The sequence below is a fragment of the Palleronia marisminoris genome, assembly GCF_900172315.1.
Classification (GTDB): domain Bacteria; phylum Pseudomonadota; class Alphaproteobacteria; order Rhodobacterales; family Rhodobacteraceae; genus Palleronia; species Palleronia marisminoris.
In genome coordinates this window covers 1-224,307 of record NZ_FWFV01000003.1, presented here as the reverse complement: position 1 = coordinate 224,307, position 224,307 = coordinate 1, and the positions used below count along the sequence as shown (strand labels likewise).

The window sequence follows — 224,307 nt, the reverse complement described above, 5'->3', positions numbered from 1 at the left end:
AAGGGCCGCTAACGCGGCCCCTCTTGATCGTTCTCACGCCAGCGACCTAAGCCGCCTCGTCCGTCGCCTGCTCTGCTAGCCCATCCAGTTCCTGACCGGTCCTATCGCGAAGGGCAGCGCGGATCGTGCTCAGTCCCTGAAAGTGGTACATCGACGTATTCAAGCCAACGGGCTGCCAATCGAGTTGCGCGGTTTCACCCGTTCCCACGTGCTGGGAGCCTTCATTGATGACTCGCCTTTCAACGGTCAAACGTGCCGTCTTGGGCTTAGCCAGATCTTCCCGGAAAAGCCGCTTCCAGACAGCGATGGCGGGGCGGGAATCGCTTTCGTAGCGACTGGCGAAGCTTCTTACGAAGTCGTCCAGCGGGCGCGCTGGAAGGCGGTTCTCCCCGTCCTCCGACAGCACTACCCGGAAATTATCGCTTCCGTCCTTCCAAAGGAACTCTCCGTCTTCCAGCATGTCCATGAACGCCTTATCGGAGGCGTTAAGCCCCTCGGCCCACATCCGCTTGCGGTGCACAGTCTCAGGGGCGAGCCGAACGTCATCCCATTCGAGGTTGTCTACAGCCGGATCATATTCTTCTAGCTCCTTCAGAAACGCTTGCATAGCGAGGCCATTGATATGGCCATACAGTTCCTTGAAGTACTCTTTGTCACCCATCTTGGCACTCGATACCTTGAGGACCTCGAAGCGCATTTCGCTATTATTGCCCTCGATCCGGACAGGCACATCATGGTTGCTGTCGAAGAACATCCGGTAGTAGACGGCAACCACGATAGACTGCACGCCCTTCGCTTCGACCCGCTGCTTTTCAAGGGTGATCATTCCCTTAAGACGATCAGCGACTTCCGCGCTCTTCCCAAACACCGCCTCTTCGGAAATCACTGCCAAAGAGGTTGCCAAAGCGGGGCCAGCAAACGTGCCGACCACGTGGTTCGGGTCGATCAGCGTAGTATTGTAGGGATAGGTGAGGCGGCGGACAATTTCGCCAAAAGTTCCCTTGCCGCTACGCCCGTCGCCATACAGCACAATTGCGGTTCCGGGTCGCTCCCAAGGACGCTGAACCATGTGGGCAAGGTAAAGGATCAGCCACTTATAAGCTTCCTCGTTTCCATCGCAGATGATGTTCTTGATAAACCACGTGATCGGCGAAGTATCCCCTTCCGCTGGTTCCAGACTAAAACGACTCGAGTCAAAAAGGTTAATATCGTTCGTGTGCTCAGGCTCGGATGGATCGAAGACGACCCGGGTATGCCGCTTCGCCTCCCCCCACCAGCGGTCCACCGGATTCACCCACTTAAAGTCACGACCCTCCCCCTCGGGCCAGCTTTCGTGAGCGTAGAACTGCTTCAGCGCGTCCTTCGTCCAGAACTCAAGCAAGTCGTCACCTGCTTCCAAGGCGATCCGGCCCACGTTTCGGAATACCAGAACCTTCCCCTTGTAGTTGGAGATCGAAAAGCGTGCGCTGAGCGTTTCAAGCTTCTGCTCCGGCGTTCCTCCGAGGGGATCAGACGGATCAAGAGAAAGCACAAAGTCCGCTGCGGCTTCCGTCCCCTGCGTTATCTCTTCCTTCGCCTGCCAGTCCGAAAGGTAGCTCTCCCCCGCCTTGCGGTAGCTATCCCGGTCCTTCTTGGTGCCGCCGACAAGCTCGTCTAGCTTCTGCTTCGCGCTTTCCTTGTTCTTGGCCCAGATCACGCCTGCATACAGCGACGCAATGGCATCATCGTCCAGTTCACCGACAAGCTCGAACGCCCGCTCTACGTCCTTCGCCGTGCGCAGCTTCACCACCGGGCGCATGACGCCGTGATCATAAACGGCGGGCGCCATATCATCCGGGTAGAACATCTCGTCGCACAAGAGGTGAGACAGGGCGTCGTATCCGTCGGGCAGGCAAGCATCCGCTTCCAGCATCCTGAGGAAGTCGCACGTTCTGACGCCGTTGCAGTTGTCATGGAAGCAATGGATCACTGCGCCATTCTCAGCGTCCGGGCCGTCAAGGGCATAAGCTTCATCGGACTCGGTGGTGTGGGCGGCTGCGTTCGGGCACTGAATCGTGTACCAATCGCCTGCACCGTTGCGCACGTCCCATCCGACCATTTCGAGGAACATGCGCAGGTCGAACACGTCGCCGTAGTCACTGTGCCACGCCAGAAGGTTGAACCCGTCCGACAGGAACGGCGACTTCGTGACTTTCGACGCCGCTCCCTGACGGGGACCACCGGACGGCCCAGCCTTCCGGTACTTCGCCGGGTCTCCCTCGGGCATGTCATCAATCGACAAACCGCGCCCCGCAAGGATGTAGTGCTTGTAGGCCGCTCCGCTCGGACGCGCCGGGGCGTACATCATCTGGGACGGCATCGCGCCGCGTGAGTCGATCTCTCCGCCCTCGGGGATGATCGTTTCGAGGAAGCCGAAATAGTGCGCCTTCCACTGGGCAAGCCGGTAATCCCACGCCTTCGGATCGTCTTCGCGCTTGCCCAGCTCGAAAGGCTCGGCGAGCGGCATGATAATCCGGAACCGGTCGCTGCCCGGCCCGCCCTTCACGGTGTGCGAATGGGTCGTGTAAACGACGGCGAAGATACCACGCGCCCGAATGGTCTGGATCACCTCTTCGGCCCGACACCCGCCGTCGATATCCGCCGTCAGCGCAAGGATGCGGATCATCTTCTTCTCGACCTTGAAGAGCTGCCTCTCGCGGTTGATCGTCCGCGCAAGCTGCCCCTCAGAGAAGCAGATCGCGTTGCCGCCCTTGTCCGGCTGCTCAGGGTGGTCGATCAGGAACTTGTGGAGCAAGTCGCCCCACAAGCCTTCCTTCGCGCCCCAGCGGTCGCCGGACACGCGAGGTGCGTTCACCGCCGTGGAAACACATGCCGTGGTACTCAGGAGCGTAGAAGCGTTAGGCGCGTCAAGATCGCCGACCACGGTGGCGCTGCCGATGTTCGAGATCGTGGGGCGGCTCAACTTGATGACGTTGTCAGACTCCGAGCGGTCGTATAGCCAAAGCATGCTGCCGGACCCATTCCGCTCACGGTCGCCGGTATCGTCGGGATCGTCGTCCTCATGCAGTCCACCGCTGGCCCTGATGAAAGGGCAGTTCGGATCAATTTCATGCTCCGCCTCGGGAGCGGTTACGTGTTCAGCGTTAGTCATTGTTGCTCGATTCCTTGCGCTCACGCGCATCCTGTGCTAGTTAGTGAGCATCAGCCGTAAGGCTGTGTTGCTCGATCAAAGAGGCCGTCGCGGTGCCAACGCGGGGGCCTCTGTTCGTTCGTGGGTATGCCATAGGCGACTCAGGGCCGCTGTGTCCAGCGCGCCATTCACAACGATCACGAACAGTCAAGCGATAATATGGTAGAAATGCGCATGGCGCACATTGCTTACTTGCATCGCGTCGTTATGTGGTGTCGGCGTACTGCCTTCGGCACATCATGTTGAACCGTTAGCGGAATCATGAAAAGTACTAATGTAGATTATTATTTCTGCTCATGTTCGCCCTTACGCAGGCATACAGTCTTGTACGATGTCCCCGATGACGGCGAGCGTCTCCACCGGCACCAGCTCGGCCAGCTTGCCCGACCCCTTCCGCGCCAAGTAGGTGCCGGGCACGTCGGGAGACGGGAACCACTGCCCTCTGACGAGGGCCTCGCGCGCCATCTTATCCGATCCCATTAGCCCTGCGATATGGTCGAATGAGATTCCCCGGCTCCGCATGGCTTTAGCCAAGGTTCCCAGTAGTCGGGAGGTCAGTTCAATCGCGTCTTCACGCGGCGTGCTTGTAGTCATTTTCCTTGTTCTTTCTCTCTAGCATTTGTTTGATTTGCTCCTGTATCTGGCGCTCTTCCTCAGCGAAGCGGGACTCGTCCCATCCTTGTCGGATTTTTAGAGCCTTCCTCCATCGGCGGTCCTTCTCAACCTTCCGGCGCACCCGGCGATCATGTTCCCGGAACGTCTCGCCCCTGCTCATTCGCCAGCCCTACGGAGTCTGTCATCGGCGGCGCGCATTGCGCGGGCCTTTTCCGGCGACATGCGGACGGTCGGGGGCGCTGGAAAGTGCAGGACTCCCGGGCCTTCCTTCTCTTTCTTTTTCTTCTCGGCGGCTTTCTCTTCAGCTCGGCGTTCCGACAAGATGTTTTCAACCTCGCGCTCTACCTCGCGGCGGACTGCCCGGGAGTAATCACAAAAATCAAGCTCGGCGGCCAGCGAATGGCCTTGGCCCTCCGCCATGCGCAACGCCGATTCTGCTACTGATCGATAGGACATTGGTTTTCCTTTCCTCTCTTGTTTTAGGCGACGCCCATCTTTCTGGCCATGTTCAGCCTTTCAGCGCCATTCGGCATGCGCCAAATCTGCTGAAGCGCCGCCTTGGATTCTTCCGCCGATAGCTTCGGCTTGCTTTCCTTGCGGGTGCCGTCGAGGGAATTGGCGCGGGCAAAATTGATCCGTTGCTCAGCGTTCATTCCGGCGAGGACGTCCCGCCCTTCGCTCTCGCCGCTCTGGATCGCCGCGACCGTCTCGGAATTGCGGATCGACGCCGCTACCGTTCCGATCCCGCGAACCTCCGATTCCCAGCCCGTAAATCCTGCAGAGGGGCTAAGCGCAAAGATGCGGACAGAGGGGAGTTGCTCCACCTCAGAGCGGTCCACGGTCCAATTCTGCGCCCTGCAGTGAGCCATGACGCGATCTACGGCGGCGTCCAGACGCGATCTCTCTACGGCTGTGAGGGTGTAAGACATTATGCATTCTCCATTTGGTTGATATCGGAAGGGTCGAAGAGGCGATTCCAGTCGGGGTCATGCTTGACGTTGGCGATTGCGAACGGGACTACCCATTCAAAATCCGGGAGGTGTTCGTGGTCGCCGCAGGTGACCCACTGCAGGGCGGTGGGGTGTAGCGGGGCGATGTACTGCAGCCGGGGCAAGTGCTCGATAATGACGTTGCTTTCCGAGACGCCCGAACACCGCGCAGTGAACCAATTACGAATCCGCTGGGCACGGCTCGCGATGTCCCGAGTAAACCAACGGTCGAGTAATGCCGCCGTGCGTACGGGGCGCTCGCCTACGTGTAGATCATCGCCATCGTCTCGCGCGGCTGCGTAGAGTTCCGGCGTTACCTCGTCGGGGCGAAGTCGGGCCAAGCACTGGGAAAGCTCATAGGTATTCTGGTTATTTCCGTATTTCTGGAAGCTCAGCCCAGCCAAGCGGCTGTCGACCGTGGACTTTGACCGACCAGTAACGGCCACGATGTTTTTCTTGGACAGCCAAAGCATTGGCTAATCTCCTTTGACGGTATGGATGATAGCCAATCGACAGGAACCCCCCGGGTTCTTTATCAATGGCTTATTTCTGGATAGTGCCTGACTGATTGTCTAAAGTCAAGTCGTGGCTCATAACGGTCACCGAATGCACGGCGGGAAACCGGTTATTGAGCGTGGCGCGCATTTCCGGGTACCGATGACAGACATTCTGCCTTCAGGAGGTCAGGAACTCTTACGACGACAGGGCAGAATTTTACCGCTATCGATGATTCTCGGGACAATGATGGAGACACCCAGAATGATTAAGCTAATACTCGACTCGCATGACTACCTTGCGAAGGCAGAAGCCGCTGAATCCCGCGACGATCTGCATGGATTGCTAGGCGCGCTCGCCCGCCTGCAGGACCACGTAACGGCGATGCTGGACGCGGCAGACCAAGGGAACGTGATCCTGTTTCCCGGGGTGGAGATTGAGGCAGAGGCCTCCTAACGGGGGGCGACCGCTACGAAGAGGCCCGCTAAACGCGGGCCTCCATCGGATCAGGAACGGCGAGCCTCAATCGTGTAGGCAATTCATCCGCTCGACGTGCTTCCGCTTCTCTTCCGTCCAATCCGCATCGCCGCCGTATCGACCCGCATGCGGGTTGTCGTCTGCATGGCCCATGATGGCATTCCGAACATGTTCGGGCATGCCAGTACGGCGGGACTCCGCACTCCACGAGTGACGCAGACTGTACAGGACCTTGCGGGGGTCGTCCGTGATCCGCTCGCGCAAGTTGTCTGTCCACTCCCGGCTGATAGGGCGGGCATAGCGTCCCTTCACCTCTAGAACCCCTGTGCGCTCCGCCTCTTCCAGTTCGGCAGGGGTGGCCTCAGGCTCAAACGACGGGAAGAGTAGGGGGCCATTGTGCGAGCGTAGGTGTTGGGTCAGGACCGGCGTCAGCCGGGGATGTATCGGCACTTCACGGATGCTGTGTTCGTTCTTCGTAAGCCGGGGTCGGGCGTCGTCGTCGGACTCGTCGTTCGTTATGCGAATGACGCCCCGCGCTAGATCGACGTCACTCCTGCGAGCCTGAGCGATTTCTTCTGGCCTCGCCCCACTCCAAACGAGTACCTGCAGTGCCGTGGTCAGGTCGCGGGCGCGTCCGGGGCGCTTGTCGCGTCGCTTGCTCCATAGCTCTGACGCGACGTCCACCAGCTTACGGACTTCAGCCGGTTCGAAGCTTGCGTAGCTTCGTGACGTTTTCGGGCGTGTGTCTTTCGGCGGCCTCACCCCGGTGGCAGGGTTGGCATCGATGATATCAGCCGACACGGCGTAGCCCAGAAGTGCCCGGACGCTATCCAGCCGCTTTCTTACTGACGCGGGCGACAGCGGTTTGCCTTGGTAGGTCAAACCTTGCGCATACGCGACGTACTCGACCACGTGGCGCTTGGTCACGTCCTGTAGCGCCAAGTCGCCGTGCAACTTGGCGAACTCGTTCACGTACTGGACATGCTTCTTCCACGTTGTGTGTGCTTGCTTCTCCTGCCGCCGCCAATCGTCAAGAATCGACGTAACCGTGTGCCCACTGACGTGGGCTAGTGCATCGATTACTGTTTCACGCTTCTCAATCTTCAATTCGGACAGTTCGCGCGCGGTTTCGTCCTTCGCAGTTGGCAGGCCGTTCCATAGTGCCGCTAGCTCTGCTTGCTCTTCCATTTCCGCAATCGACATGACGAAGTAACCCTCGCCTTCGAGGCGGCGGCGTACTTGCGGCAACTCGGTGATGGCGACTTTGTACACCTCGTGGCGCTGGCCATCCCGATAGACTGACAGGGGAGTCGGTGTTGCGGCACCGGGGGGAAGGCCTTGCGGGTAAAGGTCGTACATCACGGCTTCTGCAGGATTTGACGGCGAGCTTCCCGCTTCGTCGGTGCGGGGAAGCTCTTCCAACATCGGCGCGTCCGCGAACTCGATCTGCCGATTATGTCTGTGCGCGATGGCCTGCGCCTCAGTGGATCGCTCAGTATCGCTGCGACCTTCCAGCGGGATCACCCATTCGGTCTTTTCCGCGAACAGATGGCGGACCTTCTGAGGGATCGCGCGGCGGTAATAATACCGTCCCCGGTGCTCGCGGACATAGTTCCCGCGCCGTGGTCGAAACGTCATTCTCCGCCCCCTTGTTGGTGTCCTTATTGGATAACTTGTTGGACACAAGCAGCAGCGTTAAATGCGCGTGATGCGCGGCGCAAGGAAATAGAATATAACCTTATCAGACAGTTGGGATGAGTGGTGTACTATCGGAGTGTGGCGAAAGGGTGACACGGTAGTCTGAATCCCACCTCCTCCGCCAACAAGCTGTCCCACCCCTTGATTGCGCTGGATATTCTCCGAGCCAGGAGCTCCGGGACTTTTGCCCGATAGATGCGATCTGTCTGCTGAAGCACCCTCTTGAGAATGGCATTGGCGTCGCCGACATCTTTGCGGGCCCATCGTCGTCCACATGTCCGGCCTCGACCGCGACAACTGGGGAAGCCCCGGCTAATCTTCGCCCGAACGGTCTGTCCGGCTTCCTGGCGACTGAGCCCAGCAGCGAGGTGGAGCCGAACCACCACAAGAAGATGCCTGTGCTCCTCAAGGAGTCAGGTGAGGCGCGGTCAACAACCTGCCTGACGAGGCCCTTGAGGTCTGACCCGAGTGCAGGAAGAAGGGCCGACGACCCTCTTCCTCCCCGGATGAGCATGAAGTTTCTGTCAGCTCTTCAAGTCAGCCCGTCCGGACGCCGCCGGTGGCTCTTGTCCCTCAACAGCAACCTGCAACTGGTCGAGCATCGTGACGGCATGGTCTGCGTAGGGCCCGATCCACCGCTTCTGTAGCTCGTGGATCGGCATGGCGTTCAAGTGGTTCCACCGCTCCCGACCGCGCCGTTCCGCGACGACCAGACCAGCTTTCTGCAGTACTCCGAGATGCTGCATGACCGTGCAGCGATCGATTCTGGGAAATGCCTCGCACAAGGCGCCTGTGGTCTTGGGGCCATCCGTCAGCAGATCCAGCAGCTCCCGCCGGGACCGATTGCTGAGCGCCTTGAACAGGAGGTCGAAATTTTCTTCAGTTGACATGTTATAGATATATAACATGATTGGGAAAACGTGAAGAGGATTCGCGAGATGGAGCTGAAGTTCACGGTGGCCGGGCGGATGCCGAAGTCCGTCAACGAGGTGTTCGAGGCAGTCGCCGATCCCGATCGCTTGTCCTGCTTCTTCACCACCGGCGGCGCCAAGGGAAGGCTGGCGCCCGGCGCAGAGGTGACTTGGGATTTCCACGATTTTCCCGGAGCATTCCCTGTTCTGGTGCAGGAGGTGGTCCAGAACGAAAAGATCGTCCTCCAGTGGGAGGCAACTCAGGATCCGAGCACCTGGACCACGGTGACCATGACATTTCATGAACTCGAGGACGGGCGCACCCTCGTCCGCATCAGTGAGTATGGCTGGCCGGAAACAGAGGATGGCCTGAAGTCGAGTTTCGGCAACTGTGAGGGCTGGACCGGGATGCTCTGCGCCATGAAGGCGTGGCTGGAGCACGGCATCAACCTGCGCGATGGCTTCTACAAGTAGCATCGACGAGCTCTGAGGTGCGGCAACGCCCTCATGCTCGCTCGAGGTCTCGGCGCCTAGGATCGAGCTGGCTACCTGATGCACCTCGATCCAGCTGCGCGTCTCGGATCGAGAAGGGAGATTTTTGTAGCATGCGAACAGTCGCCAACTCGGCGACGCAATTCGACGTCGGTGTCGCGAGCGGCGGTACATACACGTGACAAGGCCACTCTGGCTTCGCGAACGAAACTGCGCCTTCCGGACCCGACGTTGGAAACGGCAAGTTCCGCCTCAGGCCAACAGCCCCCCCGCTACGGTCAATACTGTTCCCGAGACGAAGTTGGCCTTTGGTGACGCAAGCCAAACGGCCGCCTCGGCGATATCGACAGGTTCGGCAATCCGTCCCAAGGGTGTCGCGGCTGCGATCGAAGCCGGCCGCGCAGCGTTTCCTTCTCGCGCGTGCAGGCCGGTGTTCGTCGTTCCCACCCGGATCGCCGTGACACGTATGCCGAAGGGACCCAACTCTTTTCCGGCGCCGATGGTCAGCGTCTCTACCGCCCCCTTCGAGGAGGCGTAGTGAACGTATTCTCCGGGTGAGCCCATCGTAGCGGCGACGGATGACATGTTGACGATTGCGCCCCCGGCGCCTCCCCGGTCGGTGCGCATGCGGCGCGCTGCCTCCTGAAGGCAATACAGCGCTCCGAACACGTTGGTGGCGAAAGTGGCGTGAAGGGCTTCCTCAGAGATATCAGTGACGGCGGCGGCGCCACCGATGATGCCAGCGTTGTTCACCAGGCAAGCGATCGGTCCGAGCGCGTCGTCACAGGCGTCGAGCATGTCCGACACCGCGGCACGATCGGCGACGTTGGCGCAAGATACGAGAACCTTGGCCCCGGATGCTTCGCACCGTGCGGCGGTCTCGGCCGCGCCGGCCGCATCGCGGTGGTAGTTCACGCACACGTCGTAGCCGGCCTCTGCAAAAGCCAGCGCGGTTGCGGCGCCGATCCCTTTGCTGGCGCCCGTGACAAGGACGATGGGGCGATGCGTCATGCGCTGAAACTGCACCAACCGGATTTGAAGCGCCAGATGTACCATAGTTGCGTTTTCGGCAAGTCCGCATGTTCGTGCCTTGCGCCATCCTCAGCGAAAGGCTGCTATCCGACTCGGAACCCGCGAGAAGGAGCCGAACACGGATGGATCTCGCAGACTGGACTCCTCGTCCGAAGCCCGCGCGCGTGTCGATGGAGGGGCGTTATGTGCGGCTGGAGCCTCTGGAGGCCGCCCATGCCGACATGCTTTTCTTGGCAGCGTCCGGGCAAGGCTCGGAAGAAAGGTTCCGATGGCTCCCCGAGACGCCACCCGACCGTGCGGCGTTCGATGTGTGGCTTGAAGGCGCGTCGACATCGCCCGATCCCCTGTTTTTCGCGGTGGTGGATCAAGCGACTGGCCGCGCTGAAGGCCGGCAAGCCTTGATGCGGATGGAGCCCGCCCATGGCACGTGCGAGATCGGCCATATCATGTGGGGCGCGGCGCTGCAGCGCACCCGGATGGCGACCGAGGCTCTGTTCCTGTTCGCAGATCAGATCTTCGGCCTCGGGTATCGCCGGTTCGAATGGAAGTGCAACGACCTGAACGTCCCGTCGAAGCGCGCGGCCGAGCGTTTCGGCTTTCGCTTCGAAGGGGTGTTCCGCCAGCACATGGTCGTGAAGGGCGCCAACCGCGACACCGCCTGGTTCGCGATGACGGACCGGGACTGGCAACAGGTGAAGCACGTTTACGAGAAGTGGCTGTCACCAGATAACTTCGACCACGACAGGCAGCAGCGGAAGCCATTGCGGTTCTGATCGTTCCTCCGCCACATACGACCCCGGAAGCGCCCACTTCCGGTGCTGTCTGATCCCGAGCGCTGCGGCACTGTCCGCGCCGAAGGTGAACGCGTAGAGGCCCTGCCGAAACCAGAAGCAGAGACCGACCCCGGCAAGAGAGCCGAGCGTGCAGGAGGCGATTTCGTGCCGGCGGATGCCAAGAGGTTGCCCATCAGCCGGGACATGATCCCACGCACCTGTTCGGTATTGGCCGAGCGGGCGATGGTGTGGGCGGTCGCGCGTTGAACATCTGCGGCTCAACGATCCCGACGAGCATGATCGCTGCGGCGGCGTGCGTTCCGCTCCCTCCACCCGCGCCGCCGCGGCGCGACCCCGCATCCAATGGAAAGAAGCGGCCGGTCAGCGCGCCCAGTGAAACCGAGACCGCGCCGCCCCCGAGGCCCGCGAACGTCACCAGCACGACCCTTGTCGACGCGCCCGCGGGCAGCCCCACAAGGTATCGATCGGCCAGCGGATTGCGAAGGAGCGCCCGCCGGACGACGCCTGTCAGCGCCAGCCCCCCGCGGCATTCGGTGCCAGGCGCAGCGAATAGAGGATCTCGTTCGCGGACTGGTGGATGGTCCACGCGCTGTTCAGGGCCGCGTCAGACGAGATGTCGACGCCGCAATTGGTGAGGCGAAGAGGTAGCTCGTGTGGTGTCGTGTGCGTGAAGCGGCAGCGCGGCGCCGGCTCGGTCTCGGGATCGATGGATCACCAGGTCGTTGTCGCCATGGTCGCCGATGAAGATCTGCACGGCCGAGCCGCCCAGCGAGGTGCCGGTGCTGGCTTCGGGAAATCCTTCGGGTAGGGCAGAAGGTCAGTTGCGACCTCGCTGCCGTCGAACGTGACCACTGGGCTGCCGTCCTCGCAGCCGGCCAGCAGGATCGAGACGGATAAGGCCTCTCCGTGAAGATGTGTGCAGGTCTGCAGGTCTGCAGGTCGCTCGCCGCGGCCTTCGTGTTCCTCGGCTCCGGATGGACAAGGCAGCGTTCACCGCCGCACTGGACGCGGCCTCGGTGGGCAGCGAGACGAAGTTCTCCCCGCGTCGTTGGCCCAAGCTGCCCGATCCCTTCCCGAAATGGCGCAAGTCGTCCTTGAAGCACACGTGCCCGCCGGGTGAAACGAAGGACAGGCGGTCCTTCAATGACAGACTTTCCCGATGCAGCTTACTGGTGAACCCGGAGCAGCAGATCTTCGGCTTGGCGGCGGCCCATCGTCCGGAGGGCGATAAGTGCATCTGTCAGGCGCAGGCCAGCGATGGGATCCCATGTCCCTCGGGTGACGTGACAGTCCATGTGGATCAGCACGTGCAAAACGCGCGATATGCGGAAGGTCGCAAGACTTAGAGGGTGCCTCGACACCGTGACCGACAACCCATGGCGCTGCTGCGGATGGGGAACCCTCTAGTTGGCCAACCGGGACACGGGGGGTCTGAACCTCGGCCACAAGCACATCAATCTTGCTGAACGCGAGACGGGATTTTCACTTTCACATCGTAGCTTCGCCCGTGCTCGACCTGCCTCAGGATGGTCCCATCTAGCCGCTGACCGTCGACCTCGACCACTTGATCCGGCAGACCCGGCACGCGTTCCACGCTGACGTCGAACGTGGCGCCGCGAAGGGTCCTGCGGAAGCGGCAGCGATCCCACTCGGACGGGATCTGGGGCGCGATCACGACGGCGTCGCCTGCACCCCGTAGACCGCACATCTGCTCGATCACCAGACGGTAGAACCACGAGGCCGTGCCGGTGTTGAAGAGATTGCTGGACCGGCCTGCCGTTCGCGGGAACTGGTGGTAGGCGCCGCGATAATAATTGGGAATGTAGAGTGGCAATTGACCCCGCACGGCGATGTCGGCGGCGGCGGGCTCGGTCAGCATCGCGCGTAGCACCCGGTAAGCCCGGTCGCCGTCGCTGATATGGTAGAGCGCCGCGGCGTAGAAGGCGGCGGCGTGGTTGTAGACCGCGCCGTTCTCGGCGGAACCGGGCCATTTCTGGGTCAGCCGGCCGACATCCTCGCGCATTTTGGTATAGGCGGGCGCGAACATGGCGATGCCGTAGGGCGTCGCGAGCTGGTCGTCGATGGCGCTGAGCATCCGGGCCTTCTGGTCGTCGTCCGCGGCACCGCAGAGCAACGCCCAGCTCTGGGCGTTCAGATAGATGCGACCCTCCTCGTCGGCCGACACGCCGAAGGGCACTCCGTCATCAGTGATGCCACGCGCGTACCAGTCACCGTCCCATAGATGCGCATTGATCCTGTCCACCATGGCGCTGGCCTCGTGGCGCAGCCACTTGGCGTTGTCGCTGTCGGATCGGGACTCGGATATCTCCGCCCAGACGGACATCGCATAGCTCGAGGCCTCGGCCAGCCATCCGGAGACGCCCTTGCCCTTGTAGCCCACCATGTTCATCGGATCGCACCAATCGCCCTGCGCGATCAGAGGCAGGCCGCGCTCGTCGACCTCGCCCGCGAGGAAGCGCAGGGCGCGGGTGACATGGTCGTAGAGGCTGTCGGTTCCTTCGCTGTCGATCCAGGCAACCTGCTCGTCGAGGATGGAGCGGTCGTTCGTCTCGTCCAGGTAGGCACAGGTCGCGATCACCAGCCAGACCGCGTGGTCGGTGTGGGGGATCTGGTTGATGTATTTCAGCGTCGCGCCGGAGTTGAGCAGGATGCCGTCCGGCACCTTGCCCGAGGCGAATTGCTGGCTTGCGGCGCGCAGGATGACCGCGCGGGTGGTTTCGGGCCGGATGAACACCATTCCAAGCGCGTCCTGCAGATAGTTGCGCGTCTGAGGATCGGTCGTCAGGCGGTTGGTGTCTCCGTGATAGAAGACCTGCCGCGGCAGCCAGCGGTTCACGAAGGCATCGAAGGCCGCATCGGGCGACTCGATCTCGAAGCTGCCCAGCCCTTCGTCCACGTAGGCGCGGGAGGCGCTGCGAACCGCCTCGGTGTCGCCCCGCAGGTACTTCGCGGCTAGCGCGGCGATCTCGGCCTTGTCGTGGGCCGGGCCGAAGACGAACCGGAACTCCTCGCTCCCGTCCACGGGAAGCGTCAGGTTCCACTGCATGATCCCGGCCGGAATCTCGTAGGCGGCGTCGCCGCCGGCCAGGTTGCCGCCCGCCTGCAAGGCCGACGGGTCGGCAAGTCCGCCTTCGTCCTCGAAGGCCTGCTGCGAGACCTCGAAGTAGTCCGGCGTGCGATCGGCGGCGAGGAAGGTGATGTCTTTGAGGTGGCGGTTCTTGAAGTAATCTTCGACGGCCTGGTACGGGGTCACGCTGGTGCAGACTACGGCGCCCAGTTCGGCATCGAAATGCCCGCCCATGTTCATCCAGGACATGTAGCCGACGGGGAAGTAGGGAACGAACGCGACGTCGCGGTCCGTCTTGCCGATGTTGCTCACCTTCGCCGACCAGATTTCGGCCGCGTCATCCACGGGCAGCTCCAGGCAGAGCTCGACGCGGATCCCGTTCTTCTCGATCACCCAGCGGATGTCGGAGAGGCCGGGTTCGAAGGCGTAGCTGTCGGGCGTGGCGCGCACGGGCTCGTGCGGTGCCGAGAACAGCGCGCCGGTCCGATCGTCGCGGACATAGAAGAAGCGGCCCGGGTGATGGGCGAAATACCTGTGCTCCGGCTGCATGAAGGTCTGCGCAGCCAGGGTCGGCGCGTGCGCGTACTTCCGCGGCTCGGGGTCCATGTACTGGCTGACGGCGTAGCCCCGGCAGGTCATCTGGATCATCATCCGCCGGTTCCACAGATAGCCGGCTGCAGCCGGCGCCAGGGTCGGGTCGGTCAGGCGGAAGCGATTTCCGTTTTCGATGAATGCGGCCATGTTCGTCTTTCGAAACTGCGGGATCAGAGGGCTGAAGCGGGCGGCGCGGTGGATTTCCGGGCGCAAAGGGTGGGCTCGAACCGCTCGCGGAAGGGCATGTCGAGGCCGTAGGTCAGGTTGAGAAGCTGGCGGCACGCCGACTGCGTCATCTCGACGATGGGCGCGTGGATCGTGCTGAGTGCCGGGGCCGTGTAGGCGGCAAAGTCGACATCGTCATAGCCGAGCACCGAGACCTGGCCGGGAACGGAGATGCCGGAAGCCTGAAGCCGGGCTGAAACAACCATCGCGACCTTGTCGTTGCCGCAGAAGACGGCAGTGAACTCGATGCCCGACCCGATGAGAGTTTCGGCGGCCTGCTCGCCGCCGGCATAGCTGAACGCGCCCTCGATCACGCGTTCGGCGGCCACCGGATTGCCCAGTCGCGACATCTCGTCGAGGAATCCCTTGTGCCGCTGCTTGGCGTCCTGCGCCGACAGCCGCCCCGTGATGACGGCGACATTCCGATGGCCAAGGGCGTGCAGGTGGCGGGCGGCGAGCCGACCTCCGAGGTCGTGATCGATGGAGAAGGCCCGACCGGGCAGCGCCTCGACCTCGCGGTTGATGCACACGAGGTTCGGGTACCTGTCCGTCAGGGTGGCGAGCTTGAAGTCGCCAAGCTGCGAGCACGACATGAGAATGCCGTCGCAGTCCCGGTTGATCAGGTAGTCGATGTGGCCGAGCCGATCCTCGTCCGACGTCGCGTCCTCGGCGTTGGCGAGGATCATGTGTTTCCCCTGCTGCCGAAGCTCCAGTTCGATGGCCCGGATCATCATCTGGTAATAGGGCCCCTCGAGCGACGGCACCCAGACGCCGATGATTTCAGAGCGACGCGATGACAGCGAGCGGGCGATGCTGTTCGGCCGATATTTCAGCTGGTTGATCGCGCGGGCGATCTTCTCAGCGGTCCTTTCGGAAACAGAACCGTTTCCAGAAACGTATCGGGATACGGTGCCGGAACCGACGCCAGCAAGCTTTGCCACGTCTTTCAATGTCGCTGTCTTTTGCTCTTCCATGCCGCCTCTCAGAGAAAAATATCCACCATTACTGCATGTTATCGTGCAAGATCAGCCAGGTTCGGTTGCCTGGAACGAAGAGCTCGAACCGGTTGTCGCAGGAACGATTGACAGAAGCAAGACATCGTGGTTGGTTTTGGAACCGGTTCCATATGAGGATGTGGAGCAGGTCGCGGCGCTGGTCATCGTCAGGCGGTGAGGCTCGAATTCAATGCATCTGGGAGGACACATGTTTTACAAGAAAAACCTATTGGCGCAGACCGCGACGGTCTTGGCCGCCGGCGCAGGAATGGCTCAGGCCCAAGAGGCCGAGGTCATCCATTGGTGGACCTCGGGCGGCGAATCGGCGGCGATCTCGGTGCTCGCCGACGCCTTCGAAGAGCGGGGCGGCACATGGGTCGACAGCGCCGTCGCCGGCGGATCTGCTGCGCGCAGCGCCGCCATCAACCGCATCATCGGCGGCGACCCGTCGACCGCCGCGCTGTTCAACACGTCGCAGCAATACCACGAGATCATCGGCGAGGGCCTGCTCAACGACATCAACGACGTCGCCATGCGCAACGACTGGGACAACGTGCTGCCGGCGCCCATCGTCGAGGCTATCAAGGTCGACGGAAAGTACTACGCCGCCCCGGTCAACATCCACATGCCGCTGTGGATCTGGTACTCCATGGACGCGATGGAGCAGGCCGGCATCGACACGCCGCCCACGACGATGGAAGAGTTCTTCACCGCGCTCGATGCGCTGGAGGAGGCCGGCATCACGCCGCTCGCGCTCGGCGGTCAGCGGTGGCAGGAGAACCTGCTGTTCTCGGCCGTGATGACCAATGTCGGCGGACGCGACCTTTGGACGAGCGTTTATGGCGAAAAGGACGAGGCGGCGATCAACTCGCCCGAGTTCCGCGAAGTGATCGAGACGTTCATCAGGCTGAAGGCCTACGTCGACGATGCCTCGCCCGGCCGCAACTGGAACGACGCCACGGCGATGCTGATCAACGACTCCGCCGGCTTCCAGATCATGGGCGACTGGGCGAAGGGCGAGTTCAAGCAGGCCGAGCAGGAGGTGGGCGTCGACTACGGTTGCCTCGCGGGCCTGCGGCCGGACGCACCGTATGTCCTTGGCGGCGACGTGTTCGTGTTCCCCGCGACGGATGATCCCGCGCGGATCGAGGCGCAGAACATGCTGGTCGAGACCATGACCGCCCCCGACGTGCAGGTGGCGTTCAACAACCTCAAGGGCTCGATCCCGATCCGGTCCGACGTCGACGTGGCCGGTCTGGATGAATGCGCAGCCCTCGGCATGGAGATCATGTCGGACGCGTCGCGCCAGGCGCCGGACGCCGCGCAGATGATGGACGAGTATGTCTACGGCTCGGTCCAGGACGTCGTGACCGAGCTTTGGAACACGGACATGAGCGTCGACGACGCCGTCGAGCGGTTCGACAGCGCGCTGCGGAACTGACCCCGGAGGAAAGCTGCGGGGGGAGGGGCATCCTTCCCCCCAGGATGGAGGGAGGACCACATGCAGATTTCTCGAAACGTCCGGCACGTCCGGCGCAACGGCGTCGCCTACATGGCCCTGCTGCCGATGGCCGCGATCGTCATATTCGCCTATCTCGGCACGATGGCATGGTCGGTCCGTCTGTCGTTCTCGAGCTCGCGTATGCTGCCGAAAGACGACTTCGTCGGGTTCGACCAGTATGTCGAACTGTTCCAGACGTCGCGCTGGCTGACGTCGCTGGAGAACTTCGTCTTCATCGCCGTCTTCTTCCTGTCGATCTGCTTCGTCCTGGGGATGCTGCTCGCGATCTTCATCGATCAGAACGTGCGCGCGGAGGGCCTGTTTCGGACGGCCTTTCTCTACCCCTACGCCATGTCCTTCGTGGTGACGGGCCTGATGTGGCAGTGGATCCTCAACCCCGACCTGGGACTCCAGCAGACGATGCGCGACCTGGGCTTCTCGGGCTTCGTCCTCGATTGGGTGGTCGATAGCGATACCGTCCTTTACGCGATCGTCCTGGCGACGGTCTGGCACGGGGCAGGGCTGGTGATGGCCTTGATCCTGGCCGGCCTGCGCGGCATCGACATGGACCTGTGGAAGGCCACGCGCATCGACGGCATCCCCGCGTGGCGTGTCTACGGCTTCATCATCCTGCCGATGCTGCGACCCATGATCATCACGTCGCTGGTCCTGCTGTCTATCAGCATCGTCAAGATGTACGACCTTGTCGTCGCCATGACCAACGGCGGCCCCGGAACGGCGAGCGAAGTTCCCGCGAAGTTCATCATGGACAACCTGTTCGAGCGGGCGAATATCGGCCTGGCGACCGCCGCTTCGACCGTCATGCTGGTCACCGTCCTGATCATCATCGCCCCGGTCCTCTATTCCCAGTACTTCGGCAAGAAGGGGGCATCGGCATGACCACAGCCGAACTGATCGCACCTGCCGCAAGGCGTCCCGTGACGTCCCAGCACCTCTGGGGCCGCGTCGGCATCTACGCCTTTCTCTTCGCGATGGCGCTGTTCTTCCTGCTGCCGCTCTACGTCATGCTGGTCACGTCGCTGAAGACCATGGACGAGATCCGGCTGGGCCAGATCTTCGCGCTGCCCGCGCAGATCACGTTCGAGCCCTGGGTGACGGCATGGTCCAGCGCCTGCACGGGCCTTGACTGCACGGGGCTTCGCGTGGGGTTCTGGAACTCGGTCGAGATCCTTGTACCCAGCGTTGTCCTGTCGATCCTGCTGGGGGCGCTGAACGGCTACGCCCTGTCGTTCTGGAAGGTCCGCGGCGCGAACGTGCTCTTCGCGTGCCTGCTTCTGGGCGCGTTCATGCCGTACCAGGTGTTCATCTACCCGCTTGTGCGCTTTTACGCGCAGATCGGGATCTATGGATCGTTGCCGGGCATCGTCCTCACCCACGTCATCTTCGGGATGCCGGTGATGACCCTGCTGTTCCGGAACTACTATTCGGCTCTGCCGTCCGAGCTGTTCAAGGCGGCGCGCATCGACGGTGCAGGCTTCTGGGCGATCTTCATTTCCATCGTCCTGCCCATGTCCGTGCCGATCACCATCGTCGCGGTCATCATGCAGGTGACGGCGATCTGGAACGACTTCCTGCTGGGGCTGGTCTTTGCCGGGCGGGAGAACCTGCCGATGACCGTCCAGCTGAACAACATCGTCAACACCACCACGGGCGAGCGCGCCTACAACGTCAACATGGCCGCCACGATCCTGACGTCGCTGGTCCCGCTGGCCGTCTATCTGGCTTCCGGCCGCTGGTTCGTCCGCGGCATCGCGTCCGGCGCCGTGAAGGGATAAATCATGACTTCTGTTTCCATACGCAATCTCGAGATCCGGTACGGCCAGCACGTGGTCATGGACAAACTCAACCTGGACATCCGCGACGGCGAGTTCCTCGTTCTTCTCGGGCCCTCGGGCTGCGGAAAGTCGACCCTGATGAATGCCATCGGGGGCCTTACCGACGCGAGCGGCGGCAGCATCCACTTCGACGGAAGGGACGTCACCTGGGCCGACCCGAAGGATCGCGGCATCGGCATGGTGTTCCAGTCCTACGCGCTCTACCCGACGATGAGCGTGCGGCGGAACATGTCGTTCGGCCTGCGGATCGCGGGCGTCGACCGGGCCGAGATCGACAGGAAGGTCGCGTGGGCCGCCGACATCTTGCAGATCGAGCATCTGCTCGACCGCAAGCCCGCGGCTCTCTCGGGTGGTCAGCGCCAGCGCGTGGCCATCGGCCGGGCGCTTGTGCGCGATGCGGACATCTTCCTGTTCGACGAGCCCCTGTCCAACCTGGACGCCAAGCTGCGCGCTGAGCTGCGGCTCGAGATCAAGAAGCTGCACAACGCGATCGGCTCGACCATGATCTACGTGACCCACGACCAGATCGAAGCCCTGACGCTCGCGGACCGGATCGCCGTGATGAAGGGAGGGGTCATCCAGCAGCTCGACACGCCTCTGAACGTCTACAACAAGCCGGCCAACGAGTTCGTCGGCGGCTTCCTGGGATCTCCCGCCATGAACAAGGTCGACGGAGGCTTCGAGACTCGCGACGGAAGCCTCGTCTTCGACACCGGTGCGTTTGCGCTGGACGTCGACGATTACCCCTTCGATCAACGGGTCGAGAGCGGACAGAAGGCGACCCTGGGGATCCGGCCCGAGCACATAAACCCCGCGAACGGCTCGTCGAAGCACTATTCCGGAAAGTTGTCGCTGATCGAGCCCATGGGAAGCGACATCCTCGGCTGGTCGGATTTCGATGGCATCAGCCTGTCGCATCGGCTGAGCCAGGAAGACCACTACACGGTCGGAGATTCCTTCCCCGTGAGCATGGATGTCCGGAAAGCCTCGTTCTTCGATCAGGCAACTGGGAACCGCCTCTAACCAGAGGACGGATCCCGGGGGCCTGAGCCGGGCGCGGGCGAGATTGCGCAAAAATCCGCCCAGCTCCAATTGCAAGGACATCTCGTAATGCGGGCGCTTCTTCCGATTCTGAAATCGGGCGCGGCTTTCAGTCTGCGGAGATTCTGTCAGATCGCGAAATCGTCCAGCGATTTACCGTCCTCCAATGCTTCCTTGATCCAGCCCGGCTGTCTGCCGCGGCCGGACCAGGTCTGGGTCGGATTCTCGGGGTTTCGATATTTCGGCGGGTTCTTCGTCTTAGGTCCGCCTTTCTTCTTCTGCCCTTCGAGAACGTCGTCGAGCGAGAATCCATGCTCGCGCGCTGCCTTTTCGGCCGCCGACCGCGCCTCGGCGCGCCGGCGCTCGTCGACTGTCGCCAATGCGCGTTCGACGTCTTTGCTCAGCTTCTGCAGCTCATTGCGCGACATGTTTTTCAGATCGTAGTCCATCTTGGCCTTTCCGGGTTTCACGTTTTGAATTCTCAGAACGGGTAAAGTGGTGCGGCGCAATGCGATAGGAAGAGAAGGATCGGAATTTTTCGAATGGGTTCGTAAGGACGACCCCAGGTCGGAAAGCAACACGTCTGTTGAAGGGCACGGGCGGACACTATATCAGCGGCAGATCGCATGGTCGGGTCGCGTCTGCGACCACGGTACTCAAGAAGGGAAGAACGTGAAGGGATACAAGGAGCCTGGGTTCCAGGAGCGAGCGGCTGCATCCGATCGTGCCAAGAAAAAGGCACTTGAGCGGATGAAGGCGGCGCCGAAGCCTACCGAGGCCGAATTGGCGGCGCGAGCTGCTCGTCGGGCGGAACGTGATGCAAAGGCCGCGAGCAAGCGCGCAGCCGCTGCCGAAGCGAGGGAGCAAGAGCGCGCGAAGGCACTCGAAGCCGAGAGGAAGCGCGCCGAAATGGAAGCGGCCGAGCCGACCGAAGCCGAACGGAAGATGGCCAGGGATGAGCGCTACGCGGCACGAAAAGAACGTAAACGCCGTAAGTCTTAAGCGGGCACGTGCTCGGCCTGTTGCTTTTCGCATTCCAAGCACGACCAGGTCGCCACGCGACTCATAGGCATCGAAGGCCGCCGGAACAGCCGCTGAGATCTCCTCGCAGAACGTTCAGTGTGTCGGCGGTGCGGCGTGACCCGTCGCGCCGCGGCGGATGGGCTCCGACATCACACCGGCGAGTTCACCGCGGATGGAGATCGGCAGTGGCGGGCTACGCTCGCTGGACTCGCTTCGCCGGCTACCTTTCCGGTCGCACCGGGCCCATCACGCACCCGGATGGACCCGGTCACCGAGAAGGGCCGCCCTGTGTTCCGCTGGCCAAGTGGGAGCCTTGCCGTGCAGTCCCTTGGCAACAGTACCTTTCCCATCCGAACCGACTATAGCATGGCACGCGCCGCTACCGCCTGCGTATGCAATTCGTGGGCATGCCCCCAACCGAACGCTGTATGCCCGCACCGTCCGGCCTATATAGAACTCAGATTTTACGTTGTATTCAAGCCTGCCAGAGCGCCTAATGCACGAGCCATAGGCCTCGCGGTGCGTGCTGGTGGAATGCCGCCATGTGGGGGAGCTGAATTTACAGTGTTTCCCGTGGGCTGGCGAGAGATCTTTTGGAGGGAGTATGGGATTCGAATCGGGGAGACCCGGCATATCTTTCAATGGGCCGGGAATGTATTTCAGCGACGCGTTGCTCGCAGCCGTCGCAAAAGAGCTTTCAGACTGCTATATATATCGTTCGGATGACCTCGACGACGGGAGCGGAGCCGGCACGAAAGTCGTGCTCGCGTCGCTCGATTCCGTCACCGATCTGGCTGCTTTCCTGGACGATACTGCCATGCGTTGCCCGAAGGCGCATGTCGCTTTCATCTACGACAACGAAGTTGTCGCACGATCTTTCTTCGCGGCTCATGGCGACACGATCCTGCGCGAGGGGATCAGCCTCATTCCGATGAATGTGCGGCTGGACGTCTGGCTGCTGTTCATTCGCTTGTTCCTCCTGGGTCAGACGTATCTCTCCCGGGAATTGATGGTGGCGTCCGAAGATGCGGCCAAGGAAGAGCAGTTGAAGGTGGCTGCCAAGATCGTCGGGAGGCTGACTCAGAGGGAGATCGAGATCCTGGCTCTCGCGGCGCGGGGCGCGCAGAACAAGGTGATCGCGGAACGGCTCGGGATCTCCGAGCACACCGTGAAGCTGCACATGCATCACGTGATACGAAAGATGAATGTCCAGAACAGGACCGAAGCCGCCCACCTGTTTCTGCAGACAGTGGGGTCGGGCTCCGGCGAGCCTGTTCGCCTGCGGGGGCTCGGGGACTCAGCGCGGATCGGATATGTCCCCGGCAAGCCATGACAACCAGGTCGTGATCTGGGGCATCCCGGTCGACGGGTGGGGCGACCATGGGTCGTCGGGCCGGTCGACCGACAGAGATGCTTGTCCGGCCTCCCAGTTGTCGGGAAATTTGTCGCCGTCGCGGTCTCTGGCTGCGGCGCGGGGCCTGAGGTCGGGCCAACCGCCGACCTGCGACGGAGCGTTGATCACGCGTCCGCGACATTCCACGATGTCGGCGACGGCGCGCTTGTCGAGCGCATCGGGGTGAAGGCTGTCACCGACGATGGGCAGCAGCCGGTCGACCAGGCCTTTCGCCGGTTCGGCAGGGGTCGCCGGGATCAGGCCGGGCGCGGCCACGACCTTGCTCTGCGCGACGGGACCAAGAACCGCTGCTCCGGAATTGGTCATGCACGGGCCACGGTAGGCAATGTTGTCACCCGGGAGGATCGAGATCGGGATCGCCCCGCCAAGCGGGAAAATCTCCACCGCCGGTGGTCTGTCCGAGTTCGTGCTGGGACCGGGGATCGTGACGTTCCCGACATGGATGATGTGGGTTGGCCCGACCAGGTTGTAGTATTCGCCGAACTGGCTGATCGGGTTGAAGAAGACGTTGTTCACGACTTCGACCGGCCCTGTGGACGACGCCTTCACGTCCGGGTTGCGGTCCCGGTGATGGGCAAAGACGTTCTGCCATAGCGTGATGCGTCCACACCCGGTGGCCGTGGCGTCGTACGAACACAGCAGGGCACCCTTGGAGTGACGGCCCTTGGGATGGCTGGACCGGTCGAGCGAGAAGCTCAACAGGCTGCGCGCGAGCGTGATATCGGCCGTCTCTCCCCGGCTTGCATGGACGTTGAAGGTCTCGTCCGTGGCGAAGGACAGGGAAAGATGATCCAGGTAGACGCGTTGCGCGTTCTCGATGGTCACGGCGTCCACGGCGGGGTTGGGCCTGATCGTGGGACCGGGACGTATCTTGAGGAACCGGACCAGGACATCGTGGGCGTTCTTGATCACCAGCGGCGTCGCGCCATAACCGTTCAGCCGAAGCTGAAGGCCGTCCCCCGGGGCGGTCTGACCGGCAATGTAGCCGTTCGACCGGACCATCACGGGGCCGCTGAGGATCACGGTTCCCGAAACGTGGATCAGGCAGATCCGGGGGATGTCCCTCTCGGCGCAGGCCCTGAACGAACCCCGCCCGGCATTGGCGAGCGTGGTGACCGGAATGATCGCTCCGCCCTGCCATCCGGTTGCGCCGCGTCCATAGCCGACCGCCCCGGGAAAGGCTTCTGCCCAAAGGACGGCCGGCGTGGCGCTCAGCACAAGCGCGGCGAGCAGCGACAAGACGCGGTTCGTTCGTTCACGCGTATCCATTTGTGTAATAATCCGAGGTGTAGGAATAATAGCCGTAGGCTTGGGCAGAACGGGGGCTGACACCGTTGATCGCGATGCCGACCACGTCGAACCCCGACCGGGTCATCCGGCGCGCGGTCGTGGCCAACAATTCGCGACGGCACATGCGCCAGCGGGTGACGAGGATCGCCTTGTCCACCACCGCGGCCAACCTCGCGGCTTCTTCGGACGCGAGAAACGGGGGCGTGTCCACGATGATCAGGTCGTAATCCCTGCGGATCGTCTTGAAGATCCTTTGCGCTGCCCTGGTATCGAAGACGCGAAGTGGCAGCCGCGAGTTCGGCTTGAAGGTCATCACGTCGAGCCGCTCGTGAGGCGAGGCAGAGATGTAGGACGTCAGCGGCACGACCTCGGAAAAAAGATCGGCGAGCGTATGCGGGTTGGCCTCCGCCTGCAGGCTGGTCGAAGAGCCTTGGCGGTAGACGTCCAGGTCGATCAGCAAGACCTTCAGCCCGTCCAACGATGCCGACACGGCCATGGACGAGGCGATGGAGGATTTCCCTTCGCCCGAAACGGCCGACGCGATCATCGCCACCGGCGCGCGCCCGGCGGCGGCTTCGTCGACCACCGACGTGACGAGGGCGCGGACGGCATTGGAGTAGGCGCCGTTCGCGTCGTGCGCCATGACCCCATGAGGACCCCCGTGGCGCTTCAGCGTATTGTCCAGGAGGCGGGGCAGGGAGGTGATGACCTCCATCCCCGTCGCCGATTCCGCGTCGGCGGGGCTGAGGACGAGCCGGTTCATGTGTTCGCGCAGCACGGCGCCCAGAACCCCGAGGAGGAAGAAGGCGACAAGCGCCACCGCAAGCGTCGAGGCGAACAGGGGTCCTTCGGGTGCGCGCGGGCGTTCGGCCCGCGAGATCTGCGCGGCATCCGGGCTTTGCGCCTCGCGCTGCGCTTCCAGTTCCCCGAGGCGCTGGCGAACGGCGTCGAAGCGGTCGGTTTCGGTACTCAGGATGAGTTCGCGTTCCGCCAGCTGGATCTCTGCCGCCACGCGACTTTCCAGAGCGCGGGTGATGTCGTCCAGCCGATTTTCGAGCAGCGAGCGCCTCGAAAAATCAGACGAGGCCGCATCGAGCCGGGCGCGTAGCGACGCCTTCTCGGCCAGGAGTTCGCTGGTCGTCGCCTGATCGCGGAGTTCGTTCTCCTGGATCAGGGTCGCCACCTCGGTCTGCAGGCGTGCAATGTTCGAGGCGATGACCTCGCTGCGCTGCGAGAGGAACCGCGCCAGATGGTCGAGATTTGCCGTCTGCTCGGCGGACAGCATCTCGATGTATTGGGTCGCGGCGGCGTTCGCGATCTCGGCCGACAGGGTTGGGTCCGGGCTGCGCGCGGAAAGCTGGATGACGTTGTGCTTTTCGCTCGCCGTCACGCTGTATTGCGAAGACAGCTTGTCGACGACCGCGTCGATCTGGCTGAGCTCGCTCAACATCCGCGGATCCTGCGTGTCGATGAGGCCCAGGTTGCCGAGAGCACGACGCAGCACGCTATCGGGTTTCGGCTCGCCAAGCGCCGGGTTGTAGCGGGGATCGGCGATCAGGTTCAGTTGCTCGGCCAGCCGGGTGATGAAATCGCGTGAAGACAGAACCTCGGCCTCGGTGAAGACCTGATTGGCGTTGACCGGGGCGGATATCGTGCGGTCCGCAGTCGTGTCGCTCGGAGTCTCGCTGGCCCTGAGCATGATCGCCGCAGTGGATGCGTAGGACAGCGGCTGGCGATTGAGCCAGAAGGCGGTGAGGGCAAGCCCCACGGCCGTCAACACGAAGATCAGTGCGAAATTCCGGCGCGCGATCTGGACGAGGTCGAACCCGCCGAGCGCGGAGAGGCCGGCCGACGCATCGCCCGAAGTCGAACGGTATGCCGAGGACATGTCGGGGCCGGCTCTGGTGTGGTTCTCGTAGATCATCGTCGATTCCCCTCTTGAAGCTAGCCGCAAGCGGGAGTCGCTGCGTCTCTCCATCCTCGTCAGATTCGCGGCGGGTTCATTTGCCCTTTCGATCGGCCATGGCCCTTTCGGGGGAGGGCGACGCCCCGCTCGCGGTAGTCGATCTCCGATACGGCGAGGGCGAGCACCAGGACGAGCGGCACGATCCAGAACCGCGCGAAGACATGCGCGAAGGCATTCATGAAGAACGCGAAGACCAGCGAGACGGCGACAACCAGCGCCCCGATGGTGCGAAACCGGCGGTCGACCGACAGCGAGATCCCGAGGGCGAAGGTGCCGCCGATCAAGGTCACCAGGCCACCGAACGACAGAAGGCCGCCTTCGACCAGCAGCAGGACGAACGTGTTGTGAACCGGCTGCCGATGGGACGAGATCGTGCGAAACCCCTCCGCGCCGAGTCCGATCACCAGGTGGTTGCCGGTCTCCCTCCATCCCTGGCGGGTCAGGTCCACCCTGTCGTTGAAGGTGCCGGCCCGTTCGATGTCCACGCTGGTCAGGGCGCCGCCCACGCGTTCCACGAAGCGGTCGGACAGGAAGCTGTCGCCCTTGATCGCGAAGGCGCCGCACGCGATCGCCACCAGCAGGCAGAGATTGACCAGGTGTCGCCGCGACGCCTGCAGCAAGGTGAACGCTGCTGTACCCGCCGCCGCGGCCATGACCCCCGTGTTCGAGGCAGTCATCGTCACTCCATAGAGCAGCACGCAGGAAAACAGGACGGCGACGACGCCGGGCAGGATCCTGACCGCGCCGAGATACAGGACCACCAGCAGCGCCGTTGCCCCGATCGCCGCCGTCTCGTTCGAGCGTTCGAGCACGCTGCGCAACCTGCCGGACCCCGAGACGAAGTTCGGCGGCGGGTTCGTGGCGAAGTTCATCAGGTAGACGCCGTGGAGCATCACGAGCGTGATCGACACGGCGAAGACGAGGAGGAGCCAGCGCGCCTCCTCCCGCGACCGTCGGGCGATCGCGATCGGCAGGATCACGAGAGCGAAGAAGTACTGCGCGATCACCTCGCCCCCGGTCACGAGCCGGTAATGCGCGATCGAGCCGATCAGCAACCCGCCCAGAAGCATCGCGGTGCCCGCGTACCAGATCGGGGTGAACCGTCCGAACGGGGTGAAGGACAGGCGCAGCGACAGCAGGAGGTAGAGGAACACCGCCACCGTCAGGATGTCGGCGGCGGTGAAGAACACCCCCGGCAAACGCAGGACGTTGAATGGCGAAAGGAAGACCAGCGCGGTGATCAGCCACATGTCGACCCCCGAGGCCCGGTCGTGGGACAGCCGCCCCGTTGCGGCGTTCGGCAGCGCGGTCATGGCCGTATCCCTTCGAACTGTCTGACAGGAGGCAGTCTAGAAGATCAGGTGCGCGGCCAAGAATACCCCGGAGGAGGTAGCAAGAGACGATTGTAGGTGGTTGCGCGGATATACCCGGTGCCCGACCGTGCCGAGGACACGCAACCGGATCGAGGAGCGCGCCCCGTGACGATCAGGATCCTCTTCCCCTATGTCGGGGGCGACGTCGTGGGCGGCAGCCATATCTCGTCGCTGACCCTGGCGGCGCGGCTCGATCCCGCGCGCTTCGCCCCCATGATCCTCCTCCACCGCGAGGCCGGAGCGTTGGGGCGGTACGTCGAAAGCCTCGGGCTGGGTTACGAGGTGGCGCAGGACCTGCCGATCATGGCGCCTGCCTACAGCCGGATGCCGGGCGATGTCGGTATCGGGCGATACCTGGCGCTTTGCGTCTGGCGGATGGCGCGCGTCCTGCGGGACCGACGGATCGACATCGTCCATACCAATGACGGGCGGATGCACGCGAACTGGTCTCTCGCCGCGCGGCTCGCCGGGGCGCGGCACCTGTGGCACCACCGCGAGGATCCGACGTCGCGCGGCGCGAACCTGATCGCGCCTCTGCTTGCCGACCGGATGGTCAGCGTTTCGCGCTTCGCCATGCCGCCGCGCGCCGCGCGGGCGTCGAGCCGGCGGGCCGCCATCGTACGCAGCCCCTTCGATTTCACGACGGAGCCGCCGGACCGTGACGCCGCGCGCCGCGCGCTCTGCGCCGAGATCGGGGCCGACGAGGGGGCGTTGCTTCTGGGCTTCGTGGGCGGCCTGATCCCGCGGAAGCGGCCGGACTTCTTCGTCCGCGTGGTGCGTGCGGCCGCGGACGCCATGCCCGACCGCGATGTCCGGGGGCTGCTGTTCGGTGCCCCGGAACGTAAGGACAGCCCCGTCGAAGCCGAGGTGAGGGCAGCGGCCCATACGTTCAGGATCGCGGGACGCATCCACCTGATGGGGCACCGGACGCCGATTACCGGCCCGATGTCGGCGATGGATGCGCTCGTCGTGCCTGCGTTGTCCGAACCGTTCGGCCGAACCCTGATCGAAGCGATGCATCTGGGCGTGCCGGTTGTGGCCAGCCGCCACGGCGGAAACATCGAAGCGATCGAGGACGGTCTGACGGGCTTCCTCGTGCCGCCCGACGACCCGGCCGAGTATGTCGACCGGATCGCGCGCCTCGACCGCGACCCGACGCTGCGCCGCACCCTTACCGAGGCCGCGCGCACAGCCGTTCACGAACGATTTTCGCCCGAACGGAGCACTTTGGCCATTCAGCAGATCTACGCCGAGATGAGCGCCCGCCCTCTGCGCGGCCGCCCCGTGCGCTCCCCCGCATCGAGCGCTTCGCGATGAGCGCGGTCTCCCATATCGGCCACCGAGCCGAGCCGAGCCGTCTCGCCCGTGGCGCATGGGCGCTCGCGGCGGTTTGCTTGTTCCTTGCCATCGCGATCCGCATCGCGACGGGTGAAGTCACGGCGGACGAGAACGCCCTCGCCACGCTCGCCTCGCAGCTGGGGCAGATGCGGCTTTACGACCAGATCGAGTTCTCGCGCGGCCCACTCGTCGCCCTCTACCTGCAGGCCGTCCATGCCCTGGCAGGTGGAAGTGACCCTGTCCTGGCGATCCGCGCCGGGGTCATCGTGGCCTGGGCGGTCTCCGCAATAGTCATGTGGAAGGTCGCCCTCAGGGTGTCGGAGTCGCCGATGATGGCCTTCTTATGCCTCGCCGCGGTGATGGCGAACGGCTATCTGCTCGAGGGCAGGGGGTCCGCCCTTCTGGCAGCCAGCCTCTGCGTTGCCCCGCTCGCGGCGGCATACGCGTTCCACCAGGCGGCCGTGGCCGGGCCGGGTCGCATCAGGTCGGCTTTCGCCTCGGGCTTCGCCTTCGGGCTGGCCATCGCCGTCGCGCCGTCGCTTGCCATTGTCTATTCCGCGCTTCTTTTGGGGTCGCTGATCTCCCCCAGAAACGAGGATCCGGTGGTGCGCCTGACGCGCATAGCGGTGCCGTCCGCAATCGGCATGGCGGTCGGAACGTTGCCCCTGACGATCTACTGGGCTGCGGATCCGATCGCGGTTGAGGCCAGCCTGCTGAATCCGGTGCTTGCACAGCTGGAGCATCCCTTCGGGGTGGTCCTTCACGAGGTGGACCTGGCCAGCTGGCTTCCGGCGCTGCTGCTGGCGATCGTGGTCGTAGCGCTGGGGCTTACCCGTCGGCCTCGCGTGCCGATGCTGCCCTCGGACGGGGTGCCGATCGTGCTCGCCTGTGCGACCGTGTCCGCCGCCGGGTTCGTCGCGACGTCGGGTGCCTTGCCCGAGCTTGCCACCGCAGCGTTCGTCGCGCTTGCGGTCGCGGCGGCGTCCTGGTGGCCATCGGTCCGACCCACGGCGATCGGGGCGGTGAGGCCCGTGATCCTTGTGACGACCGTGGCGATGGCGGTCGTGGCGGTTCTGCCGCTTGCGTCGCAGGTGCCGCACCTGGCTGACCGCGTCCCTTCGCTGATGGTCAGGATCGGCCTTTCCCCAGCGATGCCAGGGGCTCGGGATGCTGATCCGGGATTTGCCTCACGACTCGCCGCTGAATGAGGCGCAGGTGGTGCGGACCGCCCATCGGGGTGTGGCGGTTTCGCTGCCCAGGCAGATCTCCAGTTGATCCAGGCTCTCGATCGAGAATGCCGGCAGATGGTCCGGGGTGGGGGCCGGTGCGGTGTGGATGCGGTCCGGGCGCGCGATCATGATCGTCTGCCAGCCGCGGCGCCGGGGTGTGATGAAGTCCTTCAACTGATTGTCCGCGACATAGACGAGCGACTGCCCCGGCAAGCCGGTCGCGCGCTCGATCATCTCGAAGGCAAGGGGAGATGGCTTTCCGGCATCCGGCCCTAGCGCTCCGGTCAGGATGATCGGGTCGAGGCGCTCGGCGAGGCCCAGAGCGCGCACCTTGTTGCGCTGCATCTCGGCCGGTCCGTCCGTGATCAGCCCGGCACGGCCGGACCACCGCGCCACCGCGCGCCGCGCATCCGCCGCGAGGCGGATCCGAGGGTCGTGTCCCCGATAGACGGCGATCATCCGGGCGACCACGGCCGGATCGGGCGCATGGCCGAGGGCGGCGAGGGCAGTGTCGAAGACCCGGCTCCGCTGGCCGCGGGCGAACGCGTCGAGGCACGCTTGTTCGAACCCCGGGATATCGAACTCGGCCTCCACGGCAGCGTAGCCCGAGAAGGCGAAGTCGCGCTCGAGATACAGCGTGTCGTCCAGATCGAAGACGACGAAGGTCATTCTGCGACGGCGCCGGAGGATCGGAAGAAGGCGGCGTCGTAGCGGATCATCTCGATGCCGTCGCGCCAATTGTCCGAGGCGCGGCTATCCATGTCGAGCACCTCGGCCACCAGCCAGCGCGCGAAGGTGGCCCCTGCGTGGTCGGCAAGGGGGAAGCCGCCGCCGAACCGGGCGTTGATCTCGAAGACCCTCAGCCCGCGCCTCTCGTCGTCGATCAGTTGGAAGCACATGACGCCACGCGGGCCGGGCAGCGCGGCGACGAGATCCCGGGCGATCCGGGTGAAGCGTGGGTCGCGCACGGTCCGGCCTTTTTCGACCTCTCCGGCGCGGGTCTGGATGCGCAGGTGCGGAATGGCGCAGCGCAGATCACCTGTCCGGTCGACAAAGACGTTCACCGTGAACTCCGGCCCCTGCAGGTATTCCTGCAGGATCGTGGGCTCGTCATACGTGGCGGGGATATCTTCGGGGCGGTCGACGCGGCAGAGGCCACGGCTGGCGCTGCCGGCCGACGGCTTGCTGAACAGCGGCCAGTGCGCCGGGTCCGACAGGCGGCGCGCCTCTTCGGGCGTGTAGGTGCGCGGAACCGGAACCCCGTGCTCGGCCAGGAGCGCGCAGGTCCGGCCCTTGTCCCGGACGATGTCGATCAACTCGGGCGGGCCGACATGGACCCGGCAGCCGATCGCCGCGAAGCGGTCCACCGACCTGGCGAGGGGGGCAAGCTCGGTGTCGATGGTGGGGACCAGGAGGGAGATCCCCTTCGCGCGGCAGTAGTCGAGCAGCGCGTCGATATAGTCGGGATGGTCGCAGCGCGGAACGGCGAAGGCGTAGTCCGCGGCCGAGCATCCGGCGCTGAGGGCCGGGTCCATGTCGCAGGCGTGGACGGTGGTATGCGCGCCGAGTTCATGGCCCGCACGGCGGAACGCCTGGAGCAGCCCAACCCGCCGCCCGGCCGACGTGACGAGGATATCGGCCCGGCGGATCATCGTGCCGCCTCCGGCTGGCGCTGGCCGAGGATCGCGTGCCGGGCCGGCGGGCGACCCCCGTCGCCTTGGTACGCCGTCACCTCGAGGCAAGTGAACCCGCCGCAACTGATCCGGATGGTGCGGTCGTCGATCTCCTGGATCTGTCCGGGCAGGCCGATATACTTGGGCGCACCCTCGTGGACCCGGGCGGTCCGGATCGTGATCCGGTTGCCGTCGATCTCGGACCAGGCGCCGGGATAGGGGTCGCCGACAGCGCGGATCAGTCGCGCGATCTGGGGGGCCGGCTCGCTCCAGTCGATGCGCCCGTCCTCGGGGCGGCGGCGGGCGCAATAGCTGGCCTTTGAGTGGTCCTGCGGAACCCTCGTTATGTTTCCCGCCGCGATCTGCGTGACCGTTTCCGGCAGCATCCGGGCGAGCATGGAGACCTGCTTGTCGTAAAGCGAACGCGCCGTCTCGTCCGGGGTCAGCGGAATGCGGATCTGCGCCGCGATGTCGCCCGTGTCGCAACCGGCATCGATCCAGAACAGCGTCGCGGCCGTCTCGGGCAGGTCGGCGAGGATCGTCCAGGGAATGGCGGCGCGTCCGCGAAAAGCGGGAAGCGGTGCGGGATGGAAGCCGATCGTCCCGATCGATGGGATCGCGCGGAAACGGGCCTGACAGATTTGCGACCAGCCGATCACCAGCGAGAGGTCGGGTGCGAACGCCTCGATCTCGCGCAACGTATCTTGGGAATTGATGTTGTCGGTCAGCATCACGTTGCTTCCCGCCGCTGCGGCAGGACCCGCGATATCGCAGAAATCCGAATGACGCGCCGCCTTCCCGGGCGGAATCGTCACGACCAGGCCCGGCGTCAGGTCCGATGCGATGAGCGCTTCGAGCGCCCGAAGGGAGCCTTCGACGGCGCCGACGAAAACAGTCCGCATGAGATTGATGCTCCGAAGATACCTCGTTCGTTGCGCCCAGCCTGTGCGCCCCGGCGCCGCGCCGCAATTTCCCATCCGGACCGCGTTACGCCTTTCGGAGGGCGTGGCTCTCCGACCTGATAATTTCGTCCGCCGTTCAGCCGGGAATTGGTTCGTGACGTGCTGAATTTATGGACTTCTTCACCCCGAGCCAGCAGCCGATCCCCAATAACTGATCGCCGGGTTGTCGGACCGGGATCGCGGAAGGTCAGGCCGTGGCGGAGGCCATGACTTCGCATACGACCTTGGCGGTGCGCTCCATGGCGGCATCGTCGAGGGTGGGGTCCACGCGGAAGGCAAGGCTCGTGCGGCCCAACTCTGCCGCAGTGGGCAAGGGACGCCCGGGGGCGAAGCCGCGCTGCCGGAAGACCTGCTCGTTGTAGATCTCGGGGCAGCTGCCCGAGAAGGCTGTTTCGCCCCGGCGCGCGATCTCGGACAGGATCCTGTCGCGCGACCAGCCGGGCCTCAGGCGGTCGGGCCGGACGAAGGCATAGAACCGATACCACGCGTGGGTTTCGTCGCGTCTGGGCATCGGCACCCGCAGGGCCGGACAGTCGAGAAAGGCCCGAGCCAGGATCGCGGCGCTGCGGGCGCGGCGACTGTGCCAATCGGCCATGCGGCTCACCTGAATCGTGCCAAGAGCCGCCGCGGGACCGGACATCCGCAGGTTGCTGCCGGGGTGCGCGTGAAGCCACCGGAAGCCGGGCGGGTGGTCTTTCGCATGGACGAGGTCGTAGTCCTTGCCATGATCCTTCCGCGACCATGCCCGGCGCCAGAGCGCCGCATCGTTCGTGACGAGCATTCCCCCTTCGCCGCCGGTCGTCATGATCTTGTCCTGGCAGAAGGAGAACGAGCCGAAATGCCCGAACGTGCCGACGTGACGCCCGCCGATCCGGGCGCCGTGGGCCTGGGCGCAATCCTCGACCACCCACAGCTTGTGACGCCGCGCGAGCGCCATGATCCCCGCCATGTCGCAGGGCCAGCCGGCCAGGTGGACGGGGATGATCCCCACCGTGCGCTCGGTGATCAGCGGGGCGATCGTCGCGGGCGTGATGTTCTGCGTGTCGGGGTCCACATCGGCGAAGACGGGGCGCCCCCCCGCCAGGATTACCGCGCTGGCCGAGATGACGAAGCTGCGCGGGGTGACGATGACCTCGTCGCCCGGTTCGAGTTCGAGCGCATCGAGCGCCACCGTGAGGCTGACACTGCCATTGGCCAGAGCGATGGCGTGGGGGGACCCGACATAGTCGGCGAAGGTGGTCTCGAACCGGCCGACGTCCGGTCCCGTCCAGGCATTGACGCACCCGCTTCGCAGCACCTCGGCCACGGCCGCAATCTGATCTTCGTCGTAGAAAGGCCAGATCGGAGCGGGGTAGGCAGCTGGCGCCGTGGGTGCCGGAGTCGGAACAAGAAGTTCGGCAAGTGTCGTCGCAGCGGCAGAGTCGGGTTGCATCAAGCGGTCTCCAGTTTCGCGGCGGTCAGGAGTGGGTCGGGGCGCTTCGGCTCGTCAGGGCTCGGGGCGGTCGCGAGGTGGAGTCCGACCGGAGCGTAGCCGGGGACGATCTCGGCCAGTGTCGCGACGACGAGGTGGCTCTGACCTCGCCGCGCGGCGCGTTCCAGCGCGGCGATGCCGTCGCGCAGAAAGGGAAGGGGGCGTCCGTCGGGGGTGGCCACATGCACGCCCTGGATCACGCTTGGCGCACGGGCTTCGGCCTTGTCGAACAGCTCCTCGAACAGCTTCTCGCCGGGGCGGATGCCGATGGTCTTGATCTTGATGTCGACGCCGGGCGTCAGGCCGGCCAGGCGGATCATCCGCTGGGCGATGTCGACGATCGGGATCGGCTTGCCCATGTCGAGGACCATGATCTGGCCTTGCGCCACGGCCTTCTCGAGGCCGCTGGCCGAGGCAAGCAGCGTCAGCTCGACCGCCTCGCGGATCGTCATGAAGAACCGCGTCATGCGCGGGTCGGTGACGGTCAGCGGCCCGCCCTCGTCGATCTGGCGCTTGAACAGGGGGATCAGCGAGCCGGACGAGCCCAGCACGTTGCCGAAGCGTACCGTCATGAAGCGGGTGCCGCCGCGCCGGTCCAGCGCCTGGCAGTAGAACTCGGCCACGCGCTTGGTCGCGCCCATCACGTTGTAGGCATTCACCGCCTTGTCGGTCGAGATCTGGATCATCGCCAGCGCCCCTGTCTCGAGCGCGATGTCAGCCACGTTGCGCGCGCCGATCACGTTGGTCAGCACGCCTTCGCAAGGGTTCTGCTCGACGATCGGGACGTGTTTCAGGGCCGCTGCATTGAAGACCAGCTCGGGGCGGTGACGATAGAAGATCTCCCGCAGGCGGTCGTCGTCGCGGATGCAGCAGATATAGCTGCGCCGGGGCACCTGCGGGTAATGCCGCTCCAGGTCCATCTCGATCTGGTAGCTGTTCAGCTCGCAATTCTCGACGAGGACCAGTTCGGCCGGACGGAGGGAGGCAATCTGACGGGTCAGCTCGGAACCAATGGAACCGCCAGCGCCCGTGATGAGGATGCGATGCCCCTCGACCAGGCGGCGGATCGCGTCGTAATCGACCTGCGCCTCCTGCCGTTCCAGAAGCTCGGTCACGTTGAGGTCGGTCAGGCCGTGGTCGCCGCCGACGGGGCGCAAAGCAGAAAGCGGCGGCAGTTGCGACACCGCCAGTCCCGTCATCCGCGCCCACCCCAGCAGCGGCGACAGCTCTTCGGTTGCGCTATGGGTCAGGGGCTCGGTCAGAATGATGCGCCCAAGCGTGGTGCCACGTGCGGCCAGTTCCTTCCGGACCGCGTCGCTGTCCTGGTAGCCGCCGAGGATGGGGATGTCGTGGATGCACGAGCCGCGCGTGCCGGGGGTATCGTCGAGGATGCCGACCGGCCAGTAGGGCGACTCGGGGTCGTTCCGGAGGGAGCGGAGGAACAGCTCACACGCGGTCCCGCGCCCGACCAGCAGCACCAGTTCTGCATGTGGCGGCGCCTGGCGTCCGCCCCGCGCCCGACCGATGGCGAGGTCGTGACGCCGATAGAACAGGCGCGGCGCGACCAGCATCGGCATGAGGACAAGAAGGGCGACGAAGTGGGCCGCGAACTCGCCTGATAACTGGGGCAAGACGAGGCCGCCAAGCGCCACCGCGACGATCACGACGGTCGCGGCAGAGACCAGGCGCATCAGGTCGCTGACCGACGTGAAGCGCGGATTGGCCCGATATGTCGACCAACCTGGAAGAGTGATCGCAGCAAACCCGGACGCCATCAGAGCAGCGTTCCAAGACTCGGGCGCAGGAACGAGATGTCCCGACGTGAGCGCGGTGCCGGCAAGCACCGCAACCGCAAAAGCCAGCGTGTCGTACAAGTAAAGAGCGGGCCGCCTGGGAAGCGCCCGGAGCCGGGGTAGCGAAACCCCGCTTTCTTCTGCACCGATCCACTTCGATACCTGCGAGCCGATCATTGTGAGGTCCCTCCGGATTGTTCGGATCTACTCCGGGACCGTAGGGCACGCACGTGGTTCGAGCGGACTGGCATTATTGGCACTGAATAGATCGACCGGGGCAGAGAATGGCGCAGATGCGGGGCGAAGGATCAGAATCTACCCGAAAGAGGATCGGCTCGGCTCAAATGGATATTTCATCCCGAAACGGAAAAGCCGCGGATAGAGCCGCGGCTTTTCCGACCGAAAATGGCCGCGTGCCTCAGTTGAGTAGTTTGGGCTGATCGAACCCGTTTCGCACGGCCCACACGGCGGCTTGGGTACGGTTCGCGACGCCAAGCTTGCGCATGATCGCCTTGACATGAACCTTGGTGGTCGCTTCGGCGATACCGACCGAGCGAGAGATCTCCTTGTTTCCGTAGCCGTTCGCGAGGCAGCGAATCACCACCATCTCCTTCGCGGAGAGCGGCACGAGGTCCATGTCCTTCGGCATTCCAGCCAGATGTCGTGCCAGAACGGACGGAAGCGCGATTTCGCCCAGCGCAACCGTCTGGATCGCAGTGCGCAGGACGGATGAGGACACAGTCTCCTCTTGATAGCCTCGGACGCCCCTGTTGATGAGGGAGACCAGGTTCGAGTGGTTGAACCGTGGTGCGATTGCGATGACGCGAAGGCGGTCATCCTCGAATTTTACGTCCTTCACCTTGTCGTCAAGAAGATCGTTCTCGTGCGCTATCAAAACGAGTGTGCGATAGATGAACGCCGATTTGCGGGCTTCTGCGATCGTTTCGAATTCCGCGATCTCCTGATCTCTGAGAATTGTCTTTATTGCGGATCTCAGTAGTCCGCTCGTGCTGCATATACCTACTTTGTGCATCTAATTAACCCCTTCGGTCTTTGGCATTATGATTTGAGCCGCAAGATAAACCGTGCGATCCAATCCGCCAATACCGCCCGGATTTGTATTTTATGATATGAAGGAGCCATTCCAAGGATTAAGGCATTTCGTTTGCTGCATAATCTTTTGGTTGACGATCACACGTATAAGTAGAATCCGGCAAGTCATCCCTCGCCGGTCGCCATGTCTTTCGGAGGAGGCGAGAATCGCGATCGGATTATGCCGGGGGCCAATTCGTCGATGTTTTTCTCCATCGGTTGGAAGTATTCCTCCATGCGGGTCCGCAGCTCCGCAGTCAGGATGGGGTACGCCACCTCTTTGGCCATCAGCCCGCGAACGGTCTCGAAACTGCGGGTCCCGCGAAGTGGCGCTGCGATCGGCTTCAGCGGCGCTAGGGCGCGGCGAACCCCAAGCGGAAGAAGCCGCGAGCCGGAGTCGTTGATGCGTCTCTCGGCCGTTGGAGCGAGGGGAGCAGGCGCAAGGCCGAGATGGGCGCGCACCTCGTTCAGGACGCGGCCGGGATCATGCTCCACGTCCTCGTATCGTGCGACATGAAGCGCGTCGGCCGGGAAGTGGTCCAGCAGTCGCGCGAGATGAAGGTCGTAGCGCGAGATTTGCAGGAACCGGTCTCCAGCCGCCCGGCGCGGATCGAGATAGGCTTCGATATCCGCCGAAACGGCGCCGCGGCGGTAGAACATGCAGTAATCGGAATAGGCCCGCTCGACAGGATCACGCAGGATGGCGATCAGCCGCACATGGGGAAGCGCGTCGTGCATCCGTGGGGCGGCGACGGGCGTGTCCATGTAGGAATTCGATTTCTCTCCGATCAGTGTAGCGCCCGCATGAGGCGCGAATTGGCTGAGGTACCAGCCTGTCCCGCGGTGGTATTCCCGCGAAAAGTAGTGCGACTCCGGGTCCGGCATGTAGATTTGCGGGTCCGCCTGGAGTTGGTGGCGCAACCACGTCGTCGCCGATTTGGCGGCGCCGACGACGAGGAAGTCGATTTCGGTAAGTTTCATGCTCATTCCCGGCAACTTGCAGCGCCCTTCATCGGGCGGATGTGAGCGCGCGGCGGTCCACAGTCACGATACGTGCGAGGTTCATACTTTCTGGCCCTGATCTGGCCTTTTGAGATGGGGCATGGCGGCGCGGACTCGGCGTAGGCTCGTCGCGATAATGCGCCGTCGGGGAGTGGTTGCGAATGATCCACTTGGGGAAGGGAAGACCCTATCGAGGCTTCCTGCAGACTTTCGACGGACTCTGGGGCAGTTTGGGGATCGTCCTGTCCTCGAACGTCGTGGTCTCGGGACTGACCTTCGCGACGCTGGTGCTCACGTCGCGCTCGCTTTCGCCGGCCGGGCTCGGAATGCTCGTCATGATCGAGGCTTACGGCCGGATCTTCGATCAGGTCCTGCGGCTCGAGCCGAGCCAGGCGCTGATCCGGCAGGGCACGCTGCATGGCCACCACCCGGATGACAGGCCGTTCCGCCGCCTCGTGAAGTTCGGCTTCATGCTGGATATCGGCGGGTCCATCCTTGCGGGGGCGGTGGCGATCTGTTCGCTGCCGCTTCTTGTCGACTGGTTCGGGTTCACCCCCGACACGACCCTTCTGGTCGTCCTGTTTTGCCTGACACTGCTGGTGCCGGCGCCGATGACCTCTCAGGCCATGCTGCGGCTCTTCGACAGGTTCGGCCTCATCGCCCGGATCCACGTCGCTACCGCCGTGTTGCGCCTTGCTGGAACGGCAGGGCTTTGGACGATCGGCGGAGATCTGGTTCATTTCGTGCTGCTTCTGTGCGCCGTGTCGATCTTCGAACGAGTGCTGCCAACACTGATCTGCTTGCCGCTGCTGCTGCGGCGGTGCGGGCACGGGATCGGTCGGACCGGCATGGCTGGCCTTCAAGCCGAGAACGAGGGGCTGTGGAGATCGGTATGGGCGGCAAACCTGAACGTTCTGGCCCGAAGCTCGATCCGGCATTTCGACGTCGTCGCGCTCAGCGGTTTCGTCGGACCGGCCGAGATCGGCCTCTACGTCCTGGGCAAGCGCTTCGCGATGCTGCTGATCCGGCTGGGCAGTCCGCTGCAGCTTGTCGTCTACCCACGGATGTGCCAGTTCGCTGCCGGCCGAAAACTGTCCGAGATGGTCCGCTTCGTCGCGACGCTGGTGGCATGTTTCGCAGGATTGTCGGCGCTCGGGCTGCTCGCGTTCCACCTTGCCGGCGCGGATTTCGTGAGCCGGGTGTTCGGCGCGGATTTCGCCGCAGCGACGCCGATCATCCTGGTTCAGCTTGCCGGAGCGTGCCTGCTCTTGCTTGCGACGATCCTGAACGCGGCGCTGCAGGCCGTCCGGCGCGAGGGGCAACTTCTGACCGTCTCTGTCGTGGCAGCTGTCGCCTTCTACGCGCCGCTTCCGCTTCTCGTCCCGCAGCACGGGGTGATGGGAGCGAGCTTCCTGTACCTCCTGGCCAGCGCCATCGTGTTCTTCGGCTGCAGCGTCGCCTTCGCCGCGGCGCTTCGGAGCGAAAAGCGCCGCAGTTCGGTCGCCGGCTGAAGGCGGCTATTGCGCCGCGATCAACCGGGCCTCGCCGGTCATCGCCATCTCGTAGAGGGCGGCATGGGCCTCGACATAGCCGGTCATCGAGAAGTTCTCGATGATCCGCGCCCGATCCCTGGCCCCGAGGGCGCGGCGGCGGTCGGGCGTGGCGCGTGACAGTTCTGCGAGAACGCGGGCCAGGGCGGCATCGTCGCGCGGGGGCACGATCCGCGCCCTGTCGCCGATGAGCCAGGCCGAGTCGCCGACATCCGTGGCGACGCCGGGCACACCTGCGGCCATGGCTTCGCTAAGGGCGAGCGAGAACGCTTCGCCCCAGGCCGAGCACAGCACGAAGATGTCGAACCCGGCCACGATCGGCGCCACGTCGGGCCGTGCGGGCAAGAGCGTCACCCGATCCTCGATCCCGAGGCGCTGCGCCTCTTTCCGCACCGGGCCGTCCTCGTGGCCCTCGCCCATGACCACGGCCTGCACGTCGAGCCCGTCGTCCAGCAGACGCTTCGCCGTGCGCACCAGCATACCCACGTCCTTCATCGGGTGATTTCTGGTGACGTTGCCGATCACGATGCGCGTTTCCGGCAGGCCCAGCTCCAGCCCGAGGCGCGCACGGGCTTCGGGGCGGGGGCGGAACGTGGTGTGGTCGGTGCCATTTGGGATGACCGCGCGCCTCGATCCAGCGAACCCGATCGCCTCGTGCTGTTCGGCGATCGCGTGGCCGCAATAGGTGACCGCGGCGCTGCGTGCGCTCAGACGGGCCAGGCCGCGCAGGATCAGCCGGGTCGACAGGCTTTCGGTGCGGCGGTCGGCAAGCGAGTGATGCATGCCCAGGATCCGCGGGATGGTGGCCGGCGCCGCCAGGGCTGCCGCAAGCGAGCCGTGATACATCCACCCGTGGACCACGTCCGGTGACCGCTCGGCCACGATGCGGCGCAGCCGGCCCAAGGCGGACGGCGCCTGAGCAGCCGAGGTCAGACCCAGATCGACGAGTGGCACACCCATTTCAGCAAGCTCATCGCCGACGCGGCCTCCCGGCAGGACCGAGACGACCTCGTGCCGGAGATGCCACGCCGTTGGATCGGCGAGGTAGCGGCGCAGCATCACCTGCGCCCCGCCGATCCCGGTGCTGGTGATGACGTGGAGGATCTTCATGTCGCGTCTCCGTGGGTGTGGAACCAGTAGAGCGGCACCGACCCGGCGGGCAAATCGCCCGAACGAGCACTGCGCCCCTCCAATAGGGTGGGAAACCGACCGCCCGGGCGAATTGCCTGACGGTCCGGCACCTGTAGCGTGATCGCGAACGACGGAGCGGTTGCGCCCATGCCCAGGCCGATGGAACTATTGTTGACCTTGTTCCTCTGCCTTCTGGCGGCGCCCCTTGCGCCGGTGGTCGCTGCCCTGGTGGCGTGCGATCTGGGACGGCCGATCCTGTTCCATCAGCTTCGCGCCGGGGGGGGCGGGCAAGTCGTCCGCCTGTCCAAGTACCGCACGATGAGCGATGCCCGCGATGCCGACGGCCATCTGCTGCCCGACGCGCGCCGGACAAGCCGAACGGGCGTGATCCTGCGCCGCTACCGGGTCGACGAGCTTCCGCAGCTTCTGGCGATCCTGCGAGGCGAGATTGCCCTCGTCGGACCACGGCCGCTTCTGCCCGAGACGCTTGCGGGATTCGGCGAGGCTGGGGTCATCCGGGGCTGCGTGCGGCCGGGGCTGACCGGATGGGCGCAGGTCAACGGCAACACCGCGCTGGGCGAGGCCGAGAAGCTCTCGCTCGATCTGTGGTACGTGGCGCATCGCGGCACCGCGCTGGATCTGCGCATCCTCTGGCTGACCGCGGTCACCCTGATCCGCGGCGAGAGGCGGTCCGAACCGACCATCGCCGCGGCATCCCGCTGGCTCGAGGCACGACCCCGCGCCGCCGGGGGACGGCCATGATCCTTTCCGTCTCTGAAGCAGGCGTCGTGCTGGTCATCGCGCCGCATCCCGACGACGAGGTCCTCGGGGCCGGCGGCACCATCGCACGCCTCGCTGCGGCCGGTCGCGAGGTGCATGTCTGCATCGCGACCCGCGGCCGAACCGACCGTTTCGGCCCCGATCAGGTCGCCACCGTCAGCACCGAGGCCGAGGCCGCGCATCGACGGCTCGGAGTCGCGCGGACCCACTGGCTCGACCATCCGGCGGCCGAGCTCGACACCGAGCCCCACGGGGCGCTGAACGCCTCTCTTGGGGCACTGCTCTCGGACCTGGCGCCGCAGACGCTTCTGGTTCCGCATCTGGGCGACATCCACCGCGATCATCAGCTCGTCTTCCTCTCGGCGCTGGTGGCGGCGCGGCCGACCCGGGACGTCTACCCGGCGAACATCTTCGCCTACGAGACCCTCTCGGAGACGAACTGGAACGCGCCTTACCTGACGCCGCCCTTCGTTCCGAACGTCTTCGTCGACATCTCGGAGACACTCGAGACCAAGCTCGAGGCCTTCGCGCTGTTCGAAAGCCAGGTGCGCCCCAGCCCGCACGAACGTTCGATCGAGGCGCTTCGCGCGCTTGCGACCCTGCGCGGTGCGACGATCCACCGGCGGGCCGCCGAGGGCTTCGTCGCGATCCGCCAATGCTGCTGACACGTGTTCGTCGGAAGGAGCTTCCATGACCGACATCGCCGCCGAATTCCCGCCGCTCGACAGGGCGGACCGTCCGCGCGCCTCGGGGAGGGAACGGGTCCTGGTCGTCGCCTGCCTGACGTCGTCCCTGGTGAATTTTCGCTACGACATCCTGCGGGAGATCGCGCGACGGGCAGAGGTCCTTGCCTGTGCGCCGGACGACGATCCCGAAACGGTCGAGATCCTGCGCGGCATCGGCGTCGGCTTCCAGCGCATCCCGATGGACCGCGTGGGCGCGAGCCCGCTCGCGGATCTGCGAACTCTGGCCGCGCTGGTGCGGATCTGCCGGTCCTTCCGCCCGGACGTGATCTTCCCCTACACGATGAAGCCGATCATCTATGGCTGCCTTGCGGCCCGCGTCACGGGCGTGCCGCGGCGTGTGCCGATGTGTACCGCGCTGGGCTACGTCTATGTCGATCCCGAGCCGGGACTGCGGCTGCGAGTCCTGCGGTGGATCAGCACCATGCTCTACCGTGTGGCCCTGCCGGGGGTGCAGGAGATGCTGATCTACAACGAGGGCGACAGGCGGACCTTCCTGCGTCACAGGCTGATGCCGGTGACCATTCCGCTCAGCCGGGTTCCGGGTTCGGGCATCAACCTCGAGTGCTTTCCGCAGGTCCCCGTGCCGGAGGGGCCGCCGGTCTTCCTGATGGTGGCGCGACTTCTTCGCATGAAGGGGGTGCCCGAATACGTGGCTGCCGCCCGGGCCATCAAGCGCCGCTTCCCCGATGCGCGCTGTCAGCTTGTCGGGCCGTTCGACGACAACCCGACCTCCATCCACCCGGAGGAGCTTGAGCGTTACGTCGCGGAGGGCTGCATCGAGTATCTGGGGACCACCCGCGACATCCGTCCCTACCTCGCGCGGGCATCGGTCTTCGTGCTGCCGTCCCATTGCGAGGGCATCTCGCGGTCGGTCCTCGAGGCGATGTCGACGGGGCGCGCGATCGTCACCACCGACGGGATCGGGTGTGCCGAACCGATCCTCGAGGGGAAGACGGGTTTCGTCGTTCCCGTGGGAAATGCCGAGGCCCTTGCCGATGCCATGGCGAAATTTGCCGAGGACCCGGCGCTTGCCGCGTCGATGGGCGCTGCCGCACGGCGCCACGCCGAAGAGACGTTCGACGTGAACAAGGTGAACCGCATCCTGCTGGGGAAGCTGGGGCTCGGCCATATTCCACCGCGCGATCCCGTACCCGCGCGGGCTGCGACCCCCGAACCAGCATGACGCGGGTTCATGAAGGCGCCCGCATCGCGCTGGTCCAGGCAGGCCTGGGGGCTGGCGGAACCGAGAAGGTGCTCGCACGCCTGGCCCGCCACCTCGACGGGCAGGGCTATCGCGTGACGATACTGGCCATTTGGGGAATGCCCGACGCCGCCTATTACCCGGTGCCCGAGAGCGTCGAAATCCGCACCATGGTGGCCGAGAAGGGAGCGCGCGCCGCCTTGCGGACCTTCGCGCGCATCCGCTGGCTGCGGGCGGCGTTGCGCGGGCAAGAGGTGGTGCTGTCCTGCCTGACCAAGATCAACGTCCAGGTCGCCCTCGCGACGGCCGGGCTGGGGCTCCGGCGTATCGCGTCCGAGCGGAACAACTTCCTCGTCCAGCGCATGAACCCGATCTGGCGCTACGCGATGCCGATGGCCCTCGCCACCGCCGACCGGGCGGTCATGCAGACAGAGGCGGCGCGGGCGGCCCTGCCAGCCTTCGCACGCGGCCGCGCCGTCGTGATCCCCAATGCGGTGGAAGTACCCGAAAGGCAGCCGGACCTGCCGGGGCCCGCGATCGTCGCAGTCGGTCGCCTGGCCGAGCAGAAAGGGTTCGACACGCTGATCGGTGCCGTCTCCGAGGCCGCGAAGCGCGGCTCCGACATGCATGTCACGATATACGGCGCGGGCGAAGACCGGGAGGCGCTTTTCGCCCTGTCCGAAAGGCTGGGCGTCGCGCGGCTGATCGATCTTGCCGGGCCGTCTCCGACACCCCACGCCTGGACCCGCGCCCCCGGGATCTTCGTGCTGTCCTCGCGTTTCGAGGGGTTTCCGAATGTGCTGGTCGAGGCCATGGCGGCCGGCTTCGCCGTCATCGCCACGGATTGCGACTGGGGCCCGCGAGAGATCCTGAGGCACGGGCGCGAGGGGGTCCTGATCCCCGTGGGTGACATCGACGCCCTGGCGGACGCGCTGATCCGCCTGCACGACGATGCCGACCTGCGGGAGCGGCTCGGCCGCGCGGCGCGCCTGCGGGCGACCGCGTTCGCGGAAGAGCGGATCCTTTCGGCGTGGGAGCGGGTGATCCTGGGCGTGCCAGGATCTCTCGGGCCGGCCGAACCGCGGCCGACCCCGGGCTGAGGGTCACTCGGCGGGGACGGCGCTCAGGCTTCCAGCGGGGGTTTCGGGGCGGGTGCCGGTGAGGTCGGCCTCGACGATGGGGCGGTTCATGCGCTTGGTCTGCTGAAAGATGCGGCCGATATATTCGCCGACGATCCCCAGGAACATCGCGTTCAGGGTGATCGACAGCAAGAGCAGCATCGTCGTGGTGGCGAAACCCGCGGGCCAATCCTGCCCGAGGACGAGCTTTCCGATCAGGAAGAAGATCGCCAGCAGGAACGTCGCCATTCCCACGCAGAGCGACGTGATCGACGCGATCCGCAAAGGCACGAGCGAGTGGTTCACGATCCCGTCCACAGCCAGCGTCACCATGGCCTTCAGGGGGAACTTGCTGGACCCGGCGGTGCGGGCGTCGCGGTCGTAGTCGATGCCGATCTGCGAGAATCCCATCGTGCTGATGAGGCCGCGCAGATAGGGGGTGCTGTCCTCGACCTGTCGCAGCTCGGTCAGGATTCGGGCGTCGACGAGGCGGAACTCGCCCACGTTGCGGGGCAGGCCGTCGTCGCTGAGGCTGTCGATGGTCGCGTAGAACATGCGGCGCAGGGCGGCGACGACAAGTCCGTCCGGCAGCGACTTCCGGATGCCGTAGACCACCTTGTGACCGCTGCGCCAGGCATCGAGCATCCGGGGGATCATCTCGGGCGGATCCTGGAGATCGGCGTCGATCTGCACGGCGCAGTCGCCGCTCGCGGCCTGGTAGGCCATCAGCAGCGAGCGCTGGTATCCGACGTTGCGCGACCAGCGCAGCAGGCGCACGCGGTGATCCTTCTTGACCAGCGCCGAGAGGATCGGAAACGTGTCGTCGCTGGAGTGGTTGTCGGCGAAGATCAGCTCGAGCTCGTGACCCGGAAGGTCGTCGAACACCTTGATGATGCGGCCATAGGTCCGCATCACGTTGTCTTCCTCGTTGAAGACGGGGACGAGCACAGAGACCTTGACGGGTCGGCGTGACGGGTCTGTGAGCATGGCGGTTTCCTTCAACTCGGTAGCAGGGTCGGTGTTTCGGTGCGGAGCGTCATGGCAATGCCCGTGCGCAGGTCGATGCGAGCCTCGAAGCCGAGAGCCTCGCGCGCCAGGGCGGTATCGCAGGCCAGCACGTGCGGTACGTCATCCTGCCTGCCGAAGCGCACCAGGCCGGGATTGGCACCGGCAAGAACGAGGACGGTCTGGGCGAGCTGCCGCATCGTGGGCGCGCCTTCGGTCGAGATGTTGACGATCGGAACGGGGCGCTCGGCCGCGGCGATCAGGCCACGGACGGCGTCCTCGACATGGATCAGCGCCCGCCGGTCCTCGGGGCGGGCGACGGTCACCGGCCGGCGGCGGGGCAGGTCGTGCATCAGCCGTGCGGCGAGGAAATCGGGCGATTGGCCCGGCCCGTAGGCCAGTGCCAGTCGCGCCGTCACGGTCGGGAAGGGTAGCCGCGGGGCAAGCGCGCCGAGATATGCCGTTCCCGCCAGAAGGGCCGCACCGTAGGTCGTGAAGGGACGAGCGGCCCCGTCTTCGCGGCTCAACGCGTCGGAAAAGCCGTATTCCGCGATGGACCCGGCGCGCAGGAAGGCCACGGGTGGCGAGGCCGCCGCCGCCGCCGCCGCCACCACGTGCAGAAGCGGATCGAGGTCGCTCGCTACGCTGTCGGCCGCGTCGGAGAGGTCGTCGCAGGCCCTCCGGCGCGTTTGCGCAGCCAAGTGGAACACCGTGGCCGAGGGATGGCGCGCAAAGAGCGCGTGCAGCCCCGCGCGGTCCGCAAGGTCGAGGCGCAGCGTCGTGGCCCCGGGCAGGGGCAAGCGGCCGGCTCGGTTCGGGCGGCCCGCCACGATCACCTCGTCGCCGCGGGCGACGAGGGCGGCCACGAGGTGTCGACCGATGAACCCCTCGCCCCCGATGACGATCGCACGCGCCATGGGTCAGATCAGGCGCGGCTGGGGCAGGGGAACGATGAACTTTCCGCCGCGCGCTGCGAAATCCCGTTGCTGTTCCAGGATCTCGTCCAGGAAGTTCCAGGCCAGCACCAGCAGGATGTCGGGGCGTTCGGTCTGGATCGCATCGGGCGACTTCACCGGGATGCCTGATCCCGGCGCCAGCATGTTCTGCTTCAGCGGGTTGCGATCCACGAGGAACGAGACCCGGTCCGGCCCGATCCCGAAATAGGTCAGAAGCGTGTTGCCCTTGGCCGGTGCGCCGTAGCCCGCGACGGTCAGCCCTTCGGAGCGTGCGTCATCGATCATCTTCAAGAGCGTGGTGCGGATCTCGGCGACACGTTCCGCGAAAGCCTGCCAGGTCTGGCGCGCGGTCATGCCCGCCGCCTCCTCCTCGGCCAGCATGGCGCCGACTTCGGCGCTTGGGCGTTCGCCGCAGGCCACGCGGCGGATGTAGACCCGCATCGAGCCGCCATGGACGGGCAGACGTTCGACATCCACGACGTCCATGTCGAAATGCTCCACGAGCTTCCGGATCGACAGCAGGCTCAGCTCCGAGACGTGCTCGTGGTAGATGTTGTCGAACTGGTTGCCCTCGAGGATCTTCAGCCCCCAGGGAACCTCGATCACGAAGGTCCCTTGCTCGGTGAGCAAGGTGGCCACGGCCTCCATGAAGGCATGAAGGTCGCCGATGTGGTTGAAGGTATTCGTGGTCGAGATCACCTCGGCGCGTCCGTATCGCATCGCGACGAAACGGGCCGTGGCGGGGGTGAAGTAGTCGTTGAACACCTCGATCCCGCGGTCGCGCGCCATGGCGGCAATGTTCTCGGCCGGGTCGATCCCCAACGTGCGGGACCCTTGCGCCTTCGCTGCCGCCAGCATCAGCCCGTCGTTGCACCCGACATCGACGATCAGGCCGCCCTGCGCGCGTTTCTCGAGCGCTGCGGCGAGGCCGGCAAAGTGGGTGTGCATCGTCTCTGCGCCCGAGGGCACGTAGAGATAGTGCTCGAAGAACCCCGCGGGAATCTGATCGGCGACCTGCACCAGCCCGCATCCGAGGCAAACCTGTGCGTCGAGCGGGAAGGTGGGCTGCGGCTGATCCGCCTGATCGGGCCGGATGAACATGTTCGCCGGCGAATGAAGGCCGAGCGGAAGGAAGCAGTAGAGGTCCTCCGACAGGCAGCACCGACACTGGGTCAGAAGCTCGGGCGACGGGGTGGCGAGTGGCTGGTGCAGGGCTTGCATTGTCGGAGATCCTCTTTCCAACGGTTCAGTATCGGCTGGCGAACTCGGCGAAGGTGGCGTGCATGTGCGTCAGGTGCGCCGCGTTCAGCCCGTGGTGGCAGGCAAGCAGGATCCCTCCGCGCATCACGTCGTCCGAGACCGGGTAACCCGAGCCGTGGACCCGGTACGACACGCGCTTCATCGCGGGCTGGCGCAGGATGTTGCCGGTGAAGACGGGCCGGGTCTGGATGTTGGCGGTCTCCAGCGCGATCTGCATGTCCTTGCGGGTGAAGGGCGCGCCCTCGCGGATCGTCAGCGGGAAGGCGAGCCAACCGGTGCGCGAGTTGGGAAGCTGGCGCGGAAGCTCGAACCAGTCCTGGTAGTTCGAGAAGAAGTCGTACTGCGCCTGGAAATTTCGTTCGCGCTCCGCGATGTTCTGCTGGAGCCGTCCCAGCTGGACGAGGCCGAAGGCGGCGCCCACCTCGGAGGGTTCGAGGTTGTAGCCCAGCTCCTCGAAGAGGAACTTCGCGTCGTAGTCGATCCCGTCGAGCTGGATCCCGAAGCGGTTTTCCAGCGCCTCGCTGTCGGTGAACAGCGACGACGTGCGCCCCCAGGACCGCAGCAGCATCGCCTTGCGCGCCAGCGCCTCGTCATTCACGCAGAGCATCCCGCCATTGCCGGCGCAGTTGATGACGTGGCTGCCGTAGAAGCTGGTCGTCGAGATGTCCGAGTAAATCCCGGTCGAACGGCCACCGATCGTGGCGCCCAACGTGTCGGCGCTGTCCTCGATGACGAGAAGGCCGTGCTTGTCGGCGATGCTGCGCAGCCGCCGCCAGTCGGGCAGGTTGCCGATCAGCGACGGGATCATCATCGCGCAGGTGCGCGGTCCGATCATCTCTTCGACCTTGTCGGCGTCGATGTTGTATGTGCCGGGGGCCGCATCCACGAACACGGGGACCAGTTTCTGGCGCACGATCGGTGCGACCGTGGTCGCGAAGGTGAGCGCGGGGGTGATGACCTCGTCACCCTGCTGCAGCCCCAGGATCTCGACAGCCAGGTAGTTCGCGGACGAGCCGGAATTGACCATGATGCCGCGAGACTTGTCGAAGAGCGCGGCCACCTTCTGCTGCATCTCGGCGACGTGGGGACCCATCTGGGTCGAGGTTCTCAGGACGTGGCAGACCGCGTCGATCTCCTCCTGTCCATGCACGGTCTGGCCGTAGTTGACCCGGATATTCACTTGCGCCTCCGGCGCCAGCGTGTCGATTTCCTGCGCATTCATGCCGCCATTCCCCTGTAAAACTGTATTTGTTCTTCGCCGATCGTTCGCATGTCGGCGCCGCTGGACTGCGCAATGTACCAATCGGCAGTCATCGAGAGGGTCGCATCCAGCGTCAGTCGCGGACGCCACCCGAGCCGCGTTTCGGCCTTCGTGCTGTCGAGCCTCAGCAGGTTCGCCTCTGGCGGGTCGTCGTTCCGACGTTCATTCACGACACGGGCGGCGTCGCCGGGCCAGCACGCGGCAAGCCGGGTGCAGACCGTTTCGACATCCGCCACGCCGCGCGGGTCGGGGCCGAAATTCCATCCTTCGGCCAGCAGGGCCGCCTCGGGGCCGAGCATCCGGTGGGCGAGCGCCAGGTATCCTGCCAGCGGTTCCAGCACGTGCTGCCAGGGGCGGACGCTCTGCGGACTGCGGATGCGGATCGGCTCGGCCGCGAGCGTGGCGCGGACGAAATCGGGGACCAGCCGGTCGCGCGACCAGTCGCCGCCGCCGACGACGTTTCCCGCCCGCACCGTGGCCAACTGCGGACCCGCGGGGTCGGAGAAGAACGAGTGCCTCCACGATGCGGCCAGAAGCTCGGTGCAGCCCTTCGAGGCACTGTAGGGGTCTTTGCCCCCCATTGGGTCGTTCTCGCGGTAGCCCCAGAGCCATTCGCGGTTGTCGTAGCACTTGTCCGACGTCACCACGATCACGGCGCGAAGCGATGACATTCGGCGCGCCGCCTCCAGAACATGTGCGGTGCCCATCACGTTGGTCGCGAAGGTCTCGACCGGTTCCTCGTAAGAGGGGCGGACGAGCGACTGTGCTGCCATGTGGATGACGAGGTCCGCATCGATTCCGTCCAGGGCCGTTGCGACCGCGCCGGCATCGCGGATGTCGGCCACGCGGTTGTCGACCAGTTCGGACAGGCGGGCTGCATGCCAGACGCCCCGCGGATCCTCCGCCGGAAGGGCAAGGCCAGTGACCGACGCGCCAAGCCGTGTCAGCCAATGCGCCATCCAGCCACCCTTGAAACCCGTGTGCCCGGTGAGAAGCACGCGGCAGCCGTCGAGCCGTGAGAGGTCCATCGCCTACTCCGCCGGCTCGAGCGCTTCGGAGCGCGGTCTGGCTACGGCGGTCCACGGCGGGATTCCGTCCTCGCACAATCCGTCGAGGTACTGGCGGTCGCGGATCGTATCCATCGGGTGCCAGAAGCCGTAATGCTTGAACGCCATCAACTCGCCATCGCGGGCGATATCCGTCAGCGGCGCCTGCTCCAGCGGCTCCTCGTCGCCGGGGATGTAGTCGAGCACGCCGGGTTCGAAGACGAAGAAGCCGCCATTGATCCAGGTTTCGTGCTTCTGCACCTTCTCGGTGAACTCGCTGACGCGCGCGCCGTCCTCGGCAAGCTCCAGGTTGCCGAAGCGGGCAGGGGGTTGGACCGCGGTCACGGTCGCCAGCTTGCCGTGGCTGCGGTGGAAGGCCAGCAGGGCGTCGATGTCGATATTGCCGACACCGTCCGAGTAGGTGACCATGAAGGTCTCGTCGCCGATCCAGTCGCGCAGGCGCTTCAGCCGGCCGCCGGTCATGGTCTTGGCCCCGGTATCCACCACCGATATGCGCCAGTCCCGCGTCATCAGCGGCGTCAATGCACAGCTTCCCAGCGCCGGCGAAACGGTGATGTCGTTGATGACCAGATGGAAATTGCTGAAATACTGCTTGAGCAGGATCGACTTGTATCCGGCTGCGACGATGAAATCGGAATATCCGAATTGATTGTAGATATCCATAACGTGGACGATGATCGGTTTTCCGCCGACCTCGACCATTGGCTTTGGAATGCGTGTCGTTTCTTCAGCCAGTCGCGATCCAAGACCGCCGGCGAGCAGAATGATCTTCATGTCGGGCCTCCCCGGTTTATCCGGCCACGGCGCGAGAACTGCGCGTCCGTGATGGCACCTTGGCGGCTGGATAGAGACGTGGGAATTGTTCTTGCGGGGCTTTCGGTCCGCCAAAAGATGTAGCCAAGAGCAAAAGTCGAGGGGCTGGTTCCGATTGAGATACGAATTGCCGCAAGTGAAAAAGCCCCGCGGCGGAAACGGTCCGCCGCAGGGTCTTGCCCGTTCGCAATGAGAGATCGCCCGAACTGGTTCTACTGCGGTTCTGGCAGCCAAAGGACGGCAGTGCCGTATCGGTCCTGGAACGAGACGGCCGGAACCGGGGCATAGCCGTTGGCCCGCGCCCATGCGATCATCGGCGCTTCGAGCGCGTCGGAGAAGCCCGTCAGCAGTGCCGCGGGCGGGTTCGCGTCGAAGAGTTGTCCGACCTGCCCTGGGCCGGTCGTGACGTAGTGCGACATCGTCTCGGGCGGGGCCATGGGTGCTACCCGGTAGGCGAACTGGCCTGTCGCGAATTCGGGATAGACCGGCAGTTCCGCTTCGAGCACGTAGACCGGCGCAAGCGTCGCGACCGGTCCGGATGGCTCGCCCGGCAGCGCGGCCCGAAGCTGATCCGCGGCCGCTTCGACGCGGTCGGCTGTCGTGGGGCCTCCGAGGGCGAGTGTTGCGCTCGATTCCAGGAGCCTGGGTGATCCCACGACGACCATCAGCCCTGCCAGTGCGATCAGGATGGGTATGGCGGCCACCCGGCGGGCGTCGTCGACTGCTCTCCACAGAAGCGCGGGCATCAAGACCAACCCGGCGAGCGGGGGAACGAAATACTGCGGAAAGGACGGGGTCGGCAGGAAGCTGAGCCCCGCTGCGAAGAGAATGGCGAGCCCCAACGCAGACCACAGGTCCCACGGTACGCGACGGTCCGCGGCCATCCCCAGTCCAAGGAAGGCGAAAACCGCAGCGAGAATCAAGAGGTTCGTGCCCTGAAACCAGACATCGAAGGCAAGGCGCAGCTTCTCCCCTAAGCCGAAGGCGACGACATCCTGGGCGTGGCGGGTCACGTCCCAATAGGCCACGTGCGGGCCGAGGTGATATCCGACGATATGGCCGAGAAAGCGGTCCGGGTCTGCCACGAGGAACGCAGCGAGCGGCACGGCCCCGACCAATCCGCCAAGTGCCATGGGCAGCGTCATGGACAGCAGTCTCTGGCGGAACGGAAGATCCCACGGAACGAACAGCGTCGCCATGGCCAATGGGGGCACATAGTAGACGGCACTCAGCTTCACGCCGATCGCCAGGGACAGCGAGACGCCGGAGAGGAATGTCCAGAGCGCTCTTCTCGACGGTGACATGGCTCCGTGGGCGAAGAGCGCGAGCCCGGCATAGATCGGGCCGATCTGCAGGAAATTGTTCGTGGCCGTCATGCCGACCACGGTCAGCAAATAGACGTTGACCTCGAGCGCAAGCACGCAAAACAGCGCGACGAGCCGCGAGCGCGACAGGGAAAAGCTCGCGCCCCATACAAGGGCCAGCGTTGCGGCCCACGCCAGGACGACGCCGAACCGCGCGGACCGAACGAGATCCTCGGCTCCGGTCAGCAGGTGGATCAACCTGAAGTAAATGGCCGAGAGTGGCGGGTGATTGTAGAAGAAATCCGCGTAGAGCGCCTGTTCGGCGAGAAGCGCCGCTGGCGGGATGTAGAGCTGTTCGTCCAGCCTCAGCTCATAACTCAGGACGCGGGCGGCCAATCCCGCGAACAAAAGGACGAGCAAGGCAGCGTCCCACGGAAGAGTGGCGATACTTCCGCGGCTTTGGGAGGGGGCGGCATCGGTAGCGGCCATCGGGGCTTCCTAACGCAAGAGACGGGACAGGACGACGAAGGACAGGCCCGCCATGGGCAGGATCAGGATCGCCTGGGCGACGGCGGGGGATAACAGGTCGTCCAGCCTTTCAAGAACAACCAGGTTGACCGAATAGAGCGCGAGATAGGCAAATGCGTAAAGCGGCAGGCGTGAGATGCCTCCCACGCCGAAAACGTAGCGTCCATGGAGCAGGTAGTTGAACGGAATGCCCACGCCGAATTGCAGCGCGAGCGCGTAGCTCGGCGGTAATCCGGACAGAAGGCCAGCGCAGAAGACGGTATAGCCGAAGCAGGTATTCGCCACGCCCACCCCGAGGAAGCGCAGGAAGCGGCCTGTGACCCTTGGTGACTGGTATGCTCCGTTCGTCATTGCGGCCCGAAATCTCGTTGACGATGCATGAAACCGTCTATCGAGAGCGCCGTGCCGCGCAATTGCCCAAATGCGGAATGTTGTTCAAATGGGTGGTTAGCGTGGGTCTTCTGGAAACAATCGAGGCGAGCCGGCTCCCGCCATCGGTACGGGTCAGCCCTGAACGAAGCAACTTCCTGATCTTGAGGGCAGTTCCGGGAAGCAAGTCACGCATAGAGGATCAAGGCGTGCCCCGGATCGGTTGCGGCGGCAGACGCCCCGTAGCTGGAAACGGGCCAGTCTTCGGGAGGCAGAGTGCGGGCCGTCCCGGCAGAACGTGCCGACCGCACCCGCCACCTCTGCGAACGCATGGTCCGAGACGGAAGGGTGCGGCCTGCGGGTTGATCAGGAGCCGTTGGTGGAGCTCTCGAGCGCGTCGACGAACTCGGCGGCGTTCAGGCCCTGCGCTTCGGCTTCCGAGATGACCTGATCGACCACCGTGGCCGACGCGTCGTCGAAAGCCTGCGCGGCTTCGTCCGACAGCTCGATGATCTCTTTGCCCTCGGTGCTCCGAAAGGTCTCCATCGCGGTGTCACCGGCTGCGGCCCAGGCCTCGCGGCCGTCGCGGGCGGCCTGCTCGCCTGCCTCGAGCAGCGCCTGCTGCTTCTCGTCGGACAGGTTGTCGAAGCTGTCGCGGTTCATGATGAGGAAGAACGACGAGATCGTCGTGTCCATGCCGCGGGTGATGCAGTTCGTCACCTCGTTCAGCTTGAACCCGTCCAGCGCAGAGGGGTCGATCATCGCGCCGTCGATCACGCCGGTCTGCATGGCGTTGTAGATCTCGGGCGCGGGCATCGACACAGGGGTCGCGCCCCATGCCTCGATCACCAGCCCGGCGTTGCGCGAGGGCACGCGGATCGACAGGCCGCTCATGTCCTCGAGCGAGCGGATCGGCGTGTCGGCGGTCAGGAGGTAGGCTGGCTCGTTGTTCCACAGCGACAGAAGCTGCACGCGGCGATACTCGTCCGAGAGCATGTCGATATTCTCGATGATCGCCTCGGTCCCGGTATCGGGGTCGATGACGCCGGGCAGCTCGGTCAGCAGGGTCTTGGGGAAGTTCGACGCGGTATAGCCCGGCAGGCCGAAGCTGATGTCGGCCACGCCCTCGACGACGCGGTTGTACTGCTCGGCCGGTCCGGCGCCCAGCTCGCCGCCCATGTAGAGCTGGAGGCCCAGCTCGTTGTTCGTGGCCTCGGCCAGCGCCGCGTCCATGGGGTCGTAGACCTCTTCCACGACGAAGTGGGTGGGCGGGTGGAACTCGGCGAGCTTGAGCTCCTGCGCAAGGGCCGGCGTTGCGAGAACCGCCAGGGCGGCAGCGCCTTTGAGTGTGGTCGTGAACATCCGAAATCTCCTCCGATTGGTGGATGTGGAAGGACCGCTCAGCCGAACATGGTGTTCGGCAGGAAGGTAGCGATCCCGGGGAATACGATGATCAGGAGAAGCCCCAGGATCATCGCAAGCAGGAAGGGGAACACGCCGCGGAACACGGTGGTCAGGGGCACGTCGTCGCCGGCGACCCCTCGGACCACGAAGACGTTCAGCCCCACGGGCGGCGTGATCATCCCCATTTCGATGACGATCACCGCGACGACGCCGAACCAGATCGGGTCGAAGCCGAGCGACAGGATCACCGGGTAGACGATGGGAATGGTGATCACGAGCATCGACAGCCCGTCCATGAACATGCCCAGCACGATATAGGCCAGGATGATCACGAGCAGCGTGCCGTAGGCGCCGAACCCCAGCGCGCCCAGCCCCTCGCCGAGCGCCGCGGGGATCCGCGTCACCGCGAAGAACGGGTTCAGGACGTTGGCGCCGATCACGATGGTGTAGAGCATCGCCGAGGTGGACAGCGTCTCGAGGACCGCTTCGCGGAAGTCGGCGAAACTGAGGCGGCGGCGGGCGATCGCCACGAGGATGACCAGCGCCGCACCGATGCCCGACGCCTCGACCGGCGTGAAGATGCCCGTGTAGATGCCGCCGATCGAGATCACGATGATCGCGATCAGGGGGAAGGCATCGCCATAGATGCGCTTGCGCTCGGACCGGGGCAGCTTTTCGCCCGGAGGACCGGCCTCGGGGTTGAGCGTGCAGAAGATCCAGATGGCGCCCATGAACAGAAGGGTCATCAGGATCCCCGGCAGGATGCCTGCCATGAAGAGCCGGCCGATCGATTCCTCGGTCAGGATCGCGTAGAGGACGAAGCCGGTCGACGGCGGGATCAGGAAGCCGAGCGTGCCCCCCGCTGCGATCGACCCGGTGGAGAGGCTCTGGGCATAGCCCAGGCGCTTCATCTCGGGCAGGGCGACACGGCCGAGCGTGACCGCGGTGGCCACGGACGAGCCCGAAACGGCGGCGAAGATCGCGCACCCGATCACCGAGGCTGATGCGAGCCCGCCTTTCAGCCGCCCGACCCAAGCGAAGGCGGCGTCATAAAGCCCGCGCGAGAAGCCCGCGACCCCGGCGATGTTGCCCAGAAGGACGAACATCGGAACGATGATGAGGTTGTAGTTCCCGACGGCCGAGTAAGTCTCGGTCAGCAGGACGCCGCCGGCGCTGCGCCACCCCTCGATCCCCCAGTACCCGAAGAAACCGACGGCCAGCATGGCGAAGGCGACGGGCGTGCGCAGGATCAGAAGGACGAACAGGCAGCCGATGCCGATCAGGCCGATCACCACGGGCGTCATCAGCGCGGCCCCCGCGCGACAAGAAGCACCACCTGCACGGCGAAGACCACGGCGGTCAGCGCCACGCCCGCCGCGAGAACGGCGTAATAGGGCCAAAGCGGCCATTGCAGCATGTTGGTGGCGTCGCCCCACTCGGCCGCGTCGAGCGCCTTGAGGATGGCGCGGCGGCACAGGATCGTCAGGATCGCGATGGCAATGCCGCGCGACAGCAGGTCTCCGATGAACCGTCCGTAACGGCCGAGCATGGTGTCGAACACGTCGACCGCCACATGGCCGTTGCGCTGTGTGCAGTAGGGCAGGGCGGACATGACGAGGGCCACCGCGCTCAACTCGACGATCTCGTTCACGCCGAGCATCGGGGCGTCGAAGGCATAGCGCATGACGACACCGGCCGTCACGACCGCGACGACGCCGATCAGGCACACACCCCCCAGGACGCTGAGGGCCAGCGTGGCCCGTTCGGTCGCGCGGGACATGGCGGTCAGCCGGCTTGTCATCGAATACGTCCTCCCTTGTGCAAGCGGTGCCGCGTGCTTCTAGCGAGAGCCCTGCACCCGCGCCGCTTCAAACCGGTCGTCCAGCTATTGCCAGACGGCTATGGGTCGTTCGCCCACGGACTCACAGCGCCCCGGCCGGCTCGATCGCGATGTTCAGCAGGACCTGGCGTCTCTCCTCGGTCGCCACGCGGATCGCGCGCTCGAGGGCGGCGGGCAGGTCGGATCCCTGCACCACGGTTTCGGTATAGGCGCGGCTGGCCTCGGCGGTGCGTGCGAAGTCGGGGCTGGGCTTGAGCGAGGTCATCGGGACCTCGTTCGACTTGGCCGCGTAGCCCTCGGAATAGAGGCCTTCGACGGAATGGCGAACGGCGCCCCATTCCTCGTTGTTGAGGACCAGCACGATCACCGGCAGCTCCATCGCCTCTGCCACCTGGTGGCACACGGTCGGGTTGGCGAACATGTAGCTGCCGTCGCCCATGGTGGCGAAGACCAGGCGCTCGCGGTCGGCCAGCTGCGCCCCGAGAGCGGCCGGGAAGGCCCAGCCGAGGCCGCCCGAGTGCGGCTCCTGAAAGTAGCCGAGATGCTGATCCAGATCGAGCGGCATCAGCGGACAGCCCAGTTCGTGGAAGACGCTGGCTTTGCGCCCCTTGATGGCTCGGCCGAGGCACAAGCTGACCCAGTCCTTCGTCATCGGGCCGCGATTGCCGCTCTCGGCCGCCTCAATGACACCCTCGCGGTTCCGTGCCGCGAGCGCCGAGATCCGCTCGCGCCGGGCTGCGATCGTGCTTTCATCGCGGCGCTGGTCCGCCATGGCGCGGGCGAGGGCAAGGATGCTCGGTCCTGTCTCGCCCACCAGAGTCACATCGGCTCGGAAGTTGCGCACCGGCGTCCGCGCGAAAAGCGGATCCGGCCCCATCTGGATGACCGTGACGTCCTCGCGCAGCGTCACCTTGTCGGGCCACCACGGCGCCAGGCTGTTGATCACCAGCACGACGTCGGCCTCGGCCAGAAGCGCCTCGGGCGCGGCGCCGATCTGCATGGGGTGCGAGAGCGGTATGGAGATCTGGTTGGCCCAGTAGTGGGACAGCGGCAGGCCCCAATCCTGCACCAGGTTGGCCAGGACCCGGAACGCCTCCGCGCTGCCGGCACCGCGCTGGCTGATGATCAACGGGCTCTTCGCACCTGCCAGAAGTGCCGCGGCGCGCTCCAGCGAGGCCGGATCGGGCGCGGCGACGACGGGTGCCATGCAGGATGGCGCGTTCAGGCGGGCCGAGGGCGTCTGCTCGCAAAGGACCTCGCGCGGCAGGCTCAGGTAGATCGGGCCCTTCGGCGTCGAATTGGCGATCGCCCACCCGCGGTCGAACAGCTCCGAGATCTGCTCGGGGAAGCGCAGTTCGTAGTCCCACTTGGTCGTTTCGCGCACCAGCGCCGTCTGGTCGAACATCTCCTGCCCCCAGCCGATCGGGACGGTCCGGGCGCCGAAGCGGTCCCTCTCCGTCACCGGGGTGCGCCCCGACATGAGCATCATCGGGATCTGGTCGCACCACGCGTTGATCGCGCCGGTGGCCCCGTTCGACAGGCCGACATTCGTGTGCAGCATGACCGACTGGATGCGGCCCGAGATCTGGTAGTGACCGTGCGCCATGCTGACCGCGGCCATCTCGTGCGGGACGGTCACGGCCGTCGGCAGATCCATCCCGCGATGCGTGGCTTCGATGAGGCCCTCGATGACCGGAGGAAAATCGGTGCCCGAATTGGCGAAGACATAGTCGACGCCAAGCGCCTTGAGCTTGGTGAAGATCGCTCCGCCAGCCGTCACCGATTCCATGTCGTGGTCTTTCGCCATTCGCCTTCAGAGCGGGTTCGCAGCCATCCGTATCCACTCAGCGGCCGCCATCCGGGCCATACCGATACGGTGTTTGCGTCCACGTGCTCTCCTTGATAACTTACATATTAAGATGCTAATCTCAAAGCTGAACAACGATGGCGCCCTTGTCAAGCATCTTGCATAAGCGGCGCGGGGGATCGGCATCGGGGATGAGGAAGACGCATGAGCACACCGTTGAACGGCTCGGTCCTGAAAGCCTTTTCGATCCTGCGGCTGTTCAGCCACGAGCGGCCGGAGATTTCTGCGGTGACGGTCTCGACCGAGCTCGGGATGACTCACGCGACGGCGCACAGGCTGCTTCTGACGCTGGAAGAGGCGGGCGCGGTCGTGTCCTACCGGCGGGGCTACTTCTCGCTCGGGTCGGTGATGCAGGAGCTTGGTGCCGTGGCCGAGGCGTCGAACCTGATGGTCGCTCGCATCCGCCCCGTCATCGCCGAGCTTGCGCTCGAGCTGAACGAGTCCGTGATGGTCTGCCGCATGGGCCGGAAGGGGCCGACCTGCATTGCCGTCGCCGCGTCGAACCGCCCGATCTCGGTCAATGTCAGCGTGGGGACGGTCCTGCCGATGACGAACACGGCTCAGGGCAAGCTCTGGCTGGCGTTCATGGAGCCTGCGGAACGGGAGCAATGGCTGGAGGGCCGGCCGCGGAGTGACGCGCTCGACCAGGTCCGTGCTGCGGGATATGCGCGGAATCGCGGCGAGAACGAGCCGGACATCGGGGCCTTGTCCGTGCCGGTCCTGAACGGAAGGGGCGAGATCGTCCTGACGCTCAGCACCTTCGGCATGTTGAGCCGGTTCGACGACCAGATGGTCGAGCGCGCCTTGCCGAAGTTACGGGCCACCGCGGAGAAGATCCGCATCTAGGCCGTTTCGCGAGGCCTCACACCGCTGCAAGAGCCTTGTCCCAAGCCGATGCAAAGCGTGGAGAGCGGCTTCCAACGTTAAATCATGCTGTATTCGCGAAATCATTGGGTCCTGACCCCAGCACCTCGGGTTCGATCCCTCGCTTGATCGCGCTTTCCCGGACCGCGTGCTGCAAAGCGGAGCTTCTGCCGAGCAGCTTCATGAACCGTCTTTCGTCCAGTATCAGAACCACGCCGGGGCTGATGGCGCGGACCTGCGTCCGCCGCGGACGCTTGCTCAGCATGGAAAGCTGACCGAACATCTCGCCCCGTCCAAGCCGATGCTTCTGGCCGGCGGTCTCGGTTTCGACCGCGCCCGAGGCGATGAAGAAGACCCGGTCGGAGGCTTCGTCCTTGCGAAGGACGACCTCTCCGGCGGTCACGTAGCGGGTCAGAAGGGCCTTGCTCAGTTGGCGGCGGGCGGCGTCGTCCAGCTCTGCGAACAGGGGAAACTGCAGCACCAGATCGGCTTTCTGAACCGCAAGGTCGAGAGCCGGGCGCACCTCGACCGCGCTGCGCATCGACTGGATCTCCTGCAACAGCGCGTTGTGCAACTCTTGTCCGATCAACCCGTCATCGTGCAGCGCATCGTATTCCCGCTCTTCGACCCGAAGGGCGGTCCGGCGAATGAGCCGGCGCTCCAGCTCTTCCGAGTAGCCCGGATACTGCAGGCGCAATCCGTCCAGCTCCTGCTCGACCTGCTCGGCGCGCCGTTCCAGCAACTCGTGAAGCAGTTCGGCGACCCGGCGCCCGTGAATGCGGCGGATGCGCGTGTCGATGAACCTGTGCAGATCCCGCAGGATCAGGCGTTGGCCAAGCAGAAGCTCGAACCGGTCCGCCGTCAGTTGCGCAAGCAGCCCCGAGAGACGAAGACGGTTGTGGAGCCAGATGGCGAGCCTGAAGCGGGGGCCGAACTCAAGGCTTCGGCGCGCGGCGCTCCGGTAGCCGATCCGCCCACCGGTGCGCGTCGTTTCGATAAGCCGGTCCGCGTTCGCAAGCGCTTGCTCGGCGAGCCGGTTCGAAATGGCCCTCTCGCGGAACCGTTCGAGGATCATGTCGCGCTCGGCGCCGGCCAGCGCAACAAGGCCAAGCGTGATCCTGTCCCGATCGAGAATGGCCGCGCCGTCTTCCGCTGCCGTCATCGCGTCGTCCAGGCGGACGGCGAAAGTCTTGGCCTCGCCCCGTACGATGTCGCGGGACAGGCCGTAGTTTTCGGTCGTGGCCGCGACGTCTTCCCGAACCCTCTGCAGGGCGACCGCGATGACCTGGTTGGAGAGCGCCGTGTCGATCGGGCCGAGGCGGTCGAGGCCCAGACGGCCGATGACCCACCGCAGCGTCGTGCCCTGTACGATCAACGTGAAGAGGACGAACCCGGTCGCGAGGATGCCGACGAGGCGCTTCACCTCCGGAACCACCTGAGCGCTTTCGGTCACTGCCAGCGCGAGCGCCAGCGTCACGGCCCCGCGCAACCCGCCCCAGAGGATCGCGATCCGGTAGGGCCGCGCGATATGCGGCGACAGGCGCATCAGCGACAGGAGGGGCATGAAGCCGCCGACGACGACCGCACGGGCGAAGACCGCGGCGCCGATCACGGTGAGCAGCAAAAGCACGTCGCTGGGGCGGGCATCTTCGAGCAGCCGCGGGATCAGCAGCGCGGCGAGGACGAAGATGAGGGCGCCGGACCAGTGCGCCAGGAGGTTCCAGACCTCGCGAAGGTTGGTCCATGTCTGCGGCGGCAACCGCCCGGGGCCGGTGAGGTTGAGCGTCAGACCGGCGGTGACCACGGCGATCACGCCAGAGGCGCCGACGAGTTGCTCCGCCGCAATGAACCCCAGGTATGGCAGGGCGACCGAGATCGAGATCTGTGCCAGCTCATGCTGCGAGAACCAGCTCATCACCCAGACCGCCAGCCGTGCCATGATCCAGCCGACGAGCGCCCCTCCGAACAGGAGGACCGGAAACTGGCTGAAGGCATCCCCCAGCGACGGGTCAGCCTCGCCGAACCGCACGAAGGCGAGGAACTGGCCGAACAGCGCGATCGCCGCCGCATCGTTCAGCAGGCTCTCGCCCTCGATGATCCGGCTGAGGCGCCGCGGTGCCGACAGGTTGCGGAAGATGCCGACGACCGCGGACGGGTCGGTGGTGGAGATGATGGATCCCAGCAGAAGGCAGGCGACCAGAGGCAACGAGCTGGCCCAGAACAGCGCGTATCCGACGGTGAAGGTCGCAACCACGACGGCGACGATCGCGAGGACGAAGATCGGCACGGCATCGTCGAGCATCCGCCGCAGGTTCATGCCGAGCGTCGCCTGGAACAGCAAGGTCGGCAGGAACACGTAGAGAAAGACGTTCGACCGGATCGGGAAGTTCAGGATCGCGATCGCGATCGGATTCAGCGTGTCGGTCAGTTCCGTTTGAAGGAAGTAGACCGCCCCCGAAGCGATCAGGATGCCGATCGCGGCGAGGATGACGCTGTAGGGCAGACGAAGGCGCGCCGCCAAAGGCTCCGCGAGGCCGATGACCAGGAACAGCGAGGCGATGACGGCGGTGATGACGACGATGTCCATGGCCTCACTTAGCGGGGTAGGCCGTCCGGGTGAATACCGGGGGCTGTCGGTCAGCGCGGTAGACTCGTTGAGTTTCGATCAGTTGTGACGGCCGTCAGGATCATCCTGCCCTCCGGGCGTCGCGTCCTCAGGAACGCTTCGCGAGCAGGCTCCCCGCATCCGGTGACGCCGTGACGAGATGCTCGATCCTTCGCGACCGATACCTGAGAGTGGCAACCACGAACTGAAAGCCGACCAGGAGGGCGAAGGCAGAAACCGCCTCGGCAAGAGCGACATTCCGAGCCGTGAGTATGCGGCCGAACGAAGCGCCGGTGGCCACGTCGACAACCACACCGCCGCTTGCCCGCCGGTCGGGCCAGCCGTCGATCGTGTCCGAGCGTGAAACGGCAGTGACGTAGCGCGGCGTCCCGTCCTCGTCCCCTTCACCCATGGCCATTCCGTTAGATGGCAATGGTCCTCTTCGACCGGGCTCGAAATGAACGCCGGTCGCCCCGCGAGCAGCATCAATGATGTCGGGGTCGGCGGTGCTCTGATCGCCGAGACTGGTGAGATCGACGAAAATCGCCTGCTGCTCGGCGCCGGTATGATCTCGGGGCAGGGTCCGATGAAAGGGCATGCGCGCTACGACGGCGCGCTTGGCCACGACAGTCTCAAGCACAGAGGGACAATGGGAGTTCCCTACCAATTCGAAGCGACTTTCAATGAAGAGGCTCTGCTTGGAGCACCGGCGTACCGTGTCGGAGCTTCAGAAGAATAACTCCGTGTCGCCTGACACGTCTCAAGGACGGTGTCCTTCAGCCTTGCGCGCCAATACCGATGGGCCTACCCACACCGCAACTCCGAAGCGTGAGGACCAGATGGACAGGCGACATTTCATCGTGATCGGTGCGGCCGGTTTGACCGCTTCGGTCGTTCCCGGACCGGGGCAAGCCGCTTTCGCGCCGCAGCCCGATGCGTGGCGACGGTTCGAGCTTGTCACCCGGATCGATCTGCCGCCGTCGGCCGAACCTGCGCAGGTCTGGGTCCCGGTTCCGGCCGTCTCCGAGCCCGGTTGGATGAAGGCTGGCGACAGCACGTGGAGGGGCAATGCGACCTCGGCCGAACGTGCCTCCGATCCCGAAGGAACCGCATCGTTCGTCCACGCGAAATGGAGCGCAGAGGCTGGCGTGCGCACATTGACCGTCACCTCGATCGCCATGGCGCGCGACCGCAACGCCGATCTTTCGGATGCGCCTGGTGCGGTGCCATTGCTACCCGCGGCCGAACGGCGGCTTTATACGGCGTCGACCGACCTGATTCCCACAGATGGTATCGTGAAGGATACGGCGGACGGCATCGTCGGCTGGGCTCGCAGCGACCTGGCCAAGGCGCAGCGGATCTATGACTGGATCGTCGAGAACACCGCGCGCAATCCCGAAACCCGTGGTTGCGGGCTGGGAGACGTCGCCTCGATGCTGGCCATGGGCGACCTGACCGGGAAATGCGCTGATCTGAACGCGCTCTATGTCGGGCTCGCGCGCGCGGCCGGGCTCCCGGCGCGGGATGTCTACGGACTGCGGGTCGCGCCCTCGGCCTTCGGCTACAAGAGCCTCGGGGCAGGGTCGAACGACGTCACGAAGGCTCAGCATTGCCGTGCCGAGGTGTGGCTCGAGGATTTCGGCTGGGTTGCCGTCGATCCGGCCGATGTGCGCAAGGTGATGCTCGAAGAGCCGCCGAAGGATCTGCCGCTGGACCACCCGAAAGTCACTGCCGCCCGCGACGCACTCTTCGGGGGGTGGGAAGGCAACTGGATCGGCTACAACTTCGCCCACGACGTCGTTCTGCCCGGTGCCACCAATGGCGCGGTGCCGTTCCTCATGTATCCCGAAGGGGAGGTCGGCGGACGCCGGCTGGATCCTCTGGATCCCGCCAGCTTCAGCTACACGATCACCGCGCGTGAATTGCCGATCGCCTGACGCGGGCTGTTCATCCCGACCCCGCAGCCTACGATTGCGGGGTATGACGAGGTCGCAGCAAAGGAATGGCCATGGCCGACACCGGGATCATCGCAATCGGCAGCTACAACGACAACGACGCCGATGCGCTGGATGAAATCGGGGCGGTCCGCGTACCGTCCCTGGCCGACGCGCTCGCCCTGCCGGAGGCCGAGCGCGCAACGGTGAAAGCGATCGCGTACAAGAGCGGGGCCTCCATCGACGGCGAGGTGCTGGATGCGTTTCCGGCACTCGGCCTCCTGTCCAATTTCGGCGTCGGATACGATGCCATCGATGTCGCCGCAGCGACGGCTCGCGACGTGGCGGTGACGAACACGCCGGATGTGCTGAACGACGATGTGGCGGACCTTGCCGTGGGGATGCTGCTGATGCAGATGCGCCGCATGCGCCAGGCGGATGCGCATGTCCGCTCGGGCATGTGGGCCGAAGGGCAGCCTTTCCCTCTGAACCGCAAGATGAGCGGCGCTCGCGTAGGTATCCTCGGGCTCGGCCGGATCGGGTTCGAGATCGCGAACCGCCTCGCGGCCTTCAAGATGGACGTGCACTACTGGTCCCGGTCTTCGAAAGAGACACCGGCCTGGACGTGGCACGACAGCCCCTCGGCCCTCGCGGAGGCGGTCGATCTGCTCGTGGTTGCCGTCGTGGGCGGGCCCGAGACGGAGAATATCGTCTCGAAGGAGGTTCTGGATGCGCTCGGCGCGGACGGGGTGCTGGTGAACATCTCGCGCGGATCGACGGTGGACGAAGCCGCGCTTCTGGATGCGCTCGAGGGCGGGCGGCTGGCAGGGGCGGCGCTGGACGTGTTCGAGAACGAGCCGAAGATCGACCCGCGTTTCGCCGCGCTCGAAGAGGTCGTCCTGCAGCCGCACCAGGGGTCCGCGACGCATACGACACGCGCTGCCATGGGTTGTTTGCAGCGCGCGAACATCGAGGCCTTCCTTAAGGGAGACACGCTGCTCACCCGGGTGAACTGAGCCGCGCAGAGACTGGCCGTGCGAAATGACCGGTGTTGCCGCGACCGGGCAGTGGGGCAGGGCCCTTTCTGCTTGAAGTGCCTCAGGCTTCGGGAGTGATGGCGTCCTCGACGAGCGCGCCGGGCGCCTGGATGACACGGCCGGACAAGTCGATAGCCGCACGAACCGCGTCGCGGAGGTCGGTGCCCCCGGCAAGGCCAGCCAGCAGGGCGCCGGCGAAACTGTCACCCGCGGCCGTGGTGTCGATCACGTGTTCGACCGGCGCGGGTTGCAGGCGTTCGGTGCCGGTCGCGTCGCTCCAGAAGGTGACTTCGGCCGCGCCGTTCTTGACGACCACCGTGCCGGCGCCGCCCTCGCGGTAGCGCGCGATCGTGTCCTCGGGCGTGGCGTCGCCAAACAGGCCCTGTTCTTCTTCGAAGCTCGGAAGGACGATGTCGGCCGCCGCCGCGCCGCGGGTCAGGCCGTCGCGCATGGTGGCCTCGTCCTCCCACAGGCGGGGGCGCAGGTTGGTGTCGAAGCTGACCGTGGTGCCCGCCGCCCGCGCCCGGTCGAGCGCGGCGCACAGGCGCGTCCGGGACTCAGGTGTCAGGATGGCGAGCGTGATCCCCGAGACATGCGCCATGTCGGCGCCCTCCAGCGCGCGGTCCAGCCGCGCCGGATCGTCGGCGAGGCTGCGCGCGGCCGAAGTGTCGCGCCAGTAGGAGAAGCTGCGCTCGCCGTCCCGCGTCGAGATCATGTAGAGCCCGACGCTGCGCCCCGGGATGCGGTGCAGGTGGTCAGTCTCGATCCCGGACTCTTGCATGAAGTCCGCCATCTGGTCGGACATCGCGTCGTCGCCGATGCACGAGACGTAACCGACGCTGGCATCAAGGGGCAGCAGGCGGCGGGCATACCAGGCGGTGTTGAACGTATCGCCGGCGAAACCGCGGCGGTAGGTGCCGGGACCGGCCTGCGCCAGTTCGACCATGCACTCGCCGATGCAGACGATACGGGTCATCGGAACTCTCCCCAAGATGCGGGCCGAAGGGTCGGCGCGGGTCCGGGGTATATCGGATCGCGGCACCCTCACAAGGCCCGCGACGGGCCGGATGCCGACGCTTCGGCATCCGGCAGAGTGTCAGCCGCGCGCGGCTTTCGCCCGGCGCGGGCCGCGATTGCGCGGCTTTCCTTGCGATTGGCCCTGCGGCTTCGACCCTGGCTTCGGACCCCGCCGACGGTTCTGCGAGGGCTTGGGTGCGGCAACCGGGGCGGCGTTCGACCATGACGCCTCGAGCGCGACCGGGATCGTCTTGCCCAGCAGCTTCTCGATGTCGCGCAGGTAGGCCAGCTCGTCCGGGGCACAGAAGCTGACCGCCTTGCCCGAGCGTCCGGCACGGCCGGTGCGGCCGATGCGGTGGATATAGGTCTCGGAGATGTTGGGCAGCTCGTAGTTGTAGACGAACTCGACCTCGGGAATGTCGATGCCGCGCGCGGCCACGTCGGTCGCGATCAGCACCCGGATCTGGCCGTCGCGGAAGGATTTCAGCGCCCGGTCCCGCTGCCCCTGCGAGCGGTTTCCGTGCAACGCCGCACCCGGGAAGCCTGCCTTTTCAAGCTGGCGCATCAGCCGGTCCGCGCCGTGCTTGGTGCGCGAGAATATCAGCGCCTGGGCGTCCGGGTGGGCGGCCAGAAGCTCGGCCAGATGCTCGGTCTTGCCCTCTTTCGGAACGAAGCGGACCTCCTGGTCGACCTTGTCGGCGGGCTTGCCCGGAGGGGCGACCTCCACCCGGACGGGGTTCTGCAGGAAGGTCTGCGCGATCTCGTTCATCTGCTTGGACATCGTGGCCGAGAACAGCAGCGTCTGACGCTCTTTCGGGATGTGGTTGGCGATCTTCCGCAGGTCGTGGATGAACCCCATGTCGAGCATCTGGTCCGCTTCGTCGAGGACGAGGAACTTCGCCTCGGACAGGGTCAGCGCCTTCTGGTTCAGAAGGTCCAGCAGACGGCCCGGGGTGGCGACGAGGATGTCCGCACCACGCTCCAGCCGGCCGATCTGGCGATTGATGGACATGCCGCCGACGACCGTCGCGATGCCGATCTTGGCCCCGCCGGCCAGCGGGCGCAGGCTGTCGGCGATCTGGTTCACCAGCTCGCGCGTGGGCGCGAGGATCAGCGAGCGCACGGTTTTCGGCGCGGGCTTGCCACCGGTATTGATCAGCGCGTCAAGAAGCGGCAGGCCGAAGGCGATGGTCTTGCCGGTGCCGGTCTGGGCAAGGCCCATGACGTCGCGGCCCTCCATCGCGTGGGGGATGGCCTTGGCCTGGATCGGGGTCGGTTCGTCAAGTCCGGCCTCGGCCAGACGTTCCAGAAGGGAGGGCGCGAGGCCCAGCATGTCGAAATCCATGGGAAATCCGTGTATTACAGGTGTAAGAGGCCGGTTAGAGCCCGGTAGGCGACAACGTCGGAGTCCGTAGAACCGCGCCGAAGGCCCGCTTGCGTTCGAGGACACGCCACGGGCTGACCGAGGGGCCGGATTGCCCCGTGGCCGACGTGACGTCTGCCTCCCCGCGTGATCTGGGAAACGCTGCGCCGGTCCGAGGGGGCCATCCTGTGGTCCGTCTGCTCACGCGGCAGGGACACGGCGTCTTGAGGGTCATATCTATCCCGCAGAGCCTCGTGTCAATCCCGCGGCGACACGCCCGCCAATGATGCCAAGGATCTCCGCACCGACATGGTTCGCGAACGCTACAACAAGGCGAGCGAGAACCACGGCACCGCAATCAGGAGCGCCAGCCGCACAAGGTCCGCGATCCAGAACGGGAACACCCCGCGAAAGACGGTCATCAGCTCGATATCGGGGATGACCGAGCGCATAACGAACACGTTCATCCCCACCGGGGGCGTTATCAGGCTTATTTCGGTCACGACCACCACCACGATGGCAAACCAAATCAGCACGTCGTCAGGATTGCTCAGCATTCCGCCGCCGAAATCCAGTTGCTGCACCACCGGGTAGAAGACCGGCACCGTCAGCAGGATCATCGACAGGCTTTCGAACACGCAGCCCATCACCAGGTAGATCAGCACCATGACCCCGATGACCAGCCAGGGCGACAGGTCCATCTCGTAGATCAGGTCCACCATCTCGGCCGGCAGCCCGGCGAAGTTGATGAAGGTCGAGAAGATCTCAGCGCCGATGATGATAGCGAAGATCATCGCGGTCGCCAGCACCGTCTCGCGCACCGCCGAACGGAACCCGGCCCAGTCGAGCCCTCGGATCGCCAGCGCCAGAACTAGCGCGAACAGGGCGCCCATGCCGCCGGCCTCGATCGGGGTGAAGACGCCGCCATAGATGCCGCCCATGATGAAAACGAACAGCGCCAGAGTCCCTAGAACGCCGATCGTGTCGCGCCGGGTCATAGGTACGGCCTCGCCCACTTCAGGCGCCTTCGACGGGTCCAACCGGACCGTCACGATCACCGCCAGAAGGTACAGTAAGATGCCGAGCGCGCCGGGCAGCAGCCCCGCAATGAACAGATCGCCGATGTCGGTCTCGGTCAGCAGCCCGTAGATGATCAGGATCACCGAGGGCGGGATCAGGATGCCCAGCGTTCCCCCCGCCGCGATCGCCCCCGCCGCAAGCCGGTCGTCATAGCCGAACTTGCGCATCGGGGGCAGGGCCACGCGGCTCATCGTGGCGGCGGTCGCCAGGGACGAGCCCGAGACGGCCGAGAAGCCGCCGCAGCTCAGCACCGTGGCCAGCGCCAGCCCGCCGCGCATCCGCCCGAACAAGCGGTCGGCCCCGGCGAACAAGCCGTGGGCGATCCCCGATTGCGCCAGCACGTTGCCCATGAAGATGAACAGGGGCACGACCGACAGCGTATAGCTCAACCCCGTGTCGAAGACCGTGCTGCCGATCATCGCGCCCGCCGCGTCCACGCTGCGCATCAGCGCGAAACCAACGCCGCCAACCAGCGCCATGGCGAAGCCGATGGGCACGCGCAGGAAGACCAGCACCAGCAGGATGGTGATCCCGATGAGGGACTCGGTCATCGACCGGCGACCCGCAGGAAGCCGAAGATTGCGGCGACGAGGCAGCTGAGCGCCCCGAAGATCGCGATCGGCGCGAAGGGAATGCCAAGCGAGATCGACCGCGTCCCGTCCTCGGCCTGTTGCAGACCCAGCGCCAGAAGTCGCAACGCAAAGACCAGCAGAACCCCCGCCGCGATGACCGACGCCAGCCACAGGAGGCGCGTTCCAATCCGTTCGGGCAGGAGCGTGGCGAGGATGTCGACCTCCACGTGGCTGCCCGCGCGACTGACCAGCGGCAGGGCGGCGAAGACCAGCGCGCCCAACATCAGTTCGGTCGTCTCGAAGGCGCCCGGAAGCGGCGTGTCGAACAGGTAGCGCCCGACCACGTCGATCCCGGTAACCAGCATCAGCGCGACGAGAAGCAGGCCCGAGAAGATCTCGAGCCCGCCGGTGATGATGCGGATCATCAGTTCGTCGGTGCGTCGGCGCCGGTCATGGACCGCATCCGTTCAAGCGCAGCGGCGCCGTCGCGTCCATCGCCCAGAGCCTCGGCCCAGTCCTGCTCGGCCTGTTCGGCGACGTCGCGGATCACGGCGACGACCTCGTCGTTCGCGGCGCCGGTCTCGATCCCGGCATCGGCGATCTCGGCCTCGGCGGCGGCATCGGCGTCGTTCCACGCCTGACCCACCCGCTCTGCGAAGGCGAGGCCCGAGATCTCGCTGATCGCCTGCTGGTCCTCGGGGCTGATCTCCTGCCACTTGTCCTCGTCCATCACGAGGAACCAGGTCGTGTTGTAGATCCCGCCCGGAACGGTCAGCGAGTAGGCGATGTCGTCGGTCAGGTTGAAGGCCGTCAGCGCCTCCTTCGTGAAGGTCGCGCCGTCGATCACCCCGCGCGAGAGCTGCTCGTAGACCTCGGTGGACGAGGTGAAGACGGGCGTGGCGCCAAGGTCTTCCATCAGCGTCGCGGTATAACCTCCGGGCACGCGGATCTTCAGGCCGCTGAAGTCGCCGGGCGCCTCGATCGGGCGTTCAGCATTGTGGAAGACGCCGGGGCCGTGGGTGAACAGGCCCAGGATGTGCGTGCCCTCGTGATCCTCGGCCGCGCCCAAGTCCTCGGTGTAGACCGTGTAGAACGCCTTCGAGACATCGACCGCGTCGTCGCCCAGGAACGAGAACTGCCCGACCTGGCTCGCGTCGAAGCGATCGTCCTGGCTGAAAGAGTGCAACCCGTAGGTGATGTCGGCCACCCCGTCGCGCGCCATGTCGAAATGCGCGGGCGGCGCGCCGAGGGGCGAGGCCAGAACCCGGACGCTGACGCGGCCCTCGGTCACTTCTTCGACCTCCTCGGCCCAAGGCTTCATCGCGTTGACCACGATGGGGTGCCGCGGGGGCAGCCAGCTGGACATGACAAGCTCGATGTCCTGCGCGATCGCGGTGCCCGTGACCGACAGAAACCCGACAGAGATAAAACCGAATCCATACAGTTTTTTCATATGCTCCTCCCAAAGCGATGATCTTGTTCCGTCCTAGCTAAATGTTGTGTTTGTAACCATCAATTGCCGTCAGTCTGGCAGCCCCTCGAACGCCGCGAGACGCTGGAGGCAGTCGATCAGGACAGCGCGTTCGCCGGTCGAGAAGCTCGCCATCAGGTCGGCGTTGTGCTTCTCGGCCACGACCACCAGATCATCGAATGCTCGCCGGCCCTGCGGAAGAAGGGTCAGGATCTCGCGGCGGCGATCGTCCGTGCTCTCGCGTCCAGCGACGAAGCGCTTGTCTTCCAAGGCCCTGACCGAACGACTGATCTTGGTCTTGTGCATCTTCGAAAGCCGCCCGATCTCGCTCGCGGTCATGTCGCCGTAGCGGCCCAGATGGAACAGCACGCGCCATTCGGTGCGAAGCATCCCGTAGCGGTCCTTGTAGATTTGCGAGAACCCGATGCTCGTCTCTTCGGCGGCCTGGTTGAGCAGGTAGGGAAGGAAGTTTCTCAGGTCGAAATCGCGCATCGCATTTTCCCTCTACGGGCCTTGTTGGTTACAAAAGTAACTACTACCAAGTTTGTCAACGGTTTGGAGAAGCGATCATGAACGACCAGACGCGGATCTCGGGTCTCATCCAGGCAGCCATTCCACAAGGCACCACCGACGGCTACATGCCCGGGTTCGGGAACGATTTCGAGACGGAGGCCCTGCCGGGCGCGCTTCCGCAAGGCATGAACTCGCCGCAGAAGGTGAATTACGGCCTCTACGGAGAGCAGCTGTCGGGCACCGCCTTCACCGCCCCCAGCCACCAGAACGAGCGGACCTGGTGCTACCGCATCCGCCCCTCGGTCAAGCACCAGGGCCGGTACGAGCGCATCGACCTGCCCTACTGGAAGACCGCGCCGCATGTGCCTGAAAACGTGACCTCTCTGGGGCAATACCGCTGGAACGCCGTGCCCCACAGCGACGAGCGTCTGACCTGGATCACGGGAATGCGCACTATGACCACCGCGGGCGACGTGAATACCGCCACGGGGATGGCGGCGCATATCTACCTCGTCACCGAATCGATGAAGGACGCCTACTTCTACTCGGCCGATGGCGAGCTGCTGGTCGTGCCGCAAGAGGGCAAGCTGCGCTTCGCGACCGAGCTCGGGATCATCGACGTCGAACCGCAGGAGATCGCCATCATCCCGCGTGGCCTCGTCTATCGGGTCGAGGTGCTCGAAGGTCCCGCACGCGGCTTCGTCTGCGAGAATTACGGCCAGAAGTTCGAGCTGCCGGGCAGGGGTCCCATCGGCGCGAATTGCATGGCGAACCGGCGCGATTTCAAGACGCCGGTCGCCGCCTTCGAGGATCGCGAGACGCCGTCGACCATGACGATCAAGTGGTGCGGCCAGTTCCACCGCTCGGACATCCCGCACTCGCCGCTCGACGTGGTGGCGTGGCACGGCAATTACGCGCCCTGCAAGTACGACCTGAAGACCTATTGCCCGGTCGGTGCGATCCTGTTCGACCACCCCGATCCGTCCATCTTCACCGTGCTGACCGCCCCCTCCGGGGTCGAGGGCACCGCGAATATCGACTTCGTCCTGTTCCGCGAGCGCTGGATGGTGATGGAGGACACGTTCCGCCCCCCCTGGTACCACAAGAACGTCATGTCCGAGATGATGGGCAACATCTACGGCCAGTACGACGCCAAGCCGCAGGGCTTCGTTCCGGGCGGGATGAGCCTGCACAACTGCATGCTGCCCCACGGACCCGACCGCGAGGCGTTCGAGAAGGCGTCGAACGCGGAACTCGGCCCGGACAAGCTCGACAACACCATGTCGTTCATGTTCGAGACCCGCTTCCCCCAGCACCTCACCGAATTCGCCGCAAAGGAGGCGCCGCTGCAGGACGATTACGTCGATTGCTGGGACGGACTGGAGAAGCACTTCGACGGGACGCCCGGCCGAAAGTGATCTCGGACGGGAAGCAAGGGAGGGCCGGCTTGCTCAAGCGAAGCTGGATCGACAGCGCGAATGATGCCGAGGGGGAGTTTCCCCTCAACAACCTGCCCTGTGGGGTCTTCTCGACCCGTGGTCTTCCGCCACGCTGCGGGGTGGCGATCGGGGACATGATCCTCGACGCCGCGCGCGCGGAAGAGGCCGGGCTGACCGGCACCCAGCGCCTGCTGCAATCCGCCAAATGGAATCCGCTGATGGCCGAAGGGCCGGCGGTATGGTCGTCGCTTCGCAAGCGGCTGACCGACCTTCTCGCCGAAGGCGCCCCGGATCGCGCGGCGGTCGAGCCGCTTCTGGTCCCGATGGCGGACGCGACGATGCACATGCCGCTCGAGGTCGCCGAGTACACCGATTTCTATGCAGGCAAGCAGCACGCGCAGAACGTGGGCACCATGTTCCGAGGCCCCGAGAACGCACTGCCGCCGAACTGGCTGCACATCCCCATCGGCTATAACGGGCGAGCCTCGACCGTCGTGGTCTCGGGCACCGGCATCCGCCGGCCGTTGGGGCAGACGAAGGCCAAGGACGCCGAGATGCCCTCGTTCGGGCCAAGCAAGCGGCTGGACATCGAGCTCGAGATCGGTGCCATCGTCGGAACCCCGTCGCAGATGGGCGAGCCGATCACAACCGACCGTGCGCAACAGATGATCTTCGGCTATGTCCTGCTGAACGACTGGTCCGCACGCGACCTGCAGGCCTGGGAATATCAGCCGCTGGGGCCGTTCCAGGCGAAGGCCTTCGCCACGACCATCAGCTCCTGGATCGTCACCCGCGAGGCGCTCGCCCCCTTCGCCGTCGTCACGCCAAGCCCCGAGAAGGAGCTGCTGCCCTACCTCAAGGGGGACTTTCCCGGAAACTATGACGTAAACCTGTCGATCGAGATGAACGGCCACCGCATCAGCACCACCAACATGCGCGAACTCTACTATTCCGCGGCGCAGCAGCTGACGCATCATGCGTCGTCGGGATGCTCCATGCGGACGGGCGATCTGCTGGGTTCCGGCACGATCTCGGGGCCGGGCCCGTCGAACTACGGGTCGCTGCTCGAGATGACGTGGGGCGGGGAAACCCCGCTCGATCTGGGCGGCGAGACACGCACGTTCATCGAAGACGGTGACACGCTGACTCTAAGGGGGCATGCACAGGGGGACGGCTATCGTGTGGGCTTCGGCGCCTGCACCGGCACGATCCTTCCCGCCCCGGATTATCCCTGAACAAGGAGCCACCACATGGCCAAGGCATTCGCATCCGCTGGCGACATGGCGGACAAGAAGATCAGCTTCACCGAAGTCGGAGAGGGTCTCTGGGCCTTCACCGCCGAGGGCGACCCCAATTCGGGCGTCATCATCGGCGACGACAGCGTGATGATCGTCGAGGCACAGGCGACACCGCGCCTCGCCAACCTCGTGATCGAGAAGGTGCGCGAGGTCACCGACAAGCCCATCACCCACCTGGCGCTGACCCACTACCACGCGGTCCGCGTCTTAGGGGCCTCGGCCTATGACGCGCGCGAGATCATCATGTCGGATACTGCGCAATCCATGGTCGCCGAGCGCGGCCAGGAAGATTGGGACAGCGAGTTCGACCGCTTCCCGCGGCTCTTCCAGGGACACGAGAGCATACCCGGCCTGACCTGGCCGACCACGACCTTCAGCGACCGGATGTCGGTCTACCTGGGCAACCGGCGCGTCGATCTGATGAAGGTCGGCCGGGCGCATACGGCCGGCGACATCGTCATCCACGTGCCCGACCAGAACGTCATGTTCACCGGCGACATCGTCGAATATCACTCGGCCTGCTATTGCGGCGACGGCCATTATACGGACTGGCCGCAGACGCTCGAGAATATCCGCGCCTACGATCTCGACGCGATCGCGCCGGGGCGGGGCGATGCGCTGGTCGGCCGCGACAAGGTGAACGCGGCGCTAGACAACACCGCAGATTTCGTCGCCTCGACCTATGACGCGGTGAAGCGCGTGGCGGTCAAGGGCGGCTCGTTGCAGGAGGCCATGGCGAACGTGCGCGCCGTCTGCGACCCCAAGTTCGGCGACTACGCCATCTACGAGCACTGCCTGCCGTTCAACGTCGCCCGCGCCTACGACGAGGCGCGCGGCATCGACACGCCCCGGATCTGGACCGCCGAGCGCGACAAGGAGATGTGGGCGGCCCTTCAGGGTTGATCCACCGCCCCGGCCACTTTGGGAGGAGAGGTCATGTTGGACGACCGCTATTCGCTGGCGCACCGGCTTTACCCATACGCACGCTCCTCCGATCAGGACGCGGATGTCGCGGCGCATCATCCGGCCGTGGTGATCGGAGGCGGTCCGATCGGGATGACCGTCGCACTGGATCTCGCGCTGAAAGGTATCCGCACGCTGGTTCTGGACGATCACGAGGGGGTGGGAGAGGGCTCGCGCGCGATCTGCTTCGCCAAGCGCACCCTGGAAATCTGCGACCGGCTGGGGTGTGGCGCTGCGATGGTGGACAAGGGGGTCGTCTGGAACCTCGGCAAGGTGTTCCACGGCGAGGACATGGTCTTCGAGTTCAACCTCCTGCCCGAGGGCGGCCATCGCCGACCGGCCTTCATCAACCTCCAGCAGCCCTACTTCGAGAAATTCCTGGTCGAACGGATCCGGCAGGTGCAGGCCGAGGGTGCACCGATCGAGATCCGCGGCAAGAACCGGGTCGAAACGCTCGACGTGGCGGACGACGGCGCCCGGATCGAGGTGGTGACGCCGGACGGCCCATACACGATCACGGCCGACTGGGTGCTGGCCTGCGACGGGGCGGGCTCACCGACGCGCAAGGCATTGGGCCTCGGGTTCGAGGGCAAGGTCTTCAGGGACAGCTTCCTGATCGCCGATGTGCGGATGAAGGCAGACTTGCCCGTCGAGCGCCGCTTCTGGTTCGAGCCACCCTTCCGCGACGCGGGGGATTCAGCGCTTCTGCACAAGCAGCCCGACGACATCTGGCGGATCGACTTCCAGATCGGCTGGGACGTGGACCGTGACGCAGAGATGAAGGAAGACCGCATCCGCGCGCGCATCGACCAGATGCTGCCGAAAGCGGAATACGAGATCGTTTGGACATCGATCTATACCTTCCAGTGCCGCCGCATGAGGTCGTTTCGCCACGGGCGCGTGCTCTTCGTCGGCGACAGCGCGCACCAGGTTTCGCCCTTCGGCGCAAGGGGCGCGAATGGCGGGGTGCAGGATGCCGACAATCTCGGGTGGAAGCTTGCGATGGTGATGAAGGGCGAGGCACCCGAGGCGCTGATCGACAGCTACGATTCCGAACGGTGCCCTGCGACCGACGAGAACATCCGCAATTCGACCCGCTCCACCGATTTCATCACGCCGAAATCCGAAATGAGCCGGATCTTTCGCGACGCAGTCCTGCACCTGTCGCGAAACAACGATTTCGCTCGTCCCTTCGTGAATTCCGGGCGTCTCTCCACGCCCAGCATCTACGACGGCTCGCCGCTGAACACCGCCGACGGCTTGCCCGAAGGCCCCGCCGGCGCGCGACCGGGCGCCCCCTGTCCCGACGCGCCGCTGGGGGACGGTTTCCTGCTCGACCGTCTCGGGGAGGGATTCGTGCTCCTGGCGATCGGGCAGGAGGCACCAAAGATCCGGGGCGTCGGAAGCCTGTCGATCGGCACGTCCATCCCCGAGGTCCTAAACCGGTACCTGGGGGCCGTCGAAAGAGCGCTCTACCTGATCCGGCCCGATCAGCACGTTGCGGCCCGATGGGCGACGGCCACGCCGGCCCAGATCGAAGCTGCCCTGCATCGCGCCAGGGGAAGGAAGGTGGCATGACCGCGCTCGTCACGTCCGGGAACATCGCTCGTCCCGATGATGTCTATGATCTTCTGCTGTCGGCCCATGACGGCTTGACGAAGGAAGAGAGCGATGCGCTCAACGCGAGATTGATCCTCACTCTGTTCAACCACGTGGGCGACATCGAGGTGATCAGGCAAGCCATTGCCCTGGCGCGGCAGTGAGCCCTCTCCGCGATCGGTAGCGCTCGCTCGGCGTGCCAGTTCGGGATTGGCTTCATGCCACGCCACGGACCTGTCCCCCGCAGTTCCACCGCGGGGGACAGAGATCGTTCGGGAGTATGTTACTCGACGACTTCGGGCTCGACCTCGGCGGCCGGATCCTCGGTCACTGCAGGATCGACCTCTTCGGTGACTGCAGGATCGACGGTATCGACCACGGTCTCTTCTTCACCGAACCAGCCGAGCAGCCAGCCTAGCAGCAACAGGGCAAGAAGCGCGGCGACGGCAATGCCGATCCACTTGCCCATCCCGCTGTCTTTCTTCTCGCCGGTCTTGGTGACTTTGGGGTCTCGATAGTCGGACATGTCATTTCCCTTTCAATATTCTCGGGGTCGAAGAAATTCTTCAGTTGTTCTCGTTAAGCCGCGTGTTCCGCTTGTACGAGCGCGTGTAGGGATCCGAATGATCGTGATCGCGCTCGGCTGCCCAGTCGGCATTCGTGCGGCGATTGTCAGGATCACTGTAGGGATCGACCGTTTCGCCCTCGAACTCGCCGGAGCGCTGGTCGAGATTGTGCGTCTCGCCCTCGGGACGGCGCATGATCTCCTTCGCGCGACCGACCTGGTTCTCGTCCACTTCCGCCGACACCACGTAGTCGCCGCGACGCACGCTCTGCTGGTAGGTCCGCAGGTCCTCATCCGGCAGGTGCAGATCGTGCAGCTGATCCGAATACTTGTTGTCGGTTCGATGGCCGTCGGCGTCGACCGGCTCGTCGCGGTCCGGAACGACCCGGATATCGCTCGACGAGATGCCCAGTTCGCTCAATTCGCGTCGCACGAGATCGGCAACGGCGTGGGTGCGATAGATGGCGGTTATGTTCCTGTGCATTTTTCAATCCTCCAGATGTTACCATCACAATCACGCGTCTCCATTTAAGTTCCGGGGTGTGAAACCGTTGACTCGGCCGGTTTGGGTCTGCACCGGCGGACATTCGTGCCGGACGGCACTTCCGGAGGATGTTCCCGAGCGGTTTCTTGCTTGCCGCCGTCCCGATCATCGCAACAGGCAAATCTCCGGGTGCGCATGTCCGGCAGCCTCGCCGGCGAAGTTACGCTCAGGTCGCCCCACCGATACCGCCGTCCCGGGAGTTTCGGAGCGCGTGACAACCCTGCGGAGAACTCGCGCCCGTTCGGGGGAAGGGGAGCGGTGACCCGAGGCTTCCGCAGGGTAAGAACCCGCAATAAATGATTGATCTTTCGGCCTAAGCCGCTCCATCATCCAAGTCGGGAAGAGATATCAACGACGCGGGGAGCCTCGGCTTGACGACGGAGGAACGGGGTACGGGTAGTGCGGGCGTGGCGCTCGAGGCAGTCGGTCTCACGAAGGAGTTCAAGGGGTTCGTTGCGGTCAACAACGTCTCGCTGAAGGTCGAGAAGGGGACGATCCACGCGCTCATCGGTCCGAACGGTGCTGGCAAGACGACCTGCTTCAATCTTCTGACCAAGTTCCTTCAGCCGACCCGGGGCAAGATCACCTATGCCGGCCGCGACATCACCCGCTTGGCGCCGGCCGAGATCGCGCGGCTGGGGATGGTACGGTCCTTCCAGATCTCGGCCGTGTTCGCCGATCTGACCGTGTTGCAGAACGTCCGTATCGCGCTGCAGCGCACCCGCGGCGAGAGTTACGACTTCTGGCGCTCGGAAAAGAACCTGACACGCTTCGACGACGAGGCGCGGTCCTACGTGGCCGAGGTCGGCCTGTCGGAGTTCCTGAACCACCGCGCGGCCGAACTGTCATACGGCCGCAAGCGCGCGCTCGAGATCGCGACGACCCTGGCTCTGGACCCAAAGATGCTGCTGCTGGACGAACCCATGGCCGGTATGGCGCAGGAGGATGTCGAACGCATCTCGACCCTGATCCGTCGGATCGGCGAGACGCGCACGATCCTGATGGTCGAGCACAACCTGTCGGTGGTCGCGGACCTGTCCGACCGGATCACCGTGCTGGCCCGTGGCGAGATCCTGGCCGAGGGCAACTACGCCGAGATCTCCAAGAACCCCGAAGTGATCGACGCCTATATCGGAGCCGGCCATGAGTGACACCGCAACCCACAGCCGCAAGGACGCCACCGCCGGCGCGCCCCTGCTCGAGGTTCGGGGACTCGAGGGGTGGTACGGCGAAAGCCACGTCCTGCATGGGATCGATTTCGACGTCCGCGAAGGCGAGGTCGTCACGCTTCTCGGGCGAAACGGGGCGGGCAAGACCTCGACGCTGCTGGCGATCATGGGGATCCTGGAAAAGCGCAAGGGCACGGTCCTGTATGGCGGGACCGAGACGATCGGCATGCAGCCGCGTCACATCGCACGGCTCGGCATCGCGCTGTGCCCGGAAGAGCGGGGGATCTTCGCCTCGCTCAATGTCGAAGAGAACCTGATGCTGCCGCCCCGCATCCAGGAGGGCGGACTGTCGGTCGAGCGGATCTACGACCTGTTCCCGAACCTGAAGGAGCGTCGCCGCAGCCAGGGCACCAAGCTGTCGGGCGGCGAGCAGCAGATGCTCGCCATCGCCCGCATCCTGCGCACCGGCGCGCGGCTTCTGCTTCTGGACGAGCCGACCGAGGGGCTCGCCCCGGTCATCGTCCAGCAGATCGGCCACACGATCAAGGCGCTGAAGGCCGAAGGGTTCACCATCGTGCTGGTCGAGCAAAACTTCCGCTTCGCGGCCTCCGTCGCCGACCGGCACCACGTCGTCGATCAGGGGCGCGTGGTCGACATGATCCCGGGGGAGGATCTGGAGGCCAATATCGACAAGCTGCACGCCTATCTGGGCGTCTGAACAACAAAAGGGCGCCTCGGCGCCGAAACCAGGGAGAGAGAAACCATGATGAGAAGCATCGCACTCGGCACCGCGGCCGTCGCCGCGCTGACCGGAACGGCCTATGCGCAAGAGACGATCGACGTCACGCTCGGCGTGCTGAACGACCGTTCGGGCACTTATGCCGACCTTTCGGGCGAAGGCTCGGTCATCGCCGCGCGCATGGCCGTCGAGGATTTCAACGCCGAAGAGAAGGGCCTGAACGTCGAGATCCTTTCGGCGGATCACCAGAACAAGCCCGACGTCGGGTCCAACATCGCCCGGCAATGGTACGAGCAGGAAGGCGTCGACGCGATCCTCGACGTGCCGACCTCTTCGGTTGCGCTCGCCGTGGCCGACATCAGCAACCAGATGGGCGGCGTGTTGCTCAATTCCGGTGCCGGGTCGACCGAGCTGACCCAGGGCCAGTGCGCCCCGACGACGATCCACTGGACCTACGATACCGCAGCGCTTGCCAAGGGCACGGGCCAGGCCATCACCGAGGCCGGCGCCGACAAGTGGTACTTCCTGACCGCGGACTACGCGTTCGGCCACTCGCTCGAAGAGAACACGATGAACGTGGTCGAAGAGGCCGGCGGAGAAGTCGTGGGCTCGGTCCGGCACCCGTTCCCGGCGACGGATTTCTCGTCCTTCCTGCTCCAGGCGCAGGCCAGCGGCGCCGACGTGATCGGCCTTGCGAATGCCGGCGGCGACACGGTCAACGCGATCAAGCAGGCATCCGAGTTCGGCATCACCCAGAGCGGCCAGTCGCTGGCGGCGCTCTTGATGTTCATATCGGATGTGCATGCGCTGAGCCCGGAAACGGCGCAGGGCCTGCAGCTGACCGAGGCCTTCTACTGGGACCAGAACGACGAGACCCGCGAATGGTCCAGCCGCTTCGAGGAGCGTCACAACGCCAAGCCGACCATGGTCCATGCCGGCGTCTACTCGGCCGCGATGCACTATCTGCGCGCGGTCGAGGCCGTGGGCTCGACCAACAACGAGGAAGTCGTGGCGCATATGAAGGCGAACTCGTTCGACGATCCGCTTTTCGGTGAGGGCTACGTGCGCGCCGACGGGCGGGTCATCCACGACATGTACCTGTTCGAGGTGAAGGCGCCCGCCGACTCCGAGGGCGAGTGGGATCTTTACGAGCAGAAGGCCGTGATCGCCGGCGAAGAGGCGTTCCTGCCGATGATCGACGAGTGCGACTTCTCGAGCGAGGGCTGATGCCTCGGCGGTGCGCCGGATACCCGGCGCACCGCAACCGCCGCAAAAATAACTGGGCAGGAACATGTTCGAGCTTCTGGGAATACCGCCGCAGGTCCTGATGGGGCAGCTGCTGCTTGGCCTCATCAACGGGTCGTTCTACGCCGTGCTGTCGCTGGGCCTGGCCGTGATCTTCGGCCTGCTCAACATCATCAATTTCAGCCACGGCGCCCAGTACATGCTGGGCGGCTTCGTCGCCTGGATGCTGCTGACCTATTTCGGCATCGGCTACTGGTGGGCGCTGATCCTGGCACCGTTGGTCGTCGGGGCGACGGGCCTCGTGCTCGAGCGCCTGGCCCTGTCGAAGCTCTATCACCTGGACCACCTCTACGGGCTTCTGCTGACCTTCGGGGTGGCGCTGATCATCCAGGGGCTGTTCCGGAACTACTACGGCATTTCCGGCCAGCCCTACCAGATCCCCGAGATCCTGTCAGGCGGCCAGAACCTGGGCTTCATGTTCCTTCCCAATTACCGCGCCTGGGTCGTGGTCGCGTCGGTCATCGTGTGCTTCGGCACATGGTTCATGATCGAAAAGACCCGCCTCGGCGCCTATCTTCGCGCCGCGACCGAGAACCCGGTCCTTGTCGGCGCCTTCGGGATAAACGTCCCGCGGATGATCATGCTGACCTACGCCTTCGGCGTCGGGCTGGCCGGGTTCGCCGGCGTGCTTGCCGCGCCGATCTATTCCGTGAACCCGAACATGGGCGCGGACCTCATCATCGTGGTGTTTGCGGTCGTCGTCATCGGGGGGATGGGCTCGATCATGGGGGCGATCCTGACCGGCTACGGCCTTGGCGTCATCGAAGGGCTGACCCGCGTCTTCTACCCTGAAGGCTCGGCGGTGGTGATTTTCGTGATCATGGCGATCGTCTTGATGATCAAGCCCGAAGGCCTGTTCGGGAGGGGTGCCTGATGGCCATGGCGGACAATACCTCGGATCTTGCGCCGATCTCGCAGAGCGTCGGCATGCCGATGCTGCACAAGGTCATCTTCGTCGCACTTCTGGCAGTGCTGACCGTGTTGCCGTTCCTGGTCTACCCGGTCTTCGCGATGAAGGTGATGTGCTTTGCGCTCTTCGCCGCCGCCTTCAACCTGTTGCTTGGCTTCGGCGGGCTGCTGTCCTTCGGGCATGCCGCCTATTTCGGCGGGGCCAGCTATGTCGCCGCCCATGCCGCGAAGGTCTGGGGGTTCACGCCCGAGCTTGCCGTTCTCACTGGCACGGCCGCGGCGGCCGTGCTGGGGCTGCTGATCGGTGCCCTCGCGATCCGGCGGCAGGGCATCTACTTCGCCATGGTGACGCTGGCTTTCGCGCAGATGGTGTATTTCTTCGCCCTCCAGGCCGAGTTCACCGGCGGCGAGGACGGGATCCAGTCGGTGCCGCGGGGCGACCTGTTCGGTCTGATCTCGCTGCAGGACAACATCGCGCTCTACTTCTTCGTGCTCGCGGTGACCTTCGGCGGAATCCTCTTCCTCTACCGCATCGTACACTCGCCCTTCGGGCAGGTGCTGAAGGCGATCCGCGAGAACGAGCCAAGGGCGGTTTCGCTGGGCTACCAGGTCAATCGCTACAAGCTGCTGGTCTTTGTCCTCTCGGCGACCTTCGCGGGTCTGGCCGGTGCCACGAAAAGCCAGGTGTTCCAGCTTGCCTCGCTGACGGACGTTCATTGGTCGATGTCCGGCGAGGTGGTTCTGATGACGCTTCTGGGCGGGATGGGCACGATCTTCGGGCCGCTCGTCGGCGCCGCAGTGATTGTGACGATGCAGAACTATCTTGCGACGCTGGGTGCCTGGGTGACGATCATCCAGGGCGTGATCTTCGTCCTCGGCGTGCTGCTGTTCCGCGAAGGCATCGTCGGCGTCCTGGCGCGGTGGCTGAAGCGGCCGCTGTAAGCGGGAAGGGGCGGTCCGGTGCTGCCCCTCTCAAACCTCGGTCGGTGGCTGGGCCGGCGGGCGTCGCACGAAGAACGCCGCGACGATCATCAGGAGTGAGATCGTCGCGCCGCACATGAATCCGGCCCGCAGGCCCGCGGCGGTCGCGGCCACCATGTCCGCACCCTCGGCCAGCTTCGCCCCGATCCGGAGCGACATGATCGAAACGAACAGCGCGATGCCGGCGGCCCCGGCTACCTGCTGGATCGTGCCGAGGACCGCGCTGCCATGCGAGTAGAGCGTCTTGGGCAGCGACCCGAGGCTCGACGCGAAGAGCGGCGTGAACAGGAGCGCGAGGCCCACGCTCAGGACGACGTGGCTGAACAGGACCGTCGCGACGTGGCTTTCCGGTCCCAGCGAGGCCATAAGCCAGAGGGCGGCGCTGACGGCAACGGCGCCGGGGATCACCAGCCGGCGCGCGCCGAACCGATCGAAAAGGCGACCGACGAGCGGGGCGAGCAGCCCCATCGTCAGCCCGCCCGGCAGAAGCAGAAGTCCCGCCTCCAGCGCGGTCATCCCCAGCACGTTCTGCATGTAGATCGGCAGCAGGATGATCATCCCGAACAGCGACATCATCGCAAGGCCCATGGTCGTGACGGCCACGGTGAAAACCTGCACGCGGAATGTCCGCAGATCGAGCAGCGCGCGGTCGCGCGGCCCGAGCTTCAGCTGCCGCAAGATGAACAGCGCCAACACGACGCCCCCGATGGCGAGCGGCGCCCAGGTTGGGACGGGGCCGCCCTCGCCATGGCCTTCGCCCATGCTCGACAGCCCGTAGACCACGCCGCCGAAGCCGATGGCGGACATCACCACAGACAGGATGTCCAGCGGCACCTTCCTCGGTGTCGTCACGTTCACCAGCCGGGCATAGCCAAGCGCCAGCGCCCCAAGTCCGATCGGAAGGACGAGCCAGAACATCCAGCGCCAGTCGAGCATGCTGAGGATGATGCCCGATATCGTCGGCCCGATGGCGGGCGCCACCGAGATCACGATCGAAATGTTGCCCATCGTCTTTCCGCGACTCTCCGGCGGGACCAGCGTCATCACCGTCGTCATGAGAAGCGGCATCATGATGGCCGTGCCGACCGCCTGCACCACGCGTCCGAAGATCAGAAGACCGAGGCCCGGGGCGGTGGCGCAGATGAACGTGCCGAGGCTGAAGAACGTCATGGCCGCCAGGAATACAGTGCGCGTGTGGAACCTCTGCAGCAGGAACCCGGTGACAGGGATGACGACCGCCATGGTCAGCAGGAACGCCGTGGTCAGCCACTGTGCCGCGTTCGCGGTGACATCCAGGGCGACCATCAGGCGCGGCAGCGCGACGCTCATGATCGTCTCGTTCAGGATGACCGTGAAGGCCGAAACCAGCAGCAGGCTGATGACGAGCCGGTCCCGCGCGGAGTCGTCCGAAGCGGTCTCTTCGGCCAGGTCTTCGACGAGAAGGGCCTCGGTCTGCATGTCGTGTCCTTCGAAGCGATCGTCTTTTTCGACGTGGAAGGTCTGCGTGTGCCGTGGGAGTCCGGGCGTCACGTCCGGATCGTGCGACGCCGGAACCGCCTCGCGGCGAGTCGCGGATGTGCAGACCATTACGCCACGACGGAGCCAGATCGAAGATGCTATTCCGGGCTATCTGGTGTGCGCCGAGGCTGAGGCTGGGTCAGGCCCCGAAGCGTTGCCGCAGGAACCGGCGAGTCAGGATTGGCCCGGCGAAGGGAGCGGCGTCTCCGTCCAGGTCAGAGGCAGTACGTGGTGGTGACCACTGGCAGCAGCGACCAGACCGTCGCTACGAGACCGACCCAGGCGGTCACCCGGCTGACGAACCGCACGAAGGCGGAGGGCGACGAGAACCGCTGCGCGGAAAGCCCGGCGACCAGCATCACCTGCAACAGGATCGCTGCGGCGTAGGCCGCCACCATCAACACGCGTTGCAGGGGGAAGCCGAGGACATCGCCCTCGATCCCGTGACCGCAGATCAGCCCGTGCAGGCCATAGACCGCGCTGAACGAGGCAAGCCAAACGAGCGGAGAGATCAGGATGCGCAGAATATCGGTCACGCGAGATATCCCGTCAGATGTGCGGCCAGAAGGGTGAACGCCCCGACAAGCGCCAGGTAGTCGGTCCAGAGGACGACGATGGGGAACTCGGCGCGTCGCACGGGCGAGGTGAAACCGCGGCTGACGCGCGCGATGAGGAAGACGACCATCAGCGAAACGAGCGCCGCGTGAAAGAGGCCGTAGCCCCCCATCACGAGGAGGGTCGCACCGTAGGCATGCTCGGCCGGAGCCGGTGTGCGCAGCATCAGCAGACCGCACGCAGCCGCGACGGCGAGCGTCCCGGCAAATGCAACGCCGAGCATCGGCAGCGGCGACCGTGCGCGGTCATTCGCGCGCAGCGCAAGGCGCATGGCAACCACGGCGACAAGTCCGCCGAGTATCCCCAGGCCCAATTCGATCGCCGAGGGCTCGAACCAGACCGGGGGCGGCCAGCCGGGGGCAACCGTCCACAGGAACGCGAAGCCGAAGATGAGCGAGCCGAAGAAGGTCGCGTTCGCCGTCAGAAGGAACAGCGAACCCCACCAGCCTGGCGCGTGATCCACCGCGACCGTGTTCGGCAACTCCACGTCGTGCCCGATGGACTGCGCCGGCAGGTCGTCCTTGCGCCCCAGCTCCCAGACCCAGCGCCACGCAAGAACGGCGACCCCGATCACGGCGACTGGCACGGTCCAGTAGAACTTAACGAGGAGCGAGAGGAAGAAGATGCCCGTCACCGCGGACATCACGATCGGCAGCCGCGTGTTGCCGGGATAGATGACGTGGTAGTCCGGCTTCCCGCTCGCCACCTCGACCGTCAGCGTCTCGCGCCAGCGGCTGGGGGCGGCAAGATAGCCTTTTCCCTGCGCAAGCTCGACCGCCAGGTCCGGGTTGTCGGCAAGGGGATTGCGGCTTGTCACGTGGGGCAGGCTTGCGAAATTGTAGGCCGGCGCCGGCGTGAGCATCGCCCATTCGAGCGATCCGGCGCCCCACGGGTTGCGGGCGCTGCGCCGGGCGGCCACCGCGTGCAGGATCACCTCGATGATGACGATCCCGATGCCGAGGGCGACGACGAACCCGCCGATGGACGAGATGAGGTTGATCACTGTCCACCCGTCCTCGGGCTGGTAGGTCGAGATGCGCCGCCGCTGGCCCAGAAGGCCGACCCAGTGCATCGCCAGGAAGGTCACGTGGAAGCCGACGAAGATCAGCACGAAGGCAAGCTCGCCCAGGCGGAAGAACCGCAGCCTGCCGGTGAAATGCGGCAGCCAGTAATAGAGCCCGGCGAGGATCGGGAAGACGAAGCCGCCGAAAAGGACGTAGTGCAGGTGCGCCGTCACGAAGGCGGTGTCATGCGCCTGCCAGTCGAACGGCACCACCGCGACCATCACGCCGGTCAGGCCGCCGATCACGAAGGTGATGAAGAAGCCCAGGATGTGGAGCATCGGCAGCCGCAGATCCGGCCGCCCTTTCCACATCGTGCCGATCCATGCGAAGATCTGCACCCCTGTCGGCACCGCCACCAGCGTCGATGCGGCCGAGAAGAAGGCAAGTCCCATATGCGGGATGCCCGTCGTGAACATGTGGTGCACCCACAGGCCGAACGACAGGAAGGCCAGCGCCACCGCCGCCGCGACGATCCAGCCATAACCCAGCAGCGTGGTGCGGCACATCACCGGAAGCACGGTCGAAATGACGCCGGCGGCCGGCAGGAAGATGATGTAGACCTCCGGGTGGCCGAACAGCCAGAACAGGTGCTGCCACAGCAGGCTGTCTCCGCCCAGCTCGGCCTGGAAGAAGGGCAGGCCGAAGGCGCGCTCGACCTCGAGCAGCACCGACCCGAGGATCAGCGGCGGGAAGCCCGTCAGGATCATCAGCGCTGTGACGAGCGCGTACCAGGCGAAGATCGGCATCTTGTCGAGCGACATGCCCGGCGCGCGGTATTTCAGGATCGACACGGTGATTTCGGCCGCCGCCGCGATCGCCGAGATCTCGACGAAGGTGATGCCGATCAGCCAGAAATCGGTGTTGATGCCCGGCGAATAGAGCGGCCCCGTCAGCGGCGGATACATGAACCAGCCCCCGTCCGGCGCGATGCCGAACAGCATCGAGAACAGAAGCATCGACCCGCCGAAGACGTAGCACCAGTAGCCGTAGGCGGTCAGCCGCGGGAAGGCGAGGTCGCGGGTGCCCAGCATCTTGGGCAGAAGATACACCGCGAGCCCCTCGAAGGTGGGGATCGCGAACAGGAACATCATGATGGTCCCGTGCATCGTGAAGAGCTGGTTGTAGATCTCGGGCCCGGCGAAGGCGGAATGGGGCGTGGCAAGCTGCGCCCGGATCAGCATCGCCAGGATGCCGCCGACGAGGAAGAAGAAGAACGCGGTGACGAGGAACATCCGACCGAGATCGGTATGGCTCACGGTCGAGAACCATCCCTTGAACCCCGGGTCAGAGGCCCAGGTCTCGGTCATCCTGCGGTGCCGTTCGAGTGCTTTCATTCGATCTCGCCTGCCAGAAAGGAGCGCCATTCGGCGTCATCGTGAGCGACCACGGTGAAGGCGAACTGGTCGTAGCCTTCGCCACTGAACTCGGCGCTGCGCCCGTGGTAGGTGCCCGGTTCGTCCGCCTCGATCCGGAGCACGTTGACATGCCCCGGTATGGCGTCAAGCTTGCCGGCGAGCCGCGGCACCCAGAAGCTGTGGACGACGTCCACGCTGGTGACCGCGACATCGACGGGCACCCCGGCGGGGATGTGCAGGACGCCTTGGGTCGTGCGCCCTTCCACGTCGGCGTAAGAGAACCGCCACGCCCACATCCTGCCCTCGGCCTTGACGCTCACCACATCCGCCCCCTGCCGCGGCAGCAGGCGTTCTCCGACGAAAAGACCGTAGGCCAGAAGCGCCAGGAGCACGGCTATCGGAAAGACGAGTCCGAGCTTCACGATCCAGAGCCTCTCGCGCGGGGCGTCGTCGTGCTTGCGGAATGCCAGGACAAGAAGCACCATGACGAACCCGAAGATGACGCTCGCGCCGACGAGCATGACCCACCAGAGGGTTGCAATTGTGCGTGCCGCGGGTCCCGCCGGATCGACGGTCGACAAGGCCCCCTCGCAACCGGCCAGAAGCCCGAGCGTTAGGCACGCGAGAAATGGACGAGAAAGCGAGGCGACATGGCGACCGAGAACACCCAGAACGAAGGCAAAGGGGAAGAAGAGCTGGTCGACCCTATCGGCGAGATGGCGGGCTTTCAGCAAACGGAGTCGCGGATCTCGCTGCACGGCCACCCGATCCATGCGATGAGCGTGGCGTTCCCCGTGGCGCTTGCCTTCTGCGTCTTCGGGGCGGACCTGCTTTATTGGTGGTCCGGCGACGTGTTCTGGGCGCGCGCGGGCATGTGGGCGGCCGGGACGGGCTTCCTCTTCGGCATGCTGGCCGGTTTCTCGGGCACGGCCGAACTTCTGCTGGTTCCCGGCATCCGGGTGCGCGCGGCGGCCTGGACGCATTTCATCATCGCGGTGACGCTTCTTGCCCTGCTCGGCGCGAACTGGGGCCATCGGCTCTACGGCTTCGAAGAGGCGGTGCTGCCTTACGGCATCCTCCTGTCGGCACTCTGCGCGGGCATGGTGGCATTCACGGGTTGGCATGGGGGCAAGCTCGTCTTTGACTATCGTCTTGGCACGTCGAAGAGCAGCTGATTGTTCCGCGGCTCGAGCAGCAGGTCCGGGAAGCTGATCCAGCCGAGCGCGGGCTTCGCGAGCACCAGGAACAGGATGGCGATGACGGGAACGAGCGCCGCCGAGATCAGGAGGTACGCCTTGGGGGGCGTATGCTCCTGAGGCTCCTCGGCAGCCTGAACGATCAGATGGCCGAACCAGGCGTGCACGAGCACCAGCAGGGCGACGAAGGCAAGCTTGGCGTAAAGCCACGGCACGAAGGCTTCGCGCGTGAAGATCAGCCACGTCCCGGCGATGACCGCGATCACCGCCGCTGGCGTCACGCACATCGTGTAGGTCGTGTGGACCGCACGCCGGATGAGGTCGTAATCCTCGGCCTCCATTCCGGGGTGATGGCGCCCGAGCATCAGTGGCAGCGCCAGAAGCCCGCCACACCAGATCGTCAGGCCCGCGATATGCACCCCCTTGAGGATGGGCACCGTTGCCAGGATCCATTCGATCATGTTGCGGCACCCGCAAGGCGCGACCAGCTGCGCCGCGCCACCAGGATCGCCGCCACCGCGTAGGGAATGCCGGCCGGAACCCACATGAGCAGCCCGCCGAGCTGCTGATCCTGAAGCGGGGTCAGCCCCCACGAGAACGGCGCGACGGCATGGGCGGCATAGAGCGCGCCCGGCGCGAAGGTAAGGATCGCGCCCAGCATCCCCATCTGCGCGAAGCCGGCGACGATGAAGAACAGCCGGTCGACGGGCGACCCGATGTCGGCCAGCACGGCGCGCCAGAACCACACGGCGCTGGCCAGAAGCGTGATCTGCATCACCCAATAGACGGCGACATTCGCAAGGGCGAGGTCATAGGCGGCCGGGATGTGCCAAGCCCACAGGGTCACGGCCGAGACCGCGAAGGGCAGGGCGGGACTTCCCGGGCGCCGGCCCGGCCACGCGGATGCAAGCAGCGGCGCCGCGATCGCGACCAGAAGGACGTGGTGCACGACCCGCGCCGAGAACAGCGCCGAAGACAGTGCGCACAGCGGCGAGACGAAGGCGAGCACGAGCGCGCCGAGCGCCAGCAGCCCGGCGCGCTCGTGGCGCACCGCCACGGCCAGCACCAGAAGCGCCGCGATGAGCGGCGGGTCGAAGTTCCAACTCGTCCAGAGTTGGGCCGGCAGCGGTGGAGGCCCGCAGTAAATCCCGTCCATCGGATCTGCTCCCCGTTGATGCGACGCAAGCCGCGTACGGCCGCCCTAGGTGTCGTGGGCAATCGAGGCCACTGTCCCGGCGAAGGCCGCTCTATGCAAGTCGATAGGCGCGTATATGTGCGGCCCGACACGGTGCGGCGCCTTGAAAAAAACAACCGCGCCACGGCAGCAAAGGTTCCAGTATGCTGGCCAAGGCGGGCTTCACGCGACGGCGCTCTGCGCTGCCGCGTCGCCCGAGGCGATGGCTCCCTCGATGGTCGAAGGGAGGGGCGACGCGACATGGTCTCCGGCGAGGTGCAGGTTTTCCCACGGCGTGCCGGACTTCAGACGCCGTGCCAGCTCCGCGGGAGCGGGCGAGAACGTCGCGGCTTTCTCGCGCAGAAGCCGCCGTGCCACCGGCCGTCCCTGGATCGCCAGGGCGGCCGCCGTTTCGGTCCAGAGCCGGTCGAGTGTGGCGTCGGAGTCGTGCATCTCTACCCCGTCGGCCGCCGAGACGGTGACCGAGACCACGTCGCCGCGCACGAAGATCCACTGGGCCAGCCCCGACAGCACCCCAAGCAGGGGAAACGTCTCGACGGGCGGTTCCGGCGAAATTCGGAAATGCGCGTTCAGGATCGATTGTCCCGCCGCCGGTGCGGGCAGTTCGAGCAGCCGCCCCGCCGCCGGGGCCGGCACCGCGAGGATGACCCGCTCGTCATGGCCAAGCGCAACCTCGGAGGCGTCGAAGACAAGGGCGCTGATCCGCCCGTCCTGCTTCTTCAAGCCGCGCAAGGGGTTGCGGAAGCGCGGGACGCATCCGGACGCGGCAAGCGTGGCGAGCGCCGGCTCTACCAGCGTCGGGCCCAGCCCGTCCGGCATCGTGACCGGCCGGCACGCCGCCGCCCCCCGCAGAACCGTCCGGCGCAGAACGGCGGCGAGGGGGTGCGCCGCACCGTCCTCGGGCGAGGCGTTCAGGATGGCGAGCGACAGGGGATCCCACAGCCGCGTTCGGGCAGGACCACCGGGCCGGATCACGTCCGCGACCGTGCGGGTCGCCCCGGCGCTCAGCAGGCGCGCGGTATCGAGAAGCGCCCCGGCCCCAACCCCGGGCGGCAGGCTAAGGCCCCCTTGCAGCAGGTCGCGCGAACCGTCGGGCACCCTGACGGTCCAGCGCGCGCCGTCCGCAAGGTCGACGAAGGGAAGGGCGGCCTCCGGGGCGATCCGTAGCCGGTCGAAGCTGCCGATCCGCCGGCAATAATCCAGAACCGCGGTGTTGCCGGACAATACGAGGTGATTGCCGTTGTCGATGAGCCGATCCAGCTGGCTGTCATGGAAGCTCCAGCATCGCCCGCCGGCGCGGCCGGTCGCCTCCCACAGCACGACCTCGACATCCGCCGAGGTGAGCCGCAGCGCCGCAGAAAGTCCCGCCAGACCGGCGCCGATCACATGGACACGTCGCATGACCTACGCGCGGCCCGGCCGGACCATGCAACGGATCCCGTCACAGGCCTTGCCGATGCCGCCACGGTGGGCCGGCGCGCGCGAGGGGTCGGCCTCGATGCGCCTGAGCAGCCTGTCATAGGGCCCCATCATCAGAAGCGCAGGCGACAGGCGCAGCCGGGAATGGTTCGGGATCTCGCGCCGGGCTTCGGTGAAGGCGGCGCGGGCCTCGGTCGCGAGCCGTGCACGAACCTCGGGAAGGCCGGGCGCGCCGGGAACGCGGACGGGATCGTGCGGCACGCCCGTATCGTCCAGCAGATCGGCGGGTAGATAGAGCCGCCCCAAGGCTGCGTCCTCTTCCACGTCGCGCAGGATGTTCGTCATCTGCAGCGCGCGGGCCAGCGACAGGGCGAAACGGCGCGAGGTCTCGCCCCGCCAGGCGCCGAACACGTGCATCGACAGGATGCCCACGGCACCGGCGACCCGGCGGATATAGGCGTCGAAGGTCGCGCGATCGGGCGCGACCATGCCGGACAGATCCATGCGCATCCCATCGATGACGAGCGCGAATTCCTCGAGCGGCAGGTCGAACCGGACGATGGCGCGGGTCAGGTCTTGCCCCACCGGCGTCCTCGCCGCGCCGCGGGCGGCAAGCTCCAGCTCGCGCTGCCAGGCATCCACCCCGGCGATCTTGCTGGCATGGGGCAGGGGGCCGTCGACGATATCGTCCACGGCGCGGCAAAAGGCATAGATGGCGATGATCGCCTGCCGCCGCCCGGCCGGCAGCAGGCGCATTCCGAACCGGAACGAGCTTCCCGAGCCCAGGACGATCTCCTCGGGCATCAGCCGCATGGCCGGATCCGTCATCGACCTGTCGTTCGAGATGTTCACGCGCGCACCAGCCGGGTCAGGCCCGCCGTGCCGGCGCGAAGGGCCGCGGCGCGAGTGACGGCGACGCGGGATGCCAGCGGATCCTCGCGTCTCAGCCGTGCGGACAGGTGCCGCGCGAGGGACAGGATCACCCGCGTCTCGGCCGCGAGACGGCGCGAACGGATCAGCCGGGGCAGGGCGGCGGCGCGCGCCAGTTCCGCGTCGGTTGCATCGAGCGTCCGGTCGAGCACCCGCCGCAGCGCCGGGGTAAGCTGCGCGTCCCGCAGATCATCCGGTGACGCGCCTTCCGCCTCGATCCAGTCGAGGGGCAGGTAGAGGCGCCTCAGCTTGCACCAGTCGGACCCGAGATCCTGCAGGTGGTTGAGCACCTGCAGCGCCACGCACAAGCCGTCGGATGCCGCGCAAGGCGCGTCGCCTTCGCCATGCAGCTCCAGCAGAAACCGGCCCACCGGCACGGCGGAATGCTCGCAATAGGCGCGCAGGTCTTCCCAGTCGCGGCAGATATTCCCCTCGGCATCGGCACGGAAAGCCACGAGCATCTTCGTGGCGTGACGGATGGCGCCGGGACGCCCCGCCTGCGCGAGCGCAAGTTGCAGGGCCCCGGCCGGTTGCCACGTTGCGGTGCCGGCCAGGGCGCGATCGATCAGGTCGAGGCGTGCGAGCTTCGTTTCCCGCGACAGGGCGGGATCGTCGGCGACGTCGTCGGCGGACCGCACCACGTCGTAGAACGCCAGGACCGATGGCCGCAGATCACGGGGCAAAAGGACCGATGCGACGGGGAAATTCTCGCTTTTCCGGGCGGCGGACAGCGCCTTTCCGGTGCCTGTTGACCATGCGTCGCCTTGTCGCGTCTCGAATTTTTGCATGCCGTTACTCATCCGAGACTTATCTATGCGCTTGGCTGGGACGAGCTATGACATTTCATGCCCGCGCCTCAAGCGATTGCAGATGGTAGGGATTCAGAGGCCGATGGCAAACGACAATACCGCGATAGACTTGGCCGAAGGCATACGTGCCGGCGTTGCAGGACGGCGCGTCCTGGTGATCGGCGCGGGGCCCGGAGGCCTGGCTTCGGCCATGCTCCTGCGCGCCGCGGGCGCCGAGGTGACGCTTCTGGAAAAGGAGGACCAACCCGGAGGCCGGACCGGCGCGATCCAACGTGACGGCTACACCTTCGACATCGGGCCGACATTTTTCCTTTACCCCGAGATCCTGGCCGAGATCTTCTCGGCCTGCGGTCGTGATCTGCGGGAAGAGGTGGACCTCATCCGCCTCGACCCGATGTACCGGCTGCAGTTCGACGACGGCCGTGCCATCGACGCGACCCACGACCTCGAAGAGCTGACCCGGCAGGTCGCCGCGATCGACGAGAGGGATGCCGCCCAGGTCGGCCCCTATCTCGAGGCGAACCGCGCCAAGTTCGACAGCTTCCGCACGATCCTGCAGCGCCCCTTCCTCGGGCCGCGCGACCTGATGCGCGGCGACATGACCCGGGCGTTGCCGAACTTCCGCCCCTGGTCGACGGTCGACGGGGAACTGCGCCGCTGGTTCAAGAACCCCGACGTGCGCGTCGCCTTCTCGTTCCAGTCCAAGTACCTCGGGATGTCGCCCTTCAAGTGCCCGTCGCTCTTCACGATCATCGCCCATGTCGAATACGGCTTCGGCGTGTTCCATCCGCGGGGGGGCTGCAACGCGATCACCGCCGCCATGGCCCGGATTGCCCGCGAGATGGGCGTCGATCTGCGCCTGTCCGAGCCCGTGCGTCAGCTGACGTTGAAGGGCCGACGGGCGACCGGCGCGGTGACGGACAAGGGCAGCTACGAGGCCGACGCGGTGGTGATGAACGCCGATTTCGCGACCGCCATGACGAAACTGGTGCCGGATGCCGCGCGGCGCCGCTGGACCGACCGGAAGATCGCGTCCAAGACGTTCTCCTGCTCGACCTTCATGCTCTATCTCGGGCTCGAGGGGCAGCTGCCGCTCAGCCATCACACCGTCGCCTTCTCGGGCGATTACGAGCGCAACGTGGCCGAGATCGACGCAGGGCAGGCACCGCGGGACCCCACGATCTACGTGCAGAACGCGTCGGTCACCGATCCCACGCTGGCGCCTGAAGGCCATTCGACACTCTACGTCCTGGCTCCGGTGGGCAACCTGACCGGCGGTGTGGACTGGGCGACGCTGGCGCCGTCCTACCGCGAGAAGATCCTCGACCGGCTGTCGAAGCTCGCCGGGCGCGACATCCGCCCGATGATCCGCAGCGAACTCATGTACACCCCCGCCGACTGGCAGAGCCAGATGGCGGTCTACGAGGGGGCGACGTTCAACCTGGCGCATAATCTGGGGCAGATGTTGCACCTGCGGCCGCGCAATCGCTTCGAGGATATCGACGGCGTCTACTTGACGGGTGGCGGCACGCATCCCGGCTCGGGCCTGCCGACGATCTTCGAAAGCGCGCGCATCGCCAGCCGCCTTTGCGCGACCGACCTCGACCTTCCGGGGGCCAGCGACCTGACCACCGCTCTACCCAAGGAGGCCACCATATGAGCACGACCGCGATCATCGGAGGGGGCCTCGGCGGACTCGCGGCGGCCTGCACGCTGGCGGCGCGTGGCCACAAGGTCACGCTGCTGGAGCGCAACGACTGGCTCGGCGGCAAGGCGGCGGTGCTGGAAGAAGGCGGCTACCGCTTCGACATGGGGCCGACGATCCTGACCATGCCCCGCGTGCTCGAACGCATCTTCGCCGAGGCGGGGAAGGACCTTCACGCCGAGCTCGACCTGCGCCGGCTCGACCCGCAATGGCGGTGCTTCTACGAGGATGGCGCTGTCTTGGACCTGCGCGACGACCCGGCCCTCGCGGCCGAAGAGATCGCGCGCCTGTCGCCGCAGGATCGCGCGGGGTTCAAGGATTTCATGCATGTCGCCAAGCGGCTCGCCGACGTATCGGACCGGTTCTTCTTCTGGCGCACGGTCGAGGATCTGCGCGACACGATGAACCTCAAGGCGAACATGAACCTCTCGACCCTGTCCGACGTGATGGCGCTGCGGATGCACCGCACCGTCGCCGGCCAGATCAAGAAGAACGTGAAGGACAAGCGCGTCGCGCAGATGCTGGAGCACTTCATCCAGTATGTCGGCTCGTCGCCCCTGTCTTCTCCGGCCGTCCTCTGCGGCATTGCCCAGATGCAGCAGGGCGAGGGGGTCTGGTATCCGATGGGCGGCACGCGCGCCGTGCCCGCAGCGCTCGAAAAGCTGGCGCGCGAGCTTGGGGTCGAGATCCGCACCGGCACCGGCGTCGCCCATGTCGAGACCGAGAGCGGCCGCGCCCGCGCCGTCGTCACCGACGGGGGCGAGCGCATCGCCGTGGACCGGGTCGTGTCGAACATGGACAGCGTCCGCACCTACCGCGAACTGATCGGTGGCGACGCGTGGGAATCCTTTCGCAAGTCCCGCAATCGCGAGCCTGCCTGCTCGGGCGTCGTGCTCTATCTGGGCCTGCGCGAAGGCTACGACCACCTTGCGCACCACAACTTCGTCTTCTCGCGCGATCCCGAGGAGGAATTCGGTGCGATCTACGACCGGGGCGAACCGGCGCAGGACCCCACCGCCTACCTCGCCGCCCCCGCCCGGACCGAGCCCGGCGTCGCACCGGAAGGAGGCGAGGCGCTCTATGTCCTCGTGCACACCCCCTACCTGCGCGACCACCACGACTGGTCGCGGATGCTGCCCGAATATCGCCGCGTGATCCTCGACAAGTTGAAGCGCACCGCCGGGATGCCGGACCTAGAGGACCGCATCGCGGTCGAACGCACGTTGACCCCGCAGGACATCCACGACCGCTACAACGTGCTTCAGGGCGCGATCTACGGGCTGGCGAGCCATGGCCGCGTGCTGGGCGCGTTCAAGCCCGGCAACCGCTCGCGCCAGGTCGAAGGGTTGTATCTAGCTGGCGGGTCGGCCCACCCGGGGCCGGGGATGCCGATGGCGCTGATGTCGGGCTGGATCGCCGCCGACGCCGCCGACGAGGATGCAGGCGCGGAGCGGTCCGGTGTCGCCGCCGAGTGATCCCGCCGCCCTCCGCTCGCCGCGGATGGTCGCCTTCTTCGAAAGGGTGATGCGCGGGCAGATCGCCCGCAACTTCCGCGCCCTCCGCGTGGCCAAGCCGGGCCTGCCGGAGCTGGTCCCGGACCGCCCGGTGATGGTGTTCACCAATCACCCCTCGTGGTGGGACCCGGCGGTGTTCATGGCCGTCCACGGGGTGCTGTTCCCCGGGCGCGCGGGGTTCGGCCCGATCGATGCCGAGATGCTCGAGCGCTACCGCTTCATGGCGCGGATCGGCGTCTTCGGAGTCCCGCAGGACGGCGCGCGCGGCGCGGCGCAGTTCCTGCGCACCGGGCGCCGGATCCTGGACGAGCCCGACCGCGTGATGTGGATCACCGCCCAAGGCCGTTTCGCCGATATGCGCGAGCGTCCCCTCGGCCTCCGCCCCGGCGCTGCGCACCTTCTGGCAAGGTGCCCGCAGGTGCAGGCCGTGCCGATGGCCGTCGAATACCCGTTCTGGTCCGAGCGTCGCCCCGAGGCGCTTCTCGCCTTCGGCACCCCCGTCGAGGTTTCGCCCTCCGACGGGCCGGACGCAATCGCGGCGCGGTTGGAGGCTGCGCTGACCGACACCGCCGACACGCTCGCCACCCGCGCCATCGCCCGCGACCCGGCCGCCTTCGAGAGTCTGATCGACGGACGCCGCGGCACGGGCGGCGTCTACGGCCAGTGGCAACGCCTGCGCGACCGGATGGCGGGGCGCGAGCATGTGTCCGACCACGAGCCCCGCCGATGATCCTGGCGCTCTCGATCCTGGGACTGACGCTGGCTATGCTCTTTACCGGGATGGTCGCTGCGAACCTGATGGCGTTGCGCCCGCCTTCGCCAGCGGGGCAGGGGCCGCTTCCTGCCGTATCGATCCTGATCCCCGCGCGCGACGAAGCCGGCGGCATCGGTGCCGCCCTCGATGGGGCGCTGGCCCAGACGGGTGTGACGATCGAGGTCGTGGTCCTCGACGACGGCTCGACGGACGGCACGGGGGCGATCGTCGCCGCGCGCGCCGCAACCGACCCGCGCCTGCGCCTGATCGAGGGCGCGCCGCTGCCCAAAGGCTGGATCGGCAAGACCCACGCCTGCATGCAGTTGGGTCGTGCGGCGGCGCATCCGGTGCTGTTCTTCGTGGATGCCGACGTCCGGCTCGCCCCCGACGCCGCCGCTCGGCTGGTTGCCGAGATGGAGCGCGAGGGCCTCGACCTTCTCTCGGGCTTCCCGCGGCAGATCACCCTCACGCCGGCCGAGCAGGTGGCGATCCCGCAGATCTTCACGACGCTGCTGGGATATCTGCCGATTCCCCTGTCCCGCACCCGCCCCGATCCGTCACTTGCCGCCGGATGCGGCCAGCTTCTGGCGGTCAGGCGCGCGGCTTACGACGCGGCAGGAGGGCATGCGGCTTTCGCCGCGCGGATGCATGACGGGCTGAACCTGCCTCGCAACGTCCGCGCGGCGGGGAGGCGCACCGATCTGACCGACGCTACCCACATCGCTGCCTGCCGCATGTACGACACGCCCGCCGCAATCTGGGAAGGGTTCGTGAAGAACGCCACCGAAGGCATGGCCACCCCGCGCGCCCTGCCGATCTGGACGGTGCTTCTCTTCGGAGGACACATCCTGCCGTTCCTGATGCTTGGCGTCGCGTTCGCCGCCGGGGCCGTCGCCGCTGCAGGCCTGTCGGCGCTCGCGGTGCTTCTGGTCTACGCGGCACGCATCGCCATGGCGCGGAGGCTCGACCAGTCCTGGCTCTCGGTGCTGCTGCATCCGGTGGGCGTGCTGGTTCTGTTGGCGATCCAGTGGACGGCGCTTTTGCGGGCGCGGCGAGGGGGGCAGGCGAACTGGCGGGGCAGGCGATACGACCTGGGCTAGCGCAACAGGTGACGCAGGATGCGGTCGATGTTCCTGCCGTAGGGCGGGCGCACCATGCGGGCGAGGGACCGGCGCGCGACGATCACGCTGCGGGGGCGGGTGAAGCTGCGGAACCCCTCGTCGCCGTGATAGGCGCCCATCCCCGACGCGCCGGCGCCGCCGAAGGGCAGGGATTGCACCCCCACATGCTGGACCGCCTCGTTGACCATCGCCCCGCCGGATCGCAGCGCATCCACGTCGCGCAAGGCCGCCCCAGTGTCCCGACCATAGACGTAGAGGGCCAGCGGCACCGGCCGCGCGGCCACGTAGGCACGCGCCGCGTCCTCGCCGTCATAGGGCACGAGGGGCAGGACGGGGCCGAAAATCTCCTGCTCCATGACCGGGTGATCGGGGGGCGGATCGATCACCGACCACAGCCCCATCCGCGGCGGCGCGGGCATCCGCGTCATCAGCGGCCGCGCCTCGACCCCCTCGAGCAGCCCGCCGAGACGCGCCAGATCGGTCTCGCGGGCGATGGTGGCATAATCGGCGCCCTCTGGATCGGGGTAGAGCTTGTCGGCCGCGTGGCGCAGCGCGTCCTCGAACGGGGTCATCAGCGCGCGCGGGACCAGTGCATAGTCCGGCGCGATACAGGTCTGACCGGCGTTCAGAAGCTTGCCGGCGACGATGGACTCGGCCGCTTCGGCCAGATCGGCATCGGCCCGAACGATGGCGGGTGACTTCCCCCCCAGTTCGAGCGTGACCGGCACGAGATTGCGCGCGGCACTTTCCATGACTCGCCGCCCCGTCTCGGTCGAGCCGGTGAAGAACAGCCCGTCGAGCGGCATGGCACACATCGCCTGCGCGATTTCGGTTCCGCCTGTCACGACGCGGACGCGACCCGGCACCGCCGCCTCGACCAGTCGCTTCAGCGCCTCGGACGTGCGGGGGGTATGCTCGGAGGGGTGCAGAAGCACGCGGTTGCCCCCGGCCAGCGCCGCGACCAGCGGCACGAGTGCAAGCTGCACCGGATAGTTCCACGGCGCCAGGATTCCCACGAGGCCCAGCGGCTCGCGCCGGATCCTCCCCAGTGCTGGCCACAAGTGCGGCGGCAGGATCACGCGCCTTGGCCGGCACCAGCCCTTCAGGTGTTTGCGACTGTAGCGGACTGCCTCGAGCACCATGGCGATTTCGGTCAGCAAGGTCTCCTGCCGGGGGCGGTGCCCGAAATCGGCGTCGATGGCCTCCACGAGCGCCTCGGCACCATCCCGCACGGCATCGGCCAGCGCATCGAGATGCACGCGCCGGGCCGCCACGTCCGGCACCCCCGGCTCGACGCGCAGCGCGTGGGCCGCGGCTTCCAGCGCGTCGTTCAAGTGACCAACGCGCGATGGTCGGCCAGGTAGATGCGCAGCCACGGGGTGAACGCATCGGGTCGGGCGGCGATCTCACGCTCGAGCGCATCCCACCCCATCCACCGCGTGTCGCCGACCTCGGCCGGATCGGGGTGAGGCGTCACCTTCCGGGGCAGGTCGACGGTGTAGATCTCGACGCTTTCGTGTTCGGTCAGACCCTGTCCCACATCCGCCCGGTAGGTCACCTGTCCGCGATGCACGAAGGGCGCATCGGTCGAGAGGCCAAGCTCTTCGCGCAGACGCCTGCGCGCGCAGGCGTCGGGTGTCTCCCTCCAGTGGGGATGGGTGCAGCAGGCGTTCGCCCAGAGGCCGGGTGTGTGGTATTTCGCGGCGGCGCGCTTCTGGATCAGCGTCTCGCCGCCCGCGTTGACGAAGACCGAGACGGCCTTGTGCCGAAGCCCCTCGCGGTGAACGCGCAGCTTTTCGACGGGCACAAGCTCTCCATCGATCCAGGCGGGGATGAGATCGGTCAAGACGTGCGGCCTCCTGTCCATCCGGCCGGTTTCGGCCGTGCCGTGTGTCGGGGGAAGGGGGTGCCCGGATAGGCACCGAAGACGACGGGGTTCTGCCTCAGGGCCGTCAGCAGAAGGCCGGACAAGGGCAGCCGCCAGCGCCCCCGCAGCGCCAGCTGGCCGACCATCGCGCCATAGATAGCCCCGGCGAGATTGGCGGCCATGTCGCCCATCGTGTCGGGCAGGCCGGATCGCTGCGCGTTGGTGCCGAAGAGGGCGTCGACGGTGGCCTCGAACAGCTCCCATGCCGCGCCGACGGTCGAGGCCAACCCGACGGCAAGAACCGACAGCACCCAGAGGCTGGTCCGCGGCGGCGCCCCGGCAGTAGGTAGAAGCGCGAGCGCGTAGCCGGTCAGCGCCAGAACCGCCGCGGCCAGGATGTGAAGCGACGTGTCCCAAACCAGGTCATCCTGATACAGGCCGCCCCATTCGCCCCCGACGAAGGCGGCAAGGCAGAAGACCAGGATGCCGTCCCGCAACCCCGCCGGTACCAGGATGCCGGAAAGCCAGGTGTAGACCACCGGCAGCAGCGCCATCGCGACAGCGCCGCCGGCCCCCAGGACCAGAAGCCGGTCCCCGGTCGCGATCCCGAACCCAAGAGCCCCCAGTGCGAGAGCCCACACCAGGCGCGAAAGCAGCGTTGTGACCTTGGCCTTCACGCAATCGGGCTCCTCTTCGTTTCAGGATGCAGATGCACCGCCGAAAGACACAGGAAAAGCGCGATCGAGCGGCAGAGGCAACCCTTCACCGGTTCTTCCGCGGAAGAAGGAAGAGGATCGCGGGGCACTTCATCTGCGGCGACACCGTGCCGAAAGGCCGTGGCGGCATGCGTGGTGAAGGTGATGGTGTCGCGCCGGCAGGTATGGGGTCAGAAGCCGTGTGCCCTGACCCCGAGGCACCCATGACTGCCCAGGCGCCGGGTAGTCAGGCCTTGTCCGAGGGGCTGACTACCGCAGCACCCGCGGGCTTGGACGCCGCCTTCGATGCCGCACTTGGCTGGAACTGCGTCCCGCGACGTCGTGCGCCACCGGTCCGGGCTGCTCCCTTGGGGGCGGGCACGGCAAGGAATTCTGCAAGATCGAATTTCGGCTTCATGGAAAACATGGTCATCAAGTGACGCCTTTCTATGGCGGAGGATACCGCCGCCCCCATCATATGGCGTCGCGACCGCCCTGATGTAAGCTGGTCCCGACGGAAGCGCCGGCCCCCGCTGCGGAAGCGCTCAAATTTGCGGCGGACCGCACGGAATTCGGGCGCAGCGACCGGCATCCCCGAGGGCAGGCCGCCCGCCGGATGGTTTGGCGTTGAACTCTGCGCGCCGTAGCGTTCGCTCCCGGAAATGGCGCCCAAACTCTCCATCGTGATCGTCGAGCCCGAGCCTGAAAGAGCGCGGTTGATCGTGGACGCATTGCGTGATGCGGGCGATTTCGACATCCGCGTCATCGCCGAACGCTCGGGGCTGGCGCGCCAGATCGCGCAGCGTCAGCCCGATCTCGTGCTGGTCGATGTCGCCGACCCATCGCGCGACACGATCGAAGAGCTGACCCTCGCGACCGGCCCCCTCGACCGACCCGTGGCACTTTTCGTGGATCGCAGCGACGCCGGCCTCTCGGCCGCCGCGATCGAGGCGGGACTGTCGGCCTATGTCGTGGACGGCCTCACGCCCGCCAGGGTCAAGCCGGTGCTCGACGCGGCCATCGCGCGGTTCCGCATGATGCAGCGGATGCGGACCGAACTGGCCGAGACCAAGCGCGCGCTTGAGGACCGGAAGGTGATCGACCGCGCCAAGGGGATGCTCATGCGCGCCCGCAACATCCCCGAGGAAGAGGCCTACGCGCTTCTGCGCAAGACCGCGATGGACCAGGGCCGCCGCGTGGCCGACGTGGCCGAGGCGCTGGTGACGGCCGCCGGGCTTCTGGGATGAGGGCGACGGCCCTCCCCGTGGGCTTCCTGCCGCTGGTCGACGCCGCCCCCCTGATCGTCGCCGAGGAAATGGGCTTCGCCGCCGAGGAAGGCCTCGCCCTCGACTTCCTGCGCGCGCCCTCATGGGCCTCGCTGCGCGATGCGCTGGTGCACGGGCAGGTCCGCGCCGCCCACATGCTGGCGCCGGTGCCGATCGCCTCGGCGCTCGGGGTCGGCGGGGGCAACACGCCGCTGGCCGCGCTGTCGGTGCTGTCGGTCAACGGCAATGTCGTGGGGGTCAGCGCCGCGCTGGCCGAACGGATGCGCGAGGCGGGACACAGGTTCGGCTTCGACGACGCCGCCGCGGCGGGGCAGGCGCTGATCGCGGCGGCCGAGATGCCCCTGCGCATCGGCGTGCCCTTCCCGTTCTCGATGCATGCCGAGCTGATCTACCACTGGCTCTCGGCGCTCGGTCTGCCCAGCCCGCAAAGCCTGATCGTCCGCACCGTGCCGCCGCCGCTCATGGCCGAGGCGATCCGCGCGCACGAGATCGACGCCTTCTGCGTGGGCGAGCCCTGGGGCACCGCCGCAGTCGAGGGCGGGGTGGGCGAGCTTCTGCTGCCCGGCAACGCCATCTGGGCCTTCGCGCCCGAAAAGATCCTGGCCGCGCGGGCCGACTGGGCCGACGAGGCGCCCGACCTGTCGGCGCGGCTGGTCCGGTCGGTCTGGCGCGCGGGACGGTGGCTGGATGCGGGCGCCGCCAACCGGTCCCTCGCGGCCGATCTGATGTCGCGGCCGCACTACCTGAACCTCGCGCCCGACCTGATCGAACGCGCGCTGTCTGGCCGCATCGTCGTGTCCCCGCGGGGCGAGACCCGCGCCACCCCCCGTTTCGTGGTCTTCCACGAAGGTGCCGCGGCGTTCCCGTGGCGCAGCCAGGCCGCCTGGATCGGCGCGCGGATCGCGGGGCGCATGGGGCTCGACCAGGCGCGCGCCATGGCGGCGGCGGCCGGAACCTTCCGCAGCGACCTGTTCCGCGAGGCCCTGTCCACGACCGGCGCGATCCTGCCCGCCGCCTCGGCGCGAATCGAGGGCGCGCTGGCCGCGGATCAGGCGGTTCCGGCCATGTCGGGCAGCCTGACGCTCTGTCGGGACGCCTTCTTCGACGGCGCAGCGTTCGACCCGGCGTTTCTGAACCGCCCATGAATCGTGCAGCCCCGCCACTTTGTGCTGCATCGCGGCGGGGCAGGGCGGGGAATGCGCCGAAACCCCTTCACACGGTAAAACGCCCGACCTCAAGGTGAAGCTGTCGGCAGGCAACGACGCCCGCCGCGACATGACTCCCCGAATGACCGGGACGCTGAGCAAAGCCGCTCGACCCTCTGCCTTCCCACGCGAAGGCGGTGTGTCGACGGCTTTTTTTGTTTGGCCGGTCCCCTCCGGCCCGAAGACAGGAACGACGCATGAGACGTATCCTCCCCGGCCTCTTGGCCTCTACCGCACCAGATCGCTTCATGCTGGCAGGGCGGGCGGTGATGACGACCGGCCAATCGCAGGCGGCCTCCGACCAGTCCATGCCCACCGCCATCCGAGCGGAGTGACAACATGACCCAGAAACTCGTGATCATCGGCGCCGGCATGGCCTCGGGCCGCTTGCTGGAACATCTGTTCGAGGCGGGCGGCGACTGGGACGTGACCCTGTTCAACGCCGAGCCGCGCGGCTGCTACAACCGCATCATGCTGTCTCCCGTCCTGTCGGGCGAGAAGACCTACGACGAGATCGTCACCCATAACGCCGCCTGGTACGAGGAGCGCGGCGTGACCTGCCGCTTCGGCGAGAAGGTCGCGCAGATCGACCGCGCCGCGCAGACGGTCACCGCCGAAAACGGCGAGATCCTGGCCTATGACGATCTGGTCATCGCCACAGGCTCGCAGCCCTTCATCATCCCGCTGCCGGGCCACGATCTGGACGGGGTGATCGCCTATCGCGACCTCGAGGACACGCAGCGCATGATGTCGCTGGGGCAGGGCACGCGTGCCGTCGTCATCGGCGGCGGCCTGCTGGGCCTCGAGGCGGCCGCCGGGCTTCACGCGCGGGGCGTCGAGACGACGGTGGTGCACCTGATGGGCCACCTGATGGAGCGTCAGCTGGACGAGGCGGCGGGCTACCTGCTGCGCAAGGAACTGACGGATCGCGGCATCGACGTACGCTGCTCGACCAACTCGAAGGAGATCGTCGGCAAGGATGGCAAGGTTGCGGCGCTGAAGCTCGACACGGGCGAGGAGCTGCCCTGCGACCTTCTGGTGATGGCCGTCGGCATCCGGCCCAACGTGGCGCTGGCGCAGGCGGCTGGGCTGGCGGTCGGAAAGGGTATCCACGTGGACGACCGGCTCGGCACCTCCGATCCGCATATCCACGCGCTTGGCGAATGTGTCGAGCATGAGGGCGCGCTGTTCGGCCTTGTGGCACCCCTCTACGACCAGGCGAAGGTGCTGGCGGCGACGCTGGCGGGGCAGGAGGCGGCGTTCCGCCAGAAGCAGTTGTCGACCAAGCTGAAGGTCACGGGCTGCGATCTGTTCAGCGCGGGCGACTTCGCCGACGGGGAAGGGCGCGAGGATATCGTGTTCCGCGACCCCGCGCGCGGCATCTACAAGCGGCTGGTGATCGAGGGCGACCGCCTGATCGGAGCCGTCATGTATGGCGACACCGCCGACGGCAACTGGTTCTTCGGCCTCATCAAGGACGGCACCGAAATCAGCGAGATGCGCGACACGCTGATCTTCGGCCCGGCCTATCAGGGGGGTGCCGCCGCGGACCCTTTGGCCGCCGTTGCAGCCTTGCCGGCTGACGCCGAGATCTGCGGCTGCAACGGCGTGTGCAAGGGGCAGATCGTAGGCGCGATCGAGGGCGGCGCGACCGACCTTGCCGCGATCAAGGCCAAGACAAAAGCCAGCGCCTCGTGCGGGACCTGCACGGGGCTGGTCGAGCAAGTGCTGGCCTCGACGCTGGGCGACGACTTCGTCCTGCCCGCCGCGGCCACCGTCTGCGGCTGCACCGACCTCAGCCACGAGGACGTGCGCCGCCTCATCAAGGCGCAGGAGCTGAAGTCCCAGCCGGCCGTCTGGCAGGAACTGGGCTGGAAGACCCCGAACGGCTGCCATGTCTGCCGCCCGGCGGTGAACTTCTACCTGCTGGCGGACTGGCCGCTCGACTACGTGGACGACCCGCAAAGCCGCTTCGTGAACGAGCGCAACCACGCCAACATCCAGAAGGACGGCACCTATTCCGTGATGCCCCGCATGTGGGGCGGCATGACCACCGCGGACGAACTGCGCGCGATTGCCGAGGCCGCCGACAAGTACGGCGCCACGGTGAAGGTGACGGGCGGCCAGCGGATCGACCTTCTGGGCATCCACAAGGAGGATCTGCCCGCGATCTGGGCCGACATCAACGCGGCCGGCATGGTCTCGGGGCACGCCTATACCAAGGGCCTGCGCACGGTGAAGACATGCGTCGGCAAGGACTGGTGCCGCTTCGGAACGCAGGACTCGACCGGCCTCGGGATCACGCTGGAAAAGCGGCTGTGGGGGTCGTGGACACCGCACAAGGTCAAACTTGGCGTCTCCGGCTGCCCCCGCAACTGCGCCGAGGCGACCTGCAAGGATATCGGCATCGTCTGCGTCGACTCGGGCTACCAGATCGGCGTCGGCGGCGCGGCTGGCATGGACGTGAAAGAGGTCGTGCGCCTGCACGACGCCCGCACCGAGGCTGAGACGATCGAGTGGGTCGTCGCCTTCGTCCAGCTTTACCGCGAGCACGCCAAGTATCTCGACCGAGCCTACAAGTGGCTCGCCAAGGTGGGCCTCGACTGGGTGAAGGAGACGCTCTCGGACCCCGCCACCCGCGAAGCGCTGGTCGAGCGCTTCGACATCTCGCAATCGGTCTACCAGCACGACCCCTGGGCCGAGCGGGCCACCCCGGCCACGGCGCGCCAATACGCGCCGCTTGCCGATCTTACCCTGGAGGCTGCGGAATGAACTGGATCGACATCGGAGCCCTCGACGACATCCCCCTGCGCGGCGCGCGGCGGGTCAAGACGACCCAAGGCTGCGTCGCCGTGTTCCGCACCGCCGAGGACGAGGTCTTCGCGACCTCGGCCAGCTGTCCGCACCGGAACGGCCCCCTCGACGAGGGGATCGTCCACGGCCGCAAGATCACCTGTCCGCTGCACAACTGGGTGTTCTCGCTGGAAACCGGCGAAGCCCAGGGTGCCGACGAGGGCGCCATCGCCACCTACGCCGTGCGGGTCGAGAACGGGCGCGTCCTTCTCGACGGCACGGCGCTCGCCCGCGCCAGCGCGGCCTGACCACCCCCTCCACGAAAGGAGCTTCCCATGTCCTACGTCACACCAGCCGAGTTCGCCACGAAGATGGTCGACGCCGGAGAGGCCAAGGCCAAGATGTCCACCACCGATACGCTGATCCGAGCCTACATGGCCGGCGCGATCCTTGCGCTGGCCGCCGCTTTCGCGGTCACGATCACGGTCAATACCGGCAATCCGCTGGTCGGTGCGCTGCTGTTCCCGGTGGGCTTCTGCATTCTGTACCTCTTGGGCTTCGACCTTCTGACGGGAGTGTTCACGCTCGTTCCGCTGGCGGTGTTCGACCGCCGGCCCGGCGTCGACATGAAGGCGCTGTGGCGCAACTGGGGCCTCGTCTTCGCGGGCAACTTCGCCGGTGCGATGACGACGGCAATCTTCATGGCGATCATCATGACGATGGGCTTCACGGTCGCGCCCGATGCGGTGGGGCAAAAGCTGATGGATATCGGCCACGCACGCACCGTGGGCTATGCCGAGGCTGGTGCGGGCGGCATGCTGACGCTCTTCATCCGGGCCGTGATGTGCAACTGGATGGTCTCGACCGGCGTGGTCGCGGCGATGATGTCCACCAGCGTCTCGGGCAAGGTCCTGGCGATGTGGATGCCGATCCTGATCTTCTTCTACCTCGGATTCGAGCACTCCATCGTCAACATGTTCCTCTTCCCCATCGGCCTGATCCTGGGCGCCAGCTTCACCTGGAGCGACTACCTGTTCTTCAACGAGATCCCCACGGTTCTGGGCAACCTCGTCGGCGGCCTGACCTTCGTGGGCGCGATGATCTACGCCACCCACTACAAGTCCGACGTGACCACCTCTGTCGCCGAGACCGCGAACATGCGCGTCACGCCCGCCGAGTGATCCCCCTTCGGGCGCACCGACCTGCCCTCGGCCCGCAGCTACCGGGGCCTCGACGATCCGACGCCTTGCGTGGCGGCCCTGACGGTCGGTGCGGTCGGACGGGCCTTGTCCGCGGGAACGAATTGTGGATCGTGCCGCCCCGAGATTGCGGCGCCGATCACCGCAGCCACCACCACGGAGGCCGTCGAATGAGCCTGGCACCATACGTTCGCATCCTCGCCCGGGGGCAGGGCCGCGCCCGGTCCTTCACGATGGACGAAGCCTTCGAGGCCATGCGCCTGATCCTCTCGCCCGAGGCCGACCGCGAGGCCGTTGGCGCGATCCTCATGCTGATGCGCATGAAGGGCGAGACGGCGGAAGAGATCGCGGGGTTCGCCGCCGCCGCCCGCACCGATCTGGGGCCGTGGCCGGGAGAGGCCCCGGCGCTCGACTGGCCGACCTACGCCGCGGGGCGGTCGCGGGGTCTGCCGTGGTTCCTGCTGTCGGCGCGGCTGGTGGCGTCGGCCGGCGTGCCGGTGCTGCTGCATGGCTGGAACAGCCACCAGTCAAAGGGCGCCTCGGTTCGCGATGCACTCGGACCCCTGGGCATCCCGCAGCCGGGCAGCACCGAAGCGGCGGCGGATGCGTTGGGGCGCAAGGGGCTCGCCTACCTCCCGCTCGAGACTTTCAGCCCCGGTCTGATGTCGCTCTTGCGGTTGCGCGACGTGCTGGGCCTGCGCTCCTGCGTGAACACCGTGTGCCGGATGCTGAACCCCGCCGCGGCGCCCGCCGCCGTGCAAGGCGTCTTCCACCCCTCCTACCGCGAGCTTCAGGCCGATGCGGCGCGCCTGCTCGCCCTCGACCGGCTGACCGTCCTGAAAGGCGGCGGGGGCGAGTTCGAGCATCACCCGGCCAAGGACATCGCCATCTTCGGCCTGCGCGACGGCCAGCCCTGGACCGGGCTGACCGGCCAGCCCCTCGACGCGCATCGCCGGCTGGCGGATGCACCCTCGGACCCCGGGGCGCTGACGGCGATCTGGACCGGCGAGCGGCAGGACGACTTCGCCGAGGCGATCGTGCTTTCGACCGCCGCACTGGCGCTCGACACCGCCGGAATCGCCGAACCCGAGGCCACCGCCCGCAACCTGTGGGACGCCCGCGCCCGCGACCTCGCCGCCTGACCCCCGCCTGCAGGAGCCTGCCATGCACAGCTTTCCCATGTTCATCCGTACCACCGGCCGCCGGGTCGTCATCGCCGGCGGGGGAGAGCAGGCAGCGCAGAAGGCGCGTCTGATGCTCAAGACGGACGCGCAGCTGATCCTCGCCGCGCCCGAGCTCGACCCCGAGCTTTCGGCGCTGGTCGCTTCCGGGCGAGCGACCCACCATACCGGCGCGATCACGCCCGAGCTGTTCCGCGGCGCGGCCATGGCCTTCGTCGCGACCGGCTGCCCGGGGCTGGACGCCAGCCTGCACGCATTGGTGAAGGTGGCGGATTGCGCGGTGAACGTCGTCGACCAGCCGGCGCTGTGCGACCTGACCACGCCGTCGCTGGTGGATCGCGACCCCGTCGTCGTGGCCATCGGGACGGAAGGAACGGCCCCGGTCCTCGCCCGCCAGATCAAGACCCAGGTCGAAGAGATGCTGCCCCCGAACCTCGGCGGGCTTGCGGCCTTCGCCGGACGGATGCGGGACAGCGTCGCGCAGCGCGTCCCGCGCGAGGGGCGGCGCGCCTTCTGGCGCTGGGTCTTCGCCGATGCCCCGCGGACGCTCTGGACCCGCGGGGCCGAGCGCGAGGGGGCGCAGCGGATCAAGGAGGCGATCGCGGAGGGTGCCGCGCCCGGCGAACGCGGCGGCGGCTCGATCGCGCTGGTTGGCGCGGGGCCGGGCGCGCGCGACCTGCTGACCCTGCGCGCCGTTCAGCGCCTGCAGGAGGCGGACGTGATCTTCTACGACCGGCTGGTCGAGGAAGACGTGCTGGAACTGGCCCGCCGCGATGCCGAGCGGGTCTATGTCGGCAAGGTCGTCGGCGCCCATGCCTGGCCGCAGGACCGGATCAGTGCGGCCATCGTTGCCGAGGCGCAGAAGGGCCGCCGCGTCGTGCGCCTGAAATCGGGCGATCCGGGCATCTTCGGCCGCCTGACCGAGGAACTGGACGCCGCCCGCGCGGCAGGCGTCACCTGCGAGATTGTCCCCGGCGTCACCGCCGCCTGCGCCGCCGCCGCCTCGGCCGGGATGCCGCTGACCGCGAGGGGCGAGACGGATACGCTCGTCCTCACCACGGGACGGCTGCGCGACGAGGGCGAAATGCCCGACTTCGCCCCCCATCTCCGGCCCGGCACGACGCTCGCCTTCTACATGGCCACGGCCGAGGCCGGCCGGATCGCGGAGCGGATGATGCAAGCGGGCGTGGCGGGAACGGCCGAGGTCACGGTGGTCGCGTCGGCGACGAAACCGGCCGAGGCGACGGTCCGCACCTCGGTGGCGGACCTGGCGGCGACGATCGCGGAACAGGGGATGAGCGGCTGCGCGATGATCATCGTCAGGCTCCCCCGAGCGGCGGCCGCTGTGGCGACCTGCGGGCCGCGTCTGGCGGTCGGCTGAGGTTCGCGCGCAAGGAAGGACCCGGCCGGACGGGATAAGCTCCGGCCGGGCCCCCTGTCAAACCAAGCGCGTCAGAAGCGCGTGGTCAGGGACGCGGTGAGGGTGCGGGGCTCGCCACGGAAGTTGAAGACCGTGGGCGAGCCGACGCGGGTGTAGTATTCCTTGTCGAGCATGTTCTCGACGCCGACCCGTAGTTCCGACCCGATATCCTTCGCCACGCTCAGATCGACGACCGCATAGCCCGGCGCTTCGACGCGCCGCGACGAGAAATCGCTGACGCCCCGGATGCGACCGCCAAAGCTCCACCCGTCCAGCGCACCGCCTTCGACGTCGTAGACGCCCGAGAGCTTGTAGATGTTCTCGGCGTGACCTCCGAGAAGACGAGGCCGGCACTCGGGCCTTCCGTGATTTCCGTATCGGTATGGGTGTAGCCCGCCGAGAGGTGCAGGTTCGGTACGATCTCGCCCGCCACTGCCAACTCGAGGCCCTGGGCGCGCATCTCTTCGTCCGCTGCGAAGTAGTTCTCGCCGACCACTGCGACGGGCCGGTTCACCTGGTCGAGGCGGAACAGCGCGGCAGAGGCGTTGAGCCCGAAGCCGAGCTCGGCCTTCACGCCGATCTCGTATTGCTGGCCCTCGGTGGGGTCGAGCGTCTCGCCATCCGCGTCCACCGCGATCTGAGGCTGGAAGATCTCGGAATAGCTGGCGTAGACCGTGGCCACGGGGCTGATGTCGTAGGTCAGGCCGGCGAAGGGCGTCAGGTGGGCGTCTTCCTCGGTTTCGTCGGGGATGCCATCGTCCACGACGGTGGTGCTGTCGTACCAGGTCAGGCGCGTCCCGCCGATCAGGGTCAGCGGCTCGATCGGGTTGACCCGAAGCTGCGAGTAGAGGCCCGTCGCGGTGTATTCGCTGTCCTGCAGGGTGGAATAGACCGCGTCGGGGCGGTCCACGTCGCCGACATCCCAATCGTCGAGGTCGAAGGACCCCGGAATCCTTCCGCGCGCAGTCGCGGTGGTCGAATCGACCCGCTGGTGGTCGATCCCGATCAGCGCGGTGCCGGTGACGCCGCCAAGCATGAAGGGCAGCTCTGCATGGGCGTCGAGCGCGGTCGAGTCCTGCTCGAACTGCCGGCCCAGATAGGCAAGCGACGAGACCACGTTTTCCGCGTCCGCCGAACTTCCGGCATAGGCGTACAGGAAATCGGCTTCCTGGCGCGACTGGCGGACCGAGAATTTCAGCCTCCCGCCATTGCCCAGCTGGTGCTCGGCCGCGAAGGTCAGGTCATCGACCCGGTTGTCGAACGCGTTCCAGTCCGCCGCAGTCGTGGTGTCGGCGTCGAGATATAGCAGGTCACCGTCGGCATCCGTCGGCAGGCCGTTGAAGGGGGCGATGTCGCGCTCGAGATGGCTGGCCGAGAAGGTCAACGTGGTGTCGGGCGTGACGTCCCGGGCCAGCGTGCCGTAGGCCACGGCCACGCCGTTCTACTGCTTGTCCACGAAACCGTCGCCGTCGCCATAGGCCACGACTGCCCGTCCGCGGAGCGTGCCGCTTTCGTTCAGGGCGCTAGTGACGTCGGCCTCTACGCGGGCGTGGCCGTTGCTGTCCAGCTGCGAGGTGAACGCGCCGCCGAACTCGGGCCGGGCCTGCTTGAGGCGCATGTTGATCGAGCCGGCAGGCTCGCCCGTGCCGATGAACAGGCCCGAGGGACCCTTCAGGATCTCGACATGATCGACAATGGCGACGTCGGGCTGCGTGCCGTAGATCGAGCTGACCGGGGCGGGCAGGCCGTCGAAATAGAGGTAGTCGAACTCGTACCCACGTGAAAACAGCGACGACCGTCCGACATCGTTGTTCAGCACCAGAAGGCCCGGCGCATCGTCCAGTGCCTCTCCGCAGGCCGCTGGCATCGCAGCGGCGGGATCATCGACCGGGGATCAGGCGGCGCTTTGCCAGGTGACGGTCTTGACCTCTTCGCGGAAGGCGAACCGACAAAGGTGGTTGTCGATCACCTGCCGGGCCTTCAGAAGGCCGTCCTCGTCGGGCGCGGCGAGCCGCACGTCGAGCCGCGCATCCGTCGCCTCGAGATGCGCCTTGCCGAAGGGGAAGTCGATCTCGCCGGTGTCATCCGTCAAACGCGTCTCGACCTTGTGGGCGAAGTGCTTGCACAGCTGCTTCATGTATTGCCGGGCGTTGGCCGACTCGAAGGTGCCGGCGTCGTGGATAGGGTCTTGCATGTGCCCGTTTCCTGAGTTCAAAGGTCGGATATACATTATGTCTGGCCCACAGGGTCGGCCTTGTCCAGAGCCGAGGAGCCCTCGCATGAAGTCCATCGCTGCAGCCGCCCTTGTCGCGGCGCTTCCCGTTGCCGCATTCGCACAGACCGTCACCGTCGAGGACGCGCAAGACGAGGTCACCGTGCCCGCCAACCCCGAGACCGTCGTGGTGCTGGACCTTGCCGCGATCGACACGATGTCGGCCCTGGGCATCGAGATCGACGGCGTCCCGGACATCGCGCCCCCGTCCTACATGGAGGACGCCTTCGCCGAGGCGCAGATCGTGGGCACCCTGTTCGAGCCCGACTTCGAAGAACTGGCCGTCATGCAGCCCGACCTGATCGTCGCCGGCGGCCGGTCGCAGGCGCAAGTCGACGCTTTGTCCGAGCTTGCTCCGACGCTCGACATGACCATCGAGGACGGCGACATCGTGGCCCAGGCCAAGGCGCGCGCCGAGGCCTACGGTGCGATCTTCGACCGCACCGACGCCGCGGACGAGGCGATTGCGGCGCTCGAGGCGGATATCGCCGAGGCGGCCGAGGCCGTCGAGGGCAAGGGCGACGCGCTGATCCTGCTGGCCAATGGCGGCAAGATCTCGGCCTATGGCAGCAGCTCGCGCTTCGGCTGGATCCACGGCGCGCTCGACCTTCCCGAGGCCCGCGAGGGACTCGACACGGAAACCCACGGCGAGGCCGTGTCCTTCGAGTTCGTCGCCGAGACCGATCCCGACTGGATCCTCGTCATCGACCGTGGCGCCGCCATCGGGCAAGAGGGCGAGGCCGCGCAAGCCACGCTTGACAACCCGCTGGTGCAGGGCACCAAGGCCGGGCAGGCGGGGCAGATCGTCTACCTTGATTCCGCGCGCATCTACCTGGCCGGCGGGGGCATCCAGTCCATGCGCGGCACGCTCGACGAACTCACTCAGGTCTTCGGCGACTCGGACGGCTGAGTGCTGCGCGCCCTCGCCATAACGGGCGCAGTCCTGCTGGTGGGGGCGAGCCTGTCGATCGGCGCGGCCGACCTGTGGGCCGGCGAACTCGACGCCGGCCTCGTGGTTGCTGTCAGCCGCTTGCCACGAACGCTGGCCGCGTTGCTGGCCGGGGCGGGGCTGGCGCTGGCCGGTGTGGTCACGCAGCTTGCCCTGCAGAACCGGCTTGTCGAACCCGGCCTGACCGGCACGCCAGAGGCCGCGATGCTGGGCCTGCTGGGCGTCACCATCGTGGCGCCGGGTGCGGCGCTGATGGTCAAGATGAGCGTGGCGGCGGTGGCGGCGCTGGCCGGCACGGCGGGGTTCTTCGCGCTGGCCGCCCATGTGCCCAGGCGCGACCCGATCCTGTTGCCGCTGGTCGGCCTCATCTATGGCGGGATCCTCGGCGCGGCGGTGCTGTGGCTGGGTTGGGTGACCGACCTTCTGCAATATGTCGGCGCCTGGGCTTCGGGCGAGTTCTCGGGCGTGCTGCGCGGCCGCTACGAGCTCTTGTGGCTGATCGCCGCCATCGCCGGCGCGATGTGGATCGTCGCCGACCGCATCACCCTGCTGAGCCTTGGCGAGGACCGGGCGCGGAGCCTCGGCCTCGACTACCGGCAGACGCTGGCGATCGGCCTTGCCATCGTCGCGGTCGCGGTCGCGGCGGTGGTGGTGACGGTGGGCGCGCTGCCGTTCGTGGGCCTCGTGGTGCCCAACGTGGTCTCGCGCCTCTGGGGCGACAACCTGCGGTCCAACCTGCCCGCCGTGGCCGCTTTGGGCGGGTTCATGGTGCTGGCGGCGGACGTCATCGGCCGGGTCTTGCGCTTCCCTTACGAGATCCCTGCCGCCACCGTCTTCTCCGTCTTCGGGGCCGCCGTGTTCCTGTGGCTTCTGCATGCTCCGCTGGCGGCGCGACGTGGCTGAGCGGCGGCTCATCGGGCTTTCGGCCGCGCTTGCGCTGGCCACGGCGCTGTTCCTGGCGTGGCACCTGCGCGCACCGGTCGGGCTGATCCTGTCGCTGCGATTCGAGAAGCTGGCGGCGCTGATCCTCGTGGGCGCCGCGGTCGGCGCGGCCACGGTGCTGTTCCAGACCGCCGCGGGCAACCGCTTGATCACGCCCGGCATCGTCGGGTTCGACGCGCTCTTCGTGTTCCTGCAGACAAGCCTCGTGCTGACCCTGGGCGGCGCCGGCTTCTCGCAGATCCCGGTGCTGCCGAAATTCCTGATCGAGACGCTCTGTCTGTCGCTCGCCGCCACCGCGCTCTTCGCGACGCTGCTTCGTCGCGGGGCGGACGACATCCTGCGCACCATCCTGACAGGCGTGATCCTCGGCTTCCTGCTGCGCGGGCTGGCGAACTTTGCGCAGCGCATCCTCGAGCCGTCGGAATTCGCGGTGGTGCAACAGGCCACCATCGCCTCGTTCGGATCGGTGGACGGGCAGCTTCTGTGGATCGCGGCACTGGCGCTGGGGATCGCGCTTGCCCTTGCGTGGCGCATGGCGGGGCAGCTCGACGTTGCCGCGTTGGGGCGCAGCAAGGCGCTGACGCTGGGGCTGGCCTATGACCGCACGATCGTCCTCGCGCTGACGCTCGTGTCGGTGATGGTGGCGGTGTCGACGGCGCTGGTGGGGCCGGTCACGTTCCTGGGGCTTCTGTCGGCCAGCCTTGCCTATCGCGCCACGGGCACGCATCGCCATGCGGTGCTGGTGCCCGCCGCCGCGCTGATCGGCGCGACGATCCTCGTCGCCGGGCAGTTCGTGTTCGAACGGGCCCTGGGCTACCAGTCGGCCATGTCGGTGGTGGTCGAGTTCGCGGGCGGGCTGCTGTTCCTGGTGCTCGTGCTGAGGAAGGAGCGGCGATGATCGAGACGCGGGACCTGAGCATCGCGCGGGACGGCACCGAAGTGCTGAGCGCGGTCGACCTGTCGCTGCCGCCCGAAGGCATCACGGCGATCATCGGGCCGAACGGGGCGGGGAAATCGACCCTGCTGCACGCGATGGCCGGGCTTCTGCGTCCGCAGGGGGGGCAGGTTTGCCTGTCGGGGCAGGACCTGGCCGCGATGGCCCCGGCCGAGCGTGCCAAGGCGCTGGCGCTGCTGACCCAGGAGCAGAGCGTCACCGCGCGCCTCTGCGTCGGCGACCTGATCGCCTTCGGGCGCTGGCCCCACCACCGCGGCAGGCCCGGCCCGGCCGACCACGAGGCCGTCGAGGACGCGATCGCAGCCTTCGGTCTCGCGCCGTTCCGCGACCGCAGCCTCGATACCCTGTCCGGCGGCCAGCGGCAGCGGGCCTTCGTCGCGATGGCCTACGCCCAGACGACGCCGTGGATCCTGCTGGACGAGCCGCTCTCGGCACTCGACCCGCGCTATGCGCACGACATCATGCACCGCCTGCACGGCCTTTCGCGACCGGGGCCCGAGGCGCGCGGCATCCTGATCGTCGTCCACGACCTTGGCATCACCGCCCGCTTCGCGGACCGCATCGTGGCGCTGAAGGACGGGAGGCTCTACGGCGCAGGCGCGACCAACGACCTGATGACCGCCGACTGGCTGAGCAATCTCTACGACACCCCGATGCAGGTGGCCGAGATCGACGGCCGCCGCATCCCCTTCGCCGCCTGAATGACCCGCCACGCCGTTGCATCGCCCCGGTTTTCTGCCAAAGTGGCCGCCGGATTGAATGCACCAGGGAGGATCACCATGCATCGCAGGAAGTTTCTGACGACGGCCGCCATCGGCGGCGCAGGGGCCGGAGCGCTCGCTGCACCGGCCATCGCGCAATCCTCGCCGCAGGTTCAGTGGCGCTGCACCTCGTCCTTCCCGCAGGCGCTGGACACGATCTATGGCGGCGCCACCGATGTGGCCGACTACGTGCGCGAGGCGACCGACGGTGCCTTCGACATCCAGGTCTTCGCGGGCGGCGAGATCGTTCCCGGCCTGCAGGCCGCCGACGCCGTCCAGAACGGCACGGTCGAGATGTGCCACACGGCCGCCTATTACTATGTCGGCAAGTCGCCCACCTGGGCGCTGGGAGCCGTGGTTCCCTACGGCCTGAACAACCGGGGCATGAACGCCTGGCTCTACTACGGTGGGGGCCTCGACCTGCTCAACGGGTTCTACAACAGCCAGGGGCTGCACTACCTGCCCGCGGGCAACACCGGCACGCAGATGGGCGGCTGGTTCCGGGAAGAGATCGGCGGGCTTTCGGACATGGACGGCCTGCAGATGCGGATCGCCGGCCTTGCCGGCCAGATCATGGAGCAGATCGGCGTCGTGCCCCAGCAGATCGCGGGCGGCGACATCTACCCGGCGCTGGAACGCGGCACGATCGACGCGGCCGAGTGGATCGGCCCCTATGACGACGAGAAGCTCGGCTTCTATCAGGTCGCGCCCTACTACTACTATCCCGGCTGGTGGGAGGGGAACCTGACCCTCAACGTCTTCGTCGGTAACGACGCGTGGAACGGGCTGCCCGACACGTACAAGAGCCTGCTGCAGACCGCCTGCCGCGCCGCCAATACCGAGATGATGGCGGAATACGACTACAAGAACCCGACGGCGCTGCGGTCGCTCGTCCAGCAGGGCGCGCAGCTGCGCGCGTTTCCGGACGACGTGCTGAACGCGACCTATGACGCCGCGCTGGCGCTCTATTCCGATCTGCGCGGCAGCGCGGACGGGTGGTCGGACATCTACGACAGCATGATGGCCTTCCAGGCCGAGCACTTCCTGTGGCAGCAGGTCGCGGAGCAGAACTTCGCGCGCTTCATGCAGCAGAAGCAGGCGAACGGCCTGCTTCCGGCGCAGATTTCGGGTGCCGGTTCGGTCGGCGGCGGTTCCGCCAACTGACCGCGATACCTCGAGAAGTCGAAAGGCCCCGGGTGATCCCCGGCGCCTTTTTTGTTGGGTCAGTTGAAGTTGAAGCCGCCTGTCGACGGTTCTGGTTCTGGTTCTGGTTCAGGCTCGGGCTCGGGCTCCGGTTCCGCGTCGCCGCCGAAGTTGAAGCCTTCGGACTGGGGTTCGGGGGCCGGATCCGATCCGCCGAAGTTCAGGCTGTCCGGTCCCGTGTTGGGGGGCGCTTCGGGCTCGGCCTGTTCGGCGCCACCACCGAAGTTGAACCCCTCGCTCGGCGCCGTGTCGGTCTCCGCCTCTCCGCCGCCGAAGTTGAAGCTGCCGGGGGCCGGCGCGGTTTCGGTGGCCGGAGCATTCTGCCGGGCCTGCCGCGCGTCGTCGTAGTGGGTGACGAGGCCGGGCACCAGGATGACCAGCAGGATCAGCACGAACTGGATGCCGATATAGGGCAGCACGCCGCGATAGATCTCCCGCGTCTGGACGCCAGGCAGGCGTTCGCCGGTCTGGCGATCCTCCCTGTCCGTGGTCGGCGCGACGGATCTGAGGTAGAACAGCGCGAAGCCGAAGGGTGGCGTCAGGAACGACGTTTGCAGGTTCAGCGACAGGATCACGCCGAACCAGATCAGGTCGATCCCGAGGGTGTCCGCCACCGGCGCCAGCAGGGGCACGAGGATGAAGGCGATCTCGAAGAAGTCGAGGAAGCAGCCAAGGATGAAGATCACGATCGTGACGACGATGAGGAACCCGAACTGTCCGCCCGGAAGCGCCAGCAGCAGTTCCTCGAGCCAGACCTGCCCGTTGACGCCGTAGAAGGTCAAGCCGAAGACCCGCGCGCCGATCAGGATGAAGAGGACGAAAGCCGACAGCTTGGCCGTCGCCTCGACCGCCGATCTCAGGGTCTGCTTATCCAGCCGCCGCTTCGCAAACGCGAGGATCAGCGCCCCCACCGCGCCCATGGCGCCGCCCTCGGTCGGCGTCGCGATGCCAAGGAAGATGGTGCCGAGAACGAGGAAGATCAGCGCGAGCGGCGGGATCAGGACGATCACCACCTCTTCGGCAAGGCGCGACAGGAGGCCAAGCTTGAGGTGGCGGTTGGCCAGCGCGATGCCGAGGCACACGAGCACCGTGAACGCCGAGGCGAAGACGACGCGCGTGGCCGGGATGTAGCTCGAGAAGAGCAGCCGCGACGAGGCGAGGTAAAGCACCACCGCCAGCACAGCCATGGCGACCAGCGACCAGATGCCGCCGCCCAGGCGCCGCTCTTCCGGGGGCAGGGCGGGCACGGCGTTCGGTCGCAGCAGGGTCAGGCCCAGCATGTAGAGGCAGTAGGCCCCGATGACGATCAGCGCGGGGTAGAGCGCGCCCAAATACATGTCACCGACCGACACGCCCAGCTGGTCGGCCATGACGATCAGCACCAGCGACGGCGGCACGATCTGCGCCAGCGTCCCGGCCGCGGCAATGGTGCCGGTGGCGACCGCGGGGTCGTACTTGTAGCGCTGCATGATGGGGAGCGAGATCAGCCCCATCGCGATCACCGACGCCGCGACGACGCCCGTCGTGGCCGCCAGCAGCGCCCCCACGAGGATCACGGCGAAGGCCACGCCGCCGCGCAGGGGGCCGAAAAGCTGGCCAACGGTATCGAGCAGATCCTCGGCCATGCCCGATCTTTCGAGGATCAGGCCCATGAAGGTGAAGAACGGGATCGCCAGCAGCGTATCGTTCGACATGATGCCGAAGACACGTTCAGGCATTGCACGAAGAAGAGGCCAGAAGAGGTTGATGTCGTTGGAGTAATCGGAAAGTCCGACGCCGATGGCGAAGAAGGCGAGACCTCCGCCCGCAAGGGTCAGCGCCACCGGGTAGCCCAGCAACAGAAGGCCCATCACGCTGATGAACATGATCGGGGCGAGGTTGTGGGCGATAAGCTCGATCATGAGCGGGCCTCCTGCACGGGGGGCATTTCGTCCTCGGGTTCATGGCTCGGGAAGGGCATCGCGCCCGACAGCTGTGCCGACCGCTTGATGATCTCGGCCACGCCCTGTGCTGCGAACGAGATGAAGCCCAGCAGCACGAACAACTTGGCCGGCCAGCGGATCAACCCGCCGGCATTCGAGGATTGCTCGCCCGTCATGAAGGACGAGATGAAGAACGGCCAGGACAGCCAGACCATCAGCCCGACGAACGGCAGCAGGAACAGGATGTGCAGCGCGAGGTCGATGATCGCCCGGCCGCGTGCGGACAGGGTGGCCGACAGCACGTCCACGCGGACATGCTCGTTCTCGCGCAGGGTCCAGGCGGCGCAGAGCAGGAAGACCGCTCCGAACAGGTACCACTGAAGCTCGAGCCAGGCGTTGGACGAGATGTTGAAGCTCTTGCGGATGATCGCGTTGCCCGCAGACACGAGCACCGCCGCCAGGATCAGCCACGCCACGACCTTCCCGATCCAGCCGTTGACGCGGTCGATCGCCCGCGCGAGCGAAAGCAGTGCCCTCATCCCCTGTTCTCCCCTGCAATGTCCCGAGCCCTTCATTGCTCATGCGGATGCATCAAACAAGGTTGCGCGCGCATGTCGAACGCCGAGAATCCTCTTGCGCGCCGCCCGTCGCGATGGGTCTATGCGCTCGGTCAGTCGCCGGGGAGGGGCGAAATGAGCGGAAACACCGCCAAGCGCGTCACGTACGGGGTCATCGGCTGCGGCATGATGGGCCGCGAGCACCTGCGCAACATCGCCCTGCTGGACGGGGCGGAGGTGGGCGTGATCTTCGAACCCGATGCCGAGATGCGCGCCCGTGCCCGCGATCTGGCGCCGCACGCGGTCTTCGTCGAGGACCTCGACGCGCTGCTCGCCCACGAGCCGCTCGACTGCCTGCTGATCGCCAGCCCGAACTTCCGCCATGTCGAGCAGTTGCACACCATTGCCGCGCGTCGGCCCCTGCCGGTGCTGGTCGAAAAGCCGCTCTTCACCGGGATGGATCAGGCGTCTGCCATCGATGACCTGATGCGCGACTACCCGGCGGCGATCTGGGTGGCGATGGAGTATCGCTACATGCCGCCCGTCGCGGCCTTCCTTGCCGAAGCGCAGGACGTGACGGGCGGGATCACGATGCTGTCGATCCGCGAGCACCGCTTTCCGTTCCTCAACAAGGTCGGCGACTGGAACCGCTTCAACCGCTTCACCGGCGGCACCTTCGTGGAAAAGTGCTGCCACTTCTTCGACCTGATGCGGCTGGTGCTGGGCGCCGACCCGGTGCGGGTCATGGCCATGGGCGGGCAGGCGGCGAACCACCTGTTCGAGACCTACGCCAACGGCTCGCCCGACGTGTTCGACCACGGCTACGTGCTGGTCGAGTTCGCCAACGGCGCCCGCGCGATGCTCGAGCTGTGCATGTTCGCCGAAGGCTCGCAATGGCAGGAGGAGCTGATGGCCGTCGGCCCCCGCGGCAAGATCGAGGCTTTCGTGCCCGGCCCCGGCCGGTTCTGGCCCGACAGCCTCGGCGCGCCTCCGGTGCCCGAGCTGGTGGTGTCCCCGCGCGAGCCGATGGGACCGCGGACCCGGCAGGTGCCGGTGGACCCGACGCTGCTGGCGGCGGGCGACCACAACGGCTCGACCTATTTCCAGCACCGCGGCTTCATCGAGATGGTGCGGGGCGTGCGCGCGGTGCCCGAGGTGGGGCTGTCGGATGGCAAATGGGCCGTGTTGATAGGGCTCGCAGCGCAGGCGTCCATGGTCGAGGGGCGCGCGGTCTCGATGGACGAGATGCTCGGCTAGAGCAGGCGCGCCAGCAGCAGGATCCAGCCCGACAGAACGACGCCGCAGGTCAGCGCGTAGACACCGTTCCAGCGCAGTCCGGCGTGCAGCGCGCTGACCCGGCCGAAATTGGCGACCAGCAGGACCGAGGCCGTGAAAGGCGAGGTCGCGCCGCTGAGTGCCCAGCCGCTGGTGATGGCGCAGACCATGACGGCGGGCGCAATCCCGAGCGCCTCGGGCGCGGGCAGAAGCGGCCCGAACAGCGACACGGCAAGGATCGGGTTCATGCCGATCTGCCCGGTGAACGGGATCAGCCAGAAGACGGAAAGCAGCACGACCCATGCCGGAAGTGCCGTCAGGTCGAAGCCAATGTGCCCTGCCAAGGGCGCGGCGAGCGCCGAGCCCAGTGAGCCGATGACGCCCGCCATGACCAGCAGCGTGATCTCGGTCTTCAACGCCGGAAGGTCCGCAGTTGCGAACTGCCCCGCGCGCGACAGGGCCGCGGTGCCGCGCGCGCCGCCCCGCGTGCCGGGTTGAAGCGCCACCCACGCCAGCGACAGGATCGGCACGATCGCCATGACCGCGCCGAAGATGCGGACGCCCGTGACCAAGTGCAGGGTGGCGGCCGAGCCCAGAAGCACGGCGAGCAGCGTCAGCAGCGGGCGAAGGTGGCGCAGCCATTGCCCCTCGGCGGGGCCGTGCTGTGGCGCAGGGTGGGACAGGCGCGGCTTGAACACCGTGTCGAGCGTCCAGCCGATCCCGGCCAGAAGCGCCGAGCTGACAAGGCAGAAGGGCACCGCCGCCGCCCATGCGGACCCCGGCACGACGCTGAGCGAGATCGCCGACGCGAAAGCGAGGGGTGACCACGGCAGGGTAGAGATGAAGCCGCGCTGGATCGCGACCAGCATCCTCCGGGTGCGGTGGCGCTGGACCTCGGGGTCGTCCGTCGTCTCGGCGTTTTCGGTGGCGAGCGCGCCCAGAAGCGAGATCGACCCGTACATCAGCACCAGACCGAACGCCTGCCCGCCCAGTGTCAGCGCCACGTAGCGCCGGCCAGGGGGCTGGCCCGCGAGGAACCGCCCGCACTCGAGGATGCCAGGATCGGTGATCGCGGCACTTCGGATCGCGGTGAGCGCGGTGAAGAACGCCGCGATGAAGGCGCCGCGGACGAAGGCGGCGGCCAACGCCTCGGGCCACTCGGGCAGGATCGCCACCGCCGCGACCAGAAGCGCCGCTCCGATCGCCAGGAAGATCGCGGCCTTGCGCGGCACCTGTGGCGCAAAACAGGCGAGACCGGCGAGGGTGCAGCCGATTGCCATCCACGAGAGTGCGGGCAGTGCGGTGAACTCGTGGGGGATCGAGACCAGCAGCGCGCCGGCCATGGCGATCCCGCCCATGCGGTCGCGTCGCGCCGCGCCCGACGTCACTCCTGCCCCCGTGGGCGTGTCGGCGGATCGCGGGTCACGAGGCCCTCCTGCGCGGATCTCTGGCCGGGGCCAGTCTCACAGGGGGGCCGCCACCCGGAACCCCGCGTTCGATGTCGAACTGTCGGGATCGTTCCGAGTGCGGGAATGGACGTGGTACCTGTCGCAATAGCTCGCGTGGCACAGGAACGATCCGCCGCGCTGGATGCGCTGCCAGCCGTCCGAGGGGCCGGTGGGGTTCCGCTCGGGCAGGCGTCCCGGCGCAGGTCGGGGGCCGTAGCGGTCGGCGACCCACTCCCACACGTTGCCGGTCGTGTTGAAGAGGCCGTAGCCGTTGGGCTCGTAGGCATCCACGGGAGCGGTGCCGACGAAACCGTCCTCGGCCGTGTTCTCGTGGGGAAAGTCGCCTTGCCAGATGTTCATGGCGTGGCCGTCAGGCTCGAGCCGGTTGCCCCAGGGGAACTTCTTGCGGGACAAGCCGCCGCGCGCGGCACGCTCCCATTCGGCCTCGGTCGGCAGGCGCAGGCCGGCCCAGGTGCAATAGGCCAACGCATCGAACCAGGCGACATGGGTGACCGGATGGTCGGCCCGGTCGCGCCAGTCCGATCCGGGTCCCTCTGGCGCGGCCCAGTGCGCGCCGTCCACGCGGCGCCACCACGGCAGGCCGGGCGGGTGGTGCGGATGCCGGGCCGGGTCGGGGAGGAGGAGGTGGAAGACGACGCTCCACCCCTCGGCCTCGGCGACGGTGCGGTAGCCGGTGGCCTCGGCGAAGCGGGCGTATTCGGCGTTCGTGACCGAAGTGGGCGAGATCAGGAACGGGTCGAGCTTCACCTTCCGCACAGGGCTGTCGAGATCGTCCGGATACGTCGACTTGCGGGCGCCCATCTCGAAGATGCCGCCGGGGATCTCGGTCAGGCGGGCGCGCAGGGAACCGCGCTCGGCGCCGTCCGCCCGGAAGACGGAGAGAGCGCGATCCTCGTGCGGATCGCGGGAGGTCTCGCCACGCGCGCCGGCGCAGCATCCCGTCAGGGTCGGGTCGTCGGTCATGCAGCCTTCCAACGCCATCGACACGCGGGCGTCAATGGACCGCCCGGTTTTGCGCAAGCCGCCCCGCAGCGGCAGGCGGGCCGTGACAGCGACCCTCTCGACCCCGCCGGCGAAGGGTGCTCTGTCTGGGGTGAACGTCCCCAGACCGGAGCCGCCCGATGACGACGCCCAGATTCGACACCCTCCTTCTGACCGGCGCGGCCGGCGCCCTCGGCACCGAGCTGCGGCGCGCGCTGGCGCCCCTGACGAGGACGCTGCGCCTGAACGACCGGGAAGAGATCGCGGACCTGACGGATGGCGAAGAGGCGGCGATCTGCGACCTCGCCGACGAGAAGGCGGCGATGGCGATGTGCGAGGGGGTCGACGCTATCGTCCATTTCGGCGGCGCGCCGCTGGAGAAGCCGTGGGACGAGGTGCTGAACTCGTCGATCCGGGGCAGCTACCACATCTACGAGGGCGCGCGACGGCACGGGGTGAAGCGGGTCGTCTACGCGTCCTCGGTCCACGCCATCGGCTTCCACGCCATCGAGAGCCATATCGACGCCACAGCGCCGCACCGGCCCGACAGCCTCTATGGCCTGTCCAAGTGCTTCGTCGAGGACCTCTCGCGGCTCTACTGGGACAAGTACGGGATCGAGAGCGCCATGCTGCGGATCTTCTCGAGCTATCCCGAACCGCGTGACCGGCGGATGCTGTGGTCGTGGCTCAGCTTCGACGACATGACGGCCCTCGTGATCGCCGCGCTGACGGCGCCGCATGTGGGCCACACGATCGCGTTCGGGTCGTCGGACAACCCGATGAAGGCGTTCGACAACCGCCTCGCCGGGCATCTGGGCTGGCAGCCCGGGGACAGCTCGGCGCCGTTCCGCGAGGGAATCGAAGCCCGGACCGACACACCGAACCCCGCCGACAAGGCGGTGCAAAACTACGGCGGCTGGTTCTGCAACCTCGGCCATCCGGACGACGAGGCGAACTGACCCTACGGAACACCGGCCGGAACAGCCGAAAAATCGCATCGACGACCGCGAATTATGCCATTACGACTCGATACCTAAGCAAAAGCGCGGGCGAAGCACCGTTCGCGCAACAAACGGCCGAAACGGTCGACACGACAGAGAGAGACTCATGAAACATCTTCTTGCTACCACCGCCGCCGCCGCGACCCTCATCGCAGGCGCCGCCTTCGCCCAAAGCGGGACCGACCCCGTCAAGATGGGCGTGCTGCTCAGCTTCACCGGCCCGATCGAAAGCCTGAGCCCGGCCATGGCCTCGGGCGCCGAGATGGCGATCTCGGAAGCGTCGGGCAACGAGAATTTCATGGGCGGCACCTCGATCGAGCCGGTCCGTGCCGACGCGACCTGCGTCGACGCCGCCGCCGCCACCGCCGCGGCCGAGCGGATGATCACCTCGGACGGCGTGACCGCGATCATGGGCGCCGACTGCTCGGGCGTGACGACCGCCGTGCTGTCGAACGTGGCCGTGCCCAATGGCGTGGCGATGATCTCTCCTGCCGCGACCTCGCCGGCCCTGTCGAGCGCCGAGGATAACGGCCTGTTCTTCCGCACCGCGCCCTCCGACGCGCGGCAGGGCGAGGTCATGGCGAACATCCTGATCGAGGAAGGTATCGAGGAAGTCGCCGTCACCTATACCAACAACGACTACGGCAACGGCTTCGCCGACGCCTTCATCGCGTCCTATGAGGATCAAGGTGGCACGGTGACGCTGTCGGCCAGCCACGAGGACGGCAAGGGCGACTATTCGGCCGAAGTCGGCGCGCTGGCCTCGGCCGGTGGCGATGCGCTGGTGGTGCTGGGCTACGTCGACCAGGGCGGCGCCGGAATCATCCAGTCGGCGCTCGACACCGGGGCGTTCGACACCTTCGCCTTCGGCGACGGGATGATCGGCGACAGCCTGACCGAGCGCTTCGGCCAGTCCATCGAAGGTTCGATCGGGACGGCTCCGGGCGGCGAGAACGAAGGCGCCGACATGTTTCAGACCATGGCCGACGAAGCCGGCATCGACGGCACCTCGGTCTATGCGGGCGAAAGCTATGACGCCGCGGCGCTGCTGGTCCTCGCGATGGCGCAGGCCGAGTCCGCCTCGGCCGGCGACTATGCCGGTGAGATCATGGGTATCGCCAACGAGCCGGGCGAGAAGATCTATCCCGGCGAGCTGGCGAAGGCGCTGCAGATCATCGCCGATGGTGGCGAGGTCGACTACGAAGGCGCCACCGGCGTCGAATTCGTCGAGCCCGGCGAAGCGGCCGGCAGCTACGCCGAGTTCCGCGTTCAGGACGGTGCGCTGGAAGTGATCGGCTACCGCTGATCCTCGACCCACTTGACGAACCCGCAGCCCGGGGGCAAACCCCCGGGCTGTTCTTTTGAGGACCGGCGGATGATCGAAGTCCACGACCTACACAAGCATTTCGGCGGCTTCCACGCGGTGGACGGGGCCAGCCTGCGGATCGAGACAGGCTCGATCACCGGGCTGATCGGACCCAACGGCGCGGGCAAGACCACGCTGTTCAACGTGATCGCGGGGGTGCTGCCCCCGACGAGCGGCCGCGTGACGATGGAAGGTGCGGACATCACCGGCCTTCCGCCGCACGAGTTGTTCCACAAGGGCCTGCTGCGGACGTTCCAGATCGCCCATGAATTTTCCTCGATGACCTGCCGCGAGAACCTGATGATGGTTCCGCCGGGCCAGTCGGGCGAGGGGCTGTGGAACACCTGGTTCGGCCGCAAGCGCATCGCCGACGAGGAACGCGCCCTTGCCGCCCGCGCTGACGAGGTGCTCGAGTTCCTGACGATCTCGCATCTTGCGGATCACAAGGCGGGGCAAGTCTCTGGCGGGCAGAAGAAGCTCCTGGAGCTTGGCCGCACGATGATGGTCGACGCCAAGATCGTCTTTCTGGACGAGGTCGGCGCGGGCGTGAACCGCACGCTTCTGAACACCATCGCCGACGCCATCCGCCGCCTGAACCAAGAGCGCGGCTATACCTTCGTCGTCATCGAGCACGACATGGATTTCATCGAACGGCTCTGCGACCCGGTCATCGTCATGGCCGAAGGCAAGGTGCTGGCCGAGGGCTCGCTGGCCGAGATCAAGGCCAATGAAGAGGTGATCGAGGCCTATCTGGGCACCGGCCTGAAAAACAAGGACAAGCTGGAGGCCCGGGCATGAGCGGCGCGAATGACGGCCCCTATGGCGGTCGCGGAGTCCGTGACGCCTCGATCGTGAACCCGCGGGCAGGGGGCGAGCTGGTCACGCCCGAACGCAGCGGCGATGCGACGCCCGCCGAGGGCGCGCCGTTCCTGGCGGGGCGGGGCATGACCGGCGGCTACGGCAAGGGTCCGGACATCCTGCACGACTGCACGATCTCGGTGAATCCGGGGCAGATCGCGGTGATCGTGGGGCCGAACGGCGCCGGCAAGTCCACCGCGATGAAGGCGATCTTCGGGATGCTGCCGCTGCGCGAAGGGTCTGTCGTGCTCGACGGGCAGGACATCACGGCGCTTTCCCCGCAGGACCGGGTGAAGGCCGGAATGGGGTTCGTGCCCCAGACGAACAACATCTTCGCCTCGATGAGCGTCGAGGAAAACCTCGAGATGGGCGCCTTCATCCGGCAGGACGACATCCGCCCGACGATGGAGCAGGTCTACGACCTGTTCCCGATCCTGCGCGAGAAGCGCCACCAGCACGCGGGCGAACTGTCCGGCGGGCAGCGCCAGCAGGTCGCCGTGGGCCGCGCGCTGATGACCAAGCCCAAGGTGCTGATGCTGGACGAGCCGACCGCGGGGGTCTCACCCATCGTCATGGACGAGCTCTTCGACCGGATCATCGAGGTCAGCCGCACCGGCATCCCGATCCTGATGGTCGAACAGAACGCCCGCCAGGCGCTCGAGATCGCGGATCGCGCCTACGTGCTGGTGCAGGGCGCGAACGCCCATACCGGCTCGGGGCGCGAACTGTTGGCCGATCCCGAAGTCCGCCGGTCGTTCCTGGGCGGCTGAGTGATGCAAAATTCGAGAAGAAACATTCGGACGTCCGGACGGCCGGGCGCGAGCCAAGCAATTCACACCGGGTTCTATGAGGGGGCGGGCTGATGGAGCCGATCAACGCGATCGTGGCGCTGATGAATTTCGTGGTGATCCCGGCGACGGCCTATGGGGCGCAGCTGGCGCTGGGCGCGCTGGGAGTGACGCTGGTCTACGGGATCCTTCGGTTCTCGAACTTCGCGCATGGCGACTCGATGGCGTTCGGGGCCATGGCGACGATCCTGTTCACATGGGGGCTGCAGGCGCTTGGAATCTCGCTGGGGCCGATCCCGACCGCGCTTCTGGCGCTGCCGGCCGGAATCATCGTGACGGCACTGTTCCTGCTGGGGACGGACCGGGTCGTTTATCGCTTCTATCGACGGCAGAAGGCGAACCCGGTGATCCTCGTGATCGTCTCGATCGGTGTCATGTTCATCTATAACGGCGTCGTCCGTCTGATCGTGGGACCGGGAGACCAGTTCTTCGATGACGGCGCGCGGTTCATCTTCACCGTCCGGGACTTCCAGGCATGGACGGGCCTCGACGAGGGGTTCGGCCTGCGCACCAGCCAGGCGATCACGCTGATCACGGCGGTGATCGTGGTGGCGGCGCTGTTCTGGTTCCTCAACCGCACGCGCACCGGCAAATCCATGCGCGCGTTCTCGGACAACGAGGACCTGGCGCTGCTGTCGGGCATCAATCCAGAGAGGGTCGTGGCGGTCACCTGGGTGATCGTCGCCGCGCTGGCGACGCTGGCCGGCGTGCTCTACGGCCTCGACAAGAGCTTCAAGCCCTTCACCTATTTCCAGCTTCTGTTGCCGATCTTCGCGGCGGCGATCGTCGGCGGGCTCGGCTCGCCTGTCGGGGCGATCGCGGGTGGCTTCGTCATCGCGTTCTCCGAGGTGACGATCACCTACGCGTGGAAGCGGGTGCTGGCCTACGCGATGCCGGACAGCCTCGAGCCGTCGAACCTCGTCCAGCTTCTGTCCACCGACTACAAGTTCGCGGTCAGCTTCATGATCCTCGTGGTCGTTCTGCTGTTCCGGCCCACGGGCCTCTTCAAGGGGAAATCGGTATGAACGAGACCCTCCGCAACACGCTTCTCTTCGCCGGTGTGGCGATGATGATCGTCCTGACAGGCGTATTCCAGAGCTGGAACTCGGCGCTCGTCATCCTGAACATGGGGCTCGTCTCGGCGGTGATGGCGCTGGGCGTGAACCTGCAATGGGGGTTCGCGGGTCTGTTCAATGTCGGCGTCATGGGTTTCGTTGCCCTTGGCGGCCTGGCCACCGTGCTGGTGTCCATGCCGCCCGTCGGAGAGGCCTGGGCCGCAGGGGGCACCCGCATCCTGGCGGGCCTTGCGATCGGCGCTGCCACGATCACGGCGGCCATCCTGGCCTTCGGTCGCATGGCGCCGGGGCGGGCGCGCGTGTTGGTGGTTCTGGCGATCCTCGTCATAGGCTTCTTCGTCTATCGCGGCGTCCTCGACCCGGGCGTCGAGGCGGTGGAGCGGACGAACGCCGCCTCGACCGGCTACCTGGGCGGGCTCGGCCTGCCGGTGATCCTGTCCTGGCCGGTGGGCGGGCTGATCGCCGCGGGCGCGGCCTGGATCATCGGCAAGACGGCGCTGGGGCTGCGGTCGGACTACCTGGCCATCGCGACGCTCGGGATCGCCGAGATCGTCATCGCGGTCCTCAAGAACGAGGACTGGCTCGCGCGGGGCGTGAAGAACGTCATCGGCCTGCCGCGCCCCGTTCCCTACGAGGTGGACCTGCAGCGCTCGCGCGAGTTCGGTGATATCGTCGGGGGGCTCGGCCTCGACCCGGTCACGGCGAGCGGCCTCTGGGTGAAGGCGAATTACGGCATCCTCTTCGCCATCGTTCTCGCGATCGTCTTCGTGCTGGCCCAACTGGCGCTGCATTCGCCCTGGGGCCGGATGATGCGCGCCATCCGCGACAACGAGACCGCCGCCCGCGCCATGGGCAAGGACGTCACGCGCCGGCACCTGCAGGTCTTCGTGATCGGCAGCGCGGTCTGCGGCCTTGCCGGCGCGATGATGACCACCCTCGACGGGCAATTGACGCCGGCCTCCTACCAGCCGCTGCGATTCACGTTCCTCGTCTGGGTGATGGTGATCGTGGGCGGATCGGGATCGAACCTGGGCGCGGTGCTGGGCGGGTTCCTGATCTGGTTCCTCTGGGTCCAGGTAGAGCCCCTCGGCCAGCTCGTGATGTCGGCGCTGGCATCGCCTTTGCCCGAGGGCTCGGCGCTGAAGGCACATCTTGCGACGTCCGCCGCGCATATCCGGCTGCTGACGATGGGCGTCGTGCTATTGCTGGTCCTGCGGTTCAGCCCCCGCGGCCTTATTCCCGAGAAATGACGTGGGCGCGCCGCTCGGCGCGTCCGTCTTCAGGTGCTTGTTCAGGGGATGGAGGCGAGTACCGGAATCGAACCGGTGTGCACGGATTTGCAATCCGCTGCGATACGCCCCGCAGGACTTCTAACCTGACCATGTAGCCACGAAATTCCGTTGTTATGCAGGGAAAACACCCCTAACAAGTCCGTTGTAGGCACCGGCTACTTCTAATCAGCGTGGCTACATAGTGGCTACATTCAACGGGGGATGACCGGGTGGACCTATCCAAGAAGACGATTGATGCGGTGCCTCACCCCGATACGGGTCAGAAGTTCTACTGGTTTGACACGCCACGGGGGTTTGGGCTGAGGGTCACGCCTACGGCCAAATCCTTCATATTCGATGGGCGCGTGAACGGGCGTAAGCGGCGCGTCACCATCGGGCGCGTGGACGTGTTCGCAGACCTGAAGCGGGCACGGGCGGAGGCAACTCGCCACGCGGATGCGTTCAACAGGGGCGTTGATCCCGTAGCCGAGAAGGCGGGCAAGAAAGAGGCTGAAGCCTTGAAGGTGGCGCAGTCCCTGACGCTAGAAGATGCGGTCAAGCGGTACGTCTCTGCGCCCAAGAAGAAGGGGCGGGGATACGGTTCAGGCGTCAAGCTGAAGAAGGCCAGGACACTCCGCGATATCAACACCATCACGAAGCGACACTTCGGGGATTGGATGGCGACGCCAGTGACAGAAATCACGGGCGAAATGGTCAGAAAGCGTCATGCCGAAATCGCTTCAGTGGCACCTACGCAAGCTAATCTTGCGATGCGTTACCTTCGTGCGGCACTGAACCACGTGAACGACGAAAGCGACAGTGCCACGCCGCTCATCGCTGCAAATCCCGTTGATCGGTTGAAGCGGCTAAACCAATGGGCGGCGGCTGAACCGAAGAAAACACGGGTCGAGCGTGAAGACATTCCGCGTTGGGTAAGCGCCGTTCGCACGGAACTAACCGGGCTGAGGTTCGGGGCCGAACATCGCGACGCTTTGCTGTTCATCTTGCTGACTGGCGCGCGCTTGTCCGAAGTTTTCGGCAATGAACAAGATGGCTATCCCGCGCTCACATGGACGGAGGTTGATATAGAAAAGCGGACGGTGACGTTTAGAGACACCAAGAATCGCAGCGATCACCAGTTGCCCCTTGGCGCAAAGCTGACGGAAATCTTGAAGGCGCGAAAAGAAGTGTCCGGCAAGTATGTGTTCGGAAACTCAAAGGATGAAGTGTCGCACGATCTGCGAACCGCTTTCATACGCATCCACAAGGCCACCGGGTTGCGGGCAACCGCACATGACCTTCGCAGAACCTTTGCCGCCGTTGCGAACTCACTCGATATTTCCGCATACAAGTTGAAACGCCTGCTGAACCATATCAGCGGGAACACCAGCGACGTGACGGCAGGTTACGTGGGCGAAATCACCACCGACGATCTGCGCGATCCCATGCAGCGCATCGAAGACTTCATGTTGCGGGAAGTCGGCCCATGACCGCGCCGTATGACGTTGGCTTTGCGCATGCAGTACGGCGGGCTATGGGCGGTCTACGTCCGAAGGCTGGCGAGGATGTAGCCGCCGAAGGGAAGGCCCTTGCAGCCGTCCTGCGGTCCGGTCAGCCGCTCGATCAGCACGGGCTGGAACTGCTGGCGCAGGCCGTCACGGGCAAGCTGCGGAAGGGTAGCGGGCGCGCGGGCGAGACCATGTTTGCCCATGCCGTGCGCCGCGCAAGCGCCGCATGGCGTAGCGGGAAGGAAGACCGCCCTGCGGAGGCTGGCGCGATCCTGGCTGGCATGCTCCGATCACGGCAACCGCCGCTTGGGACGGGCGAACGTGAACTATTGGCCGAACTGTTTGCACCGCAGCCAGCGAATGAGCATGACGCACTGGCGGGACGGCCACCCAAAGGGGCAGGGCACCCCGATGTGGTTGCGGTCATGAACCACCTACAAAACGAAATCGCAAAGTCTTCGCTACACAAGAACGCGCTTGCCGACACGGCCAGTCATTTCAAGATCAGCGTTCGGACGGTTGAAGAATATGAGGCGATTACAAGGGAGCGCGAAGCCGCGACGAAAGCCGCGATACGCTCATTGTACGAAGACGACTGAAGCGGACAGCATATCCGCCGCAGGCCACCGCATCATTCTTATTTTTCAATCAATTAACGGCTAGGGCGAGGCAAAACGCCCGTCCTGTAGCCGCATCGTAGCCGCGTGGGCGACCCTGACCCCTTTTTTGCGGCCCACAACGCCTACCAACAAGCCCGAACGCGCAATACACCGACAGCATGATAGATCAATGCAGCGGGATTGCAGGTATGGAAAAGAACGTCACATTGCCCGCCATTGTTACGCAGGCGCAAGCGGCTGAGTATCTTGGCGTTTCGGAAAAGAAACTTGAGCGTGATCGCTGGTGCGAACGGCGAATTCCATATGTGAAGCTGGGCCGGAACGTCCGTTATCGGGCTTCTGATCTTCTCGCCTATGTTGAGCAAAGCGTTGTAGCAGCGGAAATACCTGTTGACCGCTGACGGCGCATTTCACTATCGTCGGCGGTGCAAGTCCTTTGCGATTGGAATAGAGGGCGGGACTGTCACTTTGCTTAGCCCGTTTGAGCATTGCCCGCCCTCACCCCACGCTTAGACCGCTTGTGCGGGGCCGGATGGTCAACGTCGGGAGGAAGCCCCGGCGCGTCGGTCGGATGACCGGAAGTCGTAATAGCTTGACAGCTATTTTTCATTCCAATCCGATCTAGGACTTATTTCCCAATGAACATCGCAACGCCAGCGCAATCTAGCGCCGCTGAACCCGCGCCTATTCAAAACTTCACGCTCGCAAACGCCTTTGTTTCAACCATTGGTTCGCATGATGAAGTGTTTGATTTCCGAGCGATCAGCGATGTAAGAAGCGACATTCCGGCAATCCCGTTTCGAGGAACGCTTGCGGATTGTTGGCGCTCAATAATTTTCTACAACAATCAGCAGTACGGCATATTTGTCGTGATCAGCGAGTTGGACGGGCAGGGACGCGACCTTATGAACGTGTCGCGAGTGCGCGCACATTTCGTCGACCTAGACAACGTATCAGCAATGCAGAACTTGCAACGTGCTGCGTCGTGGTATCCTGCGCCCGCGTTTGCGGTGCAGTCGAGTGCAGGTAAGGCGCATGTTTATTGGCCGGTTCAACCGTATTGTAATAATGATCGGTTCACGCTCAATCAACGCAAGTTCGCGCAGTTTTTCGATGGTGATAAATCCATCGTTGACGCGACAAGGCTCATGCGCCTGCCGGGCACCTACCACCAAAAAGGCGAGCCGCAACTGGTAACGTGGTCGCCGTTGCCCGGTTACGGGCAACGTTATGACGTGACGGTGTTGGAAGCCGCGCTTGCGACGGTCAACGTAGTCGAAAGCTACAGTGATCGTCATAACCTGGGCGATCCCGATCAAGCCGCGCCGTCGCTCGATTGGCTGCGGTACGCGCTCGCGCATATTGATCCGAACAAGCTTGTCCGCAGCGATTGGATCAGCTTCATGGCAGCGTTCAAGCAAGCGGGTTGGAACCATGCGGACGAAGCCACGCTTTTCGGCATGTGGTCCGAATGGTGCGCGCAGTATGCGGCGGATGATCCCGCCGAGAACCGCAAACAGTGGCAGTCTATCCGTGAGACGCAAGTTGGTTGGGGTTCCATCCTGCGGCGCATCCCTGCCGTTGGCGGGCAATACCTGCTCGCAGGGCGCACGGTTGCGCCACAGGCCATAGTGCCACAGGGCGCGCCTGCACCTGCCGACCCCGGCACCGCACACCCTAGTCCGCCTGCACCGCCCGGTATGGATTGCAGCGGCGAAATGCTGACCGACATAGAGCAGCGCCAATGGTTCGCGGGCTGCACATTCGTTACTAGTGAATGCAAAATTCACACGCCGCACGGCGAAATGATGAATGAAAAAACATTCAACGCCGTCTACGGAAATAAGAAATTTATCTATGACGAGCAGGCCAGCGTAACGCAAAACGCGTGGGCCGCTGCAACAAACTCGACGCTTTGGACAATACCAAAGGTTTTCGGCACACGCTTTCTACCCGACCGCGCTCATGGCGAAGTCATAACCGACGACATGGGGCTTACGTACGTCAACGTGTATCGACCAGCAAACATCAAATGCGAACCCGGCGACGTTACGCGGCTCTTGAGTTTTCTTGAAAAGCTATTGCCTGATCCAAACGACCGACAGCTACTCATTCAGTTTATTGCCCACAACGTGAAGTATCCGGGGCACAAGATACCGTGGGCACCCGTGATCCAGTCTACCGAAGGCGTCGGAAAAAACATAATCAAGCACATTCTTCAATACACGATGGGACGGCGTTACTTCTACTCGCCCAAGGCAAGCGACCTACTCAGCAGCGGCGCGAAATTCAATGCGTGGCTGCAAAATAAGCTTTTGATCCTCGTTGACGAAATCAAGGTCGATGATAAGCGCGAACTCGTTGAAGTCTTAAAACCACTGATATCTGAGGCTGAAGGCGAGGTTCAAGCGAAGGGGCAAGACCAGCGGGAAGCCGACACACCCGCGAATTGGGTGTTCTTCACGAACCACAAGGACGCGGTTCCAGTTGAAAAAAATGGACGGCGTTATGCGATATTCTACAGTGCAATTCAGTCGCATGACGACTTGAAGTCACGCGGCATGGACGACGCCTATTTTCACGAGTTCTATAGGTGGTTGGGCTGGCGAGTCCACGAAACCGGCCTCAAAGCAATCGCATATTACCTTTTGAACTATCCCGTTGAACGCGGCGCAATCCCAATGCGCGCGCCAAACACAACGAGCACTGATGAAGCCATACGTGTTTCGCGCGGGCCGATTGAACAAGCAATCCTTGAAGCGGTCGAGCAGGAGAGGCCCGGCTTCCGTGGTGGTTGGGTTAGTCGGACAATGGCAAAGAAGCTTTTCAAGCGCGATTATAGTCCGCAGGCGATCACAAAATGCCTGCAAAATCTTGGCTACACAAAAATAGGACGGGCGACGATGCCATATTTTCAGGAAGACAACGAGCGGCCTGAACTTTTCCACGTTAATAGGCGGGAAACCTGCTCAAATTATGCCGCCGCTCAGGGGTATCAGTGAGGTTCTGTCGTTCTGTCCATTTTCTGTCGGGCTAACCTGTTGAAGTTGGGCGGAAAAGACAGAACGACAGAACGGACGAGAATTCCCGGTTACCCACAGTAGGCAGTTATAACAACTCCCCTGTATAGCGCTCTACAATTCCTGTCTTTCTGTCTTTCTGTCGTTATCCAAAAATATCAGACACTTAGCGCCGACAGAAAATGACAGAAAGACAGAACCTAATTATGGCCTCTCATATCCCATAAATTATGGAAATTATGAGACCGCCCAGGCCACTGCCCCCCGTCCAAGACGAACAACCGATCATTTGGAGGATCACATGAGGGATCGGCAACCAATCACACTGAACGAAATCCTGAAGGCGCATGGGACGATCACGCCGCACGAGCTTGCGTCCATCTACGGCATGACCGACGACAAGCTGCCGTTCATTGCTGACATGCTGCGGACGCTTGGCTACCGGCCAGGGGCGGGCGGGCGCTGGCGCTACTGGTCGCCCGTGCGGCTGACGTTCCCGGACGGCATACCGTCAGCCACCGAACGCGTGGCCATCCGTAGGACGGCGGGCGGGGTGCCGGTCGAACAACGGTCGAGTGGATCGCACCGCCGCCGCACACCGCGCCATAAGTCGCCCGCCTAGCAGCGGATACCTAGTCCGACGATCAATGCGGACGCTGACGGGAAAATCTTGCATGATATCAATGCGAAGAACTTGCGTAGATGCTTGGCGGGTGGCGCGTCGGTCGCGTTGTAGCCGCATAGCAACCACGGCAGGCAATCTGACCCCTTTTTTGCGGTGGGGTGTGGCTGGCGTCGCGCGCCGTCACCCCGCACTTTGACGGTACTTGCTCGACCGTAAAAAAGGAAATTGAGATGTTCGGACACACAACCATAATGGCTCGCGTCGCCGCGTTCCCACAGGTTTTCGACAATTCGCCCCTGAATGACTATCCGGTGCCGCAGGTGCGGAACATCGACGGCGGAACCCTTATCACATCGCAAGGGACGAACGCGTTCATTCTTGCGCCGCACCCGAACGATACCGAGGAACTTAAAAAGACACTGGAATTCTTCGGAAACGCAACAACCATCGCCGCGAACGATATTGCTGCCGCAGCAAAAGACAGGCATCCCGCAAGAATGTATGAAGCCGCCTTCGAGATCACGGTGCGAATCATGCGCCGTCCTTTCAAGGAACTCGTGAGCGCGCTGATAAACCAAAAGCAAACTGCCCAGAACGATTTACGGAAGTTGTTTGAAGCCCATACAGTGATTGCTTCACGCGCCGCAGCAATCGCCAATTCATTGCTAGCAATGGACGCCAATCAAGTTATGACACGCGTTCCAAGCATGTCTGCCGACCAATTAGCAACGCTACTCAATTTGCGAAACCTAATCGCGCTTCCCGATGACATGTGGCGATCCGTCGAAATGAAATACGTGGTCGCGGCCAACTTTGACGGCGAGCGAACGTTGGGCGCTACTCAATTCGCGAAAAAGCCTTCACTCGAAGAACCGGCTGCATCGGGCGTCGATAAAGGTCAGCTTGCAAACTGGGTCGAAGCAAGAATGGCGCTTCTCGAAGCTACCGAAGCAAGAGTCTCTGAAATCTCGACTATGCTTCAACGCTACTGCGCGGTTGTTGCTGCAACTACCGACAAGCAGCCGTTTGAGATTTGGGCCGCGCTCTATGAGTGAAAAATTGGGACGGCTCGTCGCTGGGCCGTCCCAACCTATTAAGTAATTGAAGCGGTGTAAATTATGAAGTTACCTGCTGAAGTCTTCATACCTGCCGGGCGAACGATCAACGCAGAAAAACTCTATGTTGCGCTCGGCAGAAGTCGCCAATCTATGCTGTATCTCCGCAAGGACTGCGAGTTTCCTCAGGTCTACGGACGCAGTTCGACTGCGCACTATGATACTGCGGCGGTTTGTGATTGGTTGCAGGGACGGGGCGTTAAGGTGAGGTGGATATAACATGACGACCGATAATCTCCGTAAAGAAACCGATCAGGAAACCGGACGTGATAACTCTGGCCGGTTCACGTCGAACGGAAACGTAGGTCGCCCCCGAGGGACCAAGAATAAGGTGAGCGTTGCGGCGGTCGCAACAATTAGAAGCCTCACGGACGATGCGTTTCGCGGCCTTGCAGAGAATGTTCGCGCGAACGATCAACGCGCTATTCAATACGTCTTGGATCGTGTCTTGCCCGCTGGCAGGGTTGTTGAGTTGGAGGGCGCGACCACAGGTGCGGTGTCTGACGCGCTGGTGTCGGGGATGATCACGCCGGACGAGGCTAAGGCCATCACGGCATCCCTGGCGAAACTTCAGGAACTACAGGACATGGAAGCGCTCAAGGATCGGTTGGGGCAGATCGAGCGCCTACTAAGGGACGGCAGCTAGTGTCGCGCCTTATTAGTCTGAAGCTGAAGGCAAAGCGGATGTTGGAAGCGGCAGAGCGTAGCGCACCGCCCGACCTGCTGGCGAGCCTAACCGCAGGCCAACGTGTCTTTTACGACCGATGGTTGGTGCGCCTGAAGCAATCGGCGGGTGACGAGCCTGACGCCATGTATGCGGCCTCGCTGGAACAGGATTGGACGCCGCTCGACTTTCTACACCGCCACCACGGCAACCCCGAAGAAGCATGGAATAACTTGATTGGAAGAAGAAAATGATCAGCGACCAAGAACTAATGAAGATGAGCGCCGCAGTGGTTCGGCACCCCACAACTATCACAATTGTCTATGATGAACGAGGTATCGCGTTCTTCGTTGAGGGGAGGCAATTTGACGCTGTTCACGGAAAGCATGCGCTGAATAAAAGGGAACTACCTACGTTCGACAAATTCATATTCGACATGGGGCAGTGTGAACCTCATGTACGTTTGAGCGAAGAAGGTGTTGAATTGTCTTCTGTCGCGGTAACGCAGCTTCTGGTGTGGTATGGGAAAGCCAACGGAAATGAATTCAGCACGGATGACCTTGCGCGGTTCTTTGAAGGCAATGACTTGAATAGCGTTCAGTCCTTCTGGGAAAACGTGGCAATCCATATCTTTCTCAACACACCGCTGGATCAGCTTCCAAAGGGGCAGTCCCAGCGACTTTCCGTTATGCGGGAACGAACGCGCCATGCCGACTACTGGAACAGTCTGTTGCGTCACTGCGAGGGTGTGAAGGTCAAGGGTCGCGCTTAGCGACGAATAGCCCAGCCACCTAGGAAGCCGATCACTGCGCCTATCGGGCCAAAGAACAGTTCGCCGCCGTATCCGCTTCCGCCTGTGGTCACGCCCATCGAGACTCCAAAGAATATCCCGATGATAGCGCCGATGATCGCGAGAATGATGGCAAGCTTCATGCGCTAGTTTCGACTAGCAGGTTTCTGCTTGGCATGTTCGAAAAGCGCTCCATCGGTCGAGTGGTCGGGGTAGCAGATTAACAATGGATAGCCGTCCCGACAAACCAGCTTTTCAGAAAGGTGCAAAAGATCGTCTCGATCATACGTGTGCATGATCCTTACGCTCCATCGTAATGCTGATGCAAGGTGGACCGCGTCTGGATACTTAGTCAGCTTTGGCGTTTTGCGCCAAAGTTCCCTGGCGGTGTCCGCAATATCCACGGCAAGCGGTATCGGCTTGATGAATGGTTGGCGAAAAATATCCGATATCTTTTTGCCGCCAGCCACGGAGAGCGGCTTTGGCTCATGCTTTTCGCTGCTTAGCCTTCGGCACTCGATCATCGAAAGCGTGGACGTCCAGATTTCTGCCTTGCCGTCTCGCGCCCAGCTATAGACGATTTCAAGTTCCCGCTTTTTGCTTTCCTCGCCGTTTAGAAGGCCGATGAACGCACATGTATCCCAATAGAATTTCTCCGGCTTAGCCAAATGCTTCACCCCTTATTTCATCAAGGTGCTCTTGCATTGTCTTTTCGCCCAAAACATCAAGAGACTTTAGATCGTTCACGGAAACATCTGTCCACGGTACTTCCTCAAACTCGCTCGCATCGGCACGTTTCAAATCACCATCCGCGTTGTAATACAATGCTCCGGTGATATGAACTCTGCGCCCGTCCCAAACTTCGTTCCACTTGTGTTCGGGACCGACTTTTTCAGACAGTTCGTCTGATAGGACGCAAGTGAATTTCTTTTCTGAAAGCCTTTCAATTATATCCAGTGCTGGTTTCCCGTTCCAGCGCGTCAATCCAGATATTTCGCCCTCAACTGTGCCGAACTCTGTTCTCGTCCAGTCCGGTGCGCTTTCCCTTTCCGCGATTTCGGCTCTCTCAATAGCTGCCATCGCCATCCGTGCGTTCTGTGGCCGGATAATGAACGCTTCTTTGCCCGAAATCAGGACTTCGGTGCGAGCGATGTGCTTGGTATTCCTGCCGATAATTCTCTTGAGGGCTGGCAGCGCGTCGAAGACTACACCGCCAACTTGACCGTTTAGGAGGTTCCCCACGTCCTTTGACAGAATGCCGGATACACGGCCCGCCTCCATAGCCACCGACATGTCCGGCCTTACTGGATATGGCTCTGCGACAAGCGTGAACGGTGGACTGTTTGTGTGCGCTTCAGTGAGCCGCCAGACGATCTTGCGGTCCGAGCCTTCTATCGACTCCGAACGCTCCAAAGCCTCGATCATATCCAGGACTTGGTTGAGCGCGTCGGACACCGTGAGGTACTCCCCGGACAGGGGTTCTGGGTAGACCGTGACTGAAAATGTCTTAGTCATTCCTCACTCGCACGTTGATCACACAGCCTCAGTTGAGAGTCACATGTATGGCGCGGGCCGGGCACTGACAGTCGCACGGCCCAAACTGTCACACGGCACGGTTCGCTGACGTTAGCAGGCGGGTACGCACCGACAAGGTTTGTTCGACGTGTGACTAATCGGACCCAATCCACCCTCAGGAACCCGCACCCGCGTGGCTACAATGCGGCTACAGAAGCCCCGTGCAGACTGGCCTGCGGTGGCGGTTTTTCCGGCTAAGTCATTGATTTTGTTTGGAGGCGAGTACCGGAATCGAACCGGTGTGCACGGATTTGCAATCCGCTGCGTAACCACTCCGCCAACTCGCCAGAAGCCTTGCGGTGCGTGGCTTCTACGCATGTCGTGCAAAGGGTGCAAGAGGGCGCGGAACACAGGCTGGCAAACACTTGTATTTCGGACTTGACCGGGCCGCAGCACGATCAGGAACCGCGCCTCGCGAGGGGTCGATTCCAGTGTGGCGCGGAATGATCGGTGAATCTCGCGGTTCCGACGAGGTGCGACATCAGCGACCGTTCGGCCCGGAGCGATGCCCTGTCTCTCCTCCCCACTTGGCGACCGGTTTCTCCGAGCGGGTGAGGGTCACCGGCCACAGGTCGGCGAGCCGCCAGAACTGGATGCACAGACCACGCATTGCCATGATCGGACGAAAGCCTTCTCGCGGCGCGACAGACCGCTTCCTCCTGTTCGCGAGCTTGGGGGCAGCCGAGACACCATTCCCCCTACGGTTATCATTGAACACGGTCTGCGCGTTGCCGCCGTGGTTGCAATGTGGCACATCTGGGCCGAACCTGTTTCCGAGGCCGAGCTCATGACCGATTACGCTTCTCGCCGCCGCGTGATGGTGGACACCCAGATCCGCCCCTCTGACGTGACAATGTTCCCCGTCATCGAAGCGATGCTGACGATCCCGCGCGAGCGCTTCGTGCCGAACCGACTGCGAGAGGCCGCCTATCTGGGAGAGAACCTCGGCATCGGGCCGGGCCGGGCGATCCTCGAGCCCCGGACGCTGGCGAAGATGATCAACGCGCTCGAGATCGGTCCCGAGGATGTCGTGCTCGATCTGGGGGCGGGCTTCGGCTACTCGACCGCCGTGCTCGCACATCTGGCCCAGGCCGTGGTCGCGGTCGAGCCGGAAGAGCCGCTGGTTTCGGAAGCCGAGGCGGCGCTCGCGGATACCGGGATCGACAACGCAGCCGTGATCCACGGGAACCTGACCGAGGGGGCGCCGAAACACGGCCCCTATGACGCGATCATCCTGCAGGGCGCGATCGAATATCTGCCCGACGCGATTGCCGAGCAGCTGGCCGATGGAGGGCGGATCGCCTGCCTCTTCAGCGAGGACAGGCTCGGGGTCTGCCGCATCGGCATCAAGGCGGACGGGCATGTCAGCTGGAAATACGGCTTCAACGCTTCGGCCCCGGTTCTTCCCGGTTTTGAACGCGACAGGGAGTTCTTGCTGTGAGGCTGCGCTTCGTCATCCGCGCCGGGGTTGCGGCCATTGCCATGCTTGCCGGTGCCGCATCCGCCTCGGCCGAGACCCTGGCGGATACCTTCATCCTGGCTTACCGCCACTCGGGACTTCTGGAGAAGAACCGCGCGGTGCTTCGCGCCGCCGACGAGGACGTCGCGACGGCCATCGCGCAGCTCCGGCCGATCCTCAACTACACGGTGCAGGCGCAACAGAGCTACACCAATCCCTCGGGGGGCAACAGCGCACGGCAGATCGATCTCGGCGCTGCCGGTGGCGGCAATTTCGGCGCCTCCGCATCGGCCTCGGCGGGGATCTCGGCCAACCTCCTGCTCTATGACGGCGGAGCGACGCGGCTTGGCATCGACGTCGCGAAAGAGACGGTGCTGGCGGTGCGGCAAGGCCTGATCCAGGTCGAGCAGCAGGTCCTCTACAACGCGGTGATCGCCTATCTGGCCGTGCGCGAGGCGACCGCATTCATCAACCTGCGCCTGTCGAACGTGGAGCTTCTGCAAGAGCAGCTTCGCGCCGGGCGCGAACGATTCGAGGTCGGCGAGGTCACGCGGACGGATGTGGCTCTTGCGGAGGCACAGCTTGCCTCGGCGCAGTCGCAGCTGGCCGCGGCCCGTGGTGATCTTCAGGTCGCCATATCCACATACGTCCAGGTGGTGGGGCAGGAGCCCGGCACGTTGCAGCCGATCGGAAACTACCCGCAGACGGCCAGCAGCCTCGAGGCCGCGCAGAACATCGCGCGCAAGAACCACCCGAACATCCTGCAGGACATGCGGGCGATCACGATCGCCGAGCTGAACGTGCTGCGGGCCGAGGCGCAGATGCGGCCGTCGATCTCGGGCACGGCATCGCTGTCGGTGGATGACGACTTCACCGAGACGGGCAGCTTCGGCCTCCAGCTCAGCGGCCCGATCTACCAAGGCGGCGCGCTGACGGCTGCCTATCGCCAGGCGGTGGCACGGCGGGACGAGTCCCGGGCCGACCTGCACATCACGGTGGACGCCATCCTTCAGGAAGTGGCGCAGGCATGGTCCAACCAGCAGGTCGCCCTCGCCAGCATCGAGGCCGGTCAGCTCGAGGTGCGCGCGGCGCAGGTCGCCTTCGAGGGGCTCCAGGAAGAGGTCAGCCTCGGCGCGCGGACGACGCTGGACGTGCTTGACTCCGAGCAGGACCTGCAGGACGCGCGGGCTGCCCTGATCTCGGCCCAGATCGCCGAGTTCCGTGCGGCGTACACGTTGCTGTACACGATGGGGCTTCTGACGGTCGAGCATCTGGGACTGGGCATCACGACCTACGATCCGTCGGCCTACTACAACGCCGTCAAGGACGCCCCGATCCGCAGGGTCAGCCCGCAGGGCGAGAAGTTGGATCGCATCATACAGAGCCTCGGCCGCTGATCCTCGGCCGCGGCGTTGTGCGAGGGGCGGCCATGGCGTATCGTCGATCGGGAACATTGAAACGGGCAGGGGACAGATGACCGACGCGATGTCATCCAGCGATATCGATCGCGTGCTCGCCAATATCCGCAAGCTTGTCTCTGTGGAAGAGGACGCGCAATCCGGATCCGGCAGGCTGATACTGACCGCAGACCTGCGCGTGGACGAACCCGCCCCCGACGAGCCTGCCCCCGACGAGCCGGCCCCGACCGACTTGCCGGAGGTCTCACCGGCCGCCGATCAGCAGCAGCCGTCCGGGTCCCTGTCGGAGCGCAACGCTCCGCCGAGATCGCTGGAAGATCGGATCGCCGATCTGCAATCTACCAGGGGCCCCGAACGCCCGGTCGAGGAAAAGCCGGACGCCAGCGATGAACCGGCCCGGCCCGTGGCCGAGCGCGTTTCGCAGGTCCGGCCGGTGCGACCCGAGAGGCGGGGCGCGCCGATGGTGCTGAGGCCCCTCGCGGATGAAGCCGAGCAGACGCCCTCTCCGATCGACGAGCCGGGCGCAGCCGACGCGGATCAGGACAGCGGCAGGCCGTACGATGATCCCGAGGCCCGGTCCGAACCCTCGGAGTTGCAGTTCTTCCATGCGGGTCCGTCCGAAGGGTTCGACCGCGCGGTCTTTACCGGGCGCGACGACCCGCTGGAGCCGGGCGAGGATGAACAGTTCCTGGACGAGGACGCGCTGCGCGACCTCGTGGCCGAGATCGTTCGCGAAGAGCTTGCCGGTGCCTTGGGCGAGCGGATCACGCGGAACGTCAGGAAGCTGGTGCGCCGCGAGATCATGCGGACCCTCTCGACCCGGGACTTCGATTAGTCCCACGCAGGTCCGGCCGCGCGGCGGCCGGAACCAATTCAGCCTTCCATGACGCTACGTCGTTGGCACCGAGCCGCTGGTGCCCCGATTCCATCGGAACGGCTGAGGCGACCCCCGCATTGAAATTCCGTAGAGGACGCTGAAGCGAAGGGGGCAGAATGCCAGAAGCGGCGAAAAAGACGATCTGCATCATCGGAAACGACCCGTTCAACGACGATTACATCAAGCGGATCCCGGAGGCCCAGGGGTGGAATGTCGTCACCGTCCTGCACCATGACGACGTCCAGCCGGCGGACGAAAGCATCGACTTCGACGCGTTGTACGATCGCGCCCACGCCCAGATTGCCGCCATGGACTCGCCCCCCGACGCGATCATCGGGCATCTCGACTTCCCGGTGACCTCCCTCGTCGCGTTGCTGAATCGGGATTTCGGGCTGAAGGGTGCCTCGCCCGAGGCTGTCGCTCGCTGCGAGCACAAGTTCTGGATGCGCGAGGCGCAGCGCGAGGTCTTCCCCGACGACACACCCGCTGTCACCGCGGTCAATCCGTTCAAGCCCGCCGAGGCACAAGAGGCGGTGCCCGAATATCCGTTCTGGCTGAAGCCGGTGAAGGGCCACTCGTCCAAGCTGGGATTCCTCGTCCGGGATGCGGACGACCTCGACTCCGCGCTGCACGAATGCCGGCGCTTCATTCACCAGCATGGCGAACCGTTCAACCGCTTCCTCGCCCGGCTCGAACCCGATAGCGGCTGCCCGGAGGGGGTGAATGGCAACTTCGCGGTCGCCGAAGAGCTGGTCTCGGCCAACCGCCTCTTCACCATCGAAGGGCTGGTCGAGAATGGCGAGACCCGGGTGGTCGGCGCGGTCGAGTCGCTCAAGGGCGGCGGCGCGGGGGTCAGCTTTTCGCGCTATCAATATCCCAGCGACATCCCCGACGAGATCGTCGAGAAGGGCAGGGTGTTCGTCGCGAAGCTTCTGGATCATTTCGGCTTCGACAACGGCCCCTTCAACGTCGAATTCTTCTATGATGACGACACGGGCGCGCTGCGGTTGCTCGAGATCAATCCGAGGCTATCCAAGTCGCATTCGCCGCTGTTTCACATCGTGGATGGGGCCACTCACCATCGCCAGGCCATACTTCTGGCCCTGGGGGAAGAGGTCGAGATGCCCGCCCGCGGGGGCCATTCGCCCGTTGCCGCGAAGTTCATGATCCGCTCGAACGAAGAAGACGGCATCGTCCGCGGCGTGCCCGATCCCGAGCAGCTCGAAGAGCTGAAGGACCTGTTCCCCGACCTCGCGGCGCAGATCCTCGTCCAGCCTGGCCAGAGGCTCAGCGACCTGCCGGACCAGGACAGCTACACCTATGAACTCGCGGACCTGTTCATCGGGGGCGCAGACCTGAGCGCGATCGAGGACGCCTACCTGCGCTGCCGCCACTCGCTGGAATTTCTCATCAAGCCGATCCCGGAGAACCTGTGATGGAAGTCGTCGAGGACCTGCCCGAAGAGATCATCGTCGAAGAGCATGTGCGCATACCCGTGACCGACGGGCTGCACCTGTCGGCGCGCATCTGGCGGCCTGCCGATGGCCGCCCGGTGCCGGCGATTCTGGAGTACATCCCCTACCGCAAGCGCTTCGGCACCCGCGTCCGCGACACCCACACGCACCCGTTCCTTGCCGCGCATGGCTATGCCTGCGTGCGCCTCGACATCCGCGGGTCGGGCGAGAGCGAAGGCGTGCTGCTGGACGAATACCTGCAGACCGAGCTCGACGACGGGGTCGCGGCGATCGAGTGGCTTGCCGCGCAGGACTGGTGCGACGGCAATGTCGGGATGATGGGGATCTCGTGGGGCGGCTTCAACGGCCTCCAGATCGCGGCGATGCAGCCCGAGGCGCTTAAGGCGATCGTCACGGTTGCCTCCACCGACGACCGTTATGCCGACGACATCCACCACATGGGCGGCACGCTGCTGGGCGACAACCTGTCCTGGTCGGGCGTGATGTTCGCCTACAACTCGCTGCCGCCCGATCCCGAACTGGTAGGCGACCGCTGGCGCGACATGTGGATGGAGCGGCTGGACAACTGCCGCCCCTGGCTTGCCCAATGGCTGCGCCACCAGCGACGCGACGACTACTGGCGCCACGGGTCCATCTGCGAAAACTACGATGATGTGAAAATTCCGGTCTTCGCCGTCTCCGGATGGACCGATGGCTACACCAACAGCGTGTTCCGGCTGATGGAGAACCTGAAGGGACCCCGAAAGGGCCTGGTCGGTCCGTGGGGCCACATCTACCCCCATTTCGGCCGCCCCGGTCCCGCGATCGACTTCCTGGGCGAGATGCTGCGCTGGTGGGATCGCTGGCTGAAGGGCAAGGAGACGGGAGTCGAGGCTGACCCCATGATCACCGCCTGGATGCAGGACAGCGCGCCGCCCTACCACGATTACGACGAGCGCCCCGGCCGTTGGATCGGGGAAAGCGTGTGGCCGTCGTCGGGGGTGCGCGCGCAGGAGTGGCGTCTTGCCCCCGGCCGGCACCTGGCAGAGGCGGACGAGGATGTCGCGGAGAAGCCGCTGGACGTTCAGTCGCCGGCCACGACGGGCCTGGCCTCGGGCAAGTGGTGTTCGTACGCCAACGCGCCCGATCTTGCGGGGGATCAGCGCATCGACGACGGCGGGGGCCTCGTGTTCCAGACAGAGCCGCTGGCCGAGGATATCGAGGTCTTCGGCGCTCCGGAGGTCGAGCTGACCCTTTCCTCCGACCGCCCGATCGCGATGGTTGCCGTACGCCTGTCGGACATGCGGCCCGATCATCAGGTAACACGGCTCAGCTACGGTCTTCTCAACCTCACCCACCGCGACAGCCGCCGCCATCCCGAGCCGCTGGAGCCGGGGCGGGACTACACCGTGCGCGTGCCGATGAACTACATCGCCCAGAACGTGCCGAAGGGACACCGCCTGCGCCTGTCGATCTCGACCGTCTACTGGCCGCTGGCCTGGACGCCGCCCGAGGAAGTGAAGCTGACCATTCGCACCGGCGTCAGCCGCCTGACGGTGCCGCACCGGCCCGTCTCGGCGGATGACATCACGCCCAGCTTCGCCCCCGCCCGGCGCGCGCCCAGCCCGCCGCTGACGGCGCTGAAGGCGCCCGAGCATCGGTGGATGGTCAAGCAGGACCTCGGTGCGCAGGAGGCGGCTCTCGAGGTCGTCGACGATCGCGGCGCCCTGCGTCATGACGATATCGGCCTGACCGTCACCTCGCGCGCGACCGAAACCTACTCCGTCACCCCCGGCGACTATTCCTCGTCCCGTGGCGAGACCGAATGGCACTACGGCCTGGAACGTGACGGCTGGTCGATCCGCACCAGGACGCGCACGCGCCTGACGGCCGACAAGGAGAACTTCTACCTCTATGCCGAACTCGACGCATTCGAGAACGAGGACCGGGTGAAGTCCCTGAACTGGACCGAGACGATCCCCCGCGACAACGTCTGACGGGGCAGGGATTGCCCCGGTTGCCCCGGTTTCCGCATGACGTCAACGAGCGTCGCGTCCGATAGCCTACGCATCCTCTCGGGATTGCGGTCCGGGGGCGTCATGCGTAAACTAGAATTATTCCACTAACAAACTCCGGGCGGACGAGGCGCGGCGGTGCGTTGGTGTGTAGGACGAGAATCCCGAAACGGAGCCAATGGAAAACCGCATGTCACCTGCCGACAAATCCCCCAAATCCAGCGCCCCCACCTCTGACGAGCGCGTTCTCACGAACCGCCAGGGCCATCCGGTCGTCAACAACCAGTCCCAGCGCACCGTGGGCTCGCGCGGCCCGGCGACCCTCGAGAACTACCAATTCCTCGAGAAGATCAGCCATTTCGACCGCGAGCGCATCCCCGAGCGCGTCGTCCACGCCCGCGGCTTCGTCGCCTATGGCGACTTCGAGGCGACCGGCAAGATCGGCGACGAGCCGGCCTCGAAATACACCCGCGCGAAGCTGTTCCAGGAGGCGGGCAAGAAGACCCCGCTGGCGATCCGCTTCTCAACCGTGATCGGCGGGCGCGACAGCTCGGAAACCGCGCGCGATCCGCGTGGCTTCGCGGTGAAGTTCTACACCGAGGACGGCAACTGGGACCTCGTGGGCAACAACCTTGCCGTGTTCTTCATCCGTGATGCGATCAAGTTCCCCGACGTGATCCACTCGCTCAAGCCCGATCCGGTGACCTTCCGTCAGGAACCGAACCGAATCTTCGACTTCATGAGCCAGACGCCCGAAGCGATGCACATGCTGACGCACCTGTTCAGCCCGCGCGGCATCCCGGCAAACTACCGGCACATGGAAGGCTTCGGCGTCAACACCTACAAGATGGTGAATGCCGAGGGGAACACGGTGCTGGTGAAGTACCACTTCCACCCCCGCGAAGGCGTCGCCAGCCTGACCGCCGACGAGGCGGCGAAGGTGCAGGGGCAGGACCTCGGATCGGCCTCGAAGGACCTCTACACCGCGATCGAGACGGGCAACTATCCCCAGTGGGACATGTACGTTCAGGTCATGGAAGACCACGAGCACCCGGAACTCGACTGGGATCCGCTCGACGACACGAAGATCTGGCCTGAAAAGGACTTCCCGCTTCTCCACGTCGGCACCATGACGCTGAACCGCAACGTCGAGGACTTCTTCAACGAGAACGAGCAGATCGCCATGGGCACCGGCGTGCTGGTCGACGGGCTCGACTTCTCGGACGACAAGATGCTGATCGGTCGGACATTCTCGTACTCGGACACGCAGCGTTACCGCGTGGGGCCGAACTACCTGCAACTGCCGGTCAACCAGGCCAAGCAAGCCCGCGTCGCGACCAACCAGTCCGGCGGCCAGATGTCCTACTACCGCGACGCCGCGCCGGGGCAGAACCCGCATGTGAACTACGAGCCGTCGATCCATGACGGCCTCACCGAGGCGCCGCGGGAAGAGAACAACAACCCGCCCGAGGTCCGCGGCCAGCTGACCCGCAGCGTGATCGAGCGCCGCAACGACTACGTCCAGCCGCGCGCCCGCTTCTGCACCATGATGCAGTGGGAGCGTGACGACCTGGTCAACAACATGGGCACCATGCTCGCCGACTGCGAACGCGACGTGCAAGAGCGCATGGTGTGGCACTTCCTGATGGTCCACGACGAGTTCGGCAACCGCGTCGGAGAGATGATCGGGATCAGCGCCGCTGACGTGGCCAATCTGGGCCCGCTGCCCAAGCAGGTTCTGACCGAGGAAGATCAGCGCCGGATGAAGTCGCTCGGCAGCAACGGCGATACGGTCGATGCCGAACCCTGGGGCCAGTGGACGAGCTCGGTCGAGAACCACCAGGCAACCGCCGAGGAAGTCATGGCTGGCTTCCCGCAGCGTGCCAAAGCGGCTGAGTGATCCGGCGAACGGGTAGCGCCCAGGTGCTGCCCGAACCGTAGGAGAAGGGGCCGGCCGCCATCTCGCGGCCGGCCCTGTTCGTTCCGTCTACCCGTTTGTGCGGGGGGTGAAGAAGAACCGGACCATCTCGGCGCTGGCGTCCGGCCCCTGCGCGTCGGTGTAGCTGCCGCCGGGCTTCCCGCCGGACCAGGCGTGCCCCATCCCCTCGACGACCCAGTGTTCGACCGCCGCCGTCCCGTCGGTGTCGTAGGTGGTGCAGCGGCGGAAGGCGCGGCCGCCGGCCTGGCCCTTGTCCTCGGTCTGAAGGTTCTGCCGCGGTCCTCGGTCGAGCACGCTTTGCGCGATGCGCTCGCCGTTCGACGGGTGGACGGTCGCGTCGGCGGTTCCATGGAACACGATCGTGCGGACCGGGGTCCCCTTGGCCGTCCCGGCGCTCGTAGCGCCCTGTCCGCCCATTGCGGCGAAGGCCGAGGGAACGTCGTTGGCCGCCCCGGTCGGCAGGCCGGAATGCGCGCCGACGCCGCCGAAGAGGTCCGGATAGGCGTCGCCCATGATGACCGCCATCGCCGCCCCGGCCGAAAGGCCTGCGATGAAGGTTCGGTCGGCGGGGACGCCGTGTCGCGCGATGACCTCGCGGGTCAGGCCGGCAATGATCGACGGCTCGCCCCGGTCGCGCCGCTGGTCGCCGCGGCTGAACCAGTTCCAGCAGGATTGCGCGTTGTCGCCGCGGGTCTGGTGGGGGTAGACGACGATGAAACGATGCTCTTCGGCCAGGGCGTTCATCCCGGTGCCGACGGCGAAATCCTCGGGCGTCTGGGTGCAGCCGTGCAGCATGACCACGAGGCCCGTGGCGCCGTCCCGCGCCGAGGCGGGCACATAGGTGCGGTAGCGGCGGGTGCCGGCGGCGCAGGTGAAGCTGTCCTCAGCGAAGGTCGCACCCTCGGGAAGCACGGGTTCGGCCGTCGACTGGCCGGGCTGGCGGAACCGGGCGAGCATGTCTGACAACCCCGCGGGCTGTGCGGGGCCTTCGCCCTGCACGGACCCAGAGGCCAATCCGTGCCGGGCGAGGGTGCGGTTCACGAGGTCGGTAGCCGAGTCGATGCGCGCCCCGGTCTTTGCCGAGCGCCAGGCGCCGGGTTTGAAATCCATCATTGTGTCTGTCCTTGTGAGGGGGGAGGCGCCGCTACGTGATGCGATCGGCCAAGGCCTTCTTTACGTCTGCGGGTGCCTGAAGCGCGCCGAGCACGGTGATCGAGCCGATCGTAGCCAAGGCCAGGTCCGGCGAGACGTTCGCGCTGATCCGTGCGAGGCCCACGACTTTCACATGCAGAACTTCGCCGGCTTCGCGCAGCTGTTCCAGCTCGGCCCGGTCGTAGTCACGCAGGCCGAGCTCCATCGTGTGGCGCTCGATCGATCTGTCGACGGCTTCGCCATGAGTGTCGATCTGCTTGCGGATCGCGGTGCGAATGAAGTCGCTGCGATTCGAGTAGAAGCCTTCCTTCACCAGCAAATCGATGCGGCCAAGGTCGACGAAGCCGAGATTGATGGTGATCTTCTCGCTTTCGGGCTGTCTTTCCCGAAGCTGTCTCACGTCACCCATAAGCATTTCTCCATCCGTGTGGATGGTATCTGGATGTTCGTGACTGTGGTTGCAAGGGGCAACCCGGATGAGCCCGCAGATGCCTCTGCGGGCTTCAGGGTTTATCGCACCAGAAGGACGGGCACCTTGCAGGTGCGGATCATCTCGAGGCTGGTGGACCCGACGAAAAGCGCGCGCAGGCGGGAATGGCCCGAGGCGCCCATCACGAGGTGATCGAAGCCCACCTCGTCGATCATCCGGCTGAGGGTGTCCTCGGGCTGGCCCTCGCGGGTCTCGATCCTGGCGTCGAAGCCCGCCGCATCGAGCATCGCCTCGGCCTCCTCGAGGCCCTTCCGCGCGGTATCGGTCGCCGAGCCGACGGTGACGACGCTTACCGCGAGACCGGCATAGATCGGGCTTTGCGCAACGTAGTCGACCGCACGCCGGGCACTCGCGCTGCCGTCATAGGCGATCAGCACTCTCTCGATCGGACGGAAGGCGCGCGATGCGACGAAGAGGGGCTTCTCGACCGAGCGCATCACCCGCTCCAGGTTCGACCCCAGATGCCCCTTCGCGAAGTCCACCGCCTCGCCGCGCTTGCCGATCAGGATCATCTCGGCGTTACCCGATGTATCCGAAATCGCCTCGACGAGGTCGCCATGGCGCAGATGCTCGGTGGCATGCACGCCGGCGTCCTCGAAGATGGCCTTCGCATCCTCGAGGATCGCGCGCCCGCGTTGCACAGCGAGCTTGGACCGCTTCTCGTCGAGACTGGACAGTTCCTGAAGAAGCGCGCTGCGCGCCCCGAGAGAGATCGCGCCGGACAGGTCCGCCGTCCCGCCTCCCTCGCGGCGGCCCAGCACATGCATCAGCTCGACCTCCCAGGTGGCGCGGCCGGCAATCCACGCGGCATGGTCGCAGACGCTTCTGGAATAGGTGGATCCGTCCACCAAGGCGATGATTTTCGTGGTCATTACGTCTCCTCCCTCAATGCGCCATCAACTTGTCCATCGCGCCGGGCTTGTCGTGAACGGCAAGCTGGTCGACGATGGTCTCGGACGCTTCGTTCATGCCGACGATCTCGACGTCGGACCCGTCCCTGCGGAACTTCAGCACGGCCATGTCCAGCGCGGCAACGGACGAGATGTCCCAGATATGCGCGCGGCTGACGTCGATGACGACCTTGTCGGCTGCCTCCTTGAAGTCGAAGGCGGCCATGAACTCTTCGGACGAGGCGAAGAACAGCTGCCCCTCGACATGGTAGGTGCGCACCCGGCCGTCCTGGGACAGCGAAGACGTGACTCCGAAGAGCTGAGAGATCTTGCCCGCGAAGAACAGCCCCGACAGCAGGACGCCGACCAGCACCCCGATGGCGAGGTTGTGGGTGTAGACCACCACCGCGACCGTCGCGAGCATGACGACCGAGGACGAGCGGGGATGCGTGCGGAGCTGCTTGATCGACGACCACGAGAAGGTCCCGATCGACACCATGATCATGATCGCCACCAGTGCGGCCATGGGGATCTGCGCGACAAGGTCGCCCAGCACCACGACCAGGAACAACAGGAACACGCCGGCGATGAAGCAGGACAGCCGACCGCGGCCGCCCGACTTGATATTGATGATCGACTGACCGATCATCGCGCAGCCCGCCATGCCACCGATGAACCCGGTCGCCGCGTTGGCCAGGCCCTGGCCCACACATTCCTGGTTCCGGTCGGACCCCGTATCCGTCAGGTCGTCGACGATATTCGCCGTCATCAGGCTTTCGAGAAGGCCGACCACGGCCACGGCGGCCGCATAGGGGAAGATGATCGCCAGGGTCTCGAATGTCAGCGGGATATCGGGGATCAGGAAGACCGGCAGCGTGTTGGGCAGTTCGCCCATGTCGCCCACGGTGCGCACGTCCCAGCCCATGGCCATGACAGCCACCGTCAGCACCACGATCGTGACAAGCGGCGACGGCACGGCGGTCGTCAGGTAGGGCAGCAGGTAGATGATCGCGAGGCCCACCGCGACGAGCGGGTAGGTCAGCCACGGCACGCCCGTCAGTTCGGGGATCTGCGACATGAAGATCAGGATCGCGAGGGCGTTGACGAAACCGGTCATCACCGAGCGCGAGACGAAGCGCATCAGGTCTCCGAGGCGCGCGAAGCCGGCGGCGATCTGCAGCATCCCCGCAAGCACCGTGGTCGCGAGCAGGTATTCGAGTCCGTGATCGGCGACGAGCGTGACCATCAGCACGGCGGTTGCAGCGGTCGCGGCCGAGATCATGCCCGGCCGTCCCCCGGCGATGGCGGTGACGACGGCGATCGAGAAGGACGCGTAGAGCCCGATCTTCGGGTCCACGCCGGCGATGATCGAAAAGGCGATTGCCTCGGGAATGAGGGCAAGCGCGACGACGATGCCCGACAGCACATCGCCACGCACGTTACCGAGCCACTGGTGGCGGTAGGCGTTGAGGTTCATGTTTGAAATTTCCGTTCCTGCCCGGCCCGCGGAGGTGCCGCTGGGGTCGTTTCAGGTATTTAGCGGTTGCCCCGGCGGATCGGCGGCCAGGAGAGCCACCCGGGGATCGCACCCGGGTCCAGATTATCTGGCTGTCGGTTACCCGCTCGGTCCCGAAAGCGCAACCGTCGGTCGGATGAGCGCCTGTGTGCTGTGTTCGGAAAGTCGGACGGCGCGCACCGACGATCCCCGTCGGCCGCGTCAGATCGCGTTGTAGAGGTCGAAGAACATGCGCATCGACGTGATCAGCAGGAACAACCCGAAGGTCAGGCGCAGGGCGCGGCGCGGAATCCTGTGGGCGATCGCGACACCGACGCGGGCGAACAGGACAGTGAGGGGAATGATGATGGCCGCCGCGGCAAGGTTCACGTAGCCGAGCGAGAGGGGGGGCAGACCGTCTTGCCCGAGGCCCGTCAGGACGTAGGTGATCGCGCCGGGCAAGCCAATGATGAACCCGATCGCGGCCGACGTGCCCACGGCCCTGCGGATCTCGTAGCCGAGGAAGTTCAGCAGGGGGACGCAGACGGTGCCTCCGCCGATCCCCATCATGGCCGAGATCGCGCCCGCGATGATGCCGAAGAACGCCCAGACGGGTTTGGAGAAGCTCCGCGGACTGTCGATCTCGCCGCCGCCCCGGAGGATCATGTCGAGCGCGACCAGAAGGGCCACCGAGGCGAAGACGGCGATGAGGGTCAGGCCCGAGACGATCCCTCCCAGGATGCCGCCGATCACCACACCGACCAGGATCGACGGCCCCCAGAGCTTCAGGAGGTCGAAGTCGATCGCGCCGCGCCGGTAATGCCCGAGGGACGAGCTGAGCGATGTGAAGATGATGGTGGCCAGTGACGTGCCCACCGACACCTGCATGACTTGGCCCGGATCCATGCCCGTCAGCGACAGCGCGAAATAGAGGGCGGGGACGATGACGATGCCGCCGCCGACGCCCAGAAGCCCGGCAAGGATGCCGCCGAAGATGCCGGACACGATGGCGGGCAGGGCGATGGTCGCGACGAGCGCTTCGAGTTGGTCTTCCACGTCAGCTGCCTCGTTGTGATGCGCGGGAATGGCCGGCGACACCCGGTCCAAAACAGGTCGGGGTGACGACGCCGAAGTGGCCGCGTTCGTCGGGACGGGCTGTGAAGTCGGTCATGGGGTCCCTGGTTCTTATCGGGCGCGACGCGCAGCAGGCTGGCGGAACGCGCAGCGGATGGATATTCCGGCCCGGATTCCTTGAACCGTCCGACGAGCGGTTCATCCTACGGACTTGCCCGGTCCGTCAACGCCTGTCTCTCCGAGGCGGTCCAGCCGGCCGACCTTCACGCCGCTTGCGAAGCGGGACGCAGTCGGGTGAAACCGTCGGGCGCGAACGCAGTTGGCCTGCGTAAACACTCGGAGATCTGCCATGGTCGAAACGCTTGTCACCGACATTCCTGACGATCTGCAGGATCGCATCCGCAAGGTGCTGAACCTTGCCTGCGATCAGGAGCGGACGCTGGCTACGGCCGAAAGCTGCACCGGCGGGTTGGTCGCCTCGCTCTTCACCGATGTCCAGGGCAGTTCCCACGCGTTCGAACGGGGCTACGTCGTCTATACGGATCAGGCCAAGACCGACATGCTGGGCGTCCCGTCCGACCTGCTCGATCAGGAGGGCGCGGTATCGCGCCCGGTGGCGCTCGCCATGGCAGAGGGGGCACTGGCCGCATCCAGTGCGCATGCCGTCTTCTCGGTGACGGGGTTCGCCGGGCCTGCGGGAGACGCCGAGGAAGGCCTCGTGCATTTCGCCTGCTCCGTACGGGGCCGCGGAACCGTCCACCGCGAGGAGCATTTCGGGCCGATCGGGCGCAGCGGTGTGCGGCTGGCCTGCATGCGGGTCGCTGTCGAAATGTTCGAGGAGGCGCTGAAATGACCGATTTCCCGAGGCCGGAGAACTTCCACTCGCTGCACCGGCACGGCTTCGTCCGCGTTGGCGCAAGCACGCCGCGCGTCCGGACGGCCGACGTCGCCTTCAACCGCGACGCGATCCTCGACGAGGCGCGCCGCGCGGACGAGGCGCGGGTCGATCTGCTGGTCTATCCCGAGCTTTGCGTCTCGTCCTACGCGATAGACGACCTGCACATGCAGACGGCCCTGCTGGATGCGGTCGAGGACGCGTTGGCCGCTATCGCCGCGGAAAGCGCCGATCTGGCCCCGGTACTTCTGGTGGGCGCCCCGCTGCGCCAGGACGGCCAGCTCTACAACTGCGCCATCGTGATCTCGCACGGACGGATCCTCGGCGTGGTGCCGAAATCCTACCTGCCGAACTACCGCGAATACTACGAAAAGCGCTGGTTCTCGCATGGCCGGAATGTCCGGGGCCGCACCATGAAACTCGGCGGGCATGAGGTGCCGTTCGGCAGCGACCTGATCTTCGAGGCCTCCGATCTTCCCGGCTTCATCTTCCACGTCGAGATCTGCGAGGACTACTGGTCCGCGATCCCGCCCTCGTCGGACGCGGCGCTGGCCGGTGCGGCGATCCTGACGAACCTGTCGGCCTCGAACATCACCATCGGCAAATCGGACGAGCGGCACATGCTCTGCCGCTCGCAATCGTCGCGTGCGATGGCCGCCTATGCCTATTCCGCCGCCGGGCCTGGCGAAAGCACCACCGATCTTGCGTGGGACGGGCAGGGGGCGATCTACGAACTCGGCGACCTCCTGGCGGAGTCCGAGCGGTTCTCTCTCGACCCGCAGCTGTGCCTGGCCGATATCGACACGCAGCGCATCCTGAACGAGCGCATGCGCTCGGGCACCTATGCCGACGCGTCCGAGATGCGCCGGACCGAGTTTCGTCGCGTGGCCTTCGACCACCGGCCGCACTGGCAGGATGCGGGGCTGGTCCGGCCGATCCGCCGCTTTCCCTACGTGCCGAACCGCCGCAGCCACCTGGACCGGGACTGCTACGAGGCGTTCAACATCCAGGTCGAGGGCCTGCGCCGCCGGTTCGAGGCCACCAGCGGCAGCCGCATGGTGATCGGCGTGTCGGGCGGGCTCGATTCCACCCACGCCCTGATCGTTGCCGCGAAGGTGTGCGACCAGCTGGGCCTGCCGCGCTCGACGATCCTCGGCTACACGCTGCCCGGCTTTGCCACCGGCGACACGACGAAAAGCAACGCCTGGAAGCTGATGCGCGCGCTGGGCATCGAAGCGGCCGAGATCGACATCCGGCCGGCCGCGCAACAGATGCTGACGGACATGAACCACCCCTTCGCAGGGGGCGAGCCTGTCTACGACGTGACCTTCGAGAACGTGCAGGCCGGTCTGCGGACCGACTACCTGTTCCGGCTGGCCAACCAGAACAGCGGCTTCGTCATCGGCACCGGCGACCTGTCAGAGATGGCGCTGGGCTGGTGCACCTACGGCGTCGGCGACCAGATGAGCCACTATGCCGTCAACACGGGCGTGCCCAAGACCCTGATCCAGTACCTCGTGCGCTGGGTGATCCAGACCGACCAGTTCGACCCCGAGACGAACGACGTGCTCGATGCGATCCTGCAGACCAAGATCTCGCCCGAGCTGGTCCCCCAGGGCGAAGAGGAAGAGCTGCAATCGACCGAGGACAGGATCGGCCCCTACGAGCTGCACGACTTCTTCCTGTTCCACACCATGCGCTACGGCCTGCCCCCGTCGAAGGTGGCGTTCCTTGCTTGGCATGCGTGGCGGGATGCCGAAACGGGAAGCTGGCCGATCGACTTCCCCGAGGCCGCCAAGCAGGAATACGATCTTCCCCAGATTGCCGAGTGGCTTCGGGTCTTCGTCCAGCGGTTCTTCGGCTTCAGCCAGTTCAAGCGCTCGGCCATGCCGAACGGTCCCAAGGTCTCGCCCGGCGGGTCGCTTTCGCCCCGGGGCGACTGGCGGGCGCCGTCGGACGCCACGGCGCAGGTCTGGCTGGACGAGCTCGAGCGTAGCCTGCCCGACTGATCGCGGACCGTAGGGGGAGCGCGGGCATTCTTGCCCTTGCCGTCTTCGCCGTGCGATTGTCCGGCGATACGCGCCAGGGACAGGAGTGCAGTTTGGATCTCGATGAATTGTATCGCCTTCTGCGTGGCTCTCATGTGCGGGCGCAGGGGGTCGTCGACACGATCCGCGATCCTCTTCTGGTGCTCGGGCCGGACCTGACCGTCATCAGCGCCAACCCTGCCTTCTACAGGACGTTCAAGACCGATCGGGAAGCCACGATCGACATGCCTTTCGACAAGCTTGGCGAGGGGCAGTGGAACATCGACGAGTTGCGCCTTCTCCTCGAGCAGGTGATCCCGCGCAGCGCGTCGGTCTTCGACTACGAGGTCACGGCCGAGTTCCCCCATGTCGGATTGCGCACCATGCTGGTCAGCGCACAGCGCCTCGCGCATCCCGATAACGGGCAACGCGTCCTGCTGGTGACGATCGCTGACGCCACGGAACGTCGGCGCGTCGAGGTCGAGAAGGACATCCTCATCGGCGAGCTTGATCACCGGATCAAGAACCTGCTGTCGGTGACGCATGCACTGGCACGCCAGACCGACGTGGCCGGGCGCAGTGCCGACGAATATCGCGACACCTTCCTCGGGCGGTTCGAGGCGCTGGGGCGGTCGATGGAGGCGACCGCCAACGGCAGGACGGCAGAGCTGCCGGCCCTGGCGCGGGCCGTGGTCGAGCCATACATGGAAGGTGACCGCGACATCTCGGTGGCCGATGAAGCGAAGGTCGACCTGGCGTCGAACAAGGCGACGCCGCTGGGCATGATCCTGCACGAGCTGGCCACGAACGCCACGAAATTCGGCGCGCTTTCGGTGCCGGCGGGGCGTGTGAAGATCCACTGGAAACTCTCGACGGACGAGGACGACGTCAGCTGGGTCCACCTGAATTGGGTGGAAACCGACGGCCCCGAGACCGTCTCGCCCGAAGCGACCGGCTTCGGCACACGGCTGATCCGGTTCACGGCCGAGCGCGAACTCGGAGGTCGTGCGGAACTGAGCTACAGGCGCGAAGGTTTGATAGCTACCGTGAGCTTTCCGCGGTAGCGCCATTCCATGGAGGTCGGATGCACGACGAGACGAACAAGCCGGGTGCGGGCGGCAGCCTGTCCGTGTTCGTCGTCGAGGACGAATTCCTGATCGCGATGGATGTCGAGATGATGCTCGAACAGAACGGCCATGCCGTCATCGCCACGGCCCCTTCGGTAGAGAACGCGCTCAGATTGCTCGAGGAGGCGCGCCCTGACGTTGCCCTCCTGGACATGAACCTGCGCGGCGAGCTTGTCTTCCCGGTGGCTGAGCGGCTGCGGAGCCTCAACATCCCCTTCGTCCTCGCGTCGGCCTACGGGACCGTCGACTTCGAAGGCGGCGAAGCCGTGGCCGATGCCGAGAATATCGGGAAGCCCATCAACGAACGCCGCCTGCTCGACGCCTTGCGCCGCGCCGTCGGGCAGGGGTGACACCCGGCCCCCGGCTGCTTGGGTGGACCAGAGTCGGGGCGTGATGCGTTCAGTCCGATAGACGCTTTCCCGGGCGGCTGTAGACGGAGTTGACAACATGCAGGACCGACATGGCGAAGGACCGGGGCCGGGCGAGGGGGCCGCGCCGCATCCCGAAGGATCGCATCCCGCAGCGCCGGCGTCGTCCGAGGACGACGTGCAGGACAAGGGCCACGGCCGCGATGCCTGGCGCCCGCATCAGATCGACCTCGCGGGCTGGCGCGACATCGCCCTGCGCGCGGGGGGGCGGATAGGCCGGGACCTCGTGCCGCTGGTTGCTGCGGGAGTCGGCTTCTTCGGCATGCTCGCGCTCTTCCCGGCGATCGCGACGCTCGCCTCGCTCGGGGGGCTTTTCCTCGATCCCGACATCGTCATCCGCCAGCTCGATGCGCTCGACGGGCTCGCACCCGCTGCGCCGCTCGACGTGGTGCGCGAACAGGCGGTGGCGCTTTCCGGTCAAGCACCGGGCCAGGCCACGATGACGGCGCTCGTCGGCCTCGCCTTCTCGCTGTTCTGGGCCTCGCGCGGGATCGACAACCTCGTGAGCGGCATCAACATGGCGCATGCCGAGACCGAGACGCGCAACATCATCCGCCGCAACATCGTGTCGCTGTGGCTCACGGCGGCAATGACGGCGCTGGTTCTCGTTTCCCTTGCGCTTGCCGGGGTGGTGCCGCCGATCGCGGAGGCGCTGGGGCTGTCGGGTTGGACAGACACCATCCTGACCCTCGGGCGGTGGCCGGTGCTTGCCCTTCTGTCGATGGTGGTGCTGGGACTGCTCTATCGCTACGCCCCCGCGCGCAGGCCGCCGCGATGGAGCTGGGTCACGCCGGGCGCGGTCGTCGCGACAACGGTGTGGCTGGGGGGATCGGTGCTCTTCTCGCTCTTCGTGCGCAATTTCGGCAGCTTCCAACCCACCTACGGGGCGATCGCCGGGATGGTGATCCTGCTGCTCTACATCTGGCTCACGGCGTTCGTCGTGCTGCTGGGTGCCCTGTTGAACGCCGAGATGGAGCACCAGTCGCGGCGGGACACCACGCGCGGACGCGTCAGGCCGATGGGACAGCGCAACGCCGAAATGGCGGACACGCTGGGCAAACGGCCCTGAGTGGTCGGGGGCTTCAAGGGGCGCAGCAGCGCAGATTCCCGCGCAGTCCCGACGCAATTCCGGAACCTCGTCCATCGGCAAACGTCTGTTTCCCAGAAGCGAATCGGATCGCCGCCGTGCTTGCGCGCGGTGATCCTCCAGCAATGAAGGGAGCGAAACATGGCTACCACCGTCGGAAACGAATCCAACTTCAACGACCTCGTCACCAACCTCATCTATCTCGAGCGGGACGCGATCGCCGCCTACGAAGAGACGGCCAAGCGGCTGTCGGACCAGGCGCTGAGCCAGCAGATCGCCGAATTTCGGGATGATCACCTGCAGCACCTCGACGTGCTGAACGAGATGGCGCGCGAGGCCGGTGCGGATGCGCCCGCCGAAGGCGACATGAAGCAGATGCTGACCACCGGCAAGATCGCCATGGCCGACCTGATGGGCGACGCCGCGATCCTGAAGGCGATGAAGACGAACGAGGACGATACCGTTCAGGCCTACGAGCGTGCCGCGCGCCACGAGGGAGCGGTCCCGAAATCCAAGGCCTTCTTCGAGAAAGCCTTCGCCGACGAGACGCGCCACCGCGAGTGGATGGAGCGCATGGCGCAAACGCTCTGAACCGGAACGACTTCTTTCGGACGAGAGCATGCTCGGCCCGGTGCGCAAGCACCGGGTCGGTTGCGTTGGACATCGTCGCGGGCAGAGCAGGCCAGCCTGCAGCGGCTCGAAGCCAGGGAGACCTCTGCTTGTCCTTCTTCGATCGCAAGATCGAAGACCCTCGACTCCACCCTGACGGGCTGGTGCGCGCCTTCCTCAGCGTCGCTTTCCGGGGCCCTTCGTGACCTTGTTGTTCCGGGACCCGGTCTGAACGGGGGTGTTGGCGCGGTTCTCGTCCGACAGCTTGCGCCAACGATCCAGGCGAGCCGGGTCGAGCGTTCCGGCGGCGATCGCGGCCTGCACCGCGCAGCCGGGCTCGTGGGCGTGGGTGCAATCGCGGAAGCGGCACTCGGGCGCCAACTCGACGATCTCGGCGAACAGCATGTCGAGACCCTCCGCCACGTCGCTGACATGCAGGGATCGCATCCCCGGCGTGTCGATGACCCACCCACCCCCCTCGATCGCGTGGAGCGAGCGGGACGTGGTCGTGTGGCGACCCTTGGCGTCGCTTTCGCGGATGGGCCCGGTCGCCTGGGCGTCTTCGGATGACTTGCCGGACAGGGTGTTCAGCAGCGTGGACTTGCCCACCCCGGACGAGCCCACAAGCGCGACGGTCTGCCCGGGGCCGCACCAGGGCGCCAGTATCCGCGCTGCCTCTGGGGCCTTCGCGTTCAGCATGACGACGCCCAGATCCTGTTGAAGGACGGCCGCTTCCGACCGGTAACGCTCGGCATCGTCGGTCTGATCGACCTTGGTCAGGACGATCACCGGGGTCGTCTCGGCCTCGTTGGCGAGGGCCAGGTACCGCTCGAGCCGCGCCGGGTTGAAGTCGTCATTGCAGGAGGTGACGATGAACAGCGTGTCCACGTTCGCCGCGATCGGTTGCGCGGGCCGTCCGGGCTCGGTCCGTCGCTGAAGCAGGGACTTCCGGTCGAGCCGGCGTTCGAGCATGTGCGTTGCAGAATCCACCAGGACCCAATCTCCGACCGCGAAATCCGTCGTGGTGAGCTGGGCGGGCAGGCTCAGCCGCACGGGGCCAGAGGTGGACTCGGCCGTCATCCGCGTGCGGTGCACGGTCGCGATGCGCATCGGCGCAAGGGACGCCTCTTCGGGATCGAGCTGGTCGCGGAAGAACGGCGACCAGCCGAGGGTCGCCAAGGGTGCTGGTATCGGATCTGATGAATGGCTCACGACAGACTGAATGGCCGCGGCATCGGGTTGGCGCAAGACTTTCCTGTCGGCCTCACGACAGGATCCGCGGGAACGGCCGGCTGAGGCCGCTCGCTCCGGCAAGGCCGAAGCGCCAGGGCAGGTCCTGCGCCTTGCTGATGCCGATGCGAGGCCCCTCGAGAAGCTCGGGCGCCGTGGTCGGAAGGATGAGGGCGAAGTCGGTCCCGTCGAAGGGCGCCCCGTCGTCTTCGGCGCGCAGATCCAGGGCTTGGGCCAATCGCCCGGGGCCGCTGCAGAGCAAAGCATTTCCGCGCCGAGCCCGCATGAGGTCCACGCCTGTCTGTGGCGCGATGGCACGGATCAGCACCGCCTCGCCCGGTCGCGCGACCACGTTGAGGCAGAGGTGGATGCCGTAGGAGCGGTAGACATAGGCGTGCCCCGCCGGGCCGAACATCGAGGCGTTTCGCCTGGTCGGGCCGCGAAAGCTGTGGGAGGCGGGGTCGTCCTGCGCGTAGGCCTCGGTCTCGATGACGATGCCGCCCGCGCCGCGGACCAGAAGCGCCGCGCCGATCAGGCGGCGCGCGAGTGCAACGGCGCCGAGGCCGGCGATCTGTTCGCGAAAAGAGATGTCGGTCATGCCTTTACCGGGCGAGGTGAAGGTCACAGGTGGTCGGTCCGACCGCCCCGTTCAATCCCCGCGCGCGGCCGGCAGCAGCTCCAGAACCGTGGTCACGATGGCATCATGGTCGGAAAGCGGTCGGCCGGTCTCGTCCAGCGACGGGCGGATCCCGGTCTCGCCCAGCCGAAGGCCGCGGGTCAGGAACCAGTCGAGCTTCATCGCGCGCTCGGGCCAGCGGGTGATGAGGCTGGGGCGGGTGGTCGGCTGGTCCTCGGGTCCGCCATGGGCCGTGAAGTCCGCCGCGCGGGCCGCGTCGAACAGGCCCTCGGCCCGCCAATCGCCGTCGTTGTGGTTCCCGGTGTTGAGGTCGCCGCCGATGAGGCAGGGCAGGCCGGGGAACTCGCGGTCGATCACCTCCAGCAGGCCCGCAACCTGCGCCTCGCGATGATCCGGTCCGCAGGCGCTTTCGAGGTGGGTGGAGATCATCATGATCGGACCCGCCTCGGTCTGGATGGTCGCGCCCAGGGCGATCCGCTCGCCCAGTCGCGGCTGCTCGGCATCCGAAAACCACTGCCGCTTGCCCCAGAGCCTGACGGCGAAGGGCGACTGCAGCGCGGTCTTCGCCATCAGCCCGTTGCCGTGGTAGCCGCGGGCGTTGAATTCGTCGGTGCAGAACTCGCGCTCGACCGGCGAGCCGAGGCCGAGTTCCAGGAACTCCGCCGCGTAGGCGTAGCCCGTGCCGAGCGCCTCGGCCATGTCGCGGGTCGTGTTGCGCTGGCCGGTCCGGGCCATGCCGTAGTCCATCTCGGAGACCAACAGGACATCGCAGTCAGCCATCTGACGCGCCGAGGCTTCAGGGAACAGGCAGCGCTCCAAGTTCCAGGCGCCGACCGTGATCGGCAGGGGCAGCGGCGTGGCGCCGTGCCCGCCGACCTCGATCAGGTTCATCCCCGGAACGCTCGCCATGTGGGCGTCATGGGTGGCGATATCGCGCGGCAGGTCGTGCAGGGCGAGGTCCTTGGGGCCGGGGATCGGCAGGGCAGGGGTGGTGTCGCGGATCACAGGGCAGGCTCCGGCGTGGGATGCAGGTGCTTCTCGATCCGCCGACCGGTCGCGGTATCGAAGAGGTGCAGCCGGTCGGGGTCGATGGACACGAGAACCGCATCCTGCACCGCGGCTTCGCCCGTGTCGATCACCGCGAGGGGTTGGCCGCCGATGGTGCCATGGACGATACGCTGCGCGCCCAGCTCTTCGACATGCTCGACGGCCATGGGAATACCGTGATCGGCGATGCGGATGTCCTCGGCGCGCAGGCCCAGGATGACCGGGCCGGCCGGGTTGCCGATCCGGGCGAGGGCGTGATCTTCGAGCGTAATCGCGCCACCCTCGACATGCGCGTCGAGCAGGCTCATCGCCGGCGCGCCGATGAACGAGGCGACGAAGGTCGAGGCGGGTTTGCGGTAGATCTCGAGCGGCGCGCCGATCTGTTCGACCCGGCCGCCGTTCAGCACCACCAGCCGGTCGGCCAGCGTCATCGCCTCGAGCTGGTCGTGGGTCACGTAAAGCGACGTTGTCCCGAGGCGCTTCTGCAGCTTGCGGATCTCCATCCGCATCGACACGCGCAGCTTGGCGTCGAGGTTCGACAGCGGCTCGTCGAACAGGAACGCGGCGGGCTGGCGGACGATGGCGCGGCCCATGGCCACACGTTGGCGCTGGCCGCCGGACAGGGCGCGCGGCTTGCGGTCGAGATATGGCCCCAGTTCCAGCATCCGCGCCGCCTCGGCCACGCGCTCGGCGATGACGGCCTTGGACTGTCCGCGGTTCTTCAGCCCGTACGCCATGTTGTCCCGCACGCTCATGTGCGGGTAGAGCGCGTAGTTCTGGAACACCATCGCGATGTCGCGCTCGGCCGGGTCGAGCTGGTTGACCACCCGGTCGCCGATGCGGACCTCGCCGGTGCTGATCGTTTCCAGCCCCGCGACCATGCGCAGAAGCGTGGACTTGCCGCAGCCCGATGGTCCGACGAGGACGATGAACTCGCCATCCGCGATCTCGATGTCGATGCCCGACACGGCGGCGGAGGTGCCGCCCGCATAGGTCTTGCCGACGCCTCTAAGGGAGAGATGTGCCATTACTTGTCGCTTTCCGTCAGGCCCTTGATGAACATGCGCTGGAAGATCACCACCACCGCGACGGGCGGGATCATCGCCAGCACGGCAAGGGCGAAGGCTTCGTTGTAATCGGGGATCTGGCTGCCGATCCACACCTGCAGGATCGACTTGATGCCGCGCATGAGAGTGTAGAAGCTCTCGTCCGTCGTCATAAGCAGCGGCCAGAGATACTGGTTCCAGCCGTAGATGAACATGATGATGAAGATCGCCGCCATCATCGTCCGCGACAGCGGCACCAGGATGTCGATGAAGAACTTGAACGGCCCCGCCCCGTCGATCCGGGCGGCCTCCAGCATCTCGTCGGGGACCGAGCGGAAGAACTGCCTGAAGAAGAACGTCCCCGTGGCCGATGCCAGCAGGGGCACGATCAGCCCGGTATAGCTGTTCAGGAGGCCCAGCTTCGACATGACCTGGTAGGACGGCATGATCCGCACCTCCAGCGGCAGCAGCAGCGTCGTGAAGATCATCCAGAAAAGCAGCGTGGCGAACCGGAAGCGGAAATAGACCAGCGCATAGGCTGCCATCATCGACAGCACGACCTTTCCGACCGCAAAACCGATCCCCATGATCATGGAATTCATCAGCATGGTCATGCCGGTGACGTCGCCGGTGAAGCCGCCCTTGTGTGTCAGCACCTTGCCGTAAGTCGCAGCCCCGTTGCTGCCGGGCGTGAAGTAAAGCCCGTTGGAATGGATATCGACCGGGTCGTGGGTCGAAGACATCAGCGCCATCACCACCGGCGCCATCAGGAACAGTGTGCCGAGGATCAGGATCAGGTGGTCGAGGGGTTTTACCTTCTGCATCATGTCACCCGTAATGGACGCGGCGTTCGAGGAACCGGAACTGCATCACGGTCAGCGCCGCGACGACGACCATCAGGATCACCGACTGCGCGGAGGACCCTCCGATGTCGTTGCCTTTGAACCCGTCGAGATAGACCTTGTAGACCAGCGTCATCGGGTTGTTGGCGGGCTTGTCCTTCAGCACCACGTCGAAGATCGGGAAGGTGTCGAACATCGCGTAGGTGATGTTGATCACCAGCAGGAAGAACGCGGTTGGTGCAAGCAGCGGCAGGGTTACGTCGCGAAAGCGCCTCCACCCTGAGCGCGCGTCGATCAGCGCGGCCTCGCGGACCGAAACCGGGACGGCCTGCAGCCCCGACAGGAAGAAGATGAAATTGTAGGGGATCTGCTTCCAGACCGAGATCGTGACCAGCGCGCCGGCGGTGTCCCAGTAGTCGATGCCGACCCGCAGGTCATGGCCGAAGAACGCCGCCAGGTCCTTGATCGGGCCCATGTGCATGTCGAAGAACATCATGCCGATCAGCCCGGCCACCGGCGGCGCGATCGCGTAGACCGAGATCAGCGCCGTCTTGTAGCTGGATGCGCCTCGGATCACCTTGTCGGCCTTCACGGCCAGCAGCAGCCCCAGCCCCAGCGACAGCGCCGTCACCACGATGCAGAAGAACGCGGTGAAGGCGGCCGTGCCGGCGTACTGGCTGGAGGTAACGGCGCCGGTGTAGTTCTCCATCCCGACGAAGGTCGCGCCGAAGCCGAACGGATCCTCGATGTAGAAGGACGAGGTCACGGCCTGGACCGAGGGCCAGTAGAAGAAGATCACCACCACCGCGAGTTGCGGCATCAGGAAAAGCCACGGCGTCAGCGGGCGGTCGAACTGCACGCGCTTGGCGGGGTTCGGCGTCTCGGCGGAGTACCAGGCGCGCAGGCGCAGCAGAAGCGCGCGGTCTGCGGACCTAGTGCGGACGGTCATGTCGGTCATTTGGAAGGCCCCAATGGAGAAGGCAGGCCCGGGCTGTTGCCCGGACCCGCCCGTCGTTCAGAGCGTGTCGCTCAGCTCGAGGTCTTGGCGAAGCGCGCCAGAAGCGCGTTGCCCTCGGTCTGGATCGTGTCGAAGGCGTCCTGCACCTCGACCTCGTTCGAGAAGATGCGGTTGAACTCGCGCTCCATCACGGTGCGGATCTGGGGGTAGAAGCCCATGCGGTAGCCCTTGGACCATTCGCCGCCGTCCAGCATCAGCTGCTGGATGCCGACTTCGGCGACCGGCTGCTCGTCATAGTAGCCCTGGCTCTTGGCCAGCTCGTACGCGGCTTCGGTGACGGGCACGTAGCCGGTGTTCTTGTGGTAGTAGACCTGCGTTTCCGGCGAGGTCAGGAAGGTGAAGAACTGCGCCGTGCAGGCGTTTTCCTCGTCCGACTTGCCCGACATCGCGAACAGGGCCGCACCGCCGATGAAGCTTTGGGTGCCGGCGCCTTCGATTGCGTCCCAGTAGGGCATGTGGACGGCCGAGAAGTCGAAATCGGCCGATTGCTGCAACCCGCCGAAGGACCCGGACGAGCCGATCCACATCGCGGCCTCGCCTTCCTCGAAAGGCTTGAGGTTGTCGGCCCAGCCGGCGCCGTAGAAGCCATAGAGCCCGTCATCAGCCCATGCTTTCAGCTTCTCGAACATCATCACCTGGTTCTCGTCGTTGACGATGATCTCGGTGCCTTCGACGCTGTCGTAGCCGTTGTTGTTCGTCGCGAATTGCTGGTTGTTCCGCGACTTGAAGTTCTCGACCATCATCCAGGTCAGCTGCGAGGCGGTCATCGGCAGGTAGCCGGCCTCTTTCAGGGCGGGGGCGGCTTCCTCGAACTCTTCCCAGGTCTTCGGCGGCTCGACGCCGGCTTCTTCCAGCGCGGCCTCGTTGTAGTAGAGGATCGGCGCCGACGAATTGAACGGCATGCCGATGAACTTGCCGTCGCTGTCGGCGTAGAAGTTGCGCACGCCGGCGATAAAGGCGTCACGGTCGAACTCTTCGCCCGCGCCGGTGATCAGGTCCTCGGCGGGGATCGTCGCGCCCTCGGCGGCGATGATCGTCGCGGCACCGGCGTCGAACACCTGCAGGATGTTCGGCTGCTCGCCCGAACGGAAGGCGGCGATGCCCGAGGACAGGGCCTCTTCGTAGGTGCCGCGCGAGACGGGCGTCAGCTTGCAATCCTGCTGAGCGTCGTTGAACTGCTGGGAGATCTCGTTGATCACCTCGCCGTTGCGGCCGCCCATGCCGTGCCACCAGCTGATATCGGTTTGCGCCATGACCGTCGTTGCGGTCAGGGTGAATGCGATCGTTGTCGTCGCGGTCTTCATCATGTCGCTTGTCCCTCTAGCGAATTATCCCGCGGCGACGCGTAGTCGCAGCCCGTGACGGGCCCGCTTCGATTTCGTGACAGATCGGTAACCGGGGCTGCTTTGAAACATGCGCGATACCGGCTGTTTCGCCGCCCCGCGAAGGGTTCGGACACCACGGACTTCGTCGCCTGAAAGTCGACTGCTGCGCTGTTCACGGCCGTGCGATGATCGGGAATCGTTCCTCTGAGACTACGTTCAGGAGTTGAGAATGATCGCGAATCTAACCCAGGGCGAGCGTCAGTCGGCCCTCGTTGTCCTGTTCATCGGCTCGTGGAGCTCGCGAAGGCCGTGGCCGGGACGGGTGATGCATTCGTAGTGCACGGCTTCCTCGTCCTCGGATTCTGCGCGCTCCTGTTCTTTCCGGTGCTGTCGAAGCTGGACGAGCCCGAGCCCTCGCCGGATATCTACGACGAATACTACGACGACCCGATCAAGGTCGGGATCATCCTTGCCATGGTCTGGACGCTCGTCCGAATGCTCTTCGGCCTCTGGGTGGCCTACCCTCTGGCCTGGCCGGACCCGACCTTCGACGCGCCCTGGGCGAGTTTCGGGCGCTTGCGCCCCGCGCACACGCCCGGCGTGATCTTCGGCTTCGGCGGCACGGCCCTGATCGCCACGTCGTTCCACGTCATGCAGCATACCGGCCGGGCGCGGCTGGCGGGGCAGTTCAGATCATAATTCGCGCTGCTGGGCTACCAACTCTCCGTGCTGATCGCGGTCAGCGGCTACCTGATGGGCAACACCAGTCGAAGGAATACGCCGAGGCCGAGTGGTATGCAGCCTTCTGGCTTGTGCTGGTGTGGAACAATCTGGGCGTCATGATCATGTGGGGCGCCATCGTCGTCGCGCTGTTCGCGGTGTCGCTTCTGACGGGGCTGCTGGGGCTGATCGTGATCTTCCCCTTGCTGGGCCACGCCACCTGGCACGCCTACCGCGCCATTCGCGTCAGCCGCGGAGAGCGCGTGTTCTTCCGCCCCGACTAGCGCTCGTCCGACTCGTCGGTACGGGAGGGAAGGGGCCGGTCCTCCTCGTCCAGCAGGACACGCTCGGCCGAGCCGTCGAGATCCTCATACTGGCCGTCGCGCATGCTCCACAGGAAGGCGCTTAGGCCGATCAGCCCCGGGATGATGCTGGTGGGAATCAAGAGGGCGAGGACGCTCATGCGAAGCCCTCCTGCGTTGCTGGTGCGGGACGAGCCCGGCGCGCGGGCCGGATCGAGTTGGTGACGACGACGTTCGACGAGCCCGACATCGCGAGCGCGGCCATTAGCGGCGTCACGAAGCCCGCCACGGCCAGCGGGATCGCTACGCAGTTATAGGTGCCCGGCACCAGCCAGAACAGCGAGGCACCGCGCCACCACGCCAGACGGCGAAGCAGCCGGCGATCTCGGCCAGCGCGGCGAGCGGGTAGAGCAGGCCGGCCGGGATCACGACGTGGCCTTGCCGTGATCGGTCAGGCACTCCTCATGGTCGCGCAGCACTTCAAGGACGCGGCAATCCGCCACGCGGTCGCGGTCGCACTCGGCGACCATCCGGCGGAGTTCGGCCCTCAGCGCCTCGAGCCGCGTGATCCGCGCCTCGACCTCGCGCAACTGCCTCTGGGCCACCGCGTCCACCTCGGCGCAGGAGCGTTCGGGGCTGTCGGACAGCTCCAGCAGTTCCCGGATCGCTTCCAGCGAAAACCCGAGCTGCCGCGCGTGTCGGATGAAGGCCAGCCGGTCCAACCCGGCCTCGCCATAGCGGCGCTGGCCGCCCTCGGTGCGCCCGGGCTCGGGCATGAGGCCGATCTGTTCGTAGTAGCGGATCGTCTGCACCTTCGTGCCGGTCCGCTTCGCGAGCGTGCCGATGGATAGCATGGGGCTCTCCTTGTCTACAGTGACTGTAGGATAGGCAACGTCGCCCGACAAGAAGCCGGTGGCTCGCGAGGGGCTTGAACCTACAGCTGGTAGAGGTCCTATCTCTGTCCCTCGACAGTCGCAGGTGAGTCGACAGGAGAGCGAATTTGGCGGACGGCGGATCAAGGCAGATCGAGTGGCGCGTGACGGGCATGGATTGCGGGGCCTGCGCGGGCAAGGTGCGCGGCGCGGTCGAGCGGTTGCCGGGGGTCGAGGGTGTCGAGGTGGCGCTCATGGCCGAGCGCCTGCGGCTGACGCTCGACGAAAGCCGCACCTCGACCGATCGGGTCGAGACCGCGGTGCGGGCCATCGGCTTCGGCATCTCCGCCAAGGGTGCCGCGCCCGAGAAGCCGAAGGGCGGCTTCGTGCTGCCGGACGGCGCCTTTCCGGCCGAACCGGCGCCCCGTCCCGCGGAAGAGGTGACGCCGCCTGCGTGGCACGCGACGTCGAAGGGGCGGCTTCTGCTCGGGACCGGCGCATTGCTGGCGGCGGCCTGGGCGGTGCACCTGGTCTTCTCGGAACAGGTCGCGCAATGGGCGTTTATTTTGGCGACGCTGATCGGCCTGTTCCCCGTCGCGCGGCGCGCCTTGGCAATGGCACGCGCGGGGATGCCCTTCACCATCGAGATGCTGATGACCATCGCCGCCGGAGGGGCCCTTTTCATCGGCGCGGCGGAAGAGGCGGCGCTGGTGGTCTTCCTTTTTGCCGTGGGCGAGATGCTCGAGGGACTTGCGTCCAGCAAGGCGCGCGACGGCATCCGGGCGCTGGCCCGGCTGGTGCCGAAGACGGCGCTGCTCGAGTCGGGCGGCCGTACGCGGGAAGTTCCGGCCGACAGCCTGCGGATCGGGCAGGTCGTGCTGGTCCGCCCGGGCGACCGCGTTCCGGCCGACGGAGAGGTGATCGATGGAATCTCGGGCGTCGACGAAAGCCCCGTGACCGGCGAAAGCGTTCCCAGCCTGAAAGAGCCGGGGGCGGAGGTTTTCGCCGGCTCGATCAACGCCGAGGCCGCACTGCGCGTGCGCGTCACGAAGCGGGCCGAGGACAACACCATCGCGCGCATCGTCCGCCTTGTGGAAGAGGCCGAAACTGCGCGTGCGCCGACCGAGCGGTTCATCGACCGGTTCAGCCGGGTCTACATGCCGGCCGTGGTGGGGGCCGCGCTGCTGGTCGCCATCGTGCCACCGCTCGGCTTCGGGCAGGCCTGGGGCGAGTGGACCTATCGCGCGCTCGCCCTGCTGCTCATCGGTTGCCCCTGCGCGCTGGTGATCTCGGTACCGGCCGCCATCGCCTCGGCGCTGTCGGCGGGCGCGCGGAACGGGTTTCTGATGAAGGGCGGCGCGGTGATCGAGGCGGCGGCCCGGATCACGCATGTCGCCTTCGACAAGACCGGAACGCTGACCCACGGCCGCCCGCGCGTGACGGATGTGGTGCCCTCCGCCGGGGCCGAGGTGCTGGCACTGGCGGCGGGGGTCGAGGCCGGGGCAAGCCACCCGCTGGGCAAGGCCATCCTCGCACGCGCCGAGGAAGACGGCGTGACCGTGCCGGCCGCGACCTCGGCCCGCGCCATCCCGGGCAAGGGCGCCGAAGGGGTGATAGATGGCGCCGTCGTCACCGTGGGCTCGCCTCGACTTGCGGAAGAGGCCGGGGTTCTCAGCGACCGCGACCGCGCGCAGGTCGAGGCGCTCGAGAGGGAAGGCAAGACGGTCGTGATCGTCTGGCGCGAGGCCGCGCCGCTCGGCCTGATCGCCCTGCGGGACGAGCCGCGGGCCGATGCGGCGGACGCCGTGCGACAGTTGCGCGGCATGGGCATCACTCCGATCATGCTCACCGGCGACAACGCGCGCGCGGCCGCGGCGATCGCCGGGGGCCTCGACATCGAGTATCGGGCGGGGCTGCTGCCGGCGGACAAGGTGAGCGAGGTTCAGAAGCTTGGGCGCGGGGCACAGGTGATGGTCGTCGGTGACGGGATCAACGACGCGCCGGCGCTCGCCGTGGCGGATGTGGGCGTGGCGATGGGATCGGGCACCGACGTGGCGCTGGAGACCGCTCATGCTGCGATCCTGCGGAACCGCGTGGGTGACGTGCCGGGCAAGATCCGCCTTGCCCGGGCCACGATGGCGAATATCCGGCAGAACGTCGCGATCGCGCTGGGCCTCAAGGGAGTGTTCCTCGTGACCACCATCTTCGGGATCACCGGGTTGTGGATCGCGATCCTCGCCGACACGGGCGCGACGGTGCTGGTCACGCTCAACGCTCTGCGCCTGCTGGGTTTCCGGCCGGGGCGGGAAGGCCGCGCCAAAATGCCCCGGCGCGTTGAGACGGCCGCAGCCGCTACATAAGTCCGAGATCGACACGAGGAGTCCACCATGACCGACATGACCCGCCGCCACCTGCTCGCCTGTGCGGCCGCCCTCGCCGCGACGACGCCGCTCGCGGCCGCAACCGCGCCCGGGATCCACGTGCTGAAGGACCGGAACTGCGGGTGCTGCACCGGTTGGGTCGAGATCCTGAAGGCCGAGGGCTTCGAGGTGACCACCGAGAACAGCTTCGGCACTGCCCTGATCCAGCACAAGCTGGACAGCGGCATCCCGCAGGACATGCACTCGTGCCATACCGGGCAGATCGAGGGCTACATGATCGAAGGCCATGTGCCGCCCGCCGACATCCGCCGCCTGCTCGCCGAGCGTCCGGATGCCGTGGGCCTTGCGGTGCCCGGGATGCCCTACGGCAGCCCCGGCATGGGCCCCGAGGACGAGCGCGAGGCCTATGACGTGTTCCTCGTCCTGAAGGACGGCAGCGCCGAGGTCTTCAGCAGCTACGACGCAGCCTGATCGGAAAGAGCCTCCCGCCCCAGCGTGCTTTGCCGGGGGACGAGGGTACAGGGGATCACGGTGCGTTCCGCGACATCGGCGCCGTCGATCGCCAGCAAAAGCTGACGGACCGCCTCGCGCCCGATCCGCCGGCGGGGCTGGTGGACGGTCGTGAGGGTCGGCGTGAGGTGGCGGGACAGTTCGATATCGTCGAACCCCGCCACCGCGATGTCGCCGGGGATGTCGATGCCGCTGCGGATCAGCGCGCTCATAAGGCCGCAGGCCATCTCGTCATTGTCGCAGACGATGGCGCTGGGGCGGTCGGGCAGGGCGAGCAGGCGGGCGGCGGCGGTGCGGCCCGATTCCATCGAGAAATCGCCGGTCAGGTGCCAGTCGCCGCGCCCGGAGAGGCCGGCTGCGTCCATCCCACGGCGAAACCCGGCGTCACGCCAGCGGGTCAGGCTGTTGTCGGGCGGACCGGCAAGGCGGGCGATCCGGGTATGCCCAAGCTCGACCAGATGCGCGACGGCGGCGGCGGCACCGCCCGCGTTGTCGGCGACGACCCGGGGCGATTGCAGTCCCTCGATCTCTTCGCAGACCTGCACGATGGGTGGACATTGGGCGCCGGCGAACAGCGCAGGATCGAGCCGGCTGTCGAGGATCAGCAGACCATCCGCGCGCGAGCGGTCGGCGTACTGGACCAGTTGCGACGAGCCGCCGAACTGGGTGTCGGCGACGATCAGGTTCAATCTTCGCTCGGCCAGCGCCTCGGACATGCCGGCGAGGATCTCGGAAAAGAACGGGTTGGCCAGGTTCGGGGCCAGCGCCAGCACACCACCGGCCTGCTGGCGCCGCAGGTTGCGCGCCGCGACATTGGCGGAATAGCGCGTCGCCTTGACCGCGGCGAGAACGGAGCGGCGGGTTTCCTCGGAGACGATATCGGGATTCGACAGCGTGCGGCTGACCGTCGCGGTCGAGACTCCCGCGATCCGGGCGACGTCCTTGATCCGCGCAGCGCGCTCTTGTCTCACTGGGTCCGATCTCCCTGATGACATGATCCGGAAAGCAGAGCCGGGGGGGCTTGTAAAGGTTTTCATCCTGTGCAGACTGGTATGAAACCGATTACATGGCGCGGGTGGAGCATGCGCCATGGTCGAGGGGAGGATACATGAAGACCATCAAGGGCCCCGGCCTTTTTCTTGCGCAATTCGTCGGTGACACGGCACCGTTCAACAGTTTCGAGGGGCTGACCGCATGGGCGGCCGAGTGCGGCTATGCCGGCGTTCAGGTCCCCACGATCGAGGCGCGGCTGATGGATCTCGACCGCGCGGCGACCTCGCGCGACTATGCGGACGAGCTGAAGGGCAAGGCCGGCGAGGCGGGCGTCGAGATCACCGAGCTGGCGGCCCACATGCAGGGCCAGCTCGTCGCGGTGAACCCGGCCTATGACGCGGCCTTCGACGGGTTCGTCCCCGAGGCGATCCGCGGCAAGCCCGACGCCCGCACCGAGTGGGCCGTGGACCAGATGCGCAAGACGATCGACGCCTCGGCCAACCTCGGCCTGACCAAGATCGCCGCCTTCTCGGGCGCTCTGGCCTGGCCCTTCGTCTATCCGTGGCCGCAACGCCCTGCCGGGCTGATCGAGACCGCCTTCGACGAACTCGCCCGCCGCTGGCGCCCGATCTTCGACCATGCCGAGGAGAAGGGCGTCGACGTCTGCTTCGAGCTGCATCCGGGCGAAGACCTCCATGACGGGATCAGCTACGAGATGTTCCTCGACCGGGTGGACCAGCATCCCCGGGCGCGGCTGCTCTATGACCCCTCGCATTTCGTGCTGCAGGGCCTCGATTACCTCGACCATATCGACATCTATGCCGAGCGGATCTCGATGTTCCACGTCAAGGATGCCGAGTTCCGCCCCAATGGCCGGCAAGGCGTCTATGGCGGCTACCAGGGCTGGGTGGACCGCGTGGGCCGCTTCCGCAGCCCCGGCGACGGACAGGTCGATTTCGGCGCGGTGTTCTCGAAGCTGACGTCGCACGGGTTCGACGGCTGGGCCGTGGTCGAGTGGGAATGCGCGCTGAAACATCCGGAGGACGGTGCCCGTGAAGGGGCAGCCTTCACCCGCGACCACATCATCCGCGTGACCGACCGCGCCTTCGACGATTTCGCCGGGGGCGGATCGGGCGACGCAACGAACCGCAAGCTGCTGGGGCTCTGAGCATGGAACGGCACATTCCCATCCGCCTGGGCCAGGTCGGCGGCGGCGTCGGCGCCTTCATCGGCGACGTCCACCGCATCGCGTCGCGCATCGACGGGCAGTTCGTGCTGGTCGCCGGGGCCTTGTCCTCGACGCCCGAACGGGCCGAGGAAAGCGCCGCCGCCGTCGGCATCGCACCCGACCGGACCTATTCCGACTGGGCCGAGATGGCCCGCGCCGAGGCCGCCCGCGACGACGGGATCGAGGCGGTCTCCATCTGCACGCCGAACCACCTGCACGTCCCCGTGGCCAAGGCGTTCCTCGAACTGGGCATCCACGTCATCTGCGACAAGCCGCTTTCGGCAACGCTGGACGAGGCGAAGGCGCTGCGCGAGGTCGCTCAAGGTTCTGGCGCGCTGTTCATCCTGACACATAACTACTCGGGCTATCCGCTGGTCCGCGAGGCGCGCGAGATGGTCGCGCGGGGCGATCTGGGTGCGATCCGGGTGGTGCAGGTCGAATATCCGCAGGACTGGATGGCCGAGGCCGTCGAAGAGCAGGGCGTGAAGCAGGCCGAGTGGCGCGCCGATCCCGAGCGCGCCGGGGCAGGGGGGGCGACGGGCGATATCGGCACCCACGCCTTCCACCTCGCGCGGTTCGTCACGGGGCTGAAGCTCGACCGGTTGGCCGCCGATCTGTCGGCATTCGTGCCGGGACGGCGCTTGGACGACAACGCCCACGTGATGCTGCGCTTCGAGGGCGGGGCCAAGGGAATGCTCTGGTGCAGCCAGGTTGCGCCGGGTCACGAGAATGGACTGCGCCTGCGGGTCTTCGGTGAGAAGGGCGGCCTTCAGTGGTTCCAGGAGGACCCGAACGCGCTGCACTACACGCCCTTGAACGAGCCGACGCGCCGCCTGACGCGCGGTGGCCCGGGCACGAGCGGCGCGGGCGCACGTATCCCCGCCGGTCATCCCGAGGGGTATCTCGAAGCCTTCGCGACCCTTTACAATGACGCCGCCCGCGCGATCCGCGGCGGGGACCGGGGGCTTCTGCCCGACGTGGTGGACGGGGTCGAGGGCGTGGCCTTCGTCGCGGCCTGCGTGCAATCCTCGGAAAACGACGCGGCCTGGACGGAGCTGGACATTTGACTCCCGCGCTCGCGCTCGATTCCGTCTCGAAGAGCTTCGGCCCGATCGAGGTCTTGCACGGGGTGGATTTCGACCTCCGCCCCGGCGAGGTCCACGCGCTGATCGGCGAGAACGGCGCCGGCAAGTCGACGATGATGAAGATCCTCGCCGGCTACCTGTCGGCGACGGACGGTGCCGTGCGCGTCGATGGCGAACCCGTGCGCTTCGCGTCCTCGGACGACGCCGAGGCGCGGGGGATCGTGATGATCCATCAAGAGTTCAACCTGGCCGAGCACCTGACCGTCGAGGAAAACATCTTCCTCGGGCGCGAGATGACGGGGCGGTTTTTCCTCGACCACAAGAAGATGCAGGCGAAGACCGCCGAGCTGATGCAGTCGCTGGAATGCCGCGTGGCGCCGACGCGGCGCGTCTCGTCGATCTCGGTGCCTGACAAGCAGATGGTCGAGATCGCCAAGGCCCTGTCGCGCAACCTGCGCGTCCTGATCATGGACGAGCCGACGGCGGTGCTGACCGGCTCCGAGGCGAAGGTGCTGTTCAAGCAGGTCCGCCGCCTGCGCGAGGAGGGGGCAGCGATCCTCTTCACCTCGCACAAGCTTGACGAGATCATGGAGATCGCCGACCGCGTGACTGTCTTGCGCGACGGCGAGGTGGTCGCGCATGGTCCGGTGGCCGACTTCACCGAGGATTCGATGGCCGCCGCAATGGTCGGCCGCGAGGTGTCCGATCTGTTCCCGCCCAAGCGAAAGGGCGGCGGAGAGGTGGTGCTGGAAGCATCGAACGTCACCTCCGGACGCGCGGTCGAGGGTGCGTCGGTGACCCTACGCAAGGGCGAGATCCTCGGGATTGGCGGCCTTGTCGGCGCAGGTCGGACCGAGTTGGTCGAGGCGCTGGTGGGCCTGCGCAACCGGTCGGGCGAGGTGCGGCTGAAGGGCGAGACCCTGCCCGCGGGCGATGTGGCCGAGGCACGAAAGCGCGGCTTCGTCTATCTGACCGAGGATCGCAAGGGCGCCGGGCTGCTGCTGGAAAAGACGCTGCGCGAGAACCTGACGCTGGGCGTGTTGCACCGCTTCGCCAAGCCCCTGATCGACCGCAAGGCCGAGGACGCGGCCCTGACCAAGGCCATCGAGGATTACGACATCCGCGCCCCGCAACGGGACATGAAGGTCGGCAACCTGTCGGGCGGGAATCAGCAGAAACTGTTGCTGGCCAAGGTGATGCTGGCCGATCCTGATGTGGTCGTCATCGACGAGCCGACACGCGGCATCGACATCGGCACCAAGCAGCAGATCTACGAACTGATCCACCGCCTCGCCGGCGATGGCCTCTCGATCATCGTCATCTCGTCCGAGATGCCCGAACTCATCGGCCTCGCCGACCGCGTCTACGTGATGCATGGCGGCAAGATCACCGGCGAGCTCGAGGGCGACGAGGTCACGGAACAGAACGTCATCCGGCTGGCCACGGGCCTGTCGGTCGCAAGGGAGGATGCGGCATGAGCACCGCGACCACGAACCGCACAGGCGGCATGAAGATCGACCTGACCGTGCTGGGGCCGATCCTGGCGCTGGTCGCGCTGATCGTGATCGGGATCCTGCTGAACCCCAACTTCCTCAGCTACGGCAACATCACCAACGTCCTCGCCCGCTCGGCCTTCATCGGCATCATCGCGGTCGGCATGACCTTCGTCATCACGGCCGGGGGCCTCGACCTGTCGGTCGGCTCGATGGCAGCCTTCATCGCAGGGCTGGCGATCCTGGTGATGAACACGGTCCTTCCGTCGATGGGCGGCGGCTACGGCGTCATCGCGGTGGGGGTGCTGGTGGCCCTCGCGGCGGGCCTCGTCGCGGGGGCAGTCAACGGCTTGCTGGTGACGAAGGCAGGGATCGAGGCGTTCATCGTGACGCTCGGCACCATGGGCATCTATCGCAGCCTCGTGACCTGGCTTGCGGACGGGGGCACGCTGTCCCTGGATTTCGCCATGCGCGAGCTCTACCGCCCGGTCTATTACGGCGGCATCTTCGGGATCAGCTGGCCGATCATCGTCTTCGCCATCGTCGCGATCCTGGGCGAGATCGTCATGCGCCACACCGCCTTCGGCCGCCACTGTGCCGCCATCGGTTCGAACGAGACGGTCGCGCGCTACTCGACCGTCGCCGTCAAGCGCGTGAAGACCATGACCTACGTGCTTCTGGGCCTGCTCGTCGGCGTCGCGGTGGTGATGTACGTCCCGCGCCTGGGCTCGGCCTCGGCCTCGACCGGACTGTTGTGGGAGCTCGAGGCGATCGCGGCGGTCATCATCGGCGGCACGATGCTGAAGGGCGGCTTCGGCCGGGTCTGGGGCACCGTCGTGGGCGTCCTGATCCTCAGCCTGATCGGCAACATCCTGAACCTGACCGACATGGTCAGCCCGTATCTCAACGGTGCCATCCAAGGCATCATCATCATTCTCGCGGTCGTCCTGCAACGCAAGGGCGGCGCGGAATAACCCGTAAACATCTGGGAGGATTAACCATGAAACGTCTTGCACTGACCACGGCCCTCGTCGGCCTCGCCATGCCGCTGTCGGCCGAGACCATCGGCGTCTCGATCCCCGCCGCGACCCATGGCTGGGCGGGCGCGCTGAACTTCCACGCCGAGCGGACCGTCGAGCGGCTGGAAGAGCAGTACGAGGATCTGGACTTCGTGCTAACCACCACCCCCGATCCCGGCACGCAGGTCTCGGATCTCGAGGACATGGTCGCCACGCGCAACATCGACGCGCTTGTCGTGCTGCCCTTCGAAAGCGAGCCGTTGACCGGTCCGATCCAGCGCATCGCCGAGAGCGGCACCTGGGTGACGGTCGTGGATCGCGGCCTCAGCCAGGAGGGGATCGAGGATCTCTACGTGGCTGGTGACAACGAAAGCTTCGGCCGCATCGCCGGCGAATACTTCGTCGAGAACCTTGAAGAGGGTGCGAAGGTCGTCGTCCTGCGCGGCATCCCGACCACCATCGACAACGAGCGGGTCGAGGCGTTCCAGGGCGCGCTCGAAGGGTCGGGGATCGAGATCCTCGCCATGGAGCACGGCAACTGGAGCCGCGACGACGCCTTCACGGTGATGCAGGACTACCTGTCCCGCTACCCCGAGATCGACGCCGTCTGGGCCTCGGATGACGACATGGCGGTGGGTGCCATTGCCGCGATCGAACAGGCCGACCGTACCGACGAGATGTGGGTCGTCGGCGGCGCCGGCATGAAGGAGATGGTCCAGCGCGTGTCCGAGGGTGACACCATGGTGCCCGTCGACGTGACCTATCCGCCCTCAATGATCTCGACGGCGATCGAGCTGACGGCGCTGGCGGTGATGAACGAAGGGCTGCCGGTTTCGGGCGACTTCATCATCGCGTCCGAGCTGATCACGCAGGAGAACGCCGAAAGCTTCTACTTCGAAGACAGCCCCTACTGATCGGGTGATCGGGCGGGGACGAGACGTCTCGCTTCCAGCGCCCGAGCAATACCAAGAGCTTGCCGGCCGAGAGGGTCGGCAAGCTACGCTAGGGCGTCTTCTTCGCGCTGGACGCGCCCTTCGACGGTCGGGGTGTGTAATTCGCAAACGGCGGATTGCGTTTTCGTGCACTACTCCCAGAGCGTCGCGGTATGGCTCGGACCGGCCTTCTGCCGCAGGCGCTCGACCGCCGCGCGGATCACTTGCCCCGGTCGAGCCTGAAGAGGGAAACGAACTCCGCCGCCGCCGCGACGTCGCCCTCGACACCGACCACCCCCTTGGCGGCCAGCATCGGCAGGGGCGTGCTGCCATAGACGGCGACCGCCATGGTATTGCCACTTCCCTTCAGAAGGAAGGGCGCATCGGGCTCGCTGACAGGGTTGGTCCGGAGCCGCCCCTTATCCAGTTGCATCTCGAACGCCTCGCCGCCGAAATCGAAACCTGCGCGCGCGCGGCGCCCCTCCGCCAGGTCAGGAACCAGGTTCACACCCATCGAGATCATGAGCGCCGACGGGCTGATGAAGCGGGCCGGATCATGCCCCGGTACCATCAATGCCCACTGGCAGAGCGCCTCGAGAACCGGAAGCAAACCGCGGCCCGCATCCGTCAGCGCGTAGATGCTCGACCGCTCGTCGTGATCCACGACGCCGGCCTGGGCCAGCTGCGCCAGTCGGCCGGTCAGCACGCTGGCCGTGACGCCCGGCAGTCCCGCACGGATCATCTGGAACCGCTTGGGCGCGAACATCAATTCGCGCACGACCAGCAGCGCCCATCGGTCTCCGACGAGGTTGAGGGCATGGGCCGCGAGGCATCCTTCGTCATAGCGGATGCGGGGGTTCTTTGCCTGCTCGGTCAGCTTGCATAACTTTCAGTTGTTTTTTGCTACTGCCCGGAACACGATGCGGCTGCAAGTGGGATTCGCCACTTGGATCTCAAAACAAGGTGTTCCCCATGAGCTACTTCACGGGCTCGGTGGCCGCTGTCCCGGCCGCAAACAAGGAAGAATACGTCGAACATGTCACGGCCGTCTGGCCGCTTTTCAAATCCCATGGCGCCACCCGTATGGTCGAGACATGGGGGGTGGACGTCCCCAAGGGAAAGGTCACCGATTTCTACGGAGCCGTGGATGCGAAGGACGGCGAGGCCATCGTGTTCTCGTGGATCGAATGGCCGGAGAAGTCGACCGCGGACACCGCGTTCCAGAAGTTGCAGGACGACCCGGCGATGAAGGACGTGCCGGAGATGCCCTTCGACGGCAGCCGGATGATCTACGGGGGGTTCTCGCCGGTCTACGAGGGCGGCAGCCGCAACGGCGCCGGCTACTACCAGGGCTTCCTGCTGGCGGTACCCGAAGGGAACAAGGCCGCCTATGCCGAGATGGCCGACGAGGGCTGGAAGATGTTCCAGAAGGGCGGCGCCACCAACATGGTCGAGGGCTGGGGCGAGGACGTCCCGCGCGGCAAGAAGACCGACCTCTACCGCGCGGTGAAGGCCGAGGATGGTGAAGTCCCCATGTTCAGCTGGGTGGCCTGGCCCGACCGCGCCACCTGCGACGCCGCCGCCAGGGCGATGGAGGCCGAGATGGGCGACATGGACATGTCATCCATGCCCTTCGACGGCATGCGGATGATGTGGGCGGGGTTCGAGCCGCTTTTCGACACCGCGAAAGGCACGTGAATGGCCGTCCCGAAGAACACGATCTGCCTCTGGTATGAGGGCGACGCCGAAGCGGCCGCCCGCTTCTATGCCGAGACCTTCCCCGACAGCACCGTGAGCGCCGTCCACCGCGCCCCCGCCGACTTCCCATCCGGCAAGGCGGGCGACGTGCTGACGGTCGGCTTCACGGTCCTCGGTATCCCGTGCATCGGGCTGAACGGCGGCTCGGCGTTCAAGCACAGCGAGGCATTCTCGTTCCAGGTCTCGACCGAGGATCAGGCCGAGACGGACCGCTACTGGACAGCCATCGTCGGAAATGGCGGCCAGGAAAGCGTCTGCGGGTGGTGCAAGGACAAGTGGGGGATCTCCTGGCAGATTACGCCGCGGGTCTTGACGGACGCCCTCGCCGCAGGTGGAGACGAGGCCAAGCGGGCCTTCGAGGCGATGATGGAGATGACGAAGATCGACGTCGCCGCGATCGAGGCCGCGCGCCGCGGGGGCTGATCGAGCGCGGGGCGACGCCGATGCCGCCGCGGTTAGGCCGGCAGTTGCAGACGGACGGACCGTGGAACCGGCCGGGAAGGAACGGTGGGGCGCTCCGTCCCGATCTGGTTTCAAGATCGTGCGGCCACTGAAATCGATCCGGAAAACCGCCTCATCGCGCCGTCGCTCGTTCCACGATCCCCAGCATCGCATCGATGTAGGTCCTCCTGTCGGCTCCCTCGGCGATGGCGAGGGCGGTCCGGTCGAAGGCTGCGGACAGGATGTCGGTCATTGCCTCGAGCTCGCCGCCCCCGGCGTCCGGTAGCGCATCCGCGAGGCCTTCGCGCAACTGCGCGCGGCCCTCGCCCAGGGTGAGTCCTGTCGCCTCGTCACGGCCGAGCACCGCCGGTACATCGAGCAGCAGGAGACGGGACCGGCCGGGCACGCTCATGGCATCGAAATAGGCCACCGACCCAACCCTTATCGCTTGCGCGGGATCGTCGAGGTCGCGCGTCGCGTCATCGATCACCTTGCCGACAACCTCTGCTTCTCGGGCGCAGACCGCGCGGAACAGGTCCGCCTTGTCGGCGAAGTGGTGGTATAGCGCGCCGCGCGTCACCCCCGCCGCCGCGACGATCTCCGGCGTGCCGGTGTCGGCGTATCCCTTGGCGACGAACAGCGCGCGTGCCGCGTCCATGAGCTGCGCCCGCGTCGCGCTGCGCCGCTCGGCCTGGGTTCGCCGCGACGCGCTTTCGGGGGCGTCCTCGTCTCGCGCTGTCACTTGCATACACCTTGTCTTTATGTAGGCGCTATGATACATGCACATTGTATGAAAATTCAACCCGGAGGCGCCGCGATGCGCGCAACCCAGTACCATCCCGTGATCCAGACTGCCGATGTCGCAGGCACCAGCGCGTTCTACCGCAAGCACTTCGGGTTCCGCGCGCTTTTCGAAAGCGATTGGTACGTCCACTTGCAGCAGGATTTCGACGAGACCGTGAACCTTGCGATCCTGCGCCACGACCATGAGACGATTCCGCCCGAGGGTCGCGGCGAAACGCGCGGACTGATCCTCAACTTCGAGGTCGAGAACGTCGATGCCGAGGAGGCCCGGCTGCGCGAGATGGGCGTGCCAGTGGCCAAGAGCCTGCGCGACGAGCCGTTCGGCCAGCGCCACGTCATCTTTCGCGACCCGAACGGGGTGCTGATCGATCTCATCACTCCCATTCCTCCTGTCGGAGAGCATGCCGCCGGATATGCGACGGATGCGCTGCCGACCTGACCCGTCGCGGAGGCTCCCCGCGTGATGCGAACGGAACGCCACGGCCGATGCTCATGCTGGGAACCCAGCCGTCGGCCGCAGAAGGAGATGCGCTGCCCGGGCATCTCGCGTAAGACTACGGCCAAGCCGCATACGAGCTTTCGGTGTTCGGCGGGCGCTTTGCGGCGGCTCGGAAGCGGGACGGGCTGACGCCGACGGCGCGCGAGAAAAAGCGAGTGAAATAGGCCGGATCGGCGAACCCGAGGCGGAAGGCGATGGTGCCGATCGGCGTGCCGGTCCCGACCAGCAGTTCGGACGCTTCGCGGATGAGGTGGCGGTGCAGATAAGCCTGCGGGGAAAATCCGGTCGCCCCTTTCACGGCCGATCCGAGCCGGTCGCGGCTGACGCCGATCGCGCGGGCGTAGTCTGCGACCGTCCAGTGCTGGCGGGCGTGTTGCGTGGCCAGTAGCACGAATCGTTCGGCAAGCCCCTCGGCCGTGGTGCCCTGGGTCAGAAGCTCCGTCCGCGCGCGGCGCCAGACATGGGTGAGAACCAGCGCGAGGTAGTAGCGTGCGGCGACCTCGGCCCCTGGTTCGCCAGCGGAAAGCTCGGCCTCGAGTCCGTCGATGAGGGGCAGCATGCGGTCGTTGTCGGCGCCCGGAAGCGAAAGATCCTGACGCAGCGCCTGGCGCACGGTCTCCCCCATCTGCGCCGCGGGAAGGGATTGCGCAAGGACGAGGTCGGGGATCGAGAGGAGCGTCGCCCGCGTCCCTGCCTCGGCCAGCAGCTCGGTGGGCGCGGCCTCTGCGCGCCACCAGAGCCGAGGTCCCTCGATCCCCGCCTCGTTCCAAGCACCGAGCCGAACCGTGCCGGCCGAGAGCACCAGCAAATACGCGGTCCCGGAATGAAGCGCGTAGGCCGCGCGGGTCAGCGGGCTGCGGATACGCTGCACGCGGATCGGGGCATTGCGGAAGGGGGGCGGAGGCATGGCGGCATTCGTGCCGCAAGTCGCGTCGGACTGCCAGCAAAAATGCAAATCATCGCCACAGGAGTGCATTTCCTGCCCCCCGGCTTCGCGATAGCGTCTCCGGTACGCTGGCCGGTCCGTCCATCGGTCGGCAGATATGCTTCGCCTGACGGAGCAACTTGGGAGGATTGCTATGACCAGAATGACGCGCCGTGGCGCGCTGCGCATCCTTGCGCTGACCGCTTCCTCGGGCCTCGCCCTCGCCGCCGGTACGGCAACGGCGCAGGAGGACCCGGTCACCATCGGCTACGCCGTCGCCCGCACCGGCGCGAACGCGACAGGGGCCGGTATCACCACCATCCCCAACTACGAGCTGTGGGTCCGCGACGTGAACGAGGCCGGCGGGTTGACCATGCCCGACGGATCGCAGCGGATGATCGAGGTAATCGAATACGACGACCGTTCGTCCAACGAGGACCTCGTCCGCGCGATCGAGCGTCTGGCCTCGCAGGACGAGGTCGACCTGATCCTGCCGCCATGGGGCACCGGCTCGAACCTCGCCGCTGCACCCCTGTTCGCGCGCTTCGGCTATCCGCAGCTCGCGGCGACCTCGGTGACGGACATGGCGCCGCAATTCGCCGATCGGTGGGATCGCAGCTTCTGGATGCTGGGCGGCGGGCACGACTACGCCAGCGGGCTGGTCGACGTGCTGAAGGGGGCGCTTGATGCAGGCACGATCAACAACCAGGTCGCCGTGGTCTCGGTCGCGGACGGCTTCGGCATCGACCTGATCAAAGCAGCACGGCCGGCTTTCGAAGAGGCCGGGTTCGAGCTGGTCTATGACGAGACCTATCCGCTGGGCACTTCGGACTTCGCCGCCATCCTCAGCGAAGCGCAATCCTCGGGGGCCGACAGCTTCGTGGCGTTCTCGTACCCGCCGGGCAGCTTCGGCATGACCAAGACCGCGCAATCCATGGGCTACAACCCGGCGGTCTTCTATGTCGGCGTCGGCGGGGCCTTCCCGGTCTATCCCGACATCGCCAATGGCCAGCCCGACGGGGTCATGGCCGTCGGTGGCGTGAACGCCGACTCGCCCGAGATCCAGGACTACTTCGAACGCCATACCGAGTTCGTGGGTCAGCCGCCCGACAGCTGGGCCTCGGCAATCACCTACGCCTCGCTCGAGATGCTCGAGCAGGCGATCGAGCGGGTCGGCCTCGACAAGGAGGCGCTGTCCGAAGAGCTGGCATCGGGCACCTTCGACACGATCATCGGCGAGGTGCAGCTCGAGAACAACCAGCTGCGTGACCTCTGGTGGGTCGGCCAATGGCAGGACGGGGCGTTCCGCGCCGTCGGCCCGGCCGACAAGGATGGGGCGGTCGCGCCGGTCATACCCAAGCCCGACTGGTAGATCGCCCTTCGCGCGGGCCGCATCGGCCGGCCCGCGCCCACCCTTTTGCATCGGATCGACATGCTGACGACGCTCATCCTCGGCCTCGTGCTGGGCGGCACCTACGCGCTTCTCGCGTTGGGCCTGACCCTGCAATACGGGATCGCCCGCATCATGAACCTCGCCTATGGCGAGCTGACCCTCATCGCGGCCTTCGTCGTCGTCGCCGCGTTCCAGGCGGCGGGCATCCCGCCGCTGGCCGCGCTGATCGCCGTCGTGCCCGCGGGCTACGCGCTGGGGTGGGTACTCTACACCGTCATGATGCGCCCCCTGGTCGCCCGTTCCGAAAGCCGGGGACGGCTGGAGATCGACTCGATCCTCGCGACCTTTGGGCTTCTGTTCCTGATCCAGGGCGTCCTGCTGGTATCCTTCGGGGCGAACTTCACCTCGATCTCGTATCTGGACCGGGGCGTGAACGTGTTCGGCGTTTCGGTCGCGCTGAACCGGCTGATCGCCTTCGGCATCTGCGTGGTGGCCGCCGGAGCGCTGATCTGGGCGCTGGCGCGCACGCGGTGGGGCCTCGTGATGCGTGCCGTGGCTCTGACGCCGGGATCTGCCCCGCTGGTGGGGATCGACGTGAACCGCGTGGCGCGGCAGGGCTTTGCGCTCGGCACCGCGCTGGCGGCCGCGGGGGGCGTGTCGGTGGCGATGTACCAGACCTTCTCGGCGACCGGGGGCGTGGTCTTCACCATGAAGGCCCTCGTCATCGTCATCATGGGCGGGGTCGGCAACGTCGCGGGCGCGCTGATCGCCGGGCTCGCCCTGGGGCTGATCGAGACCTTCGTGTCCACCACCATCGACCCCGGCCTGACGATGGCCGCAACCTTCCTGATCTTCCTGATCGTTCTGCTGTGGCGGCCCCAGGGCCTGTTCGGGAGGGGCTGAAATGACACGCTTGCTTCTTCCCCTCGCGGGGCTCGTGGTCCTTGCCGCGCTGCCGGGCTTCGTCTCGGAATACGGCCTTGGCCTGATGATCGGGGCGGTGACCTATGTCACGCTCGCCTCGGCCTGGGCGCTGTTCTCGGGCTACACCCGCTACATCTCGCTGGCGACCGTCGCGTTCTACGGCACCGGCGCCTATGTCGTCGCCGTCCTGAACGAGGTGCTGCCCTATCCGCTGGTGCTGCTGGTGGCGGCGCTGATCGGCGGGGCGATGGCGCTTGTCGTCGGGCTGTCCACGCTGCGGCTGGCCGGGGTCTATTTCGTGATCTTCACCTTCGGCCTCTCGGAGCTCGTCCGCCAGCTCATCACCTGGTACGAGGTCAACGTGACCGGCACGCTGGGGCGCTACATCTTTCTCGATATCTCGGCGCGAGGCATCTACTGGCAGATGCTGGCGCTGGCCGCGGTGACGATCGGGCTGACGGCCTGGATCCACCGCCGGCCGCTGGGTCTGGCCCTGCGCGTCGTCGGCGACGACGAGACGGTCGCGGCCCATTCCGGCATCAACCTTGCGCGGACCAAGCTGATCGCCTTCGTCCTGTCATCCGTGATCCTGACCCTGGCAGGTGCGATCGTCTCGCCCCGGTGGGTCTATGTCGAGCCCTCGATCGTCTTCAATCCCACCGTCAGCTTCCTGACCGTGATCATGGCGCTGCTGGGCGGGGCGAACCGGCTCGTGGGTCCGGCGCTGGGTGCGGTGCCGCTGTTCCTGACCTTCGAGTGGTTGTCGGCCAACTTCCCCGACACCTACTCGATCTTCATGGGTCTCCTGTTCATCGGGGTCGTCTTCGCGCTGCCGGAAGGCGTGTTGGCCGGGGTGGATCGACTGCGCGCCAGAAAGCTGAGGGCCGCGGCATGACCGACCTGATCGTGGACAACGCCCGCAAGGATTTCGGCGGCCTGAGGGCGGTGAACGACGTCAGCTTCACCCTCGGATCGGGCGAGATTGCGGGGCTGCTGGGGCCGAACGGTTCGGGCAAGACGACGCTGATCAACCTGATTTCGGGCGCGTTGCCGCCGAGTGCTGGCCGGATCGCGCTGGGATCGGTGCAGCTTTCGGGGCGGCGGCCCGACCTCATCGCCCGCGCCGGGGTGGCCCGCACGTTCCAACTGGTGCGCACGCTGCCGTCGCTGACGCTGATCGAGAACGTGATGATCACAGCCGTCTTCGGGTCCTCGTCGCACTGGGGCTCGGCCGCGCGCCGGGTCGCCGAAGAGGCGCTTGCGACGGTCGGCCTTGCCGATCGCGCCAACGCGGCGGCGGCGGACCTGACCTATATCGACCAGAAACGACTCGAACTCGCCCGCGCCATCGCGGCCGAGCCCAAGGTGCTGCTGCTGGACGAATGGCTCGCCGGGCTGAACCCGACCGAGTTGCAGGAAGGGATCGAGCTGATCCGCAGCCTGACCCGCTCGGGCATCTCGATCCTGATGGTCGAGCACATCATGGACGCGGTCCGGGCGCTGTGCCCGCGCGTGCTGGTGATGAACTCGGGCCGCCTGATCGCCGACGAGGCGACGGGGGCGGCGCTGTCCGATCCCGCCGTGATCGCCGCCTATCTCGGGGAGGACGAAGATGCTTGAGGTTCGCGATCTGCGCGTCCGCTACGGCAAGCACGTCGCGCTCGAGGGCGTGTCGCTGAAGGTCGGGGCCGGCCAGATGGTGGCAATCCTGGGGGCGAACGGGGCAGGAAAATCGTCGCTTCTGAACGCGATCGCCGGCCGGATTCCGACACAGGGCGGCGACATCGCCTTTGAAGGGCAGTCGCTGGCAGACGTGCCGACCCACGCGCTGGTCGAGCGCGGCATCGCCATCGTGCCCGAGGGGCGGGGCATCTTTCCGGCCCTGACGGTCGCCGACAACCTCAGCCTCGGCGCCATCCCCGAGCGCGCCCGCGCTTCGGCCGACGGCATGCGGGCCGACGTGTTCGAGCTTTTCCCCCGTCTGGCCGAGCGCCGCGCGCAGATTGCCGGCACCATGTCGGGGGGCGAGCAGCAGATGGTGGCCATCGGGCGGGCGCTCATGTCCGCTCCCAAGCTTCTGCTGCTGGACGAACCGTCGCTCGGCCTTGCGCCCATCGTCGCGAAGGAGGTCTTCGCCGCGCTCAAGCGCATCCGCGACACCGGCCTGACGGTGCTGGTCGTCGAGCAGAACGCCCGCGCCACCTTGGCGCTGGCCGATTTCGCCTATCTCGTCGAAGCTGGGCGCGTCACCGGCTCGGGCCCCGCGGCCGAGCTGCGATCCGATCCCGCCGTGGTGCGCGCCTTCCTTGGCGGGGCCATGGCTTCCGAAACCTGAAAAGGAGCCCGAACATGGACACCCTGAACCTCTATATCGGTGGAACCTACACCGCCGCCTCGGACGGGCGCAGCTTCACGCGCAAGAACCCCATCACGGGCGAGGACGCGACCAAGGCCGCCGCCGCCTCGATCGAGGATGCGACGCGCGCCGTGGACGCCGCCGCCCGCGCCTTTCCCGCCTGGTCCCAGACCACCCCGGCGGAACGCCGCAAGAAGCTGCTCGCCGCGTCCGAGAACCTGAAGGCCCGCGCCGACGACATCGTCGCCGCCATGAAGGAAGAGATCGGCGCGACCGAGGGCTGGGCACGCTTCAACGTCATGCTCGCCGCCGACATGCTGCTCGAGGCAGCCAGCCTGACCACCCAGATCAAGGGCGAGGTCATCCCCTCGAACCGCCCCGGCACGACGGCCATGGCGATCCGCCAGCCGGCCGGCGTCGTGCTGGCCATGGCCCCCTGGAACGCCCCGGTGATCCTTGGCGTGCGGGCCATCGCGACGCCCTTGGCCTGCGGCAACACCGTGGTGATGAAGTCGTCGGAGCTCTGCCCCCGCGTCCACGCCCTGATCGTCGAGGCCGTCGCCGAGGCCGGCTTCCCGGAAGGCGTGGTCAACGCGATCTCGAACGACCCCGAGGACGCGCCCAAGATTGTCGAGGCGCTGATCGCCAACCCGGCGGTGCGGCGGGTGAACTTCACCGGCTCGACCCGCGTGGGCCGGATCATCGGCGAGCTGTCGGCCCGCCACCTCAAGCCCGCGCTGCTGGAATTGGGCGGCAAGGCGCCGCTGATCGTGCTGGACGACGCCGATATCGAGGCGGCCGTCGCGGCCGCGGCCTTCGGCGCCTACATGAACCAGGGCCAGATCTGCATGTCGACCGAGCGGATCATCACCGTCGGTGACATCGGCGACCGCTTCGTCGAGGCCTTCGCGAAGAAGGTGGCCGAGCTGACGGCCGGCGATCCGCGCGACGGCAGCGCGCCGTTGGGCGCGCTGGTGGACCAGGGCGCCGCCGACCGCGTGCGCGACCTGATCCGCGACGCCGAGCAGAAGGGCGCGACCCTGATCGCCGGCGGCGGCGAGGGCCCGATCCTGAACGCCGCCGCATTGGATCACGTCACCCCCGACATGCGCCTCTATACCGAGGAAAGCTTCGGCCCCGTGGCGGCGATCATCCGCGCCGGATCGGAGGACGAGGCCGTGCGGATTGCGAACGAGAGCGAACTGGGCCTGTCCTCGGCGGTCTTCGGGCGGGACACCATGCGGGCGCTCGCGGTGGCGCGCCGGATCGAAGCCGGCATCTGCCACGTCAACGGCCCGACGGTCCATGACGAGGCGCAGATGCCCTTCGGCGGCGTCAAGGCCTCGGGCTACGGACGCTTCGGCGGGAACTGGGGGATCGCCGAATTCACCGACCTTCGGTGGATCACCCTGCAGGACGGACCGCTCCACTATCCGATCTGAACGAGCGCGATCAGGCGGGTCCGCGCGATGCGGGCCCGCAACACCGTCATGCAGCTTCCCGCCTGCCGCGACCGGGTGCCACGCGCTGGGGCCGGATCAGAGAAGGTCGCGGCAGTTGTCCCACTTTTCCTCGTTGCGGCAGACGAAACGGTAATAGTCGATATCCTCGAGCCCGGCGGCGGCCTCGGCGTCGAGGACGACCTTGCACGAGGTGTGAAGCTGGATCGCCGAGGCGCTGACCCGCGCGGTCAGCGGCCCCTCGACCGCGCGGGCTACGATGCCCGCCTTGGCGGCGCCCGACGCCAGAAGCACCAGCTCGCGGGTGTCGAGGATCGTGCCGACGCCCATGGTCAGGGCGCGTTTCGGGACGGCCTCTTCGTTGCCGCCGAACATGCCGGCGTTCTGTCGGCGCGTCGTCGGCGTCAGGATCTTGTCGCGGGTGCGGGAGCGGAGCGCCGAGAGGGGCTCGTTGAAGCCGATATGGCCGGCTTCGCCAATGCCCAGAAGCTGCAGGTCAATGCCGCCCGCCGCTGTGATCCGCGCCTCGTAATCGGCGGCGGCGGCGGTCAGGTCGCTCGCCATCCCGTCTGGCAGATGGGTGCGTGCCGGGTCGATATCCACGTGGTCGAACAGGTGGTGGCGCATGTAGCTGGCGTAGGAGTTGGGGTCGTCGGGCGGCAGGCCGACATATTCGTCCAGGTTGAACGTGGTGCACCGTGCGAAGGACACGCCGCTGGCGACGAGGCGGGCATAGACCTCTTCCATCGTGCGGCCGGTGGCGAGGCCAAGGACCAGGTCGGGCTTGGCGCGCAGGCGGGTTTCGATGATGCGGGCGGTCAGGGCCACGGCCCGATCCCGGTCGGGGCAGGGGATCACTTCCATGGATTACCTCGGCGTCAGGATGTCGTGGCCGCCCGAGATGACGCGCGTCAGGGTGAGCGTCTCGTCCAGGACGAGGATGTCGGCCCGCGCGCCGGGGGCGAGCCGCCCGATATCGCTGAGGCCGAGCCAGTCGGCGGGAACGGTCGAAAGCCGCCGCGCCGCCTCGTCCAGCGGCAGGCCGATGCCCACGAGGTTGCGCAGCGCCACATCCATGGTCAGCGCCGACCCCGCCAGCGTGCCGTCGGCCAGCCGCATCGCGCCGTAGGCCTTCTGCACGTCGTAGGAGCCTAGGCGGTAGGCCCCGTCCGGCATGCCCGCGCCCGCGGTGGCGTCGGTCACGCCGTAGAGGTTCGGGATCGCTCGCCGCCCCGCAAGGATCGCGCCGGCCTCGAGGTGGATCAGGTCGGGGATGATTTCGGCGTAGTCGCCATGGGCGAAGGCAGCACCGCAGAGACCGTTGCCCCGATGGGCGATGCCGCTCATCGCGTTGAAGAGGTGGGTGATGCCCGCGCCCCGCTCCAGCGCCGCCTTGCCCTGCGCGTAGTCGCAAAGCGAATGGCCCAGCTGCGCCCGGATCTCCGCCGCGGTGAGCGCGTCGAACAGCGCGTCGCCCTCGTCCATCTCGGGGGCGAAGGTCATGATGCGGATCGTCGCGCGCTTGGTCCAGGCCCTCAGCTGTTCAGCGTCGGCGGGGCGGGCGAAGGGGGGCTGTGCACCCAGCTTGTCGGGGTTGAGGAACGGCCCTTCCAGATGCGCGCCGAGCACCCACGCACCGTCCTTCGGCGGGTCGGCCATGACGGTTGCGACGGCGTCGAGGAAGGCATCCAGGTCCTCGATCGGGGCGGTCACCGAGGTGGGGCAGAACGCAGTCGTGCCGTGCTGCGCGTGGAGCCGGGCGGCCGTGCGAATGGCCTCGGCCCCTTCCATCATGTCCGCGCCGCCGCCGCCGTGGACATGGCAGTCCACGAAGCCGGGCAGCACGTAGGGCGGCTTCGGTGCAGCCATGCCGTCGCCCTCGACGCTGTCGATCCGCGCGTCGTGGGTCAGGCGGCCAGCGACCCATCCGCCGGGGGTGAGGATTGATCCGTCGATATGGCTGGTCATGACAGCTCCGCTACGAAATCCCAGCGATCGCCACGGAAGGTCGAGCGGGTGAACTCGACCGCGCGATCCTCGGCCGTATAGCCGATGCGGGTGATGAGAAGGGCAGGCGCCCCGGGCTCGACCTCAAGAAGGCCGGCCGCATAGGCGTCGATGGCGATGGCGGTCAGGCGCTGGACGGCGCGGACGGGGCGCATGCCCCGCTCCGCCAGCGTGGCGTAGAGCGAATCCGACGCGAGCGAGGGATCGGGCAGCGCCACGTTCAGAACGGTCGCGGCCTCGAGCGCGAGGGGCTGGCCGTCGGCCGACCGCAACCGGATGATGCGCGTGACCGGGTGGCCCGGTGCGAGACCGAGGCCGATGACTTCCTCGGGGCTGGCACGGCCGACGCCGCTATGGACGAGGCGCGACTTGGCAACCATGCCGCGCGCGGCGACGTCCTCGGAAAAGCTGGTCAGGACCGAAAGCGGCTGCGACACCCGTTTCGAGACGAAGGTGCCCGCGCCGCGGCGCTGTTCGATCAGGCCGCGGCCGCTGAGCGTCTCCATGGCCTTGCGCACGGTCACGCGGCTGACGCCATGAAGCTCGGCCAGCGTGCGCTCGGGCGGCAGTGCGGCGCCGGGGGCGAGGTCTCCGTCCTCGATCTGCCGGGCGATCTGATCCGACAGTTCGCGGTAGCGGGGCACGCGGCTGTCGGGGGCCTCACCCATCATGATGCTGCTCCCCCGGGACGACCTCGTCCCGCCAGCCGCGCCGCGCCATCAGCGCGAGCCCGTCGAGCGCGTTGCCCTGCGGTGGCCTCAGGCGCGCGGCCAGCCGGTCCGAGAGACGGGTGGCGAACACCGGTGCAAGCCCGCCGAGAAGCGAGATCGGCCCGCCATCGTCGATGGCCGCAATTGCGAGCTCAAGCTCGGCAGTGGCATCGTGCATGATGCCCATGGCGACGTCATCCCCGGCGGCAGCGGTGTCGATCACAACGGGGGCGAGGCTGGCGAACTTGGTAGCGTTGGCGTTCGAGAGCCAAGTCTGCACCGCATCGAAATCGCCGCCGACACGCGACCGGAGCGCGTCGAAGAGCGCCGAGGTCTCGCTGAGCCGACCGTCCATGTGCCGGGACAGGAGCGATACGGCGCGCCGGCCGATCCAGGCGCCGCTGCCCTCGTCGCCGATGCTGAAGCCCCACGCGCTGGCGCTCGACACGCGGCCGTCCCGGCCAAGAGCGTAGGCGGCGACGCCCGTTCCCACGGCGAGCACCACTCCGGGCTGGCCGCCATGCGCCCCCAGCAAAGAGGCGAAGCCGTCGGTCACGATGACGATGTCGGTGGTGGCGTCGCGGCCCAGAGCACGGAACTGCGCCTGCCGTTCACGAGAGCGCCCGCCCGCCAGCCCGCAGACGAGGCGCGCTCCGGTGAGGTCCGAACCGTCGCCAAGCGCGTCGAGGCCTGCGGCGACGTTGCGCCAGGCCTGCTCGACGCCGAGCGTCAGGCTCGACGGACCCGATGTGGCCTCGGCCACGGAGGTGCCGTCGGCGCCAAGGGCGCGGAGGCGCGTTCCGGTGCCGCCCCCGTCGATGACGACCACGTCGATCATTTGGCGCATGACTGGTCCACGCTCCTACGCTCGCATCTGAACCCTACAGTCCAGCTACGCCGACGGCAATACCAAAGGCGGCGATTGGTATTGGAGGATGGCGACATTGGTCTTGATAATGGTCCGGCCATCGGCAATGCTCGAACGTGTCAGCGATTCTCCGACTTCGACCGCCAAAGCCGGGTTTTCCCGAACAGGCGGCGGACGCGGGAGGGGTCGCCGCACTGCTTCGGCGCGTCCCTGGCGCGCGCCGGCCGCCGGTTCCGCGCCTGCTGCGGGGCCGCGCGGGAAGACCAGGCCAAAACAGAACAGGGAGTGCGAGATGAAGCACATCATGATGAAGACGACGGCCGCGGCCGCCCTCTGCCTCGCCGCCGGCGGCGCGATCGCGCAAGAGGTCACGCTGACCATTGAAAGCTGGCGCGCCGAGGACCAGGCGATCTGGGACGAGGTCCTGATCCCGGCCTTCGAGGAGCAGCACCCCGACATCAACCTCGAGTTCACCCCGACCGCGCCGACCGAATACAACGCCGCGCTGAACGCCCGGCTCGAAGGCGGCACCGCCGGCGACCTGATCACCTGCCGGCCGTTCGATGGCTCTCTGCCGCTGTTCCAGCGCGGGCAGCTTGCAGACATCACGGACCTCGAAGGGCTGTCGAACTTCCCCGATTTCGCCAAGGCCGCCTGGTCCACCGATGACGGCGCACAGGTCTTCTGCGTGCCCATGGCGTCGGTCATCCACGGCTTCATCTACAACGCCGACGCCTTCACCGAACTGGGTCTCGAAGAGCCCAAAACGGTCGAGGAATTCTTCGCCGTCCTCGACGCGATCAAGGAAGACGGCACCTACATCCCGCTCGCGCTGGGCAGCGCCGACCAGTGGGAAGCGGCGCAGACCGTCTATACCAATATCGGCCCGACCTACTGGAAGGGCGAGGAAGGCCGGCAGGCCCTGATCGACGGCACCGCCGAGTTCACCGACGAGGAATTCGTCGCCCCCTACGAGCAGATGGCGCGCTGGTCCGACTACATGGGTGACGCGTACCAGGCGCAGGGCTACTCGGACAGCCAGAACCTGTTCACGCTGGGCCGTGCCGCGATCTATCCCGCCGGCTCGTGGGAGATCACCGGCTTCACCGACCAGGCCTTCTTCGAGATGGGAGCATTTCCGCCACCCGTCTCGGCCGAGGGCGACACCTGCTACATCTCGGACCACACCGACATCGGCGTCGGCATGAACGCCTCGACCGATCACCCCGAGGCCGCGCGCACCTTCCTCGACTGGGCCGCCAGCGCCGAGTTCGCCGAGCTTTACACCCTTGCGCTGCCCGGCTTCTTCTCGCTGTCGAACGCCGAGTTCGCGGTCGAGAACCCCCTCGCGCAGGAGTTCCTGTCCTTCCGGCAGGACTGCGAGTCGACCGTTCGCGTTGCCGCCCAGATCCTGTCGCGCGGCGAGCCCAACCTCGAGAACGAGATGTGGGTGGTGTCGGCCAACGTCCTGAACGAGACGATGACGCCTCAGGAAGCGGCGGCCGAGATGCAGCAGGGCCTCGAGTCCTGGTACGAGCCGCAGCAGGACTGATCCCGGACCGCGCCCGTCCCGAAAGGGGGCGGGCGCATCCCTTTTCGAAGGACCGCCCATGACCGAGATCGTCTCGGACGCGACCGGCCGCAAGCCCACGACGCGCCGTCGCCGCAAGACCGGCGGGATCACGCATATCGTCGTCTTCCTCGCGCCGGCCGTGTTGATCTACACGGTCTTCTCGATCTATCCGCTGGTCGAAAGCCTGCGCCTCAGCCTCTTCGCCGGCCAACCCGATGGCAGCGCCGTCTGGACGGGCCTGGGGAACTACGCGCGGCTTCTCTTCGACGCGAACTGGGCCGTTCGGTTCTGGAACGCGCTCTGGAACAACCTGATCCTCTTCTTCATCCACATGGTCGTGCAGAACCCGCTGGGCCTCCTGCTGGCCGCGCTCCTGTCGCTGGCGCCCCGGTTCGGAGGCGCCTACCGCACGCTGATCTTCGTGCCGACGCTTCTGTCCGTCGTCATCGTCGGCTTCGTGTGGGAGCTGATCCTGTCCCCCCTCTGGGGCGTGGCCGAGGGCATGATGGCCGCCGTGGGGCTGGGCTGGCTCTATGCGCCGTGGCTGGGGCTGGAAGGGTCGGCGCTGACGGCGGTGTCGATGATCTCGGTCTGGCAGTATGTCGGCATCCCGATGATGCTGATCTACGCGGCCCTCCTGTCGATCCCGGACGAGCTTCTGGACGCCGCGCGGGTGGACGGGCTGTCGGGCGCCGCGATCTTCTGGAAGGTCAAGCTGCCGCTGATCCTGCCGACACTCGGGATCGTGGCGATCCTGACCTATATCGGCAACTTCACCCTCGCCTTCGACCTGATCTACTCGATCCAGGGGGTGCTGGGGCCGCCGGACTATTCCACCGACATCATGGGCACGCTGATGTTCCGCACCTTCTTCGGGCAGCAGACCCAGATCGGCGACATCTACATGGGCGCCACCGTGGCTTGCATGATGTTCTTCATCATCCTGATCGGCGTCGGCCTCTACCTCGTCGGCGTGCAGCGCCGCCTGACCCGCTACGAGATGTGAGGAGCGCCCCATGAACACCGTCGACACCACCCGCGCGCGGCGCGGCCGGATGGGGCGCATCGGCACAGCGGCCGGGGTCCACGCCGTCCTCCTGACCTACACGCTCATCGCGATCTTCCCGGTTGTGATCGTGGTGCTGAACTCGTTCAAGAACCGCCGCGGCATCTTCACCGAACCCCTGGCGCTTCCCACCGCCGAGACCTTCAGCACCGAGGGCTACGCGACCGTCCTGAACCAGGGCAACTTCCTGCTCTATTACGGAAACTCGCTGATCGTGACGATCGTGTCGCTGTTCCTGATCCTGCTCTGCGGGGCGATGGCGGCGCACGCGCTGTCGGAATACCGCTTCAAGCTGAACACGCTGCTCGGCGTCTACCTGATCCTCGGCATCATGGTCCCGATCCGGCTGGGCACCGTCGCGATCCTTCAGCTGATGGTGGACCTGAGCCTGGTGAACACGCTGGTCTCGCTGATCCTCGTCTACACCGCCCAAGGGCTGCCGGTCGCGATCTTCATCCTGACCGAGTTCATGCGGACCCTCTCGCGCGACATCAAGGACTGCGCCCGCGTGGACGGGCTGTCGGAATACCGCATCTTCTTCGAGGTCGTGCTGCCGCTGATCCGCCCCGTCCTCGCGACGGTGGCCGTCTTCTCGATGATCCCGATCTGGAACGACCTGTGGTTCCCGCTGATCCTCGCCTCGTCGGATGCGACCAAGACCGTGACCCTGGGCGTGCAGCAATTCATCGGACAATACACCGTCAACTGGAGCGCGGTCCTCGCCTCGCTCTCCATCGCGATCCTTCCGGTTCTGGTGCTCTACGCGATCTTCTCGCGGCAGCTCATCTCGGGGATCACGGCAGGCGCGGTAAAAGGATAAACCAATGGCTGATCTCGTTCTGCAGGACGTCCGCAAGCGCTTCGGCAAGACCGAGGTGATCCACGGCGTCGATCTGGAAGTAAAGGACGGCGAGTTCGTCGTCTTCGTCGGCCCCTCGGGCTGCGGGAAATCAACACTTCTGCGCATGATCGCGGGGCTGGAAGAGGTCAGCGGCGGCGACGTCGTCATCGGCGGCGAGCGCATGAACGAGATCACGCCCTCGGACCGTGGCATCGCGATGGTGTTCCAGTCCTACGCGCTCTACCCGCACAAGGACGTCTACGGAAACATGGCCTTCGCCCTGCGCCACGCGGGCGAGGACAAGGCGCTGATCGACGAACGCGTGCGCAAGGCCGCCGACATCCTGGGCCTCGAACCCCTGCTCAAGCGCCGCCCCAAGGAGCTGTCAGGCGGCCAGCGCCAGCGCGTCGCCATCGGGCGGGCCATCGTGCGCGACCCGGCGATCTTTCTGTTCGATGAGCCTTTGTCGAACCTCGACGCGGCCTTGCGCGTGCAGATGCGGGTCGAGATCCTGCGCCTGCACCAGCGGCTTAAGACCACGATGGTCTACGTGACCCACGACCAGGTCGAGGCGATGACGCTGGCCGACCGAATCGTCGTCCTGCGCGACGGCCGGATCGAACAGGTCGGCACGCCGCTCGAACTCTATCACCATCCGAAGAACCGTTTTGTGGCGGGCTTCATCGGCTCGCCCAGGATGAACTTCCTGACCGCCACACCCGACGGGCAGGGCAGGGTGACCGTCCGCGACTCCGCCCCGATCGAGGTGCCGGTCAGGGACGCCACCGGCGACGCGCTGACGCTGGGCATCCGCCCTGAGCATGTCGAACTGACAGCACCCGGGCAGGGCACCCTGACCGGCGAGGTGCTGGTGGCCGAGCGTCTTGGCGGCGAGACGTTCCTCCACGTCGATCTGGGCGACGCGGAGCCGCTGGTGGTCAAGGCCGATGGCGGCGTGACGCAGAAACCGGGCGAGACGGTCGGCCTGCGCTTTCCCCCCGCCGCGCTGCACCTCTTCGGCAGCGAAGGGCAGGCGTTCGAGCATCGCGAACGCCATGGCCTGATCGCCTAGAACTTCGCCAGGGCGCGCCCCCGCAACCCGCAAATCGCTTTGACTGTGGGAACGGAACGAACCTAGGCTTCCACGAACTGAAGGAGAGCCGCCATGTCCGCCGCGTCGCAGGACCTTCGCAACCTGGTCTCCGAGGGTCGAAATCCCCGCACCACCGAGATCGACCGCCTGCCGGCCGCGGACATCGTCGCCCTGATGAATTCCGAGGACGCGCGCGTGGCCGAAGCGGTCCGAACCGAGCTTCCCGCGATCGCCCGCGCCGTGGATCGGATCGTCGCGGCCTTCGAAAACTGCGGGCGCCTGATCTATGTCGGCGCCGGAACGAGCGGACGTCTCGGGGTGCTCGATGCCTCGGAATGCGTGCCGACCTTCTCGGTCCCGCCCGGCATGGTCGTGGGGCTCATCGCCGGCGGCGACCATGCGCTGCGCCTTTCTGTCGAGGACGCCGAGGACGACGCCGAGCAGGGTGCGGAGGACCTCGCGGCGCTCGATTCGACCGACAGGGACGTGATCGTGGGCATCGCGGTCAGCGGCAAGACCCCCTACGTTATCGGCGCGCTGGACCACGCGCGCCGGATCGGGGCGGGCACCGTGGCGCTGTCGTGCAACCCCGGCTCGATCATCGCCAAGCTGGCGGATATCGCCATCTCGCCCGTAGTCGGCGCCGAGGTCCTGACCGGCTCGACCCGCCTGAAATCGGGCACGGCGCAGAAGATGGTGCTGAACATGCTCAGCACCGCCAGCATGATCCGCATCGGCAAGACCTACGGCAACCTGATGGTCGACCTCTCGGTCTCGAACCGCAAGTTGGCGGAACGCGCCGTCGACATCGTCATGGAGGTCACGGGCTGTCCCGAGGACGAGGCACGCGCGCTGCTCGGCGCCAGCGGCGGCAACGTGAAGCTGGCCATCCTCATGCAGATGAGCAGCCTCGACATCGGCGCGGCCCGCGCCGTACTCGAGACCGAGGACGGCGTCCTGCGTCGCGCCATCGAGCGTGCGGGGAGCAACCCCGCCTGACTGCACCATCCACAGGGAGATATGACATGACCATCGCAAGGACCCTCGTTTCGGCCGTCGCCATCGGTGCTGCCGGGATCGCGGCACCGCTTGGCGCGCAGACGCTGAACGTGGCGTGGTCGCAGGACGCGACCGGCCTCGACCCGCACACCCAGACGGCCTTCGCGTCGATCCGGCTGCTGGAACTGCTGTATGAACCGCTGGTGCGGCTGGGTCCGAACCTCGAGATCCAGCCCGCCATTGCCGAAAGCTGGGAGTTCTCGGACGACGCCACCACGCTGACCTTCCGGCTCGACCCCGAAGCGACTTTCCACGATGGCAGCCCGGTCACCGCTGCGGACGTGAAGGCCTCGTTCGAGAGGATCCTCGATGAGGCGACGGGTGCCTCGGCGCGGGCGAACTACACCTCGATCACCGGCATCGAAACGCCCGATGAACACACCGTTGTCTTCCAGCTCGACGGGCCGAACGTGCCGATCCTGAACGGCATGGGGTCGATCAACGCCGCCATCGTCCCGGCTTCGGCGATCGAGGCGGGCACCGTCGGCACCGAGATCATGGGCTCCGGTCCCTTCACGCTGGAGCAGCGCACGCCGAACGCCAATGCGAGCCTCTCGGTCTACGAGGACTGGCACGGCGGCGGCATCGCCTATGACGGGATCGAGGTCAGCATCCTGCCCGACGAGACGGCGATCCTGGCGTCGCTTCGTGCCGGGCAGGCGGATTTCGCGCTTCTGAACGACCCGCTGGTGGCGACGCTGGTGCCGCGCGCGGACGGGCTCGAGCTGAACACTGCGCCGACGCTCAGCTACCACGTGCTGCAGCTCAACGCCTCGCGCGCGCCGATGGGCGAGTTGAAGGTGCGGCAGGCGATCTCCTGCGCGCTCGACCGGCAGGATATCCTCGATGCCGCCCTGCTGGGCGAGGGAGAGGTCACGGGGCCGCTGACGTCGCCGGCCTATCGCAACGATCCGTCGACCCTGTTCTGCTACGAGCAGGACCAGGACCGCGCCCGACAGCTTCTGACCGAGGCGGGCTATGCAGACGGCTTTTCGGCCACGATCATGGCCGCGAACGGCGAGCCGCCGACCGCCGCCGCCGAGGCGCAGTTGATCCAGTCGCAGCTGGCCGAGATCGGCATCGACCTGTCCATCGAGATGCAGGAGATGAACGTCTACGTCGACAGCTGGCTGGCCGGCGATTTCGACATGGCCGTGGCACTGAACGGCGGGCGGGCCGATCCCTACACCATGTACAACCGCTACTGGACCAAGGACGGCAACCTCCAGAACGTCGCCAACTACATCGACGACACGCTCGACAGTCTGATGCAAGAGGGGCGGGTCGAGACGGACGAAGCGGCCCGCAAGGAGATCTTCGCCGAGTTCGAACGCCACCTCGCCGAGATGGCGCCGTGGGTCTGGCTCTATACCGGCTACACCTACACGGCACAGCGTGATGGCGTGGAGGGCTTCGAGGCGACGCCGACCGGCTCGCTCTTCGGGTTGGTCGACGTGACCCTGTCCGAGTGATCGACCCCGAGACGCCCGAGGGGGCCGCATGAACTACGTCCTGCGCCGGTTGCTGATGTTCCCGCTCGTTATGCTGGGCGTCTCGGTCTTCGTCTTCGTGGCCATCCGGCTCGTGCCCGGCGACGCCATCACGGCGATGCTGGGCACCGAGTCCGGCCTTCTGACCCCGGCGCAGCGCGAGTCGCTGGCGGCCTATTTCGGGCTCGACCAGAACTGGGTGGTCCAATACGGGCGCTGGTTGATCGGCCTGCTGCAGGGGGATCTGGGGCTTTCGGTCACCTATGGTCAGCCGGTGTCGCAGATCATCATGGAACGCTTTCCGCTGACGCTGGAACTGGCGCTGCTGTCGATGCTGATCGCGCTTCTGATCGGCCTGCCCGCCGGCGTCTTCGCCGCCACGCGGGTCGAGCGGCCATCGGACCTGGTCGTCCGGATCTTCGCGATGATCGGCCAATCGACCCCGAACTTCGTCCTGGCCCTACTTGCGATCTACGTGCTGTCGGTGGGTTTCGGCACCTTGCCGACAATGGGCCGCTTCGTCCCCCTGACCGAGGATCCGCTTGGCAACCTGGCGCAGTTGATCCTGCCCGCGCTGGCGCTCGGCACCGCCTTCGCCGCTGCGGTGACGCGGATCTCGCGGGCCGCGATGCTCGATATCCTCGGTGAGGACTACGTCCGCACGGCGCGGTCCAAGGGGTTCTCGCAATCTTACGTCATCTGGCGGCACGCGCTGCCGAACGCGCTGATCCCGGTGGTGACCCTCAGCGGGGTCGAGTTCGGCTACCTGCTGGGCGGAGCGGTCATCGTCGAGCAGATCTTCGCGCTGCCGGGGCTGGGGCGGGTGGTGCTGGATGCGATCCTGCAGCGCGACTATGCGCTGGTCCAGGGGGTCGTCCTGTTCATCGCCTTCAACTTCCTCGTCGTGAACCTGATCGTCGACCTGGCCTACGCCGCGCTCGACCCCCGAATTCGCTACGGAGAGAGCTGATGTCGTTTCTCGGCGCGCTTCTGCGCCACGGCTCTGGCAGGATCGGCGCGTGCGTCATCGCGGTCTTCGCTGTCGCGGCGATCCTCGGGTTGACCGGGCTGACGCCGCATGACCCGCTGGCGCAGGACCGGCTGGCGCGGTTACAGGCACCGGGCGCGACCTACTGGATGGGGACGGACCTGTTCGGCCGCGACATCCTGAGCCGCCTGATGGTCGGGATCGGCCAGTCCTTCGCGGTCGCGCTTCTGTCGGTCGGGCTGGCAACCGTGGTCGGCACCGTGCTCGGGCTGACGGCGGCATGGTTCGAAAAGCTCTGGGATGGGGCGGTGATGCGGGCGATGGACGTGCTGCTGTCCTTCCCGGCGATCCTCCTGGCGCTGCTGATCGTGGCGATCCACGGGCCGGGGATCGACACCTCGATCGTGGCCATCGCCATCGTCTACACGCCGATCTTCACCCGCGTCGTGCGCGGCCCCGCGCTGTCCCTGAAGACCCGCAGCTTCGTGGATGCGGCGCGGACCTTCGGCAGTTCGCGGCGCTACATCCTGACACGGCACCTTCTGACGAACCTCGTGGCCCCCCTGACGGTGCAGATCACGCTGGCGCTGGCCTGGGCGCTTCTGACCGAGGCGGCGCTGAGCTTCCTTGGCCTCGGGACGCAGCCGCCCAGCCCGTCGCTGGGTCTGATGCTGTCCGACAGCCGCAACCTGATGGAGACGGCGCCGTGGATGCTGATCTTCCCGGCGGTGGTCATCATGCTGGCGGTGCTGGGCTTCAACTTGCTGGGCGACGCGCTGCGCGACGTCTTCGACCCGCGCACGCGGAGGGCCTTGGGATGACGCTTCTGTCGGTCGAGGATCTGCGCGTGGGCTTCGGCAAGTCCGGCCACGAGACCGAAGTGGTCCACGGCGTCAGCTTCGAGGTGGCAGCGGGCGAGACACTCGCCATCGTCGGCGAAAGCGGGTCCGGCAAGTCCGTCACCGCGATGGCCGTCAACCGGCTGGTGGATTTCGGCGGTGGCCGGATCCTCGGCGGGCGGGCGGTCTTCGACGAACGGATCGATGTCGCCACTGCGACCGAGGCAGAGATGCAGCGCCTGCGCGGGCGCGAGATCGGGATGATCTTCCAGGAGCCGATGACCTCGCTCAACCCGGTGTTGAAGGTCGGCGCGCAGATCGACGAGATCTTCCGCAAGCAGCACGGGCTGAGCGGCCGCGCCGTGCGGCAGGCGTCGATCCGGGCGCTCGACCGGGTGCGCATCCCCGATGCCGCGCGGCGGCTGGACCAGGCTCCGCACCAGATGTCGGGCGGTATGCTTCAGCGGGTGATGATCGCGATGGCGCTGGCGGGCGAGCCGCGCCTGCTGATCGCGGACGAGCCGACGACCGCGCTCGACGTCACGATCCAGGCGCAGATCATGGCGCTACTGGCGGAGTTGCAGCGCGAGACGGGCGCGGGGCTGATCTTCATCACCCATGACATCGGCCTCGTCGCGGGGCTGGCGGACCGGGTGCTGGTGATGCAGGGCGGGCGCGCGGTGGAAAGCGGTCCGATCGACCGGGTCCTCGACCACCCGTCGCACGACTACACCCGCCATCTGCTGGACGCGGTGCCGCATTTCCGCGCTGGGCAGGCCGTGCGCCGGGACGGCACGCGCGACGGGCGGACCTCTGCGCTGAGCGTCCGCGACCTGAGCGTGCGCTTCCCGGTCGGCGGTGGCTTCCTGCGCCGGACCCGCGGCGTGGTTCATGCGGTGGACGGCGTCTCGTTCGACCTCGTGCCGGGCGAGACGCTGGGGATCGTCGGCGAAAGCGGCTCGGGCAAATCGACCACGGCGCGCGCGATCCTCGACCTCGTGCGGCCATCTGCGGGGCAGATCGACACCGAGGGGCGGTCGGCGGTGCAGATGGTGTTCCAGAACCCGAACGCCTCGCTCAATCCCCGGATGACCGTCCGCGCGCTTCTGGCCGAGCCGGTGATCGCTGCCGGTCAGCGGGTCGATGATACGGTGCTGGACCGGATGCACACGCTTCTGGCGCGGGTGGAGCTTCCCGCCGATCTGGACCGCTTCCCGCACGAGTTCTCGGGCGGGCAGCGCCAGCGGCTGTGCATTGCGCGGGCGCTGATGCTCAATCCGCGGGTCCTGGTACTGGACGAGGCGGTCTCGGCGCTGGACGTGTCGGTTCAGGCCCGGGTACTGGAGCTGTTGATCGATCTGCAGCGCGAGTTCGGGCTCGCCTATCTTTTCGTGTCGCACGACATGGCGGTGGTCGAACGGATCGCGCATCGCGTCGCCGTGCTCTATGCCGGGCGGATCGTCGAGATGGGCGCGGCGCAGGAGGTCCTGTCCGACCCGCGCCATCCCTATACCCAGAAGCTGATCGCGGCCATTCCATCGATCGACCGGCGCCGGATCGACTATGCGATCGACACCGAGGACGTGGCTTCGCTGCTGCGCCCCGTCGGCTTCACCGCGCCCCCGCAGACCTGGCGCCAGATCGGCCCCGACCACCACATCGCGACGGAGGAAACGTCATGAGCTTCGACAGCGCCCTCGACCTGATCGACGCGGCCATCGCGGCAGGCCGCATCCCCGGCGCCGTCCTCGGCGTGATCGAGGGCGGCGAACGGCGTCTGGCGGCGCGGGGCCTCTCGGCGCTGGTGCCATCCGAAGAGCCGATGCGCGAGGACACGGTGTTCGACCTTGCCTCGCTGACGAAGGTGATCTTCACGACCGAGCGCATCCTGGACCACGCGCGTGCGGGTCGGCTCGACCTCGATGCGCCGCTGACCTCGGTGATCCCCGACCTGCGCCAATACGACATGACGGCGTGGGAGCGGCAGGTGACGTTCCGCCAGTGCCTCGGGCACCAGACGCCGTTCCCCGCGGTCGAACCGATCTATACCTACGGCAGCGACCCCGCCACGCTGCGGGCGTTCGTTCTGCAGCGCGAATGGCGCAGGCTGGACGCGCCGGTCTATTCCGACATCAACTACATCCTTCTGGGCATTGCGCTCGAACGGCTCGAGGGGAAGGGCATCCATGAGATGGATCCCGGCCCCGGCTTCACGTTCTCGCCTGCCGCCGGGGAATGCGCGCCGACCGAGTTCTGTTCGTGGCGCGGCCGGCTGATCCGTGGAGAGGTGCATGACGAGAACTGCCACGCCCTTCGTGGGTCCGGGCATGCGGGTCTCTTCGGGACCGGCGCGGCGGTTCTCGACTTCGCTCAGGGGCTGCTCGAGCGCGGCCCCGGTCTGATCGGTGAGCCGCTATCCGAGACCCGCACCCAAGGGTGGGAGAGACGCCACCCCGGATGGAACGGCGGCGACGCCTGTTCGGCCGGCACTATCGGGCATACCGGCTTTACCGGCACGGGCCTCTGGCTCGACTTCGCGGCCGGCCGCGCCTGGACCCTGCTGACCAACCGCGTCCACCCCACTCGTCACGCCGAAAGCCGGATCGTCGATCTGCGACGGCAGGTGGGCGACGCCCTGAACGGAGATTGACGTCATGGAACCTGCCTGGACCGTCGGCTTGATGACCGGAACCGTGCTCGACGGGAATATCGACGTGGCGCTTCTGCGCAGCGACGGCGTGCGGGTAACCGAGTTCGGGCGCTACACGCTTGCCCCCTACGACCGCGAGACGCGCGATCTGCTGGCCGAGTGCCTCTCCGCCGCCCGCGCCTGGGCCTTTGACGGACCCGAACCGGAGCTTTTCGCCGTGGCCGAAGACCGCATCACGCGCGCCCAGGCCGAGGCTGTCCGCACCTTGGTCGCGGAGGCCGGGTTGAGCATGGATGACATCGCCGCCGTGGGCTTCCACGGCCAGACGGTCCTGCATCGCGCCCCGGAGCCCGGGCGTCTTGGGCGAACCCGCCAACTCGGCGACGGGGCGCTGATGGCAGGGATCCTCGGCACCACGGTCGTCTACGATTTCCGCAGCGGGGACATGGCGGCGGGCGGGCAGGGCGCGCCGCTGTCGGCCGTCTTTCATGGGGCGCTCCTGGACGATCTGGGCGCCAGCGACGGCACGGCGGTCCTGAACCTGGGCGGAGTGGCCAACGTGACCGCGCGCGACCCGAGTGGCGCGCTGATCGCCTTTGACACGGGGCCTGCGAACGCGCCGATCAACGACCTGGTGGCGCATCTTGGACTGGGGGAAATGGATCGCGGCGGGCAGCTTGCCGCCGCGGGGCAGGTAGACGAGGCGCGGCTGCGGTCCCGGCTCGATCACGCCTACCTTGCCCGGCCCTATCCGAAGTCGCTCGACCGGTTCGATTTCGGCTACGAGTGGGCGCTGGACCTCTCTCCCGAGGATGGGGCCGCGACATTGACGGCGTTCACCGCCGCGGCCGTGGGGCGCGGGCTGGACCTGCTTCCCGAGCGGCCCACGCGCCTGATCGTCTGTGGCGGAGGGCGGCATAACCCGACCCTCCTTCGCATGCTTGAAGACTACGCCGGGGTTCGCGTCGACCAGGCAGAGGACGTGGGCTGGCAGGGCGACGCAATCGAGGCACAGTGTTTCGCCTTCCTCGCCTTGCGCCGACTGCGCGATCTGCCGGCGACGTTCCCCGGGACGACGGGCGTCTCCGATCCCATGACCGCGGGCTGCATTGCCGGCGGATAGTGCCCGCCGACCCTCGCGTCACCTCAGCGCATCCACGAGGTACAGCGACAGCCCCGGCCAGGCGGCGATGACCGCAAGCCCGAAGAGGCTGATGAGAAGGAATGGAAGGGCCGCGCGTGCGATGCGCTCGATGGGCAGGCGGGTCACGTTGGCGGCGACGTAGAGGTTGATGCCGACGGGCGGCGTGATGAGGCCGATGGCGAGGTTCACCATCACCAGGACGCCGAACCAGACCGGGGCCCAGCCCAGCTCGCGCACCACCGGCATGAAGATCGGAAGCGAGATGAACATCACGGTGACCGGATCCATGAACATCCCCGCGACCAGCAGGATCACCATGATGACGAGCAGGATGACCGCGGAACTTTCGGACAGGCCCAGAAGCTGCGTCGAGTACTGGCCGACCAGATCCTCGACCGTCACGACCCAGCCGAACAGGCTCGCGTAGGCGACCACCAGCATGACTACCGCCGACGAGGACGCCGCGTCCGTCAGCGCGTCGTAGAGCGTGCGCCATGTCAGCGTCCCGTAGGCGAAGGCCCCGACGCCCAGCGCGTAGACCGTGGCGACCAGCGCGGCCTCGGTCGGGGTGAAGACGCCGGAGTAGATGCCGCCCAGGATCACGACGGGGGTCATCAACCCCCAGAAGGACTCGCGGAAGGTGCGGCCGAGGTCGCGCCAGTAGCCTTCGCTTTCGGGGGCAGGGGAAAGGCGGTCGAGCGTGTCGCGCCCCTTCGTCTTCACGAAGGGCAGCACGACCAGCATGATGAGCCCCATGAAGAGCCCCGGCAGGATCGCCGCGATGAACAGTGCCGAGATCGACGTCTCGGCGATGACGCCGTAGATGACGAGCCCGATGGAAGGCGGGATCACGATGGAGAACGCGGCACCCGTGCAGACCAGCGCCGCACCGACCGCGCGGGGATAGCCGTCCTCCTCCATGCCCTTGATGATCATCGGGCCGATCGCCGCGACCGATGCCGGCCCCGAGCCGGAGACAGCGCCCCAGAACAGGCACACGACCGTGCCCACGACGCCCATGCCGCCGGGCAGTCCGCCGATCAGCACGCGGAAGAAGCGGATCATCCGCTCCGCGATCCCGAGCGTGCCCATGAGAGCGCCGGCGAGGATGAAGAAGGGGATGGCGAGCAGCGCGTATCTGGCGATCCCCGTGGCGATCAGGTCCCCGGCAAGGTCGAGGCCGAAGCCGATCCGCCACATCGCGTAGATGGCGGAGAGGCCCAGCGCGAAGGCGACCGGCACCCGCAGCGCCATCAGCACGAAGAACACGACGATCATCTGTGTGCCGGCGCCGAGGCCGAGGATCTCAGACATCGGGGGTGGCCGGCGGCTCGGCGCGGGGCGCGCCGGCAGTCTCGGCCGCGTGCTGCAGATAGCGGACGATCACCAGAGCGAAGCCGAAGGGCAGGGCGGCCTGGTACCACCACGCGGGCAGGCCCAGCCCATAGCTGCGCATCCCGTTGTTCCACAGGTTGATCAGCACCTGCCACGAGAACCATGCCGAGGCCGCCAGAAGAACGACGCTGAGGAGGACCGAGATCAGGAAGACCGCCTGCGCCAGCCGTTTCGGCAGCGAGTCCTGAACGATGGTCACCGCCAGATGCTCACCCCGGCGGGCGGCGATGGCCGCGCCGAACACGGTGAGCAGGAGGAAGCCGTTGGTCAGAAGCTCTTCGGTGGCGGCGAACGAGTAATTGGTGCCGTAGCGGATGACCACGTTCACGAAGCCGATCGCCGTCATGCCCAGGAAGAGCGCGGCGCAGACGATCTTCTCGAACTCGCGCAGGAAGAACCGCAAGTGGCGTCCTTTCGGGAGGAGCGCGGCCCCACAGGGCCGCGCAAGGTCAGCTGGCGTCGCCGGCCTTGGCGATGGCATCCCGGAACGCGCCGACGATGTCCTCGCCCACGCGGTCGGCCCATTCGTCGAAGGCGGGCTGGGTCGCCTCGCGGAAGGCCTGAAGCTCTTCCTCAGTGGGCTCATAGACCTCCATGCCCTGCTCGCGCAGGAAGTCGACGCCCTTGGCCGTGCCTTCGCGGGTGATCTCGCGCTGGTAGGTCATCGCCTCTTCGGCGGCGGCGCGCATGGCCTCCTGCGTCTCGGCGTCGAACGCGTCCCACCGCTCCTTCGAGACGCCGAGGAAGATCGGGTCGTAGGAATAGTGCCAGGTCGTCAGGTAATCCTGCATCTCGTAGACCTGCTGGGGGATGATGACGGCGCCGATCGGGTTCTCCTGCCCGTCGACCACGCCCTGTTGCAGCGCGGTCAGCGTCTCGCCCCACTGCATCTGCTGGGGATTGGCGCCGAGCGCGTTCATCACGTCGATATACATCGGACCCGCGACGCGCATGTTCAGGCCAGCCATGTCATCGGGCGACTTGATCGGGCGGACGTTGTTCGTGACCTCGCGGAAGCCGTTCTCGCCCCACGCCAGAACTTCGATGCCCTTTTCGCGGAGGATGTCCTCGAGCAGCTCGGCAGGTGCGCCCTGCGTCGTCGCGTCCACCTGGTCGTAGTTGGCGTAGAGATAAGGCAGCGAGAAGACCGCCATCTCGGGCACCAGCGGCGTGACGTTGATCGCCGAGGTCACGACGAGGTCCAGCGCGCCGCGGCCCACCATCTCGGCCTGGCGCATCTGGTCGCCGCCGGACAGCTGGGCGTTGGGGAACACGCGCACGTCGTAGTCGCCGCCGGTCTTCTCGGCCAGAAGCTCGCCGAAGCGCTCGGCCCCTTGGTGCCACGTGGTCGTGTCGCCCGTGTTATGGGACAGGCGCAGCGTCTCGGCTGACACCGGGGACAGCATGGTCGTCGCTAGAATGCCGGCCAGACCGGCCGCGATTGCCTTGTTCATCGCGTTCTCCTCCCAGAGCTTTTCACAATGTGGATCAGACCCGGCGGCGCGGGGCAAGATAAACTTGCATTTCCGGAAACTCTCTCCACGCTCGGGGGAAAGTCGTACCGATCGGGTGACGGCAAGCAGGAAGTTGAGGTCCACCATATGAACCGGATGACCGGGCCGAGTGGTGCGCAGAGCGTCGACCGGGCGCTTCTTCTGCTGCGCCTCGTGGGGCCGCGCGGGGAGGACGGTGCTTCGCTGGTCGACCTGGTGACGGCCTCCGGGCTTGAAAAACCGACGGTGCGGCGCCTTCTGATGGCCCTGATGCGCAGCAGGCTGATCGAGCAGGACCCGGCCACGCGGCACTACCACCTGGGCGAGGAATGCTACGTCCTTGGCGCGCTGGCCTCGCCGCGCCACGGCCTGCTCGAGATCGCTGCCGACGCGGTCGCCCGCCTCGCGCGGGACAGTGGCGACACCGCGTTCGTGACCATGCGCCGGGGGTCCTTCGCCATCTGCCTGCACCGACAGGAGGGCAGCTATCCGATCCGCACCCACGCCCTGACCGCCGGAGCGCAGCATCCTTTGGGGGTCGGAGCGGGGTCGCTTGCCATGCTCGCAGCGCTTCCCGATGCCGAGGTCGAGGCGGTGCTCGCCGACATCTCTCCGCATCTTCCCGCGGACTACCCGGACTATGCGCCGCATATCTTGCGCGCAGACATCGAGAGGACCCGCGCCCGCGGCCATGCGCTCAACCCCGGCCGGATCGTCGCCGGAAGCTGGGGCATCGGCGTCGCCCTTCGCCGAGGGGACGGGACGGTCGCAGGAGCACTGTCGCTGGCCGCCGTCGAAAGCCGGATGCAGCCGCCCCGCGAAGCCGAACTCGCGGCCCTTCTGGCGCGCGAGGCGGCGGAGGTCGAAACCAGGCTGCGCCGCGAAAGACCCTGAGGAGGAGATGAGACAATGACCGATCCCTATATCGTCGGGTGGGCCCACACCGCCTTCGGCAAGTCCGGCGCCCCCGATACCGAGGCGCTCATGGCCGAGGTCACCGGACCCGCGCTCACCCATGCCGGCATCCCGGCCGAGGATGTCGACGGCATCTTCGTGGGCGTCTTCAACAACGGCTTCTCGGACCAGGACTTCCAGGGCGCGCTTGTCGGCATGGGCGACGAGCGCCTCGCCCGCGTGCCATCGACCCGCTACGAGAACGCCTGCGCCACCGGGTCCGCGGCGCTTCACGGGGCGATGGACTTCATCGCCAGCGGCCGCGGCAAGGTTGCACTGGTCGTGGGGGCCGAGAAGATGACGGCAACGCCCGGCGTCGAGGTGGGTGACATCCTGTTGGGCGCCTCGTATCGCAAGGAAGAAAGTGCCGTGACGGGTGGCTTTGCGGGCCTCTTCGGGCAGATCGCGGCAAGCTACTTCCAGAAACACGGCGACAAGTCGGAAGAGCTGGCCATGATCGCCGCGAAGAACCACGCCAACGGCATGGCCAACCCGTTCGCCCACATGCAGCGCAGCTTCGACGTGGCCTTCTGCAACACGGTATCCGACAGGAATCCGGCGGTGGCGGGGCCGCTGCGGCGCACGGATTGCTCGCTGGTGTCGGACGGCGCGGCCGCGCTTGTTCTGGCAGCGCCCGAGGTTGCCGAGGGGTTGGAGCGCGCCATCGCCTTCCGCGCCCGGACCCACACGAACGAGCCCCTCGCCCTGTCGCGCCGCGACGTGACCCGCTTCGACGGGGCCCGCCGCGCGTGGGAGGCTGCCTTCGCGCAGGCGGGTGTTACTCTCGAGGACCTGTCGCTGGTCGAGACCCACGACTGCTTCACCGTGGCCGAGTTGCTGGAATACGAGGCGATGGGACTGACCGAGCCGGGGCAGGGCGCGCGCGCCATCCGCGAAGGGTGGACGGCGAAGGACGGCCGCCTGCCGGTGAACCCCTCGGGCGGGCTGAAGTCCAAGGGCCACCCGATCGGCGCGACGGGCGTGTCGATGCACGTCATGGCGGCGATGCAGCTGATGAACGAGGCAGAGGGAATGCAGATCCCCGGCGCGCACCTGGGCGGCGTCTTCAACATGGGTGGTGCCGCGGTCGCGAACTACGCCTCGATCCTCGAGCGGGTCTCCTGAGATGCAGCCCGTCTCGACCCGGGTGATGAACCTGTCGCATTTCCTGACGGAAACGGCACGGCGCCATCCGGACGAGATCGGCCTCGTGTGGGGCGCGTCGCGCTGGTCCTGGGCCGAGATCGAGGCCCGCGCCACGGCATTCGCCGCCGCTCTGCGCGACCGCTACGGGATGCGGAAGGGCGACCGGATCCTCGTCCAGTCCGCGAACTGCAACCAGATGTTCGAGGCCGCCTTCGCCTGCTGGAAGCTTGGCGTCGTCTGGGTGCCCGCCAACTTTCGGCAGACGCCGGAAGACGTCGCGTGGCTGGCGGCATCGTCGGGGGCCAAAGGTCTGCTCGTGGGGGCCGAGTTCCCCGATCACGTCGCGGCTTGCGCCGAAACGATAACCTTCAGGGTGGCGATAGGCGGCATTGGAGTCGACGACTACGAGGCCCTGCTCGCCGCCCATGCGAACGCCGATGTTCCCGCGGTCGCCGTCGATCGCGACGATCCGGCGTGGTTCTTCTTCACCTCCGGCACGACCGGCAAGCCCAAGGCGGCGGTCCTGACCCACGGCCAGATGGCCTTCGTCGTCACGAACCACCTGTGCGACCTGATGCCCGGGACCGGACCCGAGGATGCCTCGCTCGTGGTGGCGCCACTGTCGCACGGGGCGGGCGTCCATCAACTCGCGCAGGTGGCGCACGGGGTGAAGACGATCCTGCCGGCCGCGCCCCGATTCGACCCGGCCGAAATCTGGGCGCTGGTGGAGGAGTGGCGCGTCACCAACATGTTTACCGTGCCGACCATCGTGAAGATGCTGGTCGAGCACGAGGCCGTCCACGCCCACGATCATTGCAGTCTGCGCTACGTGATCTACGCCGGCGCCCCGATGTACCGCGCCGACCAACGACGGGCGCTGGAGGTTCTTGGCCCGGTGCTCGTACAGTATTTCGGCTTGGGCGAAGTGACCGGCAACATCACCGTTCTTCCGCCTGCCCACCATTCAGCGGACGACGCCGCGATGCGCATCGGCACCTGCGGCTTTGCCCGCACGGGGATGCAGGTCGCGGTGCAAGATGCCCAGGGCCGCGAATGCGCGCCCGGCCAGACGGGCGAGGTCGCGGTGATCGGCCCGGCTGTCTTCGCCGGTTACCACGACAATCCCGAGGCAAATGCCAAGAGCTTCCGCGACGGCTGGTTCCTGACCGGCGATCTCGGCCACATGGATGCCGAGGGGTTCCTCTACCTCACGGGGCGCGCGTCCGACATGTACATCTCGGGCGGCTCGAACATCTATCCGCGCGAGATCGAGGAGAAGATCCTGCTCCACCCCGACATCAGCGAGACGGCCGTTCTGGGCGTGCCCGATCCACAGTGGGGCGAGGTCGGAATCGCCGTCTGCGTGGCGCGCGGAACGGCCCCTGACGCGACCGCGCTTCTCGAGTGGCTGGGCGAGCGGCTGGCGCGGTACAAGATCCCGAAGAAGGTCGTTTTCTGGGACGAGATGCCGAAATCGGCTTACGGCAAGATCACGAAGAAGATGATCCGCGCCGAACTTCTCGCACGGGGCGAGATCGGCGATGGCTGACCTTCCCCGTATCGACCACCCGGGGCAAGTCGCCGCGGAGCGGATTTCGACCGTTCCTTGCCGGGCGACCGGGACGCACGTGCACCTGCGATCCGACCTACCGCTTCTCGACGCCCTCCACGAGGCGGCAGAGGGCGGGGCGGGGTGGTTCGTGTTGAGGGACCTTGCCGCGCGACGGCTTTCCTTCGTTCGTCCCGCCCCGGCGCCCGGAGACGGGCACGCCGCCTGGTACAGTGCCCCTGCGACGCTGGAGAATGCGAGGATCGTTCGTGCCGGTGCGCATCTGGGGCGGAAGAACGGCCAGCCCTTCGCCCATGTTCACGGCATCTGGCAGGACGAGGCTGGCGGCCTGCACATGGGGCACCTGCTGTCTCACGAGACGTTCCTCGACACCGGCGCGGAGGCTGAGATGTGGGCACTTTCGGGTGCCCGGCTCGAAGTCGCAGACGATGCCGAGACCGAGTTTTCCCTATTCCGACCCGTGCAAACGGAGCGTGTCGGGCACCCCAATGCAATGCTCGTGACGATCCGGCCGAACGTCTCCCTCCACGACGGTATTCGCGAGGTCGCCCGCCTGAACGGAATCGTCGACGGGCGCGTGATGGGGCTCGGAAGTTTGATCGGGACATCGTTCGAGGGCGGTCGGACGATCGAAAGCTACGCGACCGAGGTGTTGCTTGATACATGCCGAATACGAGGTGACGCGGTCGAACTGGCCGGAGCATCGATCGGCTTTTCCGGAGGCTTCGAGGAAGGCCCGCTCGCACGCGACAACGTCGTCTGCGTCACCTTCGAGCTTCTGGTGATCTCGGATACGGGCGTGCTGGCACCAGAAAGCGTCGCCTAGGTAAGCCAGTTCAAGTAGCCTTCGACTCCCCCGTTGCGAGCGGCGGACAGATCTTCGGGTCGTTCCTGCAAAGCACGTCCATTCGACAGCGTCTCCGTCAGCGCATCGGCAACCGCCTTCGCCTGGCCGGGACGGAGATTGCAGGGATCGAGCTGGAAATACCCCAGCTCGACCTCGTGCCCGCGCACGATGAGTGCCGGATCGCGTTCTCCCAAGGCGCGTGCGAAGGTCGCTGCCGAGGCACCTGCCGTCTGGGCATCGACCTCGACCTGGAGCCGGTCAAGCGGATTTCCGGTCGGATCGGCGACGATCCGGGGGGTGATCCCGGAAAGCGGCGCCAACGCCTCTGACCAGAGTTCGAGGGCCGCCCGTTCGTCGGCGCGGATGGCTTCGTGGTCACGCTCCATCCAGAGCTTCATAGCGGCGATCGCGCCCGCGATGCTTTCCTTGCCGATCTTCATCCCGCGACCGACGCCGATGTTCTGCAGGTAGGCGGCTCGCACCAGGTCCTTTCGCCCCGCGACGATGCCGCTGGTCGGCCCGCCGAGAAACTTGTGGCCGGAATAGATCGCGATGTCCGCACCTTGTTCGATGAACCCGCGCAGATCGTATTCCGACGCCGCGTCCACGATCACCGGCACGCCCTTGTCATGCGCAATCTCGGCGAAGCGAGCGAACGGGATCTGGCCGTAGTGCACGACGTGGTGCGACACGACATAGAGCGCGGCGGTGCAGGTCTCGTCGCAGGCGGCCTCGAGCTGGTAGTCGGCGGCAACGGTGGATTGCCCGACCGGACGCACGGTGCCGCCGGCAAGCGTTATCGCGGTCGTCACGGGTGCTCCGTATTCGCACATGTGGCCCAGTTGGATGGCGACGGCATTTCTGGGGCCCGGCGACTTCGGCAAGGCCTCGACGGCGGCGGGCGACAGGCCCGTCATCGTACCGGCCAGGGCGAGGGTGATCCCGGCGCTGGCCGAAGCCGTCAGGAACCCGGCCTCGGCCCCGGTGAGGGCGGCGATGGTCTGCGAAGCGTGCGCCTGCATCTCGTGGATGCGGACGAAGCGCGTCATCGCGTCGGCAGTCGCCTGGGCGACCTTCGGGGCCGTGACCGACCCGCCGAGCGACGTCATGGTCCCCGAGACGTTGATCACGCGCGAGACGCCGTTGGCGTCGTGCCAGGTCCAGTCGAGGGATGCGGCCATGTCGGGCTCCTGCTTTCTTGAATGTTGTTCCATTACTGCGTAACTCGACCCGGACAACCGGAGGATTCCCCTTGGACGGCCAGAAACCCGCCCGCCAGCGCACCAGCGGCATCGATCGATCGCTTCAGGTAATGGACATCCTGTCCGAGCGTATGGCGCCTTTGACGGCCTATGAGCTGGCGAAGGCCGCGGGTGCTCCGGCGTCGACGATCTACCGGCTGATCGACGAGCTGGTCGAGCGTGGGATGCTGACGCGCGCGCACGGGGGGCGTATCTGGCTCGGTCCGCGCGTGATGCGCTACGGGCTGGCATATCGGGCGCGCATGAACGCCTATGCCGAGGCCGAGCGCGAGATGCATGAACTCAGCCGCCGCACCGGCGAGATGGTCCAGATCTGCGCCCGCGACGAGGGCAGCATGGCTGTGATCGGAATGGCCGAGGGCGAGGGGCACTTCCGCGTCACCTCCGACGTCGGCACGCGGGTGCCGTTGAACTGGACGGCCTCGGGACGGCTTCTGCTGGGCCATCTTCCCGACGACGAACGGATCGCCGCCTTCGCGGCCTGCGCGCAGCCCTCCGAGACTGGGTTGGCCGAGACGGACCCCGCGAAGCTGGGCCGGGAAAGCCGCGCGGATTACGAGGCGGGCCTGTCGGTGCAGATCAACACCTCCGAGAACGAGGTCGCCTGCATCGCCGCGCCGGTGCGTGACGAAACGGGGGCCTGCATCCTGACGCTGTCGGTGGTCATGCCGAAACATCGCGTCGAGCGCCGGCTCAGCGAGATCGAGACCGAGGTCCGCGCTGCCGCCGCGAATGTCGAACGCGCCATGGGGGTGCATCGTCCGGGCTGACATCAGCTGTCGATCTCGAAGATCGCCTCGATTTCGACAGTGATCCGCCGCGGAAGCGACGAGACCCCGAAGGCCGAGCGCGAATGGACGCCGGCTTCCCCGAACGCTTTGGCGAGCAGGTTCGACGCGCCGTCGATCACGAAAGGATGGCGTTCGAAATCCGGGTGGGCGTTCACGAGGCCGAGCAGCTTCACCACGCCGGTCACGCGGGACAACTCACCGCAATGGGCCTTCAGCGCGGCGAGGATGTTCACCGCCACGAGCTGCGCATGTTCCTGTGCCGCCTCTGCCGTGACATCGTCGCCGACCTTGCCCACGTGGAGGGTTCCGTCGGCCTCGACGGGTCCCTGGCCCGAGACGTAGAGAAGGTCGCCGGCGCGTCGCACGTTGGTGAAGGCGCCGATCGGTTCCGGCGGCCCTTCCGGCAAATGGACGCCCAACTCCTTCAACCGGTCTTCAGGCGTCTTCACTTGCACGTCGTTCATTCAGGGCCTCGATTCTCTTGCAATAGGAGTGATGTTCGACGCCGACCTCCTGCGGGTCGGGGCGCGACTGTCCGCAGATGTCGCGCGCGATTGGGCAGCGGGTGCGGAACACGCAACCCGACGGAGGATCGAGCGGCGAGGGGATGTCGCCGGTCAGGATCTCGCGGTCACGCACGGCATGGGGATCGGGGCGCGGGATCGCCGAGTTGAGCGCCTGCGTGTAGGGGTGCATCGGCCTTGTGCTGACGGCCGCTCCGGGGCCGAACTCCATCACGCGGCCGAGGTACATCACGGCAATCCGGTCGCAGAGATATTCGACGACCGACAGGTCGTGCGCGATGAAGAGCATGGTCAGGTTGCGACGCTCGCGCAGCTCCAGAAGCAGGTTCAGCACCTGCGCCTGGATCGACACGTCGAGCGCCGAGACACTTTCGTCCGCGACGATGAACTCCGGCTCCAGAGCCAGGGCGCGGGCGATGCCGATGCGCTGGCGCTGCCCGCCCGAGAACTCGTGGGGATAGCGGCGCATGTGGTCCGCCTGAAGGCCGACCTCTTCAAGCAGTGCGGCGACGCGTTTGCGACGCTCGGCCCGCTTGCCGATCCCGTGGGCGGCGAGTCCTTCGGCGATCACCTGTTCGACCTTGAGGCGCGGGTTCAGCGAACTCACCGGGTCCTGAAAGATAATTTGCATCCGGCGGCGCATCAGCCGCATCGCGGCCGGTTCCAGCGAGTTGAGGTCCTGCCCGTCGAAGATGGTCTGGCCGGAGGTCGGCTCGGTCAGCCGCAGGATCGTGCGGCCCAGCGTGGTCTTCCCCGAGCCCGACTCGCCGACCAGCCCGGTGATCGAGCCGCGGGGGATGTCGAAGCTGACATCCTCGACCGCCCGCACGGTGCCGCGGGGCGTGGGGAAATGCTTGGAAAGGTTGCGGATCCGGAGAAGGGGCTCGGTCATGCCGGCACCGGTCGTGCAGGCAGGGTGTCGAGGATGCAGGCTGCCCGGTGATCCGCAGCCTTTCGCGACAACTGCACCGGCTTGTCGCATCGCGGCTCCGAGAAGGGACAGCGGGGCGCGAAGGCGCAGCCCGGCGGCAAGGCGGTCAGCGGCGGAACGGTTCCCGGGATCGGGACGAGCCGCTCGCCATGCGCGCGTCCGGGTCGGGGGATCGAGGCCAGAAGCCCCTGCGTGTAGGGATGCCGCGTGTGGTCGAAAATCCGGTCGACCGGCGCTTCCTCGACGACCGCGCCCGCATACATCACCGCCACGTCATCGGCCATTTCCGCGACGACGCCCATGTCGTGGGTGATGAACAGGATCGACATCCCAAGGTCGGACTGCAGGCGCCGCATGAGGTCCAGGATCTGCGCCTGGATCGTCACGTCGAGCGCCGTGGTCGGTTCATCCGCGATCAGAAGGCGCGGCTCGCAGATGATCGCCATCGCGATCATCACGCGCTGGCGCATCCCCCCGGAGAGCTCGTGAGGGTACTGATCGACCCGCGAGGCGGCGGCGGGAATCTCGACCAGCTCCAGCATCTCGATCACGCGCTTGCGCCGGTCGGCATCGCTCATCGGGACGTGCAGCCACAGCATCTCGCCGATCTGATCGCCGATGGTGAACAGGGGGTTCAGCGACGACATCGGCTCCTGGAAGATCATCGACAGTTCAGGGCCGCGCAGGGCGCGGAAGTCGCGCTGTTTCAACGTCGACAGGTCGCGGGTCCGGCCGTTCCGATCGGTGAACAGCAACTGCCCGCCCGAGATCCGGCCGTTCGGCGGCAGAAGTCCCATCAGGGACAGCGACGTCACCGACTTCCCCGACCCGCTTTCGCCCACAAGGGCCAGCGTCCGGCCCCGCCCAAGGGTAAAGCTGACGTCGCGCAAAGCAGTCACTTCACCGCGTCGGGCACCGAACGCGACCCGAAGGTCGCGCACGTCGAGGATCGTCTCGGTCATCCCACCCTCCGTGACGCGTCCTGCACGTCGGTGCCCAGAATCGTCATCCGCGGCTCGAACATCTTGTCGAGCGTGAGAGTCTTGCCGCCGCTGTCATGGGTGACGACATCCGATTCCACGAGGTCGAAGACGGTGAAGTCGGCGCGGTCGCCGACCGCCGGGCACGCCTCGAGCCCGAGGACCGAGCGGGGCCGTTCGGTCACGGCGGCGATCAGGTCGTCGAACGGCAGCCCCACCGCCAGCAGCTTCGACATCGTGGTCGCCATGTCGTGGACCGGGCCGTCGATGTTCCTCAGGTGCAGGTCGGTCGAGACCGAGAACGGTGTCAGCCCGTCCGCGATGGCGCGGCGCGCCACGTCGAAGTCGAAAGACGCCTGACCGTGCCCCACATCCATGCGGATGCCCTCGGCCGCCAGCCGCTTGGCCTGCGCCCAGAGCGCCCTGGTGTCGGAGATCGAGCCTGCGCGCTTGCCGTTGAAGCAATGGGTGACGATGTCGCCCTCGGTCAGGATGTCGAAGACCTCGTCGATCAGGGGGGGCGGTTCGCCGACATGGACCATCAGGGGCAGCCCGCTGATCTCGGCCACGCGCTTGGCGATCTTGGCGGGGGTGATGCCCCAGGCGCCGACGATCACGCCGCTGGCGCGCACCTTGATGCCGCAGATCACGTCGCGGTTCGCCTCGACCACCTCCAGCGTGCGGTCCACGTCGATGGAGCGCAGGTCGATCAGCTCGGGCACGCGGTTGCAGGCGACGAGGCCGATCGAGCCGATGTTGAGAAACGCGCGGATCGTCTCGGATTGCGGCTCGATCACGTATTCGCGCAGGCCGTGGAAGGTGGCCTCTCCGGCGGACCCGGCGTCGGCCATGCTGGTGACGCCGGTGGGCCGCCCGGCCTGCGAGGCGCGGACGGAGATGTCGGTGCCACCGTGCCAGACATGGACGTGCAGGTCGGACCAGCCTATCGACAGGAAGGCCCCGCCGCAATCGATCTGCCGGGCATCGGGGGCCGCGCCCTCGGCGATGCGACCGTCATCCCCGATGTGGATCGTGTCCGCCCCGAGCCCCGCGGCTCGGAAGTTCTTCAGGGTGAGCGCCATTCAGGTCTCCTTGGCAAGGCGTGGGTCGAGCGCATCGCGAAGCCCGTCGCCCACGAGCTGGAGCGAGAGCACCGAGATCGAGATCGCGAGACCCGGAATGAGAACGAGGAAGAACGCCTGGTCGATATACTGCCGGCCTTCGTTGACCATGGTGCCCCAGGTCGGCGTTTCGGGATCGACGCCGACGCCCAGGAACGACAGGCCGGCCTCGGCCAACATGGCGTAGGCGAAGATGAAGGTGGCCTGCACGAGGATCGGCGAGATCGTGTTGCGCAGGACATGCGTCCACATGATCACATGTGTCCGCGTCCCCAGCGCCCGCGCCGCCTCGACATACGGCAGGACGCGGATCACGAGCGTCGAAGCTCGCACGATGCGCGCGATGCGCGGCGCATAGACGATGGACAGCGCGAGGATCACGTTGGTCATGGACCCGCCGAAGATCGCCACGAGGCTGAGCGCCAGAAGGATGTCGGGAAAGGCCATCATCGCGTCGATCAGCCGGGACAGGGGCGTGTCGAGCCGTTGGAAGAAGCCGGCCAGCAGGCCGATCAGGATGCCGATGACCGACGATACGATCGCGACGCCGAGGCCGATGGTCAGGGACACCCGCCCGGCGAAGAGCAGCCGCGACAGCACGTCCCGCCCGAAGGCATCGGCGCCCAGCAGGTAGCCCTCGCTTCCGGGCGGCAACAGGCGGCTGCGCACCGACATCGCGTCCGGGTTCGTGGGCGAGATCAGCGGGGACAGGAAGCTGATTCCGACGACTGCCACGAAGATGACCAGCGCGACCAGCACGGATTTGCGTGAGATCAGGGCCCCGAAGAAGTTCGGCTCGGCTGAAAGGGTTGCGGCCATCAGAGCTTCACCCTTTTGTCGACGACGAGGTACAGCAGGTCGGTCAGCAGGTTCACCAGGACGTAGAGGGCGGCGACCACGATCAGCGTCCCCTGGATGATCGGGTAGTCGCGCCGCAACACCGCGTTGACGACGAGATTTCCGAGGCCGGGCAGGTTGAACACGCGCTCGGTCACGACCGCGCCCGAAACCAGCAGCGCGAAGGTCAGGCCGACCACGGTGATGATCGGGATGCCGGCGTTCTTCAGCGCGTGACGCAGGACGACGCGCCGCTCGGTCATGCCCTTGGCTCGCGCAGTACGGACATAGTCCTCGCCCAGGATGTCCAGCATCGAGGCGCGCGTGAACCGCAGGATCAACGCGGAATTCGTGATGCCCAGCACGATGGAGGGCAGAATGAGGTGGCCCATCCGCTCGAGGAAGCTCGCGTCCGGGCCGCCGTAGCCCGACGCGGGGAACCAGCCGAGTTCGGTGGCAAGGTAGCGCTGGAAGATCAGGCCGGTCAGAAAGCTGGGCACCGAAGCGGCCAGCATGGCAGTCGAGATTGCGCCCTGATCCGTGGCCGAACCGTGCCGGTAGGCGGCATAGATCCCGATCGGCGCCGCGATCACGAGCGCGAAGATCAGCGAGAAGAGGGCCAGGAAGATCGTCGGTTCCGCCCGCGCGGCAAGCACCTCGAGCACCGGCGCGTTGAAGAACAGGCTGTCGCCAAGATCGCCCTGCGCCGCATTGGCCACGAATGTCAGGTACTGCACGTAGATCGGCCGATCGAGCCCCAGCCGCGTCCGCAGTTCGGCCACGTCTTCGGTCGTGGCATCCGGCCCCAGCATCAGCGCCGCAGGGTCCCCGGGCGCGAGGCGGACAATGATGAAGGCGATCGTCAGCACCAGGAAGATGACGACGACGAGGCCGACGAGGCGCTTTATGAGATAACGGGTCATGGGCAGCTCCGGCGGGAGTGGGCGCGCACCGGTCGCGCGCGCCCCTGTTCGGTCATTCCGCGACCGAGGCGTTCCAGAACTGAGGCCACGGGGCAGCTTCCACGCCGCTCAGCGCCGTCGACTTGCCCTGCAGCGAGTTGAAGTTGCCGATCTTGATGAAGCCGACATCGTCCAGCACGATCTGCTGGATGTCCGCGAAGATCTCCTTCCGCGCCTCGGGATCGGTCTCGGTCGTGAAGGCGGTCAGCAGCTCTTCCTTCTCGGGGTTCGCCCACCCCTCGCGGGAGGTCGAGAAGAAGGTCGAGGTCAGCGACGGCTCGGGCAGGAAGGGCGAGTGGGTGATGTAGATGTCCCACATGGTCGGATCGTCCCGCTGCTGGCTGAGCGTCGCCCAGTCCACAACAGTCATGTCGACGTCGAACCCCGCCGCCTCGAGCGCCATCTGCGCAACCTCGGCCATCTTGTAGTGGAACTCGTACTGGCGCGAGGTGAGGATGCGCAGCGGCGTTCCATCGTAGCCCGCCTCTTCGAGGAGCGCCGAGGCTTTCTCGAGGTCGTTCTGGTTGTAGAGGTCGGTGCCGGCGTCGGTCTGCCACGTCCAGCCTTCGGGATATTGCGCGCCGTCCACCTGAAAGAAGGTGTCGTCGCCGAAGGCTGCGAACAGCATGTCGTCATGGGGAAGGGCGGCTTGAACCGCCTGCCGGAGCGTCTTGTCGGTCAGCAGGCCCTGCTTGTGGTTGATCGCGAAGAGCGGCCAGCCGAACGGTTCCAGCACCAGCGGCTCCGCCACGTCCGAGGATTCTACGCGCGCGAAACTTTCGGCCGGCAGGCTGTCGGCGAAGTCGAACTGACCCGACAGAAGGCCTTCGACCCGCGTGTTGGGGTCGGGCACCGGAACGAAGCGGATTTCGTCTGGGGTCTGCTGACGCTCGGCCGCGCCGGTCGGTTGGGTGTAGTCCTCGAAGCGGGTCAGCTGAAGATATTGGTCGGGCGCGTGCTCTGCGATCTTGTAGGGGCCGGTGCCGACGACGTTTTCGATCGTCTCGGCGAGGATCTCCTCGGGGTAGACCGCAGCGGCCGAGTTCGAGAACGCCAGAAGCGACAAGAGCGGCGCGTAGGGTGCGGAAAGGGAGATCGTGACTTCGTGCTCGCCCGTCGCCTCGACGCTTTCGACCTTGTCCGCGATCGACCGGCCGCGCGTCGCGAGCTCGAGCCAGCGTTCGATCGACCCGACGACATCGGCGCTGTCCATGGTGGATCCGTCGTGGAAGGTCACGCCTTCGCGCAGGGGGATCGTGTAGGTCAGGCCGTCCTCGCTGATCTGCGGCATGTCGGCGGCAAGAAGCGGGACGACGGCCCAGCTGTCGTCGAAGGTGTAGAGGGTCTCGACGAAGTGCTGGGTGACGATCGACACCACGTCCTTGGTGGAAACCATCGGGTCGAACGTGTCGGCCTCGCCGATGATCGCGACATCGACCGTCGTCTGCGCGGCAAGCGGGGCGCCGACGACCGTAGCCAGCGCGGCGACGGACAGGCACGTGCGCGTATTCCTGAAGCAGTTCATGCGAACCTCCCTTATAATGTTATATATTCCGCAAGAATAGGCTAGGGCGCAAATCGTGAGTCTGTCAACAATGGCTTGAGCCGATCTTCGCGCAGCGGAGCGCTCGCCGCAGCTTTCAGCTGAACGGCGGCTAAGGAGGCAGCGACAGGAGCATGTTGCGGAGCCACAAGACGCAATCTCCAAAACGTTCCGGAGATTGCGCGAAGGAGCCGGGCGGGGTTTCGGCGGCACCATGCCAGGTGCATGGTCCGTGGGGAGATCCTCAGTTCAGCATCGTTCCGGGCAGCCACAGGGCGATCTGGGGGAAGGCCGCCAGAAGAATGACGGCCAGAACCAGAAGGCCGAAAAACGGGGCGGCGTAGGCGGCAAGGGTAAGGATGTCGCGCCCCGTGATCTTCTGGAGGACGAAGAGGTTGAAGCCCACGGGCGGCGTGATCTGGCTCATCTCGACGACAAGGACAAGGAAGACGCCGAACCAGATCGGGTCGATGCCCGCCGCGAGCACCATCGGCATGATGATCGACACGGTCAGCACCACGATCGAGATGCCGTCCAGGAACATTCCCATGACGACGAAGAACACCGTCAGCGCCGCAAGAAGCGCGTAGGCGGAAAGCCCCATCCCCGCGATCCAGGCGGCGAGCGCGCGCGGGATCCCGGTATATCCCATGGCGACGGTGAGGAACGCCGCGCCGGCCAGGATGAAGGCGATCATGCAGGTCGTCTGGGTGGCGGCCAGCAGCGCCTCTCGCGCGCCGAGCCAGTCCAGCGCGCCAGTCGCCGAGGCCAGGATCAGCGCCCCCGCGACACCGATCACCGCCGCTTCGGTCGGCGAGGCGATGCCGGCGTAGATCGAACCGATGACAGCGACGATCAGCCCCACGACCGGAAGCAGGCGGAGGATGGCGCGCTTGTCATCCGCAGCCGCAGGCTCGTCGGCGGGCATGGCGGAGGCATGGGTCAGCGCCCAAAGCATGATGTAGCCCGAGAACAGGACGGCCAGCATCAGCCCCGGCATCAGGCCGGCAAGGAACAGGCGGGCGATCGACTGCTCGGTCGCGGCACCGTAGACGATCAGGATGATCGAGGGCGGGATCAGGAAGCCGAACGTGCCCGATCCGGCAAGCGTGCCGATCGCGATGCGCGGGTCGTAGCCGCGGGCGGTCAGCTCGGGCACCGACATCCGGCCGATCGTTGCCGTCGTTGCCGCGGACGAGCCCGAGACGGCCGCGAACAGCGCACAGCCCATGACGTTGACATGCAGCAGCCGCCCCGGAAGATACCTGGTGAACGGCGCGAGGCCCGCGAACATGTCCGCCGACAGGCGCGAGCGCACCAGGATCTCGCCCATCCAGATGAACATCGGCAGCGCGGTCAGGTCCCATACGGTCAGCCCACCCCAGACGCGGGTGGCGAAGACCAGCGTCACGGGGGCGGACGAGGCCGCGGCCATCGCGACCAGCCCGACGACGATGAGGGCGAAGCCGATCCAGAGGCCGGCGGCGAGGGCACAGAAGAGCAGGACGACCAGGATCGGCGCGAGCGTCGCGATCTCCATCAGGCGTCTTCCCCGAATTCGGCCTCGGCGACCTCGTAGGAGGGCGCTCCGCCGCGCAGCAGCACGACCAACGCGTCGACCAGAGCCACCGTCAGCAGCGCGAGCCCCAGCGTCATCGCCCCCTGGGGCAGCCAGAGCGGAATGCGCAGCATCCCGAAGCTGACGCTGTCGAAGGTCCAGCTATCGACGGCCTGAAGCCAGCTTGACCAGGTGGCGAACAGCGACAGGCCCGCAGCCACGGCCGCCACCGCCGCCGAAAGCGCCCGGCTGACCCGAGACGGCAGCGCGCGCGTCAGCAACGAGACGCGGACATGGCCCCCCCTGACGAAGGTTCCGGCAAGACCCAGTGCCACGGCGGCCACGAACAGGAACCCCCCAAGCTCGGCGAGCGAGGGAACGGTCAGCCCGGGCGGTGCGACGCCCATCAGGCGCGCGACGCGGTCGATCAGGCGGCCGACGACCTGGAACAGGACGAGCGCGGCGATGGCAGCGAACCCTGCCGCGGACAGAAGGAGGGCGCCGGCATAGAGCCGGTCGAGGAACAGTCGCATCAGGCGCTCCGGGCGAGGGGGGGGGCAAAGCGGATGCCGGGACCGCCGGAAAGCGCGGCCCCGGTTGACGATCATTCCGACCGGTAGGCCTCGATCACCGCCTGTCCGTCCTCACCGGCCTGCTCGGTCCACTCGGCGGTCATCGTATCGCCGATCTCGGCCAGTTCCGCCGCAAGGGTTTCCGACGGTTGCACCACCTGCATCCCGTTCTCTTCGAGCGCTGCGACCTGCGCCGCGGTTTCCGCCTCGGACATCTCCCAACCACGCGTTTCGGCGGCTTCGGCGGCCTCCATCACCGCGGTCTGCACCTCTTCGGGTAGGGCGTCGAACGCAGAGGTGTTTACGATCACCATGTTCTTGGGCAGCCAGGCCTCGAGTTCGGTGTAGGTCGAGACGAAATCCCAAGCCTGCGACGAGACGCCGGTGGAGGGCGAGGTGATCATCGCGTCGGCCCGGCCGGTCGCGAACGCCGTGGCGATGTCTCCGGTCTCGATCTGGGTCGGCACCGCCCCCATCAGCGTGGCGAGCCGCTCGGTCGCGGCATTGTAGGCGCGGAAGGCCGTCCCTTCGAGATCCGAGACACTTTCGACCGGCTCTTGCGTGTAAAGGCTCTGCCCCGGCCACGGCACGGCATAGAGAAGCGTCAGCCCCTGTTCGGCCAGGCGCTCTTCGATGGCGGGGCGCGATGCGTCCCACAGGGCCTGGGCCTCTTCGTAGCTCGCCGCGAGGAAGGGAACGGAGTCGATGCCGAAGAGCGGGTCCTCGTTCTCGAGCCGCGACATCAGCGTCTCGCCGATCGGGGCGAGTCCCCGGCGCACCGCGTCCTTGATCTCGGGATGCCCGAAGAGCGAGCCGGCGGAGTGGACGGTGATCTCTAACTCTCCATCCGTCGCCTCAGCCACGTCCTCGGCGAATTGGGTGATGTTCTGGGTGTGGAAGACGCTGTCGCCATAGGGCGTCGGCATGTCCCAGGTTTCGGCCGCGGCGGGCGCGGCCGCAGTTGCGAGAAGTGCGGTGAACAGCCTGGTGGTCGTGATTCCGGTCATGAGCTTCCCTGTCGTTTCTGTCGTCGTTGCGACGTTTTCTTTTGCCGACCGCGCGCGCCTGCTCAGGCGCGACGGATGAATGATGGTGGGTCGCATGAAATCGGCGTGTCAACAGATTGTCGGCAAAGTGCCTGCCGCAGTTTCGGTTGGAGCTTACCGGGCGGTCAGGAAGCGATGATCTCGAACACCGGCCGCAGGCCCCGCAGGACACATGGCGCGTGATTGACGACTTCAGCTGACGGTCGGACAGGATGTGACCATCTGGTCGGGGGCGCACGGCCGCATCGGGAAAACTGCGGCGCGGCAAGGCAGCGTTGAGCCCACGCTGCCATTAGAGGCTGGGACACCGGGGCCGCAGCCAATTCACCGAAGCGTTGGACCCGGTCACAGAGGCAATCGGTGTTTGAATGGCTGACGCGGCGACCGATCGATCGCCGCGCCCCTTGTCAGCGCCCTTTGGCTTGTCGCCACTCTGCGAAGCGCTGGAGGTTGCTTTCGTCCGTGGCCGGGTAGAGGCCGATGATGGAGGCTCCGGCTTTCACCTGGTCTACCACGAAATC

The 224,307-nt window shown here is 66.2% G+C and carries 217 protein-coding genes, 1 tRNA gene, 2 pseudogenes and 1 other annotated feature; of the genes and pseudogenes, 111 read left to right on the top strand and 109 right to left on the bottom strand.

Going from position 1 to position 224,307, the window contains the following annotated elements:
* Nucleotides 1-46 precede the first annotated feature (46 nt).
* The 5 genes from PAM7066_RS07340 to PAM7066_RS07315 all read right to left on the bottom strand — a co-directional run bounded on the left by PAM7066_RS07340 (nt 47) and on the right by PAM7066_RS07315 (nt 5,267).
* Complete coding sequence (locus tag PAM7066_RS07340; protein ID WP_085853496.1) at nt 47-3,151, bottom strand: primase-helicase family protein; 3,105 nt, start codon at nt 3,149-3,151, stop codon at nt 47-49.
* A 345-nt stretch (nt 3,152-3,496) separates the two neighbouring features.
* Nucleotides 3,497-3,670, bottom strand: a complete 174-nt coding sequence (locus PAM7066_RS18900) for a hypothetical protein (protein ID WP_175484592.1) — start codon at nt 3,668-3,670, stop codon at nt 3,497-3,499.
* 291 nt (nt 3,671-3,961) lie between these two features.
* Entirely contained in the window at nt 3,962-4,261 is a 300-nt protein-coding gene (locus tag PAM7066_RS07325; protein WP_085853493.1) for a hypothetical protein, read from the bottom strand.
* A 23-nt stretch (nt 4,262-4,284) separates the two neighbouring features.
* Nucleotides 4,285-4,734 (bottom strand): hypothetical protein, encoded by a 450-nt coding sequence (locus PAM7066_RS07320; protein WP_085853492.1) that lies wholly within the window; start codon nt 4,732-4,734, stop codon nt 4,285-4,287.
* Nucleotides 4,734-5,267, bottom strand: a complete 534-nt coding sequence (locus PAM7066_RS07315) for a hypothetical protein (protein WP_085853491.1) — start codon at nt 5,265-5,267, stop codon at nt 4,734-4,736. Before PAM7066_RS07315 ends, PAM7066_RS07320 begins: the two co-directional genes overlap by 1 nt.
* Before the next feature lie 286 nt (nt 5,268-5,553).
* Between PAM7066_RS07315 and PAM7066_RS07310 the strand changes: the two genes are divergently transcribed.
* Nucleotides 5,554-5,745, top strand: coding sequence for a hypothetical protein (locus PAM7066_RS07310; protein ID WP_139214961.1), 192 nt, complete (start codon nt 5,554-5,556; stop codon nt 5,743-5,745).
* Nucleotides 5,746-5,811: 66 nt separating this feature from the next.
* Here the strand turns inward: PAM7066_RS07310 and PAM7066_RS07305 are convergent, their stop codons facing one another.
* Together PAM7066_RS07305 and PAM7066_RS07300 are read right to left on the bottom strand one after the other, a co-directional pair.
* Complete coding sequence (locus PAM7066_RS07305) at nt 5,812-7,404, bottom strand: tyrosine-type recombinase/integrase (RefSeq protein WP_085853489.1); 1,593 nt, start codon at nt 7,402-7,404, stop codon at nt 5,812-5,814.
* 584 nt (nt 7,405-7,988) lie between these two features.
* Nucleotides 7,989-8,354, bottom strand: a complete 366-nt coding sequence (locus PAM7066_RS07300) for an ArsR/SmtB family transcription factor (RefSeq protein WP_085853631.1) — start codon at nt 8,352-8,354, stop codon at nt 7,989-7,991.
* A gap of 48 nt (nt 8,355-8,402) precedes the next feature.
* On the opposite strand from PAM7066_RS07300, the gene PAM7066_RS07295 reads away from it, so the two are divergent.
* Nucleotides 8,403-8,849 (top strand): SRPBCC family protein, encoded by a 447-nt coding sequence (locus PAM7066_RS07295; RefSeq protein WP_085853488.1) that lies wholly within the window; start codon nt 8,403-8,405, stop codon nt 8,847-8,849.
* A 270-nt stretch (nt 8,850-9,119) separates the two neighbouring features.
* Here PAM7066_RS07295 and PAM7066_RS07290 read toward each other — a convergent pair whose 3' ends face one another.
* A complete protein-coding gene (locus PAM7066_RS07290) occupies nt 9,120-9,878 on the bottom strand; it encodes an SDR family oxidoreductase (protein ID WP_085853630.1) in 759 nt (252 codons plus the stop codon).
* A gap of 191 nt (nt 9,879-10,069) precedes the next feature.
* Here PAM7066_RS07290 and PAM7066_RS07285 point away from each other — a divergent pair, with 191 nt between their 5' ends.
* Both PAM7066_RS07285 and PAM7066_RS07275 read left to right on the top strand, forming a co-directional pair.
* Entirely contained in the window at nt 10,070-10,672 is a 603-nt protein-coding gene (locus tag PAM7066_RS07285; RefSeq protein ID WP_245749626.1) for a GNAT family N-acetyltransferase, read from the top strand.
* 995 nt (nt 10,673-11,667) lie between these two features.
* Nucleotides 11,668-12,039: a hypothetical protein gene (locus PAM7066_RS07275; RefSeq protein WP_085853485.1), complete on the top strand. Its 372-nt coding sequence runs from the start codon at nt 11,668-11,670 to the stop codon at nt 12,037-12,039.
* 107 nt (nt 12,040-12,146) lie between these two features.
* On the opposite strand, the gene PAM7066_RS07270 is transcribed toward PAM7066_RS07275, so the two are convergent.
* The 3 genes and pseudogenes from PAM7066_RS07270 to PAM7066_RS19635 all read right to left on the bottom strand — a co-directional run.
* Nucleotides 12,147-14,522: a GH36-type glycosyl hydrolase domain-containing protein gene (locus PAM7066_RS07270; RefSeq protein WP_085853484.1), complete on the bottom strand. Its 2,376-nt coding sequence runs from the start codon at nt 14,520-14,522 to the stop codon at nt 12,147-12,149.
* 23 nt (nt 14,523-14,545) lie between these two features.
* Complete coding sequence (locus tag PAM7066_RS07265; protein WP_245749619.1) at nt 14,546-15,364, bottom strand: substrate-binding domain-containing protein; 819 nt, start codon at nt 15,362-15,364, stop codon at nt 14,546-14,548.
* 111 nt (nt 15,365-15,475) lie between these two features.
* Nucleotides 15,476-15,574: pseudogene (locus tag PAM7066_RS19635) on the bottom strand (LacI family DNA-binding transcriptional regulator); the annotation flags it as partial.
* 229 nt (nt 15,575-15,803) lie between these two features.
* Between PAM7066_RS19635 and PAM7066_RS18565 the strand changes: the two are divergent.
* The 4 genes from PAM7066_RS18565 to PAM7066_RS07250 are packed head-to-tail and all read left to right on the top strand — an operon-like array spanning nt 15,804 to nt 19,975.
* On the top strand, nt 15,804-17,036 hold the full coding sequence (locus tag PAM7066_RS18565; protein ID WP_090928810.1) for an ABC transporter substrate-binding protein: 1,233 nt from the start codon (nt 15,804-15,806) through the stop codon (nt 17,034-17,036).
* A 60-nt stretch (nt 17,037-17,096) separates the two neighbouring features.
* The gene (locus PAM7066_RS18560; RefSeq protein WP_090928807.1) at nt 17,097-17,996 is read left to right on the top strand and encodes a carbohydrate ABC transporter permease; all 900 of its coding nucleotides are present in this window, start codon (nt 17,097-17,099) and stop codon (nt 17,994-17,996) included.
* Nucleotides 17,993-18,892 (top strand): carbohydrate ABC transporter permease, encoded by a 900-nt coding sequence (locus tag PAM7066_RS07255; protein ID WP_085853482.1) that lies wholly within the window; start codon nt 17,993-17,995, stop codon nt 18,890-18,892. The genes PAM7066_RS18560 and PAM7066_RS07255 overlap by 4 nt, the downstream gene beginning before the upstream one ends.
* A 57-nt stretch (nt 18,893-18,949) precedes the next feature.
* Entirely contained in the window at nt 18,950-19,975 is a 1,026-nt protein-coding gene (locus PAM7066_RS07250; RefSeq protein WP_276326064.1) for an ABC transporter ATP-binding protein, read from the top strand.
* A gap of 146 nt (nt 19,976-20,121) precedes the next feature.
* On the opposite strand, the gene PAM7066_RS07245 is transcribed toward PAM7066_RS07250, so the two are convergent.
* Nucleotides 20,122-20,442, bottom strand: a complete 321-nt coding sequence (locus PAM7066_RS07245) for an H-NS histone family protein (RefSeq protein ID WP_085853480.1) — start codon at nt 20,440-20,442, stop codon at nt 20,122-20,124.
* Nucleotides 20,443-20,665: 223 nt separating this feature from the next.
* On the opposite strand from PAM7066_RS07245, the gene PAM7066_RS07240 reads away from it, so the two are divergent.
* Nucleotides 20,666-20,995, top strand: a complete 330-nt coding sequence (locus PAM7066_RS07240; protein WP_085853479.1) for a DUF6481 family protein — start codon at nt 20,666-20,668, stop codon at nt 20,993-20,995.
* 673 nt (nt 20,996-21,668) lie between these two features.
* Nucleotides 21,669-22,349 (top strand): helix-turn-helix transcriptional regulator, encoded by a 681-nt coding sequence (locus tag PAM7066_RS07235; RefSeq protein WP_245749617.1) that lies wholly within the window; start codon nt 21,669-21,671, stop codon nt 22,347-22,349.
* On the opposite strand, the gene PAM7066_RS07230 is transcribed toward PAM7066_RS07235, so the two are convergent.
* Genes PAM7066_RS07230 through PAM7066_RS18895 form a run of 3 tightly spaced genes read right to left on the bottom strand, consistent with a single transcriptional unit; the run spans nt 22,314 to nt 26,999 of the window.
* The gene (locus PAM7066_RS07230) at nt 22,314-23,699 is read right to left on the bottom strand and encodes a pectate lyase family protein (RefSeq protein WP_085853478.1); all 1,386 of its coding nucleotides are present in this window, start codon (nt 23,697-23,699) and stop codon (nt 22,314-22,316) included. The genes PAM7066_RS07235 and PAM7066_RS07230 overlap by 36 nt on opposite strands.
* The gene (locus PAM7066_RS07225; RefSeq protein ID WP_175484590.1) at nt 23,686-25,644 is read right to left on the bottom strand and encodes a polysaccharide biosynthesis tyrosine autokinase; all 1,959 of its coding nucleotides are present in this window, start codon (nt 25,642-25,644) and stop codon (nt 23,686-23,688) included. The genes PAM7066_RS07230 and PAM7066_RS07225 overlap by 14 nt, the downstream gene beginning before the upstream one ends.
* Nucleotides 25,645-25,703: 59 nt before the next feature.
* A complete protein-coding gene (locus PAM7066_RS18895) occupies nt 25,704-26,999 on the bottom strand; it encodes an O-antigen ligase family protein (RefSeq protein ID WP_175484589.1) in 1,296 nt (431 codons plus the stop codon).
* A 165-nt stretch (nt 27,000-27,164) separates the two neighbouring features.
* Between PAM7066_RS18895 and PAM7066_RS07220 the strand changes: the two genes are divergently transcribed.
* The gene (locus PAM7066_RS07220) at nt 27,165-28,376 is read left to right on the top strand and encodes a glycosyltransferase family 4 protein (protein WP_085853476.1); all 1,212 of its coding nucleotides are present in this window, start codon (nt 27,165-27,167) and stop codon (nt 28,374-28,376) included.
* Nucleotides 28,373-29,605, top strand: a complete 1,233-nt coding sequence (locus PAM7066_RS07215) for a hypothetical protein (RefSeq protein WP_139214960.1) — start codon at nt 28,373-28,375, stop codon at nt 29,603-29,605. Before PAM7066_RS07220 ends, PAM7066_RS07215 begins: the two co-directional genes overlap by 4 nt.
* Here the strand turns inward: PAM7066_RS07215 and PAM7066_RS07210 are convergent.
* The 7 genes from PAM7066_RS07210 to PAM7066_RS07180 all read right to left on the bottom strand — a co-directional run bounded on the left by PAM7066_RS07210 (nt 29,585) and on the right by PAM7066_RS07180 (nt 37,598).
* On the bottom strand, nt 29,585-30,295 hold the full coding sequence (locus PAM7066_RS07210; protein WP_085853474.1) for an HAD family hydrolase: 711 nt from the start codon (nt 30,293-30,295) through the stop codon (nt 29,585-29,587). The genes PAM7066_RS07215 and PAM7066_RS07210 overlap by 21 nt on opposite strands.
* Nucleotides 30,292-31,278 carry an ATP-grasp domain-containing protein gene (locus tag PAM7066_RS07205; protein ID WP_085853473.1) on the bottom strand — a complete coding sequence of 329 codons (987 nt, stop codon included), beginning with the start codon at nt 31,276-31,278 and terminating at the stop codon, nt 30,292-30,294. Before PAM7066_RS07205 ends, PAM7066_RS07210 begins: the two co-directional genes overlap by 4 nt.
* Complete coding sequence (locus PAM7066_RS07200; RefSeq protein WP_085853472.1) at nt 31,275-32,201, bottom strand: methionyl-tRNA formyltransferase; 927 nt, start codon at nt 32,199-32,201, stop codon at nt 31,275-31,277. The genes PAM7066_RS07205 and PAM7066_RS07200 overlap by 4 nt, the downstream gene beginning before the upstream one ends.
* Before the next feature lie 247 nt (nt 32,202-32,448).
* Nucleotides 32,449-33,693, bottom strand: a complete 1,245-nt coding sequence (locus PAM7066_RS07195) for a DegT/DnrJ/EryC1/StrS family aminotransferase (RefSeq protein WP_085853471.1) — start codon at nt 33,691-33,693, stop codon at nt 32,449-32,451.
* Complete coding sequence (locus PAM7066_RS07190; RefSeq protein WP_175484588.1) at nt 33,693-35,423, bottom strand: polysaccharide biosynthesis protein; 1,731 nt, start codon at nt 35,421-35,423, stop codon at nt 33,693-33,695. Before PAM7066_RS07190 ends, PAM7066_RS07195 begins: the two co-directional genes overlap by 1 nt.
* A 520-nt stretch (nt 35,424-35,943) precedes the next feature.
* Nucleotides 35,944-36,558, bottom strand: coding sequence for a LuxR C-terminal-related transcriptional regulator (locus PAM7066_RS07185; protein WP_085853469.1), 615 nt, complete (start codon nt 36,556-36,558; stop codon nt 35,944-35,946).
* Nucleotides 36,559-36,743: 185 nt separating this feature from the next.
* Entirely contained in the window at nt 36,744-37,598 is an 855-nt protein-coding gene (locus PAM7066_RS07180) for a sulfotransferase family protein (protein ID WP_085853468.1), read from the bottom strand.
* A gap of 182 nt (nt 37,599-37,780) precedes the next feature.
* Here PAM7066_RS07180 and PAM7066_RS07175 point away from each other — a divergent pair, with 182 nt between their 5' ends.
* Nucleotides 37,781-39,130 (top strand): lipopolysaccharide biosynthesis protein, encoded by a 1,350-nt coding sequence (locus PAM7066_RS07175; RefSeq protein ID WP_085853467.1) that lies wholly within the window; start codon nt 37,781-37,783, stop codon nt 39,128-39,130.
* 6 nt (nt 39,131-39,136) lie between these two features.
* Here PAM7066_RS07175 and PAM7066_RS07170 read toward each other — a convergent pair whose 3' ends face one another.
* Complete coding sequence (locus PAM7066_RS07170) at nt 39,137-40,279, bottom strand: glycosyltransferase (protein WP_085853466.1); 1,143 nt, start codon at nt 40,277-40,279, stop codon at nt 39,137-39,139.
* 180 nt (nt 40,280-40,459) lie between these two features.
* Between PAM7066_RS07170 and PAM7066_RS07165 the strand changes: the two genes are divergently transcribed.
* The 4 genes from PAM7066_RS07165 to PAM7066_RS07150 are packed head-to-tail and all read left to right on the top strand — an operon-like array spanning nt 40,460 to nt 44,127.
* The gene (locus PAM7066_RS07165; RefSeq protein ID WP_085853465.1) at nt 40,460-41,062 is read left to right on the top strand and encodes a sugar transferase; all 603 of its coding nucleotides are present in this window, start codon (nt 40,460-40,462) and stop codon (nt 41,060-41,062) included.
* Nucleotides 41,059-41,745 carry a PIG-L deacetylase family protein gene (locus tag PAM7066_RS07160; RefSeq protein ID WP_085853464.1) on the top strand — a complete coding sequence of 229 codons (687 nt, stop codon included), beginning with the start codon at nt 41,059-41,061 and terminating at the stop codon, nt 41,743-41,745. The genes PAM7066_RS07165 and PAM7066_RS07160 overlap by 4 nt, the downstream gene beginning before the upstream one ends.
* Nucleotides 41,746-41,770: 25 nt before the next feature.
* On the top strand, nt 41,771-43,009 hold the full coding sequence (locus PAM7066_RS07155; protein ID WP_085853463.1) for a glycosyltransferase family 4 protein: 1,239 nt from the start codon (nt 41,771-41,773) through the stop codon (nt 43,007-43,009).
* On the top strand, nt 43,006-44,127 hold the full coding sequence (locus PAM7066_RS07150) for a glycosyltransferase family 4 protein (protein WP_085853462.1): 1,122 nt from the start codon (nt 43,006-43,008) through the stop codon (nt 44,125-44,127). The genes PAM7066_RS07155 and PAM7066_RS07150 overlap by 4 nt, the downstream gene beginning before the upstream one ends.
* A gap of 3 nt (nt 44,128-44,130) precedes the next feature.
* On the opposite strand, the gene PAM7066_RS07145 is transcribed toward PAM7066_RS07150, so the two are convergent.
* The 12 genes from PAM7066_RS07145 to PAM7066_RS07090 form a co-directional block, all read right to left on the bottom strand.
* Nucleotides 44,131-45,132, bottom strand: coding sequence for a glycosyltransferase family 2 protein (locus PAM7066_RS07145; RefSeq protein ID WP_085853461.1), 1,002 nt, complete (start codon nt 45,130-45,132; stop codon nt 44,131-44,133).
* An 11-nt stretch (nt 45,133-45,143) separates the two neighbouring features.
* Entirely contained in the window at nt 45,144-46,067 is a 924-nt protein-coding gene (locus PAM7066_RS07140; RefSeq protein ID WP_085853460.1) for an NAD-dependent epimerase/dehydratase family protein, read from the bottom strand.
* Nucleotides 46,068-46,070: 3 nt separating this feature from the next.
* Complete coding sequence (locus PAM7066_RS07135; protein ID WP_085853459.1) at nt 46,071-47,327, bottom strand: class I SAM-dependent methyltransferase; 1,257 nt, start codon at nt 47,325-47,327, stop codon at nt 46,071-46,073.
* A 25-nt stretch (nt 47,328-47,352) separates the two neighbouring features.
* Nucleotides 47,353-48,588, bottom strand: coding sequence for a DegT/DnrJ/EryC1/StrS family aminotransferase (locus PAM7066_RS07130; RefSeq protein WP_217639936.1), 1,236 nt, complete (start codon nt 48,586-48,588; stop codon nt 47,353-47,355).
* Nucleotides 48,585-49,655, bottom strand: a complete 1,071-nt coding sequence (rfbG, locus tag PAM7066_RS07125; protein ID WP_085853458.1) for a CDP-glucose 4,6-dehydratase — start codon at nt 49,653-49,655, stop codon at nt 48,585-48,587. Before rfbG ends, PAM7066_RS07130 begins: the two co-directional genes overlap by 4 nt.
* A gap of 3 nt (nt 49,656-49,658) precedes the next feature.
* Nucleotides 49,659-50,468 (bottom strand): glucose-1-phosphate cytidylyltransferase, encoded by an 810-nt coding sequence (rfbF, locus tag PAM7066_RS07120; RefSeq protein ID WP_085853457.1) that lies wholly within the window; start codon nt 50,466-50,468, stop codon nt 49,659-49,661.
* A 251-nt stretch (nt 50,469-50,719) separates the two neighbouring features.
* Nucleotides 50,720-52,231: a glycosyltransferase family protein gene (locus tag PAM7066_RS07115; RefSeq protein ID WP_085853456.1), complete on the bottom strand. Its 1,512-nt coding sequence runs from the start codon at nt 52,229-52,231 to the stop codon at nt 50,720-50,722.
* 78 nt (nt 52,232-52,309) lie between these two features.
* Nucleotides 52,310-52,690, bottom strand: a complete 381-nt coding sequence (locus PAM7066_RS07110) for a GtrA family protein (protein ID WP_085853455.1) — start codon at nt 52,688-52,690, stop codon at nt 52,310-52,312.
* A 384-nt stretch (nt 52,691-53,074) separates the two neighbouring features.
* Entirely contained in the window at nt 53,075-54,070 is a 996-nt protein-coding gene (locus PAM7066_RS07105) for a TRAP transporter substrate-binding protein (RefSeq protein WP_085853454.1), read from the bottom strand.
* A 38-nt stretch (nt 54,071-54,108) separates the two neighbouring features.
* Nucleotides 54,109-55,416 (bottom strand): TRAP transporter large permease, encoded by a 1,308-nt coding sequence (locus PAM7066_RS07100; protein WP_085853453.1) that lies wholly within the window; start codon nt 55,414-55,416, stop codon nt 54,109-54,111.
* Nucleotides 55,416-55,913 (bottom strand): TRAP transporter small permease, encoded by a 498-nt coding sequence (locus PAM7066_RS07095; RefSeq protein ID WP_085853452.1) that lies wholly within the window; start codon nt 55,911-55,913, stop codon nt 55,416-55,418. Before PAM7066_RS07095 ends, PAM7066_RS07100 begins: the two co-directional genes overlap by 1 nt.
* A 121-nt stretch (nt 55,914-56,034) precedes the next feature.
* Nucleotides 56,035-57,741 (bottom strand): thiamine pyrophosphate-requiring protein, encoded by a 1,707-nt coding sequence (locus tag PAM7066_RS07090; protein ID WP_090928798.1) that lies wholly within the window; start codon nt 57,739-57,741, stop codon nt 56,035-56,037.
* A 222-nt stretch (nt 57,742-57,963) separates the two neighbouring features.
* Between PAM7066_RS07090 and PAM7066_RS07085 the strand changes: the two genes are divergently transcribed.
* Entirely contained in the window at nt 57,964-58,665 is a 702-nt protein-coding gene (locus PAM7066_RS07085; protein ID WP_085853450.1) for an IclR family transcriptional regulator, read from the top strand.
* Between the two features lie 82 nt (nt 58,666-58,747).
* Here the strand turns inward: PAM7066_RS07085 and PAM7066_RS07080 are convergent, their stop codons facing one another.
* Together PAM7066_RS07080 and PAM7066_RS07075 are read right to left on the bottom strand one after the other, a co-directional pair.
* Complete coding sequence (locus PAM7066_RS07080) at nt 58,748-61,270, bottom strand: cation:proton antiporter (RefSeq protein ID WP_085853449.1); 2,523 nt, start codon at nt 61,268-61,270, stop codon at nt 58,748-58,750.
* A 127-nt stretch (nt 61,271-61,397) separates the two neighbouring features.
* Nucleotides 61,398-61,913, bottom strand: coding sequence for a DUF4915 domain-containing protein (locus PAM7066_RS07075; protein WP_217639935.1), 516 nt, complete (start codon nt 61,911-61,913; stop codon nt 61,398-61,400).
* Nucleotides 61,914-62,127: 214 nt separating this feature from the next.
* On the opposite strand from PAM7066_RS07075, the gene PAM7066_RS07065 reads away from it, so the two are divergent.
* Together PAM7066_RS07065 and PAM7066_RS07060 are read left to right on the top strand one after the other, a co-directional pair.
* Complete coding sequence (locus PAM7066_RS07065) at nt 62,128-63,225, top strand: transglutaminase-like domain-containing protein (protein WP_085853446.1); 1,098 nt, start codon at nt 62,128-62,130, stop codon at nt 63,223-63,225.
* Between the two features lie 71 nt (nt 63,226-63,296).
* Complete coding sequence (locus PAM7066_RS07060; RefSeq protein WP_085853445.1) at nt 63,297-64,238, top strand: 2-hydroxyacid dehydrogenase; 942 nt, start codon at nt 63,297-63,299, stop codon at nt 64,236-64,238.
* Between the two features lie 82 nt (nt 64,239-64,320).
* On the opposite strand, the gene PAM7066_RS07055 is transcribed toward PAM7066_RS07060, so the two are convergent.
* From PAM7066_RS07055 to PAM7066_RS07030, 6 genes are all read right to left on the bottom strand, one after another.
* Nucleotides 64,321-65,235, bottom strand: coding sequence for a sugar kinase (locus PAM7066_RS07055; protein WP_085853444.1), 915 nt, complete (start codon nt 65,233-65,235; stop codon nt 64,321-64,323).
* A 120-nt stretch (nt 65,236-65,355) separates the two neighbouring features.
* A complete protein-coding gene (locus PAM7066_RS07050; RefSeq protein ID WP_085853443.1) occupies nt 65,356-66,621 on the bottom strand; it encodes a DEAD/DEAH box helicase in 1,266 nt (421 codons plus the stop codon).
* 341 nt (nt 66,622-66,962) lie between these two features.
* Nucleotides 66,963-68,270 (bottom strand): TRAP transporter large permease, encoded by a 1,308-nt coding sequence (locus PAM7066_RS07045; protein ID WP_085853442.1) that lies wholly within the window; start codon nt 68,268-68,270, stop codon nt 66,963-66,965.
* Nucleotides 68,267-68,716: a TRAP transporter small permease gene (locus PAM7066_RS07040; RefSeq protein WP_085853441.1), complete on the bottom strand. Its 450-nt coding sequence runs from the start codon at nt 68,714-68,716 to the stop codon at nt 68,267-68,269. The genes PAM7066_RS07045 and PAM7066_RS07040 overlap by 4 nt, the downstream gene beginning before the upstream one ends.
* The gene (locus PAM7066_RS07035) at nt 68,716-69,744 is read right to left on the bottom strand and encodes a TRAP transporter substrate-binding protein (RefSeq protein ID WP_085853440.1); all 1,029 of its coding nucleotides are present in this window, start codon (nt 69,742-69,744) and stop codon (nt 68,716-68,718) included. The genes PAM7066_RS07040 and PAM7066_RS07035 overlap by 1 nt, the downstream gene beginning before the upstream one ends.
* Nucleotides 69,745-69,813: 69 nt before the next feature.
* The gene (locus tag PAM7066_RS07030; RefSeq protein WP_085853439.1) at nt 69,814-70,254 is read right to left on the bottom strand and encodes a MarR family winged helix-turn-helix transcriptional regulator; all 441 of its coding nucleotides are present in this window, start codon (nt 70,252-70,254) and stop codon (nt 69,814-69,816) included.
* A 77-nt stretch (nt 70,255-70,331) separates the two neighbouring features.
* Between PAM7066_RS07030 and hmgA the strand changes: the two genes are divergently transcribed.
* Genes hmgA through PAM7066_RS07005 form a run of 5 tightly spaced genes read left to right on the top strand, consistent with a single transcriptional unit; the run spans nt 70,332 to nt 75,738 of the window.
* Nucleotides 70,332-71,693, top strand: coding sequence for a homogentisate 1,2-dioxygenase (gene hmgA, locus PAM7066_RS07025; RefSeq protein ID WP_085853438.1), 1,362 nt, complete (start codon nt 70,332-70,334; stop codon nt 71,691-71,693).
* A 29-nt stretch (nt 71,694-71,722) separates the two neighbouring features.
* Nucleotides 71,723-72,949: a fumarylacetoacetase gene (gene fahA, locus PAM7066_RS07020; protein ID WP_085853437.1), complete on the top strand. Its 1,227-nt coding sequence runs from the start codon at nt 71,723-71,725 to the stop codon at nt 72,947-72,949.
* A 15-nt stretch (nt 72,950-72,964) separates the two neighbouring features.
* Nucleotides 72,965-73,915, top strand: coding sequence for an MBL fold metallo-hydrolase (locus PAM7066_RS07015; protein ID WP_085853436.1), 951 nt, complete (start codon nt 72,965-72,967; stop codon nt 73,913-73,915).
* Between the two features lie 33 nt (nt 73,916-73,948).
* Nucleotides 73,949-75,553, top strand: coding sequence for an FAD-dependent oxidoreductase (locus PAM7066_RS07010; RefSeq protein ID WP_085853435.1), 1,605 nt, complete (start codon nt 73,949-73,951; stop codon nt 75,551-75,553).
* Entirely contained in the window at nt 75,550-75,738 is a 189-nt protein-coding gene (locus PAM7066_RS07005; protein WP_085853434.1) for a DUF2783 domain-containing protein, read from the top strand. The genes PAM7066_RS07010 and PAM7066_RS07005 overlap by 4 nt, the downstream gene beginning before the upstream one ends.
* A gap of 119 nt (nt 75,739-75,857) precedes the next feature.
* On the opposite strand, the gene PAM7066_RS07000 is transcribed toward PAM7066_RS07005, so the two are convergent.
* Entirely contained in the window at nt 75,858-76,100 is a 243-nt protein-coding gene (locus PAM7066_RS07000) for a hypothetical protein (protein WP_085853433.1), read from the bottom strand.
* 40 nt (nt 76,101-76,140) lie between these two features.
* Nucleotides 76,141-76,623, bottom strand: a complete 483-nt coding sequence (locus PAM7066_RS06995) for a hypothetical protein (RefSeq protein ID WP_085853432.1) — start codon at nt 76,621-76,623, stop codon at nt 76,141-76,143.
* Nucleotides 76,624-77,090: 467 nt separating this feature from the next.
* On the opposite strand from PAM7066_RS06995, the gene PAM7066_RS06990 reads away from it, so the two are divergent.
* From PAM7066_RS06990 to PAM7066_RS06970, 5 genes are all read left to right on the top strand, one after another.
* Nucleotides 77,091-77,834, top strand: a complete 744-nt coding sequence (locus PAM7066_RS06990) for an ABC transporter ATP-binding protein (protein WP_217639934.1) — start codon at nt 77,091-77,093, stop codon at nt 77,832-77,834.
* A complete protein-coding gene (locus PAM7066_RS06985; protein WP_085853430.1) occupies nt 77,827-78,570 on the top strand; it encodes an ABC transporter ATP-binding protein in 744 nt (247 codons plus the stop codon). The genes PAM7066_RS06990 and PAM7066_RS06985 overlap by 8 nt, the downstream gene beginning before the upstream one ends.
* A gap of 48 nt (nt 78,571-78,618) precedes the next feature.
* Nucleotides 78,619-79,818: an ABC transporter substrate-binding protein gene (locus tag PAM7066_RS06980; protein WP_370738085.1), complete on the top strand. Its 1,200-nt coding sequence runs from the start codon at nt 78,619-78,621 to the stop codon at nt 79,816-79,818.
* Nucleotides 79,819-79,882: 64 nt separating this feature from the next.
* The gene (locus PAM7066_RS06975) at nt 79,883-80,770 is read left to right on the top strand and encodes a branched-chain amino acid ABC transporter permease (RefSeq protein WP_085853428.1); all 888 of its coding nucleotides are present in this window, start codon (nt 79,883-79,885) and stop codon (nt 80,768-80,770) included.
* A 5-nt stretch (nt 80,771-80,775) separates the two neighbouring features.
* A complete protein-coding gene (locus tag PAM7066_RS06970; protein ID WP_085853627.1) occupies nt 80,776-81,747 on the top strand; it encodes a branched-chain amino acid ABC transporter permease in 972 nt (323 codons plus the stop codon).
* Between the two features lie 30 nt (nt 81,748-81,777).
* Here PAM7066_RS06970 and PAM7066_RS06965 read toward each other — a convergent pair whose 3' ends face one another.
* The 4 genes from PAM7066_RS06965 to PAM7066_RS06950 form a co-directional block, all read right to left on the bottom strand.
* A complete protein-coding gene (locus PAM7066_RS06965) occupies nt 81,778-83,244 on the bottom strand; it encodes an MDR family MFS transporter (RefSeq protein WP_085853626.1) in 1,467 nt (488 codons plus the stop codon).
* A gap of 275 nt (nt 83,245-83,519) precedes the next feature.
* On the bottom strand, nt 83,520-83,840 hold the full coding sequence (locus tag PAM7066_RS06960) for a hypothetical protein (RefSeq protein WP_085853427.1): 321 nt from the start codon (nt 83,838-83,840) through the stop codon (nt 83,520-83,522).
* The gene (gene ctaD, locus PAM7066_RS06955) at nt 83,837-86,317 is read right to left on the bottom strand and encodes a cytochrome c oxidase subunit I (protein WP_085853426.1); all 2,481 of its coding nucleotides are present in this window, start codon (nt 86,315-86,317) and stop codon (nt 83,837-83,839) included. The genes PAM7066_RS06960 and ctaD overlap by 4 nt, the downstream gene beginning before the upstream one ends.
* Complete coding sequence (locus PAM7066_RS06950; RefSeq protein ID WP_085853425.1) at nt 86,314-86,859, bottom strand: cytochrome c oxidase subunit II; 546 nt, start codon at nt 86,857-86,859, stop codon at nt 86,314-86,316. Before PAM7066_RS06950 ends, ctaD begins: the two co-directional genes overlap by 4 nt.
* Nucleotides 86,860-86,988: 129 nt before the next feature.
* On the opposite strand from PAM7066_RS06950, the gene PAM7066_RS06945 reads away from it, so the two are divergent.
* Complete coding sequence (locus PAM7066_RS06945) at nt 86,989-87,513, top strand: DUF2231 domain-containing protein (protein ID WP_085853424.1); 525 nt, start codon at nt 86,989-86,991, stop codon at nt 87,511-87,513.
* On the opposite strand, the gene PAM7066_RS06940 is transcribed toward PAM7066_RS06945, so the two are convergent.
* The 5 genes from PAM7066_RS06940 to PAM7066_RS06920 all read right to left on the bottom strand — a co-directional run bounded on the left by PAM7066_RS06940 (nt 87,483) and on the right by PAM7066_RS06920 (nt 91,866).
* Nucleotides 87,483-87,995 (bottom strand): CopD family protein, encoded by a 513-nt coding sequence (locus PAM7066_RS06940; protein WP_085853423.1) that lies wholly within the window; start codon nt 87,993-87,995, stop codon nt 87,483-87,485. The two genes, PAM7066_RS06945 and PAM7066_RS06940, sit on opposite strands and share 31 nt — an antisense overlap.
* Nucleotides 87,992-88,690: a cytochrome c oxidase assembly protein gene (locus tag PAM7066_RS06935; protein ID WP_085853422.1), complete on the bottom strand. Its 699-nt coding sequence runs from the start codon at nt 88,688-88,690 to the stop codon at nt 87,992-87,994. The genes PAM7066_RS06940 and PAM7066_RS06935 overlap by 4 nt, the downstream gene beginning before the upstream one ends.
* A 201-nt stretch (nt 88,691-88,891) precedes the next feature.
* The gene (hpnE, locus tag PAM7066_RS06930; protein WP_085853421.1) at nt 88,892-90,130 is read right to left on the bottom strand and encodes a hydroxysqualene dehydroxylase HpnE; all 1,239 of its coding nucleotides are present in this window, start codon (nt 90,128-90,130) and stop codon (nt 88,892-88,894) included.
* 3 nt (nt 90,131-90,133) lie between these two features.
* Nucleotides 90,134-90,976, bottom strand: coding sequence for a squalene/phytoene synthase family protein (locus tag PAM7066_RS06925; RefSeq protein ID WP_085853420.1), 843 nt, complete (start codon nt 90,974-90,976; stop codon nt 90,134-90,136).
* Between the two features lie 20 nt (nt 90,977-90,996).
* Nucleotides 90,997-91,866 (bottom strand): squalene/phytoene synthase family protein, encoded by an 870-nt coding sequence (locus tag PAM7066_RS06920; protein ID WP_175484587.1) that lies wholly within the window; start codon nt 91,864-91,866, stop codon nt 90,997-90,999.
* Nucleotides 91,867-91,969: 103 nt separating this feature from the next.
* Between PAM7066_RS06920 and crtI the strand changes: the two genes are divergently transcribed.
* The 4 genes from crtI to PAM7066_RS06900 are packed head-to-tail and all read left to right on the top strand — an operon-like array spanning nt 91,970 to nt 96,960.
* Nucleotides 91,970-93,547: a phytoene desaturase family protein gene (gene crtI, locus PAM7066_RS06915; protein ID WP_085853418.1), complete on the top strand. Its 1,578-nt coding sequence runs from the start codon at nt 91,970-91,972 to the stop codon at nt 93,545-93,547.
* Complete coding sequence (locus tag PAM7066_RS06910) at nt 93,544-95,067, top strand: phytoene desaturase family protein (RefSeq protein WP_085853417.1); 1,524 nt, start codon at nt 93,544-93,546, stop codon at nt 95,065-95,067. Before crtI ends, PAM7066_RS06910 begins: the two co-directional genes overlap by 4 nt.
* On the top strand, nt 95,051-95,836 hold the full coding sequence (locus PAM7066_RS06905) for a lysophospholipid acyltransferase family protein (protein WP_090928839.1): 786 nt from the start codon (nt 95,051-95,053) through the stop codon (nt 95,834-95,836). Before PAM7066_RS06910 ends, PAM7066_RS06905 begins: the two co-directional genes overlap by 17 nt.
* Complete coding sequence (locus tag PAM7066_RS06900) at nt 95,833-96,960, top strand: glycosyltransferase family 2 protein (RefSeq protein ID WP_085853416.1); 1,128 nt, start codon at nt 95,833-95,835, stop codon at nt 96,958-96,960. Before PAM7066_RS06905 ends, PAM7066_RS06900 begins: the two co-directional genes overlap by 4 nt.
* Here PAM7066_RS06900 and PAM7066_RS06895 read toward each other — a convergent pair.
* The 4 genes from PAM7066_RS06895 to PAM7066_RS18555 all read right to left on the bottom strand — a co-directional run bounded on the left by PAM7066_RS06895 (nt 96,957) and on the right by PAM7066_RS18555 (nt 99,976).
* Nucleotides 96,957-98,315: an aldehyde dehydrogenase family protein gene (locus PAM7066_RS06895; protein WP_245749615.1), complete on the bottom strand. Its 1,359-nt coding sequence runs from the start codon at nt 98,313-98,315 to the stop codon at nt 96,957-96,959. The genes PAM7066_RS06900 and PAM7066_RS06895 overlap by 4 nt on opposite strands.
* Complete coding sequence (gene idi, locus PAM7066_RS06890) at nt 98,312-98,827, bottom strand: isopentenyl-diphosphate Delta-isomerase (RefSeq protein WP_085853414.1); 516 nt, start codon at nt 98,825-98,827, stop codon at nt 98,312-98,314. Before idi ends, PAM7066_RS06895 begins: the two co-directional genes overlap by 4 nt.
* Nucleotides 98,824-99,525, bottom strand: coding sequence for a DUF2238 domain-containing protein (locus tag PAM7066_RS06885; protein WP_085853413.1), 702 nt, complete (start codon nt 99,523-99,525; stop codon nt 98,824-98,826). Before PAM7066_RS06885 ends, idi begins: the two co-directional genes overlap by 4 nt.
* 265 nt (nt 99,526-99,790) lie before the next feature.
* Nucleotides 99,791-99,976: a hypothetical protein gene (locus PAM7066_RS18555; protein WP_139214959.1), complete on the bottom strand. Its 186-nt coding sequence runs from the start codon at nt 99,974-99,976 to the stop codon at nt 99,791-99,793.
* A 229-nt stretch (nt 99,977-100,205) separates the two neighbouring features.
* On the opposite strand from PAM7066_RS18555, the gene PAM7066_RS06880 reads away from it, so the two are divergent.
* The 9 genes from PAM7066_RS06880 to cysG all read left to right on the top strand — a co-directional run bounded on the left by PAM7066_RS06880 (nt 100,206) and on the right by cysG (nt 108,588).
* Nucleotides 100,206-100,790 carry an ANTAR domain-containing response regulator gene (locus tag PAM7066_RS06880; RefSeq protein WP_085853412.1) on the top strand — a complete coding sequence of 195 codons (585 nt, stop codon included), beginning with the start codon at nt 100,206-100,208 and terminating at the stop codon, nt 100,788-100,790.
* Nucleotides 100,787-101,974 carry a CmpA/NrtA family ABC transporter substrate-binding protein gene (locus PAM7066_RS06875; RefSeq protein WP_085853411.1) on the top strand — a complete coding sequence of 396 codons (1,188 nt, stop codon included), beginning with the start codon at nt 100,787-100,789 and terminating at the stop codon, nt 101,972-101,974. The genes PAM7066_RS06880 and PAM7066_RS06875 overlap by 4 nt, the downstream gene beginning before the upstream one ends.
* A 257-nt stretch (nt 101,975-102,231) precedes the next feature.
* The gene (locus PAM7066_RS18890) at nt 102,232-102,369 is read left to right on the top strand and encodes a hypothetical protein (protein WP_175484585.1); all 138 of its coding nucleotides are present in this window, start codon (nt 102,232-102,234) and stop codon (nt 102,367-102,369) included.
* Nucleotides 102,370-102,373: 4 nt separating this feature from the next.
* The gene (gene nirB / locus PAM7066_RS06870; protein WP_085853410.1) at nt 102,374-104,806 is read left to right on the top strand and encodes a nitrite reductase large subunit NirB; all 2,433 of its coding nucleotides are present in this window, start codon (nt 102,374-102,376) and stop codon (nt 104,804-104,806) included.
* On the top strand, nt 104,803-105,135 hold the full coding sequence (gene nirD / locus PAM7066_RS06865) for a nitrite reductase small subunit NirD (protein ID WP_085853409.1): 333 nt from the start codon (nt 104,803-104,805) through the stop codon (nt 105,133-105,135). Before nirB ends, nirD begins: the two co-directional genes overlap by 4 nt.
* Nucleotides 105,136-105,162: 27 nt before the next feature.
* Nucleotides 105,163-106,008: a formate/nitrite transporter family protein gene (locus tag PAM7066_RS06860; protein WP_085853408.1), complete on the top strand. Its 846-nt coding sequence runs from the start codon at nt 105,163-105,165 to the stop codon at nt 106,006-106,008.
* A gap of 69 nt (nt 106,009-106,077) precedes the next feature.
* The gene (locus PAM7066_RS19630; RefSeq protein WP_175484584.1) at nt 106,078-106,200 is read left to right on the top strand and encodes a (2Fe-2S)-binding protein; all 123 of its coding nucleotides are present in this window, start codon (nt 106,078-106,080) and stop codon (nt 106,198-106,200) included.
* Nucleotides 106,197-107,168 carry a glycosyl transferase family protein gene (locus PAM7066_RS06850; protein WP_085853406.1) on the top strand — a complete coding sequence of 324 codons (972 nt, stop codon included), beginning with the start codon at nt 106,197-106,199 and terminating at the stop codon, nt 107,166-107,168. The genes PAM7066_RS19630 and PAM7066_RS06850 overlap by 4 nt, the downstream gene beginning before the upstream one ends.
* 22 nt (nt 107,169-107,190) lie before the next feature.
* Nucleotides 107,191-108,588, top strand: a complete 1,398-nt coding sequence (gene cysG, locus PAM7066_RS06845; RefSeq protein ID WP_085853405.1) for a siroheme synthase CysG — start codon at nt 107,191-107,193, stop codon at nt 108,586-108,588.
* 71 nt (nt 108,589-108,659) lie between these two features.
* Here the strand turns inward: cysG and PAM7066_RS19535 are convergent, their stop codons facing one another.
* From PAM7066_RS19535 to PAM7066_RS06830, 4 genes are read right to left on the bottom strand one after another with little or no spacing between them, the layout of a single operon-like run.
* Nucleotides 108,660-108,806 (bottom strand): hypothetical protein, encoded by a 147-nt coding sequence (locus PAM7066_RS19535; RefSeq protein ID WP_338061503.1) that lies wholly within the window; start codon nt 108,804-108,806, stop codon nt 108,660-108,662.
* 2 nt (nt 108,807-108,808) lie between these two features.
* Nucleotides 108,809-110,062 (bottom strand): TonB-dependent siderophore receptor, encoded by a 1,254-nt coding sequence (locus tag PAM7066_RS06840; protein WP_085853404.1) that lies wholly within the window; start codon nt 110,060-110,062, stop codon nt 108,809-108,811.
* Between the two features lie 6 nt (nt 110,063-110,068).
* The gene (locus tag PAM7066_RS06835; RefSeq protein ID WP_085853403.1) at nt 110,069-110,494 is read right to left on the bottom strand and encodes a TonB-dependent receptor plug domain-containing protein; all 426 of its coding nucleotides are present in this window, start codon (nt 110,492-110,494) and stop codon (nt 110,069-110,071) included.
* Between the two features lie 27 nt (nt 110,495-110,521).
* Nucleotides 110,522-110,821: a DUF2218 domain-containing protein gene (locus PAM7066_RS06830; protein ID WP_085853402.1), complete on the bottom strand. Its 300-nt coding sequence runs from the start codon at nt 110,819-110,821 to the stop codon at nt 110,522-110,524.
* 85 nt (nt 110,822-110,906) lie between these two features.
* On the opposite strand from PAM7066_RS06830, the gene PAM7066_RS06825 reads away from it, so the two are divergent.
* The 5 genes from PAM7066_RS06825 to PAM7066_RS06805 all read left to right on the top strand — a co-directional run bounded on the left by PAM7066_RS06825 (nt 110,907) and on the right by PAM7066_RS06805 (nt 115,670).
* Nucleotides 110,907-111,809, top strand: coding sequence for a siderophore ABC transporter substrate-binding protein (locus tag PAM7066_RS06825; RefSeq protein ID WP_085853401.1), 903 nt, complete (start codon nt 110,907-110,909; stop codon nt 111,807-111,809).
* On the top strand, nt 111,810-112,751 hold the full coding sequence (locus PAM7066_RS06820; RefSeq protein WP_085853400.1) for an iron chelate uptake ABC transporter family permease subunit: 942 nt from the start codon (nt 111,810-111,812) through the stop codon (nt 112,749-112,751).
* Nucleotides 112,723-113,688, top strand: coding sequence for an iron chelate uptake ABC transporter family permease subunit (locus PAM7066_RS06815; RefSeq protein ID WP_370738083.1), 966 nt, complete (start codon nt 112,723-112,725; stop codon nt 113,686-113,688). Before PAM7066_RS06820 ends, PAM7066_RS06815 begins: the two co-directional genes overlap by 29 nt.
* Nucleotides 113,685-114,446: an ATP-binding cassette domain-containing protein gene (locus PAM7066_RS06810; RefSeq protein ID WP_085853399.1), complete on the top strand. Its 762-nt coding sequence runs from the start codon at nt 113,685-113,687 to the stop codon at nt 114,444-114,446. The genes PAM7066_RS06815 and PAM7066_RS06810 overlap by 4 nt, the downstream gene beginning before the upstream one ends.
* 78 nt (nt 114,447-114,524) lie before the next feature.
* Nucleotides 114,525-115,670 carry a TRAP transporter substrate-binding protein gene (locus tag PAM7066_RS06805; protein WP_085853398.1) on the top strand — a complete coding sequence of 382 codons (1,146 nt, stop codon included), beginning with the start codon at nt 114,525-114,527 and terminating at the stop codon, nt 115,668-115,670.
* A 59-nt stretch (nt 115,671-115,729) separates the two neighbouring features.
* Here the strand turns inward: PAM7066_RS06805 and PAM7066_RS06800 are convergent, their stop codons facing one another.
* Together PAM7066_RS06800 and PAM7066_RS06795 are read right to left on the bottom strand one after the other, a co-directional pair.
* Nucleotides 115,730-117,610 carry a TRAP transporter large permease gene (locus PAM7066_RS06800; RefSeq protein WP_085853397.1) on the bottom strand — a complete coding sequence of 627 codons (1,881 nt, stop codon included), beginning with the start codon at nt 117,608-117,610 and terminating at the stop codon, nt 115,730-115,732.
* Nucleotides 117,607-118,170 (bottom strand): TRAP transporter small permease subunit, encoded by a 564-nt coding sequence (locus PAM7066_RS06795; RefSeq protein WP_085853396.1) that lies wholly within the window; start codon nt 118,168-118,170, stop codon nt 117,607-117,609. Before PAM7066_RS06795 ends, PAM7066_RS06800 begins: the two co-directional genes overlap by 4 nt.
* 153 nt (nt 118,171-118,323) lie before the next feature.
* Here PAM7066_RS06795 and PAM7066_RS06790 point away from each other — a divergent pair, with 153 nt between their 5' ends.
* A complete protein-coding gene (locus PAM7066_RS06790; protein WP_085853623.1) occupies nt 118,324-119,445 on the top strand; it encodes a Gfo/Idh/MocA family protein in 1,122 nt (373 codons plus the stop codon).
* On the opposite strand, the gene PAM7066_RS06785 is transcribed toward PAM7066_RS06790, so the two are convergent.
* Both PAM7066_RS06785 and PAM7066_RS06780 read right to left on the bottom strand, forming a co-directional pair.
* Entirely contained in the window at nt 119,442-120,851 is a 1,410-nt protein-coding gene (locus PAM7066_RS06785) for a hypothetical protein (protein WP_245749614.1), read from the bottom strand. The genes PAM7066_RS06790 and PAM7066_RS06785 overlap by 4 nt on opposite strands.
* Nucleotides 120,852-120,926: 75 nt before the next feature.
* Complete coding sequence (locus PAM7066_RS06780) at nt 120,927-121,895, bottom strand: formylglycine-generating enzyme family protein (protein WP_085853394.1); 969 nt, start codon at nt 121,893-121,895, stop codon at nt 120,927-120,929.
* Nucleotides 121,896-122,053: 158 nt separating this feature from the next.
* On the opposite strand from PAM7066_RS06780, the gene PAM7066_RS06775 reads away from it, so the two are divergent.
* The 7 genes from PAM7066_RS06775 (at nt 122,054) to PAM7066_RS06740 (ending at nt 129,823) form a co-directional block, all read left to right on the top strand.
* The gene (locus PAM7066_RS06775; protein ID WP_085853393.1) at nt 122,054-122,872 is read left to right on the top strand and encodes an NAD-dependent epimerase/dehydratase family protein; all 819 of its coding nucleotides are present in this window, start codon (nt 122,054-122,056) and stop codon (nt 122,870-122,872) included.
* A gap of 148 nt (nt 122,873-123,020) precedes the next feature.
* On the top strand, nt 123,021-124,220 hold the full coding sequence (locus tag PAM7066_RS06770; RefSeq protein WP_085853392.1) for an ABC transporter substrate-binding protein: 1,200 nt from the start codon (nt 123,021-123,023) through the stop codon (nt 124,218-124,220).
* A 69-nt stretch (nt 124,221-124,289) separates the two neighbouring features.
* Nucleotides 124,290-125,078, top strand: a complete 789-nt coding sequence (locus tag PAM7066_RS06765; RefSeq protein WP_085853391.1) for an ABC transporter ATP-binding protein — start codon at nt 124,290-124,292, stop codon at nt 125,076-125,078.
* Nucleotides 125,075-125,908 carry an ABC transporter ATP-binding protein gene (locus PAM7066_RS06760; RefSeq protein ID WP_085853390.1) on the top strand — a complete coding sequence of 278 codons (834 nt, stop codon included), beginning with the start codon at nt 125,075-125,077 and terminating at the stop codon, nt 125,906-125,908. The genes PAM7066_RS06765 and PAM7066_RS06760 overlap by 4 nt, the downstream gene beginning before the upstream one ends.
* Before the next feature lie 92 nt (nt 125,909-126,000).
* A complete protein-coding gene (locus PAM7066_RS06755; RefSeq protein ID WP_085853389.1) occupies nt 126,001-127,011 on the top strand; it encodes a branched-chain amino acid ABC transporter permease in 1,011 nt (336 codons plus the stop codon).
* Entirely contained in the window at nt 127,008-128,312 is a 1,305-nt protein-coding gene (locus PAM7066_RS06750; RefSeq protein ID WP_085853388.1) for a branched-chain amino acid ABC transporter permease, read from the top strand. Before PAM7066_RS06755 ends, PAM7066_RS06750 begins: the two co-directional genes overlap by 4 nt.
* Nucleotides 128,313-128,563: 251 nt before the next feature.
* Nucleotides 128,564-129,823 carry a tyrosine-type recombinase/integrase gene (locus tag PAM7066_RS06740; RefSeq protein ID WP_085853387.1) on the top strand — a complete coding sequence of 420 codons (1,260 nt, stop codon included), beginning with the start codon at nt 128,564-128,566 and terminating at the stop codon, nt 129,821-129,823.
* Nucleotides 129,824-129,876: 53 nt separating this feature from the next.
* Here the strand turns inward: PAM7066_RS06740 and PAM7066_RS18885 are convergent, their stop codons facing one another.
* The gene (locus PAM7066_RS18885; RefSeq protein WP_175484583.1) at nt 129,877-130,044 is read right to left on the bottom strand and encodes a hypothetical protein; all 168 of its coding nucleotides are present in this window, start codon (nt 130,042-130,044) and stop codon (nt 129,877-129,879) included.
* Between PAM7066_RS18885 and PAM7066_RS18545 the strand changes: the two genes are divergently transcribed.
* The 8 genes from PAM7066_RS18545 to PAM7066_RS06705 all read left to right on the top strand — a co-directional run bounded on the left by PAM7066_RS18545 (nt 130,033) and on the right by PAM7066_RS06705 (nt 136,657).
* Entirely contained in the window at nt 130,033-130,440 is a 408-nt protein-coding gene (locus PAM7066_RS18545; RefSeq protein ID WP_139214958.1) for a hypothetical protein, read from the top strand. The two genes, PAM7066_RS18885 and PAM7066_RS18545, sit on opposite strands and share 12 nt — an antisense overlap.
* Before the next feature lie 209 nt (nt 130,441-130,649).
* Nucleotides 130,650-130,862, top strand: coding sequence for a helix-turn-helix domain-containing protein (locus PAM7066_RS06735; RefSeq protein ID WP_090928795.1), 213 nt, complete (start codon nt 130,650-130,652; stop codon nt 130,860-130,862).
* Between the two features lie 237 nt (nt 130,863-131,099).
* A complete protein-coding gene (locus PAM7066_RS06730) occupies nt 131,100-133,463 on the top strand; it encodes a DUF5906 domain-containing protein (protein WP_085853386.1) in 2,364 nt (787 codons plus the stop codon).
* A gap of 319 nt (nt 133,464-133,782) precedes the next feature.
* Nucleotides 133,783-134,103, top strand: coding sequence for a hypothetical protein (locus tag PAM7066_RS06725; protein ID WP_085853385.1), 321 nt, complete (start codon nt 133,783-133,785; stop codon nt 134,101-134,103).
* A 254-nt stretch (nt 134,104-134,357) separates the two neighbouring features.
* On the top strand, nt 134,358-135,161 hold the full coding sequence (locus PAM7066_RS06720; protein ID WP_139214957.1) for a hypothetical protein: 804 nt from the start codon (nt 134,358-134,360) through the stop codon (nt 135,159-135,161).
* Between the two features lie 280 nt (nt 135,162-135,441).
* Entirely contained in the window at nt 135,442-135,867 is a 426-nt protein-coding gene (locus PAM7066_RS06715; protein WP_139214956.1) for a hypothetical protein, read from the top strand.
* Nucleotides 135,867-136,139 carry a hypothetical protein gene (locus PAM7066_RS06710; protein WP_085853382.1) on the top strand — a complete coding sequence of 91 codons (273 nt, stop codon included), beginning with the start codon at nt 135,867-135,869 and terminating at the stop codon, nt 136,137-136,139. The genes PAM7066_RS06715 and PAM7066_RS06710 overlap by 1 nt, the downstream gene beginning before the upstream one ends.
* Nucleotides 136,136-136,657 (top strand): hypothetical protein, encoded by a 522-nt coding sequence (locus tag PAM7066_RS06705; RefSeq protein ID WP_085853381.1) that lies wholly within the window; start codon nt 136,136-136,138, stop codon nt 136,655-136,657. Before PAM7066_RS06710 ends, PAM7066_RS06705 begins: the two co-directional genes overlap by 4 nt.
* Here the strand turns inward: PAM7066_RS06705 and PAM7066_RS18540 are convergent.
* The 4 genes from PAM7066_RS18540 to PAM7066_RS06690 all read right to left on the bottom strand — a co-directional run bounded on the left by PAM7066_RS18540 (nt 136,654) and on the right by PAM7066_RS06690 (nt 138,537).
* Nucleotides 136,654-136,818 (bottom strand): GlsB/YeaQ/YmgE family stress response membrane protein, encoded by a 165-nt coding sequence (locus PAM7066_RS18540; protein ID WP_139214955.1) that lies wholly within the window; start codon nt 136,816-136,818, stop codon nt 136,654-136,656. The genes PAM7066_RS06705 and PAM7066_RS18540 overlap by 4 nt on opposite strands.
* A gap of 3 nt (nt 136,819-136,821) precedes the next feature.
* Complete coding sequence (locus PAM7066_RS06700) at nt 136,822-137,343, bottom strand: type II toxin-antitoxin system VapC family toxin (RefSeq protein WP_176237563.1); 522 nt, start codon at nt 137,341-137,343, stop codon at nt 136,822-136,824.
* Nucleotides 137,336-138,190 (bottom strand): hypothetical protein, encoded by an 855-nt coding sequence (locus PAM7066_RS06695; protein ID WP_085853379.1) that lies wholly within the window; start codon nt 138,188-138,190, stop codon nt 137,336-137,338. The genes PAM7066_RS06700 and PAM7066_RS06695 overlap by 8 nt, the downstream gene beginning before the upstream one ends.
* A gap of 273 nt (nt 138,191-138,463) precedes the next feature.
* Nucleotides 138,464-138,537 (bottom strand) — tRNA-Cys (locus PAM7066_RS06690).
* Between the two features lie 500 nt (nt 138,538-139,037).
* Here PAM7066_RS06690 and PAM7066_RS06685 point away from each other — a divergent pair.
* The 6 genes from PAM7066_RS06685 to PAM7066_RS06660 all read left to right on the top strand — a co-directional run bounded on the left by PAM7066_RS06685 (nt 139,038) and on the right by PAM7066_RS06660 (nt 147,373).
* Nucleotides 139,038-139,691 carry a protein-L-isoaspartate O-methyltransferase family protein gene (locus PAM7066_RS06685; RefSeq protein ID WP_085853621.1) on the top strand — a complete coding sequence of 218 codons (654 nt, stop codon included), beginning with the start codon at nt 139,038-139,040 and terminating at the stop codon, nt 139,689-139,691.
* Nucleotides 139,688-141,106: a TolC family outer membrane protein gene (locus PAM7066_RS06680; protein WP_245749613.1), complete on the top strand. Its 1,419-nt coding sequence runs from the start codon at nt 139,688-139,690 to the stop codon at nt 141,104-141,106. The genes PAM7066_RS06685 and PAM7066_RS06680 overlap by 4 nt, the downstream gene beginning before the upstream one ends.
* 76 nt (nt 141,107-141,182) lie before the next feature.
* Entirely contained in the window at nt 141,183-141,962 is a 780-nt protein-coding gene (locus tag PAM7066_RS18535; protein WP_139214954.1) for a hypothetical protein, read from the top strand.
* A gap of 158 nt (nt 141,963-142,120) precedes the next feature.
* Nucleotides 142,121-143,440, top strand: coding sequence for an ATP-grasp domain-containing protein (locus PAM7066_RS06670; protein ID WP_085853378.1), 1,320 nt, complete (start codon nt 142,121-142,123; stop codon nt 143,438-143,440).
* Nucleotides 143,440-145,455 (top strand): CocE/NonD family hydrolase, encoded by a 2,016-nt coding sequence (locus PAM7066_RS06665; protein WP_085853377.1) that lies wholly within the window; start codon nt 143,440-143,442, stop codon nt 145,453-145,455. Before PAM7066_RS06670 ends, PAM7066_RS06665 begins: the two co-directional genes overlap by 1 nt.
* A gap of 208 nt (nt 145,456-145,663) precedes the next feature.
* Nucleotides 145,664-147,373 (top strand): catalase, encoded by a 1,710-nt coding sequence (locus tag PAM7066_RS06660; RefSeq protein WP_085853619.1) that lies wholly within the window; start codon nt 145,664-145,666, stop codon nt 147,371-147,373.
* Between the two features lie 87 nt (nt 147,374-147,460).
* Here PAM7066_RS06660 and PAM7066_RS06655 read toward each other — a convergent pair whose 3' ends face one another.
* From PAM7066_RS06655 to PAM7066_RS06635, 5 genes are all read right to left on the bottom strand, one after another.
* The gene (locus PAM7066_RS06655; protein ID WP_370738082.1) at nt 147,461-148,522 is read right to left on the bottom strand and encodes an extracellular catalytic domain type 1 short-chain-length polyhydroxyalkanoate depolymerase; all 1,062 of its coding nucleotides are present in this window, start codon (nt 148,520-148,522) and stop codon (nt 147,461-147,463) included.
* A 34-nt stretch (nt 148,523-148,556) separates the two neighbouring features.
* Nucleotides 148,557-148,973: a ribbon-helix-helix domain-containing protein gene (locus PAM7066_RS06650; protein WP_085853618.1), complete on the bottom strand. Its 417-nt coding sequence runs from the start codon at nt 148,971-148,973 to the stop codon at nt 148,557-148,559.
* A gap of 101 nt (nt 148,974-149,074) precedes the next feature.
* A complete protein-coding gene (locus PAM7066_RS06645) occupies nt 149,075-149,926 on the bottom strand; it encodes a universal stress protein (RefSeq protein ID WP_085853375.1) in 852 nt (283 codons plus the stop codon).
* Between the two features lie 13 nt (nt 149,927-149,939).
* Entirely contained in the window at nt 149,940-151,421 is a 1,482-nt protein-coding gene (locus PAM7066_RS06640) for a SulP family inorganic anion transporter (protein ID WP_085853374.1), read from the bottom strand.
* 65 nt (nt 151,422-151,486) lie between these two features.
* Nucleotides 151,487-151,544, bottom strand: a sequence feature (sul1 is cis-regulatory element that is thought to sense ions involved in sulfur or methionine metabolism; They are found in Alphaproteobacteria).
* A 117-nt stretch (nt 151,545-151,661) separates the two neighbouring features.
* Nucleotides 151,662-152,495: a sulfite exporter TauE/SafE family protein gene (locus tag PAM7066_RS06635; protein ID WP_085853373.1), complete on the bottom strand. Its 834-nt coding sequence runs from the start codon at nt 152,493-152,495 to the stop codon at nt 151,662-151,664.
* Nucleotides 152,496-152,862: 367 nt separating this feature from the next.
* Here PAM7066_RS06635 and PAM7066_RS06630 point away from each other — a divergent pair, with 367 nt between their 5' ends.
* From PAM7066_RS06630 to PAM7066_RS06605, 6 genes are all read left to right on the top strand, one after another.
* Nucleotides 152,863-153,366, top strand: coding sequence for a CinA family protein (locus tag PAM7066_RS06630; protein WP_085853372.1), 504 nt, complete (start codon nt 152,863-152,865; stop codon nt 153,364-153,366).
* Nucleotides 153,363-155,417: an NAD(+) synthase gene (locus tag PAM7066_RS06625; RefSeq protein WP_085853371.1), complete on the top strand. Its 2,055-nt coding sequence runs from the start codon at nt 153,363-153,365 to the stop codon at nt 155,415-155,417. Before PAM7066_RS06630 ends, PAM7066_RS06625 begins: the two co-directional genes overlap by 4 nt.
* Nucleotides 155,418-155,509: 92 nt before the next feature.
* Nucleotides 155,510-156,499: a PAS domain-containing HWE histidine kinase family protein gene (locus PAM7066_RS06620; protein ID WP_085853370.1), complete on the top strand. Its 990-nt coding sequence runs from the start codon at nt 155,510-155,512 to the stop codon at nt 156,497-156,499.
* Between the two features lie 20 nt (nt 156,500-156,519).
* Complete coding sequence (locus PAM7066_RS06615; RefSeq protein WP_085853369.1) at nt 156,520-156,912, top strand: response regulator; 393 nt, start codon at nt 156,520-156,522, stop codon at nt 156,910-156,912.
* A 97-nt stretch (nt 156,913-157,009) separates the two neighbouring features.
* Nucleotides 157,010-158,059, top strand: a complete 1,050-nt coding sequence (locus PAM7066_RS06610; RefSeq protein WP_085853368.1) for a YihY/virulence factor BrkB family protein — start codon at nt 157,010-157,012, stop codon at nt 158,057-158,059.
* A gap of 159 nt (nt 158,060-158,218) precedes the next feature.
* The gene (locus PAM7066_RS06605; RefSeq protein WP_085853367.1) at nt 158,219-158,668 is read left to right on the top strand and encodes a DUF2383 domain-containing protein; all 450 of its coding nucleotides are present in this window, start codon (nt 158,219-158,221) and stop codon (nt 158,666-158,668) included.
* Between the two features lie 195 nt (nt 158,669-158,863).
* On the opposite strand, the gene rsgA is transcribed toward PAM7066_RS06605, so the two are convergent.
* The 7 genes from rsgA to PAM7066_RS06570 all read right to left on the bottom strand — a co-directional run bounded on the left by rsgA (nt 158,864) and on the right by PAM7066_RS06570 (nt 165,813).
* Nucleotides 158,864-159,898 (bottom strand): ribosome small subunit-dependent GTPase A, encoded by a 1,035-nt coding sequence (gene rsgA / locus PAM7066_RS06600; RefSeq protein ID WP_245749612.1) that lies wholly within the window; start codon nt 159,896-159,898, stop codon nt 158,864-158,866.
* A gap of 52 nt (nt 159,899-159,950) precedes the next feature.
* Nucleotides 159,951-160,514, bottom strand: a complete 564-nt coding sequence (locus tag PAM7066_RS06595) for a DNA-3-methyladenine glycosylase (protein WP_085853365.1) — start codon at nt 160,512-160,514, stop codon at nt 159,951-159,953.
* Between the two features lie 51 nt (nt 160,515-160,565).
* Nucleotides 160,566-161,558: an endonuclease/exonuclease/phosphatase family protein gene (locus PAM7066_RS06590; RefSeq protein WP_085853364.1), complete on the bottom strand. Its 993-nt coding sequence runs from the start codon at nt 161,556-161,558 to the stop codon at nt 160,566-160,568.
* Entirely contained in the window at nt 161,555-162,628 is a 1,074-nt protein-coding gene (locus PAM7066_RS06585) for a sn-glycerol-3-phosphate import ATP-binding protein UgpC (RefSeq protein ID WP_085853363.1), read from the bottom strand. The genes PAM7066_RS06590 and PAM7066_RS06585 overlap by 4 nt, the downstream gene beginning before the upstream one ends.
* Nucleotides 162,628-163,470 (bottom strand): ABC transporter permease subunit, encoded by an 843-nt coding sequence (locus PAM7066_RS06580; protein ID WP_085853617.1) that lies wholly within the window; start codon nt 163,468-163,470, stop codon nt 162,628-162,630. Before PAM7066_RS06580 ends, PAM7066_RS06585 begins: the two co-directional genes overlap by 1 nt.
* A gap of 4 nt (nt 163,471-163,474) precedes the next feature.
* Nucleotides 163,475-164,446: an ABC transporter permease subunit gene (locus PAM7066_RS06575; protein ID WP_085853362.1), complete on the bottom strand. Its 972-nt coding sequence runs from the start codon at nt 164,444-164,446 to the stop codon at nt 163,475-163,477.
* Nucleotides 164,447-164,517: 71 nt separating this feature from the next.
* Nucleotides 164,518-165,813 carry an extracellular solute-binding protein gene (locus tag PAM7066_RS06570; RefSeq protein ID WP_085853361.1) on the bottom strand — a complete coding sequence of 432 codons (1,296 nt, stop codon included), beginning with the start codon at nt 165,811-165,813 and terminating at the stop codon, nt 164,518-164,520.
* 327 nt (nt 165,814-166,140) lie between these two features.
* Between PAM7066_RS06570 and PAM7066_RS19150 the strand changes: the two genes are divergently transcribed.
* Together PAM7066_RS19150 and PAM7066_RS19145 are read left to right on the top strand one after the other, a co-directional pair.
* On the top strand, nt 166,141-166,530 hold the full coding sequence (locus PAM7066_RS19150) for a cbb3-type cytochrome c oxidase subunit I (RefSeq protein WP_217639929.1): 390 nt from the start codon (nt 166,141-166,143) through the stop codon (nt 166,528-166,530).
* Between the two features lie 119 nt (nt 166,531-166,649).
* Complete coding sequence (locus PAM7066_RS19145) at nt 166,650-166,835, top strand: hypothetical protein (protein ID WP_217808384.1); 186 nt, start codon at nt 166,650-166,652, stop codon at nt 166,833-166,835.
* On the opposite strand, the gene ccoS is transcribed toward PAM7066_RS19145, so the two are convergent.
* From ccoS to PAM7066_RS06550, 4 genes and pseudogenes are all read right to left on the bottom strand, one after another.
* Nucleotides 166,832-167,014: a cbb3-type cytochrome oxidase assembly protein CcoS gene (ccoS, locus tag PAM7066_RS06555; protein ID WP_085853359.1), complete on the bottom strand. Its 183-nt coding sequence runs from the start codon at nt 167,012-167,014 to the stop codon at nt 166,832-166,834. The genes PAM7066_RS19145 and ccoS overlap by 4 nt on opposite strands.
* A complete protein-coding gene (locus PAM7066_RS18880) occupies nt 167,011-167,181 on the bottom strand; it encodes a hypothetical protein (RefSeq protein ID WP_175484580.1) in 171 nt (56 codons plus the stop codon). Before PAM7066_RS18880 ends, ccoS begins: the two co-directional genes overlap by 4 nt.
* A pseudogene (locus tag PAM7066_RS19695) lies at nt 167,166-167,279 on the bottom strand (YnfA family protein); the annotation flags it as partial. The gene PAM7066_RS18880 and the pseudogene PAM7066_RS19695, both read right to left, overlap by 16 nt.
* Entirely contained in the window at nt 167,279-167,707 is a 429-nt protein-coding gene (locus PAM7066_RS06550; RefSeq protein ID WP_085853358.1) for a MerR family transcriptional regulator, read from the bottom strand. The gene PAM7066_RS06550 and the pseudogene PAM7066_RS19695, both read right to left, overlap by 1 nt.
* Before the next feature lie 146 nt (nt 167,708-167,853).
* Here PAM7066_RS06550 and PAM7066_RS06545 point away from each other — a divergent pair, with 146 nt between their 5' ends.
* Nucleotides 167,854-170,085, top strand: coding sequence for a heavy metal translocating P-type ATPase (locus tag PAM7066_RS06545; RefSeq protein WP_442416690.1), 2,232 nt, complete (start codon nt 167,854-167,856; stop codon nt 170,083-170,085).
* 27 nt (nt 170,086-170,112) lie between these two features.
* A complete protein-coding gene (locus PAM7066_RS06540) occupies nt 170,113-170,577 on the top strand; it encodes a DUF411 domain-containing protein (RefSeq protein ID WP_085853357.1) in 465 nt (154 codons plus the stop codon).
* On the opposite strand, the gene PAM7066_RS06535 is transcribed toward PAM7066_RS06540, so the two are convergent.
* A complete protein-coding gene (locus PAM7066_RS06535; RefSeq protein WP_245749611.1) occupies nt 170,562-171,587 on the bottom strand; it encodes a LacI family DNA-binding transcriptional regulator in 1,026 nt (341 codons plus the stop codon). The genes PAM7066_RS06540 and PAM7066_RS06535 overlap by 16 nt on opposite strands.
* Nucleotides 171,588-171,724: 137 nt before the next feature.
* On the opposite strand from PAM7066_RS06535, the gene PAM7066_RS06530 reads away from it, so the two are divergent.
* From PAM7066_RS06530 to PAM7066_RS06510, 5 genes are read left to right on the top strand one after another with little or no spacing between them, the layout of a single operon-like run.
* Nucleotides 171,725-172,777 (top strand): sugar phosphate isomerase/epimerase family protein, encoded by a 1,053-nt coding sequence (locus tag PAM7066_RS06530; RefSeq protein ID WP_085853355.1) that lies wholly within the window; start codon nt 171,725-171,727, stop codon nt 172,775-172,777.
* A 2-nt stretch (nt 172,778-172,779) separates the two neighbouring features.
* On the top strand, nt 172,780-173,904 hold the full coding sequence (locus tag PAM7066_RS06525) for a Gfo/Idh/MocA family protein (protein WP_085853354.1): 1,125 nt from the start codon (nt 172,780-172,782) through the stop codon (nt 173,902-173,904).
* Nucleotides 173,901-175,400 carry a sugar ABC transporter ATP-binding protein gene (locus tag PAM7066_RS06520; protein ID WP_085853353.1) on the top strand — a complete coding sequence of 500 codons (1,500 nt, stop codon included), beginning with the start codon at nt 173,901-173,903 and terminating at the stop codon, nt 175,398-175,400. Before PAM7066_RS06525 ends, PAM7066_RS06520 begins: the two co-directional genes overlap by 4 nt.
* Nucleotides 175,397-176,389 (top strand): ABC transporter permease, encoded by a 993-nt coding sequence (locus PAM7066_RS06515; RefSeq protein ID WP_085853352.1) that lies wholly within the window; start codon nt 175,397-175,399, stop codon nt 176,387-176,389. The genes PAM7066_RS06520 and PAM7066_RS06515 overlap by 4 nt, the downstream gene beginning before the upstream one ends.
* A gap of 26 nt (nt 176,390-176,415) precedes the next feature.
* The gene (locus PAM7066_RS06510) at nt 176,416-177,348 is read left to right on the top strand and encodes an ABC transporter substrate-binding protein (RefSeq protein ID WP_085853351.1); all 933 of its coding nucleotides are present in this window, start codon (nt 176,416-176,418) and stop codon (nt 177,346-177,348) included.
* Nucleotides 177,349-177,586: 238 nt separating this feature from the next.
* Here PAM7066_RS06510 and PAM7066_RS06505 read toward each other — a convergent pair whose 3' ends face one another.
* Nucleotides 177,587-178,216 (bottom strand): winged helix-turn-helix transcriptional regulator, encoded by a 630-nt coding sequence (locus PAM7066_RS06505; RefSeq protein WP_306456064.1) that lies wholly within the window; start codon nt 178,214-178,216, stop codon nt 177,587-177,589.
* Nucleotides 178,217-178,338: 122 nt separating this feature from the next.
* Between PAM7066_RS06505 and PAM7066_RS06500 the strand changes: the two genes are divergently transcribed.
* Together PAM7066_RS06500 and PAM7066_RS06495 are read left to right on the top strand one after the other, a co-directional pair.
* On the top strand, nt 178,339-179,064 hold the full coding sequence (locus PAM7066_RS06500) for a DUF1428 domain-containing protein (protein ID WP_085853349.1): 726 nt from the start codon (nt 178,339-178,341) through the stop codon (nt 179,062-179,064).
* The gene (locus PAM7066_RS06495) at nt 179,065-179,547 is read left to right on the top strand and encodes a VOC family protein (protein WP_085853348.1); all 483 of its coding nucleotides are present in this window, start codon (nt 179,065-179,067) and stop codon (nt 179,545-179,547) included.
* Between the two features lie 151 nt (nt 179,548-179,698).
* Here PAM7066_RS06495 and PAM7066_RS06490 read toward each other — a convergent pair whose 3' ends face one another.
* Entirely contained in the window at nt 179,699-180,307 is a 609-nt protein-coding gene (locus tag PAM7066_RS06490; RefSeq protein WP_245749610.1) for a TetR/AcrR family transcriptional regulator, read from the bottom strand.
* A 75-nt stretch (nt 180,308-180,382) separates the two neighbouring features.
* On the opposite strand from PAM7066_RS06490, the gene PAM7066_RS06485 reads away from it, so the two are divergent.
* On the top strand, nt 180,383-180,808 hold the full coding sequence (locus tag PAM7066_RS06485; protein WP_085853346.1) for a VOC family protein: 426 nt from the start codon (nt 180,383-180,385) through the stop codon (nt 180,806-180,808).
* Nucleotides 180,809-180,923: 115 nt separating this feature from the next.
* Here the strand turns inward: PAM7066_RS06485 and PAM7066_RS06480 are convergent, their stop codons facing one another.
* On the bottom strand, nt 180,924-181,775 hold the full coding sequence (locus PAM7066_RS06480; RefSeq protein WP_175484582.1) for a helix-turn-helix domain-containing protein: 852 nt from the start codon (nt 181,773-181,775) through the stop codon (nt 180,924-180,926).
* 172 nt (nt 181,776-181,947) lie between these two features.
* Between PAM7066_RS06480 and PAM7066_RS06475 the strand changes: the two genes are divergently transcribed.
* The 6 genes from PAM7066_RS06475 to PAM7066_RS06450 are packed head-to-tail and all read left to right on the top strand — an operon-like array spanning nt 181,948 to nt 187,908.
* On the top strand, nt 181,948-183,165 hold the full coding sequence (locus tag PAM7066_RS06475) for an amino acid ABC transporter substrate-binding protein (RefSeq protein ID WP_085853344.1): 1,218 nt from the start codon (nt 181,948-181,950) through the stop codon (nt 183,163-183,165).
* Nucleotides 183,166-183,225: 60 nt separating this feature from the next.
* Nucleotides 183,226-184,089, top strand: a complete 864-nt coding sequence (locus PAM7066_RS06470; protein WP_085853343.1) for a branched-chain amino acid ABC transporter permease — start codon at nt 183,226-183,228, stop codon at nt 184,087-184,089.
* Nucleotide 184,090: 1 nt separating this feature from the next.
* Nucleotides 184,091-185,005, top strand: coding sequence for a branched-chain amino acid ABC transporter permease (locus PAM7066_RS06465; protein ID WP_085853342.1), 915 nt, complete (start codon nt 184,091-184,093; stop codon nt 185,003-185,005).
* Nucleotides 185,002-185,730 (top strand): ABC transporter ATP-binding protein, encoded by a 729-nt coding sequence (locus PAM7066_RS06460; protein WP_085853341.1) that lies wholly within the window; start codon nt 185,002-185,004, stop codon nt 185,728-185,730. The genes PAM7066_RS06465 and PAM7066_RS06460 overlap by 4 nt, the downstream gene beginning before the upstream one ends.
* A complete protein-coding gene (locus tag PAM7066_RS06455; protein ID WP_085853340.1) occupies nt 185,723-186,445 on the top strand; it encodes an ABC transporter ATP-binding protein in 723 nt (240 codons plus the stop codon). The genes PAM7066_RS06460 and PAM7066_RS06455 overlap by 8 nt, the downstream gene beginning before the upstream one ends.
* Nucleotides 186,446-186,459: 14 nt before the next feature.
* Nucleotides 186,460-187,908 carry an aldehyde dehydrogenase gene (locus PAM7066_RS06450; RefSeq protein WP_085853339.1) on the top strand — a complete coding sequence of 483 codons (1,449 nt, stop codon included), beginning with the start codon at nt 186,460-186,462 and terminating at the stop codon, nt 187,906-187,908.
* A 96-nt stretch (nt 187,909-188,004) separates the two neighbouring features.
* Here the strand turns inward: PAM7066_RS06450 and nagB are convergent, their stop codons facing one another.
* The 4 genes from nagB to PAM7066_RS06430 are packed head-to-tail and all read right to left on the bottom strand — an operon-like array spanning nt 188,005 to nt 191,490.
* Nucleotides 188,005-188,790, bottom strand: coding sequence for a glucosamine-6-phosphate deaminase (gene nagB / locus PAM7066_RS06445; protein WP_085853338.1), 786 nt, complete (start codon nt 188,788-188,790; stop codon nt 188,005-188,007).
* Nucleotides 188,791-188,793: 3 nt separating this feature from the next.
* A complete protein-coding gene (locus PAM7066_RS06440) occupies nt 188,794-189,894 on the bottom strand; it encodes an N-acetylglucosamine-6-phosphate deacetylase (RefSeq protein ID WP_085853337.1) in 1,101 nt (366 codons plus the stop codon).
* Nucleotides 189,891-190,604: a GntR family transcriptional regulator gene (locus PAM7066_RS06435; RefSeq protein ID WP_090928792.1), complete on the bottom strand. Its 714-nt coding sequence runs from the start codon at nt 190,602-190,604 to the stop codon at nt 189,891-189,893. Before PAM7066_RS06435 ends, PAM7066_RS06440 begins: the two co-directional genes overlap by 4 nt.
* Entirely contained in the window at nt 190,594-191,490 is an 897-nt protein-coding gene (locus PAM7066_RS06430; RefSeq protein WP_085853336.1) for a glucosamine kinase nucleotide-binding domain-containing protein, read from the bottom strand. The genes PAM7066_RS06435 and PAM7066_RS06430 overlap by 11 nt, the downstream gene beginning before the upstream one ends.
* A 313-nt stretch (nt 191,491-191,803) precedes the next feature.
* Here PAM7066_RS06430 and PAM7066_RS06425 point away from each other — a divergent pair, with 313 nt between their 5' ends.
* The 11 genes from PAM7066_RS06425 (at nt 191,804) to PAM7066_RS06375 (ending at nt 204,233) form a co-directional block, all read left to right on the top strand.
* Nucleotides 191,804-193,063: an ABC transporter substrate-binding protein gene (locus tag PAM7066_RS06425; RefSeq protein ID WP_085853335.1), complete on the top strand. Its 1,260-nt coding sequence runs from the start codon at nt 191,804-191,806 to the stop codon at nt 193,061-193,063.
* A 58-nt stretch (nt 193,064-193,121) separates the two neighbouring features.
* Nucleotides 193,122-194,090, top strand: a complete 969-nt coding sequence (locus PAM7066_RS06420; RefSeq protein WP_085853334.1) for a carbohydrate ABC transporter permease — start codon at nt 193,122-193,124, stop codon at nt 194,088-194,090.
* 49 nt (nt 194,091-194,139) lie between these two features.
* Nucleotides 194,140-194,970 carry a carbohydrate ABC transporter permease gene (locus PAM7066_RS06415; RefSeq protein WP_085853614.1) on the top strand — a complete coding sequence of 277 codons (831 nt, stop codon included), beginning with the start codon at nt 194,140-194,142 and terminating at the stop codon, nt 194,968-194,970.
* Between the two features lie 4 nt (nt 194,971-194,974).
* Nucleotides 194,975-196,063, top strand: a complete 1,089-nt coding sequence (locus tag PAM7066_RS06410; protein ID WP_085853333.1) for an ABC transporter ATP-binding protein — start codon at nt 194,975-194,977, stop codon at nt 196,061-196,063.
* Nucleotides 196,064-196,156: 93 nt separating this feature from the next.
* Nucleotides 196,157-197,083 carry an N-acetylmuramic acid 6-phosphate etherase gene (gene murQ, locus PAM7066_RS06405; protein WP_085853332.1) on the top strand — a complete coding sequence of 309 codons (927 nt, stop codon included), beginning with the start codon at nt 196,157-196,159 and terminating at the stop codon, nt 197,081-197,083.
* 26 nt (nt 197,084-197,109) lie between these two features.
* Complete coding sequence (locus PAM7066_RS06400; protein ID WP_085853331.1) at nt 197,110-198,615, top strand: ABC transporter substrate-binding protein; 1,506 nt, start codon at nt 197,110-197,112, stop codon at nt 198,613-198,615.
* Nucleotides 198,616-198,643: 28 nt separating this feature from the next.
* Complete coding sequence (locus tag PAM7066_RS06395) at nt 198,644-199,603, top strand: ABC transporter permease (RefSeq protein WP_085853330.1); 960 nt, start codon at nt 198,644-198,646, stop codon at nt 199,601-199,603.
* Nucleotides 199,603-200,442, top strand: a complete 840-nt coding sequence (locus PAM7066_RS06390) for an ABC transporter permease (RefSeq protein ID WP_085853329.1) — start codon at nt 199,603-199,605, stop codon at nt 200,440-200,442. The genes PAM7066_RS06395 and PAM7066_RS06390 overlap by 1 nt, the downstream gene beginning before the upstream one ends.
* The gene (locus PAM7066_RS06385) at nt 200,439-202,142 is read left to right on the top strand and encodes an ABC transporter ATP-binding protein (RefSeq protein ID WP_085853328.1); all 1,704 of its coding nucleotides are present in this window, start codon (nt 200,439-200,441) and stop codon (nt 202,140-202,142) included. The genes PAM7066_RS06390 and PAM7066_RS06385 overlap by 4 nt, the downstream gene beginning before the upstream one ends.
* Nucleotides 202,139-203,110 carry a serine hydrolase domain-containing protein gene (locus PAM7066_RS06380; protein WP_085853327.1) on the top strand — a complete coding sequence of 324 codons (972 nt, stop codon included), beginning with the start codon at nt 202,139-202,141 and terminating at the stop codon, nt 203,108-203,110. The genes PAM7066_RS06385 and PAM7066_RS06380 overlap by 4 nt, the downstream gene beginning before the upstream one ends.
* 4 nt (nt 203,111-203,114) lie before the next feature.
* Nucleotides 203,115-204,233, top strand: coding sequence for an anhydro-N-acetylmuramic acid kinase (locus tag PAM7066_RS06375; RefSeq protein ID WP_085853326.1), 1,119 nt, complete (start codon nt 203,115-203,117; stop codon nt 204,231-204,233).
* An 18-nt stretch (nt 204,234-204,251) separates the two neighbouring features.
* On the opposite strand, the gene PAM7066_RS06370 is transcribed toward PAM7066_RS06375, so the two are convergent.
* Genes PAM7066_RS06370 through PAM7066_RS06360 form a run of 3 tightly spaced genes read right to left on the bottom strand, consistent with a single transcriptional unit; the run spans nt 204,252 to nt 207,103 of the window.
* A complete protein-coding gene (locus PAM7066_RS06370) occupies nt 204,252-205,568 on the bottom strand; it encodes a TRAP transporter large permease (RefSeq protein ID WP_085853325.1) in 1,317 nt (438 codons plus the stop codon).
* Nucleotides 205,561-206,052, bottom strand: coding sequence for a TRAP transporter small permease (locus PAM7066_RS06365; RefSeq protein ID WP_085853324.1), 492 nt, complete (start codon nt 206,050-206,052; stop codon nt 205,561-205,563). The genes PAM7066_RS06370 and PAM7066_RS06365 overlap by 8 nt, the downstream gene beginning before the upstream one ends.
* A gap of 46 nt (nt 206,053-206,098) precedes the next feature.
* A complete protein-coding gene (locus tag PAM7066_RS06360; RefSeq protein ID WP_085853323.1) occupies nt 206,099-207,103 on the bottom strand; it encodes a DctP family TRAP transporter solute-binding subunit in 1,005 nt (334 codons plus the stop codon).
* Nucleotides 207,104-207,250: 147 nt separating this feature from the next.
* Here PAM7066_RS06360 and PAM7066_RS06355 point away from each other — a divergent pair, with 147 nt between their 5' ends.
* Genes PAM7066_RS06355 through PAM7066_RS06340 form a run of 4 tightly spaced genes read left to right on the top strand, consistent with a single transcriptional unit; the run spans nt 207,251 to nt 211,638 of the window.
* Complete coding sequence (locus PAM7066_RS06355) at nt 207,251-208,036, top strand: IclR family transcriptional regulator (protein WP_090928789.1); 786 nt, start codon at nt 207,251-207,253, stop codon at nt 208,034-208,036.
* Nucleotides 208,037-208,051: 15 nt separating this feature from the next.
* Nucleotides 208,052-209,221: an acetyl-CoA acetyltransferase gene (locus tag PAM7066_RS06350; RefSeq protein ID WP_085853322.1), complete on the top strand. Its 1,170-nt coding sequence runs from the start codon at nt 208,052-208,054 to the stop codon at nt 209,219-209,221.
* Nucleotide 209,222: 1 nt separating this feature from the next.
* On the top strand, nt 209,223-210,791 hold the full coding sequence (locus PAM7066_RS06345; protein WP_085853321.1) for an acyl-CoA synthetase: 1,569 nt from the start codon (nt 209,223-209,225) through the stop codon (nt 210,789-210,791).
* A complete protein-coding gene (locus PAM7066_RS06340; RefSeq protein WP_085853320.1) occupies nt 210,784-211,638 on the top strand; it encodes a PPC domain-containing DNA-binding protein in 855 nt (284 codons plus the stop codon). Before PAM7066_RS06345 ends, PAM7066_RS06340 begins: the two co-directional genes overlap by 8 nt.
* Here PAM7066_RS06340 and PAM7066_RS06335 read toward each other — a convergent pair.
* Nucleotides 211,635-212,840: an aminotransferase class V-fold PLP-dependent enzyme gene (locus tag PAM7066_RS06335; protein ID WP_085853319.1), complete on the bottom strand. Its 1,206-nt coding sequence runs from the start codon at nt 212,838-212,840 to the stop codon at nt 211,635-211,637. The two genes, PAM7066_RS06340 and PAM7066_RS06335, sit on opposite strands and share 4 nt — an antisense overlap.
* A gap of 71 nt (nt 212,841-212,911) precedes the next feature.
* On the opposite strand from PAM7066_RS06335, the gene PAM7066_RS06330 reads away from it, so the two are divergent.
* On the top strand, nt 212,912-213,691 hold the full coding sequence (locus PAM7066_RS06330; protein ID WP_245749608.1) for an IclR family transcriptional regulator: 780 nt from the start codon (nt 212,912-212,914) through the stop codon (nt 213,689-213,691).
* 2 nt (nt 213,692-213,693) lie between these two features.
* On the opposite strand, the gene PAM7066_RS06325 is transcribed toward PAM7066_RS06330, so the two are convergent.
* The 10 genes from PAM7066_RS06325 to PAM7066_RS06280 form a co-directional block, all read right to left on the bottom strand.
* On the bottom strand, nt 213,694-214,176 hold the full coding sequence (locus PAM7066_RS06325; RefSeq protein WP_085853317.1) for a RidA family protein: 483 nt from the start codon (nt 214,174-214,176) through the stop codon (nt 213,694-213,696).
* Nucleotides 214,148-215,128: an ABC transporter ATP-binding protein gene (locus PAM7066_RS06320; protein WP_085853316.1), complete on the bottom strand. Its 981-nt coding sequence runs from the start codon at nt 215,126-215,128 to the stop codon at nt 214,148-214,150. The genes PAM7066_RS06325 and PAM7066_RS06320 overlap by 29 nt, the downstream gene beginning before the upstream one ends.
* Entirely contained in the window at nt 215,125-216,129 is a 1,005-nt protein-coding gene (locus PAM7066_RS06315) for an ABC transporter ATP-binding protein (RefSeq protein WP_085853315.1), read from the bottom strand. The genes PAM7066_RS06320 and PAM7066_RS06315 overlap by 4 nt, the downstream gene beginning before the upstream one ends.
* On the bottom strand, nt 216,126-217,229 hold the full coding sequence (locus tag PAM7066_RS06310) for an amidohydrolase family protein (RefSeq protein ID WP_085853314.1): 1,104 nt from the start codon (nt 217,227-217,229) through the stop codon (nt 216,126-216,128). The genes PAM7066_RS06315 and PAM7066_RS06310 overlap by 4 nt, the downstream gene beginning before the upstream one ends.
* Entirely contained in the window at nt 217,230-218,087 is an 858-nt protein-coding gene (locus PAM7066_RS06305; RefSeq protein WP_085853313.1) for an ABC transporter permease, read from the bottom strand.
* Nucleotides 218,087-219,028, bottom strand: a complete 942-nt coding sequence (locus PAM7066_RS06300) for an ABC transporter permease (protein WP_085853312.1) — start codon at nt 219,026-219,028, stop codon at nt 218,087-218,089. Before PAM7066_RS06300 ends, PAM7066_RS06305 begins: the two co-directional genes overlap by 1 nt.
* Nucleotides 219,029-219,080: 52 nt before the next feature.
* Nucleotides 219,081-220,592, bottom strand: a complete 1,512-nt coding sequence (locus tag PAM7066_RS06295; protein WP_085853311.1) for an ABC transporter substrate-binding protein — start codon at nt 220,590-220,592, stop codon at nt 219,081-219,083.
* Nucleotides 220,593-220,854: 262 nt separating this feature from the next.
* On the bottom strand, nt 220,855-222,150 hold the full coding sequence (locus PAM7066_RS06290) for a TRAP transporter large permease (protein WP_085853310.1): 1,296 nt from the start codon (nt 222,148-222,150) through the stop codon (nt 220,855-220,857).
* A complete protein-coding gene (locus PAM7066_RS06285; protein WP_085853309.1) occupies nt 222,150-222,701 on the bottom strand; it encodes a TRAP transporter small permease in 552 nt (183 codons plus the stop codon). The genes PAM7066_RS06290 and PAM7066_RS06285 overlap by 1 nt, the downstream gene beginning before the upstream one ends.
* Nucleotides 222,702-222,772: 71 nt before the next feature.
* Nucleotides 222,773-223,747, bottom strand: coding sequence for a TRAP transporter substrate-binding protein (locus PAM7066_RS06280; RefSeq protein ID WP_245749607.1), 975 nt, complete (start codon nt 223,745-223,747; stop codon nt 222,773-222,775).
* Between the last annotated feature and the right edge of the window lie 560 nt (nt 223,748-224,307).

Excerpts from the sequence above, each read along its gene's own strand:
- PAM7066_RS07340 (WP_085853496.1), bottom strand. The coding sequence starts at position 3,151 with ATGACTAACGCTGAACACGTAACCGCTCCCGAGGCGGAGCATGAAATT.
- PAM7066_RS18900 (WP_175484592.1), bottom strand. The coding sequence starts at position 3,670 with ATGGGATCGGATAAGATGGCGCGCGAGGCCCTCGTCAGAGGGCAGTGG.
- PAM7066_RS07325 (WP_085853493.1), bottom strand. The coding sequence starts at position 4,261 with ATGTCCTATCGATCAGTAGCAGAATCGGCGTTGCGCATGGCGGAGGGC.
- PAM7066_RS07320 (WP_085853492.1), bottom strand. The coding sequence starts at position 4,734 with ATGTCTTACACCCTCACAGCCGTAGAGAGATCGCGTCTGGACGCCGCC.
- PAM7066_RS07315 (WP_085853491.1), bottom strand. The coding sequence starts at position 5,267 with ATGCTTTGGCTGTCCAAGAAAAACATCGTGGCCGTTACTGGTCGGTCA.
- PAM7066_RS07310 (WP_139214961.1), top strand. The coding sequence starts at position 5,554 with ATGATTAAGCTAATACTCGACTCGCATGACTACCTTGCGAAGGCAGAA.
- PAM7066_RS07305 (WP_085853489.1), bottom strand. The coding sequence starts at position 7,404 with ATGACGTTTCGACCACGGCGCGGGAACTATGTCCGCGAGCACCGGGGA.
- PAM7066_RS07300 (WP_085853631.1), bottom strand. The coding sequence starts at position 8,354 with ATGTCAACTGAAGAAAATTTCGACCTCCTGTTCAAGGCGCTCAGCAAT.
- PAM7066_RS07295 (WP_085853488.1), top strand. The coding sequence starts at position 8,403 with ATGGAGCTGAAGTTCACGGTGGCCGGGCGGATGCCGAAGTCCGTCAAC.
- PAM7066_RS07290 (WP_085853630.1), bottom strand. The coding sequence starts at position 9,878 with ATGACGCATCGCCCCATCGTCCTTGTCACGGGCGCCAGCAAAGGGATC.
- PAM7066_RS07285 (WP_245749626.1), top strand. The coding sequence starts at position 10,070 with ATGGAGGGGCGTTATGTGCGGCTGGAGCCTCTGGAGGCCGCCCATGCC.
- PAM7066_RS07275 (WP_085853485.1), top strand. The coding sequence starts at position 11,668 with ATGGACAAGGCAGCGTTCACCGCCGCACTGGACGCGGCCTCGGTGGGC.
- PAM7066_RS07270 (WP_085853484.1), bottom strand. The coding sequence starts at position 14,522 with ATGGCCGCATTCATCGAAAACGGAAATCGCTTCCGCCTGACCGACCCG.
- PAM7066_RS18565 (WP_090928810.1), top strand. The coding sequence starts at position 15,804 with ATGTTTTACAAGAAAAACCTATTGGCGCAGACCGCGACGGTCTTGGCC.
- PAM7066_RS18560 (WP_090928807.1), top strand. The coding sequence starts at position 17,097 with ATGCAGATTTCTCGAAACGTCCGGCACGTCCGGCGCAACGGCGTCGCC.
- PAM7066_RS07255 (WP_085853482.1), top strand. The coding sequence starts at position 17,993 with ATGACCACAGCCGAACTGATCGCACCTGCCGCAAGGCGTCCCGTGACG.
- PAM7066_RS07250 (WP_276326064.1), top strand. The coding sequence starts at position 18,950 with ATGGACAAACTCAACCTGGACATCCGCGACGGCGAGTTCCTCGTTCTT.
- PAM7066_RS07245 (WP_085853480.1), bottom strand. The coding sequence starts at position 20,442 with ATGGACTACGATCTGAAAAACATGTCGCGCAATGAGCTGCAGAAGCTG.
- PAM7066_RS07235 (WP_245749617.1), top strand. The coding sequence starts at position 21,669 with ATGTATTTCAGCGACGCGTTGCTCGCAGCCGTCGCAAAAGAGCTTTCA.
- PAM7066_RS07230 (WP_085853478.1), bottom strand. The coding sequence starts at position 23,699 with ATGGATACGCGTGAACGAACGAACCGCGTCTTGTCGCTGCTCGCCGCG.
- PAM7066_RS07225 (WP_175484590.1), bottom strand. The coding sequence starts at position 25,644 with ATGATCTACGAGAACCACACCAGAGCCGGCCCCGACATGTCCTCGGCA.
- PAM7066_RS18895 (WP_175484589.1), bottom strand. The coding sequence starts at position 26,999 with ATGACCGCGCTGCCGAACGCCGCAACGGGGCGGCTGTCCCACGACCGG.
- PAM7066_RS07215 (WP_139214960.1), top strand. The coding sequence starts at position 28,373 with ATGAGCGCGGTCTCCCATATCGGCCACCGAGCCGAGCCGAGCCGTCTC.
- PAM7066_RS07210 (WP_085853474.1), bottom strand. The coding sequence starts at position 30,295 with ATGACCTTCGTCGTCTTCGATCTGGACGACACGCTGTATCTCGAGCGC.
- PAM7066_RS07205 (WP_085853473.1), bottom strand. The coding sequence starts at position 31,278 with ATGATCCGCCGGGCCGATATCCTCGTCACGTCGGCCGGGCGGCGGGTT.
- PAM7066_RS07200 (WP_085853472.1), bottom strand. The coding sequence starts at position 32,201 with ATGCGGACTGTTTTCGTCGGCGCCGTCGAAGGCTCCCTTCGGGCGCTC.
- PAM7066_RS07195 (WP_085853471.1), bottom strand. The coding sequence starts at position 33,693 with ATGCAACCCGACTCTGCCGCTGCGACGACACTTGCCGAACTTCTTGTT.
- PAM7066_RS07190 (WP_175484588.1), bottom strand. The coding sequence starts at position 35,423 with ATGCGCCTGGTCTCTGCCGCGACCGTCGTGATCGTCGCGGTGGCGCTT.
- PAM7066_RS07185 (WP_085853469.1), bottom strand. The coding sequence starts at position 36,558 with ATGCACAAAGTAGGTATATGCAGCACGAGCGGACTACTGAGATCCGCA.
- PAM7066_RS07180 (WP_085853468.1), bottom strand. The coding sequence starts at position 37,598 with ATGAAACTTACCGAAATCGACTTCCTCGTCGTCGGCGCCGCCAAATCG.
- PAM7066_RS07175 (WP_085853467.1), top strand. The coding sequence starts at position 37,781 with ATGATCCACTTGGGGAAGGGAAGACCCTATCGAGGCTTCCTGCAGACT.
- PAM7066_RS07170 (WP_085853466.1), bottom strand. The coding sequence starts at position 40,279 with ATGAAGATCCTCCACGTCATCACCAGCACCGGGATCGGCGGGGCGCAG.
- PAM7066_RS07165 (WP_085853465.1), top strand. The coding sequence starts at position 40,460 with ATGGAACTATTGTTGACCTTGTTCCTCTGCCTTCTGGCGGCGCCCCTT.
- PAM7066_RS07160 (WP_085853464.1), top strand. The coding sequence starts at position 41,059 with ATGATCCTTTCCGTCTCTGAAGCAGGCGTCGTGCTGGTCATCGCGCCG.
- PAM7066_RS07155 (WP_085853463.1), top strand. The coding sequence starts at position 41,771 with ATGACCGACATCGCCGCCGAATTCCCGCCGCTCGACAGGGCGGACCGT.
- PAM7066_RS07150 (WP_085853462.1), top strand. The coding sequence starts at position 43,006 with ATGACGCGGGTTCATGAAGGCGCCCGCATCGCGCTGGTCCAGGCAGGC.
- PAM7066_RS07145 (WP_085853461.1), bottom strand. The coding sequence starts at position 45,132 with ATGCTCACAGACCCGTCACGCCGACCCGTCAAGGTCTCTGTGCTCGTC.
- PAM7066_RS07140 (WP_085853460.1), bottom strand. The coding sequence starts at position 46,067 with ATGGCGCGTGCGATCGTCATCGGGGGCGAGGGGTTCATCGGTCGACAC.
- PAM7066_RS07135 (WP_085853459.1), bottom strand. The coding sequence starts at position 47,327 with ATGCAAGCCCTGCACCAGCCACTCGCCACCCCGTCGCCCGAGCTTCTG.
- PAM7066_RS07130 (WP_217639936.1), bottom strand. The coding sequence starts at position 48,588 with ATGAATGCGCAGGAAATCGACACGCTGGCGCCGGAGGCGCAAGTGAAT.
- rfbG (WP_085853458.1), bottom strand. The coding sequence starts at position 49,655 with ATGGACCTCTCACGGCTCGACGGCTGCCGCGTGCTTCTCACCGGGCAC.
- rfbF (WP_085853457.1), bottom strand. The coding sequence starts at position 50,468 with ATGAAGATCATTCTGCTCGCCGGCGGTCTTGGATCGCGACTGGCTGAA.
- PAM7066_RS07110 (WP_085853455.1), bottom strand. The coding sequence starts at position 52,690 with ATGACGAACGGAGCATACCAGTCACCAAGGGTCACAGGCCGCTTCCTG.
- PAM7066_RS07105 (WP_085853454.1), bottom strand. The coding sequence starts at position 54,070 with ATGTTCACGACCACACTCAAAGGCGCTGCCGCCCTGGCGGTTCTCGCA.
- PAM7066_RS07100 (WP_085853453.1), bottom strand. The coding sequence starts at position 55,416 with ATGACGCCCGTGGTGATCGGCCTGATCGGCATCGGCTGCCTGTTCGTC.
- PAM7066_RS07095 (WP_085853452.1), bottom strand. The coding sequence starts at position 55,913 with ATGACAAGCCGGCTGACCGCCATGTCCCGCGCGACCGAACGGGCCACG.
- PAM7066_RS07090 (WP_090928798.1), bottom strand. The coding sequence starts at position 57,741 with ATGGAATCGGTGACGGCTGGCGGAGCGATCTTCACCAAGCTCAAGGCG.
- PAM7066_RS07085 (WP_085853450.1), top strand. The coding sequence starts at position 57,964 with ATGAGCACACCGTTGAACGGCTCGGTCCTGAAAGCCTTTTCGATCCTG.
- PAM7066_RS07080 (WP_085853449.1), bottom strand. The coding sequence starts at position 61,270 with ATGGACATCGTCGTCATCACCGCCGTCATCGCCTCGCTGTTCCTGGTC.
- PAM7066_RS07065 (WP_085853446.1), top strand. The coding sequence starts at position 62,128 with ATGGACAGGCGACATTTCATCGTGATCGGTGCGGCCGGTTTGACCGCT.
- PAM7066_RS07060 (WP_085853445.1), top strand. The coding sequence starts at position 63,297 with ATGGCCGACACCGGGATCATCGCAATCGGCAGCTACAACGACAACGAC.
- PAM7066_RS07055 (WP_085853444.1), bottom strand. The coding sequence starts at position 65,235 with ATGACCCGTATCGTCTGCATCGGCGAGTGCATGGTCGAACTGGCGCAG.
- PAM7066_RS07050 (WP_085853443.1), bottom strand. The coding sequence starts at position 66,621 with ATGGATTTCGACATGCTGGGCCTCGCGCCCTCCCTTCTGGAACGTCTG.
- PAM7066_RS07045 (WP_085853442.1), bottom strand. The coding sequence starts at position 68,270 with ATGACCGAGTCCCTCATCGGGATCACCATCCTGCTGGTGCTGGTCTTC.
- PAM7066_RS07040 (WP_085853441.1), bottom strand. The coding sequence starts at position 68,716 with ATGATCCGCATCATCACCGGCGGGCTCGAGATCTTCTCGGGCCTGCTT.
- PAM7066_RS07035 (WP_085853440.1), bottom strand. The coding sequence starts at position 69,744 with ATGAAAAAACTGTATGGATTCGGTTTTATCTCTGTCGGGTTTCTGTCG.
- PAM7066_RS07030 (WP_085853439.1), bottom strand. The coding sequence starts at position 70,254 with ATGCGCGATTTCGACCTGAGAAACTTCCTTCCCTACCTGCTCAACCAG.
- hmgA (WP_085853438.1), top strand. The coding sequence starts at position 70,332 with ATGAACGACCAGACGCGGATCTCGGGTCTCATCCAGGCAGCCATTCCA.
- PAM7066_RS07015 (WP_085853436.1), top strand. The coding sequence starts at position 72,965 with ATGGCCAAGGCATTCGCATCCGCTGGCGACATGGCGGACAAGAAGATC.
- PAM7066_RS07010 (WP_085853435.1), top strand. The coding sequence starts at position 73,949 with ATGTTGGACGACCGCTATTCGCTGGCGCACCGGCTTTACCCATACGCA.
- PAM7066_RS07005 (WP_085853434.1), top strand. The coding sequence starts at position 75,550 with ATGACCGCGCTCGTCACGTCCGGGAACATCGCTCGTCCCGATGATGTC.
- PAM7066_RS07000 (WP_085853433.1), bottom strand. The coding sequence starts at position 76,100 with ATGTCCGACTATCGAGACCCCAAAGTCACCAAGACCGGCGAGAAGAAA.
- PAM7066_RS06995 (WP_085853432.1), bottom strand. The coding sequence starts at position 76,623 with ATGCACAGGAACATAACCGCCATCTATCGCACCCACGCCGTTGCCGAT.
- PAM7066_RS06985 (WP_085853430.1), top strand. The coding sequence starts at position 77,827 with ATGAGTGACACCGCAACCCACAGCCGCAAGGACGCCACCGCCGGCGCG.
- PAM7066_RS06980 (WP_370738085.1), top strand. The coding sequence starts at position 78,619 with ATGAGAAGCATCGCACTCGGCACCGCGGCCGTCGCCGCGCTGACCGGA.
- PAM7066_RS06975 (WP_085853428.1), top strand. The coding sequence starts at position 79,883 with ATGTTCGAGCTTCTGGGAATACCGCCGCAGGTCCTGATGGGGCAGCTG.
- PAM7066_RS06970 (WP_085853627.1), top strand. The coding sequence starts at position 80,776 with ATGGCGGACAATACCTCGGATCTTGCGCCGATCTCGCAGAGCGTCGGC.
- PAM7066_RS06965 (WP_085853626.1), bottom strand. The coding sequence starts at position 83,244 with ATGCAGACCGAGGCCCTTCTCGTCGAAGACCTGGCCGAAGAGACCGCT.
- ctaD (WP_085853426.1), bottom strand. The coding sequence starts at position 86,317 with ATGAAAGCACTCGAACGGCACCGCAGGATGACCGAGACCTGGGCCTCT.
- PAM7066_RS06950 (WP_085853425.1), bottom strand. The coding sequence starts at position 86,859 with ATGCTCGTCGGCGCGAGCGTCATCTTCGGGTTCGTCATGGTGCTTCTT.
- PAM7066_RS06945 (WP_085853424.1), top strand. The coding sequence starts at position 86,989 with ATGGCGACCGAGAACACCCAGAACGAAGGCAAAGGGGAAGAAGAGCTG.
- PAM7066_RS06940 (WP_085853423.1), bottom strand. The coding sequence starts at position 87,995 with ATGATCGAATGGATCCTGGCAACGGTGCCCATCCTCAAGGGGGTGCAT.
- PAM7066_RS06935 (WP_085853422.1), bottom strand. The coding sequence starts at position 88,690 with ATGGACGGGATTTACTGCGGGCCTCCACCGCTGCCGGCCCAACTCTGG.
- hpnE (WP_085853421.1), bottom strand. The coding sequence starts at position 90,130 with ATGCGACGTGTCCATGTGATCGGCGCCGGTCTGGCGGGACTTTCTGCG.
- PAM7066_RS06925 (WP_085853420.1), bottom strand. The coding sequence starts at position 90,976 with ATGACGGATCCGGCCATGCGGCTGATGCCCGAGGAGATCGTCCTGGGC.
- PAM7066_RS06920 (WP_175484587.1), bottom strand. The coding sequence starts at position 91,866 with ATGCAAAAATTCGAGACGCGACAAGGCGACGCATGGTCAACAGGCACC.
- crtI (WP_085853418.1), top strand. The coding sequence starts at position 91,970 with ATGGCAAACGACAATACCGCGATAGACTTGGCCGAAGGCATACGTGCC.
- PAM7066_RS06910 (WP_085853417.1), top strand. The coding sequence starts at position 93,544 with ATGAGCACGACCGCGATCATCGGAGGGGGCCTCGGCGGACTCGCGGCG.
- PAM7066_RS06900 (WP_085853416.1), top strand. The coding sequence starts at position 95,833 with ATGATCCTGGCGCTCTCGATCCTGGGACTGACGCTGGCTATGCTCTTT.
- PAM7066_RS18555 (WP_139214959.1), bottom strand. The coding sequence starts at position 99,976 with ATGACCATGTTTTCCATGAAGCCGAAATTCGATCTTGCAGAATTCCTT.
- PAM7066_RS06880 (WP_085853412.1), top strand. The coding sequence starts at position 100,206 with ATGGCGCCCAAACTCTCCATCGTGATCGTCGAGCCCGAGCCTGAAAGA.
- PAM7066_RS06875 (WP_085853411.1), top strand. The coding sequence starts at position 100,787 with ATGAGGGCGACGGCCCTCCCCGTGGGCTTCCTGCCGCTGGTCGACGCC.
- PAM7066_RS18890 (WP_175484585.1), top strand. The coding sequence starts at position 102,232 with ATGAGACGTATCCTCCCCGGCCTCTTGGCCTCTACCGCACCAGATCGC.
- nirB (WP_085853410.1), top strand. The coding sequence starts at position 102,374 with ATGACCCAGAAACTCGTGATCATCGGCGCCGGCATGGCCTCGGGCCGC.
- nirD (WP_085853409.1), top strand. The coding sequence starts at position 104,803 with ATGAACTGGATCGACATCGGAGCCCTCGACGACATCCCCCTGCGCGGC.
- PAM7066_RS06860 (WP_085853408.1), top strand. The coding sequence starts at position 105,163 with ATGTCCTACGTCACACCAGCCGAGTTCGCCACGAAGATGGTCGACGCC.
- PAM7066_RS06850 (WP_085853406.1), top strand. The coding sequence starts at position 106,197 with ATGAGCCTGGCACCATACGTTCGCATCCTCGCCCGGGGGCAGGGCCGC.
- cysG (WP_085853405.1), top strand. The coding sequence starts at position 107,191 with ATGCACAGCTTTCCCATGTTCATCCGTACCACCGGCCGCCGGGTCGTC.
- PAM7066_RS06835 (WP_085853403.1), bottom strand. The coding sequence starts at position 110,494 with ATGCCAGCGGCCTGCGGAGAGGCACTGGACGATGCGCCGGGCCTTCTG.
- PAM7066_RS06830 (WP_085853402.1), bottom strand. The coding sequence starts at position 110,821 with ATGCAAGACCCTATCCACGACGCCGGCACCTTCGAGTCGGCCAACGCC.
- PAM7066_RS06825 (WP_085853401.1), top strand. The coding sequence starts at position 110,907 with ATGAAGTCCATCGCTGCAGCCGCCCTTGTCGCGGCGCTTCCCGTTGCC.
- PAM7066_RS06815 (WP_370738083.1), top strand. The coding sequence starts at position 112,723 with ATGCTCCGCTGGCGGCGCGACGTGGCTGAGCGGCGGCTCATCGGGCTT.
- PAM7066_RS06810 (WP_085853399.1), top strand. The coding sequence starts at position 113,685 with ATGATCGAGACGCGGGACCTGAGCATCGCGCGGGACGGCACCGAAGTG.
- PAM7066_RS06805 (WP_085853398.1), top strand. The coding sequence starts at position 114,525 with ATGCATCGCAGGAAGTTTCTGACGACGGCCGCCATCGGCGGCGCAGGG.
- PAM7066_RS06800 (WP_085853397.1), bottom strand. The coding sequence starts at position 117,610 with ATGATCGAGCTTATCGCCCACAACCTCGCCCCGATCATGTTCATCAGC.
- PAM7066_RS06795 (WP_085853396.1), bottom strand. The coding sequence starts at position 118,170 with ATGAGGGCACTGCTTTCGCTCGCGCGGGCGATCGACCGCGTCAACGGC.
- PAM7066_RS06790 (WP_085853623.1), top strand. The coding sequence starts at position 118,324 with ATGAGCGGAAACACCGCCAAGCGCGTCACGTACGGGGTCATCGGCTGC.
- PAM7066_RS06780 (WP_085853394.1), bottom strand. The coding sequence starts at position 121,895 with ATGACCGACGACCCGACCCTGACGGGATGCTGCGCCGGCGCGCGTGGC.
- PAM7066_RS06775 (WP_085853393.1), top strand. The coding sequence starts at position 122,054 with ATGACGACGCCCAGATTCGACACCCTCCTTCTGACCGGCGCGGCCGGC.
- PAM7066_RS06770 (WP_085853392.1), top strand. The coding sequence starts at position 123,021 with ATGAAACATCTTCTTGCTACCACCGCCGCCGCCGCGACCCTCATCGCA.
- PAM7066_RS06765 (WP_085853391.1), top strand. The coding sequence starts at position 124,290 with ATGATCGAAGTCCACGACCTACACAAGCATTTCGGCGGCTTCCACGCG.
- PAM7066_RS06760 (WP_085853390.1), top strand. The coding sequence starts at position 125,075 with ATGAGCGGCGCGAATGACGGCCCCTATGGCGGTCGCGGAGTCCGTGAC.
- PAM7066_RS06755 (WP_085853389.1), top strand. The coding sequence starts at position 126,001 with ATGGAGCCGATCAACGCGATCGTGGCGCTGATGAATTTCGTGGTGATC.
- PAM7066_RS06750 (WP_085853388.1), top strand. The coding sequence starts at position 127,008 with ATGAACGAGACCCTCCGCAACACGCTTCTCTTCGCCGGTGTGGCGATG.
- PAM7066_RS18545 (WP_139214958.1), top strand. The coding sequence starts at position 130,033 with ATGTTTGCCCATGCCGTGCGCCGCGCAAGCGCCGCATGGCGTAGCGGG.
- PAM7066_RS18885 (WP_175484583.1), bottom strand. The coding sequence starts at position 130,044 with ATGGGCAAACATGGTCTCGCCCGCGCGCCCGCTACCCTTCCGCAGCTT.
- PAM7066_RS06735 (WP_090928795.1), top strand. The coding sequence starts at position 130,650 with ATGGAAAAGAACGTCACATTGCCCGCCATTGTTACGCAGGCGCAAGCG.
- PAM7066_RS06730 (WP_085853386.1), top strand. The coding sequence starts at position 131,100 with ATGAACATCGCAACGCCAGCGCAATCTAGCGCCGCTGAACCCGCGCCT.
- PAM7066_RS06725 (WP_085853385.1), top strand. The coding sequence starts at position 133,783 with ATGAGGGATCGGCAACCAATCACACTGAACGAAATCCTGAAGGCGCAT.
- PAM7066_RS06720 (WP_139214957.1), top strand. The coding sequence starts at position 134,358 with ATGGCTCGCGTCGCCGCGTTCCCACAGGTTTTCGACAATTCGCCCCTG.
- PAM7066_RS06715 (WP_139214956.1), top strand. The coding sequence starts at position 135,442 with ATGACGACCGATAATCTCCGTAAAGAAACCGATCAGGAAACCGGACGT.
- PAM7066_RS06705 (WP_085853381.1), top strand. The coding sequence starts at position 136,136 with ATGATCAGCGACCAAGAACTAATGAAGATGAGCGCCGCAGTGGTTCGG.
- PAM7066_RS18540 (WP_139214955.1), bottom strand. The coding sequence starts at position 136,818 with ATGAAGCTTGCCATCATTCTCGCGATCATCGGCGCTATCATCGGGATA.
- PAM7066_RS06695 (WP_085853379.1), bottom strand. The coding sequence starts at position 138,190 with ATGACTAAGACATTTTCAGTCACGGTCTACCCAGAACCCCTGTCCGGG.
- PAM7066_RS06685 (WP_085853621.1), top strand. The coding sequence starts at position 139,038 with ATGACCGATTACGCTTCTCGCCGCCGCGTGATGGTGGACACCCAGATC.
- PAM7066_RS18535 (WP_139214954.1), top strand. The coding sequence starts at position 141,183 with ATGACCGACGCGATGTCATCCAGCGATATCGATCGCGTGCTCGCCAAT.
- PAM7066_RS06670 (WP_085853378.1), top strand. The coding sequence starts at position 142,121 with ATGCCAGAAGCGGCGAAAAAGACGATCTGCATCATCGGAAACGACCCG.
- PAM7066_RS06665 (WP_085853377.1), top strand. The coding sequence starts at position 143,440 with ATGGAAGTCGTCGAGGACCTGCCCGAAGAGATCATCGTCGAAGAGCAT.
- PAM7066_RS06660 (WP_085853619.1), top strand. The coding sequence starts at position 145,664 with ATGTCACCTGCCGACAAATCCCCCAAATCCAGCGCCCCCACCTCTGAC.
- PAM7066_RS06655 (WP_370738082.1), bottom strand. The coding sequence starts at position 148,522 with ATGGATTTCAAACCCGGCGCCTGGCGCTCGGCAAAGACCGGGGCGCGC.
- PAM7066_RS06650 (WP_085853618.1), bottom strand. The coding sequence starts at position 148,973 with ATGGGTGACGTGAGACAGCTTCGGGAAAGACAGCCCGAAAGCGAGAAG.
- PAM7066_RS06645 (WP_085853375.1), bottom strand. The coding sequence starts at position 149,926 with ATGACCACGAAAATCATCGCCTTGGTGGACGGATCCACCTATTCCAGA.
- PAM7066_RS06640 (WP_085853374.1), bottom strand. The coding sequence starts at position 151,421 with ATGAACCTCAACGCCTACCGCCACCAGTGGCTCGGTAACGTGCGTGGC.
- PAM7066_RS06630 (WP_085853372.1), top strand. The coding sequence starts at position 152,863 with ATGGTCGAAACGCTTGTCACCGACATTCCTGACGATCTGCAGGATCGC.
- PAM7066_RS06625 (WP_085853371.1), top strand. The coding sequence starts at position 153,363 with ATGACCGATTTCCCGAGGCCGGAGAACTTCCACTCGCTGCACCGGCAC.
- PAM7066_RS06615 (WP_085853369.1), top strand. The coding sequence starts at position 156,520 with ATGCACGACGAGACGAACAAGCCGGGTGCGGGCGGCAGCCTGTCCGTG.
- PAM7066_RS06610 (WP_085853368.1), top strand. The coding sequence starts at position 157,010 with ATGCAGGACCGACATGGCGAAGGACCGGGGCCGGGCGAGGGGGCCGCG.
- PAM7066_RS06605 (WP_085853367.1), top strand. The coding sequence starts at position 158,219 with ATGGCTACCACCGTCGGAAACGAATCCAACTTCAACGACCTCGTCACC.
- PAM7066_RS06595 (WP_085853365.1), bottom strand. The coding sequence starts at position 160,514 with ATGACCGACATCTCTTTTCGCGAACAGATCGCCGGCCTCGGCGCCGTT.
- PAM7066_RS06585 (WP_085853363.1), bottom strand. The coding sequence starts at position 162,628 with ATGGCACATCTCTCCCTTAGAGGCGTCGGCAAGACCTATGCGGGCGGC.
- PAM7066_RS06580 (WP_085853617.1), bottom strand. The coding sequence starts at position 163,470 with ATGCAGAAGGTAAAACCCCTCGACCACCTGATCCTGATCCTCGGCACA.
- PAM7066_RS06575 (WP_085853362.1), bottom strand. The coding sequence starts at position 164,446 with ATGACCGACATGACCGTCCGCACTAGGTCCGCAGACCGCGCGCTTCTG.
- PAM7066_RS06570 (WP_085853361.1), bottom strand. The coding sequence starts at position 165,813 with ATGATGAAGACCGCGACGACAACGATCGCATTCACCCTGACCGCAACG.
- ccoS (WP_085853359.1), bottom strand. The coding sequence starts at position 167,014 with ATGAGCGTCCTCGCCCTCTTGATTCCCACCAGCATCATCCCGGGGCTG.
- PAM7066_RS06550 (WP_085853358.1), bottom strand. The coding sequence starts at position 167,707 with ATGCTATCCATCGGCACGCTCGCGAAGCGGACCGGCACGAAGGTGCAG.
- PAM7066_RS06540 (WP_085853357.1), top strand. The coding sequence starts at position 170,113 with ATGACCGACATGACCCGCCGCCACCTGCTCGCCTGTGCGGCCGCCCTC.
- PAM7066_RS06530 (WP_085853355.1), top strand. The coding sequence starts at position 171,725 with ATGAAGACCATCAAGGGCCCCGGCCTTTTTCTTGCGCAATTCGTCGGT.
- PAM7066_RS06525 (WP_085853354.1), top strand. The coding sequence starts at position 172,780 with ATGGAACGGCACATTCCCATCCGCCTGGGCCAGGTCGGCGGCGGCGTC.
- PAM7066_RS06515 (WP_085853352.1), top strand. The coding sequence starts at position 175,397 with ATGAGCACCGCGACCACGAACCGCACAGGCGGCATGAAGATCGACCTG.
- PAM7066_RS06510 (WP_085853351.1), top strand. The coding sequence starts at position 176,416 with ATGAAACGTCTTGCACTGACCACGGCCCTCGTCGGCCTCGCCATGCCG.
- PAM7066_RS06500 (WP_085853349.1), top strand. The coding sequence starts at position 178,339 with ATGAGCTACTTCACGGGCTCGGTGGCCGCTGTCCCGGCCGCAAACAAG.
- PAM7066_RS06495 (WP_085853348.1), top strand. The coding sequence starts at position 179,065 with ATGGCCGTCCCGAAGAACACGATCTGCCTCTGGTATGAGGGCGACGCC.
- PAM7066_RS06485 (WP_085853346.1), top strand. The coding sequence starts at position 180,383 with ATGCGCGCAACCCAGTACCATCCCGTGATCCAGACTGCCGATGTCGCA.
- PAM7066_RS06480 (WP_175484582.1), bottom strand. The coding sequence starts at position 181,775 with ATGCCTCCGCCCCCCTTCCGCAATGCCCCGATCCGCGTGCAGCGTATC.
- PAM7066_RS06475 (WP_085853344.1), top strand. The coding sequence starts at position 181,948 with ATGACCAGAATGACGCGCCGTGGCGCGCTGCGCATCCTTGCGCTGACC.
- PAM7066_RS06470 (WP_085853343.1), top strand. The coding sequence starts at position 183,226 with ATGCTGACGACGCTCATCCTCGGCCTCGTGCTGGGCGGCACCTACGCG.
- PAM7066_RS06465 (WP_085853342.1), top strand. The coding sequence starts at position 184,091 with ATGACACGCTTGCTTCTTCCCCTCGCGGGGCTCGTGGTCCTTGCCGCG.
- PAM7066_RS06460 (WP_085853341.1), top strand. The coding sequence starts at position 185,002 with ATGACCGACCTGATCGTGGACAACGCCCGCAAGGATTTCGGCGGCCTG.
- PAM7066_RS06455 (WP_085853340.1), top strand. The coding sequence starts at position 185,723 with ATGCTTGAGGTTCGCGATCTGCGCGTCCGCTACGGCAAGCACGTCGCG.
- PAM7066_RS06450 (WP_085853339.1), top strand. The coding sequence starts at position 186,460 with ATGGACACCCTGAACCTCTATATCGGTGGAACCTACACCGCCGCCTCG.
- nagB (WP_085853338.1), bottom strand. The coding sequence starts at position 188,790 with ATGGAAGTGATCCCCTGCCCCGACCGGGATCGGGCCGTGGCCCTGACC.
- PAM7066_RS06440 (WP_085853337.1), bottom strand. The coding sequence starts at position 189,894 with ATGACCAGCCATATCGACGGATCAATCCTCACCCCCGGCGGATGGGTC.
- PAM7066_RS06435 (WP_090928792.1), bottom strand. The coding sequence starts at position 190,604 with ATGATGGGTGAGGCCCCCGACAGCCGCGTGCCCCGCTACCGCGAACTG.
- PAM7066_RS06430 (WP_085853336.1), bottom strand. The coding sequence starts at position 191,490 with ATGCGCCAAATGATCGACGTGGTCGTCATCGACGGGGGCGGCACCGGA.
- PAM7066_RS06425 (WP_085853335.1), top strand. The coding sequence starts at position 191,804 with ATGAAGCACATCATGATGAAGACGACGGCCGCGGCCGCCCTCTGCCTC.
- PAM7066_RS06420 (WP_085853334.1), top strand. The coding sequence starts at position 193,122 with ATGACCGAGATCGTCTCGGACGCGACCGGCCGCAAGCCCACGACGCGC.
- PAM7066_RS06415 (WP_085853614.1), top strand. The coding sequence starts at position 194,140 with ATGGGGCGCATCGGCACAGCGGCCGGGGTCCACGCCGTCCTCCTGACC.
- PAM7066_RS06410 (WP_085853333.1), top strand. The coding sequence starts at position 194,975 with ATGGCTGATCTCGTTCTGCAGGACGTCCGCAAGCGCTTCGGCAAGACC.
- murQ (WP_085853332.1), top strand. The coding sequence starts at position 196,157 with ATGTCCGCCGCGTCGCAGGACCTTCGCAACCTGGTCTCCGAGGGTCGA.
- PAM7066_RS06400 (WP_085853331.1), top strand. The coding sequence starts at position 197,110 with ATGACCATCGCAAGGACCCTCGTTTCGGCCGTCGCCATCGGTGCTGCC.
- PAM7066_RS06395 (WP_085853330.1), top strand. The coding sequence starts at position 198,644 with ATGAACTACGTCCTGCGCCGGTTGCTGATGTTCCCGCTCGTTATGCTG.
- PAM7066_RS06390 (WP_085853329.1), top strand. The coding sequence starts at position 199,603 with ATGTCGTTTCTCGGCGCGCTTCTGCGCCACGGCTCTGGCAGGATCGGC.
- PAM7066_RS06385 (WP_085853328.1), top strand. The coding sequence starts at position 200,439 with ATGACGCTTCTGTCGGTCGAGGATCTGCGCGTGGGCTTCGGCAAGTCC.
- PAM7066_RS06380 (WP_085853327.1), top strand. The coding sequence starts at position 202,139 with ATGAGCTTCGACAGCGCCCTCGACCTGATCGACGCGGCCATCGCGGCA.
- PAM7066_RS06375 (WP_085853326.1), top strand. The coding sequence starts at position 203,115 with ATGGAACCTGCCTGGACCGTCGGCTTGATGACCGGAACCGTGCTCGAC.
- PAM7066_RS06370 (WP_085853325.1), bottom strand. The coding sequence starts at position 205,568 with ATGTCTGAGATCCTCGGCCTCGGCGCCGGCACACAGATGATCGTCGTG.
- PAM7066_RS06360 (WP_085853323.1), bottom strand. The coding sequence starts at position 207,103 with ATGAACAAGGCAATCGCGGCCGGTCTGGCCGGCATTCTAGCGACGACC.
- PAM7066_RS06355 (WP_090928789.1), top strand. The coding sequence starts at position 207,251 with ATGAACCGGATGACCGGGCCGAGTGGTGCGCAGAGCGTCGACCGGGCG.
- PAM7066_RS06350 (WP_085853322.1), top strand. The coding sequence starts at position 208,052 with ATGACCGATCCCTATATCGTCGGGTGGGCCCACACCGCCTTCGGCAAG.
- PAM7066_RS06345 (WP_085853321.1), top strand. The coding sequence starts at position 209,223 with ATGCAGCCCGTCTCGACCCGGGTGATGAACCTGTCGCATTTCCTGACG.
- PAM7066_RS06340 (WP_085853320.1), top strand. The coding sequence starts at position 210,784 with ATGGCTGACCTTCCCCGTATCGACCACCCGGGGCAAGTCGCCGCGGAG.
- PAM7066_RS06335 (WP_085853319.1), bottom strand. The coding sequence starts at position 212,840 with ATGGCCGCATCCCTCGACTGGACCTGGCACGACGCCAACGGCGTCTCG.
- PAM7066_RS06325 (WP_085853317.1), bottom strand. The coding sequence starts at position 214,176 with ATGAACGACGTGCAAGTGAAGACGCCTGAAGACCGGTTGAAGGAGTTG.
- PAM7066_RS06320 (WP_085853316.1), bottom strand. The coding sequence starts at position 215,128 with ATGACCGAGCCCCTTCTCCGGATCCGCAACCTTTCCAAGCATTTCCCC.
- PAM7066_RS06315 (WP_085853315.1), bottom strand. The coding sequence starts at position 216,129 with ATGACCGAGACGATCCTCGACGTGCGCGACCTTCGGGTCGCGTTCGGT.
- PAM7066_RS06310 (WP_085853314.1), bottom strand. The coding sequence starts at position 217,229 with ATGGCGCTCACCCTGAAGAACTTCCGAGCCGCGGGGCTCGGGGCGGAC.
- PAM7066_RS06305 (WP_085853313.1), bottom strand. The coding sequence starts at position 218,087 with ATGGCCGCAACCCTTTCAGCCGAGCCGAACTTCTTCGGGGCCCTGATC.
- PAM7066_RS06300 (WP_085853312.1), bottom strand. The coding sequence starts at position 219,028 with ATGACCCGTTATCTCATAAAGCGCCTCGTCGGCCTCGTCGTCGTCATC.
- PAM7066_RS06295 (WP_085853311.1), bottom strand. The coding sequence starts at position 220,592 with ATGAACTGCTTCAGGAATACGCGCACGTGCCTGTCCGTCGCCGCGCTG.
- PAM7066_RS06290 (WP_085853310.1), bottom strand. The coding sequence starts at position 222,150 with ATGGAGATCGCGACGCTCGCGCCGATCCTGGTCGTCCTGCTCTTCTGT.
- PAM7066_RS06285 (WP_085853309.1), bottom strand. The coding sequence starts at position 222,701 with ATGCGACTGTTCCTCGACCGGCTCTATGCCGGCGCCCTCCTTCTGTCC.
- PAM7066_RS06280 (WP_245749607.1), bottom strand. The coding sequence starts at position 223,747 with ATGACCGGAATCACGACCACCAGGCTGTTCACCGCACTTCTCGCAACT.